The following is a 227482-nucleotide window of genomic DNA, read 5'->3' on the forward strand; positions in this document are numbered from 1 at the left end:
CGCCGAGGACCCGCTCCAGGAGGAGCTCGAGATCGCCCACCACGGCTTCGTCTCGGCGAAGCCGGCCGGCTGACGCCGGCCTGTGATCGCAACCCGTACTGAACCGAACGGCTGACATGACCCGCGAGCAGGACCCGCAGGACGCCACCCGGCTCGGCCGTGAGGCCGCCGGGCGGATGCGCCTGCCCGGGCCTCCCGTGGGCCGGGCCCTGCCGAGCCGGATCGGCTCGCTGGCCTCGTCGGTGGAGCGGTTCACGTCCTCGTTGTCGCGTCCGGTCGAGGTACGTCGCGCGCTGCGTGGGCCCGGGTCGCACGAGGAGTCGGTCCGTCCGCCGCGCTGGTGGACGGGGGAGACACCCGCCGGTGCGGAGCCGGCTGCGCCGGTCGCCAGGCCGGCCTGGCTCGCCGGAGCAGCGGCGCGGCGAGCCGACGTCACCCTGCCCGAGCGGAACCTGCCCCGCGCCGCCCGCGCGGTCCCGAACGACGAGAGCTACACCCCCGGCGGCATCCTCGGTGGGCTCCAGGGCCAGGTCGCTCGCGTCCGGCGCCTCGAGGAGGTCACCGCCGCCGGCCCGATGCTGACCTCTGCGGACACCTCGCGCCTCGGCGCCGCCACCGTCCGCCGCCGCGCGATCGAGGCCGCCCGCCGCCCCCTCCCACCCGCCCCGACCCCCGCGCCCCCGGTGGTCGAGGTGCGAGGAGCGCCGGCGAAGCCGGTGGTCGAGGTGCAAGAAGCGCCGGCGACGAGCCTCGAGACCCCGGGACCAGCACCGCGAGCCGCGTCGGCTCCGAGCCCTACCCCGCCGCCCGTCAGCGCGACCACGCCGTCGCCCACGCCGTCGCCCATGCCGTCGACGGGTGACGAACGCCCGGCGGTCGAGGTGCGAGGAGCGCCAGCGACGAGCCTCGAGACCCCGGGACCGGGAGGTTCCGAGGCCCGCTCCGCTCGTACCTCGACCACCGACGGCGCCGCGGACTCCGCCACGCCGCCATTCGCCGTCGACCCGGGAGACCCGGCCGAGTCTGCGTCGGAGTCGCCGAGCATCCGCCGGGCCTCGTTCCAGCTCCGTCCGGTCGCGTCCCGGCTGGCGGCCGCGCGCGCCCGCCGCGACGGTGCCGAGCTCTCGGTCGGCGCGTCCGACGCCGCAGGCTCCGGCCGGGGAGTGACGCTCGCCGAGCGTCCCGGCGCGCACCGATGGAGCGAGGCCCGCCACCATCAGGCCGCCGGCCTGCGCGGCGAGGACCGCGTCCTGCGCCGCTCGGTCGGAGCGGCCGAGAGCGTCCGTACGGCCACCGCGACGCTCCTCGCCGACCAGCAGCCCGGCGCCGGCCCGTCCGCCGCCCGCCCCACCCGCCGCGCCTCCTGGGCAGAGACGTCCGCCGTCGTCCGCCGCCGCGCCCTCGAGCGCGAGCAGGAACAGGCTGCATCCAGCGCCGACGCCGTCGAGATGCGAGCGCTCCGAGCCTCGAACCCCCAAGGCTCGGAGGCTTCGAGGCTCGCAGGCTCGCCCCTCAGTGCAAGCGAAAGCGCTCCTCGCACCTCGACCACCGCCACCAACCCGAGCGTCCCCGCCACCCTCGCGAAAGCGGGCGACGCAACGGCACCGTCCCCTACCCGATCGGCGGGTGACGAACGGACGGCGCCGGAAGAGGCGCTGCGTAAGCAACCCGCCGGACGCAGTGCCATCGAAGCAGGGGCGCTGCGCGGGGCGACGCCTGCCGCGACGGTGTCAGCCGGGCGGCGCCCGGGTGGCAGTCGCGGGGAGGAGACGGCGACGCTGCGTCGGACCTCGTCCGGAGCCCTCTCCCTGAGCGCGCAGCGATCCCTCACCCCCGCCCTCGGCCTCGCCATGCCCGACCTGCTGTCCCTGAGCCCCCGCCGGGGCCGCGCGGCTGACAGCGGCAGTGGGCTGCCCAGCAGCTTCGGCGACTCCGAGCAGATCCGTCCGGCGACCGGCAACCTCGCCGGGGCACTCCCCGGCGCCAGCCCGCGTACGGTCGACGCGCACGGCAACGCCGCCACCCTCCGCCGCCGGGCGACCGCGGCGCCCACCCGCACCAGCCCCGGCCTCACCCTCCGCACCCCGACCCTCACCCAGCCGGTCCTCCTCCCCGCCTCGGAGCCACAGGGCCCGGAGGTCTCGCGGCTCGTCACTTCGAGGCTCGCAGGCTCGCGCCTCGATACCGGCGCTGGCGCTCCTCGCACCTCGACCTCCGAGGGCGCCCCGGAGGTCTCGCGGTTCGTCACTTCGAGGCTCGCAGGCTCGCGCCTCGATACCGGCGCTGGCGCTCCTCGCACCTCGACCACCGGGCCCGCCGTGATCCACCGCCTCGCGGCCGATGCGACCGCTGCCCCCGCCACGCCCCTGACACCCACCAGCTCCGACGCCGCAGCCCTCCGCGCTTTCCTGCACGGCACCGCGCGCGCCACCACCCCCGCAGCAAGCGGATCGGACGTGGCGGCCGTCGCTCGCCGGACGCCTGCCTCGACGGTGTCGCTCGGGCGCAGCCCGGGAGGCGCCCCCGAGCCGACAGATCCGATCCGGCGCAGCGCAGCCGCCCCCGACCCGAGGAGGGAGGACCCCTTGACCCACTCGATCCCCGAAGGCCGTCCCCGTCCCCCGGCCCTCCCCATCGGCCCCTCCGCCGGCCCGAACAGCCCCGGCCCGAACAGCCCCGGCCCGAACGGCTCCGGAGAGTCGGCCGACGTCACGATCCGTCGCTCCTCGTGGACCCGAGGCTCGCGTCCGGCGACGCCGGGCGGCTCGCTCGTCGCCCAGACGGCGCACCTCTTCGAGGCCAAGGCCGCCGAGGCGGCGGCCACCCGCTCCCGCGGCGCGGCCGCCCCGGGCACCGCCGGCGCAGCCGTCGCGGCTCCGGGTGCGCCCGCCGACGGTGCCCTCACCGCGCCGCCCAGCGGCGCCCGTCCCGGCGGACCGGCCGTACCGGCGTCCGCCTCCCTCGACCCGCAGCAGCTCGACTCGGTGATCGCCGCGGTCGTGCAGCGGATCGAGCAGCGTGTCATCGACGAGCTCGAGCGGCGCGGTCGTCGCAACGGAAGGGGAGGTTTCTGATGGCGCTCGCCAAGGCGTACCTGCAGATCGAGGGCGGCCAGCAGATCCCGTGCCTCTACAACCCCGAGACGCTGTCGATCAGCCGCAGCAATAGCTGGGAAGCGCCCTCGATGCCCGGCATGGGCGTGCGGAAGGCGCAGTTCAACGGCTCCGAGTCGGCCTCGATGTCGCTGGAGCTCAAGTTCGACACGACCACCGAGGGCGTGCCGGTCACCAACTACACCGGCAAGATCCTGGCGTTGATGGACCCGGACCCGACCCTGGCCGGATCCGACGAGGCCAGCAGCAACGCCCGCCCGCGGACGGTGACGTTCGGGTGGGGCAACCTGCAGAGCTTCGAGTCGGTGATCACCCAGCTCAGCCTGACGTTCACCTACTTCTCGGAGAGCGGCACTCCGCTGCGCGCGGACATGAGCCTGGACCTGATGCAGTACCAGCAGTCCGACGCCTTCGGCCCGCAGAACCCGACCTCGGGCACGCCCCGCCCGCACCGTGTCCACCGGGTCCAGCCGGGCGAGACGCTCGACCGGATCAGCGCCCGCTACTACGGCGACGCCACCAAGTGGCGCACCCTCGCCTCGGCGAACAGCCTCGAGGACCCGCTGGCCGTACGGCCGGGAACGGTGCTCTCCATCCCGCGACTGGGCGACCGATGAGCGACGACAGCCTCCTCCTCGTCCCCGTCATCAAGGTCGGCGGGCAGGAGCTCCCGGCGATTCACTACCTGCTCAGCCTCACCGTCGACCTGCAGCTCGGCCTGGTCGGGCGGGCGACGCTGCGCTTCCATGACACCGGCCCGGACTTCCCCTCCACGGCCGCGTTCGGCCTCGAGGCGGAGGTCGAGATCAGCGGGCCGCCCGGCTCGGGCATCGGGCTGATCTTCGCCGGCACCGTGGTCGGCGCCGCCCTGGAGTGGAGCGAGACCCAACCCACGCTGGTCGTCACGGTCGACGACGCCGCGCACAAGCTGGCCCACGGCACCACCACGAAGACCTACCTCAACGGCACCATGAGCGACGCCGTCCAGACGCTCGCGAGTGCCCGCGGCCTGCAGGTCCAGAGCGCCTCCGCCGAGTCCGCCGCGCACCCGTACCTGCTGCAGTCCGGCACCGACCTGGACTTCCTCAACGAGATCTGCGCGCGCACCGGGCGGGTCTGGTGGATCGACGGGAAGAGCACCCTGCGCTTCGAGAAGGCCGGCTTCTCGGAGGGTGGCGGCACCACCGTCACCTACGGCGAGAACGTCATCGCCTTCTCGGTGAAGGCGACCAGCCTGCGCCCGGACAAGGTCCAGGTCGTCGGCTGGGACCCCGCCCAGCAGGCGGCGATCGTGGCGAACTCGGCGTCGCCGGCGCACACGCCGGACGCCGATCTCGTCAGCCCGTTCCTCGCGGATCTGGGCGACGGCGCGAAGACGCTCGTCGTACGCGACGCCGCGCCGCTGGACGCGGAGGAGGCGACGGCGATGGCCTCCGCGATCCTCGCCACGGCCGCCTCCGACGGTGTCGTCGCCCGCGGCACCGTCGACTTCAACCCCGCGATCGCGCTCTCGACCACCGTCGAGGTGGCCCAGGCCGGGCCGAGCTCGGGGAAGTACCTCGTCACCGGCGTCGAGCACGACTTCCGCGACGGCATGTCCCAGACGACGTTCGTCGCGGGACCGCACCGACCGCGTCACCTGGTCGACGTCCTCAACACGGCCAGCGCGCTCACCGGCTTCAGCCTGCCGGGTGTGGTCACCGGCGTGGTCACCAACGCTGACGACCCGGACAACGCCGGCCGGGTCAAGGTGAAGTACGCCAACCAGGGCACGGCCGTGGAGTCGCCGTGGGCGCGGGTCGTCACGCTCGGCGCCGGCAAGGGCCGCGGTCTGGAGTTCCAGCCGGAGGTGAACGACGAGGTGCTGATCACCTTCGAGCAGGGCGATACCCGCCGCCCGCTCGTCCTCGGCGGTCTGTTCAGCACGAAGAACACCCTGCCGGCCTCGCCCACCGCGGGCAACGTCGAGAAGGGTGCCGTCACGTTCCGCCGGATCACCTCCCGGCTCGGTCACGTGATCGAGCTGGCCGACGGCGATCAGGACCCGAACAAGCACGTGCTCGTCAAGCTCGCCGGCGGCGAGGGCCACCTGCGGATCGGCGCAGACAAGACCGAGCTCTCGGTCGACAACAAGGAGCTCACCATCACCAACGGCGCCGCCAAGATCGTCCTCACCGATACGGGCGACATCAAGATCAAGGGCAAGAGCATCTCGTTCGAGGTGGACACCGACATCACGATGAAGGCCCAGTCCAAGATCTCCGCCGAGGGCCAGGTCACGGTGGAGCTGAAGGCCGCGACGGTGAAGCTCGACAGCAAGGCGCAGACGACGGTGCAGAGCGCCGGCATCACGGCGGTCAAGGGCAATGCGGTGATGATCAATTGAGCAACCCGGCCCACGAGAGCGGCCTGCCCGCGCGGGTCACCGCCTCGACTGATCCGCGGGTTCCTACGGGCACCGATCCGTCCTTCCTCGGCAGTGGTCTGGCCTGGCCGCTCGGCGTGGATCACACTGGCTCGATCCGACTCTCCGACCCGGTCGCCGACCTGGACCGCTCCATCGAGCTGGTGCTGATGACGGCGCCGGGGGAGCGGCTGATGCGCCCCCAGTTCGGCTGCCGGATCTGGGACCTGCTGTTCGAGCCCGTCACGCCCAACCTGCTGGGCCAGATCGCGGTGGCCGTACGCCAGGCGGTCGCCCAGTGGGAGCCGCGCGTCGAGGTCGACGAGGTCGTCCCGGTCCCCGACGAGGACAACCACGCGCTGATCAGGATCGCCATCGGCTATCGGATCCGCGCGACCAACGACCGGCGCAACCTGGTCTACCCGTTCTACCTGATCCCCCACGACAGCGAAGAGTGAGCCGATGCCTCTCCCGACTCCCGGTCTCGACGACCGGACCTTTCAGAGCATCGTCGACGAGGCGAAGCGGCTGATCCCGCGCTACGCCCCGGAGTGGACCAACCACAACGTCTCCGACCCCGGCGTCGCGCTGATCGAGCTGTTCGCCTGGATGAGCGAGATGGTGCTCTACCGGGTCAACCAGGTGCCCGAGCGGCTCTACACGCACTTCCTCAACATGGTCGGCATCGAGCCGTTCCCGCCGTCGGTCGCCCGGGCGGACCTGACGTTCTGGCTCTCCGCCGTCCTCGACGCCCCGGTCGTCGTCCCGGCGAACACCCAGGTGATGACGGCGGCCGGTGCCGGCAGCGGCGCCGCGGACGCGGTCGTCTTCAGCACCGCCCAGGAGCTGGTCATCGCCCCGCCCGTCCTCCAGGGCGCCCAGACCGTCCAGGTCGACAGCGGGCGTACGGACGACGTGTGGGAGGACCTGCGCTTCGGCACGGAGGGCGTACGCGCCTTCGCCTCGCCCGAGCTCAGCCCGGGCGACGCGCTCTGCCTCGGGTTCCGCGACAGCCTCGCCGGGATGGTGATCCGGCTGGTCGTGGAGGCCCAGGCCGAGGGCATCGGCGTCGACCCCAACCGACCGCCGCTGGCCTGGGAGGTCTGGAACGGCGAGGGCTGGATCGCCTGCGCGGTGCATCAGGACTCCACCGGCGGCCTCAACCGGGCCGGCGAGATCGTCCTGCTCGTCCCCGTCGAGCACGTCCCGTCCACGGTCGGCAACCAGTCCGGGTACTGGCTGCGCGCGCGGCTGCTGCACCCGTTGCCGGGCCAGCCGACGTACCGTGCGTCGCCGCGCGTGCGCGGCCTGAGCGTCGAGGCGCTCGGCGGCACCGTGGTGGCCGAGCACGCCGAGCAGCTCCCGTCCGAGGTGATCGGTCGCAGCGACGGCACGCCGGGCCAGAGCTTCCGGGTCGCGCGCACCCCCGTGCTGCCGCGTCGCGTCGGCGAGCACGTGCTGCTGCGCGACGGCGACCAGGAGACGATCTGGCGCGAGGTCGAGGACTTCTCGCTGGCCGGACCCGACGACCAGGTGTACGTGTGGGACGGCGGCTCGGGCATCGTCCGGTTCGGTCCGAAGGTGCGTTACGCCGACGGCACCGTCCGCCAGCACGGTGCGATCCCGCGCGACGGCGCCCGCATCGAGGTCAGCGGCTACCGACACGGCGGTGGCACCCGCGGCAACGTCGGTGCCCGCACCCTGACCCTGCTGCGCACGACCGTCCCGTTCGTCAACAGCGTCTCCAACCTCAACCGCGCCACCGGCGGCGTCGACGCCGAGACGGTGGAGGAGGCGAAGGAGCGCGGCCCGCTCACCCTGCGCACGGGGCAGCGCGCCGTCACCGTCGGTGACTTCGAGCGGCTCACCCGCGAGGCCTCGCCCGAGGTCGCCCGGGCACGTTGCCAGGCGGCCTCCGCCGACAACGCGCACGTCCAGCTCCTGGTCGTCCCGCAGGTCCGCCGCGACGTCGCCGAGCACCACCTCGACGACTATGCGATCTCGCCGGCGCTGATGGAGGCGATCACCGGCCACCTGGACGAGCACCGCGTCGTCGGCACCGCGATCGAGGTCGGCACGCCGTTCTACCAGGGCGTCTCGGTGGTGGCTCTCGTCCACGGCGACCCCGGCCGGCCGCCGGCCCTGGTCCAGCAGCGGGCCGTGGACGCGCTCGCGCGCTACCTCAACCCGCTGGTCGGCGGCGCCGACGGCACCGGCTGGCCGTTCGACGCCGACGTCAACGCCGCCACCCTCACACAGCTGCTGGAGTCGGTCGAGGGCGTCAGCAGGGTCGAGGAGGTACTGCTCTACGAGTACGACCTCCGTACCGGGCGCCGGCTCGGCGCCGCCAAGGACGTCATCCGTCTCGACCGGCAGTCGCTGTTCCTCTCCGCCGCCCACCGGGTGGTCGTCCGGTGACGCTCGCACCCCTCGTGCCGCGCCAGCCCAGCGGGCAGCTGCGGCCGCGTCGTGACCCGGACTGGATGGTGCACCAGCTGCCGGTCCAGATGGTCGCGCACGACTTCTTCCGGCGCTTCGTCTCGATCTTCCAGGAGCTCGGCACCACCCTGCTGGAGGACGCCGACAACATCGATCACATCCTCGACGTCACGGTCGCGCCGCCGGAGCTGGTCCGCTGGCTCGGGTCCTGGATCTCCGCGGCCCCGATCGACGCCGAGCTGCCCGAGGAGCTGCAGCGCCGGATGGTGCAGTCGGCCGCGCGCACCCTGACCTGGCGCGGCACCGCCCGCGGTCTGCGCGAGTTCCTGGAGCTGCTGAGCGGCGGGCCGGCAGAGGTCGAGGACGGCGGCGGGATCTGGCGTAGCGGCGAGGCCCCGGCCGATGCGAGCTGGGTGCGGTTGCGGGTCGCCTCCACCGGCCAGCTCGCGGTCGCGGAGTTCGTCGAGCGGATCCGCGACGAGGTCCCGGCACACGCCCGGGCCGAGCTCTACGTGGCCGACCAGATGGTCTGGCGGTCCGGACAGGACGACGGCCCGCGCGGGTCGACGTACGGGAGGAAGGCATGAGCGAGCAGCAGATGGACAGGATCGCGGTCGTCTGTCCCGAGTGCGGTGCGGCGGCGGAGGTCGCGCTCAACCGGCGTGACGCCCAGGACTTCTGTGCCCAGTGCGACTTCCCGTTGTTCTGGACGCCCGCGGAGGTGATCCGCGACGGCGGCGTGGGCAGCGGGGAGAACCTGCGCCGGTTCCCGGGTACGGCGGGCCGGGTGACGGTCGCCGCCGTACCGTGTCCGACCTGTGTCGAGGCCAATCCGGTGGGCGCCGAGACGTGTCTGCGCTGCGGTGGGCCGATGGTGCTGCCGGTGCCCGAGCCCGCCACCGTCGTCGTCCCGGTGGTGCCGGCGACCGAGCCCGAGCCGGTCCCGCAGAAGGGCGGGATCGATTGGTACTGGTGGGTGGTCGGAATCGCCACGATTGTCGCGCTGGTCGCATTGATTGTTGTCGTCGTGGTGCGTTGAGCAGAACGTTGTCGCGGTTGGTCAAGAATTCCTATTGACGGGGGTTTCCAATCGGCGCGGTATTGGTAGTGTCCTGTCAGCAACAGGTGCAAGTTCCAAGTGGTATGACGCCCGCGGAGTTTGTGAGCCAACGGCGTTTCTGTTCTGTGGCCCGGGATTACCTTGGGGCCCCACAGGTCGGAGCGACGTGTCACCGCACGTGTTGTGGGGCCGTCGAAATCGGCGGCCTCTCGCCCCGACAGTAGGAGAACAGAGCAATGGCTCAGGGCACCGTCAAGTGGTTCAACGCCGAGAAGGGCTTCGGCTTCATCGCCCAGCAGGACGGCGGCGACGACGTCTTCGTGCACTACTCGGCTATCCAGACCAACGGCTACAAGTCGCTCGACGAGAACCAGCAGGTCGAGTTCGACGTCACCCAGGGCCCGAAGGGCCCGCAGGCGGAGAACGTCCGCCCTCTGTGATTTCAGTTTCTGACTGAGCAGAACCCAGCGAAGCCCCGGCCCACCGGCCGGGGCTTCGTGCCGTTACCGGCCGGTCCGACTTTTGTTTGGGCGTAGTCTGGAGAGGGTATGGGAGCGCCGGACGGCAGCAGCAGGGAGGCTGCTGCGGCCGGTGATGAGGAGGACCAGGTGCACGATCAGTTCGACATCGAGCTGGAGGACGCCGAGCTCCTGGGCGAGGTCGAGATGACGACCAACCTCATCATCGCGGCCAGCGAGGCGGAGGAGCACCTGAGTCCCGACCAGATCGACGCGATCCTCGGAGTCGATCCGCCGGCGCACGACGGGCCCGCGCACTGACGCGACTCCGGCGGCGGATCGACCGTCAGCCGAAGTCGACCTCGACCTCGGCGCGTGCCACGAACGCCGGGAAGACGTCCAGGTCGATCTCGCCGACGCAGATCGTCTCGAGGTAGTCGCCGTAGTGCTGCTGCTGGTAGTCGAGGACGCCCATCAGCTGCACCAGCACCTCGGGGCTGAGGTCGCGGTCGAGCAGCATCGAGTAGCGCAGCGAGACCTCGCCGGCGTCGCTCACGGCGAGGTGGCCGAGCAGCAGGTAGCGCGTCACCACCTCGGCGGCGAGCCGTATGTCCGCGATCGACTCCGCCGGCGCGGTGAACTCGTACACCAGCGAGAAGGTCAGTGCCGAGGCGGAGGACGCGGAGCCCTCCTGCAGGGTGACCAGCCGCAGCCGCATCGCGCGGGTCGCGGGCGGCACGTCGCCGGAGACCTGGATCTCCAGCCCGTCCTCGCCGTACGGGACCGGCTGGTAGCCGATCGCCTCGAGGGCGCTGCTCAGCCCCTGGAGCCCGTCCAGCTCGGGCTGCTTGCCGCGGCCCCTCATCGCTTCTTCAGGGCGCTGACCCACTCCGCGTAGAGCTCCTGCGGCTTCGCGTGCAGCTCGGAGAGCTTGCGCGGCCGGATGCCGGAGGCCCCGACGCGCTCCTCCACCTTCTTCTGGGCCGCGGCCTTGGCCGCCTTCTGCGGGGCATCCGCCTCGGGCAGGGCGTTCGCCTTGCCGATGTCGGCGGCCATCGAGACGATCATCCGGTCGTACGTGGCCGCCTTGCCGGCGCTGGTCTTCTCGTCGTTCATCTCGAACCGGGTGCCCTTCGAGGCGTCGGTGAAGGCGTCGCGGACCGCCTGCTTCCCGATCCGGAGCAGGGTCATCAGGCCCTTGGCGCCCGCGCTGCCCGCCTTGAGCCCGCCGCCGACCGCGGCGCCGACCCCGGAGAGGGTGGCGATGTCGCCGGCGATGGCGGGCAGGGTGGTGGCGATGTTCGCGACGCCGCGGTTGATCCGCTTGGCCGAGACGTGCTGGAGGCCCTTGCTGACCTTGTAGTCGTCGGCCTCCTCGATGTCGGTCGCGACCGAGGACGCATGCTTCTTGACGTAGTCGGCGGCCGCCTTGCCGGAGCGGTGGCCGAACATGGTCTCCTGGGCGCCGTACTTCTCCTGTGCCAGCCGCTTGGCCTCGTCCTCCGGCTTGCCCTGGCCCTTGAGCTCCTCGGTGTAGAGGGCGACGGCCTTCTCCTGGATCTTGGACTTGGTGCCGCGCTTCTGGTCCTGCATCTCCGAGTACGACACGTACGCATAGCCGATGTTGACGCCGTTGAGGATCGCGTCCATCACGTTCATCGCGATGCCGATGCCCGGGGCCGCGTGCAGCAGTTGGCTGGTCATCGTGCCGGCCTTGTGGAAGATGCCGTTGATGATGTCGACGACGCCCTTGGCGGCCTCCAGGGAGGTCTTGAGGATGACGCCGGTCCGCTCGACCTTCTCCTTGTCATCCATGTCGTCGGCCTTGCGGATGATCTGGACGATGTCCTTGATCAGCTTGAAGCCGGCCTTGAACGCGTTGATGGAGCCGGCGACCGACTCCATGATCCCGGCGGCCGCCGTCTCGGCGGCGGACGCGTTGCCGCCGTTCTCGAGGGCGTTCTTGCCCTTCGAGACGGCGCCCGCGGCGTTCGTCAGGTTGCCGGCCGACGATGCGACCCCGATCAGCGCCTCGGCCTTCTCGGTCTTCTTGCCACCGTCGATGAAGACCTTGACCGCGTTGGCGCCGTCGGCGATGAGGCCGAACGCGGCGAACGCAGTGCCGGCCTCGGCGAGCTGGAGCTCGCCCTTGGTGTCGGTGAAACGGCTGCCGTGGCCCAGCTTGGCGCTCTCGTAGTCGCCCTCGTACCCCTGGGCGACGTTGAGCCCGTCGTTGACGTCACCGCCGCCACCCTTCACGACCTCGCCGACCTTGCCGAAGCCCTCCAGACCCTCGCTGGTCTTGTTCGCGGCGCCGGCTGTGGGCGCGGAGACGGTCGTGATCGCGTCCAGCGTCTCCTTGCCCTTCTTGCCGCGGCCGAAGAGCCGGTGCACGGAGCCAGCGGGCTGCTGGGTGTGGGCGAGCTCGTGGGCGAGCGTGTGCTGTCCCTCGGCGGAGTCGAGGGAGGGCATCGACCTTCCGAGGAAGATGTCGCGGCCGACGGTGAAGGCGTGGGCGCCGACCTTCGCGTTGAGGTCGGCGGCCTCCGGCCCGCTGTGCACTCGGACGCCGCCGAAGCTGGCGCCGCCGAAGGCCGACTCCATGGAGCGGCGCAGCGAGGCGGGCAACGGCGCGCCACCGCCGCGGGCGCCCTGGATCCGCTCGGCGGTGTCGGCATCGGTGGCGCCGCCGTCGTGGCCGACCGCGCCGGCCCGCGTCGGGGCGACGCCGAAGCCACCCGCGGCACCGAGCTGGCCGCCCTCGGCGAGCCGGCGGACCGCGGCGTCGGCCGCGCGGTCCGCGGCGACCTCGTAGGCGTCGTCGGCGGCCCCGACATCGAGACCGACATCGAGACCGGCCTCGAAACCAGGGGCGGGAACCGCTGCCTCGGAGGCGTGCTCGTACGCGTGGCCGTGTTCGTGCTCGTCCTTGTGGCGCGGTCGTGCCGTCGTCGAACCCATGGCGTTTCCCCTCCCCGGGAGGTGTGCGCGCCTCCCTCGGCGCACGACACCAGTCGCGAGGCTAGTGGCCCGCGGGCGCGCGCGTAAGGGTTACGCGTCGAGAACCCACGTCACTCTGCTTCACTGACGCCATGACCGTGGCCGAGCACTCGACGTCGCTGCGCTTCGCCGCGGGGGCGGTGCAGCGGATGCTGGTGCGCCTCTCGGAGGAGTCGAGCCACGACGAGGTGCTGCTGGCCCGGCTCGACGCGGAGCACGCCGCCAGCTCGGCGACCCTCGCCGCGGACTACGACGCTCCGCTGCGACGGCTCGCCGCCCGCGCCCGGCTGACGCCGCAGGAGACCGAGCTGCTGGCCGTGCTGGTCGCCGTCGAGCAGGAGGAGGGCCTGCAGCGGCTGCTCGTCGGGCTGACCGAGGACCGGGATCGTCACCGGGTCGAGCTGTGGATGCTGCCGCACCTGCTCGACGTACCGCTGAGCGTGGTCGGTCCGGGCTCGATGCTGCTCGGCTCGGCGCTGGTCGAGACGATCGAGGTGGGCGCCTTCGGGCGCACCCGCCTCGGCGTGCCGCGCCGGGTGCTGTGGGCGCTGCTGGGCGACGCCACCCCCGATCCGGCCCTGGAGCCCGCGGTCGAGCTGATCGGTGCCGGCGACGATGTGGTCGCCGGGATCGGCCACGACGCGGTCCTGGTCACCGGCTCCGACCGGGTGCGCCGCCGGCAGCGCGCCGTCGCGGCCCTGGGGCACGAGCTGTGCCTGCTCGCCCCGCCGCCGGGCACCGGCGCCGGCTGGGCGGCGCTGGTCCGCGAGGCCACCCTGCTCGGCGCCGCTGTCGTCCTCGAGGCCGACACGCCGCTGGACGCGACGGGCCGTCGCTGGGTCGGGAGCGCGCAGGGCCTGTCGTGGGCGATCACCAGCCCGCACGGCCTCGCCCTCGACTCGCTGCCCCGCCGCAACTGGCGCGAGGTCAACGCCCTGGCCGATGTCCCCGGCGAGGAGGAGTGGGCCTTCGCGGTCGGCCCGGAGGTCGAGCGCCGTCACCACCTCTCCGCCGAGCAGCTCGACCGGATGCGGCAGGCCATGTCGCTGACCGACGGCGACCAGGACGCCGCGTACCGGCGCCTCGCCGACGCCCGCCTCCAGCGCCTCGCCCGGCACACGGTCCCTCGCGCCGGGTGGGATGACCTCGTCCTCTCCGCTGACCGCAAGGCGCGGCTGCGTGACTTCGTCGATCGCTACCGCTCGGCCCCCACCGTCTACGACCAGTGGGGCTTCACGCCGTCGCCCTCGCGCGGCCTGGTCGCGCTCTTCTCGGGCCCCTCCGGCACCGGCAAGACCCTGGGCGCCGAGGTGATCGCCGGCGAGCTCGGCCTCGACCTCTATCGGCTCGACCTCTCCTCGGTGGTCAGCAAGTACATCGGCGAGACCGAGAAGAACCTCGACGAGCTCTTCGACGCCGCCGCGATCGGCAACACCGTGCTCTTCTTCGACGAGGCCGACTCCCTCTTCGGCAAGCGCACCGAGGTCAGCGACGCACGCGACCGCTACGCCAACGTCGAGACGTCCTACCTGCTGCAGCGCCTGGAGCGGTACGACGGGATCGTGGTGCTTGCCACCAACTACGAGAAGAACATCGACCAGGCGTTCCTGCGCCGCGTCCACGTCCGGGTCGACTTCGCGATGCCGAGCGAGGCCGAGCGCCGCCTGCTGTGGACCCGCAACCTCGACACCGGCGCGCCGCGCGCGGACGACATCGACCTCGACTGGCTGGTCACCCGCTTCGACCTCTCCGGTGCCGGCATCCGCAACATCGTCCTCGACGCGGCGTTCCTCGCGGCCGCCGCGGGCGAGCCGATCGGGATGGCGCAGCTGGTCCGCGGTGTCGCGCGCGAGCTGCACAAGCTCGGCCGGATGATCAACGAGAGCCAGTTCGGCGCCTGGTACGAGGCGGCGACCGCGACCTCCTGATCCCGCGGGTCAGCAGGTCGCGAAGAGCAGCGGTCCGGTCGAGAGGTCCGAGAGGACGGGTGAGTCGTCGACGGGACGCAGGTCCATCGTCACGACCGAGTCGCGGGCCGCGACCTCGCCGAGGGCGAACCGGTCCGGGAAGGTGCCGCCCTGGCCGGGCGCCTCGCCGCCGGCCAGCGTCGCGCGGGTCTTGGCGTTGACGACCGCCTGGTCGTGGTCGGTGAACGCCATCGCCACCCGTACGTCTCCCGGCGAGCCGTCGTCCGCACGCAGCCGCGCCATCGCGAACGCCAGCACCGGGTTCACGGTCCCGGCCTCGCCGATCAGCTGCTCGCCCTGGGCCTGGTCGGTCGCGTCCGCGTTCGCCATCGCGAGGTGGCTGCAGGTGTAGTCGCCGTCGTAGAGCTCCGCGGAGAGCGGTGTGCCGAGGGTGCCGGCGACCCGCGCGATCGGCGTCGGCACGTCGCCGTCGCCCAGGTGCGAGACGACGTCGGAGAGGAAGCTCGAGGTGTCGCTGGTGACGACCAGGTGCTCGTCCTCGTCCAGCGCGACGAACCCGAGGATCGGCACCGAGCCGGTCGCGGCGACGGAGCTGCCGTCCCAGACGCCGTCGTCCGAGGACGGCGGGGCGAAGCCGGCGTCGGTGAGGTGCGAGCGGATCGCGTCGAAGGAGACGGTGTCCGACACCTTCATCAGCAGGGACGCGCCGGTCGTCGACTGCGTCAGGAGCTCCCACGACATGGTCGCGGGAGAGAAGCCGAAGTCGTCGCTCAGGGTGTCCACCGAGGTGGTGATCGAGGATCCCGGCGTCAGATCGGCGTCGTAGCCCTTGTCGAGGAGCTTGTCGTCGACCGACGCTGCCGAGCCCGATACCCCGAGGGCGGTACGGATGTCGGCCCAGTCGGTCCAGGAGTAGCGCGCCGCATCCTTCGGTGCGAGGTCCAGCGCCCGCTGCAGGGGGCTGCGGTGACTCGTGTGCCACATCCGTGCGCCGGCGATCACCACGACGGCGACGATCACCACCAGCGCGACTGCCGAGGCGATCAGCCGCACCCTTGCCCGTTCCGCATGCACAGTGTGAAAACCTACCGACATGCCAGCACCCATCCGGGACATCCAGGCTGCGGGGGCCGTCGTCTTCCGGCGGGTCGAGGACGGGCCGCGGGAGGTGCTGCTGGTGCACCGGCCGAAGTACGACGACTGGTCCTTCCCCAAGGGGAAGCTCGAGCGCGGCGAGCACGCCACCGTCGCGGCCGTGCGCGAGGTCGAGGAGGAGACCGGCCTGACGGTCCGACTGGGCCGGCCCCTGCGGGCCCAGCGCTACCGGGTCGGCCGCGGCTGGAAGCGGGTCCACTACTGGATCGCTCGGGTGCCGGACGACGCGGAGGACGGCGTCGAGGGCTACCAGCGCCCGGGCGAGATCGACAAGGTCGTGTGGATGCCGATCGCCGACGCGACCCGGATGCTGACCTATCCGCACGACCGGGCCACGATGCGCGAGGCGATCGCGGCCCGCAAGAAGACGTACCCGCTCGTGATCCTGCGCCACGCAGAGGCCCGATCGCGCGACACCTGGCGTGGCCCCGACGCGGATCGCCCGCTGCTCGCCACCGGCAAGCGGCAGGCCGAGCGGCTCACCGCGATCCTCGAGGCCTACGGCGTCGACCGGATCGTGACGTCCACCAGCGTGCGCTGCCGCCAGACGGTCGAGCCGTACGCCGCCGCTGCGGACATCCACGTCGAGGCGACGGGACTGCTCAGCGAGGAGGGCTCCTCGGAGGAGAAGACGACCGCTCTGCTCGTCGGTCTCGCCCATGAGCTGCCGAGTCGCGGGCCGCTGGTCGTCTGCAGCCACCGGCCGGTCCTGCCCGGCATCTTCGCCGCGCTCGGGATGCGCAAGGTCGCCCTGGAGAAGGGCGAGATGGCGATCGCCCACGTCCGCAAGGGCAAGGTCGTCGCTATAGAGCGTCACCTACCGCTCTGACAAGGTCTCCCGGAGGTAGTTCACTCACTATCCGCCTCCTCCACGCGATCCCGTCCCCGAGACGGAAGGTTGCGTTCACGCCGTGTTCACCGAGGGCCCCGAAACCGGTCACCTGGCCTGCCTACGGTCGCTGACGTCAACCTGCGTAGACCACAGGAGAAACTCACGTGAACACCACGATCCGTCGCGCCATCGTCCCCGGTGCGGCCGCCCTTGCCCTCGCCGCCTCCCTCGCCGCGTGCGGCGACAGCAACGGCAACAGCGCCAGCGGCGACTCCACCGGCGGCGGCAGCTCGCTGAGCGGGACCGTCGCGGGCGGTGGCTCGAGCGCTCAGGGCTCCGCGCAGCAGGCCTGGATGGCCGCTTTCCAGCAGCAGAACTCCGGCGTCACCCTCACCTACGACCCGGTCGGCTCCGGCACCGGTCGCACCAGCTTCGAGTCGGGCGCCTTCGCGTTCGCCGGCTCCGACGCGTTCATCGCCAACCCCTCGGACGAGTACACCGCCGCCCAGAAGCAGTGCGGCGCCGACCCGATCGAGGTCCCGAGCTACATCTCGCCGATCGCCGTCGTCTTCAACCTGAAGGGCGTCGACTCGCTCAAGCTGGACGCGAAGACGATCGCCAACATCTTCAACGGCAGCATCACGAAGTGGAACGACCCGCAGATCGCCTCGCAGAACGATGGCGTCACCCTGCCGGACGAGGCGATCCACACCGTCCACCGCTCCGACGACTCGGGCACCACGCAGAACTTCACCGAGTACCTCTCGAAGGCCGGCGAGGGCGCGTGGAAGGACGAGGCCTCCCAGACCTGGCCGTCGACCGACGGTCTGTCGGGCAACGGCACCTCGGGTGTCGTCACGGCCATCCAGGGCGGCGAGGGCACCATCGGCTACGCCGACGCATCGCAGGCCGGCGGCCTGGGTGTCGTCTCCATCAAGGTCGGCTCGGCCTACAACGCGCCGTCCGCCGACGGTGCTGCCGCCGTCGTCGCGGCCTCGGACCTCGACAAGTCGGCCACCGACAGCCAGCTGATCTACGACATCAACCGGACCGACGACTCGGACGGCGCCTACCCGCTCATCCTGGTCTCGTACCTGCTGGCCTGCCCGACCTACGCCGACGCGGCCACCGCCGACATCGTCAAGGGCTACCTCACCTACATCGTGTCGCAGGACGGCCAGCAGGCCGGCGCTTCGGCTGCCGGCTCGGCGCCGCTGAACAGCGACACGTCGGACAAGGCGACGGCGATCATCGCCAAGATCGCCGCCAAGTGATCCACCACCCGGTCGAGGATGGCCGGGTGAGCTGAACAACCTGATGCGGCGGCCCGCGCGAGCGGGCCGCCGCTCACCCACTTCAACAAGGAGCCGTGTGTCCACCACGTCCCCCGAGCAGACGCCTCCCGGGCAGGCCGCCGCCGATCGCGTCGCCCGGTCGCGGCGGCCGATGGCGCTCGGTGACCGGATCTTCGCCGGAACGGCGCGCGGCGCCGGCCTGCTGATCCTGCTCGCCCTCGCCGGTGTCTTCGTCTTCCTGCTGATCCAGGGCATCCCCGGACTGAGCGTCGACCCGAAGGAGTACGGCCAGGGGTTCGACACCTTCCTGGAGTACGTCGGGCCGCTCCTCTTCGGCACCATCTTCATCTCGATCCTGGCGCTGATCGTCGCGGTGCCGTTCGCCCTCGCGGTGGCGCTCTTCATCAGCCACTACGCGCCGCGACGGCTCGCCGGACCGGTCGCGTACGTGATCGACCTGCTGGCCGCCGTCCCCTCGGTCGTCTTCGGCCTCTGGGGCGGCCGGGCGCTGTCGCAGGCGCTGAAGCCGGTGATCAACTGGCTCGGGGAGTACCTCAACTGGATCCCGCTCTTCAAGGGGCCGCCGTCGCCCAACGGCCAGACCGCGCTCACCGCGGCGCTCGTGCTGGGCGTGATGATCCTGCCGATCATCACCGCGATCAGCCGCGAGGTCTTCACGCAGACGCCGCGGCTCAACGAGGAGGCCGCGATGGCGTTGGGCGCCACCCGGTGGGAGGTCATCCGGCTGGCGGTCCTCCCGTACGCCAAGTCCGGTGTCATCGCCGGCATCATGCTCGGCCTGGGTCGCGCGCTCGGCGAGACGATGGCCGTGACGATGGTCTACTCGTCCTCGCCGAAGTACATGCTCAACATCATCGGCGACACCAGCCCGCAGACCATCGCGGCCAACATCGCCAACAACTACGCCGAGGCGACGCCCGACAAGCAGCACGTGCTGATCGCCGCCGGTCTGGTGCTCTTCGCCTTCACCTTCCTGGTGAACTTCGTCGCCCGGTGGGCGATCAGCCGCGGTGAGAGGAAGCTCGCGCGATGACCGTCGTCCTTGCCCCGTCCACCCTCGCCCGCCCGCGCCTGCCGCGCTGGGCGCCCGCCGTGGTCGCCGCCGCCTCGATCGCCGTCGGCGGCCTGCTCGGCCTGCTGCTCGGCTGGGGCTGGGTGGCGATGATCATCATCGCCAGCCTCCTCTACGTCTTCGGGCTGCCGGTCTGGTCACGCGCCCTCGAGGGCCGCCGAGCGGCCACGGACCGGCTGATGACCAACCTGGTCTGGGGGTCCTTCGTGGTGGTCTGCGTGCCGCTGCTGTGGCTGCTGTGGAACGTCGTGCAGAAGGGCGCCCCGCACATCACGGGCCACTTCCTCAGCACCTCGATGCGCGGCGTCTACGGCTCGATGGAGGGCGGCATCCTGCACGCCATCCAGGGCACCATCATCGTCACCGCCGCGGCGAGCATCATCGCGGTCCCGATCGGCCTGATGACCGCCGTCTACCTCATCGAGTACGGCAAGGGCCGACGCCTTGCGCGGATCATCACCTTCCTGGTCGACGTGATGACGGGCATCCCGTCGATCGTCGCGGGCCTGTTCGCGCTCTCGCTGCTGGTGATCCTCTTCGGTCCGGCGTTCCGTGCCGGCATCGGTGGCGCGATCGCGCTGGCTCTCCTGATGACCCCGACGGTGGTCCGCTCGGCCGAGGAGATGCTGCGGCTCGTGCCGAGCGATCTCCGCGAGGCCTCGTACGCGCTGGGCGTGCCGAAGTGGCGCACCATCCTCAAGGTCGTCATGCCGACCGCGATCGGCGGCATCGTCACCGGCGTGGTCCTCGCGATCTCACGCGTCATCGGCGAGACCGCACCGCTGCTGGTCACCGCCGGCTACAACGACTCGATGAACGGCAACCTCTTCTCGGGTCGCATGACGACCCTGCCGGTCTACATCTTCAACCAGTACAAGACGCCCGGTGCCACCGCGCTCGGCGCCGACGCCGGTGACCCCCCGGGCTATGCCAGGGCCTGGGCCGCGGCGCTGGTCCTCATCGTGATCGTCATGATCCTCAACCTCATCGCCCGCATCATCGGGAAGATCTTCGCCCCGCGGCGTTGAATCACGGACCAGGGCGCTGACGGGAACAAGAGAAAGAAAACCAATGGCAAAGAGCATCGACGTCCAGGACCTGGACATCTACTACGGCGACTTCAAGGCCGTCGAGGGCGTCAGCATGACGATCAAGGCGAAGGCGGTGACCGCGTTCATCGGCCCGTCGGGCTGTGGCAAGTCGACCTTCCTTCGCTCCCTCAACCGGATGCACGAGGTGATCCCTGGTGCCCGCGTCGAGGGTCGGGTGACGGTCGACGGCCAGTCGCTCTACGACCCGAGCATCGACCCGGTCGAGGTCCGCCGCCGCATCGGCATGGTCTTCCAGCGGCCCAACCCGTTCCCGACGATGTCGATCTACGAGAACGTCCTGGCCGGCAACCGGCTCAACGCCAAGCGGATGCCGAAGGCGGAGGCGGACGCGATCGTGGAGAAGTCGCTGCGCGGCGCCAACCTCTGGAACGAGGTCAAGGATCGTCTCGGCAAGCCCGGCATGGGCCTGTCCGGCGGCCAGCAGCAGCGGCTGTGCATCGCCCGCGCGATCGCCGTCGAGCCCGAGGTCCTGCTGATGGATGAGCCGTGCTCGGCGCTCGACCCGATCTCGACCGCCGCCGTGGAGGACCTGATCCACGAGCTCAAGTCGAGCTACACGATCGTGATCGTCACCCACAACATGCAGCAGGCCGCGCGCGTCTCCGACGACACCGGCTTCTTCAACCTCAAGGCGGCCGGCAAGCCGGGCCACCTGGTCGAGTTCAACCCGACCAAGACGATGTTCACCAACCCGGACAGCCCGGACACGGAGGCCTACATCTCCGGTCGCTTCGGCTGAGCCCCCGGACCTGGTACCTGACCTTCCTCACCGCAAGCCGGCGTGTCGCGGTGAGGGAGGTCAGGTGACAGGCGCTCAGAGCCCGAACGGCAGGCGCAGCAGCTCGTAGACCAGCGCGGCGGCGAGCCCGGCGGCCGGGAAGGTCAGCACCCAGGCGGTCACGATGTTGCCCGCGACGCCCCAGCGCACCGCGTTGAAGCGCTTGGTCGCGCCGGCGCCCATGATCGCCGAGGTGATGGTGTGGGTCGTCGAGATCGGCGCGTGGAAGAAGTACGCGGTGCCGTACAGGACCGAGGCGCCGACGATCTCCGCGGAGAAGCCGCGGGCCGGGTCGAGGTCGATGATCTTGCGGCCGAGCGTGCGCATGACCCGCCAGCCGCCGGAATAGGTGCCGAGCGAGATCGCGGAGGCTGCCGCGACCACGACCCAGACCGGCAGGTGGTCGCCGCTGTACGTGGCCGGGTAGGCGACGGTGAGCGACAGGAAGATGACGCCCATCGTCTTCTGCGCGTCCTGCAGGCCGTGACCCAGCGCGAGCGCGGCGGCCGAGATGGTCTGCACCGCGCGGAAGCCGCTCTGGACCTCCTGCGGCTTGCGGCGGCGGAAGATCCACATGATCGCCAGCATCACCAGGAAGGCGCCGGCGAAGCCGACCACCGGGGAGATCACCATCGGCAGCAGCACCTTGTCGACGATGGTCTGCCAGTGCACGGAGGCGTACGCGCTGCCGGCCGCGAGGGCCGCGCCGACCAGCGCGCCGATCAGGGCGTGCGAGGACGACGAGGGCAGCCCGAACCACCAGGTGATGAGGTTCCAGACGATGGCGCCGACGAGCGCCGCGAGCACGATCACGAGGGCGTGTTTGGTGTCGGCGGCGTTCAGGGACAGGGTGTCGGCGACGGTGTGCGCGACCTCCTGTCCGAGGAGGGCGCCGACGAAGTTCATCACCGCGGCGAGGGTGAGCGCGACCTTCGGCGTGAGTGCCCGCGTCGACACCGAGGTGGCGATGGCGTTGGCGGCGTCGTGGAAGCCGTTGGTGTAGTCGAAGGCGAGCGCGATCAGGACGACCGCGATCAGGATGCCGAGTGTCACGATTCCTTGACGGCGATCTGCTCGACGATGTTCGCGACCCGCTCGAAGCCGTCGATCGCGTCCTCGAGGGACTCGACGATGTCCTTCAGCTTGAGCACCTCGATGGCCTTGAACTCGCCGGAGAAGAGCTTGGCCAGGATGCGGCGGTGGTTCTTGTCGCCCTGGTTCTCGAGGCGGTTGACCTCGATCCAGTACTCCTCGAGCGCCTTGAGCGACTGCAGTCGCGGCATCGCCGCCGCGGTCAGCTCGGCGCAGCGCTGGAGCACCGCGACCTGGTCGGAGAGCTCGGGCGGCAGCACCTTCACCTCGTACACGAGGATCTGGTCGACCACCTCGTCCATCGAGTCCATGACGTCGTCGAGACCGGAGCCGAGGGCGTAGATGTCCTCGCGGTCGAACGGCGTCACGAACGTCGAGTTCACCCGGCGCACGATCGCGTGGGTGGTCTCGTCGGCGGCGTGCTCGGCCTCCCGCATCCGGGCGGCGACGTCCTTCTTGTCGGCCGACTCGCTGAGCATCTCGGCGAGCAGGGCGGCACCGGTCACCAGGTGCTGGGCCGACTCCGTGAACAGGTCGTAGAACGACGTCTCGACCGGGCGGATACGCAGACGCACGGAGCTCTCCTGGCGTGGGATGAACGAACGGTGAACATGCTAAACGAGCGAGCGAGCGACAGCCCCACCGGCGAGGGACGACCCGAGGAGGGGCCGGTCGCGACCGGCCGCGTGGAGCGCGAGCAGTGTCACGCGACCGGCCGTGGGCTCACGACTTCTTGCGGCGTGCGCGCTGCCGTGCGATCAGCGCCGCCTGCAGGTCGACGGCGCCGTCGTTGAGCGTCCACTCGCCGGCGGCGTCGAGGATCCACGCCTTGGTGGTCGGGTCGAACGCCAGGTCGAGGACCGTGCCGATCTCGGCGACCAGCTCGGGGGTCGGCATCTCCACCAGGACCTCGACGCGGCGATCGAGGTTGCGGTGCATCATGTCGGCCGAGCCGATCCAGGCACGGGGGTCGCCGCCGTTGTCGAACCAGAAGACCCGGGAGTGCTCGAGGAACCGGCCGAGGACCGAGCGCGCCTCGATCGTCTCGGAGAGGCCCGCGACGCCGGGACGCAGCGAGCAGATGCCACGCACCAGCAGCTGGACCGGCACCCCCGCCTGGGAGGCGAGGTAGAGCGCGTCGATGACGGCCTCGTCGACCAGCGAGTTGGCCTTGAGCCGGATCCGGGCCGGACGCCCCGCGCGGTGGTGGGCGATCTCGGCGTGGATCTGCTCGACCAGCCCGGAGCGGACGGTGGCCGGCGCCACCAGCAACCGCTCGTACTCCGGCGCTGTGCCCCACCCGCTCAGGTTGTTGAACAGGTGCGCGACGTCCTCGCCGATCGCCTCGTTGGTGGTGATCAGGCCGAGGTCCTCGTAGATCCGGGAGGTCTTCGGGTTGTAGTTGCCGGTGCCGATGTGGGTGTAGCGACGGATGCCGCCGCCGTAGTCACCCTCGTCGCGCACCACCATCGCGAGCTTGCAGTGGGTCTTGAGACCGATCAGGCCGTAGACGACGTGGCAGCCGGCCTGCTCGAGCTTGCGCGCCCAGCGGATGTTCGCCTGCTCGTCGAACCGGGCCTTGATCTCGACCAGCACGAGCACCTGCTTGCCGGCCTCGGCGGCGTCGATCAGCGCATCGATGATCGGGGAGTCGCCGGAGGTCCGGTAGAGCGTCTGCTTGATCGCCAGCACCCGCGGGTCGGCCGCGGCCTGCTCGATGAAGCGCTGCACGGAGGTGGAGAACGAGTCGTACGGGTGGTGCAGCAGCACGTCGGATCGGCGGGCCGCCTTGAAGACGTCGACCGGCGCCGCCGACTCGACCGGCGCGAGCTGGCGGTGGGTCGAGGGCACGAACGCGTCGTACTTGAGGTCCTCGCGGTTGATGTCGGCGATGCCGTGCAGGCCGCGCAGGTCCAGCGGTCCGGGGAGGCGGAAGACCTCCTGCTCGGTGATGCCGAGCTCGGAGACGAGCAGCTCCAGCACCGAGCCCGAGATGGACTCCTCGACCTCGAGTCGGACCGGGGGACCGAAGCGGCGGCGCAGCAGCTCCTTCTCGAGCGCGGCCAGCAGGTTCTCGGCGTCGTCCTCTTCGACCTCGAGGTCCTCGTTGCGGGTGACGCGGAAGGCGTGCACCTCGAGGATCTCCATGCCGGGGAAGAGCTTGGAGAGCCGCTCGCGCATGACGTCCTCGAGCGGGACGAAGCGGTTGTCGCCCAGAGGGATGAACCGGGCGAAGATCTGCGGCACCTTCACCCGGGCGAAGTGCTCCTTTCCCGTATGGGGGTCGCGCAGCATGACGGCGAGGTTGAGGCTCAGCCCGGAGATGTACGGGAACGGGTGGGCCGGGTCGACGGCGAGCGGGGTCAGGACGGGGAAGACCCGCTCCTTGAACAGCTTCTTGCAGTGCTTGACCTCGGCCTCGGAGAGGTCCTCCCAGTGCACCAGGTGGATGCCCTCGGCCTGCAGCTGCGGCATGAGGGTCTCGCCGAAGACGCGGGCGTGCCGCTCGGAGAGCTCGCGGGTGGTGCGCCAGATCAGCTCGAGCTGCTCGCGCGGCATCAGGCCGGAGGCGGCGCGCACGGCCAGGCCGGCGGCGATGCGCCGCTTGAGGCCGGCCACCCGGACCATGAAGAACTCGTCGAGGTTGCTGGTGAAGATGGCGAGGAAGCGGACCCGCTCCAGCAGCGGCAGGCTCGGGTCCTCGGACAGCTCGAGCACCCGCTGGTTGAACTTCAGCCAGGAGAGCTCACGGTCCAAGAATCGATCTTCGTAGCGTTCGACCTCCTGGAGGGCGTCGTGATCGGGCACGTAGACCGGGTCGAGGTCGAACTCCGTGTCCGGCACCGCCTCGAGGGTGGTGGTGTCGGGGCTCCGGTCGGCGCTCTCCAAGGTCATGGGGCCAGTCTGGCACCTACCAGGAGGTAAGTTCTGGGCCGTGAACCGTGATTCGCTGCGCTTCCGCGTCGAGAAGCTCGTCTTCGTCAAGGCCATGAACCTGCGCCCCTCCTGGCAGCGACGCCTCGCCGGCAAGCCGGTCGTGATCGACGGTCAGCGGCTCGCGGTGGACACCCAGCTGATGCTGCGGCTCAACCAGCTCGCCGGCCAGGACGACCCCTCGACGCGCTCCCTCGAGGAGGGGCGCGCGACCCTGCTGCGCCAGGCGCTGATCGGCGGCGGCCACGTGAAGCTCGGCTCGGCTCGCTCGCTCACCGTCGCCGGTCGACCGGCCCGGCTCTACATCCCCAACGGCGCCGCCGCTGTCGGCCCGCTGCTGGTCTTCTTCCACGGCGGTGGCTTCGTCTACGGCGACCTGACCTCGCACGAGGCGTCGTGCCGCTACGTGGCCGACCGTGCGGGCGTACGGGTGCTGTCGGTCGACTATCGGCTGGCGCCGGAGGAGCCGTTCCCGGCCGCGTATGACGATGCCGTGGCGGCCTTCGAGTGGGCCTGCGGGCACGCCGAGGAGATCGGCGCGGACCCCGCGCGGATCGGTGTCGGCGGCGACTCCGCGGGCGGCAACCTGGCCGCCGGCGTCGCGCTCGCGGCCACGGACCGGTGCGCGTTCCAGCTGCTGATCTACCCGGTCGTCGACGTCGGGGCCGAGACCCGGTCGCGTCGGACCTTCAACGAGGGCTTCTACCTCACCCAGAGCTTCCTCGACGTCGCCGAGACGTCGTACGTCCCCGCCGGGACCGACCGCAAGGATCCGCGGCTCTCGCCGCTCTACGCGGACGTGCCTGAGGGCGTGGCGCCCGCCTACGTGGTGACGGCTGGCTTCGACCCGCTGCGCGACGAGGGCGAGGCGTACGCCCGCAAGCTCGAGGACGCCGGCGTGAAGGTCGAGCTTCGCCGCTTCCCCGACCAGATCCACGGGTTCTTCAACGTCATCGCCGCGGGCCGTACGGCCAGGAGCGCCGTCGACGAGATCGCGGACGTGCTCAAGGCGGGGCTGTAGCCGGACAGTCGGGACCGGGCATCGGAGGTCGAGCCTGTCGAGACCCCGCGTCGGAGGTCGAGCCTGTCGAGACCCCGCGCCGGAGGTCGAGCCTTTCGAGACCCCGCGTCTCGGCACGCTCGGCGTCCATTGCTGCGTCAGGCGGTGATCTCCGGGCGCCAACGGGTCAGCTCCCGGGTGAACGCCTCGGCGTCGACCATCTTCGCGTCGATCGAGACCGACTGCCCGGCCGCCTCGAGGTCGACGCGCCAGCGCCGGCTGCTCGGCTTGGCCTGCATCGTCACCGTGGTGGCGGTGTCGTAGAGGTCGAAGCGGTACGTCCGGCTGCCCTTGCGCACGTCGAGGACGCCCTGGTCGCTCACGGTCACCTCGCCGGCGGTGAGCAGGCCGAGCTTGCTCTCGGGGGTGAAGCTGCGGATGTCCTCGGCGTCGGTGGGGGTCTCGATACGCTCGCTGGCGCTCGCTACTCGACCACCGGTGTCGCTGGCGCTCGCTACTCGACCACCGGTGTCGCTGGCGCTCGCTACTCGACCACCGGTGTCGCCGGTCGAGTAGGCCGAGCCGCCAGGCGAGGCCGTGTCGAGACCCGCGACGCCGCCGGCGGCGTCCATCGCGCGCAGCACGTCGGGGGTGAGCTTGGGGATCTGACCGGTCTGGGCGAGCTCGGCGGCGAGTGCCCACGCGCTCTTGGTCGATCGCTCCGGGGCGACGGGCTCCGGGGCAGGGGCGGCCTCGGCGGGGACAGCGGCCGCCGGAGCAGCGGCGATCGCCAGCTCGAGTGCGGCGACGCTCCGCTTGGAGCCCTTCTCCTTGATCGTGCTGACGACCTTGTCGCGCAGATCGACCAGCTCGCGGGCCAGCTCGCCGGCGCGCCGCTCTGCGACGAGCCGCTCCTGGAGGGCGGTCTCGACCAGCTCGGTGTGGTGCCGGATCGACGACTCGATCGCCTGCCGGTCGATGACCAGCTGGTCGACCCTCGCCTCGGCCTCGGCGCGCAGCCGGGCCGCCTCGGCGGCGGACTCCTCGGCGGCGATGCGGGCGGCGTTGGCCTCCTCGACCCGCGCCCGGGACTCCTCGGCGGCGGTCGCCAGCGCGGCGAGCAGCTCGGTGGTCCGTGCCTCGGCGGCCAGGCGCTCCCCGGCCGACGTGTCGGCGTGCTGGTGCACCTGTGCGGCGGCCTCCTCGGCCTCGCGCCGGGCGACGGCGGCAGCCTCGGCGGCGCTCTCCGCCGTCGTACGGGCCTCGTGGGCGGCCGTCGCCAGTGACGCGTGCTCGGCGGCCTTCGCATGCGCGGCCTCCGCCTCGGCCGCGCGCTGGGCGGCAGCGTCGTGGGCGGCCTGGGCGTCCGCCGCGGCCCCCTCGGCGCGTCCGATCGCGGCCAGCTCGGCGGCGGCCGCCTGGCCGGCGAGGAGCGACTGCTGGTGGGTGACGCTCTCGGCCTCGGCACGACGGGCGTGCGCCTCGTCGGCGGACCGCTCGGCGGCGAGCCGGCCCTCCTGGGCCTCGGCCGCCACCCGAGCCGCCTCGGCGGCGGCGCGCTCGGCATCCGTACGCGCGATGTGGGCCTGCTCCGCCCGCTCGGCGTGCTCGTGTGCGGCCAGGTCTGCGGCGCGACGGGCGGTGTGGGCCTGCTCGGCGACGTGCTCGGCGCCGGTGCGCAGGTCGTGCGCCTCGGCCGCGGCGCGGGCGTGCTCTGCGGTCGCCTCCTCGGCAGCCTGGCGGGCCCGATGCGCCTCGACCGCCGCCTGCTCGGCGGCAGCGCGCTCCTCGTGGGCGGCGGCGATCGCGGACTGGGCGTCGGCGTGGGCCTGATCGATGGCGGCGCGGCCCTGTTCCTCGGACGCGACGCGCTCGGCGTGCGCGGCCTCCATGGCGGCGCGACCCTGCTCCTCCGATGCGAGGCGGGCGGCGTGGGCAGAGTCGACCTCGGCGGCCCTTGCCTCGGCGGCCTGCTCCGCGGCCATGCGGCTCTCGTGCGCCTGGTTCGCGGCGCGGGCCTGCTCGGCGGCGGCGTCGTGCGCCTCGGTGGCGAGGCGGGCGTGCTCGGCTGCGACCTCGTCGGCGGCCTGGCGGGCCTCGTGCGAGGTGATCGCCGTCGTCTCGGCGGCGGTCTGCCGGTCGTGTGCATCGGAGGCGATCCGGGCCTGCTCGGCGGTCGCCTCCTCGGCGGCCTGGCGGGCGGCGTGGGCCTCGACGGCCGCCTGCTCGGCGGCGATACGAGCCTCGTGGGCGGCCGCGGTCTCCGCAGCCTTCGCCTCGGCCGCCTCCTCGGCACGGCGACGGGCCTCCTGGGCCTCGGTCGCGCGGAGTGCGGCCACGCCGGCGGCGCGCTCGGCGTCGCCGCGCTGGCTCGCGTGCTCGGCCGCCTTCGCGTCCGCGGCCTCGCGGGCCACCGCGGCGATCGCTGCGGCCTGCTCGGCCTCCTGGCGGGCGCTGTGGGCCAGGCGAGCCTGGTCGGCCATCGAGGACGAGACGCGCTCGGCGAACTCCCGCGCCCCGTGGGCCGTGGTGGCCTCGGCGGCCTTCGCCTCGGCAGCCTGCTCGGCGGCCGTACGGGCCTCGTGGGCCTCGGCGGCGGCACGCGCGTGCTCGGCGGCGATCTGCTCGGCGGCCCGGCGCGCCTCCTGGGCGGCGGCGGCCTCAGCGGACCGGAGCCGGGCGCTCTCCTCGGCGCGGGAGCGGGCGTCGGCGATGTCGGCGGCCTGCTGCACCGCATCGCGCTGGCGGCGCAGGGCGTCCTCGGTGAGCTTGGCCTGCTCGGCAGCCGACTGCTCGGCCTGGATCCGCTCCTTGGCCCTCGCCTCGCCGGCCTCCTCGGCGGCACGGCGCGACTTCTCCGCCTGGACGGCTGCCTCCTCGGCCGCGACCCGGGCCTGGTGGGCTGCGGCGGCCATCGACGCGTGGTCGGCAGCGATCCGGTCGGCCTCGGCGCGTGCGCGCGCATGCTCGGCCCCCGCCTCCTCGGCGACGATCCGCTCGGCGGCCTGCTCGGCGGCGGCCTGCTCGGCGGCACGGCGCAGGCTGGCGTGGCGCTCGGCCGCGGCGGCGTACTCGGCCGCGCGCGCGGCGAGCTGCTCAGCGGTCTCGGCGGCGTCGGGGGACGTGCCGGGTGCGGCATCGCCGCCGGCGCGCCGGAACCACTTGCGGTCGGGGGAGTTCGCGTTGTCCATTTGCCTCCGATGGTATCGGGGTCGGTCCCGACAGGCGCGACCTCCGGCCCGCTCAGTAGACGATCGCCTGGACGCCCTCGGCGAGGATCTCCTCGGCGAAGACGGCCGCGCCCGCGATCCGTACGCCCGGCATGACGTCCTTCTCCTCGATCCCGCGGCGCGCGGCGCACTGGGTGCAGACGGTGACGGCGCCGTCGGCGAGCACGACCGCGAGCAGATCGACCAGCGGCGTGGCGAAGGGGAGGCTGAACTGCTGCGCCCGGCCGGGGACCCCGAACCATGCCGCCTCGCCGGTCAGCCATAGGCTCACGCTCGCCCCTGCGGAGGCAGCCGCGGCGGCCACGGTGAAGGCCTGGTTGCAGCGCTCGGCGTCCTCGACGCCCGCGGTGACCTTGACGACGAGGTTCCTACCCATCCGCTCAGTCTAGAGTTGGACCGTGCCATTTCACCTGCCTGAGAACCTGCATCCCGACTGCGCGCCGATCGCCTGGCTGCTCGGCACCTGGCACGGCAACGGCCACGGCGACTACCCGACGATCGAGGCCTTCGAGTACGAGCAGGAGCTGGTCTTCCAGCAGGACGGTCGTCCGTTCTTCGCCTACTCCGCACACAGCTGGGTGATCGATCCGGAGACGAAGGAGCGGATCCGCCCCGCCGCCATGGAGACCGGCTTCATCCGCTCGACCATGACCGAGCCGGGCAAGGCTCGCCTCGAGATGACCCTGGCGCACAGCCTCGGGCTGGCCGAGGTCTGGTTCGGCGAGGCCGCCGACGGTCGGATCGAGCTGGCCACACGCGGCATCGGTCACACCGAGACCGCGAAGGACGTCACCGCCGGTCACCGGCTCTACGGCAACGTGCAGGGCCAGCTGATGTACGCCTACGACATGAAGGCGATGGGGCAGGAGCTGCAGCCGCACCTGTGGGCGCAGCTCAACCGCGTCGAGGGCTGAGTGGGTTGAGCGAGGACTGGCGGGAGCGTCTACGGGGCAGCGGCTATCGGCTGACCCCGCAGCGCGAGCTCGTCCTCGGGGCGGTCGAGCGGCTCGGACATGCCACGCCCGAGGAGGTGCTGGCGGTCGTCCGGGAGTCCTCGTCCGCGATCAACCTGTCGACGGTCTACCGCAACCTCGAGGTGCTCGAGGAGCTCGGCCTGGTGCGGCACGCGCATCTCTCCGATCGGGGCGCGACGTATCACTCGGCGACGGACCATGAGCACTTCCACCTGGTGTGCCGGAAGTGTTCGCGGGTGACTTCTGTTGACCCTGAGGTGGCCGCCGGCTTTGCGGGGCGGTTGCGCGACGAGATGGGTTTCGAGGCTGATCTGGGGCACCTGGTGGTGTTCGGGTCCTGCGTGGAGTGTGAGTCTGCTGATGGTGAGTGAGCTTCTGTCTTTGCCGGGTGCTGTCGCGGCGGGCAGCCAGATAATCGGAGTCAGTGACGCCGCGGTGGCGGCGCACTACGGGTCGTTCAACGTGGAGCAGCGCACGCTCGCGTCGGGCGAGGGCTTCGTCGATCTGTCGCACCGGGAGGTGGTGCGGGTCGCCGGCCCGGATCGGCTGACGTGGCTGCACTCGCTGACCTCGCAGCACTTCGAGTCGCTGGCGCCCGGTCAGTGGATCGATGCGCTGATCCTGTCGCCGCAGGGTCACATCGAGCACTTCTTCTCGGGCGTGGACGACGGGGCCGCCTTCACCGCGTGGACCGAGCCGGGACACGGCGAGGCGCTGGTGGCGTTCCTGGAGCGGATGAAGTTCTGGTCCGCGGTCGAGGTCACGGCGGAGCCGGAGCTCGCGGTCGTCTGGCGTCCGGTCTCGACAGGCTCGACCTCCGGGGGCTCGACCTCCCGGGGTACGACGTCGTTCATCCCGCGGTCCTCGCTGCGGGCGTACGTCGACGCGGCCGGCCCGGCCTGCGGTCTGTGGGCGTACGAGGCCCTGCGCATCGAGCGCGGTGAGCCCCGCATCTTCGTCGACACCGATCACCGCACGATCCCCAACGAGATCGGCCTGATCGGCACGCACCTGGACAAGGGTTGCTATCGCGGTCAGGAGACGGTCGCGCGTGTGCACACCCTCGGCCGCCCGCCGCGCCGACTCGTGCTGCTCCACCTCGACGGCTCCGAGAACCGCCTCCCCGAGGCCGGCACTCCACTGGTGGCCGACGGAGGCAAGGAGGTCGGCTTCGTGGGCTCCTCGGCCCGGCACTACGAGCTCGGACCGATCGCCCTCGGCCTGGTCAAGCGCTCTGTGCCGGTGGATGCCCAGCTGACGGTGGACGGGATGCCAGCGGCCCAGGAGACCGTGGTCGACCCCGACGTCGGGCTACACGTGCGGCCACTGCGCTGATCACGTCGTCGTCGGCGAGGCCGGTACGGTCGAACGCCGCGGACACCGGCGCTCCCCAGATCTTCCACGGGTAGCCGGGCCCGAGGGTCAGCCGGCGACCCTCCAGGGCGTCATACCAGGGTCCGGGGTCGGCGAGGGTGAAGCGCGTGAGCGGAAAGTGGCGATTGGTGGACAGCTGCTCCGCGCCGTAGAGCTCCCGCCCGACGATGGTGGCGCCGGCGACGACGAAGTCGGCGAGTGTCGCGATGAACGGAAACGTGCCATCCGGCGCGTCGTTCAGCTTGAGCCACACGTGGCCGAACCAGGGGACGTACCAGTCGTCGGCCAAGGCTGCGACATGCTCTGCGCGCGACTGGGCGACATGGAATCCGCGCCGTGGCCCGATCCGTGCGATGAACACGCCGCGCGGACATGCGTTCCAGACCTCGTCGTCGGTGAGCTCGGTGACGCGGCCGAGGGCGATAGCTCGCTCCATGTCGTAGCGGCGGGCCCGGCCGTCGATCGTGGCAGGGCCGGCGAGCCCCGACAGCAGCGCTTGCTGCGCCTGTCGGTTGCTGATCCCGACCGCGTGATGCAGATAATCGATGACATCACGTGTCGACGGATCCTTCATGACTCCGACGCTAGATCCGTCGTCGCCCCGGTGGGACGGCTGGCCGCGATCTGTGGAAAACGACTGCGGAGCGCGCTGGAAGGGTCGGGCAGGCTCGGTATATGAGGTCGCGCAAGGCTCGGTATAAAGAGGGATACATCGCTCAGGCGACGCTCCCGGGCGCCGTGTCTCCCTCTTTATAGGCGCCTATAAAGAGGGAGACATCGGCACCCGTCGGGCATGTATCCCTCTTTATACGGAGCTGACATCCGTGCTCTCGCGCGGCGCCGAATCCGGCAGAGTGGTTCAGATGGGGAGCACGCGCCGGTACTGCACGTGGGTGTCGCTCTGCGCATGCGCGAAGCCCAGCCCCCGATAGAGCGCGAGGGCCGGGGTGTTGTCCCCCTCGACATAGAGCACGATCTCGTCGACGCCGAGCCCGGCAAGGTGCTCGAGCCCGGCCAGGGTGACGAGCTTGCCGAGCCCGCGGCCCTGCGCCGCCGGGTCGACCCCGACGACGTAGACCTCTCCGTGTGCGGCGTCGTGCACCTTGGTCCAGTGGAAGGCCAGGAGCCGACCGGTGGTGGTGTCCCACGCAGTGATCAGCCCCTCGGCCGAGAACCACGACTCGGCCATCCGCTCTCGCAACCCCTCGAGGGTGAGCGCACCCTGCTCGGGATGCGAGGCGAAGGCGGCGGCGTTGACCCGCAGCACCTCCTCTTCGTCGCCGGGTAGGAAGCCGCGCACCTCGACGCCGTCGGGTGCCGCGATGGGGTCGGGCAGGGGTACGGACGTCGGCCGGCGCATCACCCACAGCTCCCGGGCACGCTCCCAGCCGTTCGAGGCCGCCAGCGCGCGCGCCGCGGGGTGATCGCCGTGCGACCACGCCAGCCGAGCCTCGGGCGGTGCCTGCAGCAGGAGTCGCCGACCCAGCCCGGTGCCACGCTCATGCGGCATCACGAGCAGCGACAGCTCCGTGTCGATGAGCAGGCCGAAGCCCCGTACGTCACCCCAGATCCGCACCGCGTCCGGTCGATTGCGCACCGCGAGTCGAGTGGCCTCGTCGAGCGCGGCGACACCGTCTGCTGCCTCGGCGAGTCGGGCCATGGCGAGGACATCGAGCATGGCCCGACTCTAGAGCCAGAGGCCTCAGGTGGTCTGCGTGAGGCGGGCGACGTCCTCGGCCTGCTCCTGCGTCCGCGCGGCGGGGACGACGAAGCGGTAGCCGACGTTGCGGACCGTGCCGATGAGGGTCTCGTTCTCCGGGCCGAGCTTGGCGCGCAGCCGGCGGATGTGGACGTCGACCGTACGGGTGCCGCCGAAGTAGTCGTAGCCCCAGACCTCTTGGAGCAGCTGCTGGCGCGAGAAGACCCGGCCCGGGTGCTGCGCGAGGAACTTGAGCAGCTCGAACTCCTTGAAGGTCAGGTCGAGCACCCGCCCGCCCACCTTCGCGGTGTAGGAGGCGTCGTCGACGACGACCTCACCGGACCGGATCAGGTGCGCGTCGGGATCGGCCGCGGCCGATGCGGCGCCCGAGCGACCCATCGCGAGCCGGATCCGCGCCTCGAGCTCGGCGGGCCCGCAGGTGTGCAGCACCACGTCGTCCATGCCCCAGTCGTGGGCGACGACGGCGAGACCGCCCTCGGTCACGACCAGCATCACCGGCTGGTCGGCACCGGTGGCCCGGATCAGCCGGCACAGGTCGCGGGCGTGCGCGAGGTCCTGACGACCGTCGACCAGCAGAAGATCGGCGTCGGGCGCGTCCAACAGAGCGCTAACCTCGGCCGGCAGGACCTTCGTCTGGTGTCCGAGCAGCGCGAGGCCAGGCAGCACCTCGATCGAGGGCTGCAGGGAGCCGGTCAGAAGCAACAGCGTGCTCATGTTCCTCCAGGTGGAGACGAGAGCGACATCCTAGCGAAAGGCAAAGGTGATGGCGGCGGGAACGATCACAGTTCGGTACTGGGCGGGCGCAAGAGCCGCCGCCGGTACGGACGCGGACGTCTTCGAGGTCGACGGCCCCGCGACGCTCCAGGAGCTGACGGCGCGGGCGCTCCGGGCCCATCCCGACTCCAGGCTCGCCGATGTCCTGGCGGTCTGCTCGACCCTCGTCGAGGACCGACCCACGGCGTCGGAGGACGCCGCGCACGTGCAGGTCATGCCGGGCGAGACCGTGCAGTTCCTCCCGCCGTTCGCGGGCGGCTGAGCGCTACCACATGGTCTAGACCGACAAAAATATCCGTAGCCGACCGTGTCGTCTTGATCACAGGCTCGTTGGGGAATCAGACGTAACAAGCCCCCGGCCCCGCCGGAGTCCCTCTCAACGAAAGGTCCCCGCCATGACCACCACTGCCTCGTCCCGGATGCGGTTCGCCGCGCTCGGTCTCAGCGCTGCGCTCTCGGTCGGCGTCCTCGCACCGTTCATCGCCACGGACGGCGCCTCGGCTGCCATCTCGTGCACCGCCGCCAAGGCCAACGTCCAGAAGGCCGACGCCAAGGTCAAGCACGACCAGAAGAAGTTCAAGAAGGCCAAGAAGAAGCTCCGCAAGGACACCCGGGCTCGCAAGTCGGTCGCGGTGATCAAGCACGACCGGAAGGTCGTGAAGCGCGTGCAGAAGCACGTCAAGGCCGACAAGCGCGTCCGCGCCGCCGCCAACCGCGCCCTGCAGACCTGCACCAACCCGAGCACGAGCACCCCGCAGGGCACCGCGAACCCGCTGAGCGACCTGTTCGGCCAGCTCACCAGCATCCTGTCCGGCGTCCCGGGCGGGTCGTCGGCGGCCCCGGCGCTGGCGGCGATCCAGAAGCAGCTCGAGGGCATCCCGCTGTCGCCGGAGGCCCTGACCGCAGCGCTGGCGGCGGCTCAGAGCTCCATCGAGGACGCCCTGAGCAACATCGACCCGACGCACGCGTCGCTCTACACCGTGCTCAACGCGATCATCGACCCGCTGCACGACAGCATCCTGGCCGCCAGCGGCGGCACCGGCCCGGGCGCCGACCTGGCGAAGACGCTCGAGGGCGTCCAGAACCTTCTCCGCGACACCCTCGGCGGGTTCGACCTGTCGCTGCTGACCGACGCGCTCGCCGGTGGCGGTCTTCCGGGCACGGACAGCATCCCGGGCCTGGGCAGCCTGACCAGCCTCTTCGGCAACATCCCCGGCCTCGGCAGCCTGCCGCTCTGATCGACCCGGGTCACAGCTGCTCGGACAGCTCCTGATCGACACCGCGGGCCGTCCCTCCTCGGAGGGGCGGCCCGCGGCGCATGTGCGCGTACGACCTGCCCGAACGCCGATCCGAACAACCGGTCTAGACAGCCGTGCCACACGCGCCCTGCGGTCGTTGACCCTGACATGAAGCGTCCCGCCACCGCCATCGCCGCCACCGCCTCCCTCCTGGCCGGTGCGTTCCTCCCGTTCGCGTTCTCCAACGACGCCCAGGCCGCGCCCAACTGCTCCTCGCAGCTCAGTGCCTACAACCACGCCACCACGCAGGTCACCGTCGCGCAGAAGAAGCTCAAGCGCGCCCGGGTCCACGTCCACCGCGCGGTCGTCCACCACGCCCCGCGCAAGGCGGTCCGCGCCAAGCGCGACAACGTCCACGTGAAGCGTGTGGACCTCCGCTACGCGAAGATGGTCCGCAACCACGCCTACAGCGCGCTGGTCGCCTGCCAGGGCGCCTCGACCCCGCAGGGCACCAGCAAGCCGGCGCCCACGGCCACCGCGACGGCCACCACCACGGCGACGGCCACCGCCACGACGACCGCCACCGCGACGACGACCGCCACGGCGACCTCGACCGCCACCGGCACGCCGATGTCGAACCCGCTGAGCGACCTGCTCGCCCAGCTCCAGGCCGCGCTCAAGTCCGCCGGCGCTCCGCAGCAGCTGATCGATGCGCTCCAGCAGCTCCAGAACACGCTCGCGACCCTCCCGGGCGGCTTCGACCCGGCCGCCTACCAGAAGGCGCTGACCGACGCGCTCGCCCAGGTGCAGAAGTCCCTCAAGGACGCGATGGCCGACCCGACCAAGGTGACCGCGGCGACCATCGTCGACGCCATCATCGACCCGATCGTCATCGGCCTCACCGGTGCCGGCGTCCCGACCCTGCCCGCCGTGCTGACCGGCCTCGAGAACACCCTCGACCCGATCCTCACCACCCTCGGCCTGGCCACGCTGACCTCGGCGATCCCCGCCCCGACCGGCGCCCCGGGCCTGCCCGGCGCCTCGTCGATCCCGGTGATCGGCACCCTCCTCGGTCTGCTCGGCAAGTGACGACGCGTCCCGCTACCGCCCCGCGGCGGTAGCGGGACGCTCAACGCGCTTCTCGCCCAGATCCCGGGGCTGGGCGCGTTGAACCTCTCGCCTCGGTCGGTCCTCAGCGCTGACCGGCCGGGGCGGGAATCTTTGCGTTCCCGTACGGGTTGGAGCGTGACGTGGTCGGACTCTGGATCGTGCTCGTCGCCGTCGTGGTCGCGCTGGCCTTCGGCGGCTACCGCGCCCTCACCGACGGCCGCTTCCGCGGCACCCACCAGGTGCGGGGCGCCGCAGAGGCAAGCCTCGAAACGCCACCCGCCGCCCCGCAACAACCGACCTCTCGGCCCGCAACAGGTGACGTCTCGACCTGGGAGGCCCTCGGCGAGGCGGTGGCCAAGGCCGAGCCCGGCGAGCGCGCCACCCTGGTGCAGTTCTCCAGCGCCTTCTGCGCGCCGTGCCGTGCGACCAAGCGGATCCTCGGCGACGTCGCCGAGGTCGTGCCCGGCGTGGTCCACGTCGAGGTCGACGCCGAGCATCACCTCGAGGTCGTCCGACGTCTCGGCATCCTGCGCACGCCGACCACGCTGATCCTCGATGCGAGCGGCCGGGAAATCTCTCGTGCCGCCGGCGCGCCGCGCAAGGAACAGGTCCTCAGCGCGCTGCCGTGAGGTCGACCGGCACGTCCTCCCGACGGGCCGCCAGCCGCTGCTTCTCCACGGCCACCATCTCGGCCATGAGCTCGTCGATCGACGTACGCGGCTCCCAGCCGGTCGCCTGCGTCAGCGCGTCCGGCGATCCACCGACCGACGTCGGGTCGGCCGGACGCGGGACGTCCGCCGACTCGACGACATGGTCCGCCACCGGGAGACCGGCGGCGCGGTAGGCCGCGTGCACGAGATCGCGCAACGGCCGTCGGACGCCGGTGCAGATGTCCGCGTCCAGGGGCGACGGCAGCCGCAGCAGCAGCGGCATCGCGGCCACGTGGTCCCGCGCGTGCCCCCAGTCCCGCTCGGAGGCCAGCGAGCCGAGGTCCAGCACCGCCCCCGAGGCCGCTGCCCGGGCGATCCGCCGTGAGACGAAGTGCGCGGGCCGCAGCGGCGACTCGTGGTTCGCCAGCCGTCCGCACACCGCGAACACTCCTCGCGCCCGGATGTCCGCCACCAGCCCTTCGGCCGCGAGCTTGGAGGCGGCGTACGGAGAGGTGGTGCCCGCCTGCACCGAGGACGCCTGGAAGAAGCGCGCCGTGGGGCGCACGTGCCGCACCGCGGCCAGCATCCCGTCGACCGCGTCAGCGTTCACCCGGGCCGTCTGCTCCGGCTCGTCCCACGAGTGCGCCACCGAGGACAGCGCGGCCAGGTTGTAGATCTCATCGACGCGGTGGGCGCGCAGCAGCGCCGCGAACGACGCGGTGTCGGTGATGTCGAGCTCGACCGGCGTGATCAGCGGATGACGGAGATACGTCGCGGCGCGACCACCGTCGGAGGCCGTATCGAGATCCTGCACGCCGGCCAGCACCCGTACGCCCGCGTCGGCCAGCTGCCGGCACAGGTAGAGGCCGTCCTGGCCGGTCGCGCCGGTGACGAGTGCGATCACGGCCGCCGAGCCTGTCGAGGCGCCTCGACAGGCTCGGTGAGCGTGAGAGCGGCGATGTCGGCGTCGACCATCAGCGCGGCCAGCTGCGCGACGCTCGTGCCGGCCTTCCAGCCGAGGTCCGCGGCCGCCCGGGACGCGTCACCGAGCAGCTCCGGCACCTCGGACGGCCGCTCGAAGCGAGGATCGGTCTCGACGTGTGCACGCCAGTCCAGCCCGACGTGGGAGAAGGCCATCTCGGCGAACTCCCGCACCGTGGTCCCGACCCCGGTGGCCAGCACGTAGTCGCCGGGCACGTCCTGCTGCAGCATCCGCCACATGCCCTCGACGTACTCCTTGGCGTAGCCCCAGTCACGCACCGCGTCGAGGTTGCCCAGCGTCACCGAGCCGCCCGAGCCACCCGCGTTGAGGGACGCGGTGATGGCGGCGACCGCGCGGGTGATCTTGCGGGTCACGAAGGACTCACCGCGGCGCGGGGACTCGTGGTTGAAGAGGATGCCGGAGACGGCGTACATCCCGTACGCCTCGCGATAGTTGATGGTCGCCCAGTGGGCGTGCAGCTTCGCGGCGCCGTAGGGGGAGCGGGGGTGGAACTGGGTGCCCTCGTGCTGCGGAGGCGGGGTGAGGCCGAACATCTCCGAGGTGGAGGCCTGGTAGAAGCGCGCATCGGGGGTGTTCTGCCGGATCGCCTCGAGCAACCGGATCGTGCCGAGCGCGTCGGCCGAGGCGGTGTACTCCGGCATCTCGAAGCTGACCGCGACGTGCGACTGCGCCGCGAGGTTGTAGACCTCGTCGGGCTGGGCGTCGCGCACGATGTTGATGAGGGACGTCGAGTCCGTGACGTCGCCGTAGTGCAGCTTCAGCCGGCCCGCGTTGGCCGGATCGAGGTAGATCGGGTCGATCCGACCTCGGTTGAAGGACGAGCTGCGCCGCACCAGGCCGTGGACCTCATAGCCCTTCTCGAGCAGCAGCTCGGCGAGATAGGAGCCGTCCTGCCCGGTGATGCCGGTGATGAGAGCACGCTTGGTCATCCGCGCAGCATACGGTGATCGAGGCACCCGGGGCGTGAGCCTGGGAGGCTGACCTGCGTCTCATCATTCAGACACGCGTCTCGCCATGCGAGATCCGAATTTCGCACACGAGGCAAAGCCCTCTACCGTTGCCGTCATGCTCTCGACCATGCTGACCAAGCGCCGCGCAGTGGACCACTGCCGCGTGCGCTCGTCGCTGTGTCGAATGTCCATGCGCTGACGGCCGCCGTCTGCCCGCTCCCAGTGAGCGAGATGTCGGCCGTCCCATGTTGACCGCCTTCCCTCATCTCGACCCCGGAGCATCCATGTCTGCCACCACGGCAACCGCCGGCGCCACCGCGGCCCACCAGCAAGGCATCGACCCGCGTGGCCCGCAGTTCACCGCGGCGATCACCGCCGCCGTGCTGGTCGTGATCCTGCTGCTGCCGCCGGTCGCTGCCGGGATCCTGACCGCCGTGCAGGCGATCCTGTTCGCGGTGGGCGCGATCCGCGGCGTGCAGCACACCGTGCACGCCGCCGCCTTCAAGCGGTTCGTCCGTCCGCGCCTCAGTGCGCCGGCCGAGCTCGAGGACCCGGCACCGCCGCGGTTCGCCCAGGCGGTCGGCCTCGCCTTCACGGTGATCGCGCTGATCGGGTACGCGACCGGCCTGACCCTGCTCGGCCAGATCGCGGTCGGCCTCGCCCTTGTGGCGGCGCTGCTCAACGCGATCTTCCGCTTCTGCCTCGGCTGCGAGATGTACCTGCTCATCAAGCGCATCGGTGGTTGAGGCGCGAGCGCAGCGAGCGTCACAACCCCTCATCCGACTGACAATCCATACGTTCAAAATAATCCGAAAGGCAATCACATGAGCCGCGAGAACTCGCTCGTCTCCGCCCAGTGGGTGGAGGAGAACCTCGACAACGCCAAGGTCGTGCTGATCGAGGTCGACGAGGACACGTCCGCGTACGACAAGGGCCACATCAAGGGCGCGATCAAGCTCGACTGGACCCTCGATCTGCAGGACCAGGTCCGTCGCGACTTCCTCAACAAGGCCCAGTTCGAGGCGCTCCTGAGCAGCCGCGGCGTCGCCAACGACGACACCGTCGTCCTCTACGGCGGCAACAACAACTGGTTCGCCGCGTACGCCTACTGGTACTTCAAGCTCTACGGCCACCAGGACGTCAAGCTCCTCGACGGCGGCCGCAAGAAGTGGGAGCTCGACTCCCGCGAGCTCGTCGCCGAGCTCCCGACCCGCGCCGCCACCACGTACGTCGCCCAGGACCAGGACACCTCCCTGCGCGCCTTCCGTGACGAGGTCGTCGCCGCGATCGGCACTCAGAACCTGGTCGACGTGCGCAGCCCCGACGAGTTCGCCGGCCGCCTCCTCGCCCCGGCCCACCTGCCGCAGGAGCAGGCCCAGCGTGCGGGTCACATCCCCACCTCGGTCAACGTCCCGTGGAGCAAGAACGCCAACGACGACGGCACCTTCAAGTCCGACGCGGACCTCAAGGCGCTCTACGACGAGGTCGGCTTCGACACCACCAAGGACACGATCGCGCTGTGCCGCATCGGCGAGCGCTCCTCGCTGACCTGGTTCGTCCTGCACGAGATCCTCGGCCAGCAGAACGTCAAGAACTACGACGGCTCCTGGACCGAGTACGGCAGCCTCGTCGGCGTGCCGGTCGTCCTCGGCGACGAGCCGGGTGTCGCCTGATGTGCGGCGCGACCCAGGGCGGTCTGAGCCTCGACGGCGTCAACGTCGCGAAGGAGGCCGTGATCCAGGGCCAGGTCCTGCGCGGCGGTGAGCCGGTCGGCTCGGCGTATGTCCGCCTGCTCGACAAGACCGGTGAGTTCACCGCCGAGGTCCCGACCTCCGCGTCCGGCCACTTCCGGTTCTTCGCCGGCGAGGGCCAGTGGACCCTCCGCACGCTGGCCCCGAAGGCCGACCCGGTCGACCGTGAGGTGGTCGCCCAGATCGGCTCGGTCGCCGAGGTGACCATCAACATCTGATCACACGAGACAATCTCGAATCCACGCCCGGCCCGCTTCCGACATGTTCGGAAGCGGGCCGTTGGTCTCCGTGGCGCACCCGGGCGACGGGCTCGACGACTCGGCCCCGGCTCCCTCGATGCGGGTGCGGCTAGGCTCACCGGATGTCGGATCGCGGTCGTGCCCTCGTCCTCGGCGCGAGCGCGACAGTGATGGCGATCTTCGGCGTGGCTGGTCACTCGCGGCTGTCCGGGCCGGTGCTGATCGTCCTGACGGCACACCACGGCGTCCATCGCGATGACGTCGTCGTCGTGATCGGCTGGGCTGCGGTGATGCTGGTCAGCTGGCAGCTGTGGCGGCGATAGCGCGCCGCGCGGTCCTCATCGCTGGTCGAGCAGGCCGAGGAGATAGGTGCCGTACCCGCTCTTCTTGAGCGGCTCGGCCAGCCGGGTCAGGTCGTCGTCGGAGAGCCAGCCCATCCGCCAGGCGACCTCCTCGGGGGCTCCGATCTTGGTGCCCTGCCGGTGCTCGATGGCGCGGATGTAGTTGGCCGCCTCGTTGAGATCCTGGACCGTGCCGGTGTCGAGCCAGGCCGAGCCGCGGGGGAGGATCTCGACCTGGAGGGTGCCGGCGTCGAGGTAGATCCGGTTGAGGTCGGTGATCTCCAGCTCGCCGCGAGAGCTCGGCCGCAGGGTGCGGGCGTGACCGACGACCGAGCCGTCGTAGAAGTAGAGGCCAGGGACGGCGTACGGGCTCCGGGGCCGGGCCGGCTTCTCCTCCAGCGAGATCGCGACCTGGTTCTCGTCGAACTCGACGACGCCGTAGGCGGTCGCGTCCGAGACGCGGTAGCCGAAGATCGCCGCGCCCTCGAGATGCTCGAAGCGGCGCAGCTGGTTGCCCAGGCCGTAGCCGTAGAAGAGGTTGTCGCCCAGGATCAGGCCGACCCGCTCGTCGCCGTCCTCCTGCAGGAACCCGCAGTCGGCGGCGATGGTGAACGCCTGCGCCAGGCCGTCCGGGGAGGGCTGGGTCTGGAAGGTGAGGTTGACGCCGAGCTGGGAGCCGTCGCCGAGCAGGCGCTCGAAGGCCGGTGCGTCGTGGGGGGTCGTGATGATCAGGATGTCGCGGACTCCGGCCAGCATGAGCGTGGAGAGCGGGTAGTAGATCATCGGCTTGTCCCACACCGGCATCAGCTGCTTGCTCACCGCGAGGGTGATCGGGTGGAGCCGCGAGCCGGTCCCGCCGGCGAGGATGATCCCCTTCACGAACGGCAGCCTAACGGCGCGACCCGGCCGATAGTGTCAGACCGTGAAGAGCATCCTCGTCACCGGCGGCGCCGGCTTCATCGGCTCCAACTTCGTCCATCACCTGGTTGCGAACACCGACCTTCAGGTCACCGTCCTCGACAAGATGACCTACGCCGCCTCGCCCGAGGCGCTGGCCGGGCTGCCGACCGACCGGGTCTCGCTGGTGGTCGGCGACGTCACCGACGCGGCCGCGGTCGACGCTCTGGTGGCCGAGGCCGACGCGGTCGTGCACTACGCCGCCGAGTCGCACAACGACAACTCGCTGCACGACCCGTCGCCGTTCGTGCAGACCAACATCGTCGGGACGTTCACGCTGCTCGAGGCGGTCCGCAAGCACGGCGTGCGCTACCACCACATCTCCACCGACGAGGTGTACGGCGACCTGCCCCTGGTCGAGCCCGGCCGGGACGACCCGGAGCGGTTCACGGAGGCGACCCCGTACAACCCCTCCTCGCCCTACTCCTCGACCAAGGCCGGCTCCGACCTCCTGGTCCGGGCCTGGGTGCGCTCCTTCGGGGTGCAGGCGACGATCTCCAACTGCTCGAACAACTACGGGCCGTGGCAGCACATCGAGAAGTTCATCCCGCGCCAGATCACCAACCTCATCGACGGCGTCCGCCCGCGGCTCTACGGCGCCGGGCTCAACGTCCGCGACTGGATCCACGCCGAGGACCACTCCTCGGCCGTGCTCACGATCCTGGAGAAGGGCGCGATCGGCGAGACCTACCTGATCGGGGCCGACGGCGAGAAGAACAACCTCGAGACCGTACGCCTGATCCTGCGGCTGATGGGGCACGACGAGAACGACTTCGACCACGTCACCGACCGCGCTGGCCACGACCTGCGCTACGCGATCGACTCCACCAAGCTGCGCACCGAGCTCGGGTGGGCTCCCTCGTTCCGTGACTTCGAGTCCGGCATGGCGGCGACGATCGCGTGGTATCGGGCGCACGAGGCGTGGTGGCGACCGAAGAAGGAGGCCGTCGAGGCCTCCTACGCGGCGAAGGGGCAGTGATCCCCGTGTCGTTGCCGCAGCCCACGCTCGAGGCCTCGCCGATCCCCGGGCTGGTCGTGCTCTCCATCCCGCTGCACGGGGACGCGCGCGGCTGGTTCAAGGAGAACTGGCAGCGTGACAAGCACGTCGCCCTCGGGCTCCCGGACTTCGGCCCGGTGCAGAACAACATGTCCTTCAACGCCGCGCGCGGAGCGACCCGCGGCATCCACGCCGAGCCCTGGGACAAGCTCGTCTCGGTGGCCTCGGGGCGCGTCTTCGCCGCGTGGGTCGATCTGCGCGAGGGCGAGTCGTTCGGGACGACGTTCTCCATCGAGATCGGGCCGGACCGTGCGGTCTTCGTCCCCCGTGGCGTCGGCAACTCCTACCAGGCGCTCGAGGACGACACCGTCTACTCCTACCTGGTCAACGACCACTGGCGCCCCGGCATCGCCTATCCCGCGGTGAACCTCGCCGACCCGACCGCGGCGATCCCCTGGCCGATCGCGCTGGACTCCGCGGAGGCCGAGATCTCCGAGAAGGACCGCGCCAACCCGGTGCTCGCCGACGTGGTGCCGATGAAGCAGAAGAAGACGCTGATCATCGGCGCCTCGGGACAGCTCGGGTCGGCGCTGGCGGCGCTGCTGCCGGACGCGGATGCGATCGGCCGGGCCGACGGCCTCGATGCGTGGCCGTGGCACGAGTACGCGACCGTCATCAACGTCGCGGCGTGGACCGCCGTCGACGCGGCCGAGACGCCGGAGGGCCGGGTCGGAGCGTGGGCGTCGAACGCCGCCCTGCCGGCTCGGCTCGCGCGGGTGGCCACCGAGCACCGGCTGACCCTGGTGCACGTCTCCTCCGACTACGTCTTCGACGGCTCCGAGCCGGAGCACGACGAGGACGAGCCGTTCTCGCCGCTCGGCGTCTACGGCCAGTCCAAGGCCGCCGGCGACCTCGCCGTCGCGACGACGCCGAAGCACTACATCGTCCGTACGTCCTGGGTCATCGGCGAGGGCAACAACTTCGTCCGCACGATGGCGCGGCTGGCCGCCGACGGGGTCTCTCCGACGGTGGTCGACGACCAGGTCGGGCGGCTCACCTTCGCCAGCACCCTGGCCTCGGCGATCCGGCACCTGGTCACGACCGAGGCCCCGTACGGCACCTACAACGCCACCAACGACGGCGAGCCGATGTCATGGCGCGCGATCGCCGCCGAGGTCTTCGCGCTGTGCGGTCGAGCTCGTGCGGACGTCGCCGCGACGACGACCGCCGACTACGTCGCCGCCGCGGTCGAGGCCGGTCGGCCGATCAGCCCGCGCCCGCTCAACTCGGCGCTCGCCCTGGGCCGGCTCCGGGCGACCGGCTTCGAGCCCGAGGACCAGCTGACAGCGCTTCGCGCCTGGTTGGACCGGGCCTCCGCCAGCCGGGCTCCGGAGGCGGGGCCCGGTGAGCGACCGGTCCGTCAGCCGTAGTGGCAGACGTAGTCGAGGAGCTCGGTGACCTCGATGTCGAAGCTGCTGTTGCCCTCGACCGAGAACTGCGTGCCGGCCGTGTAGGTCTCGCCGCCGACGGTGCACGAGCCCGCCTGGACGTCCATGACCTCGGGCGCGCCCGTGCTGAACGTGTAGGTCCCCGGGAAGATCACGCCCGCGCTCTTCTTGGTGCCGTCGGCGAGCTCGAAGGAGTGCGAGATGCACTTGCCGTCGAAGTAGACGTTGGCCGTGGTGGCGAGGGAGACGTTGTCGTAGGTCACGGGGGGAATTAAACAGCGGCGCTCCCCGAAGCCGGGAAGCGCCGCTGCCTGTGGTCCTGCGGTGAGCGGGGATCAGCCGTTGATCATGCCCGCGCCGACGGTGACGCCGGTGGCCTCGTCGATCAGGATGAACGAGCCGGTGGTCCGGTTCTTCGAGTACGGGTCGGCGAGCAGCGGCAGCGTGGTGCGCAGCTGGACGCGACCGATCTCGTTGAGACCGAGCTCCTTGGTGTCGTTGTCGCGGTGCAGCGTGTTGACGTCCAGGCGGTACTGGATGTCCTTGACCAGCGCGCGACCCATCCGGGTGGTGTGCTTGATCGCCAGCTTCTGCCGCGGCTGGAGGGGGGCGTTGGTCATCCAGCAGACCATCGCGTCGATGTCCTGGGTCGGGGTCGGCGCGTTCTTCACGCGGGCGATCATGTCGCCGCGCGAGACGTCCACGTCGTCCTCGAGCCGGATGGTGACCGACATCGGCGGGAAGGCCTCGTCGACCTCCTCGTCGAACAGGTCGATGCCCGCGATCCGCGACGTCATGCCCGAGGGCAGGACGATGACCTCGTCGCCCTTCTTGAAGACGCCACCGGCGATCTGGCCCGCGTAGCCGCGGTAGTCGTGGTAGGCGTCCGACTGCGGCCGGATGACGTACTGCACCGGGAAGCGCGCGTCGACCAGGTCGCGGTCGGAGGCGACGTGGACGTGCTCCAGGTGGTGCATGAGCGTGGGGCCGGAGTACCACGGCATGTTGGTCGAGCGGTCCACGACGTTGTCGCCGGCCAGCGCCGAGATCGGGATGACCTCGAGGTCGGGCACGTTGAGCTTCGTCGCGAACTGGGTGAACTCGGCCTGGATCTTGTCGTAGACCTCCTGCGACCAGTCCACGAGGTCCATCTTGTTGATGCACAGGACCAGGTGGGGGACCCGGAGCAGGGAGAGCAGGACGGCGTGCCGGCGCGACTGCTCGGTGAGGCCGTGCCGGGCGTCGACGAGCACCAGGCCCAGGTCGGCGGTGGAGGCGCCGGTGACCATGTTGCGGGTGTACTGCACGTGGCCCGGGGTGTCCGCGATGATGAACTTGCGGTTCGGGGTCGCGAAGTAGCGGTAGGCCACGTCGATCGTGATGCCCTGCTCGCGCTCCGAGCGCAGGCCGTCGGTCAGCAGGGAGAGGTCGACGTAGCTGTGACCCTTCTGCTCCGAGGTCCGCTCGACCGCCTCGAGCTGGTCGGCGAAGATCGACTTCGAGTCGAAGAGCAGTCGACCGATCAGGGTCGACTTGCCGTCGTCGACCGAGCCGGCCGTCGCGAAGCGCAGCAGATCCATCTGGCGTTCTGCCTTCTTCTCGTAGGTGGGGGCGCCCATCAGAAGTAGCCCTCCTTCTTGCGGTCTTCCATGGCGGCCTCGGAGAACTTGTCGTCACCACGGGTGGCGCCGCGCTCGGTGACCCGGGCGACGGCGACCTCCTCGATGATCTCCTCGATCGTGCTCGCCTTGCTCTCCACGCAACCGGTCAGCGTGATGTCACCGCAGGTGCGGAAGCGGACGGTGCGCTCCTCGGCGACCTCGCCCTCGCGGCACGGGTTGAGCGGGGTCTCGGTCATCAGCATGCCGTCGCGCTCGAAGACGCGGCGCTGGTGCGCGAAGTAGATGCTGGGGATCTCGATGCCCTCGCGGCCGATGTAGTCCCAGACGTCCAGCTCGGTCCAGTTGGAGATCGGGAAGATCCGCATGTGCTCGCCCTCGTGGAGGCGACCGTTGTAGAGGCTCCAGAGCTCGGGGCGCTGGTTCTTCGGGTCCCACTGGCCGAACTCGTCACGGTGGGAGTAGACGCGCTCCTTGGCGCGGGCCTTCTCCTCGTCGCGACGCCCGCCACCGAAGGCGGCGGTGAAGCCGTTCTCCTCGATCGCGTTGAGCAGCGTCGGGATCTGCAGGCGGTTGCGGCTGATCTTCGCGGCGTCGGGGATGATGCCGTTCTTGATCGCGTCGTCGATGGAGGCGACCACGAGGTTGATGCCGAGTCGCTCGACCCAGCGATCGCGGGTCTCCATGACCTCGGGGAAGTCGAGGCCGGTGTCGACCTGGAGGATCGAGAACGGGATCTTGGCGGGATAGAACGCCTTCTCCGCGAGGCGGAGCATGACGATCGAGTCCTTGCCCCCGCTGAACATCAGGACCGGCTTCTCGAACTCGGCGGCGACCTCACGGAAGATGTGGATCGACTCCGCCTCCAACTGGTCGAGCTGACTCAGCCGGTAGTCGGTATGGGTGGACGTCATGCCGGGCACTCTAACCGCGCGTCTCGACCGTGCGACATCTCAGGTGGCCCATTTTCATGGTCTTCTTACGTTCATATCTCGTGAACATGAGGCTATCGTGAACACGTGGGTCTGGAGACGGAGCTGGTCGAGTCGGTCCAGGAGACGCTGAGTGGCTGGGGCGTCGAGTGCACGATCCGGTACGAGCGCTCGCCGCTCGTCCGCGCCGATGCGACCCTCGCGCTGCGCTGGGGAGGGGCCCGCCAGCGCTTCGCCGTGCATGCGCTGCCGGCCGTGCGGCTGGCCGCCGTGCTCGAGGCCGCCGGCGCATCGGCGATGCCGGTGCTGATCGTGGCGCCGTGGATCTCGCCGAGGATGGGCGGACAGCTGCGCGAGATCGGGATCGCCTACCTCGACTCGGTCGGGAACGCCTCGCTGCGCTTCGGGACGGTGCTCATCGAGGTGTCCGGCCGCAAGCGGCCCGGGCCCCCGGAGGTCGAGCCTGTCGAGACCGGGCTCGCGAAGGTCGAGGCCTCGGAGGTCGAGGCCACGGAGGTCGAGGCCACGGAGGTCGAGCCTGTCGAGACCGGGGCGTCTCGACAAGCTCGACGTCCGGACGCTCGACGTCCGGACGCTCGACGTCCGGACGCGCCCGTACGCTCCGGTCGTCTGCTGACCCCCGCCAACCGGCGCGTGATCGCTGCGCTGGTCGCCGATCCTGCGCTGGAGGTGGCGCCGCTGCGCGAGCTGGCAGCGGCGGCGGGGGTCTCGGTCGGGCAGGCGCACAAGACCGTCACGCTGCTCGCCGAGGCGGGCTACCACCGTGACCACCTGGACGCGGCCCAGCGCGCCGCGCTGCAGGGCGTCCTGGATGCGGTGGCCGACTTCGAGGTGTAGGCGCCGAGTTGGCGAACCGTTCACGTGACGTCTGCGGCGACGCCGTCGACCGCACGTCGTCGGTCGTCACCGTCGAAGCATGAAGATCGCCGTCGTCGGGAGCGGATACGTCGGGTTGTCGCTCGCCGTGCTGCTCGCCCAGCACCACACGATCAGCTGCTTCGACATCGACGCCGACCGGGTCGCGATGCTCAACGAGGGCCGAAGCCCGATCGAGGACACCGAGATCAGCAGGTTCCTGGCGGAGCGCGAGCTGGACCTGACCTTCACCGGCGACAGGCAGGCGGCCTACGCCGATGCCGAGTTCGTCGTGATCGCGACGCCGACCAACTACGACCCGGTCACGAACTACTTCGACACCTCCTCGGTCGAGTCCGTGATCGGCGACGTCATGGCGATCAACCCCGGTGCGACCATGGTGATCAAGTCGACCGTCCCGGTCGGCTACACGCTGGACGTCTCCCAGCGGCTCGGCACCGACAACGTCATCTTCAGCCCCGAGTTCCTCCGCGAGGGCAAGGCGCTCGACGACAACCTGCATCCCTCCCGCGTGGTGGTGGGGGAGCGGAGCGCCCGTGCGGAGAAGTTCGCGGGGCTGCTGGTCGAGGCCGCCGTCACCGAGGGCGTACCGGTGCTCCTGACCGAGCCCACCGAGGCCGAGGCGATCAAGCTGTTCGCCAACACCTACCTGGCGATGCGGGTCGCGTTCTTCAACGAGCTGGACACCTTCGCCGCGACCCACGCGCTCGACACCCGTCAGATCATCGACGGCATCGGCCTCGATCCCCGGATCGGCACGCACTACAACAACCCGTCCTTCGGGTACGGCGGGTACTGCCTGCCCAAGGACACCCTCCAGCTCCAGGCCAACTACCAGGACGTCCCGCAGAACCTCATCAGCGCGATCGTCGCGGCGAACACGACCCGCAAGGACTTCATCGCCGTCGACGTCCTGCGCCGCCGGCCGCAGGTGGTCGGCATCCACCGGCTCGTGATGAAGTCCGGCTCGGACAACTTCCGCGAGTCGGCGGTGCAGGGCGTGATGAAGCGGATCAAGGCCACGGGCGTGAAGGTCATCGTCTTCGAGCCCGAGCTGGAGGAGGCGAGGTTCTTCGGCTCCAAGGTCTTCCGCGACCTGGAGAGGTTCAAGGCCAAGGCCGACGTGATCATCGCGAACCGCCACACCCCGGACCTGGCGGACGTCGCCGCCAAGGTCTACACCCGCGACATCTTCGGCAACGACTGATTCGGTTGGAGGCTCTGCCCGCCGGCTGCGACACTGGGCGGGTCATGGACTGCTCGTACTTCACCGCCGGGATCTGCCGCTCGTGCACCTTCCTGGAGACGCCGTACGCCGCACAGCTGGCGACCAAGCAGACGAGGGTCGCCGCGGCGCTCGCGGAGGTCGCCCCCGGGCTGACCTGGGCCTCGCCGGTGGCGTCGGGCGAGTCGGGCTTCCGGAACAAGGCCAAGATGGTGGTCGGGGGAGACGTCGACGTGCCGACGCTCGGGATCCTCGGCACCGACGGCCGAGGCGTGGACCTGCAGGGCTGCGGGCTGCACGCCCCGGGCCTGGCCGCCGCGCTGCCGGCGCTGGCCGCGTTCGTGACCACGGCCCGCCTGGTGCCGTACTCCGTGCCCGACCGCACCGGTGAGCTCAAGCACCTCATCGTCACCGAGTCGCCCGACGGCGAGCTGATGGTGCGGTTCGTGCTGCGCTCCACCGAGGCGCTCGCCCGGATCAGGTCTCGCCTGCCGGCGCTGCTCGCGGCGCTGCCGATCGCCGTCGTGTCGGTCAACCTGCAGCCCGAGCACAAGGCGATCCTCGAGGGACCCGAGGAGATCCTGCTGCACGGCGAGACGCTCGAGATGCGGGTCAACGAGATCCGGCTCCACCTGCGCCCGCAGTCGTTCTTCCAGACCAACACCGCCGTCGCCGCTGCCCTCTACCGCTCCGCCGGCGCGCTGGTCGACGAGGTCGCACCGTCGTCGGTGTGGGACCTCTACTGCGGCGTCGGCGGCTTCGGGCTGCATGTCGCCGCCCCTGGTCGCTCGGTGCTGGGCGTGGAGGTCAGCGCGCAGGCGATCGAGTCGGCGCGGATCTCGGCCGCCGAGCGCGGCGTTGCCGCCAGCACCCGCTGGCTCGCCGCCGACGCGACCGCCTGGATCGGCTCCCAGACGCCCGCCGACCGCCCGGACCTGGTCATCGTGAACCCGCCCCGCCGTGGCATCGGCCCGGCGCTCGCCGGCTGGCTCGAGACCAGCGGCGTGCCGAACGTCGTGTACTCGTCCTGCAACGCCGACTCCCTGGCCCGCGACCTCGCGGCGATGCCGTCGCTGCGCCCGGTCTCGGCACGCCTGCTCGACATGTTCCCGCACACCGGCCACCACGAGGTCCTGGTCCACCTCGCCCGCTGAGCCGCGGCCGCCTGGCGCCACATGCGTTGCCAGGCAGCGGAAATGACAACCGATCCGCGAGGACGGCTGCGATTCTCGCCGACCGGCAGTGGTTCGTGCGCCTGTGGATAGCCGGCGACGCGATGCGTCGGATCCGCGCATGCTGGGGTGCATGACCCGACCGGCGCAGCACAGCCTGCCGCTCGATACCCGCCGGCCCTTCAAGCGCTCCGCGGGACTCGCGGCCGGTCTCGGCAAGCAGTTACGCACGAGCGCTTACCGGCAGATCATCCACGGCGTCTACGTCGAGGCGGGCATGCCCGCCTCGGCGCTCCTGACCGCACAGGCGGTGCTGGTGCCGTTCGCGCCGACCGCGTGGGCCAGCCATGCGACGGCGGCGCGGGTCTGGGAGCTGCCGATCCCGGCGCTGCCCGGTGAGCACGTCACGGTTCTGTCCCGCCGTGAGCGCAGAGCCCGCAGCGACGTCACCTCGCACTACGCCGCGAAGGAGGGGCCCCTCGTGGCAGGTGCGAGCACACGGATCTCGGCGGCGAAGCAGGTGTTCCTCGAGCTTGCGGTGCAGCTCTCGCTCGTGGATCTGGTCGTCGTCGGCGACCACATCGTCGCCAAGGGGTACGCCACCCTCGACGAGCTCCGCAGGCACTGCGCTGAGTCGACGTGCCCGGGCGCCGCGCAGGCCCGAGCCGCCGCGGCATTCGTACGGGAGCGCGTCGACTCGCCGATGGAGACGAGACTGCGGATGCTCATCGTGCTGGCCGGGTTGCCCGAGCCGGAGACCAATCCCGTCATGGACCTGCCGGGCGGGCGTCGGCGCTACGACCTCTGCTGGCGAGCGGCCCGGCTGGTGGTCGAGTACGACGGTCGCCACCACGCCGAGCGCATCGAGCAGTGGGAGTCCGACATCGCGCGCAGGGAGGAGATCGAGGACGACGACTGGCGTCTGCTCGTCGTGACCGCCAAGGGGGTCTTCAGCCGACCCGACGAGACGCTCGCGAAGGTCCACCGGGTCCTCCTGAAGCGCCGCCAGCCCGGGGTGCCGCGACGGCTCGCCGATGGATGGCGGCAGCACTTCCCGGTGCGCGGTGACTACCTCGACCCGGCCGGCTAACGGCCCGCAGTCACAACCGGCGCCCGGCAGTGGAAATGACACCCGGCCGGTGGGTATGGCAGCGATTTCCGATGCCGGGCGACGGAAGTCGTGGCGACGCTCGGTGCTGCCGCGACCATGGCCGGCCCGTCGCCGAGCCGGCAGCAGGTCACCCGATCAGTCGGTCAGCCACGCGTCGATGTCGGCGAGGATCTGCGCCTTCACCGAGTCCGGCGCGCACGAGGCCCGTACGGACATCCGCGCCAGCTCGGCGAGGGTCGCGTCGGTGAGGTCGTGGGCGGCGCGCATCGCGGCGTACTGGCCCAGGAGCTGCGACCCGAAGAGGAGGGGGTCGTCGGCGCCGAGGGCGATCTGGGCCCCGCCCTCGAGCAGCGTCGGGAGCGGCACCTCGGCGAGCGAGGAGTAGACGCCCAGCGCGACGTTGGAGATCGGGCAGACCTCGAGCGCGATGCCGGACTCGGCGATCCGGTCCAGGACCGGCCGGGACTCGGCCGAGCGCACCCCGTGCCCGAGCCGGCCCGGGTGCAGGTGGTCGAGCACCGTGGCGATGTGGTCGGTCCCGCGCAGCTCGCCGCCGTGCGGGGCGAGCATGAGTCCGGCCCGCTCGGCGATCGCGAACGCCGGCCCGAAGTCCGCCGTCGAGCCGCGCCGCTCGTCGTTGGAGAGCCCGAAGCCGACCACGCCGCGACCCGCGTACTGCGCCGCCAGCCGGGCGAGCGTCCGCGCGTCCAGCGGGTGCCGGGTGCGGTTGGCCGCGATCACCACGGCCATGCCCAGGCCGGTCTCGCGCGACGCCGCGGCGACGGCGTCCAGCACGAGGTCGGTGAAGGCCGTGATCCCGCCGAACCGTGCGCCGTAGCCCGACGGGTCGACCTGGATCTCGAGCCACCGCCCGCCGTCGCGTACGTCGTCCTCCGCGGCCTCGCGCACCAGCCGGTGGACGTCGGCGGGCGTACGCAGCACGGAGCGCGCCACGTCGTAGAGCCGCTGGAAGCGGAACCAGCCCTTCTCGTCGGCCACCGAGAGCTGCGGCGGCCACTGCGTGACCAGCTGCTCCGGTAGCCGGATGCCGTCGCGCTGGGCGAGCTCGAGCAGCGTCGCATGGCGCATCGACCCCGTGAAGTGGAGGTGCAGATGCGCCTTCGGCAGCGCTGCTAGATCACGCACCAAGCTTCTCGGCGGCAGCGAGCAGCACGCAGGTGGCGACGGCCTCCATCGCGGCCGTCAGCTCCGGCAGGGCGGGGAAGGACGGGGCGAGGCGGATGTTGGTGTCGTTCGGGTCGAACCGACCGGGGAACGACGAGCCCGCCGGCGTCAGCGCGACGCCGGCCGCCTTGGCCAGCTCGACCACCCGAGCGGCCGTGCCCGGCAGCACGTCGAGGTTGATGAAGTAGCCGCCGGCCGGGTCGTTCCAGGTCGCGATCTCGAGGCCCGCGAGGCGCGCCTCGAGGATCCGGACGACCTCGGCGAACTTCGGCGCCAGGATCGCGCGGTGCTTGTCCATGTGGGCGCGCACGCCGGCGGCGTCCTTGAAGAACTCCAGGTGGCGCAGCTGGTTGACCTTGTCCGGGCCGATCGAGCCGAAACCGAGGTTCTGGGTGAACCAGGCGACCGTCTCTGCAGAGCCGCCGACGAAGGCGACGCCGGCGCCGGCGTAGGTGATCTTGGAGGTCGAGGCGAAGACGACCGGACGGTGCGGGTGACCCGCGACCGCGGCGAGCGAGACGATGTCAGCGCTCTTGGTCTCCTCGGGGGTGAGGTGGTGCAGCGCGTAGGCGTTGTCCCAGAAGATCTTGAAGTCGGGCGCGGCGGTCGGCATCGAGGAGAGTCGCTCGGCGACCTCCAGGGAGGTGACCTGGCCGGTCGGGTTCGCGTAGGTGGGGACGAGCCACAGGCCCTTGATCGACGCGTCGTTCGCCACCAGCGCGGCGATCGCGTCCACGTCCGGGCCGTCGTCGTGCATCGGCACGGTGACGGTGTCGATGCCGAACCACTCGAGCAGTGCGAAGTGGCGGTCATAGCCGGGGACCGGGCAGATGAAGGTGACCTTCTCCTCCGCACCCCACGGACGCTCCGAGTCGACGCCGCCCCGGAGCCACAGGTACGAGAGGACGTCCTTCATCAGGGTCAGGCTGGAGGCGCCCTGGGCGGAGATCTGGTGGAGCTCGAGGCCGAGCAGCTCGGCGAAGATCGCACGCAGCTCGGTCAGGCCGAGCAGGCCGCCGTAGTTGCGGGTGTCGGTGCCGTCCGGCGCGTACGCGGTGGTCGGCAGGGCCAGCAGGCCGTCGGAGAGATCGAGCTGCTCGCTGGACGGCTTGCCGCGCGTCAGGTCGAGCTTGAGACCCGCGGCGACCAGGGCGTCGTACGCCGTCTGCTGATCGGCCCGGAAGGCGGCGAGCTCGTCGGGGGAGAGGCTGGCGAGGGGGCGGAGCTGCTCGGTCACGGGGGCAATCCTTCCATGCCGGTTCGACTTCTTTTCCATTCGCCCCGCGCACCGGTTCGCGGTGATCGAGGCCGATGCTCCGGCAGGAGGAGACCGGCCCTGGTCGTGGAGCCGGCCGCAGGTCGGGGTCGTCCGATGACGTCCCCGGCCTGCGGCCGGTGGGTGCTAGGCGAAGCGGTGCGTGCCGTCGGCGACGGCGGGTGGCCTCAGAGACGCCCCGCCGGGCCTCGCGACCCGGCGTCGAGCTCGCCCGGGGCGTCGCCGGCACCGGACGCTGCGGGCGTGCCCGGTGCGCCGGTCGGCTCACCGCGCCCGACCTTCGAGGTGGCGAAGAAGATCGCGCCGATGCCGAGCAGCACGACGACGACGACCAGCGTGATCCAGTCGAAGTTGAAGAGTGCTCCGCGGGGGCTGTCCAGGCCGGTCGGGATGACGATGTTGACCAGCATCAGGGCGAGGTAGGCCGCGGCGAGGATGCTGACGGGCCAGCCCCAGCGGCCGAGGGTGAAGGCGCCGGCCGGCTTCCAGCCACGTGATCGGCCGATCATCGAGCCGATCACGGTGAGCAGGAACGACAGGTAGATGCCGCTCACGCCGAAGGAGACCAGCAGGGTGAGTGCGTTGACGCCGGCCGGCATCACGAACCACAGGATGTGCAGGTCGTGGGACGGGTTGACGTTCACGAGCAGGGTGAACAGGACCGGGACGACGCCCGCCACGAGCAGCGCGTTCACCGGGGTGTGGAACCGCGGCGAGATGGTGCTCAGGCCCTTGCTGAACGGAAGCGCCCCGTCGCGGGCGTAGGAGTACATCAGGCGCGACCCGGCACCCTGCACCGCCGTACCGCAGGAGAAGAAGGCGATGCAGACGACCAGCAGGAAGACGTCCTGGACCCAGGAGGGCAGCTGGGCGAGGATCGCCGGCACGCCGCCGCTGAAGGAGGCCGCGTTGGCGTAGCCGTCGGCGGAGCTGGGCATCGCGAGCAGCAGCCCGATGATGAGGACCGCGGAGGCGATCGCGCCGTACACGAGCGCCGAGCGCATCGCCTTGGGCACGGTGCGGGTGGCGTCCTTGGTCTCCTCGGCGATGTCACCGGCGGACTCGAAGCCGTAGAAGATGTAGGCGTGCGCCAGGATGGCGATCAGCGCGGCGCCGGTCAGCCAGTGGCCGTTGAAGTCCACGCCGAGCGGGTTCGAGTCGGCCGCACCCTGGGTGGTGAACAGGAACCCGAAGCCGTGGTGGAAGCCCGAGATCGCCAGGGCGATGGCGACGCCGAAGGTGCCGATGGTCTCGACGTACACGCCCATCCGGGCGATGTGCCCCATCAGCTTCGCGCCGACGGTGTTCATCGCGGTCTGGATGGCGATCAGCACCAGGGTGACGATCAGGATCGTGGAGTGCTTGGTGCCGTCGATGTGGGTGTTGAACACGTCGTTGAGCAGGCCGGCGAGGTAGGAGACCACGCCGGTGTCCACGCTCGCGACCGTGACCAGCAGCGCCATGCCGTAGATCCAGCCGACCCACCAGCCGTAGCGGGGACCGACGGTCCACTTGCTGTACTGGTAGAGCGCCCCGGCGATCGGGTAGTGGCTGCCCAGCTCGCCGAACACCAGGGCGACCAGGAGCATGAACGCGACCACGGGGATCATCAGCCACACGTACGCCGGACCGGCGGTCCCGACTCCCAGCACGAAGAGCGAGTAGACGCCCACCATCGGGGAGAGGTACGAGAACGCGACGCTGAAGTTGTCGAAGAAGCCGAGCACACGATGGAGCTCCTGCTTGTAGCCGAGACTCTCGAGGTGCGCGGCGTCGGCGTCGTGGTGACCGACCGCGCGGTGATGCGGTGAATCAGGCATGGGGACCTCCGTGGGGGCCGATGAGTTGACAAAACCTTTGTCCGTAAAGGTATTAATGTCAATGCCCTCGGGACCCGGAGATGAGGTGACGCTCGGATGGCTGCCGCAAGCACCGGTCTGACGACCGCCACCCTGCGTGCGATCCAGGCCCTCCAGGCCGATCACGCCACGATCGTGGAGCAGCTCACCGACCAGCTGGTCCGCGCGATCGAGCTCGGGCTGCTGGTGCCGGGGCAGCGGCTGCCGTCCGAGGCGATCCTGTCCGAGCAGCTCGGCGTCGCCACGCTCACCCTGCGCGATGCGCTCTCGGTTCTGCGCAGCGAGGGCCTGCTCACCACCCGGCGCGGGCGCTCGGGCGGGAGCTTCATCGCGGATCCGGCGAGTGCGCAGCCACCGCGCACCCGGCTCGCGCGGACCAGCATCTACCGCATCGTCGAGCTGGGCGACGTACGCGCCGCCATCGCCGGGGGAGCGGCGGCGCTCGCCGCCCGGCGGGCGAACGATCAGGAGATCGGTGCGCTCCGCCGGAGGCTGGGCGCCCTGGCGGCGGCCGCGACGACGCAGCAGCGCCGCCAGGCCGACGCCGAGCTCGCCCTGGAGATCGCGGCCGCCTCGCAGGCCCGGCGGTTCACCGCCGAGGAGGCGAGGCTCAGGGCCGAGCTGGGCGACGTGGTGTGGTCGGTGCTCGGCGAGAGCGAGCACACGCGAGCGCTGGAGAGCCGGGAGAGGCTCATCGACGCGATCGCGGCCGGCGATGCGGCGGGCGCCCGAGGCCTCGCCGAGGAGCAGATCCAGGCAGAAACCGTCGCCCTCGTGCGACGACGCATCGGCCTGTACGCCCGAGTCGGGCGCTCGCATGCCGCGCCACGGGACGGGGGCCCGCACGGGGATTCGCACGAGGATTCGCACGGGGGCCTCGCAGCCGCGATCGACGCCGCACTGGCGGACGACCTCGAGCGGATCGTGCGGGCGCTCGAGGCCGTCGCCCGGGAGTGCGCCGCGGCGTTCGAGCATCCCGAGGAGGTGACGCTCGCCGGTGTCCTGCCGCTCCGGCCGCGCCTGCTCGAGCTGCTCGAGGAGTTCTCCGATCTCGCCATCGGGCTGGGGATCATCCCGTTGCCCGCCGTTCCCGCCGACGCTCCGGCGTGGCTGGAGTGGTGGTTCAAGGACGGCGCCTCGGCGCCGCAGCCCCTGACCGTGAACCTCGATCCCGCGAGCCCGGCCTACTTCGACTACGAGGCCGAGGAGTGGTTCGAGGCGCCCCGCGCCTCCGGCCGGTTCCACGTCGCCGGCCCCTACGTCGACGACGCCTGCACCAACGAGTACACCTTCACGCTGTCGGTGCCGTTGCACATCGCCGGGTCCTTCATGGGCGTGGTCGCGGCGGATGTGCCGGCCGCTCATGTCGAGGCCCGACTCCTCCCGGTGCTGGCGTCGTACCCGGCCCCCATCGTCCTGGTCAACGACCGGGACCGTGTGATCGCGTCCAACGCGGCCGAGGTCGCCCCGAGCACCTGCCCACGCCCCTCGCCGGGCGCGGTCACGGTGCCCAGCCGCGTCGCCGAGCTGACCGGGTGGCGACTCCGTGTGGGCTGAGCGGCGGTGGCCACCGTGCAGCGCCGCGCGTGTCGCGGGCTCCCCGAACCGAGATCTAGCCTGTGAATCGATGCCTCCGCGGATGCACGCAGAGGCGATGGGAGGACGAACGACGATGAGTCAGCGGACACAGCAACGGCTCCCGAGGGCGGTGGGTCGACGGCCCGCGCCTGCTGCGGGGGTCCTCCGATGAGCGGCCCCGTGAGCACGGGACGAAGTGCTGCGAGCCACAGCCCGCGCGACGGCGAGGTCGTCGCGACGGTGCCCGACAGCACCCCTGACGAGGTGGCAGCGGCCGTGGCCGCTGCTCGCGCGGCCGCCGATGCGATCGCGTCGGTCCCACCGGTCCAGCGGGCCCGGTGGCTGGACGCGCTGGCCGATGCGCTGGAGGCGGACAGCCCCGAGCTCGTCCGGCTCGCCGACGCGGAGACCGCGCTGGGAGTCGAGCGACTGCGGGGCGAGGTCGCGCGGATGGCGCAACAGCTCCGGTTCTACGGTTCGGTCGCCGCCGAGGGCAGCTACCTCGGCGTCACGATCGACCACGAGACGCCGACCTCGCCCCGCCTGGTCCGGGTCAACCGGCCGCTCGGGCCGGTCGCGGTCTTCGGCGCGAGCAACTTCCCGTTCGCCTTCGGTGCCCTCGGCAACGACACGGCCTCGGCACTCGCCGCCGGCTGCCCGGTGGTGATCAAGGCCCACCCCGCGCACCTGGCCACGTGTGTGCGCATCGCGGAGATCGCCACGGGCGCGCTCGCGGCCGCCGGGGCGCCCGAGGGTGCCCTGGGCATGGTCTTCGGTCTGGAGGCCGGCGTCGAGCTGGTGAAGGCGCCGGGCATCAGGGCGGTCGGCTTCACCGGCTCGGAGGCCGCCGGGATGATGCTCTGGCGGATCGCGAACGCCCGCGACGAGGTGATCCCGGTCTACGCCGAGATGGGGACGGTGAATCCCGTCATCGTCACGCGGGCCGCCGCCGAGCACATGGGCCGGCTCGCCGCCTCGTTCGTGCAGTCCCTCACCCTCGGCAACGGCCAGTTCTGCACCAAGCCGGGCCTCCTGCTGGTGCCGGCCGGCCACGACGCGGCACGGCTGGTCGGGCAGGCCCTCGTCGAGGCCGCACCCGTGCCGACGATGCTGACCGCGGGGATCGCCGCCGCGGTGGCGCGGGGTGAGGAGGAGCTGACGGCCGCCGGTGCCACGGTGGTGAGCCGCGTCGCCGGCCCGGGCGTCGGCTGGTCCGCCGACGCGGTGGTGCTCTCGGCCCCGGCCACGGCGCTCGCGGCCGGGAGCCGGATCCTCGAGGAGTGCTTCGGCCCCGTCGGGGTGGTCGTCGAGTACGCGGACCAGGACGAGCTCGCCGCCTGCGTCCGCCGACTGCAGGGAAGCCTCGTCGGCTCCGTCATGACGGGTGGCGAGACCGACCCGGATGCCGAGGCCGCCGTGAGCCTGCTCGCGGCGCAGACCGGGAGGGTCACGGTCGGAGACTGGCCGACCGGCGTCGCCTGGACCTGGGCGCAGCAGCACGGCGGTCCCTGGCCGGCGACGTCGAACCCGGCCGCCACGTCGGTCGGGGCGGCGGCGCTCGATCGGTTCGTCCGGCCGGTGGCCTTCCAGTCGGTGCCGGACCACGCCCTTCCCTCCGGTGTACGGGAATGCGTCGGCGCGACGAACCCCTGGAGCGTTCCCCGGCGCACGAACGGCCGGCTCGGGCTCGCCTAGGTCCGTGCCGGTGGCCGGATGGGCATCGCCGCAGGTCAGCCCCATATTCGGACCCATTTAGGATCTTTCACACGGCTTCCCCTATGCTTGGACCCACGGTGAGCTGCACGCCAGATCGCCATGCCCTTTTCGGAGGAGTCATGGACGAAGGGGTTCACCTGAAGGGCACTAGCTCAACTGGCAGAGCATCGGTCTCCAAAACCGAAGGTTGGGGGTTCAAGTCCCTCGTGCCCTGCTAGATGTCGGCTGACGCAGAGAGGTGGCACGGACGTGTCGGAGCCCAAGACGGTCCCCGCGCCGCGCGAGCGCAAGTCCCACGAGCGCACCTCCCCTGCGCTGTTCTACCGGCAGGTCGTGGCCGAGCTCCGCAAGGTGGTCTGGCCCACGCAGCAGCAGCTGACGACGTACTTCTTCGTGGTGCTGGTGTTCGTCATCGTCATGATGGCGATCACCTCGCTCCTCGACCTGGGCTTCGGCCGGCTGTTCTTCGCGATCTTCGACGGTCCGTCGGACTCCTGACCGGTCGCGGCTCGCCGATCCAACTGAAGCAGAACCCGAACGGAGCGCAGCGTGTCTGAGCAGGACTACAACGACGAGACGGCGATCGACGAGGTCGAGTCGACCGTCGAGGCGACTGACGACGCTGAGGTCGAGTTCGACGCCGAGACCGGCGAGGTCATCGAGGACGGTGACGACGCTGCCGAGGGCGACGACGCAGAGACCGCGGACGCCGACGCCGACGAGAACGACCCGCTCGAGGCGTTCCGCCGCGAGCTGTGGGCGAAGCCGGGCGACTGGTTCGTCGTGCACACCTACTCCGGCATGGAGAACCGGGTGAAGTCCAACCTGGAGCAGCGCAAGGTCGCGCTCAACATGGAGGACTACATCCACGAGATCGTCGTGCCGACCGAGGAGGTCGCCGAGATCAAGAACGGCCAGCGCAAGATGGTCAAGCGCACCGTTCTTCCCGGCTACGTCCTGGTCCGGATGGACCTCACCGACGAGTCCTGGGCGGCCGTGCGCCACACCCCGTCGGTCACCGGCTTCGTCGGCCACAGCCACCAGCCCGTGCCGCTGTCGATGATGGAGGTCGAGAACATGCTCGCCCCCGCCGTCGTCGCCGCCGCGGAGGCCGAGGCCGCCGCCTCGGGCCAGACCGCGACCACCTCCGGTGGCGGCGCCACCACTGCGAAGAAGCCGGTCGAGGTCGCCGACTTCGCCGAGGGCGACTCGGTCATGGTCGTGGACGGCCCGTTCGCCACGCTCCACGCCACCATCACCGAGCTCAACGCCGAGTCGCAGCGCGTCAAGGCGCTCGTCGAGATCTTCGGCCGCGAGACCCCGGTCGAGCTCAGCTTCAACCAGATCCAGAAGGTCTGAGGCCGTTGTCGGAGCTTGCTCCGACAACGAATGCCGAAGAGGTCGAGTAGCGCCACGGCCGAGAACGAGGCCGTGACGCGCGTATCGAGACCCACGAGTCCGTGGGGTCCGGAGTACCGCGACCCACAGATTTGGCCCAGTGTCGCCGCTTCGGCGACACTGGGCTTCTGTTGTGTCCATCCGTCTCGCGCGGCATGGGCGCAGCGAAGTGGCAGAGGCCGTACGGCCCTCGTCATGACCACGAGAGAAAGAGATAGAGGAACATGCCTCCGAAGAAGAAGATCGCCGCACTCGTCAAGGTGCAGCTGCAGGCCGGCTCCGCGACCCCGGCCCCGCCGGTCGGTACCGCGCTCGGTCCGCACGGCGTCAACATCATGGACTTCTGCAAGGCGTACAACGCCCAGACCGAGTCCATGCGCGGCAACGTCATCCCGGTCGAGATCACGATCTACGAGGACCGGTCCTTCACCTTCATCACGAAGACCCCGCCGGCCGCCGAGCTGATCAAGAAGGCCGCCGGCCTGGCCAAGGGCTCCTCGGTCCCGCACAAGGACAAGGTCGGCAAGCTGACCAAGGACCAGGTGCGCGAGATCGCCAACACCAAGCTCCCGGACCTCAACGCCAACGACATCGACGCCGCCATGAAGATCGTGGAGGGCACCGCCCGCTCCATGGGCGTCACGGTCGAGGCCTGACCCACCGTGGGAGAGCCGCGCTGGCTCGCTAACCACATCTCCTCGTAAGACTTAACAAAGGAATCATCATGCAGCGCAGCAAGACCTACCGCGCGGCGTCGGAGACGTTCGACAAGAACGAGCTCCACGCCCCGCTGGCCGCGATCAAGATCGCCAAGGGCTCCTCCAAGAAGAAGTTCGACGAGACCGTCGACGTCGTCATGCGCCTCGGTGTCGACCCGCGCAAGGCCGACCAGATGGTCCGTGGCACCGTCTCCCTGCCGCACGGCACGGGTAAGACCGTCCGGGTCCTGGTCCTCGCCAACGCCGAGAAGGCCGACGCCGCCCGCGAGGCCGGCGCCGACTTCGTCGGCTCGGACGAGCTCATCGACAAGATCGCCGGCGGCTGGATCGACTTCGACGCCGTCGTCGCCACCCCGGACCTGATGGGCAAGGTCGGCAAGGTCGCCCGCGTCCTGGGCCCCCGTGGTCTCATGCCGAACCCGAAGACCGGCACCGTCACCCCGGACGTCGCCAAGGCCGTCGCCGACATCAAGGGCGGCAAGATCGAGTTCCGCGTGGACCGTCACGCCAACCTCCACTTCATCATCGGCAAGGCCTCGTTCGCCGAGTCCGCGCTCGCTGAGAACTACGCCGCTGCCCTCGAGGAGGTGCTGCGTCTCAAGCCGGCCAGCTCCAAGGGCCGCTACATCAAGAAGGTCACCGTCTCCACGACCATGGGCCCCGGTGTCCAGGTCGACCCGAACCGCACCCGCAACGTCGCGGCCGAGGACGAGGCCTGAGCTTCGCTCTGATTCACACGCCGAAGGGCGGTCACCCCACCGGGGTGGCCGCCCTTCGGCGTCTCCCGGCAAGGAGGGCCGGCCGATTTGGCGTACGGCGCACCGGCACCCATACTTGACCCCGAACCAGAGACCGCCGGTTGTCAGCGAGCATCAGCTCAACGACCGAAGGTGCCACGAGAGTGGACGGCCAGCGTAGGTGCACCAGAGCAAGACTCCTGAGTCCACGCCCTGAGCGCCTGCGCTCGGGGCGTTCGTCGTTTGTGGGGCCCAGGCCGGTGGACTCGATCCACGGAAGAAGGAGACCCATGGCGCGGGCAGACAAGCAGGCCGCCGTCGTCGAGATCGCTGACGAGTTCAGTGCCTCGACTGGTGCCGTGCTCACCGAGTACCGCGGTCTCACCGTTGGGGAGCTGAAGACCCTTCGTCGCTCCCTCGGCGAGAACGCCAACTACGCCGTGGTCAAGAACACGCTGGCCAAGATCGCTGCCAAGAACGTTGGCATCGAGGGCTTCGACGACCTGCTCGTGGGCCCGACCGCGATCGCCTTCATCAAGGGCGACGTCGTCGAGACCGCCAAGGGTCTGCGTGACTTTGCCAAGGCCAACCCGCACCTTGTCATCAAGGGCGGCGTTTACGAGGGCAAGACGCTGAGCGCTGCCGAGGTCGCCAAGCTGGCCGACCTCGAGTCGCGTGAGGTGCTTCTTGCCAAGGTTGCCGGCGGGATCAACGCGGCGCTGTCTTCGGCGCTGTTCGTTGTCAACGCCCTCCCCTCGAAGGCCGCGCAGCTTGCTGCCGCCCTTCAGGAGAAGGCCGCCAGCGACCCGTCGATCCTCGCAGGTGGTGCGGCTCCGGCCGTCGCCGCCGAGGAGACCGTCGAGGCCTGATCGGCCTCGACAACCACACCACCTGTAACCCCTGGTGACCGGCGAGCGCCGGTCACCACATCGAAAGGAATTGCCATCATGGCGAAGCTTTCCACCACCGAGCTCATCGAGGCCTTCAAGGAGCTCTCCCTCATCGAGCTGTCCGAGTTCGTCAAGGAGTTCGAGGAGACGTTCGGCGTCACCGCCGCCGCTCCGGTCGCCGTTGCCGCTGCCCCGGCCGCCGGTGGCGCTGCCGGTGGCGAGGCCGCTGCCGAGCAGGACGAGTTCGACGTCATCCTCGAGAGCGGTGGCGACAAGAAGATCAACGTCATCAAGGAGGTGCGTGCCCTGACCTCCCTCGGTCTGAAGGAGGCCAAGGACCTCGTCGAGGGCGCCCCGGCCCCGGTTCTGGAGAAGGTCAACAAGGAGACCGCCCAGAAGGCCAAGGAGACCCTCGAGGGCGCTGGCGCGACCGTCACCCTCAAGTGATCTCCGCGGCGTGAGCCGCACCAGATCCCGCGGCGTGAGCCGCATCCGATCCTGTGGCGCAGGCCATGTGATCTTCCGCTGACCGCGAGGTCGGCATCCGTCCGCGGGGCGGTCACCTTCAGGTGGCCGCCCCGCGGCGCATTTCGTGCTGCGGGAGAACCCGCCGAACACTCGGGCCGAAAAGCGTGACGGCCGTCGCACCGAGGCGTAACTTCGGCCCCAGCGTCGCGTTGTTACTCGAGAGTGAACAACGCGCGCTGCTGTGTCGGCCGACCAGGCCGGGCCGTGGCCCGTAGATCCGAGGGAGTGCACATGGGTGTGGACGTAGCGATCAAGGGCTTGACGAAGAGCTTCGGCAAGCAGTTGATCTGGGGCGACGTCACGCTCACCCTGCCCGCCGGTGAGATCTCCGTGATGCTGGGTCCCTCCGGCACCGGCAAGTCGGTCCTGCTCAAGTCGCTCATCGGGCTGATCAAGCCCGACCGGGGCTCGGTGATCATCGAGGGCGTCGACATCGCCTCCTGTGCGGAGAAGGACCTCTACGAGATCCGCAAGCTCTTCGGCGTGCTGTTCCAGGACGGTGCGATGTTCGGCTCGATGAACCTCTACGACAACGTGGCGTTCCCGCTGCGGGAGCACACCCGCAAGTCCGAGTCCGACATCAAGAAGATCGTCATGGAGAAGATGGACCTCGTCGGTCTCATCGGCGCCGAGTACAAGCTCCCCGGCGAGATCTCCGGCGGCATGCGCAAGCGCGCCGGCCTGGCCCGCGCCCTCGTCCTCGATCCCGAGATCCTGCTGATCGACGAGCCCGACTCGGGCCTCGACCCGGTCCGCACCTCGTTCATCAACCAGCTCTTCGTCGACCTCAACGCGCAGATCGACGCCACCTTCCTGATCGTCACCCACGACGTCCACTCGGTCCGGGTCGTGCCCGACAACATCGGTCTGCTCTACCACAAGCACCTGGCGATGTACGGCCCGCGCGAGATGCTGCTCTCCTCCGACGAACCGGTGGTGCGCCAGTTCCTCAACGCCCAGACCGTCGGCCCGATCGGCATGTCCGAGGAGAAGGACGCCGACCAGCTCGCCGCGGAGAAGGACATGGCGCTTCCGTCGTTGCCCCCGATCCCGCTCCAGCTCGAGCCGTCCAACGGCGTCCCGCGCAAGAGCCAACGTCCGCCGGGCGAGTGGTGCCGGGCCAACGGGATCACCCCGCCGCCGAACTCGTTCAGGGCGGACTCGGTGCTCTCAACGTCGGGCGTCGTAGGGGGCTGATCCATCGTGGCGTCTCTCACCGCCACGAAGGTCCTCGCCCCCGTCGGTACCGCGGGCAAGCTGTTCGCCTTCGGTCTCGACGTGTGTCGAGGTCTCTTCAAGCGGCCCTTCCAGCTCCGCGAGTTCATCCAGCAGGCCTGGTTCATCGCGTCGGTCACCATCGTCCCCACGGCGTTGGTAGCCATCCCGTTCGGCGCCGTCATCGCGCTCCAGGTCGGCGGACTGATCGCGCAGTTCGGCGCGCAGTCGTTCACCGGCTCGGCCTCGGTGCTCGCCGTCGTCCGCGAGGCCGGTCCGATCGCGACCGCACTCCTCGTCGCGGGCGCCGGTGGAAGCGCGATCGCGGCCGACCTCGGCGCTCGCAAGATCCGCGAGGAGCTCGACGCGATGATGGTGCTCGGCATCGACCCGATCCAGCGCCTCGTGGTGCCGCGCGTGCTCGCCTGCATGCTCGTCTCGGTCTTCCTCAACGGCCTGGTCAGCGTGGTCGGCGTGGCCGGCGGGTACGTCTTCAACGTGATCCTGCAGCACGGCACCCCGGGCGCCTACCTGGCCAGCTTCACCGCGCTCGCGCAGATGTCCGACGTGTGGCAGGGCCTGATCAAGGCGCTCATCTTCGGCCTCATCGCGGCGATCGTCGCCTCCTACAAGGGGATGAACGCCGGGGGAGGGCCGAAGGGCGTCGGCGACGCGGTCAACGAGTCGGTCGTGATCACCTTCCTGCTGCTGTTCATCGTCAACTTCGTGATGACGGCGATCTACTTCCAGATCGTCCCCTCGAAGACGGGTTGATGCCGATGTCCGTCAACTCCGACAACTTCGTCGCCCGCACCAAGGCCGTCTACGAGCGGCCACTCAAGGTGCTCGACCACCTCGGCCAGGAGCTCGCCTTCTACCTGCGCGCCCTGATGTGGGCACCGCGGGCGATCCGCCGCTACGGCAAGGAGATCCTGCGCATCCTCGCCGAGGTCACCCTCGGCTCCGGCTCGCTCGCCGTCATCGGCGGCACCGTCGGCGTCATCACCGCGATGACGTTCTTCACCGGCACCGAGGTCGGCCTCCAGGGCTACGCCGCGCTCAACCAGCTCGGCACCTCCGCCTTCGCCGGCTTCGTCTCGGCCTACTTCAACACCCGCGAGATCGCTCCGCTGGTCGCGGGCATCGCGCTGGCCGCCACCGTCGGCTGCGGCTTCACCGCCCAGCTCGGCGCGATGCGGATCTCGGAGGAGGTCGACGCCCTCGAGGTGATGGCGATCCCGTCGATGCCGTTCCTGGTGACCACCCGGATCATCGGCGGCCTGATCGCCATCGTGCCGCTCTACGTGCTCGGCCTGCTGTCGTCCTACTTCGCGACCCGGCTGACGGTGACCCTCTCGTTCGGCCAGTCGACCGGCACGTACGACCACTACTTCAACGAGTTCCTGCCGCCGGGCGACGTGCTCTGGTCCTTCGGCAAGGTCCTGATCTTCGCCGTGGTCGTCATCCTCATCCACTGCTACCACGGCTACAACGCCACCGGTGGCCCCGCCGGCGTCGGCGTCGCGGTCGGCAAGGCCGTCCGTACCAGCATCGTCGCGGTCAGCGTCCTCGACCTCTTCCTGTCGATGGCGATCTGGGGCGCCTCGACGACGGTGAGGCTGGCCGGCTGATGGCATCCCCACTCGGTGGACTCAAGTACCGGGCGCTCGGGGTCACCTTCCTCGGGTTGATCCTGCTCGCGCTCTACGGCGTCTACGGCGCCTTCACGCAGAAGTTCACCCACTTCGACGAGGTCACCCTGCAGACCGACACGATCGGCCTGCAGCTGCCCGACCGCGCCGACGTGAAGATCCGCGGCGTCCTGATCGGTCAGGTCCTCGGCACCTCCGCCACCGCGCAGGGCGCCGAGGTGCGGATCGGCATCAACCCGAGCCAGATGGGGATCATCCCGGCCAACGTGACCGGCGCGATCCTGCCCAAGACCCTCTTCGGGGAGAAGTACGTCGCGCTCGACGTGCCCACCGACGCCTCGGCCCAGCACCTGCAGGACGGCGCCGTCATCACCCGTACGGCCGTCTCGACCGAGGTCGAGAAGGTGCTCAGCGACATCTACCCGCTGCTCCAGTCGATCCAGCCCGCCCAACTCAACACCACCCTCAACGCCGTCGCCACCGCGCTCGACGGCCGCGGCGAGCAGCTCGGCGAGACCCTGACGACGCTCGACGGCTACCTGAAGAAGATCAACCCGCAGATCCCCCTCTTCCTCGACGACCTGAAGCAGGGCACCGAGGTCGCGAACACGTACAACGACGTCCTGCCCGAGGTCGCCAACATCCTGCGCAACACGATCACTACGACCACCACGCTCAAGGACCGCTCGGCCCAGCTGCACGACCTGCTCACGAACGTCACGGCCTTCTCCAAGACCGCCGACTCGTTCCTGGCCGCGAACGGCGACAACCTCATCCAGCTCGGCCAGGTCAGCGAACCGGCCGTCGGCACGTTGGCGCGCTACGCACCGGAGTTCCCGTGCCTGCTCGGCGGCATGGACAACCTCGGCAAGCGGGTCGACAGCGCGTTCCGCGACTACACGCTGCACATCAACGTGGTCACCCTGCCGCGCCAGCCGCGCGGCTACACCACCGCCGACGAGCCCACCTTCCACGAGGACCGCGGACCCGCGTGCGGCCACCTGCCGCTCCCGCCGTGGGATGCCCAGCACCCGGTCAAGGTGATGCCGAACCTCGCCGACGGCGTCGACACCCCCAACGGCAAGGGCGGCATGCGCTCCGCCCTCGGCTACGACACGACCAGCACGCCCACCACGGGCAGCGCTCTCGGGTACGTCGGCAGCCCGGCCGAGACCAAGGTGCTCGACGCGCTGCTCGGGCCGGTGCTCGGGGTACAGGCCGGCGACGTGCCCGACCTGGGCGCGCTGCTGGTCGGCCCGATGGCGCGGGGGGCGAAGGTGAGCGTGCGATGAAGCTCCTCGACAAGCGCACCAGTCTCGACCTCGTCCGCCTTCTCGTCTTCGTGGTCGTCACGACGCTGTGTACCGGTCTGCTGGTGCTGGTGATCGGGAACATCTCGTTCGGCAGCACCAAGCAGTACAAGGCCGAGTTCGTCGACGCCACCGGCGTGAACAAGGGCGACGACGTCCGGATCGCCGGGGTGAAGGTCGGCACCGTCAAGAACGTCCAGATCGTCAACCGCACCCACGCCCTGCTGACCTTCTCGGTCGCCGACGACCAGTCCCTCGACAAGGCGACCCACGCGACGATCAAGTACCGCAACCTTGTCGGCCAGCGCTATCTCGCGCTCAGCGACGAGATCGGAGACGGCAGCACCCTCGCCCCCGGCTCCACGATCCCGGTCGCGCAGACCACGCCGGCACTCGACCTCTCGGTGTTGTTCAACGGCTTCAAGCCGCTCTTCCAGGCGCTCTCGCCCAACGACATCAACGCGCTCTCGTACGAGATCGTCCAGGTGTTCCAGGGGGAGGGCGGCACCCTCGACGACCTGCTGGCCCACACCGCCTCGCTGACCCAGACCCTCGCCGACCGCGACCAGGTGATCGACTCGCTGATCGACAACCTCAACGACGTCCTCGTCCACGTGGGCGACCGTGACACCCAGCTCACCCAGCTGATCACGACCTACAAGTCGTTCGTGCACGGCCTCGACCAGGACAAGCAGCCGATCCTGGACTCGCTCGACAACATCTCGGCCCTCTCGGAGCAGACCTCCGACCTGGTTTCCGGCATCCGGGCGCCGTTCGTCGAGGACATCAAGCAGCTGCGCACGTTCGCCGGCCAGGTCGCCAGCCAGAAGCAGGGCCTCGACGCCGAGCTCCAGATCGAGGCGCAGAAGCTCAACAAGATCGGCGCCACCGCGACGTACGGCTCCTGGTTCAACTTCTTCCTGTGCGGGCTCGGCGGCAGCGTGAAGCTGCCCGGAAACGTCACGATCCCGGTCGGCCTCAAGGTCACGGCAGCGAGGTGCAACCTCGGATGATCCCCTTCCGCGAACGCAACCCCGTCAAGGTCGGCGCCGTCTCCATCGCGGTGATCGTGCTGGTGATCCTGGCCGCCTTCAAGGCCGACAGCCTGCCGATCATCGGAGGCGGCGACGCCTACTCCGCCGACTTCGCCGAGGCCGGCGGCCTCAAGGCCGGCGACGCCGTCCGCATCGCCGGCGTCCGGGTCGGGAAGGTCTCCAAGGTCGGGCTCGACGACGGCCACGTGAAGGTCGACTTCAAGATCAAGACCGACTCCGGCTTCGGCACCGACACCCGCGCCGCGATCAAGGTTCAGACCCTGCTCGGCCAGATGTTCCTCGACCTGCAGCCCGCGGGCTCCGGCCAGCTGAAGCAGGGCTCGGAGATCCCGGTCTCGCGCACGACGTCCCCGTACGACGCCGTCAAGGCGTTCTCCGGCCTGGCCGACACCGCCGGGAAGATCGACACCGACCAGCTCGCCTCCGCGCTGACCACGCTCGCCGACCTGACCCGGACGACGCCGAAGTCGTTCCAGGCCGCGCTCACGGGCGTCGCGTCGCTGTCGAAGAACATCGCCGCCAAGGACGACCGGATCAACACCCTGCTGCAGAACCTCGACAAGGTCACCGGCGTCCTCGATCAGCGTGACCAGGACATCGTCGACCTGATGAAGGACTCCGCCTCGCTCTTCACCGCCCTGGAGCAGAAGCGGGCCGCGATCCACCAGCTGCTCACCTCGACCACGACGCTGTCGCGCGAGCTGACCAAGCTGATCGACCAGAGCCGCGCCGATCTCAAGCCGACCCTCGCCAGCCTGCAGACGGTGATCGACGTCTTCACCAAGAACGACGACAACCTCGACACCACGCTGCGGTTGATGGCGCCGTTCTACCGCGACTTCTCGCAGGTCCTCGGCAACGGCCCGTGGTTCGACAGCTACATCCAGAACCTTCCGCCCGTCCCGGCGTTGGGAGGCTGATGATGGCGACCACTCTGCGCTCGATCCCGCTGAGCCGCTGGGCGGCACCGCTGGTGATCGCCCTGCTCGTGCTCGCCGCCGGCGTCACGATGCTGACCCACGACGACGGGGACATGACCCTGACGGCGCACTTCCCCCGGACGATCTCGATCTACGAGGGCAGCGACGTACGGGTCCTCGGCGTGCCGGTCGGCAAGGTCGACAAGGTGACCCCCGAGGGCACCGACGTGATCGTCACGATGCATTACGACAAGGACGTGAAGGTCCCCGCCGACGCCCAGGCCGTCATCGTGGCGCCCTCGATCGTCGGCGACCGCTACGTCCAGCTCACCCCGGTCTACACCAGCGGTGCGGTGCTCGCCGATGGGGCGGTGCTCGACACCGACCGCACGGGCGTCCCGCTCGAGCTCGACCAGATCTACGGCAGCCTCGACCAGCTCGTCACCGCGCTCGGTCCCACCGGCGCCAACAAGAACGGCGCGCTCACCGATCTGCTGCAGACGACGGCGAAGAACTTCGGTGGTCAGGGCGAGCAGGTCCACCAGACCATCGGCGACCTGTCGAAGCTGACCAAGACGCTCGACGACAACAAGGACGCGCTGTTCGGCTCCGCCGCCCAGCTGGAGAAGTTCGTCAACAAGCTCGCGACGAACGACAAGACCGTACGCGACTTCAACACCTCGCTCTCCGGCGTCTCCTCGATGCTGGCGGGGGAGCGGACCGACCTGTCCAGCTCGCTGCACAACCTGCAGGTCGCGCTCGGGAACGTGGCCAGCTTCGTACGGGAGAACAAGGCCGCGCTGGGCAAGAACATCACCGGACTCAACACCGTGCTGAAGACCGTGGTGAAGAACCGTGACGCGCTCAGCGAGACCCTCACCGCGGCGCCAGTCGCGCTGTCCAACCTGTTCCAGGCCTACAACCCGGACACCGGCACGCTCGACACCAACCCCAACCTCGGCGAGCTCGCCAACCAGCTGCTGAAGCACCCCTCACAGCTGTTGTGCACGCTGACCAACCAGCTGCCGGCCGGCTCCACGCTGTGCAACACGGTGAAGAGCATCCTGCCGCGAGCGGGCACGTTCGGTGCCGGCACCGGCTCCTCGTCCGGCGTGCAGTCCGACCGGACCCTCGGCGGGCTCGTGCCCGCGACGGGAGGTGCCCGATGAAGCGTCTCCTCACCGGTCTGATCGTCACGCTGGTCGGTTGCCTGGTCCTGTCGGGCTGCAGCTTCTCGGTCTACGACCTGCCCCTGCCGGGCGGCGCGAAGACCGGCGCCTCGCCGACCAAGCTGCACGTGCAGTTCCGCGACGTCCTCGACCTGGTGCCGGACTCGACGGTGAAGCTCAACGACGTGACCGTCGGCAAGGTCGAGAAGATCACCCTCGAGCACGGCATCGCCGACGTCGAGGTCGCGGTCCAGAACACGGTGAAGCTGCCGGCGAACACGAGCGCCGAGATCCAGCAGACCAGCCTCCTCGGCGAGAAGTTCGTCGCGCTGGAGGCGCCGACCGACGGCACCGCCAGCACGACGCTGATGAAGAGCGGGGACACGATCCCGCTCGCGCGCTCCGGCGCCAACCCCGAGGTCGAGCAGGTCCTGGGCGCGCTCAGCCTCATCCTCAACGGCGGCGGCGTGGCCCAGCTGCACACCATCTCCACCGAGCTCAACAAGGCGCTCGCCGGCCACGAGGACGCCGCCAGGTCGGTGCTCACCCAGGTCGACGTGTTCGCGAAGAACCTCGACGAGCACAAGCAGGAGATCACCGATGCGCTCGACGCGGTGGCCAAGCTCTCCGCGACCGCCAAGTCGCAGGAGAAGACGATCGACGCCACCCTCGAGCAGCTGCCGAGCGCGCTGAGCAGCATCGACCAGCAGCGTCAGGACCTGGTCACGATGCTGCAGGCGCTGAGCAAGCTGGGTGACACCGGCGTCCGGGTGATCAACGCCTCGAAGCAGGGGACGATCGACATCGTCAAGAACCTCCAGCCGGTGCTCACCTCGCTGGCGCGCTCGGGCGATCACTTCGTCAGCGCGTTCAACACGCTGCTGACCTACCCGTTCGTGGACGCCTCCGTCGGCGGTACGCCCCAGGCCGCCCGCAACCTGCACATGGGTGACTTCGTCAACCTCGACATGCGGCTCAACCTGGACCTCTCCGACCTGCTCTCCAACGGCCTGAGCAACCTCGTGCCGAGCGCGATCGCCCCTGGCACCGTGATCAACGAGGTGCTGGGCTGCATCAGCTCGCTGAGCCTGACCAGCCAGAAGTGCATCGACGTGCTGGCCTCGGTGAAGGCGCTCGCCCAGCTCAAGAGCGAGTGCCTCAAGACCGCCAACGCCAAGACCACCGTCTGCAAGCTGCTCAACCTGATCCCGGGCCTGCCCAACCTGACCCAGATCCTGCCCAAGCAGCTCGGCAACCTGCTCGGCCCGATCCTGGGCGCCGGCACGACCTCGTCCGACAACACCGGCTCACCCAGCGGGGGATCGACGACCGGCTCCGGCGGGCTCCTCGGGCTCGGCCTGCTCGGCCTGCGCCAGCAGGCACCCGGTGCCGAGCGGGCCGGTGTCTCGTACGACCAGAGCCCGAAGGGCCCCACGTACGGCGCGCTCAGTGCGCTCTACGACCCCGATCTGGTCGCCCTGCTCGTCCCGCCGATGACCTCGGCCACCGCCACGGGAGGAGCGCGATGATCACCCGCCGCACCAAGATCCAGCTGGCCGTCTTCGTCCTCATCACGCTCCTCGGCGTCAGCTTCACCGGCGCCCGCTACGCCCATCTCGATCGGCTGGTGCACGCCACCACCTACACCGTGGTCGCGCACTTCCCGGACTCCGGCGGCATCTACCAGGGCGGCGAGGTCTCCTACCGCGGCGTCAAGGTCGGCCAGGTCGGCAAGCTCGAGCTCACCTCCTCCGGCGTCGACGTCTACCTCGACATCGACAAGTCGCAGGCGACGATCCCGTCCAAGACCCTCGCAGTGGTCGGCAACCGGTCTGCCGTCGGCGAGCAGTACGTCGAGCTGCAGCCCCAGACCAAGAGCGGCCCCTACCTCAAGGACGGCTCGACCATCGCGCAGAGCGACACCGAGATCCCGATCGCCACCGACAAGCTCCTCGGTGACGTCAGCACCACGGTGGACTCCGTCGACCAGCAGGCTCTGCAGACGACGCTGACCGAGCTCGGCACCGCCTTCGCCGGCACCGGTCAGGAACTGCAGACGATCCTCGACACCGGCAGCGCCTTCGTCACCACCGCCGACCAGAACTTCGACGTCACCACCGCCCTGCTCAAGGACGGCAACAAGGTGCTCAAGACCCAGTCCGACACCGAGGGTGCGATCCGGTCGTTCTCGCGCGACCTGTCGCTGGTCACGGACACGCTGACGGCGTCCAACCACGACCTGGTCAAGCTGCTCGCGAACGGCTCGGCCGGCGCGACCGAGCTGCGCGAGTTCCTCGACCGCAACGGCGTCGACCTCGGCGAGGTCATCTCCGAGGCGCTCACCACCGGCAAGATCGTCGACGAGCACCTCCCCGGCCTGCGCTACGTGCTGGTCGTCTACCCCTACGTCACCGAGGGCGGCTTCTCGGTGCTGGAGAAGGGCTCCGACGGCACCTGGAACGCCCGCTTCGGCCTGATCCTCACGACCCAGCCGGTCTGTCACGGCGGGTATGAGTCGACCGTGGAACGGGCACCGCAGGACACCACCCCGCGGGACATGAACACGCAGGCGCAGTGCACCGAGCCGGCGAGCAAGAGCAACGCGCGTGGGGCGCAGAACTATCATCCACGTGCGGCGGCCGACTACCGCGCGCCGGCGGTGGCCTCGTACGACGAGGCGACCGGCCGACTGACCTGGGGCGACCCGCGGACGCGTTCTTCGGACGCCTCCACCTCGAACGACACGAAGGACGTCTGGACGTGGCTCTACCAGCAATGACATCGGCTCGCCTGCGCTGGGGCGTCCTGGGATTGCTGGTCGTGGTGATCGTCGGTTCGCTGGGCTACCTCGGCTCCCGGGTCGCCGACGACGGCTCCGGCTCGGGCTGGCACCGGGTGAGCAGCGCGTTCTCGGGCGACGACTCGCTCCAGGCTGAGCGCGACACGATCATGTCGCAGGCCCGGCAGTTCGTGCTGCGGGTCAACACCTACGGCCCGGACATGGTCCAGAACGGCCAGATCTCGACGTACCGCGACCAGGTCGACCAGGTGATCACCGCCAAGTACCGCACCGACTTCGAGAAGAACGGCGTGCCGCTGGTCCAGGCGACCGTCACCCAGCTCGGGGTGAAGCGCAGCGCCGAGGTCTACTCGACCGGTGTCGCCGCGCTCGACCCTGCGCCCGACGCCGGCACCGCCACCGCACTCGTCGCGGGCGCCTTCACCAACTCCTACCCGAAGAAGAAGGGGTCGACCCAGTACGTCGCGGCGAACCCCTCGCCGTTCCGCTTCGAGGTCAGCCTGGTGAAGAGCAACGGCACCTGGCTGATCGACAGCTTCACCCCGGTCTCCCAGGCGGACACCGCCGGTACGACCGGCTCGACGGACGGAGCGGCCCAGTGACGACCCCCACCTGGTACGACCTGCTCGACGTCGAGCCGACGGCCGGCACCGACGAGATCCGGGCCGCCTGGCGCGGTGCGATCGCCGACCTCGATCCGACCGAGCGCCGCTTCGCCACCCTCAACGAGGCCGCATCGGTGCTGCTCGACTCGGCCCGGCGCAGCGCCTACGACGCCCAGCTCCCCGAGCCCGCGGTGGTCGAGGCCCCGGAACTCGAGCCTGCGGTGGTCGAGCCTGCGGTGGTCGAGCCTGCGGTGGTCGAGCCTGCGGGGGTCTCGACAGGCTCGACCACCGACGGCGTCTCGACGGGCTCGACCTCCGAGGGGGTCTCGACGGGCTCGACCTCCGAGGGGGTCTCGACGGGCTCGACCTCCGAGGGGGTCTCGACGGGCTCGACCTCCGTACGGGCGCCGTACGTCGTACCGGGATGGGTGCTCGCGACCGTCGGCGTCGTCGCGGTCGCGGCGGTGGCGCTCGCCGCGATCCTCGGCTCGCGGCCGGTGCCCGACCCGATCGTGCAGGACAGCGCGCAGGTGACCAGCGGCTCGAAGGTGACCGACATCGAGCAGCCCGCGATCGCGGCCGTGGCGGCGGCGAAGGCGGCCGTCGTGCCGGTGCTGTCGTACGACTATCGCCACCTCGACGCGGACCAGAAGGCGGCCGGTGATGTGATGACCGACAGCTACCGGACGGCGTACGACAAGCTCTTCGACAAGCTGAAGGCCTCCGCGGTCAGCACCCAGACGGCGATCACCACCAAGGTGGTCGGCTCGGCGATCGTGCGGGCCGGAGGGGATCGGGTGCAGGTGCTGCTCTTCGTCGACCGCCCCACGACCAACAAGGCGAATACGACGCCGATCAGCTACCAGGACCAGGTCACCCTCACGATGCAACGGGTCGGGGACCGCTGGCTGGTCGACGGGATGAACACCGATCAGATCCCGCAGTAGCGGCGCTGCTGCTTGACCTCAGCGTCCGTGAGGCGCATGATCGTCCGGACGCAGCCGCCTGACTGCCTGCAGTATTGTGGCGGCCGCATTTTTGCGCTATCGTTGCTCTTTGCGCATGCCCTCAAATGCCCTTCTGCCTGCCCGGTGGCGGAAGGAGAGGGGGGCAGCGACATCAGCCAGCGACTCGCAAGGAAACCTCTTGGCCGCGCGCAGCACCACCGCCTCTGGTACCTCTCGCCGCATCTCGTTCGCAAAGATCCAGGAGCCTCTCGAGCTCCCGCAGCTTCTCGCACTTCAGACCGACTCCTTCGACTGGCTCGTCGGCAACGACGTCCACAAGGAGCGCCTGGCTGCCCGTGCGGCCGCCGGCGAGGACGTCTCGCAGAAGTCGGGTCTTGAGGAGATCTTCGAGGAGATCTCCCCGATCGAGGACTTCTCGGAGACCATGTCGCTCTCGTTCGACAACCCGGTCTTCTACGACCCGAAGTACACCGTCGACGAGTGCAAGGAGAAGGACTTCACCTACTCCGCTCCGCTCTACGTGTCTGCGGAGTTCACCAACAACGACACCGGCGAGATCAAGGGCCAGACGGTCTTCATGGGCGACTTCCCGCTCATGACCGACAAGGGCACCTTCATCATCAACGGCACCGAGCGTGTCGTCGTCTCGCAGCTGGTCCGCTCGCCGGGCGTCTACTTCGAGCGTGCCGCCGACAAGACGTCCGACAAGGACATCTTCACGGCCAAGCTCATCCCGAGCCGCGGCGCGTGGCTCGAGTTCGAGATCGACAAGCGCGACCTGGTCGGCGTCCGCCTCGACCGCAAGCGCAAGCAGAACGTCACGGTTCTCCTCAAGGCCCTCGGTTGGACCAACGAGCAGATCCGCGAAGAGTTCGGCCAGTACGAGTCGATGATGCTGACCCTCGAGAAGGACAACATCGCCGACCAGGACTCCGCGCTCCTGGACATCTACCGCAAGCTCCGCCCGGGCGAGCCGCCGACGCGCGAGGCCGCGCAGACGCTGCTGAACAACTACTACTTCAACCCGAAGCGCTACGACCTCGCCAAGGTCGGCCGCTACAAGGTGAACAAGAAGCTCGGCCTGACCGAGGCGTTCGACCAGCAGACCCTGACCGTCGACGACATCGTCGCCGCGATCCGCTACATCGTCGCGCTGCACGACGGCCAGACCGAGGTCGAGGCCCCGGCCGGCCCGCTCGAGGTCGCCGCTGACGACATCGACCACTTCGGCAACCGCCGCATGCGTACGGTCGGCGAGCTGATCCAGAACCAGCTCCGCACCGGTCTCGCCCGCATGGAGCGCGTCGTCCGCGAGCGGATGACGACGCAGGACGTCGAGGCGATCACGCCGCAGTCGCTGATCAACATCCGCCCGGTCGTCGCGGCGCTGAAGGAGTTCTTCGGGACCTCGCAGCTGTCGCAGTTCATGGACCAGACCAACCCGATCGCGGGCCTGACGCACAAGCGTCGTCTCTCCGCCCTCGGCCCGGGTGGTCTCTCCCGCGACCGCGCCGGCATGGAGGTCCGAGACGTCCACCCGTCGCACTACGGCCGCATGTGCCCGATCGAGACGCCGGAAGGCCCGAACATCGGCCTGATCGGCTCGCTCGCGTCCTTCGGCCGGATCAACCCGTTCGGCTTCGTCGAGACCCCGTACCGCAAGGTCGTCGACGGCAAGGTCACGGACAAGATCGACTACCTGACCGCTGACGACGAGGACCGCTACGTCATCGCGCAGGCCAACGCCGGGCTCGACGCGGCCGGTGCCTTCGTCGACGAGCGCGTCCTGGTCCGCCAGCGCGAGGGCGAGGTCGGCGAGGTCCCCGCGGCCGAGGTCGACTACATGGACGTCTCGCCGCGCCAGATGGTCTCGGTCGCGACCGCGCTCATCCCGTTCCTCGAGCACGACGACGCCAACCGCGCCCTGATGGGTGCCAACATGCAGCGCCAGGCCGTTCCGCTGGTCCGCAGCATGGCGCCGCTCGTCGGCACGGGCATCGAGTACCGCGCCGCCGTCGACGCCGGTGACGTTGTCACCGCGACGAAGGCCGGTGTGGTCAAGGAGGTCTCCGCCGACCTCGTCGAGTCGATGAACGACGACGGCACGTACACCACGTACAAGCTCGCCAAGTTCCAGCGCTCCAACCAGGGCACCTGCATCAACCAGCGCCCGCTGGTCCGCGAGGGCGACCGTCTCGAGGTCGGCTCGCCGATCGCCGACGGTCCGTGCACCGACGACGCCGAGATGGCCCTGGGCCAGAACCTGCTCGTCGCGTTCATGCCGTGGCAGGGTCACAACTACGAGGACGCGATCATCCTGTCGCAGCGCCTCGTGCAGGAGGACTACCTCACCTCGATCCACATCGAGGAGCACGAGGTCGACGCCCGCGACACCAAGCTGGGTCCGGAGGAGATCACCCGGGACATCCCGAACGTCTCCGAGGAGATGCTGGCCGACCTCGACGAGCGCGGCATCATCCGCATCGGCGCCGAGGTGACCACCGGTGACATCCTCGTCGGCAAGGTCACCCCGAAGGGCGAGACCGAGCTGACCCCTGAGGAGCGCCTGCTGCGCGCCATCTTCGGTGAGAAGGCCCGCGAGGTCCGCGACACCTCCATGAAGGTGCCGCACGGCGAGGAGGGCACCGTCATCGGTGTCCGCGTCTTCGACCGCGAGGACGGCGACGAGCTTCCCCCGGGCGTCAACCAGCTCGTGCGGGTCTACGTCGCCCAGAAGCGCAAGATCTCCGTCGGTGACAAGCTCGCCGGCCGTCACGGCAACAAGGGCGTCATCGCGAAGATCCTGCCGATCGAGGACATGCCGTTCATGGAGGACGGCACCCCGGTCGACGTGATCCTCAACCCGCTCGGTGTCCCGCGTCGAATGAACATCGGCCAGATCCTCGAGCTCCACCTCGGTTGGCTCGCCAACCAGGGCTGGGACCTCAACCTCACCGGCGACAAGCTGGACACCGACTGGGCCAAGCGCCTGATCTCCATCGGTGTCGAGAAGGCCGACCCGGGCACGAAGGTCGCGACGCCGGTCTTCGACGGTGCCCGCGAGGACGAGATCATCGGTCTGCTCGGCGCCACCCTGCCGAACCGCGACGGCATCCGCCTGGTCGGCGACAACGGCAAGGCCCGGCTCTTCGACGGTCGCTCCGGCGAGCCGTTCCCGGAGCCGGTGGCCGTGGGCTACAAGTACATCCTCAAGCTGCACCACCTCGTGGACGACAAGATCCACGCCCGCAGCACGGGTCCGTACTCGATGATCACGCAGCAGCCGCTCGGCGGTAAGGCCCAGTTCGGCGGTCAGCGCTTCGGTGAGATGGAGGTCTGGGCGATGGAGGCGTACGGCGCCGCCTACGCCCTGCAGGAGCTCCTGACCATCAAGTCCGACGACGTCCCGGGCCGCGTGAAGGTCTACGAGGCGATCGTGAAGGGCGAGAACATCCCCGACTCGGGCATCCCGGAGTCGTTCAAGGTTCTCGTCAAGGAGATGCAGTCGCTGTGCCTCAACGTCGAGGTGCTCAGCCAGGACGGCACGCAGATCGAGCTGCGTGACGCGGAGGAGGACGTCTTCCGCGCCGCCGAGGAGCTCGGCATCGACCTGTCCCGGCGCGAGCCCAGCTCGGTCGAAGAAGTCTGAGCGTGATCTCGATACGCGCCTCGGCGCTGCTCGATCGGCGGGAGACCGCTGGTCGAGCAGCCCGAGCCGCTAGGCGAGGGCGTATCGAGACCACCTCAGTCCCATCTGACTTCAATTTCGAGAACTAACGAAGGACTAGAAGCCAAAGTGCTCGACGTTAACTTCTTCGACCAGCTTCGGATCGGCCTGGCCACTGCGGAGGAAATCCGCACGTGGAGCCACGGTGAGGTCAAGAAGCCGGAGACGATCAACTACCGCACGCTCAAGCCCGAGCGTGACGGCCTCTTCTGCGAGAAGATCTTCGGTCCCACCCGGGACTGGGAGTGCTACTGCGGCAAGTACAAGCGCGTGCGCTTCAAGGGCATCATCTGCGAGCGCTGTGGCGTCGAGGTCACCCGCTCGAAGGTGCGTCGTGAGCGGATGGGTCACATCGAACTCGCCGCTCCCGTGACCCACATCTGGTACTTCAAGGGCGTTCCGTCGCGGCTGGGCTACCTGCTCGACCTCGCCCCGAAGGACCTCGAGAAGGTCATCTACTTCGCGGCGTACATGATCACCTCCGTCGACGAGGAGGCGCGTCACCGCGACCTGTCCTCTCTCGAGGCGAAGGTCGACCAGCAGCGCAAGATGCTGACGAACCGCATGGACGTCGCCATCAACGACCGCGCCAAGAAGCTCGAGGAGGACCTCGCGGCTCTCGAGGCGGAGGGCGCCAAGGCCGACGCCAAGCGCAAGGTCCGCGACGGTGCCGAGCGCGAGATGAAGCAGCTGCGTGACCGCAGCGAGCGCGAGATCGCGCGCCTCGACGAGGTGTGGGACACGTTCAAGAGCCTCAAGGTCCAGGACCTGATGGGCGATGAGCTCCTCTACCGCGAGATGAAGAACTGGTTCGGCAAGTACTTCGAGGGCTTCATGGGCGCCACGGCGATCCAGAAGCGCCTCCAGGACTTCGACATCGACCAGGAGGTCGAGAACCTCCGCGAGACCATCGCCACCGGCAAGGGTCAGCGCAAGGTCCGCGCCCTCAAGCGTCTCAAGGTCGTCGACGCGTTCCGCAAGACCGGCAACAAGCCGGTCGGCATGGTCCTCGACGCCGTCCCGGTCATCCCGCCGGACCTGCGCCCGATGGTGCAGCTCGACGGTGGCCGCTTCGCGACCTCCGACCTCAACGACCTCTACCGTCGTGTGATCAACCGCAACAACCGCCTCAAGCGTCTCCTTGACCTCGGTGCCCCCGAGATCATCGTGAACAACGAGAAGCGGATGCTGCAGGAGGCCGTCGACTCGCTGTTCGACAACGGCCGTCGTGGTCGCCCGGTCACCGGTCCCGGCAACCGCCCGCTCAAGTCGCTCTCCGACATGCTCAAGGGCAAGCAGGGTCGCTTCCGTCAGAACCTGCTCGGCAAGCGCGTCGACTACTCGGGCCGTTCGGTCATCGTCTCGGGCCCGCAGCTCAAGCTGCACCAGTGCGGTCTGCCCAAGCAGATGGCGCTCGAGCTGTTCAAGCCGTTCGTGATGAAGCGCCTCGTGGACCTGTCCCACGCGCAGAACATCAAGTCCGCCAAGCGGATGGTCGAGCGCGCTCGTCCGGTCGTCTGGGATGTCCTCGAAGAGGTCATCACCGAGCACCCTGTCCTGCTCAACCGTGCGCCCACGCTGCACCGTCTCGGCATCCAGGCGTTCGAGCCCCAGCTGATCGAGGGCAAGGCCATCCAGCTGCACCCGCTGGTCTGTGGCGCCTTCAACGCCGACTTCGACGGCGACCAGATGGCTGTGCACCTGCCGCTGTCGGCGGAGGCCCAGGCCGAGGCCCGCATCCTGATGCTCTCGACCAACAACATCCTCAAGCCGTCGGACGGCCGTCCGGTCACCATGCCGTCGCAGGACATGATCATCGGTCTGTTCTTCCTCACGGCCGACCGCGACGACCAGCCGGGCGAGGGTCGTTCCTTCGGCTCGCAGGCCGAGGCGATCATGGCGTTCGACCGCCGCGAGATCACGCTGCAGTCGAAGATTCGCATTCGCCTCGACGACACCAACGACGGGGAGATCGTGGAGACCACCCTCGGTCGCACGATCTTCAACGACACCCTGCCGGGCGACTACCCGTTCGTGAACTACGAGGTGGGCAAGAAGCAGCTGGGCGCGATCGTCAACGACCTGGCCGAGCGCTACACCAAGGTCGAGGTCGCGGCGTCGCTGGACGCGCTGAAGGACAACGGCTTCCACTGGGCGACCCGCTCGGGCGTCACGGTCTCGATCGACGACGTCACCACGCCGCCGAACAAGGCCGAGATCCTCGGCGAGTTCGAGGCCAAGGCCGCGAAGATCCAGAAGCAGTTCGAGCGCGGTCTGGTCACCGACGAGGAGCGCCGTCAGGAGCTCGTCGAGATCTGGACCGAGGCCGCCAAGGTCGTCGGCCAGGCCATGGAGGACGCGTTCGACAAGAAGAACCCGATCTTCATGCAGGTCACCTCCGGTGCCTCGGGTAACTTCAACCAGATCCGCCAGGTCGGCGCTATGCGAGGCCTCGTGGCGAACCCGAAGGGCGAGATCATCCCGCGGCCGATCAAGGCCAACTTCCGCGAGGGTCTCTCCGTGCTCGAGTACTTCATCTCGACCCACGGTGCTCGTAAGGGTCTGGCCGACACCGCGCTGCGTACCGCCGACTCGGGCTACCTGACCCGTCGTCTGGTGGACGTCTCGCAGGACGTCATCATCCGCGAGGAGGACTGCGGCACCGAGCGTGGTCACAAGGTCGACATCACGCACGAGGACGTCGAGACCACCGCCTACGCCCGCACCGCGGCCGAGGAGGTCGTCCACCCGACCACGGGCGAGGTCCTCGCCCCGGCCGGCTCGGACATCGGTGACGTCAAGATCGCCGAGCTCGTCGCCGCCGGCGTCGTGGAGATCAAGGTCCGCTCGGTCCTGACCTGTGAGGCCAAGACCGGCACGTGTGCCAAGTGCTACGGCCGCTCGCTGGCCACCGGCAAGCTCGTCGACATCGGTGAGGCCGTCGGCATCATCGCGGCCCAGTCGATCGGTGAGCCCGGCACGCAGCTGACCATGCGTACCTTCCACACCGGTGGTGTCGCCTCGGCCGCCGACATCACGCAGGGTCTCCCGCGTGTCGTCGAGCTCTTCGAGGCCCGTACGCCGAAGGGCGTCGCCCCGATCTCCGAGGCCGCCGGCCGCGTGGAGATCGAGGAGACCGACAAGGCCCGCAAGGTCCTCGTCAAGCCCGACGACGGCTCGGACGTCATCGAGTACGTCGTCTCGCGCCGCTCGCGCCTGCTGGTGGCCGACGGCGACCACATCGAGGTCGGCCAGATGCTCACCGCCGGTACGCAGGACCCGAAGGAGGTGCTCCGCATCCTCGGCATCCGGGCGACGCAGCAGCACCTCGTCGACGAGGTCCAGGCCGTCTACAAGAGCCAGGGTGTGTCCATCCACGCCAAGCACATCGAGATCATCGTGCGGCAGATGCTGCGCCGGATCACGGTGCTGGAGTCGGGCGAGACCAACCTGCTCCCGTCGGACCTCGTGGACCGTGTGGTCTTCGAGTCCGAGAACCGTCGGGTCGTCTCCGAGGGCGGCAAGCCGGCCTCGGGTCGTCCGGAGCTGATGGGCATCACCAAGGCCTCGCTCGCCACCGAGTCGTGGCTCTCGGCGGCCTCCTTCCAGGAGACCACCCGAGTCCTCACCGACGCGGCGATCAACGGTCGCTCCGACAGCCTCCGCGGCCTGAAGGAGAACGTCATCATCGGTAAGCTCATCCCGGCCGGTACCGGCCTCGAGCGCTACCGCAACATCCGGGTCGAGCCGACCGAGGAGGCCCGCGCCGCGGCCTACTCCGTCACCGGCTACGACAGCTACGACTACGACTTCGGCTCCGCCGGGTCCGGTCAGGCCGTCGCTCTGGATGACTTCGACTTTGGTTCCTACCAGAACTGACGCGCGCAAGCGCGCTCAGTTCTGGTGTAAGAACCAGATCGAGTAGACGAAGCCCCGCCCGAGCTTGCTCGGGCGGGGCTTCGGCGTTGAGATCCGGTTTGTGTCTCCGCAACCGGGCCCGTCGCATGCGGGGCCGAGATGGTGCAACCACCCAGCGGGTACCGGAGTGTTGTAGGTGACGAATCGATCGGAGGAACGACGATGAAGAACCTGACCCGAGCACTCCTCGGCACCGCGATCCTGGCGGCCGGTCTGGGTGTCCTGCCCGCCGGAGCCGCGCAGGCGAGCACTCCGCAGTGCGGCAACGCCGACCTGCGCGTCTCGCTGCACACGAAGGGTGCCGCCGCGGGCAGCGCGTACGTCACGCTCCGCTACCGCAACGTCAGCGACCATGCGTGCCGCACCGGTGGCTACGGCGGGCTCTCGCTCGTCGGTCACGGCAACGGCACCCAGCTCGGCTCGCCGGCGATGCGAGCGCCGGGAACGCCGGTGCGCAGCTTCGTGCTCAGGCCGGGCCAGTGGGCGAGCAGCCTCGTGCAGGTCGCCAATGCGCTCGACTTCCCGAAGCGGGAGTGCCGTCCGACGAAGGCCGACGGCTTCCGGGTCTACGTGCCGAACTCGTTCGAGAGCCAGTTCGTCGCCTACAAGACCCTGGCCTGCGCGAAGCCCCTCGGACACAGCGGCGGCGGCTGGCAGCTGAGCCATCAGGCGTTGAGGAAGCGTCCGTGACGGGCAGGTAGCCTTCGCGCATGACCGCGCTTCCCCCGTCGACCGATGTCCTCGTCGTCGGGGCGGGGCCGGCCGGCTCCTCGGCGGCCGCCTGGCTGGCCCGCGCGGGCATCGGCGTCGTGCTGGTGGACGCGGCCGAGTACCCGCGGGACAAGACCTGCGGCGACGGCCTGACCCCGCGGGCGATCGCCGAGCTGACCCGGCTCGGCCTGGAGGACTGGGTGCGCACGCATACGGTCAACCAGGGTCTGCGAGCGCACGGCTTCGGTCAGACGCTGGAGCTGCGCTGGCCGGGTGGGTCGCTGCCCGACTGGGGCTCCGCGGTCGCCCGCACCGAGCTCGACGACCACCTCCGCACCACCGCCATCAAGGCGGGGGCGGTGGCCGTCGACGGGCTGCGCGCGGTGGACGTACGCACGGGCGCGGACGGCCGGATCGCGGCCGTCATCTTCGAGCGGCGAGGGTCGGGTCCCGATACACGTCGCTCGTCCCTCGCGACGCACTCGACCAGCGAGCGGGACGCCGGTCGCGACGCGACGCACTCGACCAGCGAGCGGGACGCCGGTCGCGACGAGACGCACTCGACCGGCGGTTCCGGTGATCGAGTAGCGAGCGCCAGCGAGCGTATCGAGATCGCCTGCCAGCGGGTGGTAGTCGCCGACGGCGTTCGCTCGCCGCTGGGCAAGCTGCTCGGGCGCGTGTGGCACCGCGACACCGTATACGGCGTGGCCGGGCGCTCGTACGTCACCTCGGACCGTACCGACGACCCCTGGATCAGCTCCCACCTCGAGCTGCGCGGCCCCGCCGACAGCACCGGAGCGCGCCCGCTTCTGTCGGGCTACGGCTGGGTCTTCCCGCTCGGGACCGGTGAGGTCAACCTCGGCGCCGGCACCCTCGCGACAGCCAAGCGGCCCGCCGACGTCGCGATCAAGCCGCTGATGCGGGTCTATGCCGACACGATCCGCGAGGAGTTCGGCCTGACGGGCGACCTGCGCGCGGAGGCCTCCGCCCTGCTGCCGATGGGCGGCGCCGTGACCGGGGTCGCCGGACCGAACTGGGCGCTGATCGGCGACGCCGCCGCCTGCGTGAACCCGCTCAACGGCGAGGGCATCGACTACGGCCTGGAGACCGGGCGGCTCATCGCCGAGGTGCTCAGCGCCTCGCGCCACGTCTCCCTCGAGGCGCTGTGGCCCGAGCTGCTGCGCGGGCACTACGGCGAGTCGTTCGCCGTCGCGCGCCGGGTCGCCGAGATCGCCACCAACCCCAGGATCGTGGCCGCGCTCGGCCCGATCGGGATGCGCTCGACCTGGATGATGCAGCTCGCGCTGCGCTGGATGGGCAACCTCGTCACCGACGAGGACCGCGACCTGGTTGCGAGGATCTGGCGCCGGGCCGGCCGCTCCGTCGCCCGGCGCGATCTCGCGGGCGACGAGCGCCCCCTGTTCGGGAGCCGCTGATGGCCCGGGGAGGAGCGCCGCGGCGCCTGCCGCGCCGCCAGCGCGTCGCCGCGTACGCCATCATCCAGCGGGTCTCGGACACCGGCGAGCTGGAGATCCTGATGAGCCGGCTCTCGGCGATCGTCACCGACGAGGAGATCTGGACCCTCCCCGGTGGCGGGATCGACCACGGCGAGGACCCCCGCGCCGCCGTCGTCCGCGAGGTCCGCGAGGAGACCGGGCTGGCGGCCACCGTCGGGGACACCGCCCACGTCTTCAGCCACCACGGCCAGCGACTGTGGCGCGGCCGCAAGGTCGACGCGCACGCGCTGCGGATCGTCTACGACGGCTGGGTGGCCGCCGATGCGCCCGCGCCGAGGACCGTCGAGGTCGGTGGCACCACCGCCGAGGCCGCCTGGCACCCGCTCGCGCAGGTGCTCGACGGGACGGTGCCGACGGTGCCGCTCGTCCGGGACGCGCTGGGCGCGCATCGGCCGACCCGGGTGCAGCGGATCTCGGCGTACGCGCTGATCCGGCGCGACGGAGTCGCCGGCGAGGAGGTGCTGCTGTGCCGCAACTCCGTGCACAGCCCGCACCCCGGGCAGTGGAACCTGCCCGGCGGTGGCATCGACTTCGGTGAGGCACCGCTCGTCGCGCTCGTGCGCGAGGTCGAGGAGGAGACCGGGCTGGTCCCCACCCCCGGCGCGTTGCTCGCGGTCGACGACATCGCGTTCGCCGGGAAGGCGCCGAGTGGGCGGCACGAGGAGTTCCACGGGATCCACCTCGTCTTCGACGCGACGGTCTCTGACGGCGCCGTACCGAGGCCCGATCCGGAGGATCGGACGACGGACGCGGCCTCCTGGGTCGCTGTGGCGGAGATCGAGTCGGGTGCAGTGCTGGTGCGTGATGTCGTACGGACGGCGCTGGCTGCGCTCTGAGGCGCGCGGCTCGCTCGGCCGGGCCGCCCCGCCGGTCCGCACACGCCTGGGGGCAGGCGTCGCCCCGCGCAGCGCCCCTGCGGCGGCGCTGCCCGTCGGCGCGGCGCGGCCACGTCGGGGATAGGTTGCTGGGGTGAGTGAGACGGTGTTCACGTACGCGGCTCCGGCGCTGAAGTTCGGGCGGGGAGCATCCGACGAGATCGGGTGGGAGCTGGCTCGGCGCGGGGCCCGGCGGGTGCTGCTGGTGACCGACGCGGGGGTGGCGGCGACCGGACATCCGGCGCGGGTGGCGGAGCAGGCCCGGGCGGCCGGGGTCGAGGTGACGATCTTCGACCGGGTGCAGGTGGAGCCGACCGACGAGTCGTTCGCGCTGGCGATCGGGTTCGCGCGCTCGGAGGGGCCGTACGACGCGATCGTCGCGCTGGGCGGCGGGTCGTCGATCGACACCGCGAAGGCGGTCAACCTGCTGCTGACCAACCCCGGCGAGCTGATGGACTACGTCAACGCCCCGGTCGGGCGCGCCCTGGCGCCGGCCAACGCCCTGCTGCCGCTGATCGCCGTGCCGACCACCACCGGCACGGGCGCCGAGTCGACCACCGTGTGCGTCCTCGACGTGCTCGCCCTCAAGGTGAAGACCGGCATCTCGCACGCCGCGCTGCGCCCGACCCTGGCCATCGTCGACCCCGCGCTGACGCTGACCCAGCCGTCGATGGTCACCGCCTCGGCGGGCATGGACATCCTCTGTCACGCGCTGGAGTCCTACACCGCCAAGCCGTACACCGCCTTCGACCGCAAGACGCCCGAGGCCCGGGTGCCGTACTGCGGCGCCAACCCGATCGCCGACATGTGGTCGGAGAAGGCGATGAGCCTGCTGGCGACGTCCTTCCGTGCGGCCGTCCGGGACGGCTCCGACGACAGCGCTGCCTCCCTTCGGGCGCGCGAGGAGATGTCCCAGGCCGCGACGTTCGCCGGGCTCGGCTTCGGCAACGCCGGCGTGCACATCCCGCACGCGGACGCCTACCCGATCGCCGGCCGCGTCCGGGACTACACACCCGACGGCTACCCGGCCGGCCACCCGATGATCCCGCACGGGATGTCGGTGGCGTTGACAGCGGTGGAGGCGTTCCGGTTCACCTTCGAGGCCTCGCCCGAGCGGCACCTCCGGGCCGCCCGACTCCTCGACCCGACCGGCGAGCACAGCGCCGGGGAGGGCCCCGACGTGCTGCCGCGGGTGCTGCGCCGCCTCATGGACGACATCGGGATGCCGGCCGGGCTGGGCGAGGTCGGCTACACCCACGGCGACGTCGCCGACCTGGTCGACGGCGCGCTCAAGCAGGAGCGGCTGCTCTCGATCGCTCCGAAGCGTCCTACGGAGGACGACCTGGCTCGGATCTTCGGAGCGTCGATGGGAGAATGAACGGGTGACGCTGACCCCTGACCTGGCCGCTGCCGACCTGGCCGCTGCTGATCTCGCTTCGGAACTGCGTTCGAGGGGTCTGCGCGAGGTCGACGACTCGACGCTCGCCCGGGCCCTCTACTCCTCCGACGCGTCGCTCTACCGGGTCATCCCGCAGGCCGTGGTCAAGGCCCGCAGCGTCGAGGACCTGCTCGCGGTGCACGACGCCTCCCGGGCGCTCGGCATCCCGATCACCCTGCGCGGCGCCGGCACCTCGATCGCGGGCAACGCGGTCGGCCCCGGCATCGTGGTCGACACCCGCGGGTTCAACCGGGTGCTGGAGATCGACCCCGAGGCCCGTACGGCCCGGATCGAGCCGGGCGTGGTCCACGCCGACCTGCAGCGCGCCGCCGCTCCGTACGGCCTGCGCTTCGGTCCCGACCCGTCGACGCACCCGCGCTGCACCATCGGCGGCATGATCGGCAACAACGCCTGTGGCTCGCGCGCGCTCGGCTACGGCCGGACCGTGGACAACGTCGAGTCGATGGACGTCGTGTTCGGCAACGGCGAGCGGGCGACGTTCGGGGTCTCGACAGGCTCGACCTCCGTTGGCGGCGGGGTCTCGACAGGCTCGACCTCCGTTGGCGGCGGGGTCTCGACAGGCTCGACCTCCGGGGGCTCGATCTCCGGGCTCTCGCGCACCGGGGAGCGACTGGCCGCGATCGCGGACGCCAACCTGGCCCACCTGCGCACCGAGTTCGGCCGCTTCGGCCGCCAGGTCTCGGGCTACTCGCTGGAGCACCTGCTGCCCGAGCGCCGCCGGATCGAGCGCTTCCTGGTCGGTACGGAGGGCTCCCTGGCGACCGTGCTGGAGACCACCGTCCGCCTCGTCACCGACGAGCCCGGCCGGCTGATGCTGGTCCTCGGCTACCCGACGATGGCCGAGGCCGCCGACGCCGTACCGGCGCTGCTCGCCGCCGCTCCCGGCCGGCTCATCGCCTGCGAAGGCCTCGACGCCCGCATCGTCGAGCTCGTCCGTGCCAAGGGTTCGGTGGTCCCCGACCTTCCCCGCGGCGGCGGCTGGCTCTTCGCCGAGGTCGCAGGCGCCGATGCCCGCGACGTGACCGCCCGGCTCGAGGCCGCCGGCGGCGCGCTCGCCACCCGGCTGGTCACCGACCCCGGCGAGGCCGCGGCGCTGTGGCGGATCCGCGAGGACGGCGCCGGCCTGGCCGGCCGCTCCCTGGAGACGCCGGCCTACTCGGGCTGGGAGGACGCGGCGGTCCCGCCGGAGCACCTCGGCGCCTGGCTGCGCGACTTCGACGAGATCCTGGCGACGCACGGCCTCCAGGGCATCCCGTACGGCCACTTCGGCGACGGCTGCATCCACTGCCGGATCGACTTCCCGTTCGAGGCCGGCAAGCCCGAGTCGGCACGGCTCTTCCGCGAGTTCATGACCGCCTGCGCGATCAAGCTCAAGGAGTACCGCGGCACGCTCTCGGGCGAGCACGGCGACGGCCGCGTCCGCGGCGAGCTGCTGTCCTACATGTACGACGAGAGGTCGCTCGACCTCTTCAAGCAGGTCAAGGCGGTCTGCGACCCCGAGAACCTGATGAACCCGGGCATCATCACCGCCCCCGACGCAGGCCCGGCCTCGATCACCGACGACCTGCGGCCGGTCCGGCCGCGCTCGCGTCCGCGGACCGGGCTCAAGCTGATCCACGACGACGGCGACCTGGGCGCGGCCGTGCACCGCTGCACCGGTGTCGGCAAGTGCGTGGCCCCCAAGACCAGCGGCGTGATGTGCCCCTCCTACCTCGCCACCATGGACGAGAAGGACTCCACCCGCGGCCGCTCGCGCGTGCTGCAGGAGGCGCTCGACGGCGCCCTCGTGCAGGGCCTCGCCGACCCGGCCGTGAGCGAGGCGCTCGACCTGTGCCTGGCCTGCAAGGGCTGCTCGTCGGACTGCCCCAGCGGCATCGACATGGCGACCTACAAGTCGGAGTCGCTGCACCAGAAGCACGACGTGCTGGGGGAGAGGCGGCCCCGGTCGCACTTCTTCCTCGGCCAGCTGCCGAAGTGGGCCCGCCTCGCGGCACCGCTCGCGGTCCTGGTCAACCTGATGATGAAGGTGCCGCCGTTCGCGCGGATCGCGAAGTGGATGGCCGGGCTCGACCAGCGCCGGTCGGTGCCGACCTTCGCGACCCAGACGCTGCGCCGTGCGGCCGCGTCCCGACAGGCTCATCATCCGGAGATCGAGCCCGTCGAGGCCCCGGACGTCTGGGTCTGGGCGGACTCGTTCACCGACCACTTCTTCCCGCGCTCGGGCCTCGCGGCGATCGCGTTCCTCGAGGCACAGGGCCTGCGGGTCAAGGTCATCCAGGACGACGCCTGCTGCGGCCTGACCTGGATCACCACCGGTCAGCTCGACAAGGCGAAGCAGATCATGGACCGTACGGTCCGCACGCTCGCTCCCTACATCGCCTCCGGTGTGCCGGTGCTCGGCCTCGAGCCGTCCTGCACCGCGACGCTGCGCTCGGACTCGCTCGAGCTCAGCGACGCACCCGAGGCCGTCACCGTCGCCGAGGGGCTGCTGACCTTCGCCGAGCTGGTCACCAGGATGGACCTGCCGCTGCCCGACCTGTCGGGTGTCGAGGTCGTCGCCCAGCCGCACTGCCACCAGAGCGCCGTGATGGGCTGGAAGGTCGACCAGGCGCTGCTGGAGAAGGCCGGCGCCGCGGTCACCAAGGTCGCCGGCTGCTGCGGCCTGGCCGGCAACTTCGGCGTCGAGGAGGGTCACTACGAGGTGTCGGTCGCCGTGGCCGAGACGCACCTGATGCCCGCCGTACGGGCGGCGTCCACGGAGGCCGTCATCCTGGCCGACGGGATGTCCTGCCGCGTCCAGCTCGACGACCTGGCCGACGTCCCGACGATGCACCTCGCGGAGCTCTTCGCCTCGAAGCTCTGATCGGGTCGCCGGGCCGGACCGGTCGCCCCCGGCGGGGCGCAGCAGGGCGGCGTGTCACCTCTCGTATAAAGAGGGGTACATGCGGTTCCTCGACGCTTTGTATTGGTCTTTATAGGGCCCTATAAAGACCAATACATAGCGGGGGCCGAGTATGCCGCCTCGCGATGTATCCCTCCGTATACAGCGGCGAGGTGCGCCTTCCGGTGATGCGGGAGGGGACCCCTGCCGCTCCTACACTGAACAGGTGAATCCCCGCCAGCGCCGACTCATCATCCCGACCGCACTGGTCGCCCTGCTGGTGATCGTCGTGGTCGCGCAGCTGGTGAGACGATGAGCGAGCCGAGCAAGGGCGAGCGCACCTCGGAGCCGCTGCTGCGCGCGCTGAACAGGATGCGCTCGCTGATCCGCGACCCCGAGGTGCTGGTCAAGGCGGTCGCGAGCGGCAAGCAGCGCGGCACCACGCCGCAGTGGCGGCGCGCCGAGATCCGCTACGTCGACCTCAAGGCGGGCACCCACCTGCAGATCACGACGTACAACGCCACCCAGGCCTTCACCGCCAACCACCCGGTCGGCGACCTCGAGGCCCTGGACGCGCTGCTCGACGTGCCCTTCGGGCGCTGGACGGTGACGGCGCTGGTCGACGGCGCGACCACCGAGACCGCGATCGAGGCGAAGACCCCCCACACCGCTCTGGTCACGACCCGGGTCTCGACCTCCGGCGACAGCTCGACCTCCGAGGGGGTCTCGACAGGCTCGACCGCCGATGTTCCGACCTTCGTGGACCGCTCGCACGACCAGGCCAAGGAGCGGCTGCTGCCCGAGGACGACGCCGTCTTCGTCGCACTCGGTCTCTCCGACCAGGACGGCCGGCTCAAGCCGAGCCGGCAGGCCAAGTACCGCCAGGTCGAGGAGTTCCTCCGCCAGCTCTCCGCGGCCATCGAGGACGCGTGGTCGGCCAAGCGGCTGCGCCGACCGACGGCCGAGGAGCCGCTGCGGATCGTCGACCTCGGCTGCGGCAACGGCTACCTCACCTTCGCCGCCCAGCGCTACCTCACCGAGGTCCGCGGGCTGCCCGTCGTCGTCACCGGCGTCGACGTCAAGGAGCAGTCGGCCCGGCACAACAACGAGGTCGCCGAGAAGCTCGGTGTGATGGCGGAGTTCGTGGTCGGCACCATCGACGGCGTCGAGCTTGCCCAGGCGCCCGACGTGGTGCTCGCTCTGCACGCCTGCGACACCGCCACCGACGACGCGCTCGCCCACGCGGTTGCGTGGGAGGCGCCGCTGGTGCTCGCCGCGCCTTGTTGCCACCACGACATCGCCGCCCAGATGCGCCGCACGCCCACCCCGTCCCCGTACGCGATGGTGACCCGCCACGGCATCCTGCGCGAGCGCCTGGCCGACACCCTCACCGACGCCATCCGGGCCTCGCTGCTGCGGCTGAGCGGCTACAAGGTCGAGGTGGTGCAGTTCGTCGAGAGCCAGCACACGCCCCGCAACACCCTGCTGCGCGCGGTCCGCACGGGCGGCGCGGTCAAGGGCGGCAGCGTGAAGAAGGAGTACGACGAGCTGATCGAGGCGTGGGCCATCAAGCCCAAGCTCGGTGAGCTGCTCGAGCTCTGATGATCCGGTCCCTCGCGGCGCTGGCACTGGCCCTGGGATCGTCGGCATCGGGATCCGCCGCGACGCAGGGGTTCACCTTCCAGGACGCCGCGATCGACGAGGCGTCCGCGCTAGTCGTGCTCGACGACGGGTCCGCCTCCGGTGACCTGTTCGCGACTATCAACGACTCCGGCGACACCGGCCGCGTCTTCGTGGTCGACGGCGCCGGACGTACGGTCGGCGTCACCCACTGGGAGGAGAGCCCGCGCGACGTCGAGGCGCTCGCGCCGGCTCCCTCGGGCACGGACGTGTGGGTCGGCGACATCGGGGACAACAGCGCCTCGCGCGAGCACGTCCAGGTCGCGAAGGTGCCGGTCGGGCGCGGGGAACGCACGGTGCACCCGACGGTCTACGACCTGACCTACCCGGACGGTGCGCACGACGCCGAGACGCTCCTGTGCGACCCCGCGACCGGACGGCTCTACATCGCCAGCAAGGGCTGGCTCGGCGGCACGCTGTACGCCGCTCCGGAGCATCTCGTCGCCGGGCGCGAGAACCCGCTGCTGCCGGTCGGCGCGGTGCTGCCGATGGCCACCGACGGCGCGTTCCTCCCCGGTGGTGACGCGGTCATCGTCCGCGGCTACTTCAGCGCGACCACGTACCGGTGGCCCTCGATGGACAGGATCGCCTCCTTCCCGCTGCCGCGGCAGGACCAGGGCGAGGGCGTCGGGGTCGCTCGGGACGGCACGGTCTGGCTCTCCAGCGAGGGCGTGCACTCCGAGGTGATCACCACCGACCTGCCTGCGCGGGCCCGTCCCGCCGGGAACGGCAGCACCCTGCCGCTGATCGAAGGCCTGCGGTCACCTTCGGACACTGGACGCCCCTGGTGGCCCTGGGCGCTCGGCGGGCTCGCCGGCATCGGCGCGATCGGCGTGCTGCTGCGGTCATTGCGCCGCCGCTGAGCGGGTACTGCCGGGCATGGTCCGGCTGCGGCGAACGTCTCCCGAGCAGCCCGGCTGGTCGCGACGGCGGGCCGGCCGTGGCTTCGCCTACCTCGACGAGCACGGCGAGCGTCTCGGGCGGGAGGAGGTCGAGCGGATCGAGGCCCTCGTGATCCCGCCTGCCTGGGAGGACGTGTGGATCACGCCGTACGCGCACGGCCACCTGCAGGCCGTCGGGACCGACGCGGCCGGGCGGCGGCAGTACCTCTACCACCCCGACTGGCGCACCCGGCGGGACGCGGAGAAGTTCGACCGGGTGCTCGACTTCGGTCGCGCGCTCGGCAAGGCCCGTGCCCAGGTGCTGGCCGATCTGCGGCGCGAGGGGATGCCGCGGGAGCGGGCCTGCGCGGTGGCCGTACGCCTGCTCGACCTCGGCTACTTCCGGATCGGCAACGACGTCTACCTCGACGCGCACGGCTCCTTCGGCCTGACCACCCTGCAGCGCCGGCACGTGCGCCGGGTCCAGGACCGCCTCGTCTTCGCGTTCACCGGCAAGTCCGGCGTCGACCACCGCATCGAGATCGACGACGCGATGGTCGACGAGGCGCTGCAGGTGATGCGTCGCCGCCGCGGCGGCGAGCAGCTGCTCGCCTACCGTGACGGCCGGCTCTGGCGGGCGATGCTGCCGCAGCTGGTCAACGAGTACGTCCGCGAGGTGACCGGTGTCGATGCCACTGCCAAGGACTTCCGCACCTGGCACGCGACGGTGCTGGCCGCGGCAGCCCTCGCCGAGGCTCCGGAGGCGGGGTCGGCGACAGCGCGCAAGCGCACCGTCGCGGCGGCGATGCGGGAGGTCTCGGAGTTCCTCGGGAACACGCCGGCGCTGGCCCGCAGCTCGTACGTCGACCCCCGGGTCGTCAGCGCGTACGAGGAGGGCCGGACGATCGCCCGCGCCACCGCCCGCACGCACGCCACCCCGGACGAACGGCAGCTCGCCCTCGAGCGGGCCACGCTGCGGCTCATCGCGAACGAGGACTGAGCGGGCACCTCAACCACTGGGCGACTCGACCACGGGTCGCTAGCCGAGCAGCCCCTGCCGGCGCGAGATCGCGGCCGCCTCGGTGCGGCTGGAGGCGCCGAGCTTGGCCAGGATGTTCGAGACGTGCACCGAGACGGTCTTGGTGCTGATGAACAGCTGCTTGCCGATCGCGCCGTTGCTGCGACCGTCCGCGACCAGGGCCAGGATCTCGCGCTCGCGCGCCGTGAGGGCCGGGCCGGCGGCCGAAGCCGAGGTCGATGCCGGGGCGGTCGGAGAGGCAGCATCGCCCAGTGTCGCGAGCAGCGGGCGGGCGCCGAGGTCGCGGGCGACGGCACGGGCCCGCTCGGCCATCTCCCGGGCGCTCTCGGCGTCGCCGGCGGACTGGAGCGCGTTCGCGTAGCTCGCGCGCACGAGCGCGAGCTCGTACGCATGGCCGAAGCGCGCGAACGCCGCCTCCGTCGCCTGCCATGCCTCGACCAGCTCTGAGGGGTCGGGGCGCCCGGCTCCGTCCTCGCCCAGCAGCCACCGCAGCCGCAACCCCTCGGCACGCACCCGGGCATCCCAGGCGTGTCCCTCCGGCCCCCACGTCTCGGGAGCGTGCCGGTGCCGGGCCTGGAGCGCGTCGCCGAGCAGCTCGTCGGCCGTCGCGGCGAGCCGCGGGTCGCGGCCCTCGGCCGGGGCGACCGCGACGAGGTCGGCGATCCGGCCCAGCGTGGTGGCGGCCAGCCGGATCACCGCGCCGTAGCCGGGACCCCACGCCCTCGCCATCGCCTCGGTGGCGTCGGTGTAGCTGCGCAGCGCGTCCGGCGGGGTCGCGGCGCCGCGGATCTCGGTGCCGGCGCTGAAGGACACCAGCAGCGCGTCGGTCGCCCAGTGTGCGCGGTGCACCCGGGCCGGGACCCGCTCGCCGCGGGCCTGCCGGATCGCGAGCCGGACCGCGTCGAGGCAGGCGTCCTGGCTCGACGGGGCGCCCGCCGGTGCGGTCCGCAGGAGGTCGAGCGCCTCGTCCCAGCGGCCGGTGACGTAGAGGACCCAGGACAGCTGATGTCGAGCCTCGAAGGCGTACGGCGCCCACGGCCGCCCCGTGCGCTCGCCGAGCTCGACGACCGCCCGGAAGGCCGTCTCGGCGGCAGGCCACTCGGCGTCGTCCTCGTAGGACCGGGCCAGGATGAAGCGGGCCTGGAGCTCGGCGGCGATGTTGCCGCTGGCCACGGTCCGCTCGATGGCGGCCGGCATCATCGCGCGGAACTTGCTCGGGGACGTCTTCATCCGTCCCGCCGAGCTCAGCGTGGTGACCAGAGCGGAGGCGACCTGGCTCAGGTTGAGCCGCTCGGCCAGCGCGAGCGCCTCCAGGCCGGTGCGCTCGGCCTCCTCGGCCTGATCGTGCCAGTAGAGGATCTGGGTGTGGTTGGCGAGCACCCGGGCCCGCAGCGCCGGATCGCTGTCGACGCTGGCCGCGACCGCCTCGGCCGAGACATCGACGGCACCCACCTCGCCGTGGTCGAGCAGGCCCAGGCTGACCGCCTGGGCGGTCAGCAGCCGGGCGCGGGTGTCGTTGTCCTCGACGGGGACGCGGGCGACCTGCTCGGCGGCGACGCGGGCGGCGCGCTCGGTGTGACCGGCCGCGAGCAGGGCGTCGACGGCCGCCTCGGCGATGCGGACGGTCGCCTCGCCCTCGGGCAGGGCGCGCTCGGGATCGGCGAGCAGCTGCAGCGCGTACTCGAGGTGGGTGGCGGCCTCGGCCGGACCGCCGACCGTCGCCGCCTCGTCGCCGGCGCGGATGCTGGCGCTCAGGGCGGTGTCGAGGTCGTGTGCCAGGCGGGCGTGGCGGGCCAGCTCGGCGGCGGTGCCGGGTGCGCTGCCGGAGGACAGCGCGGCCACGTAGCGGGTGTGGATCCGGGTCCGCTGTCCCGGCAGCAGGTCGTCGTAGACGGCCTCGCCGAGGAGGGCGTGCCGGAACCAGTACCGTCCCTCGCCGGCCACCAGGACGTGGGACTCGACGGCCTGGCGCAGGGCGGAGTCGAGTGCCTCCTCGTCGAGGTCGACGACGGCGGCGAGCAGCGGGTGGGTGACCGTGCGGCCTGCGGCGCTCGCGGTGCGGACGAGGCCGCGGGTGGCCTCGTCCAGCCGGTCCATCCGGACCAGGAGCACGTCGGCGAGCTCGTCGGGCACCCAGCGGTCGGGCCCGCTGGCCGCACCGACCAGCTCCTCGACGAAGAACGCGTTGCCCTCGGCGCGGGCCACGATGTCGAGGATCTCCCGCTCGGTCGTGGCCGGTTCGAGGGCGACGACGAGCGTGCGTACGTCGTGGTCCTCGAGCGGCCCCACCCCGACACGCGAGACGGCCGGGAGCCGGGACCACGCGGCGAGCTGTTGGCGCAGGGGATGGCGGCGATGCAGGTCGTCGGTGCGGTAGGACGCGACGATCCGTACGGGTCCGCTGAGCGGGCGGGTGAGGAGGAAGGTGAGCAGGTCGCGGGTCGACTGGTCGGCCCAGTGCACGTCCTCGACGACCAGCACGAGGGGCCGATGGGCCGCCAGCGCCTCCAGCAGCGCCTGGAAGCCCTCGAAGATCTGGACCCGGTCGACCTCGCCGAGCGGGGACGCGGTGGCGCCGAGGAGCCGGCGCACGGGCTGGAGACGTCCGAGGTCGGGATAGTCGCGACCGACCTGCTCGACGACGTCGGGCAGGTCCGTGGCGAGCCGGTCGAGCAGCTCGGAGAACGGCAGGTAGGGGAGCGCGCTCTCCCCGAGGTCGAGGCAGTGGCCGACGTAGACGTGCCAGCCGGCGTCCCGGGCGCGTCCGGCGAGCTCGTCCACGAGCCGGGTCTTGCCCACCCCGGCGTCGCCGGAGAGCAGGACGTGGGAACCGGAGCGGGCACGGGCCCCCTCGGACGCCCCTCCGGACGCACCAACGCCGAGCACGGAGGAGAGCTCCTCCAGCTCGGCGTGGCGTCCAACCAGGATCCGGCGAGCATGTGGCACGTCGGACATGATCCCCGGTGGGGCAGGGGATCGCATCAGGATTCCCAGGTGGTGGTCTCCTCCCGGCGCTGTTTGCGCTGCTTGCGCAGTCGTCGCGCCTCGCGCGGGCCGACGATCTGCTCGCGCAGCTGCGCGGTTCGGTAGGCGTGCTCTGCTCGGATGTAGCTCGTGTCGTAAGTGTTCATGACACGAGACTCGGCCTCTGAGGTAGGCGTCGACATCGGGAGACCTCCCGAACCGCTACCTCAGATGCCGGACCCGGCGGCTGGCCGCCCGCTCAGAGGCTCTCTACGACGTAGTCGATGCAGTGCGTCAGGGCGGTGACGTCGGCGGCGTCGACCGAGGGGTACATCGCGATGCGGAGCTGGTTGGTGCCGACGCCGCGGTAGGCGTCGACGTCCACGACGCCGTTCTCGCGCAGCACGTCCATCACCCGGACTCGGTCGATCGCCGGGTCGAGCTCGATGGTGCCCACGACCGGCGAGCGGTGCGCCGGGTCCGCGACGAACGGCGAGGCGTACGAGGAGGCCTCGGCCCAGCCGTAGAGCGCCTCCGCGCTGGCCGCGGTCCGGGCGACCATGCCGTCGAGCCCACCGGCACCGTTCATCCAGTCGAGCTGCTCGGCCATCAGCCACAGCGTCGCGACGGCGGGGGTGTTCACGGTCTGGTCCAGGCGCGACTGCTTGATCGCTTCGGCGAGGTTGAAGAAGCCCGGGATGTGGCGCTTCCCGTCGGCCCGATCGCCGTCGATCTCGTGGGCCCGAGCGATCGCGGCCGGCGACATCAGCGCGATCCACAGGCCTCCGTCCGAGGCGAACGACTTCTGCGGGGCGAAGTAGTAGACGTCGCTCTCCCGTACGTCGAGCGGCAGACCGCCGGCGGCCGAGGTCGCGTCGACCAGGGTGAGCTGATCGGCGGTGGCGCCCTCGGGCCGCAGCACCGGCGACATCACGCCGGTCGAGGTCTCGTTGTGGGTCCACGCGAAGACGTCGACGTCGCTCTCGGCGACGGGCAGCGCGCGCTCGCCGTGCGGGGCGGACACGATGGTCGGCTCTCCCAGCCACGGCGCCGACTGCGCCTCCTGGGCGAACTTCTTCGCGAACTCGCCATAGACGACGTGCTGGCTGCGCTCGCGGATCAGGGCGTAGGTCGCCAGCGAGAAGAAGCCGATCGAGCCGCCGTTGCCGAGCACAACCTCGTAGCCCTCCGGCAGCTGGAACAGCTCACCGAGCCCCGCGCGCACCCGGCCGACGAGCTGCTTCACGGGCGGCTGCCGGTGGGACGTGCCCATCAGCGTGCGGCCGGTCGCGGCCAGGCCCTCCAGACGACCGTCCGGCACCTTCGACGGACCAGAACCGAAACGGCCATCGCGGGGGAGGAGATCGGCAGGAATGCGTAGCGTCATCGGACCGGCTTTCGTTTTGAATGGCGAGGTCGGGGGAATTCTCCCAGCAGACCGCATCGTCGCCGAATACAGGAGCCCGCCATGGTCGCCAACCCCGGTCTTCGCCAGCAGTCAGGCGTCCGTACGTCTCTGCGCGCCGGGGGCGCGGCGCTGTTGTTGATCGGCCTCGGCTGCGTGGTCGGCGGGCTGGTGTCGTTCCTCCATGTCGTCAACGCCGATCCGTTCAGCGACGACTCGATCACCGGCCCCCGGTACTTCTGGCTGATCTTCCTCGGCATGCCCCTGATGGCGGTGGGCGCCTGGATGCTCCGGGCCGGCTTCCTGGGGGTGGCGTCGCGGTTCGTCGCCGGCGAGACCGCGCCGGTGATCAAGGACACCGCCGCCTACCTGACCGAGGGCCGCGGATTGCTCGGGATCGGGCGCGAGCTGCCGGGGGTGGAGCGGAGCGGGCCGCACTGCTCGAGGTGCGGTGTGCGCAACGACGCCCGGGCGCACTTCTGCGACGCCTGCGGGACACCGCTGCCCTGAGATGGGCCACCGCCGCCTACCGTGGGCACGTGCTGGAGCTGCGTGACCTGCCGCTGGACCACCCCGACGCCCAGGGGCTCGTCGCCCGAGCGCTGGCGTTCTACGTCGAGCTCTACGGTGGGGAGGATGGCGGCGATGCGGACCCCACCCATCCCGCTGACTTCGTGCCGCCGCGCGGCCGCTTCGTCGTCGGCTATCGCACAGGTGCGCCGGTCGCGGTCGGCGGCTGGCGCAGCCGCGACGACCTGAGCCGCCTCGGCACCGACCGGCTCGCCGAGATCAAGCGGATGTACGTCGTCGACGAGCTGCGCGGGCAGGGCCTGGCCCGCGCGGTGCTCGAGCACCTGGAGGCCACGGCACGGGCGGCCGGCCACGAGGCGATGGTGCTGACCACCGGTGCACCCCAGGTGGCGGCCGTCAGGCTCTACGAGGCGGCGGGCTACGAGCCGGTCGAGCCGTTCGGGGCGTACGCCGCCCACGAGAACTGCCGCTGCTTCGGCAAACGGCTCTGAAAGGAGCCGCGCTGCGGTGGTCGAGCCTCGGTGGTCGAGCCTCGGTGGTCGAGCTTGTCGAGACCCGGTCTCGACAAGCTCGACCACCGAGGTCAGCCGCCGGTCTCGACCTCCGGGGTCAGCCGCCGGTCTCGACCTTCGGGCGCGGGCGGGATCAGCGCGCCCAGGCGCCGTCCCAGCCCTCGACCTCCGAGGCCGGGCGGGTCGCCGGGCCGGTGTAGATCGCGGACGGACGGATCAGGCGACCGGTGGTCTTCTGCTCCAGGATGTGGGCCGACCAGCCGCCGGTGCGGGCGCAGGTGAACATCGAGGTGAACATGTGCGCCGGGACCTGGGCGAAGTCCAGCACGATCGCGGCCCAGAACTCGACGTTGGTCTCCAGCACGCGGTCGGGGCGACGCTCCCGCAGCTCGGCGAGCGCGGCCTGCTCGAGCGCCTCGGCGACGGCGTAGCGCTCGGCGCCGAGCTCCTTGGCCGTACGGCGCAGCACGCGGGCGCGGGGGTCCTCGGCGCGGTAGACGCGGTGGCCGAAGCCCATCAGGCGCTCGCCCGAGTCGAGGAGGCTCTTGACGTACGCGCGGGCATCGCCGCTGCGCTCGACGTCCTCGATCATCCCGAGCACGCGGGAGGGTGCGCCACCGTGCAGCGGGCCGCTCATCGCGCCGATGGCGCCGGACATGGCCGCCGCGACGTCGGCACCGGTGGAGGCGATGGTGCGCGCGGTGAACGTGGAGGCGTTCATGCCGTGCTCGGCGGCGCTCGACCAGTAGGCGTCGATCGCCTGGGCGTGGCGTGGGTCGGCCTCGCCTCGCCAGCGGATCAGGAACCGCTCGGCCAGGGTCTCGCCCTTGTCGACCTCGTGCTGCGGGACGACGGGGTGGCCGATGCCGCGGGCGGACTGGCCGGCCCAGGCGAGCACCATCACCGCGACGCGGCCGAGGTCCTCGCGGACCTTCTCCGGCGTGGAGTCGTAGGTGTAGGTGATCCCGAACGCGGGCGCCAGCTGGGCGATCGCGGACTGCAGGTCGACGCGGACGTCGCCGGTGTGGACGGGCAGGGAGTACGCCTCGGCGGGCTGCAGGCCCGGCGCGAAGGTGCCGTCGACCAGCAGGCCCCAGACCTTCTCGAACGGCACCCGGCCGGCGAGCTCCTCGATGTCGACGCCGCGATAGCGCAGCGCGGAGCCCTCCTTGTCGGGCTCGGCGATCTGCGTCTCGAACGCGACGACGCCCTCGAGCCCGTGGTGTACCTCAGTCATGCTCAGTCCTCATCTCTCGATGTCCGCTCGGCATTCTGCCCGACGCGTCGCGCCTGCCGGCACCCCCGGTGCCGCTGCGCAGCCATCCAATATCCATGTGCGGCCCGCATTAGGCTCGACCCATGGATCTGGCGGCTGCGCGCGAGGAGTACAGCCGGGGCGGGCTCAGCGAGTCCGACCTGGCTCAGGACCCGTTCGAGATGTTCGAGCGCTGGTACGTCGAGGCCTGTACGGCCGGCGTCCGCGAGCCCAACGCGATGGTCGTGGCGACCGTGGACGCCGACGGCGCGCCGTCCTCGCGCTTCGTGCTGCTCAAGGAGTTCGACGCCGACGGCTTCGTCTTCTACACCAACCAGGCCTCTCGCAAGGGCCGGGCGCTGGCCGCGGAGCCGCGGATCGCGCTGCTCTTCCCGTGGCACGACCTCGAGCGCCAGGTGCGGATCGAGGGCACGGCCCGGCCGCTGGCGCGCGAGGAGGTCGCCGCCTACTTCGCGCAGCGCCCCCGTGGCTCCCAGCTCGGGGCGTGGGCCTCGCACCAGTCCGAGCGGGTCGCGGGCCGCGAGGAGCTGGACGCGGCGTACGCCGACATCGAGGCCCGCTTCGCCGGCCGGGACGTGCCTGTGCCCGACGAGTGGGGCGGCTACCGCGTGGTGCCGGAGTCGGTGGAGTTCTGGCAGGGCCGGATCGGCCGGATGCACGACCGGCTGGTCTACGTACGGGACCATGACGCCGCAAACCGTGACGCCGCAAACCGTGACGGTTGGACCAGTCACCGCCTCGCTCCATGAGCCAGACTGGCCCGTCGGTCGGCGACAGCTGACCTCTCGACCCGCAACAACTGACTTCTCGACCGGAGATCGCATGCTCCTTCGCGTCCTGCGCGACTACCTGAGTCCCTACAAGCAGTGGCTGGCCATCGTCGTGGTGCTGCAGTTCGTCAGCACCCTGATGGCGCTGCTGCTGCCGAGCATCAACGCCGACATCATCGACAAGGGCGTCCTGCTCAACGACAACGGCTACATCCTGCGCGAGGGCGGGGTGATGCTGGTGGTCTCGCTGATCCAGATCGCCTGCTCGATCGGCGCCGTCTTCTTCGGTGCCCGGACCGCGATGGCGTTCGGTCGCGACCTGCGCCGCGACCTCTTCCATCGGATCGGCGGCTTCAGCGGCCGTGAGGTCGGCGGCTTCGGCGCTCCGTCGCTGATCACCCGTAACACCAACGACGTGCAGCAGGTCCAGATGCTCGGCCTGATGAGCTGCACGATGGCCGTCACGGTCCCGATCATGATGGTCGGCGGCGTCATCATGGCGATGCGCCAGGACCTCAAGCTGAGCTGGCTGCTGGCGGTGGTCGTACCGCTGCTCTTCATCACCGTCGGCTTCGTGGTGAGCCGGATGGTGCCGAACTTCCGTCTGGTCCAGACCCGGATCGACGGCGTCAACCGGGTGCTGCGCGAGCAGCTCACCGGCATCCGCGTCGTGCGCGCCTTCGTCCGCGAGCCGCTGGAGACCGCCCGCTTCGGCGTGGCCAACGACGGCCTGACCGCTGTCTCGATGGCCGCCGGTCGCTGGATGGCGATGATGTTCCCGCTGGTGATGCTGGTGATCAACGCGGCCAGCGTCGCGGTGCTCTGGTTCGGTGGCCACCGGGTCGCCGACGGCATGATGGTCGGCCCGCTGACCGCGTTCCTGTCCTACCTCATGCAGATCCTGATGTCGGTCATGATGGGCACGTTCATGCTGATGCAGGTGCCCCGCTCGGCCGTCTGCGCGGACCGCATCGCCGAGGTGCTGGACACCGTCTCCACGGTCGTCCCGCCGACCGACGGCGTCACCGAGCTGCACAGCCACGGCGAGCTCGACCTCGAGAACGTCGCGTTCACCTACCCGGGTGCCGAGGCCCCGGTCCTGTCCGACGTCAGCTTCTCGGCGCGGCCCGGCCAGACCGTCGCGGTGATCGGCTCGACCGGCGCCGGCAAGACGACGCTGCTCAACCTCATCCCGCGGCTCTTCGACGCCACCTCCGGTCGCGTCCTGGTCGACGGCGTGGACGTACGCCTCCTCGACCCCGACGCGCTGCATGGCCGCCTCGGTCTGGTGCCGCAGAAGGCCTTCCTCTTCACCGGAACGATCCGCTCCAACCTGCTGCACGGCAAGCCGGATGCCACCGACGAGGAGATCTGGCACGCGCTCGAGGTAGCCCAGGCGCGCGACTTCGTCTCGGCGATGGAGGAGGGGCTCGACTCTCCGGTCGTGCAGGGCGGCACCAACTTCTCCGGCGGTCAGCGCCAGCGGCTCGCGATCGCGCGGGCGTTGGTGCGCAGGCCGGAGATCTATCTCTTCGACGACTCGTTCAGCGCGCTCGACCTGGCCACCGACGCCCGGCTGCGGGCGGCGCTCGCACCCGAGACGCGGGACGCGACGGTGCTGATCGTCGCCCAGCGGGTCTCCACGATCCGCGACGCCGACCTGATCATCGTGCTCGAGGACGGCATCGTCGTCGGCCGCGGCACCCACCATGAGCTGCTGGCGTCCTGCGGGACATACCAGGAGATCGTCGCGTCCCAGCTGAGCGCGGAGGAGGCAGCATGAGCGGGGTCTCGACAGGCTCGACCTCCGGGGGCGGCTCGACCCCCCAGGGCGGCTCGAAGGGTCAGATGAAGGCCACCGAGCGGATCGTCGCCCAGCACGGGCCCGGCCCGATGGGCGGCGGCCAGGTCGGGCAGAAGGCGCACGACTTCAAGGCCTCCACCCGACGTCTGATCCTCCGGCTCGCGCCCGAGCGGACCTCGGCGATCACCGTCGTCACGCTCGCGGTGATCTCGGTGTTCCTGATGTCGCTGGGCCCGCGTCTGCTGGGCCACGCCACCAACGTGATCGTCGAGGGGTGGTTCAGCCAGCAGAGCGGCGGCGCCGGCATCGACTTCACCGAGCTCGCGCACAAGCTCGAGATCGTGATGGCGGTCTACCTGCTCGGCTCCCTGCTCGCCGGCACGCAGGGCTGGATCCTGAACGGCGTCGTCCAGCGCACCATCCAGCGGCTGCGCGGCGAGGTCGAGGACAAGGTCAACCAGCTGCCGCTGGAGTACTTCGACCGGCAGCCGCGCGGCGAGCTGCTCTCCCGCGTCACCAACGACATCGACAACGTCAGCCAGACCCTGCAGCAGACCATGTCGCAGCTGCTCACGTCGCTGCTGACGGTGGTCTTCGTGCTGATCCAGATGTTCTGGATCAGCCCGCTGCTGGCCCTGGTCGCCCTGGTCTGTGTTCCGGTGGCGATGTTCCTGACCGGCAACGTGATGAAGCGCTCGCAGGGTCAGTTCATCGCCCAGTGGCGCCGTACGGGCGTGCTCAACGCGCACATCGAGGAGACCTTCTCCGGGCACGAGCTGGTCACCGTGTTCGGCCGCCAGGACGAGGTCGAGCGGATCTTCGCCGAGCAGAACGACGGGCTCTACGACGCGTCCTTCAAGGCGCAGTTCGTCAGCGGGCTGATCATGCCGCTGATGATGTTTGTCGGGAACATCCAGTTCGTCCTGGTCGCCGTCATCGGCGGCCTGCGCGTCTCCAGCGGCCACATCAGCGTCGGCGACCTGCAGGCCTTCATCCAGTACTCCCGCCAGTTCACCCAGCCGCTGACCACTGTCGCGTCGATGGCGAACCTGCTGCAGTCCGGCGTGGCCTCGGCCGAGCGGGTCTTCGAGCTGCTGGACGCCGATGAGCAGGTCCCGGACGTCGACGGTCGAGCGGCGAGCGCCGCCGACCGCCTCGGCACCGGCGGGGGAGAGGTGCGCTTCGAGCACGTCTCCTTCCGCTACGACGAGGACACGCCGCTCATCGAGGACCTCTCCCTGGTCGCCAGCCCGGGCCAGACGGTCGCGATCGTCGGCCCGACCGGCGCCGGCAAGACCACCCTGGTCAACCTGATCATGCGGTTCTACGAGCTGCGCTCGGGCCGGATCACGCTCGACGGCACGGACATCACCGCGATGCCGCGCGCCGCCCTGCGCAGCCGGATCGGGATGGTCCTGCAGGACACCTGGCTCTTCGAGGGCACGATCCGCGACAACATCACGTACGCGCGACCCGACGCCACCGAGGAGCAGATGCTCGAGGCGGCCCGGGCGACGTTCGTCGACCGGTTCGTGCACTCGCTGCCCGACGGGTACAACACCATGATCGAGGGCGACGGCGGCAAGCTGTCGGCGGGCGAGCGCCAGCTCTTGACGATCGCCCGGGCGTTCCTCGCGCAGCCGGACCTGCTGATCCTGGACGAGGCCACCTCATCGGTCGACACCCGCACCGAGCTGCTGCTGCAGCAGGCGATGGCGGCGCTGCGCAGCGACCGTACGTCCTTCGTGATCGCGCACCGGCTCTCCACGATCCGCGACGCCGATCTGATCCTGGTGATGGAGGACGGCGCGATCGTCGAGCAGGGCAACCACGACGAGCTGCTCGCGACCGGCGGTGCCTACGCCCGGCTCTACCAGTCGCAGTTCGCCGGTGCCGTGGACGAGGAGGACGTGGCGTAGCCGCCCGCGCAGCCTGCGCCCGCGCCCGTCAGGAACGGTGGCCGACACCTCGTGTCGGCCACCGTTCCTCGTTGTGGAACGCGTGACGGAGCCCACGGCCCCAAGAAGTTGCTGAAGTCAACCAATCGGCGTAAAGTTGACTTAAACAACCAAATGGTACGCAACTGCGCACGTCCGAACGAGAGATCCGAGATACATGCCCCAGGACGCAACCGTCGCCGCTCCGGTCGAGCAGGCACCCATGACCCACAAGGAGATCCTCGAGGCGCTCTCGGGTCTCCTGATCGCGATGTTCGTCGCGATCCTCTCCAGCACCGTCGTCACCAACGCGCTGCCCACCATCGTCTCCGACCTGCACGGCACGCAGACCGGGTACACCTGGGTCCTCGTGGCCACCATGCTCGCGATGACCGCGACCACCCCGATCTGGGGCAAGCTCGCCGACCTCTTCAGCAAGAAGCTGCTCATGCAGCTCTCGCTGATCGTCTACGTCTCCGGCTCGGCACTCGCCGGCCTGTCCCAGTCGATGAGCATGCTGATCGGCGCCCGCGTGATCACCGGCCTCGGCGTCGGCGGCGTGATGGCGCTGATCCAGATCATCATCGGCTCGATGGTCTCCCCGCGCGAGCGCGGCCGCTACTCCGGCTACATCGGTGCGACGTACGGCCTGGCGACCCTGCTCGGCCCGCTCGTCGGCGGCTTCATCGTCGACAGCGCGCTCGGCTGGCGCGGCTGCTTCTACGTCAGCCTGCCGTTCGCCATCGCCTCCCTGATCGTCCTCCAGACGAAGCTGCACCTGCCCACCGTCAAGCGAGAGGTCAAGATCGACTACCTCGGTGCCACGCTCATCATGAGCGGCGTCAGCATCCTGCTGATCTGGGTCTCGCTGGGTGGCGCGTCGTTCGCCTGGGCGTCGTGGACCACCGTGGCCATGGTCGCCGGCGGCATCGTCATCCTGGCCCTGGCCGCGCTCGTCGAGGGCAAGTACGCCGCCCAGCCGATCATCCCGCTGCCGCTGTTCAAGAACCGCACCATCGCCCTCGCCACGCTCTCGGCGATCTTCGTCGGTGTCGCGCTGCTGACCGCGACCACCTTCCTGTCCGAGTACTTCCAGGACTCGCGCGGCATGAGCCCGACCCACGCCGGCCTGATGTCGCTGTCGATGGTCGCGGGCCTGATGGGCACGAGCATCGTCTCCGGCCGGATGATCAGCGAGACCGGTCGCTGGAAGATCTGGCTGACCTGGGGCATGGGCGCCGTCGTCGTCGGCACCGTGCTGCTCTCCACGATGGACCACTCCACGCCGCTGTGGCTGATCGGTGCCTTCATGTTCATCCTGGGCGCCGGCCTCGGCGCCACCCAGCAGAACCTGGTCCTGTCGGTTCAGAACAACGTCGACCAGGCCAACATCGGCGCCGCCAGCTCGGTGGTCGCGTTCTTCCGTACGCTCGGCGGCGCGATCGGCGTCAGCGCCTTCGGCGCGGTGCTCTCGCACCGGGTCGCCGCCCATGTCACCGAGGGAGTCGCCCCGCTGATCACCAGCGGCCAGGTCTCGCCCGGCGACGCGGCAAAGCTCGGCGGCGACGTACCGAACCTGCACCTGCTCCCCGAGCCGCTGCGCAACCTCTTCGAGACGGCGTTCGGCGAGGCGACCGGCCACATCTTCCTCTTTGCCGTGCCGTGCACCATCATCGCGCTTGTCGCGGTGCTCTTCATCAAGGAGACCCGCCTGCGCACCACCCTGGAGAAGATCGAGGAGCCGGAGATCGACATGGAGCTTGCTGCTGAGCTGGAGATCGGCGCGGCCCTGGGGAGCGCGGCGAAGTGACCGAACGCGCAGCGGCGTTCGACGCGGTCACCGAGGAGCTGCGGGTGATCGGGCGGCGGATCAAGCACGTGATCGCGGAGCGTGCCGCCGTGGTCCACCCGCAGCTGCAGTCGGCGTCGTACCACCTGCTGGTCTTCCTGGTCGAGAACGGCCCGACGCGCGGCAGCGAGCTGGCCTGCCAGTTCGGCATCGACAAGGGTGCGATCAGCCGCCAGCTGCAGCACCTGGTCGAGCTCGGTCTCGCCGAGCGGACGCCGGACCCCGAGGACGGCCGTGCCCAGCTCGTCTCGGCCAGCCCGGAGGCGATCAGCCGGATCAGCGAGGCGGTCGCCGCCCAGCGCAAGATCTGGCAGGCGCAGCTCTCGGACTGGTCCGACGAGGATCTCGCCGGCCTCGCGGCCCAGCTCGGGCGGTTCAACACCGACCTCGGCTGACGCATCGACCCACGGATCGGCTGCGACTCTCCCCGCCTGGGGGCGAAGTCGCAGCCGATCTCGTCGTCTGTGGCCCACGGCTCGCTCGGCGGGGATAGGAGAGCCTGTCCTGCCCGTAGAATGGAGCCGTGAGCGACCTCATCGACACCACGGAGATGTACCTGCGGACCATCTATGAGCTGGTGGAGGAGGGCATTGTTCCGCTCCGTGCCCGGATCGCCGAGCGCCTCCACCAGAGTGGCCCGACCGTCTCCCAGACCGTCGCCCGGATGGAGCGCGACGGCCTGCTCACGGTCGAGGGCGACCGCCACCTGCAGCTCACCTCCGAGGGCAACCGGCTCGCCATCCGCGTGATGCGCAAGCACCGCCTCGCCGAGCGACTCCTCACCGACGTCATCGGCCTGGACTGGGAGCTGGTCCACGAGGAGGCGTGCCGCTGGGAGCACGTGATGTCGGAGACCGTCGAGAAGCGCCTGCTCGAGCTGCTCGGCAACCCGACCGAGTCGCCGTACGGCAACCCGATCCCCGGTCTGACCGAGCTGGGCGCGGAGACCGTCGGCGAGGACTTCCGCACCGGTGTCGAGCCGCTCTCGAAGGTCGCCGGCCCGGGGTCGGACACGACGCGCGGCGCCACCGTTCTCATCCGCCGCATCTCCGAGGAGATGCAGAAGGACGAGACACTGATGTCCGCCCTGCGCCGGGTGGGTGCGCTCCCCGACCGGACGGTCACCGTCCTGGCCACCGAGGAGGGGATTCTCGTCGGATCGGGTGGCGAGACGGCAGAGATCGTCACCGAAGCTGCCGATCACATCTTTGTAAAGAAGATGTAGGGCCCGGCGAAGGACTCGCAGGGTCGGGGGGAAGGATTCCCGTGGAGCTGGTGCACGTCCGTATCGCAGCCGAGGACCTGATCGGCGACGGCCACGTCGTGGTCCCACACGCCCGCACCGGCCTGGACGACGTCCTCGAGGTCGGGGACGACCTCGTCGTCACCGACCAGGACGGCGAGTTCCACGGCGCGACGGTGGTCTCGGTCGGCGGCGACGGCCACGACCCGCACTACAACCTGCGCATCGGCGCCCGGCTGCCGATCGACCTGGCCGCGGAGCGGATGACCGACACCGACGTCGGGCCGGAGAAGGCCGCCGTGCACGACCTCGTCGACCTTCTCGGCGAGCTGCGCGGCTTCCTCGGCCCGGGTGGCCGCTCCGGCGTGACCGGTCAGGACTGACCCGCCTCAGCGCGCCAGCCGCGCGGCCAGCTCGTCGCGACGACTGATGCCCAGCTTGCGGAACGCGTTGGCGAGGTAGTTCTCGACGGTCCGCACCGACAGGCCGAGTCGCTCCGCGATCTCGCGGTTGCGCAGTCGCTCGGCCGCGGCGGTGACCACAGCCCACTCCTGGCGGCTGAGCCCCGCTGCGGCCCGCACGGTCGGGGCCCGGTTGCCGGCGTCGAACCCGGCAGCGAGGTCGCGCGCTCCGTCGACGCCCTGCCCGGCCGCCTCCGTGGCGGCGTCCCGGGCCGCGCCGAGCAGGCCGGCGGCGGCCAGGTCGTGGGAGACGGCGAGCAGCCCGGTGCCGTCCCCGGCCGCGGCGGCCGTGGCATAGCGCGCCAGCAGCGGCACCAGCGCGGCCTCGGGCGCGAGCCGGGTGGCCTCGGTGAGCAGGTCGAGCACCGCATCGGGCCGGCGCAGCCGGATCGCGGTGGCCGCGGTGAGGGCGGCGAAGGTGGTGTGACCCGAGTCGATGCCGCGCCGCACGGCGGATGCGACGGCGTGGGCGGCGCGGTCGGTGTTGCCGCTCGCGGCCAGGATCCACGCCTGTGCCTCCGCGGCCTGGAGGTCGGTCGGCACGTTCACCAGCCGACCGTTGGGCGGGAGGGAGGCGAGGGCGGTACGGGCGACGTCGATCCGGCCCGCGGCGGCGGCCGCCGTGGCGTGCAGGGCGATCGAGGGGCCCACCGCGCTGATGAAGTCACGCTCCGCGAGCCGGGTGGCCGCGCGCTGGGCGACCCGCTGGGCGCCGGTCAGGTCGCCGGCGAGGAAGCGGGGGAGGGCGAGGGCGAAGTCCCACATCCCGTTGAACTCGCCCGGGTGCTCGGCACGGTAGGCGTGGGCGTGGGCGGTGGCCTCGTCGAGGCGGGCGTCGACCACGAGCAGGAGGTACCAGAGGAACTCGATCGTCTCGTCCGCCGGCCGGCCCGGGGTCGGGTGCGCGGCCGCGAAGGCGCGGGCCTCCTGTGCGGTCGCGCGGGCGGTCGTCAGGGTGCCGGCGTACATCCCCTGATGGACGGCGAAGATCAGCCGGCGCATCGTCGCGACCGGGTCGTCCGACGCGGCGTCGACCGCGGCCGACGCTCCCTCGGCGCCCGCCATGAACCGGGTCTCGGCGAGCGAGGTCTCCAGCGCCGCCCGGGTCGCGGGGTCGGCGGTGCGCTCGAGGACGGGCAGCAGGGTCGCCGCCGCACGGGCTGGGTCGTGACGACGGATGGTCCAGTGCATCGCGGCGTTGTCGACGGCGGCGACCAGGGCCGGGCCCTCGGCGACCTCGAGCAGGTCGGCGTAGACGGCGTCGGCGGCATCCAGGCGGCCGTCGTGGGAGAGCGCGTCGGCCAGCGTGACGAGCGCCTCGATCGGGCGCGGCTCGTCGAGGTCCGTGGCGCGCTCGACCGCGCGCAGGGCGAGCCGCACCGCGAGTCCGACGTCGCCGGACGACAGCGCCCGGCCGGCGGCCCACACCAGGGTGTCGGTGCCGGCCTGGGATCCCGGCCGTATCGCCGTCTCGAAGCGGAGCACGTCGCGCTGCTCGGGGGTGATGAGGTCGCCGAGATCGATCAGCAGCTGCTCCTGGGTGGCCAGCCGCTCGAGCGCCTCGGGAAGCGGTCCGGCGGTGGAGAGCAGGGCGCGCACGCCCGAGGTCCGGACGAGCTGGTGGATCACCGCCGCCGAGGTGTCGTCGAGGTGCTCGGCGCCATCCACGGCGATCACGGTCCGGGCCTTGGCCGGTGCGGTGGCGAGGTAGAGCCGGTGCACCCGGTCCGAGATCGGCTCGTCGGGGTCGCCCGGCTCGTCGGCGAGAACCGGGCCGAGCGCGGCCAGCGGGACCTCCCGCAGCTCGGGCAGCGCGACCACGTCGATCACCCGGAACCCGTCGGCGGCGAGCCGGTCGGCGATCCGGCCCGCGACCGCGGCTCCGCCGAGGGACGCCGGCAGCCGCACCGCGGCGCGCCGGCGGGCCGTGATCTGCGCGGCGAGGGAGTCGATCACGGGGGTCCCATCGGCGTCGGCCCGGCCGAGTAGAGGGTTTCCTACTCTAGAGCGCGACCGCCCCGGACGTCCTTAGGCTGATCGGTGTGGGGTTCGGCAGGGCGGCTCCTCGAGGGGACACGCTCGAGGAACCACGGCCTGTCGGGACGGACGGGGATCAGGGCGCGCCGCTCCCCGGTGGACGGCGCCGGCGGCGACGCCGAGACCCTGGTCCTCGTACCCGCGAGCGCGGGTGCGCGTCACCGGGCGTAGCGGACGGCGGCCCGCGCCCGGGCCTTCTCGGCCTCGACCTCGCGGTCCTTCTTCGGCGCGGTCGTGACGAGATCGTCGAGCAGGTGCTGGGTGATGTGGGCGATCTCGGCGACCGCGTGGTCGAACGCCGCCTGGTTGGCCTGCGAGGGCCGGGTGGCGCCGCTGACCTTGCGCACGTACTGCAGGGCGGCGGCGGTCACCTCGTCCGACGTCGCCGGCGGCTCGAAGTTGTGCAGGGGACGGATGTTGCGGCACATGCCTCCAGCGTAGGCGCCGCGGGGAGGTGGTCGAGGGTGCGCGCCGGCGCCGAGCCTGCCGGCCGGGTGCACGAGGCGCACTTGTGAGAACGGCTCCGCGCGGTGGTCTGGATCACTACCATGACTCATCGTGGACGAAGCAGCAGCTCGGGGACGCCGCAGGGCGACGCTGACCGACGGCACGGCGGACACCGCCTGCTCGGCGGCGCTCTCCCAGCCGGTCGAGCTGCTCATCGAGGCGGTGCTCGCGGTCTCGGAGGACCTGGAGCTCGACGGCATCCTGCGCCGCACGGTCGAGGCCGCCTGCGTGCTCACCGGCGCCGCGTACGGCATGGTCGCGCTCGACGGCGAGCGGGCGATCCTGTACGGGGAGTCCGACGGCCGCGCGGGCGCCGGCGCCCTCGGCGCAGCGCAGGGCGGGATCGTCATCGAGATCCCCGCCGACCAGGACGCCTACGCGCACCTCCACCTGGCCCCCCGCGTCGACGGCGAGCCGTTCAACGCCCGCGACACCCTGCTCGTCGGTCGCCTCGCCGCGGCCAGCGGCCAGGCGATCGGCAACGCCATCGCGCATCGCCGTGCCGTGGCCGCCGGCGACACCGCGGTCCCGGTCGACGGCGCCTCGGCCGTGAGCGCCGAGCGTGAGCGGATCGCCCGCGACCTGCACGACGGGATCGTGCAGCGGATCTTCGCCACCGGCCTGCAGATGAGCGCCCTGCGCCGTACGGTCGACGACGCCGCCAGCGACACCCTCACCGGGATGATCCGCGACCTGGACGCGACCATGCGCGACCTGCGCGCCACCATCTATGGGCTGCGCACCGCGCGCTTCGGCACCGTCCTCGAGCAGGTCGAGGCGCTCGCCCACGAGTACGCCGCCCCGCTCGGCTTCCGGCCCTCCTTCGCCCACACCGGCCCGGTCGACGACCTGCTCGCGGGCGACCTCGGCGACCACGTGCTGGCCACCATGCGCGAGGCGCTCTCCAATGTCGTCAAGCACGCCAAGGCGACCTCGGCCGCGATCGAGCTGCACGTCTCGCCACGCTGGACCCTGCTGCGGGTCGGCGACGACGGCGTCGGCATCCCGGCCGGCGAGGTCGGGGTGCTCGGCAGCGGCCTGGCCAACCTGCGGATCCGCGCCGAGCGGCTCGGCGGGCTGCTGCGGATCGAGCGCAACCGGCTCGACTGGATCGTGCCCACCTGCCGCTGAGGGCGGGCCGATCAGGGCGGGCCGATCAGGGCGGGCCGGGCCCGCGTCAGGCGGGATCGGTGAAGGGGTCGGCGTTCAGGTCGAGCGGAGACATCCCCATCGGGTCGTCGAGGTCCAGCGCGAGGTCGCCCAGGCCGAAGTCGTCGCCCGCGTCGCCGAGGGCGAGCGGTGCGTCCAGGTCGGTGCCGTCGCCGAAGCCCCCCAGCGGGTCGTCAAGCGGGCCGGCGAAGTCGCCTGGGAAGTCGGTGCCGAACACGTCGCCAGCGAGCGGGTCGCCGGTGTACGCGTCGGTGAGCTCGTCGTCGAAGACCTGGGTCGCGGTCATCCCGGTGCCCGCGGCCATCGCGTCGCCCATCGCCCGGGTCTCCGCCAGTGCGCCGCCGTCGCCGAGGCGGCGCACCAGCTCGGCGAGCAGCGCGATGGTGAGCAGCACGATCAGGAAGCGCTCCAGGAGCACGTCGAACGGCAGGGCGCGCTCGATCACGGCCGTCCAGACCGCCGGCATGCTCATCAGGGTGCTGACCGTGAAGACCTCGGGGGAGAGCGCCCCGGTGAAGATGCGCGGAGCGCTCACCGGCTCGATCGTGTGCAGCTGCATCGTCGTCACGCACCCACCACCGACAGGTTGGCGCCGCCGTCGACCCGGCTAGCGCTCACGACGCCGATCGAGTTGATGCTCGAGGCGCCGTTGATCTCGTTGTAGGACAGGATCGGCAGCCGCGGCAGGGCGGGCGCCAGCAGTCGGCGCACGGCCGCCCGCAGCTGGGGCGCGCAGACCAGGACCGGTCGCAGGTTCAGGTTCTCCGCACCCTCGGCGAGCTGCGCGGAGCGGGTGAGCACGTTCTGCGCCGCCTCCGGGTCGAGCGCGAGGACCGCTCCCTGGTCGGTGCTGCGCAGCGCCTCGAGCATGCCCTGCTCCAGGAGCGGGTCGAGGCTGATCGCGGAGACGACGCCGTCGTTGAGGTACGGGGAGACGATCGCCGGGCCCAGCGCGGCGCGGGCGGCCTCCACCAGTCCGTCGAGGTCCTTGGAGACGGCGGCCCGCAGGGAGAGGGCCTCGTAGATCCGGACCAGGTCGCGGACCGAGACGGCCTCGTCCAGCAGGACGCGCAGCACCCGCTGGATCTCGCCGAGCGAGAGCAGGGCCGGGGTGAGCTCCTCGACCACGACCGGGTGGTTGCGCTTGACCACGTCGGTGAGCAGCCGGACGTCCTCGCGACCCAGCAGGCGGGAGGCGTGTGCCGTGACGACCTCGGAGAGGTGGGTGGTGACCACGGAGGCGCGGTCGACGACGGTGGCGCCGCCCATCTCGGCCTGGTGACGCAGCTCGGCCGGGATCCACTTCGCGTCGAGCCCGAAGACCGGCTCGCGGGTGGCCTGGCCCGGCAGCGAGCCGAGGAAGTCGCCGATGGCGAGGACGCTTCCGCGCGGCGCCTCGCCGCGGGCGACCTCGACGCCGAAGAGCGTGATCGCGTAGTGCCGCAGCGGCAGGTCGAGGTTGTCGCGGGTACGGACCGGCGGAATGACGATGCCGAGATCGGTGGCGATCTTCCGGCGCAGCGCCTTGACCCGGTCGAGCAGGTCGCCGCCGGCGGAGGAGTCGACGAGGTCGATGAGGTCGGCGGACAGCTCGAGGCCGAGCGGGTCCACCAGGATGTCGGCGGCCAGCTGCTCGGGAGCGTCGGGGTTCTTCGGCGGCGGTGCGTCGAGCAGCGGATCGAACATGCCGCCGCCGGCCTGCGCGGCTGCGGCGTCCATCGCCGCCTGTGCACGCGTCGAGGCGAGCAGCAGCAGGCCGCCGACCAGGACGAAGGGGATCTTCGGCAGACCCGGGATGAGGCAGAGCGCGAGCGCCCCGCCGCCGGCGATCCGCAGCGGCAGCGGCCGCGTGCCGAGCTGGCGGACGATGTCCGAGCCCATGTCCTCGTTGCCGGCGGAGCGGGTGACGATGAGGCCGGTCGCGACGGAGAGCAGCAGGGCCGGGATCTGGGAGACCAGGCCGTCGCCGATGGAGAGCAGCGAGTAGGTGTTGATCGCCTCGGTGATATCGAGGCCGTTCACCAGGATGCCGAGCGCGAGGCCGCCGATCAGGTTGACCAGCGTGATGATGATCGCGGCGATCGCGTCACCCTGGACGAACTTGGTCGCACCATCCATGGAGCCGTGGAAGTCGGCCTCCGCGTGCACCTCGGCACGGCGACGCTTGGCCTCCTCGTCGTCGATCAGGCCGGAGTTGAGGTCGGCGTCGATCGACATCTGCTTGCCGGGCATGGCATCGAGGGTGAAGCGGGCGCCGACCTCGGCGACACGGCCGGCACCGCGGGTGATGACGATGAACTGGATGATCAGCAGGATGACGAAGACGATGATGCCGACGATCAGCGAGCCACCGACGACGAAGTGACCGAACGTGTCGATCACCTTGCCCGCGTACCCGTGCAGCAGCACCAGACGGGTGGCCGAGACGTTGAGCGCCAGCCGGAAGAGCGTCATCACCAGGATGACCGACGGGAACGACGCGAAGTCGAGCGCCCGGTTCACGAAGATCGCGGTCAGCAGCACGAGCAGCGCACAGGTGATGTTCGCGGCGATCAGCAGGTCGAGCACGGCGGCGGGGAGCGGCACCACCAGCATGACCACGATCAGCACGATGCCGATGGGCACACCGAGCTTCGCGTAGGACTTCACGGCAACAGCAGCCTCTCGGGAGAAAGGTTCTTCAGCTCGTGCCGTCCATGGCACCACAGGGGTGGCACCGTCCTGGCGCCAGCAGGCCTATCGGCTGTCGCCGGAACCACCTGAGACAGGTCGTCTGATCCGGCGACGCTGAGCGGCCCGGGGCACCTCGGGCAGTGTCTCGTCCAGCAGGCGCGGCGTCGCGTGCTGACCGCCGGTGTGCCCGTGGTTGCGGCGGGAGATGATGAAGGCGAGCACGGTGGCGACCGCGGCGAAGAGCTCGCGGGGAATCTCGTGGCCGACGTCGCAGGAGCGGTAGAGCGCCCGGGCGAGCGGGACGTCCTGGATCGTCGGCACCTCCGCGTCGGCGGCGAGCAGACGGATCCGCGCCGCGACCGCACCGGCACCTCGGGCCACGACCCGCGGCGCACCCATCGCGGGGTCGTACTTGAGGGCCACCGCGACGTGGGTGGGGTTGACCAGCAGGACGTCGGCCTCGCCCACGTTGCTGAACATCCGGGCCCGGGCCGTCGCGAGCTGGCGAGACCGGATCTGGCCCTTGACGTGGGGGTCGCCCTCGGCGTTCTTGTGCTCGTCCTTGATCTCCTGCTTGGACATCTTGAGATCCCTCAGCCGCTTGCGGCGGGCGACCACGTAGTCGACGGCGGCGAGCACGAGGCCGATCTCGGCGACCGTCCGGATGAGCGAGATGGCGTGGCCGTGCAGCGCCTTGAGGACCTCGCTCATCGGCATCAGGCCGCCGCCGATGATCGGCATGATCCCGCGGACCGCGCTGTAGGCGACCAGGGCGATCAGGACGGTCTTCAGCAGCGTCTTCAGGCCCTGCCACAGCGTCTGCAGACCGAAGAGGCGCTTGAGCCCGGAGATCGGGTCGAGCTTCTTGAAGTTCGGCTTGATCTGCTTGGTGGAGAAGTTCATGCCGCCCTGGGCGACGGCGGCGATCACGCCGATCAGCATCACCCCGGTGCCGAGGCCGACCAGGGTGAACATCGTCTGCAGCGCATCGGTGCGCAGGATGTGGACTGCGGTCTTGGGATCGGGGTTCGCGATCGCTTGGAGGGCGCCCTGCATCACCTGCTGGAGCCGGGTCGCCTCGCGGGCGAGCAGCGGCCCGATGACCAGGGTCAGCACGAACAGGGAGGCCCACTGGCCGAACTCCTGCGTACGCGCGATGTTGCCGTCCTTGCGCGCCTCCTTGAGCTTCTTCGGAGTCGGCTTCTCTGTCTTGCCATCCTTCTCGGACATCCCGTCACCCCGATCCGGCCATGGCGTTCATCGCCTGCATCACGAGGTCCGTCACCCGGGAGACAGCCTCGGGAAGGGCGGGGAAGGACAACCCGACGAGCAGCAGGGTCAGCCCGATCTTGACGGGGTACATCACGCTGATCGCGTTGAGGGCGGGAGCGACCTTCGTCATGAGCGCGAGCGAGAGGTCGGTGATGAAGAAGACCGCGCCGAGAGGAAGGGCGATCTGGAGCGCGACGCTGAAGAACAGCGACATCGCGGTGGTCATGGCGTCGCCCCAGCCGGTCATGTCGGGGACGTTCATCAGCGGGACGAACTCGAAGGTCTTGAGCAGGCCGCCGATCACCATGAGGTGGCCGCCCGAGGCGAACAGCAGCATGACCGCGAGCTGGGAGTGGAGCTTGCCGAAGACGCTGTTGGTGTTGAAGGACAGCGGGTCGAACGCCGACGCGACCTGGAAGCCGCCGAGCACGTCGATGATCGAGCCGGCCGCGGCGATGGCACCGAAGAGCAGCTGGGTGACGAAGCCCATCGCGGCCCCGATGAGCACCTGGGTGATCGCGACCACGATCAGCTGGATGGAGGTCTGCGGCACCGGCTGCTTGGCCAGCGTCGGTGCGATGGCGAACGCCAGACCGAGGGCGAGCGTCACCTTCGCCATGTTCGGGATGCTCTTGCTGTTGAACGGCGGAGCGAGGGCGATCCAGCCGAGGATCCGGATCGCCGCCAGCAGGTAGGCCAGCAGCGCGACGCCGTTGATGGTGATGGTCATCGCTACGGATCGCTACTTGAGCAGTGCGGGGATCTGGGCGAAGAGCTGCTGGGTGAACGTGATCATCGTGTGCATCATCCAGTTGCCGCTGGCCAGCAGGACCGCCGAGACGCCCAGCACCTTCGGCACGAAGGAGAGGGTCACCTCCTGGATCTGCGTCATCGACTGGAACAACGAGACCGTGAAGCCGATCGCGAGAGCGGTGGCCAGGATCGGCATGCTCAGCTTGAGGCAGACCTGGATGATCTGCATCGCCAGATGCAGGACGGCGGTGTCGGTGACCGCGAAGACGCTAAGTCCCATAGCTGGCCACCAGCGCCTTGATGATGAGCGCCCAGCCGTCCACCAGGACGAAGAGCAACAGCTTGAACGGGAGCGACACCACGACCGGTGGCATCATCATCATGCCTAGTGCCATCAACGCGCCTGAGACGACCACGTCGATGATCAGGAACGGTATGAAGATGATGAAGCCGATGACGAAGGCGTCCTTGAGCTCCGAGAGCACGAACGCCGGGACCAGGGTCGCCATCGGGGTGTCCGCGCGGTTCGCCGGCGGGGTCCGCTTGGCCACGCTGGTGAGCAGCTCGAGGTTGTCGTCGTCGGTGTTCTTCAGCATGAAGGTCTTCAGCGGCTTGACGCCCTTGTCGAACGCCTGCTGAGCGTTCAGGTCCCCGTGCAGGTAGGGCTGCACGCCGGCGTCGTTCACCGCCGAGAGGACCGGCGCCATGATGAAGAGGCTGAGGAAGAGCGCGAGGCCGGCCAGCACCTGGTTGGGCGGCGTCGACTGCAGGCCCAGGGCATTGCGGGTCAGGCCGAGCACGACCAGGATCTTGGTGAATGCGGTGCAGCTCAGCAGGATCGCCGGGGCGACGCTGAGCAGCGTCAGGGCGAGGATCGTGACGAGCGAGGTGGACGGCTTGTTGGCCAGCCCGCCGACGTCGACATTGACCGTGCTGGAGCCCGTGGAGTCGCCCGGCGCCGCGAGCGCGCCCGTGGCCGTGACCATGATCAACACCGCCAGGACACCGGTCACGGTGGCGGTGCGACGCAGCAGCGCGCTCATGAGGCGTCGCGTGCGGTGCCGCGGGCGACCTTGAGCGCATTGCGCCAGGTCTCCGCGGACAACACCGAGCCGGCGAGCGGACCATCCTTGGTCAGCTGTCCCTCGACACGGTGGCGGTTGCCGATCTTCTGCACGGTACGGGCGCGCGGTTCCTCCGCGGCCGTACCGTGCTCGACGTCGAGCTCGAGAGCATCGTCGAGCTCGTCTTCGAGGAGGAGCTCGTCGGGCTCCATCTCGGTGAGGAGGGTGACCTGCTGCTCGGTGGTACCGAGCACCAGCACCCGCTCGCCCACCGTCACGACAGCGACGCTCGAGCCTCGAGAGAGCTGTTGACGATGGACGACCTGGATGACGGCGCCCGTCTTCCCCTGGAACCGTCGTCCGGCGAACCGCGCGAGAAGCAGCAGCAGTCCGACCACGATGGCCAGGGAGAAGACCAGGCGCAGGGTGAGTTCAGTCACGACGAGAGCTCCCGGATGGCTCGTTCGGTCTCAGACCGCGACGGCGTCGGGGTCGAGGATCTCGGTGACGCGCAGACCGAAGTCCTCGTCCACCACGACGACCTCGCCGCGCGCGATCAGGCGGCCGTTGACCAGCAGGTCGGCCGGGCTGCCGGCGGCGCGGTCCAGCTCGAGGACGGCACCCGGGGCGAGCGCCAGCAGGTCGCGCACCGTCATGCGGGTACGGCCGAGCTCGACCGTGACCTCCATGTCGACGCCGTGCAGCATCTCGATGCCGCGGGCGACGGGCACGTGGACGGCGGCCGCGGCGACGGGCGCGCCGGCACCGGTCGGGAGCTGCATCCCGCGCGGCATGCCGCTGCCGGGAGGGGCCGTGTTGAGCGGGGTGTCGAAGCTGACGGCGGTGGGAGCGGCGGCGACCGGGCCGCTGTCGGCGGCGTCGGCGGCGTCGAGGACGTCCGACAGGTCCAGCTCGAGCGGGGCACCCGAGAGGTTCGGGACGGCGCTCTGCAGGGTGCCCTGCGGGATCAGGACGGCGGCGGCGATGCCGGCGCCGATGAGCGGGACGGTGGTGAACTCGCCGCCGAGGTCGTTGACGACCAGCGTGAGGTCCACCTCGGCGGCGGGCCGGGCCTTCGCGCCGAGGATGTTCGCCGCGGCGTCGAGGGCCGGCTGGGTCGCCGAGGCGAGGTCCAGGCCGCCGAGCGGCGAGTCGGCCAGCGCGTCGACCAGGTCCTTGCCGACCAGGACGGCGACCCGGCCGGACACCGGACCGGCGAGGTCGGCGATGGTGGCGCCGGCGAAGGCGGCGGTCACGAACGGCGAACCGGGCTGGGCCGGACCCGCGGAGAGGGGCGTGGCCGACGGCAGCACGGCCGCGGCGGCCTCGGCCGCGGCGGCAGCGAGGTCGTCGTGAGAGATGTCGGTCATGAGTTCTCCTTGGGGGTGTCCACGATCAGTGCGGCGAGCCGCTGGCCGTGCGCGCCGGGGGTGGCGTGCGCGAAGGTGCTGCCGTCGAGCGTGACGTCGAGGGGAGCGGAGGAGGGGTGCGAGAGACGCAACACGTCGCCGACCTGGACCTGGCTGAGGTCGATCGGGCCGAGCTGGGTCGGGTGGAACCGGACCGCGACCGACACCGGCACGTGGTCCATCTGCTGACGCAGCATCTCGCCGGCGTGCGCGCGGGCGGCGCGCTCGCGGTCGGAGACCGGGCCGGGGTTCGAGGAGCTCGTCAGGTACGGGTGCAGGCCGCTGAACGGCAGGCAGATCGTCGTCCGGTGCGCGCGGTCGTTGATCCGCAGCTCGAACTCGACCACGACCATCACGTCGGCCGGGCTGGCGGCCTGGGCGAACTGAGGCGCGTACTCGACCGCCGCGGCAGCGGGCTCCAGCGGGAGCACGGCGGCCAGGGAGTAGCGCATCTCGTTGAGCAGGCGGTCCATGAAGCCCTTGATGACGCCGCCCTCGATCTCGGTGAGGGGGCGGTCGGGCTGGTCGTCGCTGCCTGGTCCGCCGAGCATGTGGTCGACGCACGACATCACGGCCGGGACCGGCATCTCCAGCACGCCGAGGCCCGTCATCGGGTCGGCCGCGAAGAGCATCATGTACGTCTGGGCGCCGAGCGACTCGACGTACTCGTTGTAGGTCTGCTGCTCGATCGTCGACAGTGTCAGCTGGCACACGGTGCGCAGCGACGAGGTGAAGACCGTGGTGGCCTGGCGGGCGAACCCGTCGAAGCCGAGCATCAGGATCCGCTGGTGCTCGCGGGAGAGCTGGATCGGCCGGCGGAAGTCATAGGGCACCGGCTCGTTGGAGCGGGAGCGCCGCCGCTGCCGCGAACCGGCGATGCCCGGACGCGTAGCCGATGGGGGAGCGATGGTCACGCTCCTGGGTTCGGCGCTGCGCCCGGGCATCTGAGACGTTCGGCCCTGACTGAAGGTCCTGACCTGCTAGTTAGACCGGGCCTGGGGTACTGCCAGAGCGGTTACGGCGTGGATCACTGGGTGACGAACTCGGTGAAGTAGACGCCCATCACGTCGCCGTCGTAGAGATCGGTCAGCTCGTGGCTCAGCTTGGTCTTGAGCGCGTTGCGGCCCTGGCCCTGGTCGACGTCGGTCATCGACTGGCCGCTGAACAGGTCGATCGCGGCGTCGAGGGCCTTGCTGCCGTCGAGCTCCTTGGCGCTCGCGGTGGCCTGCAGGGCCAGGCCGAGGCGGAGGTAGTGGCCGCCGGCGAGGTTGACCTGGATCGAGTCGAGCTTGACGACCTCGCCCGGCTTGGGGGCGGAGGGCTTGCCCCCGGGCTTGAGCACGAAGTACGCACCGGCGCCGAGGATGACCACGACGGCGACGATCGCGAGGATCAGCTTGCGCTTGCTCTTGGGCTTGGCGTCGGCTTCGTTCTGCGGCATGGCGGTGATGGTCACGGCTTGTCTCCGGTCTTGTTCTGGGACTTCTGCAGCTCGGCGTAGGCCTGCTTGTAGAGGGCCCGGGTCTCGGCCGGGGCCTGGGACAGGACGACGATGTCGACCCGCTTGTTGATCTGCTGCGAGCCCGGGACCGAGGGGGCCTCGAGCGGCTTGGTGTGGCCGAAGCCGGTGGCGCTCAGGCGCCGGTCGGGGATGCCGTCCTGCTCGTTGAGCCGGCGCAGCGCGGTGACGGCACGGGCCGCGGAGAGCTCCCAGTCGGTGGGGTAGTACTTCGGCTTCACCTTCACCTGGTTGGTGTGGCCGTCGACCTCGATCGGCTCGGTGATCGAGCGGATCACCGGCGCGATGGTGTCCAGGATCTCCTCGCCACGCGGGCTGAGCGCGGCGATGTTCGGCTGGAAGACGACGTGGCGCGAGACCAGCGAGACCACCAGGCCGCGCTCGTCGACGGCGGCCTGGACGTCACCGCCCAGACCCTTCTTGTCGAGCGCCTGCTGCATCTTCTTCCACAGCGCGAGCAGCGACTTCACCTGACCCTCGGCGTCGGCGTAGGCACGCTGCTTGGCCTGGATGTTCGCCTGTGCGACGGCCTCCCGGGCGACCTGGGCCTGAGCGGCCGGGAGGTTGGTGATCATCTGCGGATCGACCATCTGGGAGCCGGCCGAGGAGCCGCCGGTGTTGTCCGACATCGGGCTGTCGCCCGACAGGATCTGATCCGCGTGGCCGAAGCCGGCGACCAGGCCGGACTTGAACTGGGAGTACTTCGAGAGGTCGATCTGCGACATCGCGTAGAGCACGATGAAGAGCACCAGGAGCAGGGTGACCATGTCGGCATAGCTGACCATCCAGCGCTCGTGGTTCTCGTGCTCCTCTTCCTCCTCGGCCCGCTTGCGGCGGCGGACCGGCGCGACGGCCGCTCCCTTGCGGGGGGCCATTACGCGGCCTCTTCGACGTTCTGCTGGCCGGCCGGGAGCAGGGACTTCAGCTTCTCCGCGACCAGACGCGGGTTGGAACCGGACTGGATCGCCGAGATGCCCTCGATGGTGAGCTCCATCCGGGCGGCCTCGAGGGCGCCGAGGCGCTTGAGACGGCTGCCGATCGGGAGCCAGAGCAGGTTGGCGGTGCCGACGCCCCACAGCGTGGCGACGAACGCGCCGGCGATGAGCGGGCCGAGGGCGGCGGGGGTGGTGAGGTTCTCGAGCACGTGCACCATGCCCATGACGGTGCCGATGATGCCGACGGTCGGGGCGTAGCCGCCGGCGTCGGTGTAGAACTTGGCGGCCTGCTTGTCGGCGGCCTTCTTGGCGTGCACCTCTGCCTCGAGGATGTCGCGCAGCTCGTCCGGGTCGGTGCCGTCGATCGCCATCGTGACACCCTTGACCAGGAACGGGTCCTGGACGTCGCGCATCGCGTCCTCGAGGGCCAACAGGCCCTCGCGGCGGGCGCGCTCGGCCAGGGTGATGATGTGCGGGACCAGGTCGCCGGCCGGGGCCACCTTGCCGGTGAAGGCGCGCTTGAGGGACGTCACCGCGGTCTTCGCGTCGGCCATCGTGCCACCGGCGACCGTCGCCATGATGGTGCCGCCGAAGACGAGCAGCATCGGCGGGATCAGGAAGAGGCTGCTCGGGTGGCCGCCCTCCATGATGTTGGAGACGAGGATGACGGCGAAGCCCAGGACGACGCCGATCGGGGTAGCGGCGTCCATCAGTCCTCGTTTCCGGTACGGCGGGTGCCGGTGGGGGCGATCTCGGAGACGGCGGCCAGGTGCGGCTGGCGCTGCTCGGGGATCTCGGTGAGCGTGCGGGTCACGTGCGGGTTGACGGCCTCGAGGACAGCGCCCAGGGCGATGATCTCGGCGCGGAACGCGACGATGGAGTCGACGACCTGACTCATCGACTCCGCGACGACGTACTTCTTGCCGTCGAGCAGGGTGATGATCGTGTCGGGCGTGCTGTCGACGCGCTCGATCAGGTCGGGGTTCAACAGGAACACCGATCCCGAGAGGCGGGTGAGCGTGATCATGGGCGCACCGTCCTTGTGCGAGTTTGCGGGTGAAGCTCCAGCCATCCGTGGCCGGTCCACAGTGCTGATCGGTCAGGTCCCGGTGGACCTGAGCGAGTCCTGACGGCAGACCGAGCCCCTGAGCGACCAGCGGGCGAACCACTGCCCGATCGGGCAGTGGCGATGGCCGGGAAGGATGACGGCGGGCAGCTCCGGGAGAGGAGCGGCCCGCCGTCGTACGGGGATCGGCGGGACCCCCGATCGGGAGGCGTCGGATCAGCGCTTCATGTCGATCAGCGTCTGCAGGATGTCGTCGGAGGTGGTGATCACCTTCGAGGACGCCTGGAAGCCGCGCTGGGCGAGGATCAGGTTGGTGAACTCCTGCGAGAGGTCGACGTTCGACATCTCGAGGGCACCGGTGGTGATGGAGCCGTTCTGGCCGTAGTCGGTGGTCGCGCCCGGGCCGCCGAACTCGACCACGCCGGAGTTGGGGCTGGTCACGTACTCGGAGCTGCCGGACTTCTGCAGGCCCTGCGGGTTCTGGACGTTGGCGATCGCGATCTTGCCGATGGCGTACTTGCTGCCGTCGTCGTAGGTGCCGGTCACGACGCCGTCCGAGCCGATCGCGTAGGACTGCAGCTTGATGCCGGACGGGAGGCCGGCCGCGGCGCTGTTCATGTTGAGGTTGATCGGCTTCATGACGCTGGCGTCGGTGAGGCTGGTCATCAGGGAGTCGTCGAAGGTCGGCTTGCCGGACGCGTCGTACGAGTTGGCCGCGTAGCCCTGGACGAGCTTGCCGTCGGGCGCCACCAGGTTGCCCTGCTCGTCGAACGAGAAGGCGCCGGCGCGGGTGAGGTAGTTGTTGGCGCCGTCGTTGACGACGAAGAAGCCGTCGCCGTTGATCATCATGTCGGTCGGCACGCCGGTGGTCTCGTTGGCGCCCTGGGTGAAGTTGGTCTTCACCGCCGCGAGCTGGGTGCCGAGGCCGATCTGGATGGCGTTGGTACCGCCGGTGGAGCCGTCCTGGGCCGGGGCCGAGGCCGCCGTCAGCATCTGGGACAGCGTGTCGGAGAAGACCGTGCTGGAGCTCTTGAAGCCGACGGTGTTCGCGTTGGCGATGTTGTTGCCGGTGACGTCGAGCGCGGTCTGGTTGACCCGCAGGCCGCTGATGCCGGCGAAGAGTGAACGAAGCATCGCGATGTCCTTTGTTTCGGTGGTGGGTTGGGGTCAGTGCTGGATCAGGCGGTGGTGCCGGTCGTGCCAGTGGTCGTGCCAGTGGTCGTGCCGGTGGTCGTGCCGGTGGTCGTGCCGGTGGTCGTGCCGGTGGTGGTGCCGGTGCTGCTGGTGCCGTCGCGGTCGCCGATGCTGGCGATCGAGTTGACCGGGACCTGCTTGCCGCCGACGTTGGCGACCGGTCCCGAGGTCGTGAAGTCGACGCTGCCCACGACACCGGACTGGGTGGCGCCGGCGGAGTCGACCCAGCTGACCTTCTGGCCGACCATCGAGGCGGAGCCGAAGGCGAGCTGGCTGGAGAGGAGCATGCCCATCTCGCTCTGCATCTCCTGGATCGCCTGGACCTCGGTGAAGGTGGCGTTCTGGGTGAGCATGGTCGAGGTGTCGGCCGGGTTCATCGGGTCCTGGTACTTCAGCTGGGCGACCATCAGGTCCATGAACATCTGGGAGTCGGCCTTGGTCGTGTCGGTGCCCGTGGTGCTCGCGTTGTTGTTGGCGGCGAAGATGCCGTAGTCGCTGGTGATGGGGGTGACGGTCACGGTGGCTCCTCAGATGAGCTGGTCGACGCCGGAGGCGGCGCTGCTGGCGGTCGGGACGGAGGTGGCTTCGGGGGCGCTCTCGCGCTCCGGGGTGCTGGCCGGCGCGGCCTGGTCGTCGAACGGGTACGCCGTACGGCTGTCGCCCTGGCCGTTCGACTGGTTGTTCGCCTGGGCGTCGGCCTGGGCCCAGGCGCTGGCCTGGTTGCGGCCGCCATCGGTGGAGCTGCCGGTGGTGCCGTTCGCGGAGCCGAACTCGCGGAAGGTGACGCGGGTGTCGGCGCCGGTCGCCTCGAGCAGGCGGCGCAGCTCGGGCGCTCCGTGCTCGAGGGCCGTGCGGGCGACGCCGTGCGTCGGGTCGGTGGCGACGTCGACGCGCACGCTGTCGCCGCGGACCACGACGGTCACTCGGACCTCGCCGAGATCCGCCGGGTGCAGGGTGATCGAGAGTCGCTGGGTGCCCTGGCCACTGGCGACGGCCCTGGTCACCTCCGGGAAGACCTGGCGCAGGACGGCGGTGGTCTCCGCCGGCTGCTGATCGGTCGTGACGGCGCTCGTGCTGGCAGCCGCGGCCACGCGGGGGTCGGTGGCCGCCGCGGCGGCGATCGCGGCGAGCGTGGCATCGGTGGTCGCGGCGTCCTGCTGGGCCGAGGTCGTCGCGAGCGTCGCCACGGTCGGGGAGAGGTCGATGGTGCCGGCGTCGGTGGTCGGCTCGTCGTCGGCCTGGGTCGGGGACGTCGCGGTGTCGGTGGCGTCCGTCGTGGCCGGGGTGGTGGTCGCCTCGGCGGCCTGCGCAAGCACGCCTGCCTGAGCGCTCTCAGCATTCTGGGCGGCCTGAGCGTTCGGCGTGGGCGGTGTCACGGCGGCGGCTCGGGTGGCGTCGGCCGCGAGCGGCGTGCCGGGGAGGGCCGGCGCTGCCGGGGTGGTGGCCACCGTGCTGGTCGGGGTGCTGGTCGGGGCGAGACCGGCGGCCCCGGCGGCGAGGGCGCCGGCGCCGAGCGTGCCGGGCAGGCCCGGGGTCAGACCGGCGCCGATGTCGGAGCCGAGCAGACCGGCGGTCGCGCCGGTGCCCGTCGTCGTCCCGGTGAGCGCGTCGCCCGTCGTGCCGGCCGGCGCACCGGGCAGGGCGCCCTGGGCGGCCACGGGATTGATCGCCACCGCGGCGGCGGCCAGCTCGGCGAGGAAGCCGAGACCGCTGTCGGCGCCGGCCTGGTCGCCCTGCTGGGCGTGCTTGCCGGTCTTGTGGGTCTCCGCCTTCGAGGCCGCTGGCGGCGCCGTCGTAGCCGGCGTGAAGGGAGCGATGCTCACGATGCCTCCGTCAGGGCGAGGACGTTGCGGACGTAGTTCTGCGTCTCCGCATACGGCGGGATGCCGCCGTACTTGAGGACTGCCCCCGGGCCGGCGTTGTAGCCGGCGAGGGCGAGTGAGGTGTTGCCGTTGAACTTCTTCAACAGGCTGGCGAGGTAGTCCGCGCCGCCGTTGATCGACTGGGTGGCGTTGAGCGGGTCGGTGACGCCGAGCCCCTTGGCCGTCGCCGGCATGAGCTGCATGATCCCCTGCGCGCCGGCGCCGCTGACCGCGCCGGCGTTGAAGCCCGACTCCTGCTTCGCGACGGCGGCGAGCAGCGTCGCGGGCACGCCCGTACGTGCCGCGGCGGCGTTGATGACGCTCGCGTACGGCGTGTCGGAGGAAACCCCACCGGTCGAGGCCGAGACCGCGCCGGAGGAGGTCTCGACGCGGCCGGCGGCCGAGGTGTCGAGCGAGCTGCCGAGGATCCGCCGGATGCCGGTGACCGGCTCGCCGAAGTCGGCGACCTTGATCTCCTTGACCACGTCGCCGGTGTGCGGCGCCTCGATCATCATCCCGTTGCCCTCGTAGATCGCGACGTGGTGGACCGGCGATCCGAAGAAGAGCAGGTCGCCGGCCTGGGCGTCGGAGAGCGAGGAGACGGCGGTGCCGACGTTCGCCTGGTCGCGCGAGACCCGCGGGAGGTCGATGCCGAGGTCGCCGTAGACGCGCTGGGTGAAGCCGCTGCAGTCCAGTCCGGTGCTCGGGTCGGTGCCGCCCCAGACGTACGGCGTGCCGAGGTACTTGCGGGCGTCGGTGATGACGTCGCTGCCGGCCGCCGACCCGGACGAGGAGCCCGGCAGGATCACACCGCTGCCCGCAGTCGAGCCCGCAGTCGAGCCCGTGGTCGCGGTCCGCAGCGCGGTGGCGAATTCCGTGCTCGAGGACGACGTGGAGTCGGTGGTGCTGCTGGTCGCGGTGTAGCCGGCCATCGCGCTGAGGGTGGTCTGGATCGCCGCCATCCGGCCGGTGAGGTCGTTGACCAGCGCGGCCTCGAGCCCGGTCATCGCGCACCCGCCTTCGAGGTCGCGCCCGCAGCGGGAGCCTTCTTGGCCGCGGCGTCGCGGGCCCAGCGGACCGACGCCAGGTCGTCCAGCTCCTTGGCCTCGGCCTTGTTGCGCTCGATCCGGCGGCGCTCGGCGCGGCGCGCCAGCAGGTTCTCGACCGCGGAGAGCTGGGTCTTGTCGGACTGCCACTTGGCCCGGGCGCCCTCGACCACGACCTCGTGGGAGACGGCCTCCTCGAAGGCCTCGCGGTAGTGCATGCCGAGAGCGGCGACGCCGTTGCGGAAGGTCAGCAGCTCGGCAGGTGTCCGGGGGCCCTCACCGGGCAGGCCGGCGAGCCGTGCGGCCACGCCGTTGGCACGCTCCTCGAGGGCCTGCTGCTCGACCAGGGCCATCTGCAGGCCCAGCCGGCTGTCGTGCTCCCGCACACCGCGGACACGCGCGACGGCGCGCAGACCGCGATCGGCCGTGGAACGGGGAGCACTCAAGGCACAGGGCTTTCTGGAGGTGTCGACCCGTGGTGGGGCGACGCTGTGCCGGTCCATCGGCGCGGGGCGAGCGTTCCTTGCTCGAAGCCTCATTCGGCCGGTCGGGGAGCCACCTGAGGTCCGGAGGGAAATGGGGCTCCGAGGCGGGCGAGAACTTCCTGAGAGAACGGTCGGAGAGACGGGCGCCCGCGCTCAGGGACGGACTCTCAGGCTGAGAACTCCGCCGACAGGCTGTGGATCGCCTGACGGCGCTCAACCGGCGCCGGCCGTCCCCGATCAGTCCGCTGCGCGGGTCCCCCCACCCCCTCACCAAGCCCGTGCAGAGAGAAGGATCGACATGTCGAGCAGTGCCATCTCCGGCCTCCCCTCATCGCTCTACCCGTCGTCGTACACGACCTCGTCGAGCACCAGGAAGGACGGCTTCCTCGAGACCGCGGCGAAGGCCCTCGGGATGTCCACCGACGACGTGACGTCGGCGCTCCAGGGCGGCTCCAGCCTCGCCGACCTGGCGACCAGCGCCGGGGTCAGCGAGGACGACCTGGTCTCGGCCCTCGAGGCCAACGCGCCCGACGAGCTCAAGAACAGCAGCGACCTGGCCGAGATGACCAAGAAGATGGTCGAGGTCAAGGGCGGTCCCGGTCAGGGTCGCGGTCCCCAGGGGCCGCCGCCGGTGCCGCAGGGCTCATCGGACGACGACAGCGGCACCGGCTCGTCCACGCTGGAGCTGCTCTCGAGCATGCTCGACACCGACAAGGACACACTGACCAGCCAGCTGACGAGCGGCACCCTGCTCTCCGATCTCGCCTCGGCCAGCGGGGTGTCCAGCGACCAGCTCGCGAATGTGCTGCGCAACGGCCTGCTGCTCGACACCGAGCTCTGATCGCCCGCGCCGCCAACGCACACAGGCGCTACCGCTCCCGTACGGGTGCGGTAGCGCCTGTGCGCCGTGTGGGAGGCGAGCGGTGTGCTCGCGACGTCAGCTCGTGGTGTCGGGCCGCGACGCCTCGCTGTGCTGCAGGTGCGCGAGCACCTCGGGACGCAGCACGGTGGCGAGCTGCTCGGCGTCCATCAGCCCGTGGGCCAGGACCAGCTCGGCCACGCCGGCGCCGGTGAGTAGCGCCTCGCGGGCGATCTCGGTGGCGGCGCGATAGCCGATGTACGGGTTGAGCGCCGTCACCAGGCCGATGGAGTCCTCCACGGAGCGGCGCAGCAGCTCGCGGTTGGCGGTGATGCCGTCGACGCACTTCTCGGCCAGCACGACCATCGCCTGGCGCAGCCGCCACAGCCCGGCCGACAGCGAGTAGCCGATCACCGGCTCGAACGCGTTGAGCTGGAGCTGGCCGGCCTCGGCCGCCATCGTGACGGTGACGTCGAAGCCGATCACCTCGAAGGCGACCTGGTTGACCACCTCGGGGATCACCGGGTTGACCTTGCCGGGCATGATGCTCGACCCGGCCTGGCGCGGCGGCAGGTTGATCTCGTTGAGACCGGCGCGTGGGCCCGACGACAGCAGCCGCAGGTCGTTGCAGATCTTGCTGGTCTTCACCGCGACCCGCTTGAGCACGCCCGAGAGGTGCACGAACGCGCCGCAGTCCTGGGTCGCCTCGATGAGGTCGACCGCCGTCACCAGCGGCAGCTCGGTGATCCGGACGAGGTGGTTGCGCGCGGCCTCGACATAGCCGCTGGGCGCGTTGAGCTGCGTGCCGATCGCCGTCGCGCCGAGGTTGATCTCGTACAGCATCGTGACGGCCTCGGCGAGGCGCTCGCGGTCCTCGCCGAGCATCACGGCGTACGTGGCGAACTCCTGGCCGAGGGTCATCGGCACCGCGTCCTGCAGCTGGGTGCGGCCCATCTTGAGCACGTCGTGGAACTCCGCGGCCTTGCGGGCGAAGCTCTCCTGCAGCAGCTCCATAGCGTCGAGGAGCGCGTAGGTCGCCTTGACGATCGCGATCTTCACCGCGGTCGGGTAGACGTCGTTGGTCGACTGGCTGAGGTTGACGTGCTCGTTGGGGTGCAGCACGTCGTAGGCGCCCTTGGGGTGACCCAGGAGCTCGAGGGCGCGGTTGGCGATCACCTCGTTGGCGTTCATGTTGGTCGAGGTCCCGGCGCCGCCCTGGATGACGTCGACCACGAACTGGTCGGTCAGTGCGCCGCCGCGGATCTCGGCACAGGCCCGCGCGATCGCGGTGAACCGCTCGTCGTCGAGCAGGCCGAGGTCGTGGTTGGCGCTGGCGGCGGCCTCCTTGACCGCTGCCAGCGCCTCCACGAGATAGGGGCTGTCGCCGATCGGGACCCCGGTGATCGGGAAGTTCTCCAGGGCGCGCAGGGTGTGGACACCCCAGTACGCCTCGCAGGGCACATCCCGGTCACCGAGCAGGTCGTGCTCGACGCGGGTGCTCGTCATGGTCTCGGTCTCGTTCTCCTGGACAGCCCGGAACATCATCAGCTCCAGTCGACGCTGAGGTACTGGGTCTCCTGGAACGCCAGGAGGCCCTCGCGGGCGCCCTCGCGGCCGAGGCCGCTCTGCTTCACGCCGCCGAACGGCGCGGCCGGGTCCGAGACCAGGCCGCGGTTGACGCCGATCATGCCGGCGTCGATCCGCTCGCTGAGGGTGATGGCCCGCTTGAGGTCGCCGGAGAAGACGTACGCCGCGAGGCCGTACTCGCTCGCGTTGACCAGCTCGAGCAGCTGCTCGTCGTCGTCCCAGGTGACGATCGGGGCGATCGGGGCGAACAGCTCCTCGGTGACGACCTCGGCGTCGGGGGCGACGTTGGTGAGCAGCGTCGGGGCGAGGAAATGGCCGGGCAGCTCGGGCAGGCTCGCCTGGGCGGCGACGGTGGCACCGGCGGCGACGGCGTTGTCGAGCTTGGCCTGGGCGCCGGCCAGCTGGCGGGCGCTGATGAGCGGACCGACGGCGGCGCCGTCGCTGGCGTCCCCGACGGCGAGCTTCTCGATCTCGGCGCCGAGCTTGGCGGTGAACTCCGCCGCGACGGCGGTGTGCACGTAGAACCGGTTGGCGGCCGTGCAGGCCTGACCGCCGTTGCGGAACTTGGCGATCATCGCGCCCGCCACCGCGGCATCCAGGTCGGCGTCGTCGGTGACCACGAACGGGGCGTTGCCCCCCAGCTCCATCGACGCGTTGACGACCCGGTCGGCGGCCTGGCGCAGCAGCGCGCGGCCGACGCCGGTGGAGCCGGTGAACGAGATCTTGCGGACGCGGGCGTCCTCGAGCCACGCGGCCACGACCGGGGGAGCGTCGGTGGTGGTGACGATGCCCAGCGCGCCCTCGGGCAGGCCGGCCTCGAGGAGCAGCTCGCCGATCGCGATCGCGGTCAGCGGGGTCTCCTCGGCCGGCTTGAGCACGGCGGTGCAGCCGGCGGCCAGCGCGGGGCCGATCTTGCGGGTCGCCATCGCGGCCGGGAAGTTCCACGGCGTGACGAGGGCGGCGACGCCGACCGGCTTGTGGTGCACGATCGTGCGGGTGCCGCCGGCGGGGGACTCGGTGTAGTCGCCGCCGGAGCGGACCGCCTCCTCGCTGAACCAGCGGAAGAACTCCGCCGCGTACGTCACCTCGGCCGCGGCGTCTGCCAGCGACTTGCCGTTCTCCTGGCTGATGAGCGCAGCCAGCTTCTCCTTGTCCCGGAGCATCAGCTCGAAGGCCGTACGGAGCACGACCGAGCGCTGCCGCGGCGGCGTGGCCGCCCAGGCCGGGAACGCCGCGTGCGCGGCGTCGACGGCGGCGATCGCCTCGGCGACGCCGAGGTCGGCGACCTCGGCGATCGGCTCGAGGGTGGCGGGGTTGTGAACGGTGAACGTCTTCGACGAGCTGCTCACGCCTGGCTCCCCTGGATCTCGGCCAGGATCTCGGCCAGGACGTCGAACGCCTCGTGCAGGAGCTCGTCGCTGATGGTCAGCGGCGGCAGGAAGCGGAAGACGTTGCCGTAGGTGCCGCAGGTCAGCACGATCACGCCGGCGTCGCGGGCCTTGGCGGCGATGGCGCCGGCGAGCGCGGCGTCGGGCTCGAGGGTGCCGGGCTTGGTCAGCTCGATAGCGATCATCGCGCCGCGGCCGCGGATGTCCGCGATGGCCGGGTGCTTCTCCTGGAGCTGGAGCAGACGGGCGATCATGATCGACTCGACCTGGAGGGCACGCTTGTTGAGGTCGTGCTCCTTCATCTCCGCGATGGCGCCGAGCGCGCCCGCGGCGGCGACCGGGTTGCCGCCGTACGTGCCGCCGAGGCCGCCGCCGTGGACGGAGTCCATGATCTCGGCGCGACCGGTGACGGCGGCCAGCGGCAGGCCGCCGGCGATGCCCTTGGCGGTGGTGATGAGGTCGGGGACGACGCTCTCGTGGTCGACCGCGAACCACGAGCCCGTACGGCAGAAGCCGGCCTGGATCTCGTCGGCGACGAAGACGACGCCGTTGGCGGTGCACCACTCGGCGATGGCGGGCAGGAAGCCGTCTGCCGGGACGATGAAGCCGCCCTCGCCCTGGATCGGCTCGATGACGACACAGGCGACCTGGTCGCCGCCGACCTGCTTCTCGATGACGTCGATGGCGCGGGCCGCGGCCTCGGCGCCCGACAGGCCTCCGTCGCGCAGCGGGTACGACATCGGGGCGCGGTAGACCTCGCCGGCGAACGGACCGAAGCCGTGCTTGTACGGCATCTGCTTGGCCGTCATCGCCATGGTGAGGTTGGTGCGGCCGTGGTAGGCGTGGTCGAAGACGACCACGGCGTCGCGACCGGTGTGGACGCGGGCGATCTTCACCGCGTTCTCGACGGCCTCGGCGCCGGAGTTGAACAGCGCGCTCTTCTTGGCGTGGTCACCCGGGGTGAGCTCGGCGAGCGCCTCGCAGACCTCGACGTAGGCGTCGTAGGGGGTGACCATGAAGCAGGTGTGGGTGAAGGCCTCGAGCTGGGCCTTGGCGCGCTCGACGACCTGGGTGGCGGAGCTGCCGACGGTGGTCACGGCGATGCCGGAGCCGAGGTCGATCAGCTGGTTGCCGTCGACGTCGACGAGGATGCCGCCGGCCGCCTTCTCGGCGAAGACCGGCATGGTGGTGCCGACGCCGCCGGCGACGGCGGCCAGCTTGCGCGCCATCAGCTCGACGGAGCGCGGGCCGGGCAGGGCGGTGACGAGGCGGCGCTCCTGCGGGATGCCGTTGACGACGGCGGGGGTCTCGGTGCTCATGGTCCCAGTCTTCGGGGTCGACCGTATGCTGTCCAATACTTCTTTCTCATCTTTCCTATGCCTTTCGGGTATGGGATAGGAGGTTGTCGTGGAGCTGCGCCATCTGCGCTACTTCCTTGCGGTCGCGGACGCGGGCAGCGTCTCGGCGGCCGCCGAGCGCGTGCACATCACCCAGCCGAACCTGTCGCGTCAGCTGCGTCAGCTCGAGGACGAGCTCGGGGTGCCGCTCTTCGACCGCGGCGCGGGCCGGCTGGTGCTCAGCCGGACGGGTCGCGAGCTGCTTCCGGCGGTGCGCCGGCTGGTCGCCGACGCGGCCGCGCTGAGCGAGCAGGCGGCGTTCCACGCCCGCGGCCGGGTCGAGCGTCTCCGGGTGGCGGCGCCGACGGTGACGATGGTCGACGTGATCTCGCCGTTCGTGGCGACGATGGCGCCCGACGAGCCGGTCGTCGACGTGGTCGCCGGCGACGGGATGACCACCGCGGCGATGCTGGAGAGCGGCGCCGACCTCGCCATCGGCACCGACCGCCCGGGGCGTCCGTACCGCTGGCTCCCGCTCGCCGTCCTGCCGGTCTGGGCGCATGTACGCGCCGACGACCCGTGGGCCGGGCGCGACCGGGTGGCGCTGCCGGAGCTGGTCCAGCGCGATCTGATCGGGCTGCCGTCCACCTTCACCGCCCGCGAGGCGCTCGACGCCGCGCTGGTGACGGCCGGTCTCTCGGCCGCCCGGCTCACCGAGGCCGCGAACGGCACCGTCGCCCAGGCGCTCGCCGCATCGGGTCGCGGGATCGCCGTCGTCTCCGACGATCCTCGCTACGGCCTGGTCCCGCTCGCCGTCGGCCTACCCGGGGGAGGGCTGCTGAGTGTCCGGCTGGTCGCGGCGTGGGACGGCGCCGGCGTCGCGGCGGCCGCGATGCAGGCCATCGCCGTACGGCTCAGCGACTGGGCCACCGCGCACTACGGCGTCACCCGCGAATAGCCCGACTTTGCAGCTAGGACCGCCGAGTATGCAGAAACGACCGCCGAGCCCGCACCTAGGTGCGGACTCGGCGGTCGTACGTGCAGATTCGGCGATCAGCTGACCAGGTCGGCGACCGAGTCGGCGTTCTCGTCGTTCTTGCGCAGCGCGCCGACGGCCAGGCCGACGACCAGGCTGATGGCGGGCAGGAGCACCAGGAACCAGCCGAGCGTGGAGAGCCCGAAGGACTGGGTGGTCGGGTCGACGCCGTCGGCGACGGTGCCGGCGAGCAGGCCGAAGCGGGCCATCACCAGGTAGAACGCCGTGATCAGGCCGAGGATCGACAGGACCGGCGCCAGCTGCGTGCGCCACCAGTGCGAGGCGCCCTTCTTGGCGAAGTACACGATCACCGACAGCGATACGAGCGCCTCGACCAGCAGGATGGCCAGGACGGTCATCGAGCTGAACCAGCTGAACATGTTGAGGTAGGGGTCCTTCTTCGCGATCGCGAAGATGATGATGACCGCACCCGAGATGACCGAGGTGACGATCGCGCCGACGACCGGGGCGCCGTGCTTGTTGACCCGGTCGAGGGCACGGGGCAGGACGCGGGCACGGCCCAGCGCGAAGAAGTAGCGCGCGGCGCTGTTCTGGAATGCGAGCAGTCCGGCGAAGAGCGAGGAGAGCACCAGCCAGCTCATCGTGGTGGCCAGCCAGCCGCCGACGAACTCGCGCACGACCGAGAAGACGACCTCGGCCGGGTTGCTCAGGCCGTCGGACAGCTTCATCACGTTGTCGACGGCGTGGTCGCTGCCGATGCCGGAGACGATCGCCCACGAGGTGACGGCGAAGAGCACCGAGATCAGGCCGATGGCGGTGTAGGTCGCGATCGGGACGGCGCGCTTCGGGTCCTTGGTCTCCTCGGCGTAGATGGCCGTGGCCTCGAAGCCGATGAAGGACGCGAAGGCGAAGGCCAGCGCGATGCCGGCGCCGCCGTTGAGGCCGCCCGCGAAGATGTTGCTCGGCGCGAACGACGCCGCGAAGTCGAGGCCGTCGGCGCCGCCGCCCTGGAAGATCACCGCCAGAGCGGTGATGACCAGCGAGAGCACCTCGGCGCCCATCAGGACACCCAGGACCTTCGCGCCGATGTCGACCTGGAGGATCGAGAGGGCCGTGACGACGGCCCAGGCGATGAGGCACCAGACCCACCACGAGAAGTTGGTCCCGAGCTTGTCGTTGAGCTGGGTGGAGGCGACCGAGCCGAAGAAGCCGTAGACGGCCAGCTGCACCGCGATGTAGGCGACCAGCGAGGTGAAGGCCGAGCCGACGCCGGCGACCGAGCCGAGGCCGCGACCGACGTAGGCGTAGAAGGCGCCCGCGTTGCTCACCTCGTGGCTCATGGTCGAGTAGCCGACGCTGAAGAGCAGCAGCACGATGCCGGCGACCAGGTAGGCACCCGGAGCGCCGGCGCCGTTGCCCAGGCCGATCGCGACCGGGACGGCGCCGGTCATACCGACCAGCGGCGCCGCGGCCGCGACGACGAAGAAGACGATGCCGGCAATGCCGAGCTTGTTGCGAGAGAGGCTCTCGCCGGGCGCTGCCGAATTGGCAGCGGCCTCAGTCGGGGCACTCATTCGGGGATACCTCCTGGGGCGGTGACGCACTAAGAATGTGATGCAGCCCACGCACAGTAGTTTGTATCCAAACGATCTGTCGAGGGTCTGCCTGGAAATTTTTCAAGCGCCTGGTTCGGCCGTCACTCATGCAGGCTGGCGCCCTTGACGAGGCTCGGATCCCGCAATACGTTTGGATCCAAACGATCTAGGTGTCGCGGAGCCCGAGCGCGCCGCCCGATGGAGGATCCATGAACCAGCACAGCGCGACCGTCGAGGGTGTCGAGGTCGACACCCGCCACTGGATCGGCGGTCAGCGAGTCGCCTCGCCGACCACCTTCGAGGACGTCTCGCCGATCGACGAGAGCGTGCTCGCGAACGTGCATGCCGGAACCTCCGTCGAGGTGGACGCGGCCGTCGCCGCGGCCCGGGCCGCGTTTCCGGCCTGGGCAGCGCTCCCTATCGGCGAGCGCTGCGCGATCCTGCGCCGTGTCGCCGAGGGGATCGAGGCGCGGATCGAGGACCTCTCGCTGGTCGAGACCCGCGACAACGGCTCGCTGATCCGCAGCCACCGCCGTGGCGTCATGCCGCGTGTCGCGATGAACTTCCGCGCGTTCGCCGACTACGCCGAGCACAAGCTCGGCCACCCGGACATGGAGGTCCCCCACCGGGGCCACCGCGAGCGCATCTCGTACGACCCGGCCGGCGTGGTCGCGATCATCACGCCGTGGAACGCGCCGCTGATGCTGGCCTCCTGGCGGATCGGCCCGGCCATGGCCGCGGGCAACACCATCGTCGTCAAGCCGCCGGAGTGGGCGCCGCTGACCGCCAGCCTGCTCGCCGACATCATGCACGAGGCCGGCGTCCCGGCCGGTGTGTTCAACGTCGTGCAGGGCACCGGCGTCGAGGCCGGCGCACCGCTCACGGCGCACCCGGACATCAACCGGCTCGCCTTCACCGGCTCGGTCCCGACCGCCGGCGTCATCGCCAAGGCGGCGGCCGAGAACATCGTCCCGCTCTCGTACGAGCTGGGCGGCAAGTCCCCGCTCGTCGTCTTCGAGGACGCCGACCTGGATCTCGCCGTCGAGATCGCGGTCGAGCAGTTCGACAATGCCGGCCAGGTCTGCCTCAAGGCCGCCCGGATGCTGGTGCACTCCTCGATCGCCGAGGAGTTCACCCGCCGCGTCGTCGAGGGCGCCGAGAAGCTGGTGCAGGGCGACCCGCGCGACGAGGCCACCGACGTCTCCGCGCTCGTCTCGCGCCGCCACTTCGACCAGATCAGCGGCTTCGTGGAGCGCGCCCTCGCCGACGGCGCCAAGCCGCTCCTCGGCGGTGGCCCCAACGAGGACCTCGGCGGTCTGTACTTCCGCCCGACGATCCTGGTCGATGCCCCCGAGGACGCCGAGATCATGACCGAGGAGGTCTTCGGCCCGGTCGTGACCATCCAGACGTTCGAGACCGAGGAGGAAGCCGTACGGAAGGCGAACGACACCCGCTTCGGTCTCGCCGCCACCCTCGTCACCGGTGACCGCGACCGCGCCGAGCGCGTCTCGGCGCAGCTCGAGGCCGGCACGGTCTGGGTGAACTGCTTCTTCGTCCGCGACCTCGAGGCGCCCTTCGGCGGCAACAAGAAGTCGGGCATCGGGCGCGAGGGCGGCCTGTGGTCGTTCGACTTCTACACCGACATCAAGAACAGCGTCTTCAGCCCGACGGGCTGGAAGGAGTGAGTCATGGGTGAAGTAGTGGGCGCCGGTCTGCTGGCGCACGTCCCGACGATCGTCCTGCCCGAGGAGATCCGTCGCGAGCTCAACAACGGCGAGGACAGCACCCTGGTCTCGGGCCTGCACCAGCTGCGTCGGGAGGTCTTCGAGACCCTCGACTACGACACCGTCGTCGTCCTCGACTCGCACTGGGCCACGACCGTCGAGTACGTCGTGACCGCGCAGGACCGGCGCAGCGGGCTGTTCACCTCCGAGGAGCTGCCGCGCGGCATGGAGCGGCGCCCGTACGACTTCCCGGGCGACCCGGAGCTGGCCAGGGCGATCGCCGCCAAGGCGCCGGAGAACTCGACGTGGATCACCGCCATCGACGATCACTCGCTGCCGATCTTCTACGCCACCACCAACCTGTGGGAGTTCCTGGGCCAGGGCCTGCCGGAGAAGAAGTGGATCTCGATCGGCGTGTGCCAGACGGCCGATGCCGAGGACTGCTACCGCCTGGGTCGAGCCCTCGGCCAGGCCATCGCGGAGTCCGACCGCAAGGTGCTGCTGATCGCCTCCGGTGCGCTGTCGCACACGTTCTGGCCGCTGCGCAAGCTGCGCGACCACGAGGCCGCCGGCCACGAGCACATCTTCACGTCGGAGGCGCTGGCCGCCGACCTGGAGCGGATCGAGTGGTTCAAGGCCGGCGACCACAAGCGGGTCCTCGACACCATGCCGGAGTTCTACCGGCACAAGCCCGAGGCCAAGTTCATGCACTATCTGATGATGATCGGCGCGCTCGGCGAGGAGGCCTGCACCGCGCGGGCCCGGCAGTACGGCGAGTACGAGAACTCGGTCGGCACCGGCCAGGTGCATCTGTGGTTCGACAGGCCCGAGGCCGGCTTCCCGGTCGCCAAGGAGACACCGCTCGACCCCGAGTTCGCCCGCCAGACCGGGCTGGTCGGCGCCGACATCCCGGCCGCCGGCTGACGCTGATTCCGGCGCCAGCATCCGGCACCGCCACCCGACGCCGCTCCCGACGAGAACCAGAGAGACACCATGAGCATCCGTGAGACCCGCCGCATCCTGCTGGACGGCAACGCCGTCGACGTCGTCCGCGACGGCGAGAACCTCATCGCCGGCGACGGCCGCGTCGTCGCGATCACCGACGCCGTCCACCTGCCGCCGGTGACCCCGCAGAAGATCATCTGCGTCCACCTGAACTACATCAGCCGGGTGAAGGAGCTGCTCGTCAGCCTGCCGCCGGCACCCACGTACTTCCACAAGCCGGTCACCGCGCTCAACGCGCACGACGCGGCCGTGATCCGGCCCGAGGGCTGCAAGTGGCTCAACTACGAGGGCGAGATCGCCATCGTGATCGGCAAGACCGCGCGCAACATCTCCCCGGAGGAGGCGGGCGACTACATCCGCGGCTACACGGTGGCCAACGACTACGGGCTGCACGACTTCCGCGACACCGACTCCGGCTCGATGCTGCGCGTCAAGGGCGCCGACACGCTGTGCCCGATCGGCCCCGGCGTCGTCGAGGGCTGGGACTTCCGAGGCAAGCGGATCCGCACCCTCGTCAACGGTGAGGTCAAGCAGGACGGCAACACCGACGAGATGGAGTGGGACATGCACTACCTCGTCGCCGACATCGCCCGCACCATCACGCTGCACCCGGGCGACCTGCTGCTCTCCGGCACCCCGGCCATCTCCCGCACCGTCTACCCCGGCGACATCGTCGAGGTGGAGGTCGAGGGACTCGGCACCCTGCGCAACCACATCGTCTCCGGGCCGACGCCGATCCGGACCGACGTGGGCGCCCAGCCGACCGAGTCCGAGGAGGTCCTCTCGACCGCCCAGGGCGGCGACTGGGAGTTCCGCGGGATCCGCAAGCCGCTTCCGCCGGCGCACTGACCGGCCGCGACGATGACTGCTCGTCCTCGCATCGCCATCCCGGCGCGGTTCTCAGAGTCGGCCTCGGCCCTGCGCTACCGCGCCGAGGTGACCTCGCGCGCCCTCGTCGAGGCGGTCTGGGCCGCCGGCGGTGAGCCGCTGATGCTCCACCCCGCCGCCGGCTCGGACGCCGAGGTCGCCGAGCGGCTCTCGATCGCCGACGGCGTGCTGCTGCCCGGTGGGGGCGACCTCGCCGCGCACTGGACCGGCCAGGAGCCCCACGAGACGCTGTACGACGTCGACGAGACGCAGGACGCGTTCGACCTCGCGGTCGGGCGGGTCGTGCTCGAGCAGGGCACTCCGCTGCTCGCCGTGTGCCGCGGTCTCCAGGTCGTCAACGCCGCCCTCGGCGGCACCGTGGTCCAGGACATGGACAGTGCCCGCGGCGAGGGCTCGCACCACCGCCACCGTGTGCACGAGCTGAAGATCGAGTCCGACTCCGCACTCGCCGGCGTCGTCGGCGACGTCGCCGAGGTCAGCTGCTACCACCACCAGTGCCTGGACCGGCTCGGCACCGGCCTACGGGTCATCGCCACCTCCGGCGACGGCGTGGTCGAGGCGGTCGAGCTCGCCGGCGCCCGCGGATGGTTCCTGGGCGTGCAGTGGCACCCCGAGGACACCTGGTCCACGAACCCGGCCCAGCTGGCGGTCTTCGAGGCGCTCATCGCGGCCAGCGCCCGCTGAGGGCTCGATACATCACGCGATCCGATAGTGGGGAGTGTGGTGCGCACCTGGTGCGCACCACACTCCCCACTCGTCGTTCGTGAGCGAACATGTCGGCGAGCATGGGCGCGGTGCCCCGGCCCAACCGCGCTGTTGAAGCACCCGAGCCACGCGAATGGCGGTCGCGCACGGTGTGCCGAACACCTGCAGCCAGCGCAGTCGCAGGGTGAGTCTCGCGCCGATGTGGTCCACGTACACCGCGTGATGCACTCGGCGGAGGCTGTTGCGCCGAACGAGCCGGTCGATGTCGAACGCCGAGACCTGATGCCCCGGTACGGCGCCGGCTACGCCCGCCTGCAGGAGGCTGTGGAGAACGGAACGGGGAGCGTCGCGCACATCAGGTGCGAACAACACTCCCCGTTGTCGTGATCGAGGGTCACTCCCGCTCGGAGGACTCCACCAGCGCACGCAGCGCGTCCGTCATCACCGACAGGTGGGGCGCCGTCACGTCGCCGACGATGACCGACTCGGTCTTGTTGAACTCCGGGTAGATCTGCTCCATCAGCTGCACGCCCGCGGGGGTGAGCTTGAGGCTGACCAGGCGCCGGTCCTCGACGGAGGGGATCCGCTCGATCAGCTCGCGCGACATCAGCGTCTTGGCGACGCCGGTGAGCGTGCCCTTGCTGATGCCGACCGACTCGGCGACCTCTCGGGTCTCCATCGTGTCCCAGATCCACAGCGTCCACAGCACCAGGAAGCCGGTCCAGGTGAGGTCGTTGGGTCGCAGGACGCTGTTGGTCAGGCGGCCCCGGACCGCGTTGGCGGCTCGGTAGAGGCTGAGCAGGGCGTGCGAGGCGGTGAAGTCCAGCGGCAGGTGCTGGACCCGCTCGCGGGTCGCCCGCTCGACCTCGGTCAGGGTGTGGCGGTCAGGCATGCCCGAACCCTAGTGCGCCGATACCCGGTTCAGGCCCAGGTTCCGTCCGCCTGCTGGCGCGCCAGCGTCTTGCCGCCGTTCCAGACCACGCCGACCTGGCGGTAGTAGCCGCCGATGATCTCGTCGACGGTGAGGTCGGCGAGCTCCTCGGTGGGGGACTCGAACAGCCTCACGTCGACGTCGCCGGTCCATACCGGGCCGCCGGCGAACTCCGAGCCACCGGAGGAGATCAGCTCGGCGTAGGCGTCGCCCGCGCCGTCGATGTTGTGCACCCAGCGGTGGTGCGCCATCGGGTGCCCGTTGACGAAGCCGTTGGTGTCGGTCTCCTCTCGCAGCGTCAGCACGGCCTCGGCGAGGCGGCGGTCACCGGCGGCCAGGGTCGCGCCGAAGACGCCGCCCTCGGTGATCTGCGGGGCAGCGTGGGGGAAGACGTGCGGACGGGTCTGGTGCATCGAGCCGAGCTTCTTGGGGTAGCCCTGGTGGATGCCGCGACCGATCGCGAAGTCCTTGTCGACCCAGATGTAGACGCAGCGGGAGAACGTGACGCCGCGGAAGGAGCAGCGCACGACGACGAACGCCTCCTTGTACTGGGAGCGGATCGGGTCCAGCAGCTCCTCGCGAGACGAGGAGCACGACTGCCAGTCCGCCCAGATCAGGGCGACGGCGCCCGGGTCCTCCGGGGCCAGCTCCAGCGGCTCGGGAAGAAGAGCCTTCACCTTCGCCGGATCTGTCCGATACTCGACGGTGAGGAGGTCGCCGGAGTACTGCCACTGCGGGTCGGGGATGAGCGTCGCACGCCCGGTAGCCGTACGCGGGTAGAGGAAGCCGGTGAGCTGCTGCAAGATGCACTCCTGAGATCGTTTGGGTCCGTACGATACGAGATCCGATCCATCTCGGCAAGGGGTTGTGTGATCCGGCTCACCGGCATATTGTTTGGGGCCAAACGAGTTTTGGAAGGACCTTCCGTTGAGCCACTTCGACACCTCCGGACTTCCGGCCGCGCAGGACGCGCTGGCAGCTGACGGCATCGACGTCGTACGTCTCGGCTACGCCGACCTGATCGGCGTCGACCGCGGCCGCGACGTGCTCGCCAGCCACTTCGCCCGCACCGTCGGCGGCGGCGTCGCGTTCTGCAAGTCCGTCTACGCGACCACCCCGCTCGGCGGCGTGGTCGACTTCGACGGCGGCCTCTCGGCCGGTCTGCCGGACATCGTCGCCTTCCCGGACCTGAGCACGCTGCAGCCCGTTCCGTGGGAGCCAGGCGTCGCGCACTGCATCGGTGACCTCTACAACGCCGACGGCACGCCGTCCGCGGAGAGCCCGCGCCACGTGCTGCGCCAGGTGGTGAAGCAGTTCGAGGAGCTCGGGATGAAGCCGATCGTGGGCCCCGAGCTCGAGTTCTACGTCCTGGAGCCGGATGCCGGCTCGGCGACCGGCTGGCGTCGGTACGGCGAGGGCTTCGGCCACGTCTACACCACCGGCCGCAAGGGCGACCCGGAGAACACCCTGCTCGACGCCCTGCGTCAGCTGGGCAACTACGGCCTGGACGTCGTCGCCGCCAACCACGAGTTCAGCTCGGCGCAGTACGAGATCAACATGTGGCACTCGGACGCGCTCGACGCCGGCGACCGCGCGCACCGGTTCAAGGACGCCGTCAAGGAGCTGGCGCGCCGCCGCGGCCAGCTGGCGACGTTCATGCCCAAGCCGTTCAACGACGAGGGCGGGTCGGGCTTCCACCTGCACTTCTCCACGATCGACGCCGACGGCACGCCGCTGTTCGCCGACCCGAGCGCCGAGGACGGCCTCTCGACGGTCGCCCGGCACGCGATCGGCGGCATCCTGGCGCACGCACCCGCGATCGCGGCGATCGCCAACCCGACGATCAACTCGTACAAGCGCTTCGGGCCCGACACCCTCGCGCCGTGGCTCATCGACTGGGGCCTGGACAACCGCAGCGCCATGCTGCGCGTGCCGCCGGAGCGCGGTGGCGCCACCCGTCTCGAGCTGCGCCTCGGCGACGCCAGCGCCAACTCCTACCTGGCGATCGCGGGCATGCTGGCCGGCGCGCTGCTCGGCATCCGCAACAAGATCGAGCCTCCCGAGGCCCTGGTCGGCTACGGCTACGACCCGGAGCGCTCCGAGATGCTGCCGCAGAGCCTCGACCAGGCGCTCGACGCGCTCGAGGCCGACAAGGAGATCGGCGACCTGCTCGGTGCGCCGTTCGTGAACACGTTCCTCGCGTACAAGCGTGACGAGATCCAGCGGTTCCGGTCGGCTGTCACCGACTGGGAGTTCCGCGAGTACGCCACCCACATCTGAGCCTCCCTCCCAGAGTCACGAGAAGAGACAACGACATGCCCCGTCACGCCCCCGTACCGCTGTCCGAGGTCGACCTCGACGACATCGACGGCTTCGCCGACGAGCGCGGCTACGCCCAGTTCGACACCCTGCGTGCCGAGTCCCCGGTCCACTGGACGCCGGAGGAGAACGGCAAGGGCTTCTGGAGCGTCACGCGCTACGAGGACATCTGGACCGTCGATCGCGACGCCGAGACCTTCACCTCGACCAAGTTCGTCAACCTCGAGGACATCGAGGACGACCTGGCCGACGCCCGCCGCTCGCTGCTGGAGACCGACGGCGTGCGCCACACCGCGCTGCGCCACCTGATCCATCGCGAGTTCAGCCCGCGCAACCTGATGAAGAACTACGAGGCGTTCCTGCGCGAGCTGACCAAGGAGACCGTCGACCGGGCCTTCGCCACCGCGCGTGAGAACGACGGCCGGATCGACTTCGTCAAGATGATCAGCGCGGACTTCCCGATCCAGGTGCTGGCGCGCCTGCTCGACGTGCCGGCCGAGATGACCCCGCAGCTCATCGCGTGGGGCAACGAGATGGTCGCCAACACCGACCCCGACTACGCCACCATCCGGCTCGACGACCCCGAGTCGGAGCAGTACAAGCACCTCCCGTTCCGCTCGCCGACCGTGTTGGACGTGTGGGCGTACGGCAACGAGCTGCGCGAGTCCCGCATCGGCGGGGAGGGCATCGACCTGGTCTCGATCCTGGCCAACAAGATGCCGCAGGACGGCGTCCCGCTGTCGCAGGAGGACTTCAACAACTACTTCTCGCTGCTGGTCATCGCCGGCAACGAGACCACCCGGCACGCGATCAGCCAGTCGATGCTCGGCCTGCTCGAGCAGCGCGACCAGCTCGAGCTGCTCGCCGCGAACCCGGAGCTGATGGACACCGCTGTCGAGGAGCTGCTGCGGTGGGCCTCGCCCGTGCTGCACTTCCGCCGCACCGCGACCCGCGACGTCGAGATCTCGGGTCAGCCGATCAAGGAGGGCGACAAGGTCGTCATGTGGTTCGCCTCCGGCAACCGCGACGAGCGGGTCTTCGAGGACCCGTACAAGATCGACGTCACCCGGACGAACGTCGACCACATGACCTTCGGCAAGGGCAGCCCGCACCTCTGCCTGGGCAACAACCTCGCCCGACTGGAGATCAAGCTGATGTTCCAGGAGCTGCTGCCGCGCCTGGCGGAGATCGAGCTCGACGGCGACGTCAAGCGAGTCCGCAGCAACTTCGTCAACGGCATCAAGAAGTTCCCGGTGCGGATCGTCGAGAAGAGCTGAACCACGACGTACGTCTGCTGAGGAGCACGCCGGTCCTGCGGGGCCGGCGTGCTCGTCTGCATGGGGCGGCGCCGGGGGAGGGGTAACACGATGACCGGGGTGGGTAGCAGCGCGACGCGTCGGGCTGCTACCCCCGTGAACATCGTGTTACCCCTCTGCTCGGGGACGTCGCAGTCTCGGCTGGCGCTCCGACGGGCGCTGGTGTGCGAGGCCGGATCCGGTCAGGCCGCGCGCCGCCGATCGCGGATCAGGCGCGGCGCCAGGTCGTCGATCGCGGTGCCCCACAGCCGCGTCGTGGCGTCGTACTCGCGGCGAGCGCGGGCCTTCGCGGCCTCGCGCCCCGGGCCCCACACGTCCGACCAGGTGAATCGCGACATGCCGAGCCGGTAGCCGCGGTACCAGTCCTCGCGGAGCTTCTCGTCGAACACGACGTCCGCCGCGGTGAGGGGGCGACGGCTCGTGTCGGGTCGCTCGTACTTCTGGCGGCCGTCGAACTCGAAGAGGTGCCGACCAGCGCGCAGATCCGCCCACGCCTCGCGGCGGTCGTCGCGCATCCCGAACTGCGCCTCCAACGGTCCGATCCCCGCCTCCTCGAGCAGCAGCCGCATCAGCGTCTCCGGCACGCTCTCGGCTCCGTCGCAGGACTGCTCGAGGCACGTCCTCGCGCGGGTGCGGTCGGGCCAGTACGTCATGAGCTCCAGGACGCTCTCCAGCTCCGCCAACGAGGTGCCGGCCCAGCGCACCCGGTCGATCGCCACCTCGCCGTACGGGCTCCCGCGCTCACGCGCGATGTCGATCGCGGTCCGTGCGGGGCCGAGGACGCGGAGGCCGCCGACCGTCGTGACGTCGGAGAGACGGTACGGCGCCAGGTGATGCTTCACGCCGTGGCCGCTGTGGGTGCCGACGCAGGGACGGGTCACGTGCGTCGTGCGCTCCGGCGGAAGCAGGATGCCGATGCCGAGCTCGAGCGCGGCCGTCTCGTGGCTCCTGACGAAGGGCACCGAGATCCGCAGACACGTCGCGCGGTCGACGAGGCGCTGCTTCTCGCCGAGCGTGGTCAGGGACGCCGCCAGCTCGGCTTCGGCGTACACGCCTCGACGCACGAGCGCCCAGCGACCGGTGCGCACCAGCCGATCGACCTCCTCGCCGGCCATGCCGACGCTGACGGCCTGGCGGCGGGTGACCAGCCCGTGCTGGGTGGCCATCAGGCCGAGGACGGCGGTGCGCATGGGGCCAGCGTCCGCTTCGCGGCTGCTGTCCGGAGCGCGCTCGGGGCCGGCTGTGGAGAACCGCTCCCCGGGGTCGCGGTGTGGAGAAGAAGTGGCCGTCGTCGGAGGGGTAACACGATGTTCGCCAGGGGTAGCAGCCGGTCGCGACGCGCTGCTACCTCAGCGAACATCGTGTTACCCCACCCGGACCGACGAACGAGCCGACCGGCCGGCCGACCTCCAGCACAGAAGAAGGCCCCCTGCTGCCGCGGCAGCAGGGGGCCTTCGTCGTGCGTGGGATCAGGCGTCGAGCACCAGGCGCGGGCCTTTGCAGCGCGAGACGCAGACCATCATGCAGTCGTTGGCGGCCTTCTCCTCGTCGTCGAGAACGGCGTCGCGGTGGTCGACCTCGCCCTCGTTCACCATCTGCTCGCAGGTGCCGCAGGTGCCCTCGCGGCACGAGCTGAGCACGTGGACGCCGGCCTCGCGCATGACCTCGAGCACGGTCTGGTCGGCGCCGACGGTCAGGGTCTTGCCGGACTTCTCCAGGACCAGCTCGAAGGCGGTGTCGCCGGTGGTGTCGATCTCGAGCGCATCGAAGCGCTCCAGGTGCAGCGAGCCGACCGGCCAGTGCTCACACTGTGACTCGACGGCCCTGAGCAGCGGCTCGGGGCCACAGGTGTAGACGAGCGTGCCGGCCGCCGGCGTGCCGAGGATGGTGGCCAGGTCGAGCAGACCGCGCTCGTCCTGCGGGACGAGGTGGATGCGGTCGCCGTACGTCGCGAGCAGCTCGCAGAACGCCATCGAGCCGGCCGTACGGCCGCCGTAGTGCAGCGTCCACTCCGCGCCCTTGGCCTCGGCCTCGGCGATCATCGGCAGGATCGGGGTGATCCCGATGCCGCCGGCGATGAAGACGTAGCGGGTGCTGGGCTTGAGGGCGAAGTGGTTGCGCGGCCCGCGGATGGTGAGCTCGGAGCCTGCCGTCAGCTGGTGCACGGCGATGGAGCCGCCGCGGCTGTCCGGGGCACGCAGCACGGCGACCTGGTAGCGCGAGCGGTCGGCGGGGTCGCCGCACAGGGAGTACTGGCGGACGAGCTCCTCGCCGTCCTCGTCGGCCCCGAGGACCAGGTCGAGGTGGGCGCCGGGTGCCCAGACGGGGAGCTCCGCGCCGTCACGCGCTCCGAGGGTCAGCAGGACCACGTCATCGGCGGCCGGATCGGCCGCCAGCACGACGGCGTCGATCTCCGGCTCGGTGAGGATGCGGGGTTCGGCGAGTGCCTGGCTCATGGGAGTGCCTTCCTTCGGCATATCGTTTGTACCCAAACGATATGCCGAAATGTGATGCGCGTCTAGTGGTGGACGAGGTGGGCGCTGCGCACCGGGTGCGTCAGCGGGTGACGATCCGGTCGATGAACCCGTCGACCAGGCGGGCGGCGCGCTCGGCGGCCTCGGCGCCGACCCGGTCGGTCTCGGCGAGCATCACGCCGGGGTCGAAGCCGGCCGCGCGGGCGCCGTCGTAGCCGCCGTTCTCGAGCCAGCCGAGCAGCGAGGCCGCGGTCAGCTCGGGGTGGAACTGCACGGCGAGGTTGCGGCGCAGCGCGAACGCCTGCGGCGCGACCCCGTTGCTCGCCAGCAGCTCGGCCTCGGGCGGGATGACGCAGCGGTCGAAATGCCACTGGAACCACGGTCCGGCAGGCACGAGACCCGGGTCCTCGGTGTGCACATCCGTCCAGCCGATCTCGGGGCGCGGGGCGCGCTCCACCGAGCCGCCGTGCGCGGTGGCGAGCACCTGGGCGCCGAAGCAGATCCCGAGCACGGGTACGCCGGCGGCGTCGGCCGCCTGGACCTGCTTGATCTCGTCGTGGATCCACGCGCCGATCGCGTCGTGGTCGTACACCGACCAGATCGCACCCATCACCACGACCGCGTCGTAGCTGGTGAAGTCGGGGAAGTCCACAGTGATGCCGGGAGAGGTGAAGTGCTCGGCGGGGATGGCCAGGAAGTGCTCGAGCTCGAAGCCGCGGCGCTCGAGCTGCTCGCCGATCGGGCCGAGGGGGGAGACGTGGTCGTGAGCCACGACGAGTGCGCGCATAGTGTGATGCTAGCCGCTCGTTCGGGTCCAAACGAGCCCCTTCGGCGGGTCGATCGAGGTATGCAGCCGAACCGACACATCCCACGGTGAGTTCCGCACGGGGAGTGCCGGTTGAACGGCATACCTCGACGAACCGTCAGCGGGCGATCGACGCCAGCTCGGCCCAGGTCGTCGCGGTGGGGGAGACCTCGTCCATCCGCTGCTGCAGGAACCGCTCGATGTGCCCCATCCGCGCGATGGCCGCGTCTGCGACCGGGTCGGTGCCGGCGACGTACGCGCCGATCTCGACCAGCTCCTTCACGCCGCGGTAGGCCGCGAGCATCTTCCGTACGGTGCGCGCGTCCTCCTTCTGCTCGTCGGTGCAGACGGCCGAGGTGAGTCGCGAGATGGACTCCAGCACGTCGATCGACGGGAAGTGACCGGAGGTCGCGAGCTCGCGGGAGAGGACGACGTGGCCGTCGAGGATCGAGCGGGCGGTGTCGCCGACCGGGTCCTGGAGGTCGTCGCCCTCGACGAGGACGGTGTAGAGGCCGGTGATCGAGCCCTTCGGCGAGGTGCCGGCGCGCTCGAGCAGCCGCGGCATCAGCCCGAAGACCGACGGCGGATACCCGCGGGTCGCGGGCGGCTCGCCGGCCGACAGGCCGATCTCGCGCTGGGCCATCGCGACCCGGGTGAGCGAGTCCATCATCAGCACGACGTCCTTGCCGGAGTCGCGGAACCACTCCGCGATCCGGGTCGCCACGAAGGCGGAGCGGAGCCGCTCGACGGCGGGCGCGTCCGAGGTCGCAACCACGACGACCGAGCGGGCCAGGCCCTCCGGTCCGAGGTCGTTCTCGAGGAACTCGCGCAGCTCGCGGCCACGCTCGCCGACCAGTGCGATCACCGAGATCTCCGCGTCGGTGCCGCGAGCGATCATCGAGAGCAGGGAGGACTTGCCGACACCGGAGCCGGCCATGATGCCGAGACGCTGGCCGCGACCCACCGGGACGAGCGCGTCCAGGGCGCGTACGCCGAGGCCGAGTGGCTCCTTGATGAGCGGTCGCTGCAGGGCGTTGGGGGTGTCGGCGTCGACGCTGACCGACTCGAGACCGAGCCCGTCCAGCGACGGGCCGTCGTCGATCGGTCGGCCGAGGCCGTCGAGGACGCGACCGCGCAGCGCCTCGCCGACCAGCACCCGGAGCGGGCCGCCGGTGTGGCGCACCCGGTCGCCGATCCGGACGCCGTTGAGCGGGCCGAGCGGCAGGCAGACGGCGCCCTCGGGGCGCAGCGCGACGACCTCGGCGAGCAGCTCGCGGTCGCTGGGGGTGCTGCGGAGCACCTCGACCAGGTCGCCGGAGGCGAGGGGGAGGCCGGTGATGAGCAGATGGAGGCCGGCGAGCTCGACGACCGTGCCGAGGGTACGCGGCAGGGCGGCCTCGAGCGCCCGCGCCCGGAGCTCCAGCGTGATCACCCCGGAGGTCACGACAGGACCTGGCGGACCCGCTCGACCGCCTCGGAGATCCGCAGGTCGGCGACGCTGCCGTCGGTCTCGACCAGCGCGTCGACCGGGCTGAGGGACGGGTCGGCGATGAGGTTCAGACCGGCCTCGCGCAGCTGCCCGATGGCGGGATCGGTGACGACGGAGGGATGCAGCCGCACGGTCGCCAGGCCGTTGTCCGGCAGGACCTTGAGGACGCGGCGGACCAGATCGGTGGAGTCGGCGACCGCGACCTCGCGGTCCATCAGCGCCGAGGTGAGCTCCCACGCGAGAGTGGTGGCCTGGCCCTCGATCCGGGTGGCGAGGCTCTGCAGCAGCGAGCGGACCTCGTTGGCGGCCTTCACCAGTCCGGCGACGGCCGCCTCGTGCTCCTGGGCACGGTGCGCCTCGGTCTCCGCGTTGAGGGCGGCGAGCTCCTGGGCGACCTGAGCCGCCTCGGCGGCCGCGGCCCGACGGCCCTCTGCCCAGCCGACCGAGTAGCCCTGCGACCGGGCGGCCGTCCGGGCCTCCGCGGCCACCTGGCCGAGCAGCGAGTCGGCGAGCTCGGTGGCCAGCAGCATCGACTCGATGCGCTGGTCAGCGGTGCTCTCCCGCAGCTCGGGGGTGGAGAGCGCGTCGTACGCGCCCTCCGCGAGGTCGTCGCCCCGCAGCACCGCGCCCTGGTTGGTGGCCCCGAGGGTGGGGCCGCCGTACGTCTGGGCCGGCACCCCGCCGAACAGCGGGGCGCCGGGAGCCTCAGACGACGAACTCATCGTCGCTTCCGCGCCGGACCATGATCTGGCCCTGCTCCTCGAGCTGGCGGATGGTGCGGATGACGGCCTGCTGGGCCTCCTCGACCTGGGCGAGGCGGACCGCACCGAGCAGCTCGACCTCCTCGATGAGGTTCTCGGCGGCACGCGCCGACAGGTTCGAGGTGATCTTGGTCTTGACCGCGTCGTTGACGCCCTTGAGGGCGAGGGCGAGGTCGCCGGCGTCGACCTGGCGCAGCACCTGCTGCACCGAGCGGTCGTCGAGGCCGATGATGTCGCCGAACATGAACATCCGGCTCTTGACCTCGTCGGCGAGATCCGGGTCGAGGCCCTCGAGGCCGTCGATGATGGAGCGCTCGGTCGGTCGGTCGGAGCGGTTGATGACGTTGACCAGGGACTCGATGCCGCCGACGCGGGACATCTCGGCCGGCTGCAGCATCGAGGAGAGCTTGCGCTCGAGGATCGACTCCACCGTACGGATGATGTCGGGGTTGGTCTGGTCCATCACCGCGATCCGGTGCGCCACGATCGCCTGCTGGTACGACGGAAGGCCCGACATCAGCAGCGACGCCTTGTCCGGGGTCATGTGGGCCAGCACCAGCGCGATCACCTGCGGGTGCTCGTCGGCGATGAAGCCGCGCAGCTGGGCCGGGTCGGCCCGATGCAGGAACTGGAACGGCATCTGGACGGCCTGGGCGTGCAGCCGCTCCATGATCTCGCGGGCCCGCTCCGGGCCGAGCGACTGCTCGAGCACGGACTGGGCGAAGGCGAAGCCGCCCTGCGCGATGTGGGCGTGCGCCACCATCAGGTCGCGGAACTCGGTCAGCACGCTGTCGGTCTCCGTCGAGGAGATGCGGTCCAGCCGGGCGATCTCGGCCGAGATCGTCTCCACCTCGCCGTCGGTGAGGTGCTCCATCACCTGCGCGGCGCGCTCCTTGCCGAGCTGGATCAGCACGATCGCCGCCTTGCGGGCGCCGAGCTGTCCGATGGCGTTGTTGGCGCCACCGCCCATGGTCATGACACTCATCAGGAACGCTCCACAAGCCAGCCGCGCAGCAGCGAGGCAACATCCTCAGGCTGGTTGTCGACCAGCTGGTTGAGCTCGGAGCGCAGCGACCTGCTCTGCTCCTCCTCGGCCGCGGCGGCGGCCTCGAGGGCGGCGACGGCCGGGTTGACCTCCTCGAGCTCGGCGGCGCGGGCGGCGGCGTCGGCGCGCAGCTGCTCGACCACGTAGGAGGTCGCGTCCTCACGGGCCTTCGCCCGGCGACGGCCGCGGATCCAGGCGAGCAGGATGATCAGGGCGATCACCGCGGCGATGCCGCCGTTGCGGATCAGCTTCATCCGCTGGGCGTGGGCGGCGGCGTCCTGAGCGGCCTTGATCTGGGCCTGTGCGGCCTGCTCGGCGTCGTGGTTGAACGGCATCGTGGTGACGTCGATCGTGTCGCCGCGGGCCGGGTCGATGCCGACCGCGTTGGAGATCAGGGTCTTGACCTGCGCCGGGGAGACCGCGCCGAGCGCGGCGGTGTCGAGGATGACGCCGATGTGCTCGCTCTTGACCTGGCCGGGGTTCTTGGTGGTCGTCTGGCGGGTCTGGTCCACGCCGTTGGTGGCGGAGGAGTCCGCCTTGTTGTACGTGGAGTTGGCGTCGCTGGTCGTCGTGGGGTCCATCGCGCCGTCGGGGCCCACGACGCCGCCGGTGGTCGAGCTGGCGCCGCTGGCCGGGCCCTGGTAGGTCTCGGAGCTGTTGGTCTGGCTGAGCGCCGGCGGGTTCTTGTCCTTGCCGTACGTCAGGGTGTCCGTCTTCGTCTGGTCGAAGTCGAGGACCGCGTTGACGCTCGAGGTGGCGTTGCCGGTGCCGACGACCTTGTCCAGGACGTCCTGGATCTGCTTCTGCAGGTTCGCGTTGTAGGTGGTGGTGGCCTGCTGCTGGGTGGACGCGAGGCCCTCCGGGGTGTCGTCCGGGGTGGTGAGCACGTTGCCGGCCTGGTCGGTGACGGTGACGTCGTTCGGGTCGAGTCCGTCGATCGAGGCGGCGACCAGGTGGACGACCGCCTGGACCTGCTCGGTGCTGAGCGTGGTGCCTGGCTTGAGCGAGAGCAGCACGGAGGCGGTGGGCGGGGTCTGGGTGTCGGAGAAGACCTGCTTCTCCGGGATGGCCAGGTGCACCACGGCGGTCTGGACGCCGTCCATCGCCTCGAGGGTGTTGTCGAGCTCGCCCTCCATGGCGCGCTTGAAGTCCGTCTGCTCCTGGAAGGTGGACGTCCCCATGCCCTGCTTGTCGAGGATGCTGTAGCCGGTCGCGCTGCTGTTCCCTGCGGGGAGGTCCTGGCCGGCCAGTGCGATACGCGTCGAGTAGACGTCGTTCTGCGGCACCTCGACGGTGTTGCCGTTGTCGGCCAGCTTGTACTTCACGCCCTCCTTGTTGAGCTCGTCGATCACCGAGGAGGCGTCCGAGCCCGAGAGGTTGGTGTAGAGCGGCGCGTACGAGGGCGCCGACACCCACCGGAAGACGAGGAAGGCGGCCAGCAGCAGGGCGCCGGAGCCGACGATGGCGACGGCCTTCTGGCCGTTGCTGAACTCGCTGAAGGCGCGCCGGTAGCGGCCCAGCAACTGGGTCAGGTTCTCACGCATGGTGGTGGCCTCAGACCTGCATGTTCATGATCGACTGGAACGACTGCACGGCAGCGTTCTTCAGCGAGACGGTCAGCTGGGTGGCGGTAGAGGCCTCCGCGGCGGCGATCGTGTAGTCGTGGATCGCGTCGAGGTCGCCGGTCGCGGCCTGGACCGAGAGGTTGGAGCTGGTGTTCTGCAGGCCCTCGAGGCGGTCGACGCCGCTCGAGAGCAGGCTGCCGAACTCGGCGCCGCTGGCCGACGTGACGCCGGAGGTGCCGGTGACGCCAGCGGTCGGGTCGGCGATCGCGGCCGCCCCGGCGGCCGCCGTGGGGTCGCCGCCGCCCGCCGCCGCGAGGGCGTCGGTCAGGTAGTCGCTGGTGGGGGTGGTCGGCATCGCGCTCAGGGCGCCGCCGATCGCCTCGATGCCCGAGACGCTCATGACTTCTGTCCGATCTGGATAGCGGCCGAGTAGATGTCCTGGGCGGTCTTGGTCACCGAGACCGAGGCCTGGAAGCCGCGCTGGGCCATGATCAGGTCGCTCATCTGCGCCGACATGTCCTCATCCGGTGCACGGACGTAGCCGTTCGCGTCGGCGAGCGGGCTGTCAGGCATCGAGACCAGGACCCCGGCGGCGTCGCTCTGGGCGATGCCGCTGACGCGCACACCGCCGTCCGGGTCGCTCTGGAACATCGGGTACTGGGCCTGGAACGCGTTGTCGCTGGTGGACTTGTACGTGTTCACGTTCGCGATGTTGTTGCCGATCGCGTCGAGCCAGACCTGGTGGGCGCCGAGTGCCTCGCTGGCGATCCGCAGGGTGTCGAAGGCGGGCATCTCAGACCACCGTCGCTTGCTGGGTCAGCTGGTAGTGGGCGGCGATCGCCTGGCCGAGCACCTGGTACTGGTACTGGGTCTGGATCATCGCGACCTGCTCCTTGCGGAGGTCCACGTTGTTGCCGTTCGCCCCGACAGGCGTGTCGGTCGGGGTCTCCTGGACGTTCATGCTGGGCAGGACGTTGTCCTGGACGCCACCGCTGTCGATGGCCTCGCGCAGCGAGGTCTCGAAGTCGACGCTGGTCGCGCGGAAGTTCGCGGTGTCGATGTTCGCGATGTTGTCGGACGTGACGTTCTGGCGCGTCGAGAGGCCGTTGAGTGCTGCATGCAGCACCTCGGACACGGCGTCGGAGACGGCGAAGGACACGGGAGCCTCCAGTCGGGGGAGTGCTTGGAGAGGTTGCCGATCCGTCGGCGGGGGCTGAGCTGTCCTTGCTCGCCTTGTCCTTCGGCTGGGCGGCCGGACACCTGAGAGGCGGCCCCGAACAAACCCGCACAAATGCGAAAACTGGCAGGAGCGGGCCGTACGGACCGCCTCCTGCCAGTCTTCCGCGAAGAGCCATGCGCTTCGCGCTGCGCCTCGCTCGTGGCTCTCGCGCCTCAGTTCATCAGCACGACCGACACGTGTCCGGCGCCGTAGCCGGCGATGTCGACGTGGAAGTCCTCGCGTCGTCCCAGGGTCAGCGCCATCGCCCGCGCCTGCGGCGAGAGCGTCTTGCCGGCCGGGTGCACCTCGTGCAGGCGCAGGTGGTCGTGGTTGGGCACGTTGAACATCGCCGAGGCGATGTTGAGCACCTCGAAGAGGTTCGACTTCAGCACGTCGGTGAGCTCGCCCTCCTCGATGCACTCGTCGGCCCCGGCGACCGGAACCAGGCCGATCGCCGCACCCGCGTAGGCGGACAGGTCGATGTCGAGGACCATCACGGCGCTGATGCGCACCGAGTCGTCGACGTACACCGCGACGGTGGTCGGCGTGCCGGGGCCCGGGGCCTGCGGTGCCGCCGGGGTGAGGGTCACCTCGCGGTCCAGCAGGTCGGCGAAGAGGTCGCGGATCTGCTTCGGTACGGGCAGGTGGATCGGCATCAGATCAGGCCCGCGAGGTGCTCTTGGAACGTCTCGGCGGTGAACGGCTTGGCGATGAGGAAGAGCGCGCCGGTCGACTTGGCCCGGGCGCGCATGTCCTCGGAGCCCTCCGAGGTGACGAAGCCGAACGGGGTCTGGTTCCCGCTGCCGCGCAGGGCGGCGAGGCAGTCGATGCCGTTCATCTCGGGCATGTTCCAGTCGGACAGGATCAGGTCCGGCTTCTCCGACAGCGCCTTCTCCAGGCAGTCGCGGCCGTTCTCGGCCTCGACGATGTCGTGGCCGCCGTAGCCGGCCTGGCGGAGGGTGCGCACCACGATCTGGCGCATGACCTTGCTGTCGTCAGCGACGAGGATCTTCGACATGGGGTAGATCGACCTTCTGTTGCTCTGGTGAGCTCCCGGGGGTGTCGGAGCTCAGGAGGGGCGATTGTGTCAGGCGGGGCTGTGCACGCTGACGCGGACCGGCTGGCCGGCCCAGCGCGCGTCGAAGCGGGAGACCTCGCGCAGGTCGCTGGAGTGCGCGGCGCGGCCGGCGGCGACGACCGGGAGGGTCAGCGCGGACGGGCCGGGCATCAGGCTCTTGATGTTGCCACCCACCATGTTGACCAGCTCGCCGACGGCGTCGGCGACCTCGGCGTCGTCCAGCGGCTCGCTCTCGTCCATCGCCATCATCAGACGGGTGAGGCTGAAGGCGAGGGCGGTGGAGAGCTCGATCGTGACGGTGCCGGTCCAGCCACCGTGGATGCTGACGGCCGACGACCAGGCGTCCTCGCCCGGGAAGGAGCCCTCCACGTCGTACGCCGGCAGCAGCGGCTCCTCGTCGCCGAGGAAGCTGCTCCAGACCTGCTCGACGATCGCGTGGACGTCCGTCTGCTCGGGGGCGATGGTCATGCGGGGATTCCCTTTCCGGAGAGGCCGAGGAGCTCCAGCTTCTCGACGATGGCATCAGGCGTGAACGGCTTGATGACGTACTCGTGCGCACCGGCGGCGAGGGCCTTGACGATCTGGCCCTGCTCGGACTCGGTGGTGACCATCATCAGCGTCACGTTGCGCCACTCGGGGCGCTTGCGGACCTCGGTGATGAAGGTATAGCCGTCCATCACCGGCATGTTCCAGTCGATCAGGCACAGGTCCGGCACGAAGCCGGCCTCCATCTGGTCGAGGGCCTCCTGGCCGTGGCCGGCCTCGGCGGTCTCGAAGGAGAGCCCGCTGATGATGCGGCGCAGGATGCTCCGCATCGCTCGAGAGTCGTCGATGATCATGGCGCGCTGGGTCATGGTCGTGCTCCTGTCAGGGACCCCGAGGCGGTGGAGAGGTTCGGTCGCGGTGCGGCGGTTCTGCTGGCAGGGCGATGGGCCTGGACCCGCCCGATCTGCTCCCGGTCCCACATCGCAGTGAGGTCTGCGGGCAGGTCGAGCGTGGTCTCAGAGGAGCCCAGCAGCAGGTAGCCGTCCGAAGCGACGTGAGGATGGATCCGTCGCAGGATTCCATGGCGGGTGGGCTGGTCGAAGTAGATCAACACGTTGCGCAGCAGAACCAGGTCGAAGGTCCCGATCATCGGGAACGACTCGGCGAGGTTCAGGTGCCGGGTGCGGACCATCGAGCGCAGCGTGGGCACGATCTCCCACTCGGTGCCGGCGCGGTTGAAGTACTTGACCAGGCTGGTGGCGGGCATGCCGCGGTTCATCTCGACCTGGCTGTAGCGCGCCTGGTCGACACGGGTCAGCATCGCCGTCGACACGTCGGTGGCGAGGATGTCGGCGCTCCAGCCGGCCGGGAGGCGCTGGTCGAGCAGCATCGCGATCGAGTAGGCCTCCTGCCCGCTCGAGCAGGCCGCCGACCAGATCGAGATCCGGCGCCGGTCCGCTCGGGCCGCGAGCAGCGCCGGCAGCATCGTGTCGGTGAAGGCCTGGTACGGCGCGTTGTCGCGGAACCAGCTGGTCTCGTTGATCGTCAGGGCGTCGATGGCCTTCTGCCGCTCGACCGGGTTGCGCATGACCAGTTGGACGTACTCGTCGATCGAGGCGCAGCCGGCCTGGACCGAGAGCGGATGCAACCGTGCCTCGACCAGATATTCCTTGCGTGGCTCGTAGATGATCGACGTCTCCCTGAGCACCAGGGACGCGATCAGCTCGAAGCTCGCGGGTGCCATGCTCACGGGATTCAGGATCGGCACCGCCGTCCGGCTTATGAGGCGGAATTGTTACCCACCGGTGGCCTAACCAAACGGGTGCTCGTTCGTTGCGGGTTTACTCGGCGTTCCACGGGGAGCGCTAGCTCGTGGTCTGGGAAGGACCCTCCGTGCACACCAACCGTCTCGGACTTCGTGTGGGCGCCGTCGTCGGCGCCGCCTCCCTGGTGGCGCTCGCCGGCGCTCCCGCGTTCGCCGCCGATCCCGATGCACAGGCCAGCGCCCAGTCGCTCCAGCTGACCGTCGCCGGCAACGCCGCGATCTCCCAGGCCGTCACCGCCACCAACGACGGCACGACGCAGGCCAGGACGGACGCCAGCACCATCCCGACCATCGCCGGTGTGCTGCCGGGCAACAACGCGCTCGGCGCCGGCGTCGCGCCCCAGGCCGCCGGCGCCAACGCCAACGGCACCTCGTACGCCTGCGCCGGCATCGCCGGCACCGGCGGCGGCGTGGTCCACACCGGCAACACCTCCTGCGACATCGACGGTGCGCCGCTCAGCCTCAACCTCGGCAGCCTCAACCTCGGCACCGTCACGCTCGACCCCACCACCGCGCTCGGTCAGGCGCTCAAGCCCCTGACCGGGACGCTGCTGGATCCACTCATCAACTCCCTCCAGACGGCCCTGCTCGCGCCGCTGACCTCCGCCATCGGGAGCTCGCCGCTCGGCAGCGTCCAGCTCGGCGGCACCCTCAGCGCCGTCGAGGCCACCTGCACCGCGACGCCGACCAAGGCGAGCGGCTCGGCCCACCTGGTCGACACCCAGGGCGGCAGCGCCGACACCCCGATCAGCCTCACCATCGCCGGCCAGAAGGTCACGGTGCTCGACCTGCCCGCCAACCCGCCGGCGAACACCCACCTCCTGGTCAACCTCGACACCGTGACCCAGAGCGTGATCGACGCGGTCAAGACCCAGCTGAACAACACCCTCGCCGGCGCATCCACCGGGGCGCCCCTCGCCGCCCTCGCCGCCGGGCTGGGCACCGGGCTCCAGACCCTGCAGGACTCGCTGGTCACCGAGCTGGTCAAGCAGCTGCAGCCGCTGCTGCAGCCCCTGCAGAAGGACGTCCTCGACGTCACGCTCAACAAGCAGGTCGCCTCCGACTCGGGCCGCAGGATCGACGTCACCGCACTCGACCTGCAGGTCCTGCCGGCCGCCTCCGCCTTCACCGGCAGCTCGCTGATCTCCGGACAGATCGGTGAGGTCACTTGTGGCGCCAACGCCGGACGCGCCGTCGTCACGCCCCAGAGCACCCCGAAGCCGGCGCCCGCGACCCACCAGCCGCAGCCGTCGCCGGACGTGCCGACCGAGGTCGACGCGGGCGTCGCCGGGGGCGGCGCCCACCACCACGTGCCGTTCCTCGCCGGCCTCGGCGGCCTGCTGGCGACGTACGCGATCGGGGCGACCTACCTGTTCCGCCGCTTCTCCCGATGATCGCCGACCCGGCCCCGGCGGCGGGCTCCTCGCGGCGCAGCTGGGGCGCGGTCGGCGTCGCCACCGTCCTCGCCCTGCTCGCCGGAGCGCTCCTCTACGTCCTGGTCGGACCGCACGACCAGGCCCCGGCACCGCTCGCCACGCCCGTCGCGACGAAGCCGACCGGCTACCACCTCGTGGTCCGCTCGCTCGGCATCGATGCGCCGATCGTCTCGATCGCGATGACGCCCGCACGGGTGCTCACCCCACCGTCCAACCCGCGTGAGGTCGGCTGGTGGGACGACTCCGCCAAGCCGGGGGCGAGCGACGGGCAGACGATCATCGCGGGCCACACGGTGCACACCGGGGGAGGCCAGTTCGACGACCTGGGCACGATGAAGCGCGGTGCCCGGATCCAGATCATCCGCGCCCGGCACACCGAGACGTACGTGGCGACGAAGGTCTTCACCCTCTCCAAGAGCGCCGTCTCCGACCGGGCCCGGGGGCTCTTCGGCCAGAAGCGCCACCCCAACCGGCTGGTGCTGATCACCTGTGGGGACTGGACCGGCAGCGAGTACCTCACCAACGTCTTCGTCTATGCGCGCCCGGTGGGCGAGGCGGTCTAGACGCGTCACGACGGATGTGGGCACCTGTCCAGTCGATCGAGCGCAGTTCTCAGGCGGTCGACGTGCGCGCCGATGGTGCTGCTGTGATTCGAGTGCTGGTAGTGGACGATTCGGCGCTCGTGCGACGGCTGATCACGACGGCGCTCTCCGAGGCGAACGACATCGAGGTCGTGGGCGTGGCTCGCGACGGTCTCGACGCGATCGAGAAGTGCGACGAGCTCGACCCCGACGTGGTCACCCTCGACGTGGAGATGCCGCGTCTCGACGGCCTCGGCGCCCTCGCCGAGATCCGCTCCCGCCACCCGCGGATGCCGGTCATCATGTTCTCGACGCTGACCGAGCGCGGCGCCGCTGCGACTCTCGAGGCGCTCTCCCGCGGCGCCTCCGACTACGTCACCAAGCCGACCAACACCGGCTCGGTCCGCGAGGGCCTCGAGTCGGTGCGCGAGCAGCTGATCCCGCGGATCCGTGCCCTCGCCGGCATGCGTCGGCTGGCCCCGGCGCAGCGCCCGCCGCGCGCCGAGCGCCCCGCGGCCGTCGCCCCTCCGGTGGTCGTACGACGCCGGCCGGCCGGGCCGACCGAGGCGCTGCTGATCGGCTGCTCCACCGGCGGTCCCGACGCGCTCGCCAAGGTGCTGGGCGGGCTGCCCGCCAACCTCGACGTCCCCGTGCTGGTCGTCCAGCACATGCCGCCGGTCTTCACCGCGATGCTCGCGCAGCGCCTCGACAAGCTGTCCCCGCTCACCGTGCGCGAGGCCGTGGTCGGCGACGTGCCGCGGCCGGGCGAGGTGCTGATCGCACCCGGCGACTGGCACATGCGGGTGGAGACCCGTGCCGGCACGGTGCAGGTCTCGCTCGACCGGGGCCCGCAGGAGAACTTCTGCCGCCCCGCCGTCGACGTCCTCTTCCGCTCGGCGGCCGCCGTCTACGGCGGGCGCTGCGTCGCGGCGATCCTCACCGGGATGGGCCACGACGGCGTCGAGGGCGTCCGGCTGCTGCAGGAGGCCGGCGCCCCCATCTACGCCCAGGACGAGGAGACGTCGGTGGTGTGGGGCATGCCGGGCGCTGTCGCGCAGGCCGGCCTCGCCACCGAGATCCTTCCGCTCAGCATGATCCCGGCGAAGCTGACGGCGGCCGTGCGCCGCTGATGCTCCCCTCAGCCTCCGGACGGGGACGCCGATACTCTCTTCATGGCCACCCTCTCCGCCGTCATCATCGCTCGCGATGAGGGGCGCTCCATCGCCCGCTGCATCGACTCGCTGATCGAGCATGTCGACGAGGTGTTGGTGCTCGACACCGGGTCGGGCGACGACACGGTCGCGATCGCGGCGGCGCACGGCGCGCGGGTGGAGCACTTCGCCTGGGTGGACGACTTCTCCGCCGCCCGCAACCGCTCGCTGGAGCTCGCGGCTGGCGACTGGCGGCTGGTGGTCGACGCCGACGAGTGGCTGAGCGAGGGGTACGACGAGATCGCCGCGCTGCGCGACCGTACGGCCGACTTCATCGGGCTCGTCAGCCAGGACAACGTCGACAGCAGCGGCCGGCGCTCGGCGGCCAGGATCGTGCGTGTCATGCCTCGCGAGGTCCGCTACCGCGGGCGGATCCACGAGCAGCCCGAGGAGACCTTCCCGGTCCGGGACACCGGCATCGTGCTGAGCCATGACGGCTACCTGGAGGCGCAGCTCGACCGCAAGCAGGACCGCAACCGGATCCTCCTGGAGGCCGAGCTGTCCGAGCGACCCGACGACGCCTACCTACGCTTCAGCCTCGGCAAGGAGCACGAGGTCTTCGACCGCGCGGCCGCGGCGGTCGAGCAGTACGAGCTGGCGTACCGCCTCGCCGGCCAGGACGCCCTGTGGCGACACGACCTGGTCGTGCGCTACCTGCACACCCTCTCGCTGACCGGACGGACGCCGGAGGCGCTCGAGCTCGCCGAGACCGAGCAGCCCCGCTGGCTGGAGTCGGCCGACTTCTACTTCGTGGTCGGGGAGGTGGCGCTCGCGCACGCGATCGCGAACCCCCACGAGGCCGCCCAGTGGCTCGGCCTCGCGGACGGGGCGTGGTCGCGCTGTCTCGAGCTCGGCGACACCCCGTCCTTCGACGGCGCCGTCGAAGGACGCGGGTCACACCTGGCCGAGCACAACCTCAAGGTGATCCGCGGCGAGATCGCCTGATCAGGCGGCGCGATCCGCGATCGCGCGGTAGCGCTGCGCCTCGGTGGGCTCGCCCATCGTCGCGTAGTCCTCGGCCAGCGCCCGGGCGGCCAGGACGGTCGCCCGCCCGGCCAGGACGCCGGCATACTCGCGGCGGTCCCCGAGATCGACGGCCCGCTGCCACTGCTGCATCGAGGCCATCACCAGGTGACCGGCCCGGTCGCCGTCGGTCTCGACGATGCTCATCGCCAGGTCGCGCAGCGCCCGCCCGCGGACGAAGCAGAGGTCGGCCGAGTCGGGCCAGCGCGGTCCCTCGACGTCGCCGACAGCGACCGCCTGCTCGCGCTGCCCGATCGCGATCAGGCCGAGCATCAGGCGCAGGGTGAGGCGCTGCCACCACAGCTGCGGGTCGACGAGCGGGGCGTCCGCGTCGTCGGGGCGGGTGAGGTTGAACGCCCGGCCGAGCGCGGGGAGCGCCTCGGCGTGGTTCCCCCGTACGGCGTGCTCCGAGCCGAGCTGGTACCAGAGGTAGGCGTTCTCAGGCTCGTCGCGCAGCGCCGTCTCGAGCAGCGTGAGGTTGCGCTGCTGCTTGCGGGCGAGGTCGTCGGCGCTGTAGCCGTCGTGGCCGAGGATCAGGCCGGTCTCGACAATCTCCAGCTCGGCGTCGGGCTGCTCGTGGATCCGTCCGGTGTAGCTGACCCCGCGCGGGATGAGTCGGCCGAGCTCGAAGGGCTCGACGTCGTCGTTGACGCTGCCGTCGGCGCGCGTCTCGAGGGCGCCGACGAGGCCGATGAACGTCGGCTCGTGCTCGCCGACGCGGTCGAGGGCCGTGCGGGCGGCGGCCGGGTCGAGCAGCCACTGGTCGGCGTCGATGGTCAGCCGCCACGGGTGGGTGGCGAGCGAGAGCGCGTGGTTGCGGGCGGCGGCGAAGTCGTCGACCCAGGCGAAATGGCCGATCGTGGCGCCGTAGGAGGTGGCGATGGCGACCGTGTCGTCGCTCGAGCCGGTGTCGACCACGACGATCTCGTCGACGGCGCCCCGCAGGGACTCCAGGCAGCGGCCGAGACGCCGCGCCTCGTCGCGCACGATCAGGACGGCGGAGACGGGGAACGCGCGCTCGCTGCCGGTGTCGGACGCCGGCTCGCAGAGCCGGCGGTACTTCGCGGCCTCGGCGGGACGACCCAGGTTCTCGTAAGCGGTCACGAGTGCTCGGGCCGCGAGGAACGTGCCGGTCTCCACGAAGGTGCCGCTGAGCTCGGGATCGTTGCCCTGCTCGACCGCGTGGATCCAGCAGCCGAGCGCCGCGTCGTAGAGCTGCGCGGCGAGCTCCGGGCTGTCGGCCAGCTCGTGGCTGCGGCGCTCGAGCGCGACGCCGAAGAGGTGATGCAGCTCGGAGGAGGTCGGCCAGACCGCGGCCTGGCGGCCGGCGACCAGGACCGCCTGCTCGTGCTCCTCGACCTGGATCAGGCAGAGCAGCATCTTGGTGGTCAGCGCGTGCCACCACGGCCGTGGGGTCTCATCGTTCCCCTCTGCCGGGTGCAGGACGTTGTAGGCGTGCACGTAGTAGGGGAGGGCACCCGCGTAGTCGTTGCGGGCGAAGTGCTCCGTGCCGAGCTGGTAGAGGTAGTACGGGTTCTCCGGCTCATCGGCGAGGGCCTGCTCCAGCAGCGTGCGGTTGCGGCCCTCCTTGCGCGCGATGTCGGCGGCCGAGTAGCCGTCGTGGGCGACCGGGATCTCGATCGTGTAGACGGGCAGCTCGGTGTCCGGCTGCTCGTGGATCCGGCCGGCGTACCGCACGCCTCGGGGGAGGATCCGGGTGACCGGGAGGGCGACCTCCTCGAGGGCGCCGGTGGACTCGATGACCTGGAAGATCGGGATCTGGCAGACCATCTCGGGGCGTCGCGTCCGCAGCACGGCGAGCATCTCCGCGGCCTTCTCGCGGTCGACGATCCAGTCGTCGGCGTCGAGGAAGAAGCACCACGGGTGGGTGGCGAGCGAGAGCGCGTGGTTGCGGGCGGCGGCGAAGTCGTCGACCCAGGCGAAGTGGCCGATCGTGGCGCCGTAGGAGGTGGCGATGGCGACCGTGTCGTCGCTCGAGCCGGTGTCGACGACGATGATCTCGTCGACCAGCCCCTGGACGGAGGCGAGGCACCGGCCGAGTCGCGCGGCTTCGTCGCGCACGATCATCACGAAGGAGATCGGATAGTGGGTTCCGGCGGAGGCGGCCACCCCGGCGCGGGTCGTACGGCGCTTGTTGGCCATCTCGGGTCGTTCCTTCAGATCAGGCGCTGGTGTCGACGAAGAACGCGGTGCGCTCGCCGGTCCCGGTCGCGTGCTGGATCCGGTCGATCATCTTGATGTGGTTGCCCAGGCCGGTGCGAGTCTGCTGCATCGCGACGAGGAGGTCCTGCTGGCGGGCGTGGAGGTCGCGGACCCTTTCCACGAGCTCCTCGGGCACCGGTGTCGTCATCACCGGCGCGACCCACGGCTCGGACTCCTCGGTCTCGGCTCCCGGGTTCTTGACCAGGTACTCGCCGATGAGGAGGTCGGCCTCGAGCCTGTCGAGCAGGCGCTCCCAGCGCTGCGTCTCGGTCTGGGTCTCGGTCTGGGTCTCGGTCTGGGTCTGGGTCTCGGTCACGATGCTCAGCCCGCCTGGGAGGCCTGGACGACGGCGCGCTTCCAGCTGTCGCACAGCTCGCGGCAGCGGATCAGGACCTCCTTGCCGGCCCGGAGGTCGCGACGGACGTCGGCCTGGCCGAGACGGCGCTGCAGATAGGCGAGGATCACGGTGAGCGAGCTGCCGGCGGACGTGTCGGCGAGATCGGGGCTGGTCTGGAAGACCATCAGGATCTCGCGGGCGTGCATGTACTGCTTGCCGGCCTCGCGGCGATCGCCCTTCATCTGGGCGCGCAGGCCGCGCTCCAAGTCGAGGAGGAGACGGTCGCACAACTGGTGGATCAGCTGGGCGGGTGTCGCGGTCTGCAGGCTCGCCGAGGTGTAGGCGGAGCGCGCCTGGGCGGTCATCGACATGGCGGGTCCCCTTACTTGGACTTCGTGCTGGCGTTGTCGAGCGAGTCGACGATGCCGCTGATGAGCGTGGACTGGCTGGTGATCTTGTTCATTGTCGCGGTGAACGAGTTCCAGTAGGTCTGCAGGCTGGTCTGCTTGGCCGCGAGGCGGGTGGTCCACGCGTCGATCTGGTCGCTGAGGTCGCGCCCTCGTGTGGTGAGGGTGCCCATCAGCGACACCAGGACGCCGCTGAAGTTGGCCGCGTCGCCCTTGGTGTACGGCGAGGTGTTCGCGCCGGCCGCCGAGTAGATCGACTGGTCGGCGACCTTCTGCAGGCGGCTCACGAAGTTGTCGGTCAGCGGCAGCCCGTTGGCATCGGTGCCGGTGCCGACGATGGCGGCGTTCGTGCCGGCCGGGTCGGCCTTGTAGGCGGCGATGAAGGCGGACTGGTCGAAGCTGATGGTGCCGCTGTCGGTGATCGAGATGCCGTACCCGTTCAGCTGGCTGCCCGTGCTCGGGAAGACGGCGTTCATCAGGGTGGTGGCCAGACCGCGCAGGCTCGCGTTGCCGGCCAGCACCCCGCCGGTGCTGACCGACCCGTCGGACTGGGTCGTGCCGTACTTGGTCTCGCCCTGGATCGTGGTGATGATCGAGTTGACCTGGTTGATGAAGCTGCTGAGCGCCGAGGCTCGCGCCGAGTCGTTGCTGCTGACCGTGATGGTCGAGGTGTTGGCGCCGGCCTTGGCGGCGTCGGCGCCGAGGGTGACGCTGACGCCGGGGGCGATGTCGAGGGTGTTGCTGTCGCTGGTCAGGGTCTGGCCGTTGACCAGCAGGCTCGCCTTGATGCCGCTGGTGGTCTTGCCGCCGATCAGGCTGGTGCCGTCGGCGTCGTTGGTGATGTCGAAGTTCGACACGTCGCCCGTCTGGGTCGAGACGATCTGCAGCATCGGGCCGGCGTCGGAGTTGCTGACCACGGCGCGCACGTTCGAGCTGCTGCTGGTGGCGTTGATCGCCGCGGCGACCTCGGTGAGCGACGGCGTGCTGTCGGTGCTGAAGTGGGCCAGGGCGGTGCCGTCGTTGCCGTAGATGGTGAACGCGGAGTCGGCGGCGACAGTGCTGCCCGGGGCGAGGGTCGTGCTGGCGCTGGTGGCGACGTTGTTGACCGTGAGGTTGATCGAGCCGAAGGCCGCGCTGCTCGCCGCGGTGACGGTGACGGCGCTGTTCGTGGAGGTGGCGGTCTGCTGGGTCCAGGCGTTGCCGCTGATGAGGCTGGTCGCCGACGTGGAGAGCGCGGCGATCGAGGTGTTCAGCGCCTGGAGCGCGGTGATCTGCGCCTGGTTGCTGGTCAGCTTCGTCTGGAGCTGCTGCTGCGGGATCTTGGCGATCGCCATCTCGGCGGTGATGAGGCTGTTGGTGTCGAGACCGCTGAGCGTGCCGAAGCTGATCGTGCCGGCGGAGCCGGTCGAGACGGCGGTCAGCGTGGTGCTGCTCGTGCTGCTGGTGGTCATGGACCGCTCCTGTGCTCAGATCTCGGCGAAGTCGGCTCCGTCGGCGGAGTCCTCCACACCCCCCATCGGCGTCCACGTGCGGTGGTTGAGCCGTCGGCGTGGGGAAGTGGGGCGGCGGAATCAGCCGTGGCGGAAAGGGCGTGGGGCGCCCCGTCCGAAGACGGGGCGCCCCACAGGTGGTGCTAGGTGCTGAGCGATCAGCCCTGGACGAGCTGCTGGAGCTGCTGCGTCTGGGTCAGGGCCTGCTTCAGCATCGAGTTGCCGATGCCGGCCAGCGCGTTGGTACGCATGTAGTTGGCGTACTCGGTCGCGATGTCGGCGTCCTGGATGGTGGACATCGAGGAGGACAGGTTGACCGACTCGGTGGCGAGCGAGTCAGCGGTGTCCTGCAGGGTGTTCTCGATGGCACCGAGGTTCGCCAGAACCGTGTTGATGCTGTTGAGGGCGGTGGTGATGGTGCCCTCAGCGGTGAGCGCGCCGCTGGTCGAGCTGAGCGAGGCGTTCGCCGTGCCGAGGTCCGAGGAGCCGACCTTGGCGTTCGACAGGTCGATCGTGACGAGGTCGGTGCTGGAGGCGCCGACCTGGACCTTGATCTTGCCGTTGCTGCCGGCGGTGCCGTCGAGCAGCTTGGTGCCGTTGAGGTTCGAGTTCGTCTTGTAGCGGTCGAGCTCGCTGTTGAGCGCGGCGAACTGCGTGACGTTCGAGTCGCGGGCGGTCTGCAGGATGTCCGAGGCCGAGGCGTGGGCCAGGGTCTGCATCTTGTTGAGGATGTTGACGATCGCGCCGAGGTCGTTGGAGGCGCTGTTCGCCAGGTCGAGCGCCTGCTGGGCGTTCTTCTGCGACTGGCTGATGCCGGCGAGCTGCATGCCCATCGTGTTGGCGATCGCCAGACCGGCGGCGTCGTCCGAGGCGTGGTTGATGCGCAGACCCGAGGAGAGGCGCTCGCTGGAGGTCGAGTTCGACGCCTGGGTGGCCGCGAGGTGCTTGTACGCGGTGAGGGCCTGGACGTTGGTGTTGATGCTGAGGGTCATGATTTTTCCTTCATGGAAGTGGGAGTACTCAGGGCCCATCCGTGGGCACCTATGGCAGTGCAATCGGCGCTCGGGGAGGCCGCTTTAGCCCGTGGCGAAGATTTTTCTGGCCCGATCTTTCTGGCCGGATCCCGGGCCACGCGCGCGCTCGCGCGTACGGAGGGAGCGTCACGACCCGTCGGGCGGGAGGTAACCCTCACGTTTCGAGAACGGACGCCGATGGTCAGACGTGGTCTCAGCACGCGCAATCCCCGACTCCGGAGCCGTCATGTCGGTCGACTACATCGTCGTCCAGGCGGGCGGCAAGGGCACCCGCCTGGGACACCTGACGGCCAACCGGCCGAAGGCACTGGTGCCGGTCGAGAACCTGCCGATGCTGTTCCACCTCTTCCGGCAGTTCCCCGACAAGCGGTTCATCGTGATCGCCGATCACCACGGCGACGTGCTGCGCAAGTACCTCGCCAGCTTCGCCGAGGTCGAGTACCAGGTCGTCGACGCGGCCGGGTCGGGCACCTGTGGCGGCGTGGGCCAAGCGCTCGAGCTGCTGCCGGAGCGCACGCCGTTCATGCTGGTCTGGTCGGACCTGATCCTGCCGACCACGTTCGAGATGCCGAAGGAGCCGGGCGCGACCGGGCTCGCGAACCACATCGGGATCTCGCAGACCTTCGAGTGCCGGTGGAGCTACGCCGACGGCGTCTTCGCCGAGGAGCGCTCCGCGGAGCACGGCGTGGCCGGCCTCTTCGTCCTCCAGGACCGCTCGGTCCTGGACGGCATCCCGCAGAGCGGCGAGCTGGTCCGGTGGATGCAACAGCGCGGCCTGGTCTTCGACGAGCTCGGCCTGGCCGGCACCCGCGAGTTCGGGCTCCTGTCCGAGTACGAGGCACTGCCCCAGGAGAAGGTCCGCCCGTTCAACCGGATGACCCTCACCGAGGACCGCGTCATCAAGGAGGGCATCGACGAGCAGGGCCGTGCGCTCGCCGTCGACGAGCGCGCCTGGTACGAGTACGTGGCCGCGCGCGGGCTCACCAACGTGCCCACCGTCTACGGCACCGACCCGCTGACCCTCGAGCGGATCCAGGGCGGCAACGTCTACGAGTACGGCGACCTGTCGCTGGCCGAGAAGCGCGCGATCCTCGCGAAGCTGGTCGGGGCGCTGCGCGGGCTGCACGAGCTCGAGACCGTGCCGGCCGACTCCTTCAGCCTCAAGGACGCGTACTTCACCAAGACGATGGCGCGGCTGGCGAAGATCCGCGATCTGGTGCCGTTCGCCGACCAGCGCACGATCACCGTCAACGGCCGCGAGTGCCGCAACGTCTTCTTCCACGCCGACGGGCTGGAGCGGGCGCTCGACGCGGTGGCCTGCGACCGGTTCGCCTTCATCCACGGCGACTGCACCTTCTCCAACCTGATGCTGCGCGACGGCACCGAGCCGGTGCTGATCGACCCGCGCGGCTACTTCGGGCACACCAAGCTCTTCGGCGATCCCAACTACGACTGGGCGAAGCTCTTTTACTCAGTGGTCGGGAACTACGACCGATTCAACCTGCGCGAGTTCCGCCTCGGCATCGGCGAGCACGACGTCACCCTCGACATCGTCTCGAACCGCTGGGAGGAGCTCGAGGACGACTTCTTCGCGCTCAGCGGCGCCGATCCTCGCACGATCAAGCTGCTGCACGCGGTGATCTGGCTCTCGCTGACCACCTACGCGTGGCAGGACTACGACTCGGTCTGCGGGGCCTTCTACAACGGTCTCTACCACCTCGAGGAGGCGCTGGGATGAAGCAGTTCAGCGAGACGATGCGACTGCTCGGCGACGCGCTCGACTCCGTGCGTGACGACGAGTTCGAGGGCCTCAAGGCCGACGCGCTCGCGACCATCGCGGCCGGCGGCAAGCTGATCTTCTCCGGGCTGGGCAAGAACGTCCCGATCTGCGAGAAGGTCGTCGGCACGCTCAACTCGGTCGGCGTCCAGGCCGCCTTCCTGCACACCAACTCCGCCGTCCACGGCGACCTCGGCATGATCCGCGACAGCGACCTGGTCGTGGTGCTCAGCAAGAGCGGCGAGACGTGCGAGTCGGTCCACCTCGTCGACCTGCTCAAGGCCCAGGGCCGGCGCTGCTCGATCTGGCTGCTCTCGTTCAGCCGTACGAGCACGCTGTACCGCGAGGTGCCGCAGCGCGTGATCCTCGACCTCGAGCACGAGGGCGACGCCTGGGACATCCTGCCCAACAACTCGACGGTGCTGAACCTGATCGTGCTCCAGCACCTCGCGATGGAGCTCGTCGCGAGCCTCGACGTCGAGATCGGCACCCTGCACATGAACCACCCCGGTGGTGCGATCGGCGCTCGCCTCGACAGCGCCCGCATCCCCGGCCCCCGCTGATGACCGATCCGACCACCGAGCTCGTCCTCTCGCCGCTGGGGCACACCTGGTTCCTCGACCTCGACGGCACCCTCGTCAAGCACAACGGCCATCTGCTCGACGGCGGCGACACCCTGCTCGAGGGAGCCCTGGAGTTCCTCGCCCAGATCCCGGCCGGCGACCTCGTCGTGCTCGTCACCGCGCGCACCGAGGAGCACCGCGAGGGGACCGAGGCGTTCCTGGCAGCGCACGGCATCCGGTACGACCACCTGATCCTCGGCGCCCCGTACGGCGAGCGGATCGTGGTCAACGACGCCAAGCCCTCGGGCCTTGTCACCGCCCTCGCGGTCACCACGCCGCGCGACACCGCACCCCGGCCCACCGTCGTCGTCGACGATGCCCTCTGAGCCCTCGACCATGACGTGCGTCGACCCCGCCGAAGCGGTGGTCGCGGAGCTCTTCGACCGCGACTACTACCTGGCTCGCTATCCCAGCGTCCGGGCGTCGGGCGTCGACCCGTTGGAGCACTTCCTCACCCGCGGCTGGCGCGAGCTGCGCCGGCCCTATGCGGAGTTCGACGTCGGCTGGTACATCGCCGCCCACCTCGACCCGGCCGCCGCCGACGAGGTCAACCCGCTCATCCACTACGCGCTGGACGGACGCCGGGCAGGTCTGGCGACGCGGCCTCGGTTCGGCGCCCCGCGTGAGGCCGCACCCCTCCCGGTCGACGCCCGCCGGGCAGTGCTGTTCGCGGGCTACGACCGCGACGGCCTCCTCGACGAGACGGCCCTCGCCTACCTCGCCGAGCTGAGCCGGCACGCGGAGGTGTTCTATCTGAGCGACGGCGAGCTCCGACCTGGGGAGCTGTCGAAGCTGGACGGCATCGCCGCCGGCGCCTGGGCCGTGCGGCACGGCGCGTACGACTTCGGCTCCTACGCGCTGCTCGCCTCCGAGCTCGTCGGCTGGGACCGGATCGCCGGGTACGACGAGGTCGTGCTCGCGAACGACAGCTGCTACCTCGTCGACACCCTCGACGAGGTCTTCGACACGATGTCGCGACGGCCGTGCGACTGGTGGGGGATGCAGGCCACGGAGGAGCTCGCGAGCCTCGCCTACGGAGAGACGCGTGTGGTGGGGACGACCTGGCGACCGGCGCCGATCCCCGTGCTGTCCGATCCGCTGCGTGGCGCCACGACGGCGACCATCGGGCGCGACATGTTCGAGCGCTTCCCCGAGAACGAGTTCCACGTCGGCTCGTACTTCATCGCCCTGCGGGGGAGCGTCCTGCGAGACGGGACCGTGCAGCGCTTCCTGACCGCGGCACGCGAGCGCACGACGCTTGACAAGCTGGACGTCGTCCGGCGCTACGAGTACGTCCTGACCCGCCTGCTGATCTCGCGGGGACATGAGCTGGCCACCTTCATCGACGATCTGTACCCGTACCACCCGATGTACACGGAGTGGGCCTTCGAGCTGCTCGGTCGAGGGCTGCCGCTGCTCAAGCGGGGACTGCTGACGATGAACCCCTTCGGCGCCGATCTCGCCGGGTGGGCGGGCCGGCTCGCGGCTCGCAGTACGGCGGCCGATCCTGCAGCGATCGACGCGCACCTGCGGCGCACCACGGATCCCGCCGCGCTCGCGGATGCGCTCGCGCGACGCGCCGATCGTGACGGCCGGCTCTCGGCCGCCGAGCGATGAGCGCCGTGCCCGAGCCCGGCCGGCGGGATGTCGCGGTGCCGGATGTCAGCGTGCCGGACGTCAGCGTGCCGGACGTCGCGGTCATCGTCACCGCGTCGCGGGAGCGCCGCCTCATCCATCCGGGGCTGCGTGCGATCGCGTCCGCCGCGGCGTACGCACGCCGCGAGGGCATCCGGTGCGAGGTCGCGATCGTCCTCGACGACCCGCACCCCGAGACGCTGGCCCTCGCCGAGGAGGCGTGCCGCGCAGGCGGGACGCTCGCCGGCGTGGAGCGCGCGACGGTCGTCGTGGTCGCCGCCGGCGGGTCCGCCCGGGCGCGCGGCATCGAGGTGACCACCGCGCCGATGGTCGGGTTCGTCCGCGCCGCCGACCTGGTCTCCGAGGGCTGGATCGCCGGTGCGGTGGCGACGCTGCGAGCGCGGCCGGCGGCCGTGGTCCATCCCGACGTGCAGTTCGCGTTCGGAGAGCAGGGATGCTTCCGGACGACCCCGAGCACCGACGACGCGGACTTCGCCCTCTGGGGGCTCGTCGCGGCGGACGGGTGGGACGACCTCGGGTTCGCCCGCCGGGAGCTCTTCGCGGCCCACCCCCTGCCGGCGCCGGGCCTCGACCTGCCGTGCTCGCCCCTGCGCGCCTGGCACTGGGCGACCCTGGAGGCGGGCGTCGAGCACGTGGTCGCCGCGGGGACCTCGCTGCACCGCCGCGTCGACGAGCTCCACGACGACCCCTTCGAGATCGCGGCCGCCGATGAGCTCGCGCCGGTCTCCGCCGGGCTGCGGGACCGATCCGTCGGCGAGGCGGCCGTCGCCGGCCGATCGGGCTGGACCGGACCGTCGGCACCAGCGCCGGGCAGGACCCCCGGCACGGTGATCACGGACGCGGTCGTCGGCGACTGGTGGCGCCTGTACGACCTGGAGCCCCTGACGATGGCGCCGACGCCGGGCCACGTCGCCGCCCTGGAGCACCGGCCGTGGGTCGACGACGAGGGCCGGGCGGTGGCGCTGGCGTACTGGCGCGCCGTGCTCGCACTGCCCGACGCGTTCGACGCGCTCTTCCTCGCCCCCGGCCTGCGGATGGCCGGCGGCGACTCCGTCGTCCTGAACTACCTGCACGCGGTGCGCCAGCTGAAGCCGGAGTGGGACGTGGCGCTCGGCATCACCGAGGTGGTCGAGTCGACCCGGCTCGACGAGGTCCCGGATGGGATGGCGGTCGCCGAGCTGGGCGTCGCGCTGCTCCCGGTCGAGGCGCGCCCCGCGGCGCAGGCCCGCGTCTTCGCGCTGCTCGCCTCGCAGTTCCGCCCCGAGCTGATCCACGTCCACAACACCAGCCACGGCCCGTTCGACATGATGGCGACCTACGGCGAGCGGATCGCCTCCTCGACCCGCGTCTTCCTGACGGCCTTCAACAACTTCCCGCACGCCAACGGGGTCATCCGGGGCCAGATGCTGCGGCGGCGCGCGGACTACCTCGATCACGTCACGGGCTTCATCACCGACTGCGCCTCGTTCCGCGACGAGCTGTACGACCGCTGGCGCTACGACCCCGCCAAGCTCTTCGCGCACTACCAGCCCGCCGTGCTGGCCGACTACGTGCGGACGGAGGGGACCCGGCAGCGCCGCAAGATCCTGTGGGCGGGCCGGTTCGACTGGCAGAAGCGGCTCGACGTCCTCGCCGACGTCGTCGAGGAGCTGGCCGCCGGGGGCGTCGACGCCGAGGTGCATCTCTACGGACAGGTCGTCTGGGCGGACGCGGACGTCGAGCCGCACCTCCAGCGACTGGCGGCCGCCGGCGCCGTCGTCCACCCGCCGTTCACCGACGGCGTCGGGTCGCTGCCGCTCGATGAGTTCGCGATGGTGCTGATGACCCCGATGTACGAGGGGCTGCCCGTCTTCCTGACGGAGGTCGTCTCCGCGGGGCTCCCGGTGGTGGCGCCCGCCGTGGGCGGCATCCCGGAGATCATCGGCGAGGGCCGTGGCTACCTGGTCTCGAGGACCGAGGCGGTCGGGGAGTACGTCGCCCAGATCCGTGCGGTGCTCGACGACCCCGCGCAGGCGCACCGTCGCGCGATGGCCGCCCGGGAGCTCGTGGGCGATCACTTCACCTGGGAGACGTTCCTCGACCGGGTCCGCGAGACGCCCGGCTACCTGGGTCCGGCCCGTCGCCCGGCGATAGAGTGCGCCCATGGGGCGGTCGTCGGCGAGAACGGCCCCCGCCATGCGTGAGCCGATCGCGACGCGCTCGGGCCTGTGGGCCGGGCGCGAGCTGGTCGAGGTCCTCCAGGCCTTCGGGTCGGCCGTGGGCGGCGCCGTGGCCTGGCGGCGGCTGCGCAGCGGCCTCGGGTTCACCGAGGAGGAGGCCCTCCTCGTCTTCCCCGACGCGGAGCGGCAGCTGAACCTCGAGGCGCTCGAACACCTGCCGACCTTCGTCCGCCGCAAGGGGCTCGCGCGGGTCGTGCTGGTCTTCGGAGACGAGGCGCTCGCCGATCCCGAGACGGCGGCTCGTGCCGAGGCGCTGGCCTCCGATCAGGTCGTGGTGCGCCGCCTCGGCGATCACCGGGTGAGCCAGCTGCTGCGCTACTTCCGGCTGCACGCCTTCACCAAGAAGGTCTTCGTCATCTCCCTCAAGAGGCCGTTCGCCGAGCCGGGGCTGCTGTCCCTGCCCGGCTACGGGTATCCGGAGATGATCCGCTACTACCTGATGGCGTGGTGAGATGGCACGCCAGGCTCCCGGCCAGATCGACCGACGTCGCGACGAGGTCTGCCGACAGCTCGACCACCTCGTCGACCGCGGCAGGCTGCGCGGACGCGACGTGTACTTCTTCGGCGCGACCCTCGACTTCCACTGGTACGTCGAGCACCTCCGGAGTCGCGGCGTCCCCGTCGAGGCCGTCATCGACAACGCGCCGTACAAGCACGGACGCTCGTACGACGGCATCCTGGTGCTCGGCCCCGACGCGCTGCGCGAGGCGCACGACCCGGTCATCCTGATCACGTCGCCGCCGTACGCCTACGAGATGGCCGAGCAGCTGTCGGCGATGGGCTTCGTGGCCGGACGCGACCACTTCATCGTCACAGGGGCTCGCACGACCCGCCTGAGCCGGCTGCGTGACCTCGCCGGCGAGCTGCGCCAGATCATGCAGGGCTATCGGGTCGTCAAGCGCATCCAGCGACGCCACGGCCAGGACGCGCACCTGCTGCTCTGCCCCTATCCGGGGACCGGCGACGCCTATCTCCAGGGCATGTACCTGCCCGCGTACATCGAGGAGAACCGGCTCGCGAACCCGGTCATCGTGACCAACGGCAGGCTGGTCGGCAAGGTGCTCGCGCTGTTCGACCTCGAGGCACAGGAGGTGATCACCCAGGACGAGACCGATGCGCTCAACGCCGCCCTGCAGTTCTTCGGCGAACGACTCGTCCCGGTCACGGCCCTGCAGTTCCGGGGGATGCGGACCCGGCCGGGGCCGAACGCCTACATCGCGGAGGACGTGCCGAACTTCCGCGAGGTCTTCGAGCACGACGTCTTCGGGCTCGAGGACCCGGTGATCCGGGAGCCGCGCTTCGAGGACGACCCGGCCGCGGTGGCCGCGTTCTTCGAGCAGGCCGGGCTGGAGCCGGGGCGGACCGCGGTGATCGCCCCGTACATGGGGAGTCACTGGAACATCCGGATCCCGATGGCGTTCTGGGAGCGCCTGGCGGCCGAGCTGGGCGCTGCCGGCTGGCAGGTCTGCACGAACAGCTCGGGGGAGTCCGAGCCGCCGATCGCCGGAACGCGACCCGTCTTCTTCCCGCTGGCCCAGGCCGTCCCCATCCTCGATGCGGCCGGGCTCTTCATCGCGATCCGCAGCGGTCTGTGCGACGTGGTGAGCTCGACCACGGCGAAGCAGGTCGTCCTCTACCTGGGCGGCTCGCACGTCATCATGCGGCACTACTACAGCCTGCGGGCGATGGGGCTCTCGCCCGAGGCGCACGAGCTCGAGTACGACGACAACGACGACGAGGTCTTGTCGGAGATCCACACGATCACCGGAAGGGTCGACGGGTGAGGAACAGAGTCCGCCAGCAGCTGCTGGAGGTCGCCGACGCGGTCCTGGACGGCGCGCGTCAGTGCGTCTACCTCGGCGAGGAGTCGAGGATCCGGATGGCCGGGGAGATCGCCGAGGCGCTGCCGCTCTTCGGGGAGCCCGAGGTGTCGGCGCAGGCCGAGGCGGTCGCCGCCGCACTCACCCGGCTGGCCGACGGCAGCGGCTCGGCGCGCGAGCTCGTCGCCCGCGTCGTCGACCTCAAGGCGGCGCTGCAGGCCGTCGAGACGACGTACACGATCGTGTTCCTGCCTTACAACGCCTCCATGTGGGACAGCCTGCACACGATCTGGCGGGCCGCCGACGCCGACCCGCGCTGCGAGGCGATCGTGGTCCCGATCCCTTTCGCCGAGCTCACCCCGGAGCACACGGCCAAGGAGTGGTTCGTCCACACCGAGCACCTCCCCGCCGAGGTACCGGTCGTCGACTACCGGACGTTCGACCTGGCGGCGATCCACCCCGACGTCGTCTACGTGCACAACCCGTACGACGGCTACAACCGGGTGACCAGCGTCCACCCCGACTTCTACTCCGAGGCCCTGCGCCCGCACTGCGAGCTGCTCGTCTACGTGCCGTACTGGGTCAGCGCCGCACCGATGGAGCCGCACTTCGACGAGCATGCGAGCTTCGAGATCTTCGACAAGGTGATCTACCAGAGCGAGGAGCTCGCCGCGCGGGCCATCGGTCTGTGGTCGAGCAACAAGATCGTCCCGCTCGGCTCGCCGAAGTTCGACTACGCGCTCACCACCGGCGGACCGCTGCCCGCGGACTGGGCGGAGCGGATGGCCGGCAGGACGACACTGCTGCAGCTCACCACGGTGGTGGCGCTGCTGCGCGACGGCGACGAGACGCTGCGCAAGCTCGACGACGTGCTCGACGCAGTGGAGCGCAACGAGGACATCGCGCTGTGGTGGCGTCCGCACCCGCTCGAACGGGCCACCATCGACTCCATGACGCCCCGGCTGCGCGCCGCCTACGACGCCCTGGTCGCCCGGGCGAGCAGCATGCCGCGCGTCATCGTCGACACCTCGATGGATCTCCAGCGGGCGATCCACTGGACCCACGCGTACTTCGGGCACTGGAGCTCGGTGGTGCCGCTGTACGCCATCACGGGCAAGCCGCTCCTGTTCCAGGACGCGCCGGTTCGCACCGACGTGCCCTGCGGGGAGCCGCGGGGCGACGACTGGATCCCGGAGGACGCGGAGGACCCGGAGCTGGTCCGCTACGTGCGCGCGGAGTGGTTCCACCCGGAGGGAGCCTTCACCTACCTGCGCCGCAAGGTCGGCGAGAACGACGGGAGGATCCCGGGGCAGACGGCCTTCTTCGAGCGGATGACCGCCAACCCGGACGGCGCGGGCCCGCGCATCCACGACTACGTCGTGGACTGCCTCGAGGCCTAGCCGCGCTGCCCGGCCGGCGCGGGCAGGTCGTTCGTGTGCCACCAGCGCTCGTCGAGTCCGCCCTGGGCCGCCACCTCGATCGCCTCGCGAACGAGGCTCGGGTCGGCGGTCAGGGCCTGACGAACCGGGTGGATCAGGTTCTTGATGACGACCGCGGCGACCTGTGCCGCGGCCGGAGTGGTGGCGGCGCGGGTGACGGCGCCGATGGCCCGCAGGGGCGCCACCACGGCGCCGTCCCAGGTCCCCTCGCGGGTGCCGGAGGTCAGGGAGCCCGACGAGCGCACGTTGTAGAGGTAGGCGGCGTCCGGGCCGAGGTCGGCGGCCACGAACCGGCGACCGGTCCGGGCCACGACGGCGACCCAGAAGGCGGTGTCCTCGCCGTAGGCGAGACCCTCCTGGACCCGTACCGTCCGGGCGACAGCCGTGGGGAGCAGCTTCGCCACCGCGGCCTGGGCGGCGATCCCGAGGATCGCGGCGCTCCCGTAGCGAGCCAGGCCGCGGACCATCGGCTGGGTCAGGAAGTTGTCGAAGTCGACCGCGGTGAAGGCCCAGTCTTGCACGATGCCGATCGCCGTCACGGGGATCGTCTCGGGTCCGGCGGCCTCGAGGAGGGCCTCGAGATGGCGCGGCCCGATCCGGTCGTCGTCGTTCACGATGCAGACGTACTGGCCGAGGGCCGCGTCGAACCCGGCGTTCGTCGCCCGGGCCACGCCGGCCGGGGCCGACTCGACCACGCGCACCTGGTGGTCGGGGTGGGAGGCCAGCCACTCGGAGACGATCTCGCCGGTCCGGGTCGGGGGACCGTTGCGGACCAGCACCACCTCGTACCGCTGTGGAGCGAGCGTCTGGAGCGTCAGGTCGTCGAGGAACGCGGCCAGCCAGTCGTCGCTGCCGTAGGTCGGCACGACGACCGAGACCTCCGGGGGCACGGCCGCTCGGCTCATCCGACGAGATCGCGTTCCGCGAGCCGGAGGCGCGCGGTGAGGAGCTCCACCTCGCGCTCGGCCAGCTCCGCACGCCGGCGCGACTCCCGCAGGTCGGGGATGTCGTAGTCGACCGGGCGCTCGGTGACGCCGAGGATCCTGCTGGCGAAGGTCACCGCGTCGGCGATGGTGTGGACGCCGAGCCCGGCGGTGCTCATGGTGAGGGCGCTGCCGTCGAACCCGATGCCGTCGGCATAGGTCACCCGGTCCTGTGGCTCGTTGCGGCTCTCCGCGTCGATCCTGCTCAGCAGGTCGGGCCGGTCGGCGTAGAAGCGCCGAAGCCGCCCGACGGAGTCGGCGAAGTCGGCCGGCGACTTCGGGGCGATCTCCTCGAGGTAGCGGGTCAGCGCCCGCTCCTGCTGGTAGTCGAGCCCCTCGACGGCGCCCGGCAGGCGATCACCGAGGACGTCGCGCAGGTGCTCGAAGGCATCGATGATGCCGTGGCCGAGGGTGAAGATCCCGGGTGTGAGGTGATGGAAGGCGACGCCGCCGGTGCCGCTGGTGGCGGCGAAGTCCTCCGCGACGCTGCTCCTGGTGCCGCGCTCCTGCTGGGAGAAGGCGTGGCCGGTGCTGAAGCGGCTGGTGCCGGCGAGCGTCATCGGCAGGGCGCAGTGCAGGTACTCACCGGCCAGGGCGGCGAGCAGCAGGCCGCTGTACATGTCGGGGTTCGCCGCCGGCAGCAGACCATCGCCGAGCGCGCGGACGGGGTCGAGCACATCGCGGCGCACGGCGGCGTTGTAGATCATCGGGAGCTCGTGGTAGTGCTCCTCGAAGTTGATGGCACGCCGCACGGCCTCGCGGCCGGACAGTGTACGGAGCTTGCGGCCCAGACCGATCCGCAGGACGCTGCCGTCCTCGACCGGTTCGAACTCCTCCCAGGTCCACCATGCCCGCGGCCAGGAGACCAGCCGCGGCCGCTCGTGCGCCTCGACGATCCGGCGCAGCTCCCGCAGGGCGTACGGCATCATGCCGTCGTCGTCGCCGATCACGGTGACGTACTCGCCGGTGGCGGCCAGGATCGCGCGCGACCAGTTGACGCTCATCGAGAGCGCCTCGTCGTGCCGCAGGTACACCAGGTTGGGCAGTCGCAGCCCCTCGACGACGGCCTTCGTCGCCGGCGCGCCGGCGTTGTCGCTGACGACGATCTCGACGTCGTGCTCGCCCAGCGCCGCGCAGGTCGCAAGCGCGTGCTGGAGCGTCTCGGCCCGGTTGCGGGTGGGGATCACGACGCTGAGCAGGGGGCGCTTCATGCGATTCCTGTCGTCCGCGAGCGCTGCGATCTGAGCGTGACACGCCGTGATGCGGGCGAGATCCGATCAAGGACGTACGTTCCTCGCCGATGGGAACCAACGTGAGAGCGTGCACGTGCGTGAAGGAGAGCCTCCGGTGAAAGCAGTCATCCTTGCTGGGGGACTCGGCACTCGGCTGAGCGAGGAGACGGTGATCCGTCCCAAGCCGATGGTCGAGATCGGCGGCATGCCCATCCTGTGGCACATCCTCAAGAGCTTCTCGCAGTACGGCATCGACGAGTTCATCATCTGCTGCGGCTACAAGGGCTCGATGATCAAGGAGTGGTTCCACAACTACTCCCTCCACCGCTCCGACGTCACCTTCGACATGCGGACCGGCGGCATGGAGGTGCACAGCTCGGTGGTCGAGCCCTGGCGCGTGACGCTGGTCGACACGGGTGAGTTCTCCATGACGGGAGGGCGCCTCAAGCGGGTGGCGCCCTACCTGGCGGACGAGGAGGACTTCTTCTTCACCTACGGCGACGGTCTGAGCAACGTGAACATCGACGAGCTGCTGGCCTTCCACCGGGCGCACGGCGGCGAGGCGACCCTCACCGCCGTCCAGCCCCCCGGTCGCTTCGGCGCCCTGGGCATCGACGGCGCCGCGGTGACCGAGTTCCAGGAGAAGCCGGTCGGCGACGGCGGCTGGATCAACGGCGGCTTCTTCGTGCTCAAGCCGTCGGTGCTCGACCGCATCGAGGGCGATGCCACCCACTTCGAGGCGGACCCGCTCAAGCGGCTCGCGAAGGACGGCGAGCTGTTCGCCTTCCAGCACGACGGGTTCTGGCAGTCGATGGACACACTGCGCGACCGCAACCTGCTCGAGAGCCTCTGGAACTCGGGCCAGGCGCCGTGGGCGACCTGGCTCTCGGGAGACGGCCGCCGTGCTTGACGCGCTCTCCGGAGCGCGCGTCCTCCTGACCGGGCACACCGGGTTCAAGGGCGCCTGGGCGATCCCGCTGCTCCGCTCCCTCGGTGCCTCGGTCTACGGGTACGCCCTCGAGCCGCCCACGACGCCGAGCCTCTTCGAGGACGCCGCGCTCGCGGACCTCTGCGAGCGGCACGTCGTCGCCGACGTGCGCGACTACGACCGGCTGCTGGCCGAGATGCGCACCGCGTCGCCGGACCTGGTCCTCCATCTCGCCGCGCAGCCGCTCGTGATCGACGGCTACCGCGATCCGCGCGGGACGTTCGAGATCGACACCATGGGCACGGTCAACGTGCTGGAGGCGATCCGCCAGGTCGGGACCGTGCGGTGCGCCGTCGTCGTCACCACCGACAAGGTCTACCAGCCGTCCGCCGGGGAGCCCCACCGCGAGGGCGCTCCGCTCGGCGGACCGGATCCGTACAGCGCCAGCAAGGCAGCGGCCGAGCTGGTCGCGGCCTCGTACCGCAGCTCTTACTTCGGGGACGCCGGCACGATCGTGGCGACCGCGCGCGCCGGCAACGTGATCGGCGGCGGGGACTGGGCGCCCTACCGCCTCCTCGCGGACGCCGCCCGTTCCATGCTCGGCGACCGGACGCTGACCCTGCGCAATCCCGCCTCCGTACGGCCCTGGCAGCACGTCCTCGACGCCCTGTGGGGCTATCTCCTCGTCGCCGATCGCGGGCTGAGCGGGGACCGCTCCGTCGGGCGCGCGTGGAACTTCGGTCCGAGGTCGGCCGACCACCTCACCGTGCAGCAGGTCATCGACCGTTTCGCGGCGGAGTACGGCGAGCCGCTCGAGGTGCGCGTCGAGCCGGGCGAGGTGCACGAGAACCCGCTGCTCGCGCTCGACGCGAGCGACGCGCGCACGGCGCTGGGCTGGGGGACGATGGCGGCCGATGAGGCGATCGCGATGACGGCCTCCTGGTATCGCGACCAGGCAGGTGGCGCTGAGGCCAGGAGCTGCGTGGTCAGCCAGATCGAGGCCTTCCTCGGTCGCGTGCAACCGTAAGGTCGTCGGTGTGAGTGCCGAAGGATCACCCGTGGTGGAGACGCTGACCGACCGTGGAACCGTGCTGTGCCGAGGGTGCGGCGTGACGGGGCTCGTCTCCGTGCTGGACCTCGGCCGCCAGGCGCTCTCCAACGAGATGGCGCTGAGCCAGGAGGGTGTCGACGCCACCTTCCCGCTCCACCTGAGGGTGTGCCCGGAGTGCGGGCTCGGTCAGCTCGGCGAGTTCGTGCTGCCGGAGCGGATCTTCTCCCGCGACTACCCCTACCAGTCGTCGGTGAGCACCTCGTGGCTCGCCCATGCCGGGCGCTACGTGGACCAGATGACGGCCCTGCTCGGCCTCGGGTCGGACGACCTGGTGATGGAGGTGGCCTCGAACGACGGCTACCTGCTCTCGCAGTTCGGCGGGACCGGTGTACGTACGCTCGGCATCGAGCCGGCCGGCGGCGTCGCCGACATCGCCCGCTCCCGTGGCGTGGACACGGTCAGCGAGTTCTTCGGGATCGAGCTGGCGGAGCGTCTCCTCGCCGAGCACGGGCATCCGAGGCTGATCGTGGCCAACAACGTGATGGCCCACGTTCCCGACCTCGTCGACTTCGTCGGTGGATTCGCGGCCCTGTGCGACGACGAGACGGTCATCACCGTCGAGAACCCGAGCTTCCTGGGGCTCATGCAGCTCACCCAGTTCGACACGATCTACCACGAGCACTTCTCCTACCTGAGCGCGCACGCGGTCGCCGCTGTGGCCCAGCGGGCCGGCCTCGAGCTGTGGGACGTGGAGCAGCTGCCGACCCATGGCGGCTCCAACCGCTACTGGCTGGCGCGTGCGGGCGTCCGCGAGGTCTCCGAGCGCGTCGCGGCGGCCATCGAGGCCGAGCTGGCCGGCGGCCTGCTCTCGCCGCAGCTGTGGGAGGCCTTCGCGCAGCGCGCGCTCGCCGCTGTCGACGGGCTGCGCTCCTGGCTCGACGAGCGGCGTGAGCTTGGCCGCTCGGTCGCCGGCTACGGTGCCGCGGCGAAGGGCAACACCCTGCTCAACGCGGCCGGTGTCGGTCCCGCGGATCTGTGCGTGGTCGTGGACGGGAGCGCCGACAAGCAGGGCAAGTTCCTGCCCGGGAGCCACGTCCCGGTGCTGGCGCCGGACGCGCTCGCGACGTCGGCCGCCGACGACGTGCTGGTGCTGCCGTGGAACATCGGGCAGGAGATCCTCCCGCTCGCCCAGTCCTCCCTGCCCGAGGCCGAGGTGTGGGTCGCGATCCCCGAGATGCGCCGACTCTCGCGATGATCACCGAGCTCGCCCTGACCGGCGCCTACCTCCTCGAGGGACGCTACGCCGCGGACTTCCGGGGCGGCTTCCGCAAGGTCGTCGACTGGCCGACGGACGGCGGCCCGGACGAGGCACGCACCGTCGACGAGGTGGCGGTGTCGTCCAACGACGTTGCCGGCACCCTGCGCGGGCTGCACTTCCAGGCCGAGCCCCACGCCCAGACCAAGATCGTGTGGGTCGCGGCGGGCGCCGTCCACGACGTCGTCGTCGACCTGCGGGCGGGCTCCCCGACGTACGGCCGGTGGATCGCGGAGGAGCTGAGCGCGGAGAACAACCGGGCCCTCTACCTGCCGGCGGGTGTCGCCCACGGCTTCCAGACGCTGGTCGACCACACCTCGGTCGTCTACCTGATGTCCGGCGCGTACGTCCCCGAGAGCGCGCGCACCCTGCGCTGGGACGACCCGACGCTCGGCGTCTCCTGGCCCCTCGACGTGGCCCGCATCTCCGATGCGGACCGCGACGGTCACTCCTGGGGCGACTTGTAGAGATAGAGGGTGAACTCCCACAGCGGGTAGTCGTGGCGCAGCGTGACCCACCGGGTGAGGCCCTTCGCGAACCGGAACATCGCCTCCGGCTCGTGGTGGTAGTTCAGCTCGCGCTCGAAGTTCACGTAGCTCGACAGGAAGTTGATCGCCACGCCGCGCTCGCACAGCGCGAACATCCGCTCGAGCATCCGCTGGGAGAACGCGAGGTTGTCCTCCAAACGGTAGTTGAGCGCACCGGAGAGGACGAACCAGTCGTGCCGCTCCGCGAAGTCGTCGGCGAGGATGTCCTGGCACAGGAAGCGGGCGTCGGGCCGCAGCTCGCTGGCCTGCGCGACCAGCGACGGCGTGATGTCGATGCCCGTGTACGTGACGTCGGTGAACCGCCCGTCGAGGTACGGCGCGAGGTCGCCGAAGCCGCAACCGACGTCGCAGACCGAGCTGTTGCTGAGGTCGCCGATGTCGCTGAGCACCTCGAAACGCAGCATCTGGTCGGTCGTCGCGTTCCAGCCGAGGGTGTTGACGTCGTGGCCGAGCTTGGCGTAGCGCTCCTCGTAGAGCGCGATGATCGCTTCCTTCTCCGCAGGCAGCATGACGGCCCTTACCGGGTACGGTCGATCAGGGCGCGCAGGCGACGCAGCCCCTCGGCGATGTCCTCGAGCGACTCGGTGCCGATCGAGACCCGGACGAACTCGTCGCAGGACTCGCCGTAGCCGATGCCGGGGACGACCGCGACCTTGTCCTCCATCAGCAGCCGCATCGTGAACTCCTCGGAGGAGAGCGTGCTCGGCGCGGTCGAGACGAAGAGGTAGAAGGTGCCGGTCCCGGGCAGGGCCACGAGGTCGAGGTCGCGCAGCATCGCGGCGACCTGGTGGCGCTTGCGCACGACGTCCCGGATCTGGGGACGGGTCACGTCACGGATGTCCTCGAAGTGCTCGGCCACGTAGTACTGCAGGATGCTGGCCGGGCAGGTCAGGATGTGCTGGTTGATCTTGAGGATCTGATCGATCATCTCGGGGCGGCTGATGACATAGCCCAGCCGCCAGCCGGAGATGCCGAAGTTCTTCGAGATCGAGTTGCAGACCGCGACGTTGCGCTTCTCCGGATCGAACCGGCCGAGCGACTGGAACGGCTCGTCGAGGACGAAGTCGCTGTAGGCCTCGTCGGCGAGGACGTGGAGACCGCGGCGACGGGCGAGGTCCACGAGGTACTCCAGGTCCGCACCCGACATCACCTCGCCGCGCGGGTTGTGCGGGTTGTTGATGATGATCGCCTTGGTGCGCGGCGTGATGGCGTCCTCGTAGGCGCTCAGCGGGGCGTCGTACGGCAGCGTCACCGGCACGCCGTAGCAGAGCCGGATCTGCTCGGGGTAGCTCACCCAGGTCGGCTCCTGGACGATCACCTCGTCGCCCGGATCCAGGATGCTCATCAGGGTGAAGTGGATCGCCGCCTTCGACCCGGCCGTGATCAGGATCTCCGTCTCCGGGTCGACCTCGACGCCGTACTCGCTGGCGTAGTGCGACGCGATCTGACGACGCAGCGCCGGCAGGCCCCGCGAGTGCGAGTAGTGCAGGACGTCGGGGAAGGGCAGGTCGTCCATCGACTTGAGCGGGATGTCGAAGAACGCCTCGCCCAGGGAGAGCGTGATGACCTTCTCGCCCTGCGACTTCAGGTCGTAGACGAGGTTGTTGTAGCGGATGGACATGGCTTGGGTCGCCGCGTCGGCCACACGGGAGAACCCCGGCGCATCGTAGGTCGTCATGTGGTGCTCCTTGGTTGTGCTGCGGGCCAGAGCCGCCATGCGTTGGCGAGCAGGAGGTCCTCGAGGTGGTCGCTTCCCACACCCATCTCGTCGGCCAGTCGTACGGATTCCTGAAGCTGTTCGTCGGCAGCGGCGCTCGGCCAGTCGGATCCGAAGAGCAGGCGGTCGGGGGAGTAGCGCAGGTAGCGCTGCATCGGGCGGAGCAGGTCGGAGCCCGCGTAGTACGACAGCGAGACGGAGAAGTCGAAGTGCACGTTCCTGAGCCCGCCCGCGTGCGCCCGGAACGCCCAGGACTCGTAGCCGCCGCCGTGGGTGGCCAGCACCGCCGTGTCCGGCAGCGCGGTGGCCAGGGCGATCACCAGCGGGAGGCTGATCTCGTGCTGGAGGTTGGTCCCCCACGGGAAGCAGTGCACCATCAGCCCGCGCGGGGGCGGGTCCAGCGCACGGATCCGCTCCACCAGCGCGGGGATGTCGGTCGCCGTGAGGCCGTGCAGGACGGGATGGATCTTGAACCAGCCCAGTGCGGCGAACTCGCCGGGGATCTCGGAGGGGATCTCGCCGGCGACGTCCCCGGGAAGCGGCGGCAGGTAGGGGATGACCTGCAGCCGCGCCGGCAGCCGGTCGCGATGCTCGTACGCGAACGCGACCTCGGCCGGGGTGTTGAGCACGAGGTTGGCGCCGACGAGGTCGGGCTCGTCGTCGAGGTGCGCGAGCAGCCGCTGCAGGCCGTGCTCGTCCGGGGTCGGCAGGTGCAGGTGGACGTCGAAGTAGCGCATGGGTTCAGGAGCGGGTGGTGACCCGCACCGTCTCCTTGATCCGATCCGCCCGGGACTCGACGTCGTCCCGGGTGTCCCCGAGGGTGATGAAGTAGCCCTGTCGGGTGAGGTCGTCGGTCGGGTCCGTGAGGGTGTCGCCGGCGGCGAAGAAGAGCGCGACGTCCTGTGCCAGGCCGGAGTCCTCCAGCTCCTCCATCCCGTCGACCGCCTCGACCAGGCCGGGCGCGAAGTCGAAGAACTCCAAGATCGCAGCGCGGTACGCGCTCGCCGCCGGCTCGACGGGCTCGCCCAGGAGGGCACGCAGGAGCACGTCGTAGGTATCGATGCCGCTGACGTGGCGGTTGATCATCGAGGAGATCCGGTTGCCGCCGCCGCGAGCTGCGACCTCGACGAGATAGGGCTCGCCGTCGCGCATGCGGTACTCGGCGTGGCTGATGCCGTCCTGCAGACCGAGGGTCGTGACCACTGTCGCTGCCACGGCCTCGATGCGCGCCATCGTCGCCCCGTCGTACCGAGGCGGGTACGCGAGCTTGCGCGCCACGCACGGCAGCCCGGCGTAGTGGCTCTTCTCGCTGATCGCGAGCACCTGGAAGCGGCCGCCGACGCTGAGCCCCTCCACGGTGATCTCGGTGCCGTCGATGAACTGCTCGACCAGCACGCGGCCGTCAGCGGAGACGGCCATCGCGCGATCGAAGGAGTGCCGTACCTCCTCGGCGGTGTCGCACTTGACCACGCCGAGCGAGGCCCGGCTGCTCTTCGGCTTCAGCACCACGGGGTAGCCGAGGCCGGCCGCCACCTCGATCGCCTCGGCGACCGAGGCCACCTCGGCGTACCCGGGCATCGGGGCACCGCTCCCGGCGAGCGCCTCGCGCATCGCGAGCTTGTCGGTGAAGAGTCGGGCCTGCTCGGGCAGGATGCCGGGAAGCCCCAGGGCCTCGTTGAGGTATCCGACGACCGGCACCAGGCGGTCGCTCTGGTCGGAGAGGACGAGGTCCACCGCGCAGGAGCGGGCGATCGCGAGGAGACCGTCGCGGTCGTCGGTGCTGATGTCGTACGACCTGGCGACCAATGCCTTGCCGGGCGCCTGCGGATCGAGATCGGCGACGATGACCTCCGCGCCGGTCCCGACGGCGTGCCGGATCAGGTCGAGCTGCCACGGGCCGCCGCCGAGGATGAGAATGCGTGGTGCTCCGGTCATGTCCATCTATCCGCTCCGAGTCAGGCGTTCGAGCGCCTTCAGTACGTTATCGGTCGGCTGGGACCGTTCTTGAGTGCAGTCCCACAAGGCCATGACGGTGTGTAACGTCCGCTGAGTGCTGATCTCCCCTGACCGCATCCCCGTCGCGGGCCCGTCCATCACGGACCGCGAGCCCGAGCTGGTCGCCGAGGCGGCGCGAACCGCCTGGTACGGCAACGCGGGCGCCTACAACGCCCGGTTCGAGTCGATGATGGCCGACTACGTCGGCGTGAAGCACGCGATCAGCCTGCCGCACGCCACCTCGGGCCTGCACCTGATCCTGGCGGCCGGCGGCATCGGCCCCGGGGACGAGGTGATCGTCCCCGACACCACCTGGATCGCGTCGGTCGCGCCGGTCGTGCACCTCGGTGCGACGCCGGTGGTCGTCGCGATCACCACCGACACCTGGTGTCTCGACCCGGTGGCCGTCGAGGCCGCGATCGGGCCCCGGACCAGGGCGATCATCGGTGTCGACCTCTACGGATCGATGTGTGACTGGGCCGCGCTGCGGGCGATCGCCGATCGGCACGGCCTGCTCCTGGTGGAGGACGCGGCGGAGGCGCTCGGCTCCACCCTCGGCGGTCGGCGCGCCGGCGCCTTCGGGGACGGGGCGGTCTTCAGCTTCCACGGCTCGAAGACCGTGGCGACCGGCGAGGGCGGCATGCTGGTCACCGACAGCGATGAGCTGGCGGCGCGGATCGAGGTGCTGCGCGACCACGGCCGCAGCCCGGGCGATCAGTTCTTCCGCAACCGTGAGTTCGCGTTCAAGTACAAGATGAACGCGGTCACCGCTGCCCTCGGCTGCGCCCAGATGGAGCGCATCGACCAGCTCATCGAGCACAAGCGCGCGATCTTCGGCTGGTACCGCGACCGCCTCGGTGACCTGGCCGGCGTGACCCTCAACGCCGAGCCGGTGGGCGTCGAGAACTCCTACTGGATGGTCACGGCCGTGCCGGATCCGTCGTACGGGATGGACAAGTTCGACCTGATGGCGAGGTTCGCCGAGCGCAACGTCGACACCCGTCCGTTCTTCACCCCGCTCTCCGAGCTGGGTGTCTTCTCGGACCGGCCCGAGTCGACCCGCTTCGTCGTGCCGGGCTCGCCGGACGCGAGCATCGCGGCCCGCGGGGTCAACCTCCCCTCGGGCTACAACATGGATGAGGAGACCACCGATCTGGTGTGTCGGATCCTCACCGAGATCCTCTCCCGAAAGGCCGGTGTCGCATGACGCACCCCGCAGCCAGCACGATGTCCGCCGAGCCCACGCCCCACGGAGGCTTCGGGCTGCGCGAGGCCCGCGATCCCGGCACCGCCGCGATCCTGATCGGCGGGCACTCCCACACCGAGGCGTTCGCCCAGGCGCTCGAGGACGCACCGGTCCCCGGCGCCGCGGCGATGCGGCCGTTCCCGCGCGTCGCCATGGGCGACGCGACCGAGGCCGCGAAGGCCGAGTACTGGGACGAGTTCGCGACCCTGTCCGCGGGCCGGGTCGCGGCGGTCGTCTGGTCCGGCAGCGAGCACCTGACCGACTTCCTGTTCGCCAGCGAGCCGCCCTTCCACGTCCTGCGCGACGGCGCGGTGCGCGAGAACAGCGTGCTCGTGCCCGGCTCGATGCTCTGGGACCTGTGGCATCCGGTCTTCTTCCGCCAGCTCACCGACGTGATCGCGCAGCTCGCCGCGACGGTCTCGGCGGTCTTCGTCATCGGCACGCCGCCGCCGAAGTCCGACGCGTTCGTCCGCGCTTGGCTGCGGAAGGGGCGCGACGGCTATTTCGGCCCCACGCTCGAGGCCGCGGGCCTCGACGCCGACACGGTTCCGCTGACCCTCGAGGCCGACCGGATCGCGATGTGGGGGATCGTCAGCGACATGCAGCGCATCGCCGCCGAGCAGTCGGGCGCCCACTTCGTCCCCGTGCCCGCGTCCTGCATGGATGACGACGGCCTGCTGCGACCGGAGCTCGCCTGGGACGACGTCACCCACGCGAACGGGGCCTACGGCGCCCTGTTCTGGCCCTCGATCATGGCGCGCCTCGCCGAGATGGGAATCGCAGCATGAGCCACCCCTACCGCTCCCAGCCGGCCCGTGCGTTCTGGTCCCGCGCGGTGTCCCAGGGCTTCGAGGCGCACGACGTCCCCAACGACACGACCTCGCTGTTCGAGAGCGGGGACCGGGTGATGACCGCGGGCAGCTGCTTCGCCTCCAACCTGATCCCGTGGATCGAGGCCAGCGACGCGACCTATGTCCGTACCGAGGTGCTCCCGCCCCGGTTGGCGGCGATGCCGGAGAACCTCGGCTACCGGACCTTCAGCGCCGCCTACGGGAACATCTACACCGCGCGTCACCTGCGCCAGCTGCTGCAGCGGGCCTACGGCGAGTTCCAGCCCGTGGAGGACCGCTGGTACGAGGGCGATCACGTCATCGACCCGTTCCGGCCGGGGCTGCGCTACCCGGCCGTCTCCGATGCCGAGTTCGACGCGCTGACGGCTCAGCACCTCGCCGGGGTGCGGCGCGCGGTCGAGTCCGCCACCGTCCTCGTCTTCACCCTCGGGTTGACGGAGGCCTGGGAGTCGACCATCGACGGCAGCGTCTACCCCGGCTGCCCGGGCACCATCCGGGGCACGTTCGACCCGGACCGCCACCGGTTCATCAACTTCACCGCCTCCGAGGTGCGCGACGACGTCGTCGCCGCCGTCGAGCTCGCGCGACGCAACAACCCGTCGCTCCGCGTGATCCTCACGGTGTCGCCGGTGCCGCTCGTGGCCACCGCGACCGATCAGCACGTGCTCGTGGCGACGACCTACAGCAAGTCGGCGCTGCGGGTCGCCGCCGGCGAGGTCGCCGCCTCGGTGCCAGGCGTCCGCTACTTCCCGGCGTACGAGATCATCACCGGACCTCAGGCGCCGGATCACTTCTACGAGCCCGATCGCCGCAACGTCAGCGCCGCCGGTGTTCGTACGGTGATGTCGGTCCTGTTCGGGCTCGACTCCGTGCCGACCGAGCAGAAGCCGCCGACCGACGTGGTCGACGTGCTGGCCGATCTCTCGCGACGGATCGCCGACGCGGAGTGCGACGAGGTCCTCGCCGAGCGGTAGCGCTCCGCCGGTGACGCGCCCGCCTCAGCGAGCTCTGCCTCAGCGGGCGCTGCCTCAGCGGGCGCTCGCCGAGCGCCAGGGCGCCTGGTGCGTACGGATGTTGACGGCCTCCGTCATGAAGGCGTCGTTCTCGATCCGCACCGCCTCGACCGTCCGCGAGGACTTCTCGAAGAGCGTCAGGCAGTCGAGAGCAGGGGCCCCACCCCAGTCGATGATCTCCTGGACGAGGAGCGTGCCGGCGTACCTCTCCACCAGCTCGGCGATCCGGTCGGCGGAGACCTCGAGACTGCGGCAGTGCGGTTGGCCGATCTTCCCGTCGTGAGCCTGCAGGTTGGAGTGATGCACGAACGCGACGCCGTTGGGCGTGAGTACACGGAGGATCTCCTCGACGTACGCCTCCATCACGTCGAGGTCGGCGTGCACCAGGGAGTCGAAGGAGAAGACGAAGTCGACGCTTCCGTCCTCGACGCCGACCAGCGAGAGACCGTCGTTCTGGGCGAAGCGTGCGTTCGGTGCGGTGGCGAAGGTCGCCTCGCAGGCGTCGACGCACTCCTGGGAGAGGTCGATGCCGATGTAGCGATCCGCCGCCGGGATCAGGTACTGCGTCCACCGGCCGTAGCCGGGCGCGATCTCCAGCACCGTCGAGGCCGGGAGGTGGCGATGGATACGGGGGAGCAGCGAGCCGAACCAGTGCGCCTCACTGCCGCCCCAGATCTCCGACCACTCCTCGCCGCCTGCCTCCCAGTCGTAGCTGCCGTCCCAGACAGAGGTGTTCCAGTTCAGGTCGGGCATGCGGATCTCCTTCGTTCGCCGCGGCTGCGCAGGGAGCGCGCAGCCGTTCCTCCTCCCTATCGGATCGTTCGGTCCGACCCCAATGAGAATCGCTGCGCCGGTAGGGTCTGGCGCGTGATCAACTCGGCCGTCGACCGGCTCCTGCGCATCCATCTCCTCGATGGTGCGACGGTGCTGATCTTCGGACACTCCAACGTGACGTCGGCGATCCAGCACCGGCTCGCGGAGGCGGGGATCGTGGTCCGTGCGTTCCTGGACAACAACCCGATGAAGCAGGGGAGCGCGTTCGACGGGGTGCCGGTGATCGCCCCCGACGAGATCATGGCCCTGCCCGACGTCCGTACCGTCGTGCTGATCTCCTCGCCGCACTTCGAGGTGATGCGCGATCAGCTGCGCGCGATCGGCTTCGAGGGCGAGATCCTGCGGATCATCGGCACGGACGTGTACACGACGCTGCCGACCACCGAGGAGGAGCACGTCGTCAAGGCACGTGCCGCCTACGGAGCCTCCCTGCTGGCCGACATCCGGACGCGGTTCCCGCGCCATCACCTGGTGCTCTGCCCGTTCGACGGGCTGGGTGACGTGTACTGGCTGATGTCCTACCTGCCGGCGTTCTGCGCGGACAACGACATCGAGCAGGCCGCGGCCGTGGTCGTCGGGCGCGGCTCGGAACAGGTCGTCCGGCTCTCCGGCCAGGACACCGCGGCGGTGCTCACCCATCAGGAGATGGACGACCTCATCCGCGCCGTCCTGCTCAGCGACGACGAGGGCTACACCATCGGGTTCACGCCCGATCGGTCCGGCTCGCCGCTGATCTACCAGGGCGAGTCGCTGACCCTCTTCGACTACTACCGCTCGGTCGTCTACGGCCTCGACGCCTCGGCGCTTCCCGCGGTGCCGGCGTATCTCGACGAGTTCGACAACGTGGACGACATCCCGGCCGGCACCTCGGTGATCATCGCGCCGTACGCCAAGAGCGTGATCGCGCCGCCGGCCGCCTTCTGGGACGGGGTCGTCGCCGAGCACGCCGCAGCCGGGCGCACCGTCTACACGAACGTGGCGGGCACCGAGCAGGCGCTCCCGGGGACCCTGCCCCTGCGGGTGCCGCTGTCCCAGATGGTGGCCGCCGTCGAGCACGCGGGCACGTTCATCGCGCTGCGCAGCGGGCTGTGCGACGTCGTCCACACCGCGTTGGCCCGCAAGATCGCGGTCTACCCGGACGCCTACTTCAGCACCACGGCCCACAAGGTGGCGGACTTCTTCGCGCTGCCGGAGTGGGAGGAGATCGTGGTCCCGATCGCGTAGGCGGCGATCTCCTCGTCGTCGGCGGTGCCGGCGGCGAGCGCCTGCGCGAGAAGCGGGGTGCCGGCCTGAGATCAGTGCCCGAGCCGGGTGGAGACGCGACGAAGCCCGGCACAGCGACCGAGGGCTGCGCCGGGCTTCGCCGGTGGTTGCGGGGGACCGGGGATCAGCCGGCCGCGTCGAGCACGGCGCTCGCGCTGCGCTGGGTGCCGGCGGCGTGACGGTCGGCGACGGCGGCGAAGTACGCCTCGCGACGCCGGGCCGCGCAGCCGTTCGGCTTGCCGGCGGGCTTGACCAGCTGCGGGTCGAGCGCGCTGTTCATCGCGTCGCGCAGCAGGACGAGGGCCTCGGCCCGCATCTGGGAGATGCGCGAGTCCGTGACGCCCAGCTCCTCGGCGATGTCGGCCATCGGCCGCTCGGCGAAGAAGTAGTCCTGCACGACCACCCGGAGGCGCTCGGGCAGCTCGGCGATCGCCTCCATGAGGTAGGTGAGGCGCTCCTGGTGCTCCACCAGCTGCTCGGGGCTCGGGGCGCGGGTGGGGACCAGCTCGTCGAGCGAGGCCGTCGTCGAACCCTGGAGCGAGAGCACCTGGGCACGGGAGACGTCGTCGTCGTTGGCGGTCACCTCCTCGACGCTGAGTCCGGCAGCGCTGGCGACCTCGGCGACGGTGGGGGTCCGTCCGAAGGTGCCGGCGAGGCGGGAGCGGGTCTCCTCGAGGTCACGGGCGCGACGGCGCACGGACCGGGAGGCCCAGTCGACGCTGCGGAGCTCGTCGAGGATGGCGCCGCGGATGCGGGTCGCCGCGTAGCGCTCGAAGGGCACGCCGCGCTCGGCGTCGTACGCCTGCGCGGCTTGAACGAGAGCGGTGAGGCCTGCGGAGGTCAGGTCGTCACGGCTCACATGGGAAGGCACTCGGCCCATCGTCTCTCGGACGATGTGGCCCACCAGCGGCATGTGGCTGGTGATGAGGTCGTCGGCGCGGGGGTCGCCTGCTTGCTCGGTCACGAGACAGGACTATGGCGGGTCGAGGGTCGTCAACGCGAGGGGAACGCGGGGGTAAAAGTCCCTTGTTACTCAAAACAGGACCCAGGTCCCAAACGTGACTAGTCAGACAAAACTATGCCAAGGGCGACGGGTGGGGCCAGACCGTGAGAACCGTTTGGTAGAACGATGTCTTTGCTCCCGCCCGGGACCCTCCCGGTCGGGTGGTCTGGCCGCTCGTTCGGTAACGAACATCCAGCCGGCGATCGAGGCCCGGGACCCCACTCCGAGCAGCGGCAACCCGACCGGTCGAAAGGCTCAGGATCCGGTGCCGGTGGGCGATGAGGACCCTGTCGGGCTCACCTGGTGCTCGATGGAGCCCTGAGAGGTGGTCCCGTGGAGAAGCTGTCGCTGATCCTCTGGCGTGAGCGTGAGCTGCTGGAGACGCTCGCCTACAAGCTGGAGGTCGAGCAGCTCATCCTGGCGTCCGGCCGCAGCCGCTGGCTGGCCCACTCGACCAAGGAGGTCGAGGAGGTCCTCGAGCTGCTGCGCGAGACCGAGGTGCTGCGCGCGATCGCCGCCGACGAGGTCGCCGAGGAGCTGGGCCTGGCCCCGGCCCCCACCCTCGCCGCCATCGCCGAGGTGGCCGCCGAGCCGTGGCGCGCGATCCTCGACGACCACCGCACCGCGTTCGTCACCGCGACCCGCGAGATCGCGGAGCTCTCCGAGTCCAACCGCGGGCTCATCACCGCCGGCTACCGCTCGGCGCGCGAAACGCTTCTCTCCCTCGGCGGCAACGCCGACGGCTACTCGCCCGATGGTTCCGCGGTGCTCGACGCGCCGCGCAAGCGACTCGTGGATCGGAGTCTGTAGTTCATGTCCAGCACCTTCGGCAGCCTCAACATCGCCAAGACCGGACTGCAGTATCAGCAGCTCGCCATCGACACGGCGAACAACAACATCTCGAACGTCGGCACCGACGGGTACGTCCGGCGACGCCTCGACGGCAGCGAGATCTCGGGCGCCACCGGCCCGGCGATGTGGTCGACGTACACCGGCCACGGCCAGGGCGTGACCGCCACCGGCGTTCAGCGCCTCAGCGACCTGCTGATGACCAACCGGGTGCGCAACGAGCACGCGAACCTCACCTTCCTGACCACCCAGCAGGACTCGCTCGCCCGCGTCGAGGCGAGCATCGACGAGCCGTCCGACAACGGTGTCGCCTCAGCGCTCAGCGCCTTCGGCTCGGCCTTCCAGGTCCTCACCACCTCCACGGACGGCACCGCCGCCCGTACGGGCGTGATCGCCGCCGGGCAGACCCTGGCCACCGCGATCAACACCCAGGCGACGGCGGTCGCCTCCGAGGTCTCCCAGCAGCAGGCCGCTGTCACCGAGACCGTCAGCGAGATCAACGACGACGCCACCCAGCTGGCGCAGCTCAACCACAACATCTTCATCGCGCAGGCCAACGGCAGCGATGTCAACGACCTGCTCGACCAGCGCGACAAGGTCGCCCTCGACCTGGCCAACAAGGCCGGCGCCACCATCACGGTCCAGCCCGACGGCCGCTACGTCGCCAAGATCAACGGCGTGGACCTCGTCCCCGCCGCCGGTACGGGCGCCGGCCCGGACGTCGCCTACACCCTGGCGGCGAACAACCTCTCGACCGCGGGCGACCCGACGGCCGGCACGACCCTCGACTTCAGGATCATCAAGAGCCCGGCCGTCGCGGCGGACCCGGGCGACCCGACCGCCATCCCGCCGATCCCGGCAACGGCGGCGGTCCCCGAGGTCGCCAGCCCGAACTTCAGCATCACCAACGGCGAGGCCGGCGCGGAGAGCGTGCTGCTCAACAGCACCCTCAAGGACTACACCGCCAGCCTCAACAAGATGGCCTCGGACCTGGCCACCATCGTCAACACCCAGCACGAGGCCGGCTACGACCAGAGCGGCACCGCGGGCCAGGCATTCTTTGCGACCTCGGACGGCTCGTCCACCATCACCGCCGCCAACCTGAGGGTCAGTACCGCCATCGTCGGCCACCCCGAGCTGGTCGCGGCCTCCTCGGTCCCCGGTGCGCCGAACAACGACTCCGGCAACGCGGACGCGATCAGCCAGGCCCTGCTCGGGAAGCCGACCGCCGACATATCGGCCGCGAACTCGATCAACATCAGCGACGAGTACCAGAGCATGATCACCAGCCTGGGCGCGAAGATCGCCGGGCTGAACACGCTCACCGCCAACCAGCAGTCGTTGACCGACCAGGTCGACGACCAGAACGAGCAGACCGTCGGCGTCAGCATCGACGAGGAGACCATCAACCTGATGGAAGCCCAGCGTGCCTACCAGGCGTCGGCCCGGGTCCTCAACACGATGGACTCGATCCTCGACACCCTCATCAACCACACCGGAGCCTGATCATGATCACTCGTGTGACCCAGCGGATGCTCGTCGGTCGCGAGCTCACCTCCGTCGAGGGCGGCGCGCTGCGCATGGCCAACGCCCAGGAGCAGATGACCACCGGTCGCCGGATCAACCGGATCTCGGACGCGCCCGCCGACCTCAGCGTCGCTCTCAAGGCACGCTCCGGCCTCTCGCAGAACGCCCAGTTCACGCGCAACGGCCAGGACGCGACCGCGCGGCTCTCCACGATCGACACCGCCCTGACGAGCATCACCACCCAGGTGCAGCGCGGGTATGCGGTCGCGGTCGCCGGTGCCAACCAGACCAACACCCAGCAGTCCCTGAACGCGGACGCCGACGAGATCGACCAGATCGTCAACAACGTGCTCGGCCTCAGCAACACCACCTACCTGGGCACTCCGGTCTTCGGCGGCACCACCACCGGCTCCCTCGCCTACCAGAAGGTGACCAACTCCGACGGCACGACCTCGGTGGAGTACATCGGCGACAACGGCACCGTCAGCCGGCGGATCGGCGATGACAACATCGTCCGCGTCGACTCGGCGGCGACGTCGGTCTTCGGCAAGACGCAGGGCACCAACTCCGACGGCACCTCGGTCGCCACCGGCGCCGGCACCAGCATCTTCGACCACCTCCAGGCGCTCTCCAAGGCCCTGCGCGCCGGCGACTTCACCGCGATCTCGGCGGCCCAGGCCCAGCTGAAGTCCGACACCGATCAGCTCGGGGCGGCCGCGGCCGACGAGGGTGCCCGGATGAACCAGGTCACCGCCGCCACCAACGTCGCGGCCGACACCACCCTCGCGCTGCAGACCACGCAGACCAATGTCGAGGACGTCGACATCGCCCAGGCGACGATCAACTTCCAGACCACCACGACCGCGTACCAGTCGGCTCTCATGGCGGTCAGCAAGACCAGCCAGCAGAGCCTGCTGAACTTCCTGTCATGATGCTTGCCGTGGCCACGCACGACGAGACGCACGGCGTCCCCGACATCTCAGTGATCGAGCTGGTCGATCCGATGCCGGGCTTCCCGCACGACGCCCGCTTCGAGCTCGGCCATCTGGACGACGGCGGCGTGCTCGGCACGCTGCGCTCGCTCGACCACGACGGGGTGCAGTTCCTCGTCGTCCCGGCGGTCGAGTTCTACCCGTCGTACGCCCCCGTGGTCGGCGACGAGATCGCCGTGGATCTCGGCATCACCGAGACGAGCGACGTCCTCGTCCTGCTCATCGTGCACGCCGCGGCCTCGCTCGCGGAGACCACCGTCAACCTGCGGGCCCCGCTGTTGGTCAACGTCAACACGATGAAGGCCGTCCAGGTCATCCTCGACGACGTCGACCTCCCGGTCGCGGCGCCGCTGGTCGCCTGAGCGCACCTCAGCCACCGGTCCGCCCCCTCGGTAGAAGCGATAGCGTGTTCCCATGTTGGTCCTGAGTCGTCGTGTGGGCGAGAGCGTCGTCATCGGCGACGAGGTGACTGTCACCGTGCTCGAGGTGCGCGGTGACGTGGTGCGGATCGGCATCGACGCCCCGCGCTCGGTGAGCGTGCATCGCGCCGAGCTCCTCCAGGAGCTCGCCGACTCCAACCAGGAGTCGGCCTCCCCGAGCCAGGACGCCGTCGCGTCGCTGGCCGAGGCGCTTCGACGGCGTCGCTGACCGACCTGTCAGCAGCCCTCGACCGCGCGTGTCAGCAGACCCGCGCGGAGCCGTAGGCACCCCGCCTCGATGGCGCGTCACGCGCCTCGCCGACCGTCCTGAGCATCCTTCGGTCACCCTCGCGCGGACCTTGGTCCCGGTGGACTAGCGTCACAAGGACGTCACAAGAATCCGTACGCCGGTTCTTGTCAAGCGCTCTGTCCGGATGCCGACTAGCCCTCTGTTTAGGAGGGTGAGTCGATGGACGACGATGCCGAGATCATTGCCGAGTTCCTTGTGGAGAGCCACGAGAACCTCGACCAGCTGGATCGCGACCTGGTGGAGCTGGAGCAGAACCCCGGAAGCCGGGAGCTGCTCTCGAGCATCTTCCGCACGATCCACACGATCAAGGGAACAAGTGGGTTCCTCGCGTTCGGGCGCCTGGAGAAGCTGACCCACGTCGGCGAGACCCTGCTCTCGAAGCTGCGCGACGGCGAGTACGCCATGAACGAGGCGATCGCCGAGGCGCTGCTGCGGATGGTCGACACCGTACGGCTGCTGCTCGAGGGCATCGAGCGCTCCGGCAACGACAAGGACCCGGCCGTCGACGTGGCGCCGATCCAGGCCGCGATCGAGCTGCTGCTCGAGCACCGCGGCGTGCTGCCGCAGGCCGAGGCCCCGCAGGCCGCCGAGCCGGCGGTCACGGAGATCGCCGCCGAGGCCGACGAGCAGACCGCCGTCGTCGAGGCCGCTCCGGTCGTCGAGGCGCCCGCCGCCGGGACCCAGGTCGCCGAGGCGCCCGCCGCGACGCCCGTCGTCGAGACGCCCGCTGCCCCGGTCCCCACTGCCCAGGTCCCCACTGCCCCGGCCCCCACTCCGGCCGCCGAGCCCGAGTCGTGGGACGGCACCGAGCGCCGCTCCGTCGCCGACTCGGTCGTCCGGGTCGACGTCGAGCTGCTGGACAACCTGGTCCAGCTCGTCGGCGAGCTGGTGCTGACCCGCAACCAGATCCTCCAGCGCACCGAGTCGCAGGACGACCCCGACCTGCTCCGCGCCAGCCAGCGTCTCGACCTGGTCGCCAGCGAGCTGCAGGAGTCGGTCATGAAGACCCGCATGCAGCCCATCGGCCAGGTCTGGTCGAAGATGCCGCGCATCGTGCGCGACCTGGCCCACCAGCTCGGCCGTGAGGTCGACCTGCAGATGGACGGTCACGACACCGAGATGGACCGCTCGGTCCTCGAGGCGGTCAAGGACCCGCTCACCCACATGGTGCGCAACTCCATGGACCACGGCATCGAGCGTCCCGAGGACCGCGAGGCGGCCGGCAAGGCCCGTGCGGGCATCCTGAGCCTGCGGGCCTTCCACGAGTCCGGCCAGGTCATCGTGGAGATCCGCGACGACGGCAAGGGCATCGACCCGGCCCGGATCTCGGCGGTCGCGCTCGAGCGCGGCGTCATCACCCGCGACCAGCTCTCCCGGATGGACACCAAGGAGATCGTCAACCTGATCTTCCGCCCGGGCTTCTCCACCGCGGAGACGGTCACCAACGTCTCCGGCCGTGGCGTCGGCATGGACGTCGTCCGCTCCAACATCGAGCGGATCGGCGGCTCGGTCGACGTCTCCAGCGAGGTCGGTAAGGGCTCCACGTTCCGCATCCGCATCCCGCTGACCCTGGCCATCATCCCGGCGCTCATCGTCGGGGAGGGCGAGGAGCGCTACGCGATCGCCCAGGCCAACCTGGTCGAGCTGGTCCGGATCGAGGGCGAGGACCTCGACCGCCAGGTGGAGAACCTCGGCGGTGCCCCGGTGCTGCGCCTGCGCGGCCGGCTGCTGCCCCTGGTCAACCTCGCCGAGGCCCTCGGCGGCCGTGCCGAGAAGGGCGATCACCTCACCGTGGTCGTCGTCCAGGCCGACGACGTCCGCTTCGGCCTGTGCGTCAACGCCGTCCACGACACCCAGGAGATCGTGGTCAAGCCGATCGGTCGCCAGCTCAAGGAGCTCGCGATGTACGCCGGCGCCACGATCATGGGCGACGGCAAGGTCGCGCTGATCCTCGACATCCCGGGCATGGCCCAGGAGCAGGGCGTCGGTGCCGTGGAGCAGGAGCTGCTCACCACCCGCGCCTCGCTGGACGACGAGGACCGTACGTCCCTGCTCGTGCTCGAGCTCTCCGACGGCCGCCGGGCGGCGCTGCCGCTCGCGTCGGTCGCGCGTCTCGAGGAGTTCGGCCACGACCGGATCGAGCGCACCGGCTCGGTCGAGGTCGTGCAGTACCGCGACGGTCTGCTCCAGCTCGTCCGGCTCGCGCCCGCGATCGGTCTGATGGACACCTCCGATCGCCAGGAGCAGCTCTCCGTGGTCGTCCACGAGCTCGCCGACCGCTCGGTCGGCATCGTGATCGACCGGGTGCTCGACGTCGTCGACACCACTCTCGTCCTGAGCGAGGTCGGCGGACGCTACGGCGTGCGCGGCTCGGCCGTCATCCAGGACCACGTCACCGACATCGTCGACCTCGAGGCCGTCGTGGCCCGTACAGGAGTCCTCGCATGAGCACCGCCACCCTGAACAGCGCCGGGCACGCGCCCGCGCAGGCCATCGCGGAGCAGTACTGCACCTTCTGGGTGGGCGGCCAGTACTTCGGGGTCTCGGTCAACGAGGTCCAGGAGGTCCTGCGGCACCAGCCGATGACCCCGGTGCCGCGGGCGCACGATGCCGTACGCGGCCTCATCAACCTGCGCGGTCAGATCGTGACCGCGGTGGATCTTCGGGTCCGTCTGGGGCTTCCGCCCCGGGCTGAGGGCGAGCTGCCCATGAATGTGATCGTCCGCAGCCGTGGCGAGGTGGTCAGCCTCCTCGTCGACGACATCGGGGACGTGATCGACACGGCCGGGCTCGAGATCGAGTCCGTGCCGCCCACCATGCCGGTGAAGATGGCGGACGTCGTGCAGTGCGTTCGTCCGATGGCCGACGCGGTCCTCCTCGTCCTCGACGCGGACCGAGCGGTCGACATCTTCGCCGTCGCAGAATCTCCAGGGGGAGGAACAACATGACGAAGCTGGTGACGAGCCCCGGAGCCGGTGCTTCCGGATCCGGGGCTCCTGCCGTTCTCGACGTCGATACGTACCGACACGTCCTGAACGGCGTAGACAGCCCACTGATCGTGGCCGATGCGGATCTCGTGGTCCGCTACGCCAACCCAGCCGCACAACGGGCGCTAGGGCAGGTGCGGGAACACCTGCCCTACTCGCCCGACGTGGTGATCGGATTGCCGCTCGATCAGGTGATCCTCTTCGCCCTTGAGACCAAGAGCCCCGGCAGCCACCGGGGAGCGATTCCACTTTCAATCACCCAGACCATCGGCGACCGCTCCGTCAACTTGAGCGTGAACGCCCTCACAGACGCGAGCGGCCGCTTCATCGGCGCTATCGCGCAGCTGGAGGACGTCACCGCGCAGCTCGAGCTCGAGCACGGGACGGCGCGGCTGCGCTCCATGATGGAGAACAGTCCGACGAACATGATGTTCGCCGATCGCGACTTCGTCATCCAGTACATGAACCCGGCCTCGCTCGCGACGCTGCGCCGTCTCGAGGCGCACCTCCCGGTCCGGGCCGACCAGGTGGTCGGGTCGAGCCTCGACATCTTCCACCAGACGCCCGCCTACCAGCGCGGGATCCTCTCCGACCCCAAGGAGCTGCCCCGCCGCGCCAACATCGGCGTGGGGCCGGAGACCCTCGACCTGCTGGTCAGCCCGATCAGGAACGACCAGGGCGAGTACATCGGCGCGATGGCGACCTGGGAGGTCGTCACCGAGCGGATCGCGATGGAACGGAAGAGCGCCGAGGCGCAGGCCGACACCACCGCCGTCAACGAGGTGCTGGTCTCCCTCCAGCACGCCTCGACACCGGAGCAGGCGGTCCGGACGGCCCTCGACACGGTGCGCAGCGCCTTCGGGTGGGCGTACGGCTCCTACTGGACGGTGGGCGACGACCAGCTGCTCCACTTCAGCCTCGAGTCCGGTGACGCCGGGCCCGAGTTCCACCAGGTCACGCTCGCGGCGACCTTCGCGGAGGGCGTCGGCCTGTCCGGGCGGGCGTGGCGTCAGCGCGACCTCTACTTCACCCAGGACATCGGCGAGATGACCGACTGCGTACGGGCTCCCGTCGCGCAGCGCGTCGGGGTGAAGTCGGGCGTCTGCTTCCCGATCCTGATCGAGGGCCGGGTCGTCGGCACGATGGACTTCTTCGCCACCGAGACCCTCGAGCCGAGCGTGCAGCGACTCGACTCGCTGCGCAACGTCGGCAGGATGGTCTCGCAGCGGCTGGAGGCCATCGACCGCGACGTCCGGGAGCGGGCGGCCTCCGCCCACACCGCCGAGGGCGTCCAGCAGATCCTCGACATGGTGCGTGCCGCCGCCGACGGGGACCTCACCCGGTCGCTGGCCTTCGAGGGCGACGACTCCGTGGCCCAGGTCGGGCGTGCGCTGGACGAGCTGCTCGCGCAGTTCCGCCTCAGCATGTCCAACATCGGCGGCACGGCCGACACCCTCGGCATCTCCGCGGAGCAGCTCACCGGCGTGGCCCAGGGGATGGGCGACGGGGCGGCGCTGACCTCGGAGCGGGCCGAGTCCGCATCGGGCGCCTCGATGCAGGTCTCCTCGTCGATCCAGACGGTCGCCACCGCGGCCGAGGAGATGACGGCGAGCATCCGCGAGATCGCGAAGAACGCCACCGAGGCGGCCACCGTCGCCACGGCGGCGGTCCAGGTCGCGAGCGGGGCCCAGGAGACCGTCGTCTCGCTGGGGGAGTCCAGCGTCGAGATCGGCCAGGTCATCAAGGTGATCACCGGGATCGCGCAGCAGACGAACCTGCTCGCCCTCAACGCGACCATCGAGGCTGCTCGTGCGGGCGACGCCGGCAAGGGCTTCGCGGTGGTCGCCAACGAGGTCAAGGAGCTGGCCAAGGAGACCGCCAAGGCGACCGAGGACATCTCCGGCCGGATCGAGGCCATCCAGTCCGACAGCCAGAGCGCGGTGGCGGCCATCGGCCGGATCACCGAGGTCATCGGTCAGATCAACTCGATCCAGACCACGATCGCCTCGGCGGTGGAGGAGCAGACCGCCACCACCAACGAGATCGCCCGATCGGTCACCGAGGCCGCCGCCGGCGCGGACGGCATCGCCTCGGACATCACCCAGGTCGCCACGGCGGCCGCGGAGAACCGTACGGGTGCGCAGAACACCCTGCAGTCCGCCACGGAGCTCTCGGCGATCGCCACCGAGCTGCGGGCGCTGGTCGGTCGGTTCACGCTCTGACCGGCAGCGTGGAAGCACGGTGAGCCGGCGGTCGGGCCTTCTGTGGGGGAGGCCCGGCCGCCGGCTGCTGTGGTGACGCGAGCCGGCCGGGCAGAAGTTCTTTGCCTTCGCCACGCCCTCGCCGATAGGTGGGTGTGACCGATCTGCTTCAGCCCCTCGAGACCAGCGAGACCACTCGGACCATCGAGGAGGGCGGCATCGCCTCGCTCTCGTTCGAGTTCGTCGACGCCCTGCCGACCACCGCGTTCGTCCTCGACCTGGACTACCGGATCATCTTCATCAACGCCGCCGGGCGCGACGGCATGGAGCGCCTCGGCGGCGACCTGGCGGGCATCGCGGACAAGCTGATCGGCCAGTCCTTCGAGTGGCTGCACGGCGACGCCCAGGGCCTCAGCCCGGAGCTGGTGCGGGATCCGGCGAACCTGCCCATCAGCGAGAAGAGCACCCGCGCCGGCGACTTCCTGGATACCACCATGACGGCGGTCTACGACCGCTTCGGAACCTACTGCGCCGTCCTGGTCTCGATCCTCAACGTGACCGACAAGGTCAAGGCCGAGCAGGCCCTCTTCGACGGCGCGCGCGACAACACCACCGCCAACGCCGTGCTCGAGGGCCTGGCCGACGCGACCACCCGGGAGGAGTGCGTCCAGACGGTCGTCGACGCGTACGCCAAGCACTTCGGGGCCGCCTACATCTCCTGGTGGTCCCTCGACGCCGAGCGCGGGCGGATGGTCCACGGCGGCATCGACGGTGGTCGTCCCGAGGTCGTCCCGGTGGCGCGCCAGGTCGCGCAGGGCCTCTCGTACGGCCGGGGTGAGGGCATCGTCGGCCGCTCCTGGGCGAGCAACGGCTTCTTCGCGATCGAGGATCTCGCCGAGGACGACCGCTGGGAGGCCGGTGCGCAGGCGCTCAAGAGCGGCGTGCGATCGGTCTTCGGCTTCCCGGTGTCGCTGAACGGCGAGGTGATCGGCGGCATCGAGGCCACCCTGCCCGAGCCGCTGCGGATGACCCCCGATCGCGAGGAGACGCTCAACAGCATCGTGATCCTCCTCAACGACGCGCTCAAGCGCGTCAGCGAGCAGCAGCTCGCCGCCGAGGAGGCGGAGGCGACGGCGCGGAAGGTGCGCGCGCTGCTCGACTTCGTCCAGGCCGCCGCCACCGGCGACCTCACCCGCGAGCTCGACGTCCGTGGGACCGACAACGTCGGCCTCATCGCCGACGCCCTGCGCGAGCTCCTCGGCTCGATGCGCTCCAGCCTCGGCGAGATCCGCGGCACTGCCGACACCCTGTCCGGTGCCGCCGAGCAGCTCACCGCCCTGTCCCACGGGATGGGGGAGGGTGCCGCTCTCACCTCGGACCGGGCCGGCTCCGCGTCGGGCGCCTCCGCCCAGGTCTCCGCCTCGATCCAGACGGTCGCCACCGCGGCCGAGGAAATGACGGCGAGCATCCGCGAGATCGCGAAGAACGCCACCGAGGCCGCCTCGGTCGCCGGGGACGCCGTCTCCGTGGCTGCGGAGGCGCAGGGCACTGTCGCCTCGCTGGGCAGTTCGAGCGCCGAGATCGGCCAGGTGGTCAAGGTGATCACCGCGATCGCGCAGCAGACCAACCTGCTCGCCCTCAACGCGACCATCGAGGCTGCTCGTGCAGGCGATGCCGGCAAGGGCTTCGCGGTGGTCGCCAACGAGGTCAAGGAGCTGGCCAAGGAGACCGCCGCCGCGACCGAGGACATCTCGCGCAAGATCGACGCTATCCAGGGGAACACCGAGGGTGCCGTCTCGGCGATCAGCCGGATCACCGAGGTCATCGGCCGGATCAGCGACATCCAGACCACGATCGCCTCGGCGGTGGAGGAGCAGACCGCCACCACCAACGAGATCGCCCGCTCGGTCACCGAGGCCGCGGCCGGTGCCAACGGCATCGCCGCCGACGTCACCCAGGTCGCCTCGGCGGCCGCCGAGACCCAGGCCGGCGTGCAGACCACGCTCGACTCCGCGCGGGGCCTGAGCGAGATCGCCACCGAGCTGCGCACGCTGGTCGGCCAGTTCACCGTCTGATCGACACGAGCACGACGGCAACGGCCGGCCTCCCGGACAGGGACGCCGGCCGTTGCCCTGCTCGGCTCGCGGCTGCGGCTGATGAGGCCGCGTACGCCAAGAACACCGCGATGGCCGAGCCGAGATCGGCCAGGTCGGCGCGCTGATCACCTCGATCACGCAGCAGACCAACCTCCTCGCGCTCAACCCGCCAACGTCATCTCGACCAACGACATCTCGCGCTCGGTAGCCGCGGCGACAGCCGGCGCGGCGACATCGCTCACGGGCGTGGCCGCACGCTGGACCGGTTCCGGGCCGGCTTCCGCTCCGAGGAGAGCGACGCGCGACGTGACGAAGCCCGGGAAGGCTGCGGGGGCAGGCCTTCCCGGGCCCTCTCTCCCTCCCCAGGGCGAGACGAGCGTGGGTGGGACGCGATGCGGCCCCGGTTGTCCTCAGCCGAGGACGGGTGTGCGCGACGTGTCCAGGTCACCGGCACGACGCGGTGCGGGCAGCGGGCTGCCGCTGCCGTCGCGCAGGCGGTGCGCCAGCACGGCGGCCTGGGTGCGGTGCTGCACGCCGAGGCGGGCGAGCAGGCCGGTGACGTGGTTCTTGACCGTCTTCTCGGCGAGGAAGAGCCGCTCGGCGATCTGCCGGTTGGTGAGCCCCTCGGCGATCAGGAAGAGGATCTTGCTCTGCTGCGGGGTGAGCTCGGAGAGCACGTCGAACGCGCGCCGGTGGAACTGCACCTGCTGCACCACCCGGGAGGCGATCACCGGGTCGATCAGGGTGTGGCCGCTGGCGACGAGGCGGATGCCGCTGACCAGGCTGTTGCCCTCGATCTGCTTGAGCACGTAGCCGGCGGCGCCGGCGAGGATCGCGGACGTGATGGCCTGCTCGTCGTCATAGCTGGTGAGGATCAGGCCCTTGATCGAGGGGTTGGCCTCGCGCATCTGGCGGCAGATGTCGATGCCGGAGCCGTCGGGCAGCTGGGCGTCGAGGACGCAGACGTCCGGCTCGAGCTCGAGGATCGCGGGCAGTGCCTCGCGGGCCGTGCCGGCCTCGCCGACGACCTGGATGTCGCCCTCGGCGTCGAGCATGCTGCGGACACCGCGTCGGACGATCTCGTGATCGTCGACGAGGAAAACGCGAATCAGACCGTCGGGCATAGGACCATTGTCCCTGAGAAAGGGCCTAGAACGGAATCAGGTACACGGTCACGGGAATTGCCCTGATCCGCATCATCCTCGTTAGTCCGAAAGGACTAGAGGTGAAGCGTCTTTCAGGGGAGGCGGGGTGAAGCCGGGGTCGGTTACCGGGTCCGCGCGCTCGCCCGGTGGGAGCGGCGCTCGACGAGTGCGCGAGCCTCGCGCAGCAGGCCGAGAACGTCGTCGAGCACGATCTGTCCAGACCCGGGACCCTCGGCGACCAGCATGGCCGCATCGTCGCTCGTGACGGTCGCGCCCAGCTCGAGGCGGTAGTGGGTGTCGGTGAGGTCGAAGCTGATGTCGCGGACGGTGGCGATCAAGTGCTCCTCGCCGTCCCGGACGAGGACACGCTCGCCCGGCTCCAGGCCCCGTCCCAGTGCGGTCGAGGTGTGCGCGACCTCCACCGAACGGGCGCGACGACTGAATGCGTTGAGCTCGAGTTCAAGACGCTCCACGGCTGTTTCCTCCCCTAGCGGCAACTCCCGAGAGGGGTCATACCCCTGTGTCGATCCAACGAAACACGCGAATTCGCGTCACGGTGGCGCCGAGCAAATGTCTGGACCAGATTGGGTATGGATCCGTGCCAGAGTGGCGCCCATGGCAGCAGATCGCGACTTCGACCTGATCCTCTTCGGTGCGACCGGATTCACCGGCGGCCTGACCGCGGCCTACCTGGCCGAGCACGCCCCGGCCGACCTGCGCTGGGCCCTCGCCGGGCGCAACCCGGCCAAGCTGGGAGCCGTCCGCGAGGACCTCGTCGCCCGGTTCGGTGAGCGGCTCGCCGGGCTCGAGCTCCTGCCGGCCGACGCAACCGACGCGGCCCGGCTGGCCGCCGTCGCGCGCCGTACGCGCGTCGTCATCACGACCGTCGGCCCCTATCTCGAGCACGGCGAGGCGCTGGTCCGTGCGTGTGCCGAGGCGGGCACCGACTACGTCGACCTGACCGGAGAGCCGGAGTTCATCGACACCATGTACGTGCGCTACCACGCGATCGCCCAGCGCACCGGCGCCCGGATCGTGCACGCGTGCGGCTTCGACTCGATCCCGCACGACCTCGGTGCGCTCTACACCGCCCAGCAGCTCGGCGCCACCGGAGCGGTGACCATGCGCGGGGTGGTACGCAGCGCCGCCGTCGCCTCCGGCGGCACGTTCCACTCCGCGCTCGGCCAGTTCGCCCGGGCACGTCAGCTGCGGGCCGCCGCCTCGGCGCGCAAGGAGGTCGAGACCCGCCCCGCAGGGCGCCGCGCCCGCGCGGTCGGGAGTCGCCCGACGCGGGACGCGCGACTCGGCTACTACCTGCTGCCGCTGCCCACCGTCGACCCGGCGATCGTGGCGCGCAGCGCCGCGGCTCTCCCGGTCTTCGGCACGGACTTCCGCTACTCCCATTTCGCCGGCACCAAGACGCTGCGATACGCCGTCGGCGGCGCGGTCGGCGCCAGCGCTCTGATCGCGGCCGCCCAGGTGGGCCCGGTCCGGCGCTGGCTCGGCAGCCGGATGCCGCAGGGGGAGGGGCCCAGTGAGGCGCGTCGGTCCCGGTCATGGTTCACGGTCGACTTCGTCGCCGAGGGCGACGGCCGCACGGTCCACACCCGGGTCAGCGGCGGCGACCCCGGCTACACCGAGACCTCGAAGATGCTCGCTGAGTCCGCGCTCTGCCTCGCGCTCGACGACAACCCGCACACGTCGGGCTCGGTCACCACCGCCGTCGCGATGGGCGATGCGCTGCTCGGTCGCCTCCAGCGTGCGGGGATCCGATTCGAGACGATCGAGGACTGACCCGGCGCTCCTCGGCGGGGGCGAGCTGGGAGGCCAGCCAGAGCCTGGCCTGCGCGGTGATCTGCTGGAGCACGAGCCGGTAGGTACCCCGTCGGGCCGATCTCACACCTGGCATGGGCGCAGCGCCCTCGGTTACCGCGACCGCATGACGACCTTGTGGATCATCGTGCTGATCTTCATCGTCTTCGCCCTCGCGGCGGGGGCGGTCCAGTTGCTCGCGGCCATCGCCGACAGGCGCCGCGCCCGCGAGGTGGCGAGCGACGAGTCTCGCCTCCACCCGGAGGCTGGTCACGGTCAGGACGGATTCGACGAGGGTGGGCCCGGCAGCGGCGGGCCCGGCCGGGACGAGTCGGACCAGAGCGGACGGGAGTGAGCCATGCCGAACCCGAGCATCAAGAACGAGAAGCTGTACGAGGAACTGCGCGACGACGGCGACTCGAAGGAGAAGGCCGCCCGGATCTCGAACGCCGTCGCCCGGCGGGGCGGCCGCGCCGTCGGCCGCAAGGGCGGCATGTCCGGCTCATACGACGACTGGACCGTCCGCGACCTGCGGCGCCGGGCCAAGGAGCTCGGCATGCACGGCTACTCCGCAAAGCGGAAGTCCGAGCTGATCTCGGCGCTGCGCGACCACTGAGTCGGTCGGTTCGGTGCCCCCGGCAGGGATCGAACCTGCGACGCCCGCGTTAGGAGTGCGGCGCTCTATCCACTGAGCTACGGAGGCTGGGCAGGGTCATCTTGTCACCCTGTGATCCGGACCGCTCAACCCGCACCCGCCACTGGCTCGCGCGCGCCGCGGAATAGCACATCCGGGAGCCGCTGTTTTGGCGTACTCGCGGCGTGGCCAGCACACTTTGGAGGTCGCACGTAAGGTCATGGAGGCCCCGACAGCGGCCGCAGCGATGACCAGTGCCCCCGATGCGAGTGACGGTGATGGATGTACGACGCAGAGCAGCCCGCGCCGTTCCCATCCCCTGGCACCGCTCCTGAGCCCATCGCCGCCGCTCCTCGCTCGACCGACACGGTCGTGCGTGAGGCCCGCGGCGGAAAGCGGCGCGCCCGCAAGCGCACCCGTCACACCATCGCGAAGGCTCTCCTGTCGACGATGGTCGCGCTGGTGCTGGTGACCGGTCTCTCGGCCGCCTACCTCTACCGCCATCTCAACGGCAACCTGCACGTGTACGACGCCACCAAGGACATGGTCGGGACGCGCCCCGAGCGCGTCTTCACCGGTCCGGACGGCCCGCTCAACATCCTGGTGATGGGCTCCGACAGCCGCGACTGCACCGGCTGTGACATCGACGGCCTGACCGAGGGCGGCCAGCGCTCCGACACCACCATCCTGGTCCACCTCTCCGCCGACCGGAAGCACGCGTACGGCATCTCGATCCCGCGTGACTCGATGGTCAACCGGCCCGCGTGCAAGGAGCCGGACGGCTCGATCAGCTCGGCCGCGTACGGCATGTGGAACGAGGCGTTCTCGATCGGTGGTCCCGCCTGCACCATCGAGCAGGTCGAGCAGCTCACCGGGATCCGGGTCGACCACTTCGTGGTCGTCGACTTCGAGGGCTTCAAGTCGATGGTCGACGCCATCGGCGGCGTGAAGGTCTGCATCCCGCAGACCTGGGACGACCGCGCCCACGGCATCTACCTGCCGGCCGGCACCCGCAAGATCTCCGGCAACCAGGCGCTCGAGTACGTCCGGATCCGTCACATCGAGGGCACCGACGGCTCCGACCTCGGCCGGATCAAGCGCCAGCAGGCGTTCGTCGGCTCGATGGTCAACCAGGTCCTCTCCTCCGACACGCTGTCGAACCCGATCAAGGTGATCAAGTTCCTCAACGCGGCGACCAAGTCGCTGACGGTCGACCCGGGTCTCAAGGACCTGAGCAAGCTGGCCGGCCTGGCCCAGCAGTTCAAGGGCATCGGGCTCAACAAGATCCAGTTCGTCACGATCCCCTGGGAGTACGACCCGGCCGATCTCAACCGGGTGGTGTGGCTGCCCGAGGCGAGCAAGGTCTGGAACGCGATCAAGAACGACCGCCCCCTCTCCCGCGGGCTCACCTCGGGATCGATCGACGTCAGCAACCTGCCCGGCACCGAGGCCGCTTCGCCGAGCAGCACCCCGAGCGGCTCGCCCAGCAGCTCGCCCAGCGATGCGCCCAGCGATGCACCCAGCGGGTCGGGCAGCGCCAGCGCCTCGAGTACGCCGACGGGTACGCCGACCCGGTCCGCCGAGGACACCGACGCGCTCCAGCGAGCGGGTCTCTGCACGTGACCGAGCAGGAGCATCCTGCCCAGGCCGAGCCGGCCCCGGTCGGCTCGACCGAGACGGAGCCGACCATGACGGGGCCCGCCGAGACGGAGCCCGCCGAGGCGGAGTGGGAGCGGAAGCGCCGGCTTGCCCGGATCTTCGGCGACGTCCTGCCCGAGACCACCCGTGACGACCGGGACGAGGCCGGCACCCGTGGGCCGCAGAGCTCCGACGACTGGCTGAAAGCACAGGTGCCGCCTCACCACGGTGGGTGAGACGGCACCTGCGACGTGTGCTCGCCCGGGTCAGCGGGCGGCGCTCACTGCCGGGCCGCGAGCAGGTCGCGGATCTCGGTCAGCAAGGCGACGTCCTCGGGCGTGCCCGGCTCGTCGGTCGCGGGGAAGTAGCGCGCCTTGGCCTTCGTGTACGGCATCACGATCGCGAAGTAGACGACGGCCGCGATGATGACGAACGAGATCACCGCCGTGATCCACGCACCGATCGAGACGCCACCCGGGTGCCAGCTGGAGAAGTCGGGCTGACCGCCGACCTTGCCGATCAGGTCCATGATCAGGGTGACGGTCGCGGTCACCACGGCGGCGAACGCCGTCGCCATGATGAAGGCGACGGCCAGCTCGACGAGGTTGCCGCGCAACAGGAAGTTCTTGAAGCCGCTCATGACTACGTCTCTCCGAATCGTCAGATGAGGGGAGCTCCCCCGGTGATGAAACGCCTCGACCCTAGTTCGGGTACGCATAGGTCAGGAAGTCCCTCACTGATGCGGACGTGACGGATGTGACGAGATCGTCGGGGACGCCGACGACGATCAGGCGCCCGCCGAGACCGGCTGTGGTCGCACCGCCGGCATCGGCGGCGGATCCGGAGGAGGGGAGGGCCAGCACCTCCGCGTCCGGGGCGGCGATCCGGGTGGCCCCGCCGGCCGCGTCGGTGGCGAGCAGCCGAACGTGGTCGCCGACCCGGAGCAACGCCGCCATCTCCGGGTCGGGCAGACGCACCGGCACGGCGACGAGGCCGAACCGCCCGGCGGTCAGCGCGGGGCCGACCAGCCGCAGGTCGGTGACCGGCTCCCCGCGCCGTACCGCCGACGCGAGCACCCGCCCGGCCAGATCGGCGCTGTCGAGGGAGACGGCTCCGTCCGGGATCGCGTCGGCCGGCACCCGGACCGTGGTGAGGTCATCGCGCGACAGCGTCGTGCCCGAGCCGAGATCGCGGGCCGCGACGGTGAGCGTCGCACCCGCCGGCCCACCCGGACGCGCGGCCTGGACGCCGAGCACGACGGCGATCAGGGCCAGCACCCCGGCGAGGGCTCGACGATGGGCAAGCACGCGGCGCCGCAGCCGGCGCGTGCCACGGCCAAGGTTCCCGAGAGGAGTTGTCACTCCTCGACGGTAGGACGATGCGCAGATCCGTGCGTCGCGTTATCCACAGGGCCGGTGGTTTCGATACGCGCCGCTCGTTCCTCGCGGTGCACTCGACCAGCGATCCCGGTGGTTTCGATACGCGCCGCTCGTTCGTGGCGGCGCACTCGACCAGCGATCCCGGTGGTCTCGATACGCGCCGCTCGTTCCTCGCGGTGCACTCGACCAGCGATCCCGGTGGTCTCGATACGTGCCGCGCGTGCCTCGCGGTGCACTCGACCAGCGATCCCGGTGGTCTCGATACGCGCCGCTCGTTCCTCGCGGCGCGCTCGACCAGCGATCCCGGTGGTCGAGTAGCGAGCGCCAGCGAGCGTATCGAGACCCGCGGACGCGCGGAGCGCCGTCGGTCAGTCGCTGCTGCCGGGGGCGGCCGCGGCGGTCGAGGAACTACCCGATCCGCGACTGTCGGTGCGGTAGAAGCCGGATCCCTTGAAGACCACGCCGGCGGCGCTGAAGACCTTGCGCAGCTTGCCGCCGCACTCGGGGCACACGGTCAGGGCATCGTCGGCGAAGCTCTGGACCGCGTCGAAACCGTGGCCGCACTCGGTGCAGGCGTACTGATAGGTGGGCACGACGCTCCTTCACTGACGCTCGACCCTGGCACTCGACAAGGTCGACTGCCAGTTTACAGCGCTCGACGCAGGCGCAGGATTCCCGACGGCGTCGCCGCGGCGGTGACGGGCCGGTCGTGTGGGTCGACCGGCACCTGTTGTTGGCCGGTCTCGTGCGCATAGAGGAGGACACAGGTGAAGGTGCCGACCGGCACCCGCGCCAGCGCCCGGTCGTACGAGCCGCCGCCGCGACCCAGGCGATAGCCCTGCGCATCCGCCGCCAGCCCCGGCACCAGCACGACGTCGGCCTGGGCGACGGCGTCCACGCCGAGCGTCCGGCCGTCGGGCTCGAGCAGACCCCGGCCGGCGCGATGCAGGGTGCCCGGCCCGGCGTACGTGCTCCAGTCGAGGTCGTTGTCCGGCAGCAGCCGGGGGAGCAGGACACGCCGACCGGAGGTTTGAAGCGCGTCGATCAGGGGACCTGTACCGGGCTCGTTGCCGACCGACACGTACGCCGCGACCGTGGCGGCTCGCCGCAGCTCGGGGAGGGCGAGGAGGTGGGCGGCGAGCCCCCGGGCGGCCTCGCCGATCTCGAGGAGGCCGAGCCGGTGGCGGCTGGTGAGCAGCTGATCTCGTAGCGCGATCTTCGCCGGCGCGTTGTCGTGCGGGGACCCGGATTCTGAAGGAGTAGTTTGTGGATCAGCCACACGGCCAGCCTACGATCGTCCCTATGCACACCGAGGGGCACACCGAGGGTCTGGCCGCAGCTGTCGACAAGATGCGGTCCGCGCAGGTCGACGAGGTGGCGGTCCGGACCTTCGCCCACTACTACGGCGAGCTCGAGCGCGGTGCCACCGGCATGATCCCCGAGGAGTCGATCGAGCCGGTCACCATCGCGGCGCTCGCCGACGCCGAGGTCTCCGACGAGGACGCCGCTGCAGCGATCGCGGCGACCGCGGTGATCAAGCTCAACGGGGGTCTCGGCACCTCGATGGGGATGGACCGCGCCAAGTCCCTGCTCGGCGTGCGCGACGAGCTCTCCTTCCTCGACGTCATCGCCCGCCAGATCCTCCACCTGCGCGAGACGTACGGCACCCGCCTGCCGATCATCTTCATGAACTCCTTCCGCACCTCCGCCGACACCCTGGAGGCGATCGCGCAGTACGCCGACCTGCCGGTCGAGGGCCTGCCGCTGGAGTTCCGGCAGAACATGGTGCCCCGTCTCCTCGCGGACGGGCTGTGCCCGGTCGAGTGGCCGCAGGACCCCGATCTCGAGTGGTGCCCGCCGGGCCACGGCGACATCTACACCGCGCTGCGCGGCACCGGTCTGCTCGACGCGCTGCTCGACCAGGGCTACGAGCGGGTCTTCATCTCCAACTCCGACAACCTCGGCGCCGTCCCCGATGCGCACGTGGCGGGCTGGTTCGCCACCTCGGGCGCCCCGTTCGCGATCGAGGCCGTGCGCCGTACGCCCTCGGACCGCAAGGGCGGCCATTTCGCCCGGCGCAGGTCCGACGGCCGGCTGGTGCTGCGCGAGACCGCACAGACCCTGCCCGAGGACAAGCAGGCCCTGCAGGACCTCAGCCGGCACCGCTATTGCTCGACCAACAATCTCTGGATCGACCTGCGCGCGCTCAAGGCCGTGCTCGACGAGCGCGACGGCATCCTCGGCCTGCCGATGATCCGCAACGAGAAGACCGTCGACCCGAGCGACCCGTCCACCCCGAAGGTGATCCAGATCGAGACGGCGATGGGCTCGGCGATCGAGATCTTCGAGGGCGCCGAGCTGATCGAGGTCGGCCGCGACCGGTTCATCCCGGTCAAGACCACCAACGACCTGCTGGTGCTCCGCTCCGACGTCTACGACATCCGCGACGGCTACACGCTGGACCAGGTTGCCCACGAGGTGCCGTTCATCGACCTCGACGGTGACCACTACAAGCTGGTCGCCGACTTCGAGGCGCGCTTCCCCGACGGTGTGCCCTCGCTGGCCAAGGCGACTGCGCTGCGGGTCGAGGGCGACTGGACGTTCGGCGCCGACGTGCAGGTGATCGGCGACGTCACGCTGGCGGCCGACGCCGCCGAGCAGGTCGCCGCGGGCACGGTCCTGGCCGGCGACACCACGGACTGACGGGTCGCGCCGCGACGGGTCTCGATACGGCCCCGCCTGGCGGCTCTGCCTCCTCGACCGACGATCTGCCGGGCGTAGCGAGACCTCTCGGTAGGGTCGGGTCCATGGCCGACGCACCCATCAGTCCCGACGAGCACCGCCAGCGGATCCTCGACGCGATCGAGCCGATGACGTTCTTCCCGCAGCCGCTGATGGAGGCGCTCGGGCTGGCCTGCGCGGACGACATGCACGCCCGGGTCTCGCTGCCGAGCTTCGACAACTCCTCGATGGACGGCTACGCCGTCCGCTTCGCCGAGGTCGCCGGCGCGACCGATGCGGAGCCGGTGGTGCTGCCGGTGGTCGGCGAGATCGGCGCCGGGACCGCCCGGGTGCACGCGCTGGCACCGGGCACCGCTGTCAAGATCATGACCGGGGCGCCCGTCCCCGCCGGCGCCGACACCATCGTCCCGTACGAGCTCACCGACCGTGGCGTCAGCCAGGTCCGGATCAGCGAGGCGCCGCGCGAGCAGGGAGCGCACGTGCGCAGCGCCGGCGAGGACGTCACCGACGGTGACCTGGTCGTCGCGGCGGGCACGGTCCTCAACCCGCGTCACCTCGGCCTGCTCGCCGCCACCGGCCACGCGGCCGTCCCGGCCCGGCCCCGGCCGCGGGTCGTCGTGATCTCGACCGGCTCCGAGCTGCGCGAGCCGGGCCAGCCGCTGGGCCACGACTCGATCTATGACAGCAACTCCTACCTCCTCGCCGCCGCCGCCCGCGCGGCCGGGGCGATCGCCTTCCGGGTCGGGATCGTCCCCGACGACCCGGACGGCTTCCGGACCGCGCTGCACGACCAGCTCGTCCGCGCCGATCTCGTGATCACATCGGGTGGCGTCAGCCAGGGCGACTACGACGTGGTCAAGGAGGCGCTCTCCTCGGAGGGCGTCTGGTTCGGCCCGATCTCGATGCAGCCCGGCAAGCCGCAGGGCTTCGGCCTGGTCGGCGAGGAGCAGGTGCCGATCTTCTGCCTGCCCGGCAACCCGGTCTCCTCGTACGTCTCCTTCGAGGCGTTCGTGCTGCCGGCGCTGCGCCGGCTGATGGGGCTCACGCCCGAGGCGCGGCCCGCGCTGGGTGCGCGGCTCCAGACCGAGGACGGCCGGCCGATGCGCTCGCCCGCCGGTCGCCGGCAGTACATGCGCGGCCGCTACGCGGACGGCGTCGTCACGCCGTTCGGCGGACCGGCCTCGCACATCCTCGGCGGCCTGGCCGGCGCCAACTGCCTCCTGGTCGTCCCCGAGGAGACCACCGAGGTCGCGCCGGGCGCCACCGTCGAGGTGCTCCTGATCGAGCAGGACTTCTGAGATGGCCCCGGAGGGCACGCAGCGGCTGACCCACGTCGACGAGAGCGGAGCCGCCCGGATGGTCGACGTCTCGGCGAAGGCCGTCACCGCCCGCGTCGCCACCGCGTCGGGTCGGGTGCTCGTGTCGGCCGAGGTGATCGCGCTGCTGCGCGGCGAGGGCATGCCGAAGGGCGACGCGCTCGCGGTCGCCCGGATCGCCGGGATCATGGGCGCCAAGAAGACCCCCGAGCTGATCCCGCTGTGCCATCCGCTCGCGATCTCCGGCGTCACCGTCGACCTGACGGTCGCCGACGACGCCGTGGAGATCCACGCCCGAGTGAAGACGACCGACCGCACCGGCGTCGAGATGGAGGCGCTCACCGCCGTCTCGGTCGCCGCGCTCACCATGATCGACATGGTCAAGGCCGTCGACAAGGGTGCCACCATCACCGACGTCCGTGTCGAGACCAAGAGCGGCGGCGCGTCGGGAGAGTGGCACCGATGAGCATCGCCGAGGCCGGACCCGGGGTCGGACTGCGGGCCGGAGTCGTCGTCGCCTCCAACCGTGCAGCCGCGGGCGTCTACGAGGACGCCACGGGCCCGCTGCTGGCGGCGTTCCTCGACGAGCTCGGCTTCGTGGTCGGCGATCCCGTCGTGGTGCCGGACGGTGGGCCCGTCGGCGCGGCCATCGCGGCGCACGTCGCCGCCGGGGCGCGGGTCGTGCTCACCACCGGCGGCACGGGCCTGACACCGACCGACCGCACACCCGAGGCGACCCGCCCGCTGCTCGATCGCGAGGTCCCGGGCATCGCGGAGGCGATCCGGGCCGCGGGGATCGCGAAGGGCGTACCGACCGCGATGCTCTCGCGCGGGCTGGCGGGTCTCGCCGGCGAGTGCCTGGTGATCAACCTGCCCGGCTCCCGCGGCGGGGTGAAGGACGCCATCGACGTGCTGCGACCCGTGCTGGAGCACGCCGTGGAGCAGTCGGTCGGAAGCGACCACTGATGCTGCTCGGGACGACGGCGGACGATCGCGCGGCCTGGCCCGCGCGGCTCGACGCCACCCTGCCCGATGGCGGCCGTCTCCTGGTGCGGGCGCTGTCGCGGCGCGACGGTCCCGCCTGGCACGCCGCGCGACAGCGCTCGGCCGCCTGGCTCCACCCGTGGGACGCCACCGTGCCACCCGGCGGCGACATGCGACCGACCACGTTCCCGGCGCTCGTCCGCCGTCTCCAGCGCGCCGCCCGGGCGGGAGCGACGTACCCCTTCGCCATCGAGATCGACGGCGAGTTCGCCGGGCAGGTGACGGTCAACAACATCGTCCGCGGCTCGGCGCAGTACGCGTCGGTCGGCTACTGGATCTCGCACGAGTACGCCGGCCGGGGTGCGATGCCGCGCGCCGTCGCGCTGGTGATCGACCACTGTTTCACCGTCGCGGGGCTGCACCGCATCGAGATCTGCATCCGCCCGGAGAACTCCAACTCGCTGCGGGTGGTGGAGAAGCTCGGGATCCGCGAGATCGGCTACGCACCGCGCTTCCTGCACATCGACGGCGCCTGGCGCGACCACCGGATCTACGCCGTCACGGTCGAGGAGTGCCCGGAGGGGCTGCTGGCGCGACTGATCGGTGAAGGTCACTGAAATCCCAGAAGTCACAGAAGTGGTTTTGCGACACACCTGTAGACATGCGCCCCACCCTGCGCTAGCGCTCCTAACCTTCACTACGTGAGCTCGCTGATCTTCGTCGCCGTCGCCGTGGCGTGGGCCGTCTATCTCGTCCCCAAGGCGCTCGAGCACCATGACGAGAGTCTGCGCAGCCGTACGGTCGCGACGTTCTCGCACACGATGCGGGTCCTGGCACGCCGTGAGGCGGCCAGCAGCCGGACGACGAGGCTGGTGCCGGGCACGCCCGCTCCGGTCACGGTGTCCGTCGAGCCGGAGGCTTCGAGGCTCGGCGCTCGCGCGCCTCGCACCTCGACCACCGCGGTGGGGACGCGCTCTGCCGCGGCCCGCCGTCGCAACGTGCTGATCACCCTCCTGCTCGCCAACGTCGCCGTCGCGGCCGCGGCCGGTCTCGGCTACATCGGCTGGGTCTACCAGGCCGCGCCGGTCGCCCTGCTCGTCGCGTGGCTGGTCGCCTGCCGGCTGATGGTCCGTCGCGAGCGCTCCGTGCGCCGTACGTCCCCGATCCGTCCGGTCGCGGTCACGCCGGGTCCCGTTGCCCACACCGAGGTGGAGTACGTCATCAACGACGCCGGCGCCGAGATCGTCGTCGGCGACGTGCTGGCCGAGGACACCCAGAGCATCCCCGCCGTGGCGGCCGAGGCCGACGGCAGCTGGGACCCGGTCAACGTGCCGCTGCCGACCTACGTCTCCAAGCCTCCGGCCGTGCGCCGCACGGTCCGCACCATCGACCTCGACTCCACCGGCGTGTGGAGCTCCGGTCGCAGCGAGGCCGACAGCGCGCTGGTCGCCGAGGCCGACGCGGCCGCCCGCGAGGCCCGTACGGCCGAGGGCGAGCGGCGCCGCGCCGCCGGCTCCTGATCGATGGGCCCTGATCGAGGGGCCCTGATCGATGGGCCCTGGTCGACGGGCCCTGATCGAGAGGCCCTGATCGAGAGGCCCTGATCGAGGGGCTGGGTGCGGGCCCGATTTGGAATGCCTCAGCACTCCAGTGCTAACGTTCATCACGCACTCGCGGGGGTATGGCGCAGCTGGTAGCGCGTCTCGTTCGCAATGAGAAGGCCAGGGGTTCGAATCCCCTTACCTCCACCGAGAGTGAAGGGCCGCCCGACAGGGCGGCCCTTCTTCATTTCCTCGTTCCTCCCCCGTTTGGGGGATGCCCCGAGTGGGCACGATGACGGTCGCTGAGGCGAGAGCCGCGATCCTCTGGGGGCACGATGAGCAGCTGGTCACGTCGGATGCTGAGCCTCGCGGTGCCGCTCGCGATGCTGGCGCCGCAAGGCGCCGGGGCGGCGACGGCCCAGCCCGTGGCGCCCCAACCGGTGATGGTGGTCTCCGGGCACGCGCTCGTCGGCGCCAGCCCGCGCTTCGTGAAGCTCTCCTGCGCCCTCGACCATCCGCTGGTGGCTTCGAGCGCCCGGCTTTCCTACGGTCCCAGCGCCAATCCCGGTCGGGGCGGGACGGTGGCGCACATCGTGCCGGCGATGGATGCGCTGAACGCGTACGGCGTCGCGGTGAACACCCCGTTGTCCGGGCTCACGACGCTCAGCGTCATGGCCGACGGCCGACACGGGCCGTCGCTCCCGGTGGTGCAGTACCCGACGAGTGGAGGGGCGGTCATGGTCGGCGGTCTCTCGACCTTCAACAGCGGCATCGGGTGGGCCACCTTCAAGGGGCTCGGGCAGCCCCTGAACTGGGTGCGGTACGCCAACGGCGTGGCCACCGCCCAGGGGCCGGCGACGGTCGCAGCGATCGCGGCGAGGTACCCCGCCACCGGGGTCGCCACGGCGGGCGTCGTCTTCGGGTGTGACAACGGCGATCACGACTTCGAGGTCGACGACCTCGTCGTCGGCACAACGGCGAGCGCTCGGGCGTATGACTTCGAGACGGCTGTCGTCGCGGCTCACATCTCGCTTGTGTCGCCGCGCAAGACGCACGCCACGAGGAGGGTCACCCTGCGCGGCGCACTCGCCCCCGCCGCGGCGGGCATCCCGATCGGCGTCTACCGGGTGAAGCACGGCAAGCGACACCTGATCCGCGCGGTGCGGACCGACGGCGCCGGCCGGTTCAAGCTCCGGACCTCCTTCAAGCGGGCCGGGAAGGTGCTGTGGTCCGCGACCGTGCTGCCGAAGCAGCACTGGGTGACGGGTGCCTCCGGCACGCGCAGGCTCACCGTGGTGCGGGCTCCCCGGCCGAAGCCCAAGCCGAAGCACGAGGCGGCCCACCACCCGACCGCAGTCGGTCACCCGTCCTCGGGTGGCACCGCCCCTGGCGGCACCGTCTCCGGCGGCACCGTCTCCGGCGGGTCGACCTCCACCCAGCCGGGCGGCTGCAGTGCGGTCATCTGCAGCGGGTAGCGCGCGATGACCGGACTCCCCGAGGTGGGCGCCCGCTACGGGCGCTACCAGCTCAACCGGCTGATCGCGCAGGACGGCGCCGGTGTCGTGTACGAGGCGACGGACACGATGCTGCGGCGCCCGGTGGCGCTGACCGTATTCCTCCCCGGCCTCGACGGCGAACGGGGCCTCGAGATGCGGATCGCCCGCGAGGCGAGCGAGCTCGCCCGGATCCGGTCGCGCAACGTCGTCACGACCCTCGACCACGGCGCCATCGACGGCACCGTCTACCGTGCCACCGAGCTCTTCCCCGACGGTGATCTCGCATCCTGGCTCCAGGCACACGGGCCGCTCGCGAGCCCGGACGCCCTGGCGCTCGCCTCCCAGGTCTGCGGCGCACTCGCCGAGGCGCGGGCGGCCGGGGTGCCCCACACGGGGCCGACGGCGGGCGGCGTGCTCGTCCGGAGCGGTCCCGAGGGCCTGGTGCCGTACGTCGCCGGCCTGGTCCGGGTCCCGGACGGACCGGAACCTGCGACCGACGACCAGTACGCCGTCGGCGTGCTGCTGTGGACCTGTCTGACCGGCGCCGCCCCGGTCGCAGGCGTCGTGCCGCAGATCGGGGGGAGCTCCCCGGGGACCGCTGCGCTCAACCTGGTGCTCCAGCGGACGCTGTCACCCGATCCGGACGATCGCTATGCGAGCACGGGCGAGCTCCTGGCCGCGCTCGACCGGGTCCGGTCGCGCGGTGCGGCCGGTCCGGCGCGGCCCGTCGCGCCACCCGCACCGGTGTTCGTGGAGCCGGTGTCCGTCGAGCCGGTGCGGGGCGAGCCGATGCTCTTCCGCTCGCAGGATCTCTCCGCGGCCGCCGCGCCATCCGAGCAGCCTCCGGTGCCTGCCGTGGCGGCGCCGCTCCCGCCGGCTCCCGCCGCCGAGCTCCCGAGCACGCCGGCACGGCGTCGGCGGTGGTGGCTGGCCGCCATCGCCGCGGTCGTCCTCCTCGTCGGCGGCGTGGCCGTCGCGCTCGCCCGCGGAGGAGACGACGCCGAGCCGCAGGCGGCCACGCAGTCTCCCGATGCCACCATCACCTCGGCCTCCACCAGTCCGTCGCCGTCCGCGACCCCGACGCCGCCAACGACGCCGTCCTCGTCACCGGCTGTGGTGGTCTCGTCCGCGCCGCCGCGCCCGGAGCCCGCGATCGGCCGGCTCACCCGCTCGAGCGCCGCCTGCCAGGGCACCAGCGGCGACTACCAGAAGTGGCAGTACGCGCTGACCGGCTTCAGGCACGGGCGCACGCTGAGACCGCACCTGGCCATCCGCTCCGATCACGGCGACGGCGAGGCCACCGGCAAGCCGATCACCATCGGCCCGCACGGCACGGCCACCGGCGACTTCTGCGTCCCTGCCGGCACACACGGCACTGTCACCATCACCGTCGCCGACACGTCGGCCCGGCGCCCGATCGGCTGAGCGGTCGGTCGGTCGAGGTATGCAGCCGAACCCGCGCTTCCCGTGCGGAACTCACCGTGGGAAGTGGCGGTTCGTCTGCATACCTCGATGAACCAGCACGCGCGCCTCAGAGCCCCATCTGCTTGGCGATGATCATCTTCATCACCTCGGACGTGCCGCCGTAGATCCGGTTGACCCGGCTGTCGGCGTAGAGGCGGGCGATCGGGTATTCGTTCATGTAGCCGTAGCCGCCGTGGAGCTGCAGGCAGCGGTCGATGACGTCGGCGGCGGCCTCGGTGCAGAAGAGCTTGGCCGAGGCGGCCTCGGGGGCGGTCAGCTCGCCGGCGTCGAGCGCCTCGAGTGCACGGTCGGAGACGGCCTGCATCGCGTCGACCTTGGTCTGGCAGGCGGCCAGCTCGAACTTCGTGTTCTGGAAGGACGCGACCGACTGGCCGAAGACCTGACGCTCCTGGGTGTACTTCTGGGCGAACCAGACCGCGGCCTGGGCCTGGGCGTACGCGCCGACGGCGATGCCGAGCCGCTCCTGGGGGAGGTTCTGGCCGAGGTAGCTGAAGCCGCGGTTCTCCTCGCCGAGGAGGTCCTCGACGGGGACGACGACGTCGTTGAACGCCAGCTCGGCGGTGTCGGAGGTCCGCAGCCCGATCTTGTCGAGCTTGCGGCCGACCGTGTAGCCCTCCGACTTCGTGTCGACGACCAGCAGCGAGATGCCGTACCGGCGATCGGTCTCGAGTGCCGGCGCGGTCCGGGCGCAGACGATGACCCGGTCCGCGTGGTAGCCGCCGGTGATGAACGTCTTGGCGCCGTTGAGGATGTAGTGGGTGCCGTCGTCGGAGAGCCGCGCCGAGGTGCGCATGCCGGCCAGGTCGGAGCCGGTGCCCGGCTCGGTCATCGCGATCGCGAACATCATCGAACCGTCGACGAAGCCCGGCAGCCAGCGCTGCAGCTGCTCGGGGGTGCCGAGCTTGAGGAGGTAGGGAAGACAGAGCGCCACGTGCACGCTGGAGCCGCCGAAGTTCACACCGGCGCGGGCGCACTCCTCGGACTGGATCGCGGCGTACTTGAACGACTCGATGCCGGCACCGCCGTACTCCTCCGGCACCTCGATGCCGAAGAGGCCCAGCTCGGCCAGCTGGTAGTAGAAGTCGCGCGGGACCAGGCCGTCGTCGAACCACTCCTGGTAGTGCGGCACGACCTCGGCCTCGATGAAGGCGCGCAGGGTCTTGCGGAACGACTCGTGGTCCTCGTTGAAGACGGTTCGGCGCATGGTGCGGGGCTCCTTGTGCAGTGCGTAGAGGCGGGTGGGGAGGATCATGCTGCGAGGCAGTGCGGCCAGTCTTGCACTCGTCCTTAATGCCCCTGCCGTGTTGTTGCGATCGACTTGCAATAAGATCGCTGGCATGAGCAGCTCGGTCTCGTCCTTCGCCAGGTTCCGTCGGAGCCTGAGCGCCGCGGACAAGCGCTCGCTGTGGGCGATGGGATCCTTCGTGGTCGCGCTGCACGTCGTCGGCTTCGGCATCCTCTTCGGCCTGGTCATCCCGCAGCACTACTCGCTCGGCGGCGACCACCCGGTCTTCACCGTCGGGGTCGGCATCCTGGCCTACACGTTCGGCCTGCGGCACGCGTTCGACGCCGACCACATCGCGGCGGTCGACAACACCACCCGCAAGCTGCTCGCCGATGCCCAGCGCGAGGGCAGCGACCGCAAGCCGCTGAGCGTCGGCTTCTGGTTCTCGCTGGGCCACTCGACGATCGTCTTCGTCCTCTCCTTCCTGCTCTCGATCGGCGTGAAGGCGCTGGTCGGGCCGGTCGAGGACGACAACTCTCGGCTGCACACCATCACCGGACTGATCGGCCCGAGCGTCTCCGGGGTCTTCCTCTGGATCCTCGGCATCCTCAATCTGATCACCCTGCTCGGCATCCTGCGGGTCTTCCGCGACCTGCGCCGCGGCAGCTTCGACGAGGCCGAGCTGGAGCGCCGCCTCGACGAACGCGGCTTCATGAACCGCTTCCTCGGCGGTCTCACCAAGGCCGTCCGCAAGCCGTGGCACATCTACCCGATCGGGGTGCTCTTCGGTCTCGGCTTCGACACCGCCACCGAGGTCGGGCTGCTGGTCCTGGCCGGGGGAGCGGCCGCCTTCGCGCTGCCGTTCTACGCGATCCTGGTGCTGCCGATCCTCTTCGCCGCGGCGATGTGCCTGGCGGACACCATCGACGGCGTCTTCATGAACTTCGCCTACGGATGGGCCAACGCCCAGCCCGTACGGAAGGTCTTCTACAACCTCACCATCACGTCGATCTCGGTCGCGGTGGCGCTCGTGATCGGCACCATCGAGCTGGCCGGCGTCATCGCCGATCGCGCCGACATCACCAGCGGTCCGCTCGCCGCCGTCGCGTCGATCCCGCTCGACTACGCCGGCTACGTGATCGTCGGCCTCTTCATCCTCGCCTGGGCGCTCGCCTACGCGGTGTGGCGGATCGGCCGGATCGAGGAGCGCTGGAGCCTCCCCGAGTCCTCCGCCTCCTGACCGGGCTCGCGGCCGGTCAGGCCCGCCTCGTCCGGGTCGCCCACAGGGCGTAGCCGAGTCGCCAGCCGAGCATCGTCAGGCTCAGGAAGATCGCGGCCACGACGAGGAAGCCGATCGCGATCCCGCGACCGCTGATCAGGCGCAGCACCATGCCCAGGACGTACGTCGTCGCCAGGATGACGAAGCCCGCCGGGCGCCATTGCCGCGGCTCCCAGCCCTTCCGCCATCCGGCGAAGTGACCGACCAGGCAGGCTAGCGCGAAGGGCCACACGATCCGGACGATCACCCACCACGTCGAGCCCTCGTCGTGGGCCGACTTGCCGCCGGCCGCGAAGGCGAGCACGCAGACCAGGTCGGCCAGCAGCGCCCAGGAGAGCACCGAGCGCGTCCGCGCCGCCATCAGGGGCGTCGTCATCAGATCCACCTCGAGAACCAGATGCGGGAGAGCCACTGGCTGTGGGTCAGCAGCTCGTTGGTGTAGATCGGCCAGAACCAGGCGAAGTTCGCCAGCACCAGCAGGAAGAACGCGCCGGAGACGATCACGCCGACGGTCCGTTGCGGGCTCGAGACCCGCGCGGTGCCCATCATCCGGCCCATGCAGAGCACGATCGCGATCACGGTGAACGGGATCATCGAGATGGCGTAGTAGCTGAAGATCGGGCGATCGGCGTACTGCAGCCACGGCAGCCACGTCGACAGCGCGCCGACGATCGCCAGGCCGAAGCGCCAGTCCCGCGCCCCGATCCACAGGAACAGGCCGGCGATCAGCGCGAGCGCGCCGCCCCACCACAGCACCGGCGTGCCCAGCAGCAGCACCTGGCGCAGGCAGGTGTCGCTCGCTGCGGCCTTGCAGCTCTCGCCGTCGCTGACCGCGCCCGGCTTGATGCCGGTGTCGGCGGCCACGCCGACGGGCCGGTTCAGCAGCGGCCAGGCGGCCGGCTGCGAGGCGTAGGTGTGGGTGGCGCAGTTGAGGAAGTGGGTGTGGAACGTGAAGACGTCCTGGTGGTAGTACCACAGCGAGCGCAGCGGGACGGTGATCCGGTCGAGACCGGTCGGCATCGGGGTCTTCTTGGTGGCAGCTGTCGGCCACTTCGCGTCCGGGTCCGGATTGTCCGCGACGAAGGTGGTCTTGTTCTTCGGGTCGCAGTGGCCCGTGCCGGTGAACTGGGTGTACTGCGTGGAGGAGAGCGACTCCTCGTAGACGCGGTGGTTGATCAGCCAGCCGGTCCAGCTGGCCGTGTAGACGATCGCGGCGACCACGACCAGGTGGACGAACGCGGTCAGGCCGTCGGCGAGCATCGCCTTCGGCAGCGACCAGCGCACGCCGAACATCCGCCGCCCGCCGGCGCACCAACCGACGTACAGCAGGCCGAAGGCGGCCAGCGGGTAGGCGGCGTCCCACTTCGTGCCGATCGCCAGGCCCCAGGTGATGCCGGAGGCCAGCAGCCACGGGCGGAACAGCAGCTTGCGAACGGGCCCCCAGGCGCCCGCGCCCTCGTACGGGACCTGCGTCGGCGTCAGCCGCGCGATCTTGGCGCGGTACCAGTCGCGGTCCATCACCATGAAGTGGACCGCGAGCAGGATGAAGAAGGCGCCGAAGATGTCGAGCAGCGCCAGCCGGGACAGGACGAACTCGAGCCCGTCGAAGGCGAGCAGGAGGCCGGCGACCGCGCCGAGCATGGTCGAGCCGGTCAGGCGGCGGGTCAGCCGGATCAGCACCAGGATCATCAGGGAGCCGACGACGGCCGCCGAGATCCGCCAGCCGAACGGGTCCATTCCGAACGCCTTCTCGCCCAGTGCGATCAGCCACTTGCCGACCTCGGGATGGACGATCATCTCGGCGCCGTCGGGGCTGAAGACCTTGGACGGGTCGGTCGTCCCGGCCAGGATCAGCTTGTCCGCGTCGGTGACGGCGTTGCGCGCGTAGCCGTAGTGCAGCAGCGACCAGGCGTCCTTGGCGTAGTAGGTCTCGTCGAACGCGAACAGGCGTGGGGTGCCGAGATGCCAGATCCGCATCAGGAACGCCATCACGGTGATCGCGATCGAGATCACCCAGCTGACCACCGGGTCCTCGTCGGTGACTCGCGCCGACGCCCGCTTCCACGCCGACGGGACGTGATGACCCAGCGCCGTGCGCGAGAGCGTGATGAGCCTCGTCGGCTTCGCTGTCCCGTTCTCGGGGGCAGAGCCGGAGGCCGTCGTGCTGGGGGGCGCGGTGGTCACGGTGCTGAACTCTACGATGGGGCCGTGTCCTCTCGTGCTGATGCTGGTGACTCGTCCGGTGTTCTCGTCCTCGCGGCGACACCGATCGGCCGGGTCGGCGACGCGCCACCCCGGCTCGCGGAGGAGCTCGCGACCGCCGATGTGATCGCCGCGGAGGACACCCGCCGGCTCAAGCGGCTCACCACCGACCTGGGCGTCACGATCACCGGGCGGGTCGTCTCGTACTTCGAGGGGAACGAGTCCGGCCGTACGCCCCAGCTTCTCGAGGCCCTGCTCGGCGGCGAGCGGGTCCTGCTGGTGACCGACGCCGGGATGCCGTCGGTCTCCGACCCCGGCTACCGCCTGGTCGCGGCCTGCGTCGAGGCCGACGTGCACGTCACCGCCGTACCGGGGCCCTCGGCCGTGCTCACCGCGCTGGCCGTCAGCGGCCTGCCGGTCGACCGGTTCTGCTTCGAGGGGTTCCTGCCGCGCAAGGCGGGGGAGCGGTCGCGCCGGCTCGTCTCGCTCGCCGCCGAGGAGCGCACGATGGTCTTCTTCGAGGCGCCACACCGGACGCTGGCGGCCCTGGAGGCGATGCGCGACGCGTTCGGTCCGGAGCGGCCGGCCGCGGTCTGTCGCGAGCTGACCAAGACCCACGAGGAGGTGCGCCGCGGCGGGCTCGGCGCGCTCGTCGACTGGGCGGGCGAGGGGATCCGCGGCGAGATCACCATCGTGGTCCAGGGGGCCGACGTCGGCGCCGCTAGCGTGGCAGCGGATCCCGACAGCCTGCGTGCCGCGGTCGCCGACCTGGAGACCGAGGGGGTCACCCGCAAGGATGCGATCGTCGAGGTGGCCAAGCGGGCCGGGCTGCCCAAGCGCGAGGTCTACGACGCCGTGCACAAGCAACAGTGAGAGGACGGGGATGATGGGCGAGAAGAGCCGGCTCACCGAGTTCGAGCGCGACGGGCTGATCTTCGACGTCGCCGACGCCGGTCCGCTCGACGGGCCGGTCGTGGTGCTGCTGCACGGCTTCCCGGAGCGCAACACCTGCTGGCGCGACGTCACCCCGCTGCTCAATGCGGCCGGGCTGCGCACGATGGCGCCCGACCAGCGCGGCTACTCCCGGCGGGCGCGTCCCCCGCGCCGCCGCGACTACGTCCTTCCCGAGCTCGCTGGCGACGTCGTCGCCCTGATCGAGGCCGTCCAGCAGCAGACCGACGGCGTGCCCGTCCACCTGGTCGGGCACGACTGGGGCGCGGTGGTCGGCTGGCAGGTCGCGATCAGGCACCGTGACCTGCTCGCCAGCTACACCGCGTTCTCGGTGCCGCACATGGGCGCCTACCTGCGCGCGCTACGCGGCCCCCAGGTGCTCAAGTCCTGGTACATGGCGATGTTCAACCTCCCGTTCCTGCCCGAGCGGCTCGCCGAGGCCGGCGTGCTGGCGAAGGTGCTGCGCAGCACCGGCATGACGCGGGCCGACGTCGCCCGCTTCCAGACCGAGATCGTCGAGTACGGCGCCCTGCCGGGTGCCCTCGGCTACTACCGCGCACTGCCGCTCTCGCTGTCCGGTCTGCGTGACGACCTCACCGTGCACGTGCCGACCACGATGGTGTGGAGCGACGGCGACACGGCCATCGACCGGTCCGGACCGGAGCAGACCGGGAAGTACTGCGCCGGTCCGTACGAGTACGTCGAGCTGGCCGGTGTCACGCACTGGATCCCGACCCAGGCCCCGCAGGCGGCGGCGGACGCGATCCTCTCGCGGGTGGACGGATGAGCCTGCCGCCGCTGCCGGAGCCGTTGCCGGCACCGGTCGTCGACAACCACTGCCACTTCGACATCGTCCGCGGCGACGACGAGCTGGCCGTCGCCGACGGCCTGGCCAAGGCGGACTCGGTCGGCGTCACCCGGATCGTGCAGATCGGCTGCGACCTACCCGGGGCCCGCTTCGCCGAGCAGGCCTCCCGTGAGTGGGCCAACGTGATCGGCGGCGCGGCGCTGCACCCGAACGATGCGCCGCTCCAGCCCGACCTGGAAGCCGCGCTGGCCGAGATCGAGCGGCTCGTCACCGCGCATCCGAAGATGCGCGTGGTGGGGGAGACCGGGCTGGACTTCTTCCGTACGGGCGAGGAGGGCCGGGCCGTGCAGGCCGAGTCGTTCCGCCGCCACATCGACCTGGCCAAGCGCCACGACAAGACGCTGCAGATCCACGACCGCGACGCGCACGACGCCATCCTCGAGGTGCTCGACGGCGAGGGCGCGGCCCCTGAGCGCTGGGTGATGCACTGCTTCTCGGGCGATGCCGACTTCGCCCGCCAGTGCCTCGACCGCGGGGCGTACCTCTCCTTCTCCGGCACCGTGACCTTCAAGAACGCCGCGTACCTGCGCGACGCCCTGGCGATCACCCCACGCGACCGGATCCTGGTGGAGACCGACGCGCCGTTCCTCACGCCGCATCCGCACCGCGGCGCGACGAATGCCGCGTACATGGTGCCGACCACGATGCGGGTGATGGCCGACGTGCTCGGCGAGGACCTCGAGGCGCTCTGCCTGCAGGTCAACGAGAACACCGATCGGGCCTACGGCACCTGGTAGCGGCTACGACTACGACGGCGAGGTCGGAGCGAACGAGCGTCGTACACGAGTCGTAGCCGCGCACGCTCCGGGCCCCACTCGTCCGCCGGGGATCGGATGCTCGGCCAGGCACTGGTGCCCCCGAACACCGAGCGTCCTCGCCCTCGTCCTCGCGCAGCAGCGTGAAGTCCATGCCCTCGGCGGCCGTGGAGCAGCAGATGGCCCGAGCCGCGTCCGCGATCAGCACTGGGGCAGGTGTGACTCATGAGGCGGATTTCAGAGACACTCGTCACGATTTAACTCGAAATGCCCGTGGGTAAGTTGAGTTTCGGCTCGTTCTGGGGTGCCCTGGGTGACTGTCGGCCGGGATCGGAAGAGGATTTCGCCGCCATCGCCAAGGCCCCGCGACCCGGGGCCTTGTCCTTGAGAAGCATCGAGGACCGGGCGCTGGCATCCGAGGCCCGGGCAGCTCGAACATCGGAGAATCGTGCAGCCTCGCACGCTCGCCCCTCGTCTGTGGGCCCGCCTGAACACCCGCAAGAGCCTTGTGATCCTCGCTGTCGTCGGCGCCGTCTCGGTCGTCGGCACTACGGCCGGCTACGCCTCCCTGGGTCACGACGTCACCCTCACCGTCGACGGCCACACCCAGCAGGTCGACACCCGTGCTTCGACGGTCGCTGATGTCCTCAAGGACCAGCACATCGCCGTCGGCCCCAACGACGTCGTCGCTCCCGGTCTCGACGAGAAGGTCGATGACGGCACCGCCATCAACGTGCGCTACAGCAAGCCGCTGTCGCTCGACGTCGACGGCAAGGAGCAGACCTACTGGGTCACCTCCAGCACCGTGAACGAGGCGCTGAGCGAGATCGGTCGCAGCTACCGCGCCGCCGACCTCTCGACCAGCCGCAGCGCGACCATCGGTCGCGACGGCCTCGCCCTCGAGATCACCACCCCCAAGACCATCACCGCCGTCCTGGGCGGCGCCAAGCCCGTCGCCCGTACGGTCACCGCGGGCACCGTCGGGGAGGCGCTCGACGCCCTCGGCGTGACGCCCAAGGGCCAGGACGAGGTCAAGCCGGGCGTGGACCAGCCGCTGCACGACGGCGACAAGATCGTCTT

The 227482-nt window shown here is 70.5% G+C and carries 215 protein-coding genes and 3 tRNA genes (2 of these 218 cut by a window edge); 130 read left to right on the forward strand and 88 right to left on the reverse strand.

Going from position 1 to position 227482, the window contains the following annotated elements:
* The 10 genes from ACZ5L9_RS08725 to ACZ5L9_RS08770 all read left to right on the forward strand — a co-directional run.
* Positions 1–73 carry the 3' end of a phage tail protein gene (locus ACZ5L9_RS08725; RefSeq protein WP_464536214.1) on the forward strand. 422 nt of this gene lie to the left of the window's left edge, so only the last 73 of its 495 coding nucleotides appear in the window; its start codon lies beyond the left edge, outside the window; the stop codon is at positions 71–73.
* Positions 74–116: 43 nt separating this feature from the next.
* Positions 117–3074 carry a hypothetical protein gene (locus ACZ5L9_RS08730; RefSeq protein WP_464536216.1) on the forward strand — a complete coding sequence of 986 codons (2958 nt, stop codon included), beginning with the start codon at positions 117–119 and terminating at the stop codon, positions 3072–3074.
* Positions 3074–3730 (forward strand): CIS tube protein, encoded by a 657-nt coding sequence (locus ACZ5L9_RS08735; protein WP_464536218.1) that lies wholly within the window; start codon positions 3074–3076, stop codon positions 3728–3730. Before ACZ5L9_RS08730 ends, ACZ5L9_RS08735 begins: the two co-directional genes overlap by 1 nt.
* Positions 3727–5499 (forward strand): phage baseplate assembly protein V, encoded by a 1773-nt coding sequence (locus tag ACZ5L9_RS08740; protein WP_464536220.1) that lies wholly within the window; start codon positions 3727–3729, stop codon positions 5497–5499. The genes ACZ5L9_RS08735 and ACZ5L9_RS08740 overlap by 4 nt, the downstream gene beginning before the upstream one ends.
* Positions 5496–5975, forward strand: a complete 480-nt coding sequence (locus tag ACZ5L9_RS08745; RefSeq protein ID WP_464536223.1) for a GPW/gp25 family protein — start codon at positions 5496–5498, stop codon at positions 5973–5975. Before ACZ5L9_RS08740 ends, ACZ5L9_RS08745 begins: the two co-directional genes overlap by 4 nt.
* Positions 5976–5979: 4 nt before the next feature.
* Entirely contained in the window at positions 5980–7935 is a 1956-nt protein-coding gene (locus ACZ5L9_RS08750) for a putative baseplate assembly protein (RefSeq protein WP_464536225.1), read from the forward strand.
* A complete protein-coding gene (locus tag ACZ5L9_RS08755; protein ID WP_464536227.1) occupies positions 7932–8543 on the forward strand; it encodes a phage tail protein in 612 nt (203 codons plus the stop codon). The genes ACZ5L9_RS08750 and ACZ5L9_RS08755 overlap by 4 nt, the downstream gene beginning before the upstream one ends.
* The gene (locus tag ACZ5L9_RS08760; RefSeq protein ID WP_464536229.1) at positions 8540–8995 is read left to right on the forward strand and encodes a hypothetical protein; all 456 of its coding nucleotides are present in this window, start codon (positions 8540–8542) and stop codon (positions 8993–8995) included. The genes ACZ5L9_RS08755 and ACZ5L9_RS08760 overlap by 4 nt, the downstream gene beginning before the upstream one ends.
* A 257-nt stretch (positions 8996–9252) precedes the next feature.
* Positions 9253–9456 (forward strand): cold-shock protein, encoded by a 204-nt coding sequence (locus tag ACZ5L9_RS08765; RefSeq protein ID WP_464536231.1) that lies wholly within the window; start codon positions 9253–9255, stop codon positions 9454–9456.
* 168 nt (positions 9457–9624) lie between these two features.
* Positions 9625–9795 (forward strand): hypothetical protein, encoded by a 171-nt coding sequence (locus ACZ5L9_RS08770; RefSeq protein WP_464536233.1) that lies wholly within the window; start codon positions 9625–9627, stop codon positions 9793–9795.
* Between the two features lie 25 nt (positions 9796–9820).
* Here the strand turns inward: ACZ5L9_RS08770 and ACZ5L9_RS08775 are convergent, their stop codons facing one another.
* Both ACZ5L9_RS08775 and ACZ5L9_RS08780 read right to left on the reverse strand, forming a co-directional pair.
* Positions 9821–10339, reverse strand: coding sequence for a hypothetical protein (locus ACZ5L9_RS08775; protein WP_464536235.1), 519 nt, complete (start codon positions 10337–10339; stop codon positions 9821–9823).
* On the reverse strand, positions 10336–12435 hold the full coding sequence (locus ACZ5L9_RS08780) for an eCIS core domain-containing protein (protein WP_464536237.1): 2100 nt from the start codon (positions 12433–12435) through the stop codon (positions 10336–10338). Before ACZ5L9_RS08780 ends, ACZ5L9_RS08775 begins: the two co-directional genes overlap by 4 nt.
* Before the next feature lie 131 nt (positions 12436–12566).
* Between ACZ5L9_RS08780 and ACZ5L9_RS08785 the strand changes: the two genes are divergently transcribed.
* Positions 12567–14402 (forward strand): ATP-binding protein, encoded by a 1836-nt coding sequence (locus tag ACZ5L9_RS08785; protein WP_464536239.1) that lies wholly within the window; start codon positions 12567–12569, stop codon positions 14400–14402.
* 9 nt (positions 14403–14411) lie between these two features.
* On the opposite strand, the gene ACZ5L9_RS08790 is transcribed toward ACZ5L9_RS08785, so the two are convergent.
* On the reverse strand, positions 14412–15455 hold the full coding sequence (locus ACZ5L9_RS08790) for a hypothetical protein (protein ID WP_464536241.1): 1044 nt from the start codon (positions 15453–15455) through the stop codon (positions 14412–14414).
* A 40-nt stretch (positions 15456–15495) separates the two neighbouring features.
* On the opposite strand from ACZ5L9_RS08790, the gene ACZ5L9_RS08795 reads away from it, so the two are divergent.
* The 5 genes from ACZ5L9_RS08795 (at position 15496) to pstB (ending at position 20628) form a co-directional block, all read left to right on the forward strand.
* The gene (locus tag ACZ5L9_RS08795) at positions 15496–16386 is read left to right on the forward strand and encodes an NUDIX hydrolase (RefSeq protein WP_464536243.1); all 891 of its coding nucleotides are present in this window, start codon (positions 15496–15498) and stop codon (positions 16384–16386) included.
* 167 nt (positions 16387–16553) lie between these two features.
* Positions 16554–17663, forward strand: a complete 1110-nt coding sequence (pstS, locus tag ACZ5L9_RS08800) for a phosphate ABC transporter substrate-binding protein PstS (protein WP_464536245.1) — start codon at positions 16554–16556, stop codon at positions 17661–17663.
* A gap of 97 nt (positions 17664–17760) precedes the next feature.
* Complete coding sequence (pstC, locus tag ACZ5L9_RS08805; RefSeq protein ID WP_464536247.1) at positions 17761–18738, forward strand: phosphate ABC transporter permease subunit PstC; 978 nt, start codon at positions 17761–17763, stop codon at positions 18736–18738.
* Entirely contained in the window at positions 18735–19805 is a 1071-nt protein-coding gene (gene pstA, locus ACZ5L9_RS08810; RefSeq protein ID WP_464536249.1) for a phosphate ABC transporter permease PstA, read from the forward strand. Before pstC ends, pstA begins: the two co-directional genes overlap by 4 nt.
* Before the next feature lie 43 nt (positions 19806–19848).
* The gene (gene pstB / locus ACZ5L9_RS08815) at positions 19849–20628 is read left to right on the forward strand and encodes a phosphate ABC transporter ATP-binding protein PstB (RefSeq protein WP_464536251.1); all 780 of its coding nucleotides are present in this window, start codon (positions 19849–19851) and stop codon (positions 20626–20628) included.
* Between the two features lie 75 nt (positions 20629–20703).
* On the opposite strand, the gene ACZ5L9_RS08820 is transcribed toward pstB, so the two are convergent.
* The 3 genes from ACZ5L9_RS08820 to ACZ5L9_RS08830 form a co-directional block, all read right to left on the reverse strand.
* A complete protein-coding gene (locus tag ACZ5L9_RS08820) occupies positions 20704–21720 on the reverse strand; it encodes an anion permease (protein ID WP_464536253.1) in 1017 nt (338 codons plus the stop codon).
* The gene (locus ACZ5L9_RS08825) at positions 21717–22334 is read right to left on the reverse strand and encodes a DUF47 domain-containing protein (RefSeq protein ID WP_464536255.1); all 618 of its coding nucleotides are present in this window, start codon (positions 22332–22334) and stop codon (positions 21717–21719) included. Before ACZ5L9_RS08825 ends, ACZ5L9_RS08820 begins: the two co-directional genes overlap by 4 nt.
* Positions 22335–22482: 148 nt before the next feature.
* Positions 22483–24654: an RNA degradosome polyphosphate kinase gene (locus ACZ5L9_RS08830; RefSeq protein WP_464536257.1), complete on the reverse strand. Its 2172-nt coding sequence runs from the start codon at positions 24652–24654 to the stop codon at positions 22483–22485.
* 40 nt (positions 24655–24694) lie between these two features.
* Between ACZ5L9_RS08830 and ACZ5L9_RS08835 the strand changes: the two genes are divergently transcribed.
* The gene (locus ACZ5L9_RS08835; RefSeq protein ID WP_464536259.1) at positions 24695–25714 is read left to right on the forward strand and encodes an alpha/beta hydrolase; all 1020 of its coding nucleotides are present in this window, start codon (positions 24695–24697) and stop codon (positions 25712–25714) included.
* 137 nt (positions 25715–25851) lie between these two features.
* Here ACZ5L9_RS08835 and ACZ5L9_RS08840 read toward each other — a convergent pair whose 3' ends face one another.
* Entirely contained in the window at positions 25852–28884 is a 3033-nt protein-coding gene (locus tag ACZ5L9_RS08840; protein ID WP_464536261.1) for a coiled-coil domain-containing protein, read from the reverse strand.
* A gap of 52 nt (positions 28885–28936) precedes the next feature.
* Positions 28937–29299, reverse strand: a complete 363-nt coding sequence (locus tag ACZ5L9_RS08845) for a DsrE family protein (protein ID WP_464536264.1) — start codon at positions 29297–29299, stop codon at positions 28937–28939.
* Positions 29300–29321: 22 nt separating this feature from the next.
* Between ACZ5L9_RS08845 and ACZ5L9_RS08850 the strand changes: the two genes are divergently transcribed.
* From ACZ5L9_RS08850 to ygfZ, 3 genes are read left to right on the forward strand one after another with little or no spacing between them, the layout of a single operon-like run.
* Positions 29322–29837 carry a heme-binding beta-barrel domain-containing protein gene (locus ACZ5L9_RS08850; protein WP_464536266.1) on the forward strand — a complete coding sequence of 172 codons (516 nt, stop codon included), beginning with the start codon at positions 29322–29324 and terminating at the stop codon, positions 29835–29837.
* 5 nt (positions 29838–29842) lie between these two features.
* The gene (locus ACZ5L9_RS08855) at positions 29843–30268 is read left to right on the forward strand and encodes a Fur family transcriptional regulator (RefSeq protein ID WP_464536268.1); all 426 of its coding nucleotides are present in this window, start codon (positions 29843–29845) and stop codon (positions 30266–30268) included.
* Positions 30258–31232 (forward strand): CAF17-like 4Fe-4S cluster assembly/insertion protein YgfZ, encoded by a 975-nt coding sequence (ygfZ, locus tag ACZ5L9_RS08860; RefSeq protein ID WP_464536270.1) that lies wholly within the window; start codon positions 30258–30260, stop codon positions 31230–31232. Before ACZ5L9_RS08855 ends, ygfZ begins: the two co-directional genes overlap by 11 nt.
* On the opposite strand, the gene ACZ5L9_RS08865 is transcribed toward ygfZ, so the two are convergent.
* From ACZ5L9_RS08865 to ACZ5L9_RS08875, 3 genes are all read right to left on the reverse strand, one after another.
* Positions 31123–31845, reverse strand: coding sequence for a hypothetical protein (locus ACZ5L9_RS08865; RefSeq protein ID WP_464536272.1), 723 nt, complete (start codon positions 31843–31845; stop codon positions 31123–31125). The two genes, ygfZ and ACZ5L9_RS08865, sit on opposite strands and share 110 nt — an antisense overlap.
* 285 nt (positions 31846–32130) lie before the next feature.
* Positions 32131–32949, reverse strand: a complete 819-nt coding sequence (gene mshD, locus ACZ5L9_RS08870; protein ID WP_464536274.1) for a mycothiol synthase — start codon at positions 32947–32949, stop codon at positions 32131–32133.
* A gap of 24 nt (positions 32950–32973) precedes the next feature.
* The gene (locus tag ACZ5L9_RS08875) at positions 32974–33705 is read right to left on the reverse strand and encodes a response regulator transcription factor (protein ID WP_464536276.1); all 732 of its coding nucleotides are present in this window, start codon (positions 33703–33705) and stop codon (positions 32974–32976) included.
* Between the two features lie 49 nt (positions 33706–33754).
* Between ACZ5L9_RS08875 and ACZ5L9_RS08880 the strand changes: the two genes are divergently transcribed.
* From ACZ5L9_RS08880 to ACZ5L9_RS08895, 4 genes are all read left to right on the forward strand, one after another.
* A complete protein-coding gene (locus ACZ5L9_RS08880) occupies positions 33755–34027 on the forward strand; it encodes a MoaD/ThiS family protein (RefSeq protein ID WP_464536279.1) in 273 nt (90 codons plus the stop codon).
* 133 nt (positions 34028–34160) lie between these two features.
* Positions 34161–35003 carry a hypothetical protein gene (locus ACZ5L9_RS08885; RefSeq protein ID WP_464536281.1) on the forward strand — a complete coding sequence of 281 codons (843 nt, stop codon included), beginning with the start codon at positions 34161–34163 and terminating at the stop codon, positions 35001–35003.
* A 168-nt stretch (positions 35004–35171) separates the two neighbouring features.
* Entirely contained in the window at positions 35172–36092 is a 921-nt protein-coding gene (locus ACZ5L9_RS08890; RefSeq protein WP_464536283.1) for a hypothetical protein, read from the forward strand.
* Between the two features lie 161 nt (positions 36093–36253).
* A complete protein-coding gene (locus ACZ5L9_RS08895) occupies positions 36254–36742 on the forward strand; it encodes a thioredoxin family protein (protein ID WP_464536285.1) in 489 nt (162 codons plus the stop codon).
* Here ACZ5L9_RS08895 and ACZ5L9_RS08900 read toward each other — a convergent pair.
* Positions 36726–37667 carry an SDR family NAD(P)-dependent oxidoreductase gene (locus tag ACZ5L9_RS08900; RefSeq protein WP_464536287.1) on the reverse strand — a complete coding sequence of 314 codons (942 nt, stop codon included), beginning with the start codon at positions 37665–37667 and terminating at the stop codon, positions 36726–36728. The genes ACZ5L9_RS08895 and ACZ5L9_RS08900 overlap by 17 nt on opposite strands.
* Positions 37664–38695: a GDP-mannose 4,6-dehydratase gene (gene gmd / locus ACZ5L9_RS08905; protein ID WP_464536289.1), complete on the reverse strand. Its 1032-nt coding sequence runs from the start codon at positions 38693–38695 to the stop codon at positions 37664–37666. The genes ACZ5L9_RS08900 and gmd overlap by 4 nt, the downstream gene beginning before the upstream one ends.
* A gap of 305 nt (positions 38696–39000) precedes the next feature.
* Here gmd and ACZ5L9_RS08910 point away from each other — a divergent pair, with 305 nt between their 5' ends.
* From ACZ5L9_RS08910 to ACZ5L9_RS08925, 4 genes are all read left to right on the forward strand, one after another.
* Entirely contained in the window at positions 39001–39462 is a 462-nt protein-coding gene (locus tag ACZ5L9_RS08910; RefSeq protein ID WP_464536291.1) for a DUF4395 domain-containing protein, read from the forward strand.
* A 78-nt stretch (positions 39463–39540) separates the two neighbouring features.
* Positions 39541–40389: a sulfurtransferase gene (locus ACZ5L9_RS08915; protein WP_464536293.1), complete on the forward strand. Its 849-nt coding sequence runs from the start codon at positions 39541–39543 to the stop codon at positions 40387–40389.
* Positions 40389–40685, forward strand: a complete 297-nt coding sequence (locus tag ACZ5L9_RS08920; protein WP_464536295.1) for a DUF1416 domain-containing protein — start codon at positions 40389–40391, stop codon at positions 40683–40685. Before ACZ5L9_RS08915 ends, ACZ5L9_RS08920 begins: the two co-directional genes overlap by 1 nt.
* A 143-nt stretch (positions 40686–40828) precedes the next feature.
* The gene (locus tag ACZ5L9_RS08925) at positions 40829–41029 is read left to right on the forward strand and encodes a hypothetical protein (RefSeq protein ID WP_464536297.1); all 201 of its coding nucleotides are present in this window, start codon (positions 40829–40831) and stop codon (positions 41027–41029) included.
* 15 nt (positions 41030–41044) lie between these two features.
* Here the strand turns inward: ACZ5L9_RS08925 and rfbA are convergent, their stop codons facing one another.
* A complete protein-coding gene (gene rfbA / locus ACZ5L9_RS08930; RefSeq protein ID WP_464536299.1) occupies positions 41045–41926 on the reverse strand; it encodes a glucose-1-phosphate thymidylyltransferase RfbA in 882 nt (293 codons plus the stop codon).
* A gap of 43 nt (positions 41927–41969) precedes the next feature.
* Here rfbA and rfbB point away from each other — a divergent pair, with 43 nt between their 5' ends.
* Both rfbB and ACZ5L9_RS08940 read left to right on the forward strand, forming a co-directional pair.
* Positions 41970–42983, forward strand: coding sequence for a dTDP-glucose 4,6-dehydratase (rfbB, locus tag ACZ5L9_RS08935; protein WP_464536301.1), 1014 nt, complete (start codon positions 41970–41972; stop codon positions 42981–42983).
* Positions 42984–42994: 11 nt separating this feature from the next.
* A complete protein-coding gene (locus ACZ5L9_RS08940; RefSeq protein ID WP_464536832.1) occupies positions 42995–44431 on the forward strand; it encodes a sugar nucleotide-binding protein in 1437 nt (478 codons plus the stop codon).
* Here ACZ5L9_RS08940 and ppnP read toward each other — a convergent pair.
* The 3 genes from ppnP to cysD form a co-directional block, all read right to left on the reverse strand.
* A complete protein-coding gene (gene ppnP, locus ACZ5L9_RS08945; RefSeq protein ID WP_464536303.1) occupies positions 44422–44712 on the reverse strand; it encodes a pyrimidine/purine nucleoside phosphorylase in 291 nt (96 codons plus the stop codon). The two genes, ACZ5L9_RS08940 and ppnP, sit on opposite strands and share 10 nt — an antisense overlap.
* A 72-nt stretch (positions 44713–44784) precedes the next feature.
* On the reverse strand, positions 44785–46068 hold the full coding sequence (locus ACZ5L9_RS08950) for a sulfate adenylyltransferase subunit 1 (RefSeq protein WP_464536304.1): 1284 nt from the start codon (positions 46066–46068) through the stop codon (positions 44785–44787).
* Positions 46068–46982 carry a sulfate adenylyltransferase subunit CysD gene (gene cysD / locus ACZ5L9_RS08955; protein WP_464536306.1) on the reverse strand — a complete coding sequence of 305 codons (915 nt, stop codon included), beginning with the start codon at positions 46980–46982 and terminating at the stop codon, positions 46068–46070. Before cysD ends, ACZ5L9_RS08950 begins: the two co-directional genes overlap by 1 nt.
* A gap of 105 nt (positions 46983–47087) precedes the next feature.
* Between cysD and ACZ5L9_RS08960 the strand changes: the two genes are divergently transcribed.
* From ACZ5L9_RS08960 to ACZ5L9_RS08975, 4 genes are all read left to right on the forward strand, one after another.
* Positions 47088–47858, forward strand: a complete 771-nt coding sequence (locus tag ACZ5L9_RS08960; RefSeq protein ID WP_464536308.1) for a hypothetical protein — start codon at positions 47088–47090, stop codon at positions 47856–47858.
* A gap of 79 nt (positions 47859–47937) precedes the next feature.
* A complete protein-coding gene (locus tag ACZ5L9_RS08965) occupies positions 47938–49104 on the forward strand; it encodes a nucleotide sugar dehydrogenase (protein WP_464536310.1) in 1167 nt (388 codons plus the stop codon).
* 44 nt (positions 49105–49148) lie between these two features.
* A complete protein-coding gene (gene rlmC, locus ACZ5L9_RS08970; RefSeq protein WP_464536312.1) occupies positions 49149–50276 on the forward strand; it encodes a 23S rRNA (uracil(747)-C(5))-methyltransferase RlmC in 1128 nt (375 codons plus the stop codon).
* A 151-nt stretch (positions 50277–50427) separates the two neighbouring features.
* Positions 50428–51384 (forward strand): endonuclease domain-containing protein, encoded by a 957-nt coding sequence (locus tag ACZ5L9_RS08975; RefSeq protein ID WP_464536314.1) that lies wholly within the window; start codon positions 50428–50430, stop codon positions 51382–51384.
* Positions 51385–51540: 156 nt separating this feature from the next.
* Here the strand turns inward: ACZ5L9_RS08975 and ACZ5L9_RS08980 are convergent, their stop codons facing one another.
* The 3 genes from ACZ5L9_RS08980 to ACZ5L9_RS08990 all read right to left on the reverse strand — a co-directional run bounded on the left by ACZ5L9_RS08980 (position 51541) and on the right by ACZ5L9_RS08990 (position 55686).
* On the reverse strand, positions 51541–52551 hold the full coding sequence (locus tag ACZ5L9_RS08980; RefSeq protein WP_464536316.1) for an adenosine deaminase: 1011 nt from the start codon (positions 52549–52551) through the stop codon (positions 51541–51543).
* Positions 52544–53827 carry an aspartate aminotransferase type Ic gene (locus ACZ5L9_RS08985; protein WP_464536319.1) on the reverse strand — a complete coding sequence of 428 codons (1284 nt, stop codon included), beginning with the start codon at positions 53825–53827 and terminating at the stop codon, positions 52544–52546. The genes ACZ5L9_RS08980 and ACZ5L9_RS08985 overlap by 8 nt, the downstream gene beginning before the upstream one ends.
* Before the next feature lie 206 nt (positions 53828–54033).
* The gene (locus tag ACZ5L9_RS08990; protein WP_464536322.1) at positions 54034–55686 is read right to left on the reverse strand and encodes an APC family permease; all 1653 of its coding nucleotides are present in this window, start codon (positions 55684–55686) and stop codon (positions 54034–54036) included.
* Between the two features lie 96 nt (positions 55687–55782).
* On the opposite strand from ACZ5L9_RS08990, the gene ACZ5L9_RS08995 reads away from it, so the two are divergent.
* The 30 genes from ACZ5L9_RS08995 (at position 55783) to ACZ5L9_RS09140 (ending at position 93634) form a co-directional block, all read left to right on the forward strand.
* Positions 55783–57282: a GntR family transcriptional regulator gene (locus ACZ5L9_RS08995; RefSeq protein ID WP_464536324.1), complete on the forward strand. Its 1500-nt coding sequence runs from the start codon at positions 55783–55785 to the stop codon at positions 57280–57282.
* Positions 57283–57483: 201 nt separating this feature from the next.
* Complete coding sequence (locus ACZ5L9_RS09000; RefSeq protein WP_464536327.1) at positions 57484–58998, forward strand: aldehyde dehydrogenase family protein; 1515 nt, start codon at positions 57484–57486, stop codon at positions 58996–58998.
* A gap of 162 nt (positions 58999–59160) precedes the next feature.
* Positions 59161–59233 (forward strand) — tRNA-Trp (locus ACZ5L9_RS09005).
* 35 nt (positions 59234–59268) lie between these two features.
* Positions 59269–59517, forward strand: a complete 249-nt coding sequence (gene secE, locus ACZ5L9_RS09010) for a preprotein translocase subunit SecE (protein ID WP_464536329.1) — start codon at positions 59269–59271, stop codon at positions 59515–59517.
* Between the two features lie 51 nt (positions 59518–59568).
* A complete protein-coding gene (gene nusG, locus ACZ5L9_RS09015; protein WP_464536331.1) occupies positions 59569–60378 on the forward strand; it encodes a transcription termination/antitermination protein NusG in 810 nt (269 codons plus the stop codon).
* A 263-nt stretch (positions 60379–60641) separates the two neighbouring features.
* On the forward strand, positions 60642–61073 hold the full coding sequence (rplK, locus tag ACZ5L9_RS09020) for a 50S ribosomal protein L11 (RefSeq protein ID WP_225286636.1): 432 nt from the start codon (positions 60642–60644) through the stop codon (positions 61071–61073).
* A gap of 68 nt (positions 61074–61141) precedes the next feature.
* Complete coding sequence (gene rplA, locus ACZ5L9_RS09025; protein WP_464536333.1) at positions 61142–61855, forward strand: 50S ribosomal protein L1; 714 nt, start codon at positions 61142–61144, stop codon at positions 61853–61855.
* A 308-nt stretch (positions 61856–62163) separates the two neighbouring features.
* On the forward strand, positions 62164–62742 hold the full coding sequence (gene rplJ, locus ACZ5L9_RS09030) for a 50S ribosomal protein L10 (RefSeq protein ID WP_464536335.1): 579 nt from the start codon (positions 62164–62166) through the stop codon (positions 62740–62742).
* Between the two features lie 78 nt (positions 62743–62820).
* Entirely contained in the window at positions 62821–63210 is a 390-nt protein-coding gene (gene rplL, locus ACZ5L9_RS09035) for a 50S ribosomal protein L7/L12 (protein ID WP_464536337.1), read from the forward strand.
* Positions 63211–63522: 312 nt separating this feature from the next.
* Complete coding sequence (locus tag ACZ5L9_RS09040) at positions 63523–64488, forward strand: ABC transporter ATP-binding protein (RefSeq protein WP_464536339.1); 966 nt, start codon at positions 63523–63525, stop codon at positions 64486–64488.
* Positions 64489–64494: 6 nt separating this feature from the next.
* Positions 64495–65280 (forward strand): MlaE family ABC transporter permease, encoded by a 786-nt coding sequence (locus ACZ5L9_RS09045; RefSeq protein WP_464536341.1) that lies wholly within the window; start codon positions 64495–64497, stop codon positions 65278–65280.
* Positions 65281–65285: 5 nt separating this feature from the next.
* Positions 65286–66137: an MlaE family ABC transporter permease gene (locus tag ACZ5L9_RS09050; protein WP_464536343.1), complete on the forward strand. Its 852-nt coding sequence runs from the start codon at positions 65286–65288 to the stop codon at positions 66135–66137.
* Positions 66137–67450, forward strand: a complete 1314-nt coding sequence (locus ACZ5L9_RS09055) for an MCE family protein (protein WP_464536345.1) — start codon at positions 66137–66139, stop codon at positions 67448–67450. Before ACZ5L9_RS09050 ends, ACZ5L9_RS09055 begins: the two co-directional genes overlap by 1 nt.
* Positions 67447–68481, forward strand: coding sequence for an MCE family protein (locus tag ACZ5L9_RS09060; RefSeq protein ID WP_464536347.1), 1035 nt, complete (start codon positions 67447–67449; stop codon positions 68479–68481). The genes ACZ5L9_RS09055 and ACZ5L9_RS09060 overlap by 4 nt, the downstream gene beginning before the upstream one ends.
* Positions 68478–69443 carry an MCE family protein gene (locus ACZ5L9_RS09065; protein WP_464536349.1) on the forward strand — a complete coding sequence of 322 codons (966 nt, stop codon included), beginning with the start codon at positions 68478–68480 and terminating at the stop codon, positions 69441–69443. Before ACZ5L9_RS09060 ends, ACZ5L9_RS09065 begins: the two co-directional genes overlap by 4 nt.
* Positions 69443–70612 (forward strand): MCE family protein, encoded by a 1170-nt coding sequence (locus ACZ5L9_RS09070; protein ID WP_464536351.1) that lies wholly within the window; start codon positions 69443–69445, stop codon positions 70610–70612. The genes ACZ5L9_RS09065 and ACZ5L9_RS09070 overlap by 1 nt, the downstream gene beginning before the upstream one ends.
* On the forward strand, positions 70609–72141 hold the full coding sequence (locus ACZ5L9_RS09075) for an MCE family protein (protein ID WP_464536353.1): 1533 nt from the start codon (positions 70609–70611) through the stop codon (positions 72139–72141). Before ACZ5L9_RS09070 ends, ACZ5L9_RS09075 begins: the two co-directional genes overlap by 4 nt.
* Positions 72138–73391 (forward strand): MCE family protein, encoded by a 1254-nt coding sequence (locus tag ACZ5L9_RS09080; RefSeq protein WP_464536355.1) that lies wholly within the window; start codon positions 72138–72140, stop codon positions 73389–73391. Before ACZ5L9_RS09075 ends, ACZ5L9_RS09080 begins: the two co-directional genes overlap by 4 nt.
* On the forward strand, positions 73388–74014 hold the full coding sequence (locus ACZ5L9_RS09085; protein ID WP_464536357.1) for a hypothetical protein: 627 nt from the start codon (positions 73388–73390) through the stop codon (positions 74012–74014). Before ACZ5L9_RS09080 ends, ACZ5L9_RS09085 begins: the two co-directional genes overlap by 4 nt.
* The gene (locus ACZ5L9_RS09090; protein ID WP_464536359.1) at positions 74011–74964 is read left to right on the forward strand and encodes a J domain-containing protein; all 954 of its coding nucleotides are present in this window, start codon (positions 74011–74013) and stop codon (positions 74962–74964) included. Before ACZ5L9_RS09085 ends, ACZ5L9_RS09090 begins: the two co-directional genes overlap by 4 nt.
* 199 nt (positions 74965–75163) lie before the next feature.
* The gene (rpoB, locus tag ACZ5L9_RS09095) at positions 75164–78634 is read left to right on the forward strand and encodes a DNA-directed RNA polymerase subunit beta (protein ID WP_464536361.1); all 3471 of its coding nucleotides are present in this window, start codon (positions 75164–75166) and stop codon (positions 78632–78634) included.
* A gap of 147 nt (positions 78635–78781) precedes the next feature.
* Complete coding sequence (locus tag ACZ5L9_RS09100; protein WP_464536363.1) at positions 78782–82591, forward strand: DNA-directed RNA polymerase subunit beta'; 3810 nt, start codon at positions 78782–78784, stop codon at positions 82589–82591.
* Between the two features lie 201 nt (positions 82592–82792).
* Positions 82793–83320, forward strand: coding sequence for a DUF4232 domain-containing protein (locus ACZ5L9_RS09105; protein WP_464536365.1), 528 nt, complete (start codon positions 82793–82795; stop codon positions 83318–83320).
* A 20-nt stretch (positions 83321–83340) separates the two neighbouring features.
* On the forward strand, positions 83341–84777 hold the full coding sequence (locus ACZ5L9_RS09110; RefSeq protein ID WP_464536367.1) for an FAD-dependent monooxygenase: 1437 nt from the start codon (positions 83341–83343) through the stop codon (positions 84775–84777).
* Complete coding sequence (locus tag ACZ5L9_RS09115) at positions 84777–85694, forward strand: NUDIX hydrolase (protein ID WP_464536369.1); 918 nt, start codon at positions 84777–84779, stop codon at positions 85692–85694. The genes ACZ5L9_RS09110 and ACZ5L9_RS09115 overlap by 1 nt, the downstream gene beginning before the upstream one ends.
* A 133-nt stretch (positions 85695–85827) precedes the next feature.
* Positions 85828–87111, forward strand: a complete 1284-nt coding sequence (locus ACZ5L9_RS09120; protein WP_464536371.1) for a hydroxyacid-oxoacid transhydrogenase — start codon at positions 85828–85830, stop codon at positions 87109–87111.
* A 22-nt stretch (positions 87112–87133) separates the two neighbouring features.
* Positions 87134–90055: an FAD-binding and (Fe-S)-binding domain-containing protein gene (locus tag ACZ5L9_RS09125; RefSeq protein WP_464536834.1), complete on the forward strand. Its 2922-nt coding sequence runs from the start codon at positions 87134–87136 to the stop codon at positions 90053–90055.
* A gap of 330 nt (positions 90056–90385) precedes the next feature.
* Positions 90386–91675, forward strand: a complete 1290-nt coding sequence (locus ACZ5L9_RS09130) for a class I SAM-dependent methyltransferase (protein ID WP_464536373.1) — start codon at positions 90386–90388, stop codon at positions 91673–91675.
* Positions 91675–92616, forward strand: a complete 942-nt coding sequence (locus tag ACZ5L9_RS09135) for a hypothetical protein (protein WP_464536374.1) — start codon at positions 91675–91677, stop codon at positions 92614–92616. The genes ACZ5L9_RS09130 and ACZ5L9_RS09135 overlap by 1 nt, the downstream gene beginning before the upstream one ends.
* A gap of 16 nt (positions 92617–92632) precedes the next feature.
* Complete coding sequence (locus ACZ5L9_RS09140) at positions 92633–93634, forward strand: DNA topoisomerase IB (RefSeq protein ID WP_464536376.1); 1002 nt, start codon at positions 92633–92635, stop codon at positions 93632–93634.
* Positions 93635–93673: 39 nt separating this feature from the next.
* Here ACZ5L9_RS09140 and ACZ5L9_RS09145 read toward each other — a convergent pair whose 3' ends face one another.
* The 3 genes from ACZ5L9_RS09145 to serC form a co-directional block, all read right to left on the reverse strand.
* Complete coding sequence (locus tag ACZ5L9_RS09145) at positions 93674–96619, reverse strand: helix-turn-helix transcriptional regulator (protein WP_464536378.1); 2946 nt, start codon at positions 96617–96619, stop codon at positions 93674–93676.
* Positions 96620–96654: 35 nt separating this feature from the next.
* Positions 96655–96804: a hypothetical protein gene (locus tag ACZ5L9_RS09150; RefSeq protein WP_464536380.1), complete on the reverse strand. Its 150-nt coding sequence runs from the start codon at positions 96802–96804 to the stop codon at positions 96655–96657.
* A gap of 92 nt (positions 96805–96896) precedes the next feature.
* Positions 96897–98024 carry a phosphoserine transaminase gene (serC, locus tag ACZ5L9_RS09155; protein WP_464536382.1) on the reverse strand — a complete coding sequence of 376 codons (1128 nt, stop codon included), beginning with the start codon at positions 98022–98024 and terminating at the stop codon, positions 96897–96899.
* Between the two features lie 81 nt (positions 98025–98105).
* Between serC and ACZ5L9_RS09160 the strand changes: the two genes are divergently transcribed.
* Both ACZ5L9_RS09160 and ACZ5L9_RS09165 read left to right on the forward strand, forming a co-directional pair.
* Complete coding sequence (locus ACZ5L9_RS09160; RefSeq protein WP_464536384.1) at positions 98106–98552, forward strand: zinc ribbon domain-containing protein; 447 nt, start codon at positions 98106–98108, stop codon at positions 98550–98552.
* Between the two features lie 29 nt (positions 98553–98581).
* The gene (locus tag ACZ5L9_RS09165; protein WP_464536385.1) at positions 98582–99064 is read left to right on the forward strand and encodes a GNAT family N-acetyltransferase; all 483 of its coding nucleotides are present in this window, start codon (positions 98582–98584) and stop codon (positions 99062–99064) included.
* A gap of 154 nt (positions 99065–99218) precedes the next feature.
* On the opposite strand, the gene ACZ5L9_RS09170 is transcribed toward ACZ5L9_RS09165, so the two are convergent.
* The gene (locus ACZ5L9_RS09170) at positions 99219–100322 is read right to left on the reverse strand and encodes a citrate synthase 2 (RefSeq protein ID WP_464536387.1); all 1104 of its coding nucleotides are present in this window, start codon (positions 100320–100322) and stop codon (positions 99219–99221) included.
* Positions 100323–100444: 122 nt separating this feature from the next.
* On the opposite strand from ACZ5L9_RS09170, the gene pdxH reads away from it, so the two are divergent.
* The 7 genes from pdxH (at position 100445) to ACZ5L9_RS09205 (ending at position 108347) form a co-directional block, all read left to right on the forward strand.
* Positions 100445–101110 (forward strand): pyridoxamine 5'-phosphate oxidase, encoded by a 666-nt coding sequence (gene pdxH / locus ACZ5L9_RS09175; protein ID WP_464536389.1) that lies wholly within the window; start codon positions 100445–100447, stop codon positions 101108–101110.
* A gap of 73 nt (positions 101111–101183) precedes the next feature.
* Positions 101184–102914, forward strand: coding sequence for an ABC transporter ATP-binding protein (locus tag ACZ5L9_RS09180; protein WP_464536391.1), 1731 nt, complete (start codon positions 101184–101186; stop codon positions 102912–102914).
* Positions 102911–104854: an ABC transporter ATP-binding protein gene (locus ACZ5L9_RS09185; RefSeq protein WP_464536393.1), complete on the forward strand. Its 1944-nt coding sequence runs from the start codon at positions 102911–102913 to the stop codon at positions 104852–104854. Before ACZ5L9_RS09180 ends, ACZ5L9_RS09185 begins: the two co-directional genes overlap by 4 nt.
* Positions 104855–105050: 196 nt before the next feature.
* On the forward strand, positions 105051–106682 hold the full coding sequence (locus ACZ5L9_RS09190) for an MDR family MFS transporter (protein WP_464536395.1): 1632 nt from the start codon (positions 105051–105053) through the stop codon (positions 106680–106682).
* Complete coding sequence (locus ACZ5L9_RS09195) at positions 106679–107116, forward strand: MarR family winged helix-turn-helix transcriptional regulator (RefSeq protein ID WP_464536397.1); 438 nt, start codon at positions 106679–106681, stop codon at positions 107114–107116. The genes ACZ5L9_RS09190 and ACZ5L9_RS09195 overlap by 4 nt, the downstream gene beginning before the upstream one ends.
* A 128-nt stretch (positions 107117–107244) precedes the next feature.
* Positions 107245–107946: a metal-dependent transcriptional regulator gene (locus tag ACZ5L9_RS09200; protein WP_464536399.1), complete on the forward strand. Its 702-nt coding sequence runs from the start codon at positions 107245–107247 to the stop codon at positions 107944–107946.
* A 41-nt stretch (positions 107947–107987) separates the two neighbouring features.
* A complete protein-coding gene (locus tag ACZ5L9_RS09205; protein WP_464536401.1) occupies positions 107988–108347 on the forward strand; it encodes a hypothetical protein in 360 nt (119 codons plus the stop codon).
* Between the two features lie 6 nt (positions 108348–108353).
* Here ACZ5L9_RS09205 and ACZ5L9_RS09210 read toward each other — a convergent pair whose 3' ends face one another.
* Together ACZ5L9_RS09210 and ACZ5L9_RS09215 are read right to left on the reverse strand one after the other, a co-directional pair.
* On the reverse strand, positions 108354–110381 hold the full coding sequence (locus ACZ5L9_RS09210; protein WP_464536403.1) for a helix-turn-helix transcriptional regulator: 2028 nt from the start codon (positions 110379–110381) through the stop codon (positions 108354–108356).
* Positions 110382–110620: 239 nt separating this feature from the next.
* Positions 110621–110890 carry a DUF2277 domain-containing protein gene (locus tag ACZ5L9_RS09215; protein WP_464536405.1) on the reverse strand — a complete coding sequence of 90 codons (270 nt, stop codon included), beginning with the start codon at positions 110888–110890 and terminating at the stop codon, positions 110621–110623.
* 130 nt (positions 110891–111020) lie between these two features.
* Here ACZ5L9_RS09215 and ACZ5L9_RS09220 point away from each other — a divergent pair, with 130 nt between their 5' ends.
* Positions 111021–112100, forward strand: coding sequence for a sensor histidine kinase (locus ACZ5L9_RS09220; RefSeq protein WP_464536407.1), 1080 nt, complete (start codon positions 111021–111023; stop codon positions 112098–112100).
* 46 nt (positions 112101–112146) lie between these two features.
* Here the strand turns inward: ACZ5L9_RS09220 and ACZ5L9_RS09225 are convergent, their stop codons facing one another.
* From ACZ5L9_RS09225 to ACZ5L9_RS09310, 18 genes are all read right to left on the reverse strand, one after another.
* Positions 112147–112707, reverse strand: coding sequence for a hypothetical protein (locus ACZ5L9_RS09225; RefSeq protein WP_464536409.1), 561 nt, complete (start codon positions 112705–112707; stop codon positions 112147–112149).
* The gene (gene flhA / locus ACZ5L9_RS09230; protein ID WP_464536411.1) at positions 112704–114788 is read right to left on the reverse strand and encodes a flagellar biosynthesis protein FlhA; all 2085 of its coding nucleotides are present in this window, start codon (positions 114786–114788) and stop codon (positions 112704–112706) included. The genes ACZ5L9_RS09225 and flhA overlap by 4 nt, the downstream gene beginning before the upstream one ends.
* Before the next feature lie 87 nt (positions 114789–114875).
* Positions 114876–116042, reverse strand: coding sequence for an EscU/YscU/HrcU family type III secretion system export apparatus switch protein (locus ACZ5L9_RS09235; protein ID WP_464536413.1), 1167 nt, complete (start codon positions 116040–116042; stop codon positions 114876–114878).
* Positions 116043–116046: 4 nt separating this feature from the next.
* The gene (locus tag ACZ5L9_RS09240) at positions 116047–116814 is read right to left on the reverse strand and encodes a flagellar biosynthetic protein FliR (RefSeq protein ID WP_464536415.1); all 768 of its coding nucleotides are present in this window, start codon (positions 116812–116814) and stop codon (positions 116047–116049) included.
* A gap of 12 nt (positions 116815–116826) precedes the next feature.
* The gene (locus ACZ5L9_RS09245) at positions 116827–117117 is read right to left on the reverse strand and encodes a flagellar biosynthetic protein FliQ (RefSeq protein ID WP_464536418.1); all 291 of its coding nucleotides are present in this window, start codon (positions 117115–117117) and stop codon (positions 116827–116829) included.
* Positions 117107–117880 carry a flagellar type III secretion system pore protein FliP gene (gene fliP, locus ACZ5L9_RS09250; RefSeq protein ID WP_464536420.1) on the reverse strand — a complete coding sequence of 258 codons (774 nt, stop codon included), beginning with the start codon at positions 117878–117880 and terminating at the stop codon, positions 117107–117109. The genes ACZ5L9_RS09245 and fliP overlap by 11 nt, the downstream gene beginning before the upstream one ends.
* Positions 117877–118341 (reverse strand): FliO/MopB family protein, encoded by a 465-nt coding sequence (locus ACZ5L9_RS09255; protein WP_464536422.1) that lies wholly within the window; start codon positions 118339–118341, stop codon positions 117877–117879. The genes fliP and ACZ5L9_RS09255 overlap by 4 nt, the downstream gene beginning before the upstream one ends.
* Before the next feature lie 30 nt (positions 118342–118371).
* Positions 118372–119271 carry a flagellar motor switch protein FliN gene (fliN, locus tag ACZ5L9_RS09260; RefSeq protein ID WP_464536424.1) on the reverse strand — a complete coding sequence of 300 codons (900 nt, stop codon included), beginning with the start codon at positions 119269–119271 and terminating at the stop codon, positions 118372–118374.
* Positions 119268–120224, reverse strand: a complete 957-nt coding sequence (locus ACZ5L9_RS09265) for a flagellar motor switch protein FliM (protein ID WP_464536426.1) — start codon at positions 120222–120224, stop codon at positions 119268–119270. Before ACZ5L9_RS09265 ends, fliN begins: the two co-directional genes overlap by 4 nt.
* A gap of 113 nt (positions 120225–120337) precedes the next feature.
* On the reverse strand, positions 120338–120751 hold the full coding sequence (locus ACZ5L9_RS09270) for a flagellar basal body-associated FliL family protein (RefSeq protein WP_464536429.1): 414 nt from the start codon (positions 120749–120751) through the stop codon (positions 120338–120340).
* A gap of 11 nt (positions 120752–120762) precedes the next feature.
* Positions 120763–121704, reverse strand: a complete 942-nt coding sequence (locus ACZ5L9_RS09275; RefSeq protein ID WP_464536431.1) for an OmpA/MotB family protein — start codon at positions 121702–121704, stop codon at positions 120763–120765.
* On the reverse strand, positions 121704–122474 hold the full coding sequence (locus ACZ5L9_RS09280) for a flagellar motor protein (protein WP_464536433.1): 771 nt from the start codon (positions 122472–122474) through the stop codon (positions 121704–121706). The genes ACZ5L9_RS09275 and ACZ5L9_RS09280 overlap by 1 nt, the downstream gene beginning before the upstream one ends.
* On the reverse strand, positions 122474–122791 hold the full coding sequence (locus ACZ5L9_RS09285; protein WP_464536435.1) for a flagellar FlbD family protein: 318 nt from the start codon (positions 122789–122791) through the stop codon (positions 122474–122476). The genes ACZ5L9_RS09280 and ACZ5L9_RS09285 overlap by 1 nt, the downstream gene beginning before the upstream one ends.
* 255 nt (positions 122792–123046) lie before the next feature.
* On the reverse strand, positions 123047–123964 hold the full coding sequence (locus tag ACZ5L9_RS09290) for a flagellar hook protein FlgE (RefSeq protein ID WP_464536437.1): 918 nt from the start codon (positions 123962–123964) through the stop codon (positions 123047–123049).
* A gap of 44 nt (positions 123965–124008) precedes the next feature.
* The gene (locus ACZ5L9_RS09295; protein ID WP_464536439.1) at positions 124009–124542 is read right to left on the reverse strand and encodes a flagellar hook assembly protein FlgD; all 534 of its coding nucleotides are present in this window, start codon (positions 124540–124542) and stop codon (positions 124009–124011) included.
* Between the two features lie 9 nt (positions 124543–124551).
* Positions 124552–125847: a flagellar hook-length control protein FliK gene (locus ACZ5L9_RS09300; RefSeq protein ID WP_464536441.1), complete on the reverse strand. Its 1296-nt coding sequence runs from the start codon at positions 125845–125847 to the stop codon at positions 124552–124554.
* Positions 125844–126893: a transglycosylase SLT domain-containing protein gene (locus ACZ5L9_RS09305; RefSeq protein ID WP_464536443.1), complete on the reverse strand. Its 1050-nt coding sequence runs from the start codon at positions 126891–126893 to the stop codon at positions 125844–125846. Before ACZ5L9_RS09305 ends, ACZ5L9_RS09300 begins: the two co-directional genes overlap by 4 nt.
* Complete coding sequence (locus tag ACZ5L9_RS09310) at positions 126890–127378, reverse strand: flagellar FliJ family protein (RefSeq protein ID WP_464536445.1); 489 nt, start codon at positions 127376–127378, stop codon at positions 126890–126892. The genes ACZ5L9_RS09305 and ACZ5L9_RS09310 overlap by 4 nt, the downstream gene beginning before the upstream one ends.
* Positions 127379–127715: 337 nt before the next feature.
* On the opposite strand from ACZ5L9_RS09310, the gene ACZ5L9_RS09315 reads away from it, so the two are divergent.
* Positions 127716–128258, forward strand: coding sequence for a hypothetical protein (locus ACZ5L9_RS09315; protein ID WP_464536447.1), 543 nt, complete (start codon positions 127716–127718; stop codon positions 128256–128258).
* A gap of 96 nt (positions 128259–128354) precedes the next feature.
* Here ACZ5L9_RS09315 and ACZ5L9_RS09320 read toward each other — a convergent pair whose 3' ends face one another.
* The 3 genes from ACZ5L9_RS09320 to gabT are packed head-to-tail and all read right to left on the reverse strand — an operon-like array spanning position 128355 to position 132570.
* Positions 128355–129821, reverse strand: a complete 1467-nt coding sequence (locus ACZ5L9_RS09320; RefSeq protein WP_464536449.1) for an aspartate ammonia-lyase — start codon at positions 129819–129821, stop codon at positions 128355–128357.
* A complete protein-coding gene (locus ACZ5L9_RS09325; protein ID WP_464536451.1) occupies positions 129821–131212 on the reverse strand; it encodes an NAD-dependent succinate-semialdehyde dehydrogenase in 1392 nt (463 codons plus the stop codon). The genes ACZ5L9_RS09320 and ACZ5L9_RS09325 overlap by 1 nt, the downstream gene beginning before the upstream one ends.
* The gene (gene gabT / locus ACZ5L9_RS09330) at positions 131209–132570 is read right to left on the reverse strand and encodes a 4-aminobutyrate--2-oxoglutarate transaminase (RefSeq protein ID WP_464536453.1); all 1362 of its coding nucleotides are present in this window, start codon (positions 132568–132570) and stop codon (positions 131209–131211) included. Before gabT ends, ACZ5L9_RS09325 begins: the two co-directional genes overlap by 4 nt.
* A gap of 88 nt (positions 132571–132658) precedes the next feature.
* Between gabT and ACZ5L9_RS09335 the strand changes: the two genes are divergently transcribed.
* Complete coding sequence (locus ACZ5L9_RS09335) at positions 132659–133546, forward strand: LysR family transcriptional regulator (RefSeq protein ID WP_464536455.1); 888 nt, start codon at positions 132659–132661, stop codon at positions 133544–133546.
* Positions 133547–133641: 95 nt separating this feature from the next.
* On the opposite strand, the gene ACZ5L9_RS09340 is transcribed toward ACZ5L9_RS09335, so the two are convergent.
* Positions 133642–135159 carry an APC family permease gene (locus ACZ5L9_RS09340; protein ID WP_464536457.1) on the reverse strand — a complete coding sequence of 506 codons (1518 nt, stop codon included), beginning with the start codon at positions 135157–135159 and terminating at the stop codon, positions 133642–133644.
* Between the two features lie 230 nt (positions 135160–135389).
* Between ACZ5L9_RS09340 and ACZ5L9_RS09345 the strand changes: the two genes are divergently transcribed.
* The 4 genes from ACZ5L9_RS09345 (at position 135390) to ACZ5L9_RS09360 (ending at position 139481) form a co-directional block, all read left to right on the forward strand.
* Entirely contained in the window at positions 135390–136865 is a 1476-nt protein-coding gene (locus tag ACZ5L9_RS09345; protein WP_464536459.1) for an aldehyde dehydrogenase, read from the forward strand.
* Between the two features lie 3 nt (positions 136866–136868).
* Complete coding sequence (locus tag ACZ5L9_RS09350) at positions 136869–137828, forward strand: DODA-type extradiol aromatic ring-opening family dioxygenase (protein WP_464536461.1); 960 nt, start codon at positions 136869–136871, stop codon at positions 137826–137828.
* A 69-nt stretch (positions 137829–137897) separates the two neighbouring features.
* A complete protein-coding gene (locus tag ACZ5L9_RS09355; RefSeq protein WP_464536463.1) occupies positions 137898–138758 on the forward strand; it encodes a fumarylacetoacetate hydrolase family protein in 861 nt (286 codons plus the stop codon).
* Positions 138759–138770: 12 nt separating this feature from the next.
* Complete coding sequence (locus ACZ5L9_RS09360) at positions 138771–139481, forward strand: gamma-glutamyl-gamma-aminobutyrate hydrolase family protein (RefSeq protein WP_464536465.1); 711 nt, start codon at positions 138771–138773, stop codon at positions 139479–139481.
* Between the two features lie 415 nt (positions 139482–139896).
* Here the strand turns inward: ACZ5L9_RS09360 and ACZ5L9_RS09365 are convergent, their stop codons facing one another.
* Complete coding sequence (locus ACZ5L9_RS09365) at positions 139897–140394, reverse strand: MarR family winged helix-turn-helix transcriptional regulator (RefSeq protein ID WP_464536467.1); 498 nt, start codon at positions 140392–140394, stop codon at positions 139897–139899.
* Between the two features lie 29 nt (positions 140395–140423).
* Positions 140424–141236, reverse strand: a complete 813-nt coding sequence (locus tag ACZ5L9_RS09370; RefSeq protein ID WP_464536469.1) for an acetoacetate decarboxylase family protein — start codon at positions 141234–141236, stop codon at positions 140424–140426.
* Between the two features lie 124 nt (positions 141237–141360).
* Between ACZ5L9_RS09370 and ACZ5L9_RS09375 the strand changes: the two genes are divergently transcribed.
* Together ACZ5L9_RS09375 and ACZ5L9_RS09380 are read left to right on the forward strand one after the other, a co-directional pair.
* Complete coding sequence (locus ACZ5L9_RS09375; RefSeq protein ID WP_464536471.1) at positions 141361–142713, forward strand: glutamine synthetase family protein; 1353 nt, start codon at positions 141361–141363, stop codon at positions 142711–142713.
* Between the two features lie 35 nt (positions 142714–142748).
* On the forward strand, positions 142749–144029 hold the full coding sequence (locus ACZ5L9_RS09380) for a cytochrome P450 (RefSeq protein ID WP_464536473.1): 1281 nt from the start codon (positions 142749–142751) through the stop codon (positions 144027–144029).
* 221 nt (positions 144030–144250) lie between these two features.
* Here ACZ5L9_RS09380 and ACZ5L9_RS09385 read toward each other — a convergent pair whose 3' ends face one another.
* The 15 genes from ACZ5L9_RS09385 to ACZ5L9_RS09455 all read right to left on the reverse strand — a co-directional run bounded on the left by ACZ5L9_RS09385 (position 144251) and on the right by ACZ5L9_RS09455 (position 156233).
* Positions 144251–145258, reverse strand: a complete 1008-nt coding sequence (locus tag ACZ5L9_RS09385; RefSeq protein ID WP_464536475.1) for a type IV toxin-antitoxin system AbiEi family antitoxin domain-containing protein — start codon at positions 145256–145258, stop codon at positions 144251–144253.
* Positions 145259–145537: 279 nt separating this feature from the next.
* A complete protein-coding gene (locus ACZ5L9_RS09390) occupies positions 145538–146524 on the reverse strand; it encodes a PDR/VanB family oxidoreductase (RefSeq protein ID WP_464536477.1) in 987 nt (328 codons plus the stop codon).
* 100 nt (positions 146525–146624) lie between these two features.
* A complete protein-coding gene (locus ACZ5L9_RS09395; RefSeq protein ID WP_464536479.1) occupies positions 146625–147329 on the reverse strand; it encodes a type 1 glutamine amidotransferase in 705 nt (234 codons plus the stop codon).
* A 136-nt stretch (positions 147330–147465) separates the two neighbouring features.
* A complete protein-coding gene (locus ACZ5L9_RS09400; RefSeq protein WP_464536481.1) occupies positions 147466–148791 on the reverse strand; it encodes a FliI/YscN family ATPase in 1326 nt (441 codons plus the stop codon).
* Entirely contained in the window at positions 148788–149558 is a 771-nt protein-coding gene (locus ACZ5L9_RS09405) for a FliH/SctL family protein (RefSeq protein WP_464536483.1), read from the reverse strand. Before ACZ5L9_RS09405 ends, ACZ5L9_RS09400 begins: the two co-directional genes overlap by 4 nt.
* On the reverse strand, positions 149542–150582 hold the full coding sequence (gene fliG / locus ACZ5L9_RS09410) for a flagellar motor switch protein FliG (RefSeq protein WP_464536485.1): 1041 nt from the start codon (positions 150580–150582) through the stop codon (positions 149542–149544). The genes ACZ5L9_RS09405 and fliG overlap by 17 nt, the downstream gene beginning before the upstream one ends.
* Complete coding sequence (gene fliF / locus ACZ5L9_RS09415) at positions 150582–152186, reverse strand: flagellar basal-body MS-ring/collar protein FliF (RefSeq protein WP_464536487.1); 1605 nt, start codon at positions 152184–152186, stop codon at positions 150582–150584. The genes fliG and fliF overlap by 1 nt, the downstream gene beginning before the upstream one ends.
* A gap of 10 nt (positions 152187–152196) precedes the next feature.
* A complete protein-coding gene (locus ACZ5L9_RS09420; RefSeq protein ID WP_464536489.1) occupies positions 152197–152607 on the reverse strand; it encodes a flagellar hook-basal body complex protein FliE in 411 nt (136 codons plus the stop codon).
* Positions 152604–152999 carry a flagellar basal body rod protein FlgC gene (locus ACZ5L9_RS09425; RefSeq protein WP_464536491.1) on the reverse strand — a complete coding sequence of 132 codons (396 nt, stop codon included), beginning with the start codon at positions 152997–152999 and terminating at the stop codon, positions 152604–152606. The genes ACZ5L9_RS09420 and ACZ5L9_RS09425 overlap by 4 nt, the downstream gene beginning before the upstream one ends.
* A 1-nt stretch (position 153000) precedes the next feature.
* The gene (gene flgB / locus ACZ5L9_RS09430) at positions 153001–153366 is read right to left on the reverse strand and encodes a flagellar basal body rod protein FlgB (RefSeq protein WP_464536493.1); all 366 of its coding nucleotides are present in this window, start codon (positions 153364–153366) and stop codon (positions 153001–153003) included.
* A gap of 233 nt (positions 153367–153599) precedes the next feature.
* On the reverse strand, positions 153600–154082 hold the full coding sequence (locus ACZ5L9_RS09435) for a hypothetical protein (protein ID WP_464536495.1): 483 nt from the start codon (positions 154080–154082) through the stop codon (positions 153600–153602).
* Positions 154082–154444 (reverse strand): response regulator, encoded by a 363-nt coding sequence (locus ACZ5L9_RS09440; RefSeq protein WP_464536497.1) that lies wholly within the window; start codon positions 154442–154444, stop codon positions 154082–154084. The genes ACZ5L9_RS09435 and ACZ5L9_RS09440 overlap by 1 nt, the downstream gene beginning before the upstream one ends.
* Before the next feature lie 69 nt (positions 154445–154513).
* Positions 154514–154972 carry a chemotaxis protein CheX gene (locus ACZ5L9_RS09445; RefSeq protein ID WP_464536499.1) on the reverse strand — a complete coding sequence of 153 codons (459 nt, stop codon included), beginning with the start codon at positions 154970–154972 and terminating at the stop codon, positions 154514–154516.
* Positions 154969–155358: a response regulator gene (locus ACZ5L9_RS09450; RefSeq protein WP_464536501.1), complete on the reverse strand. Its 390-nt coding sequence runs from the start codon at positions 155356–155358 to the stop codon at positions 154969–154971. The genes ACZ5L9_RS09445 and ACZ5L9_RS09450 overlap by 4 nt, the downstream gene beginning before the upstream one ends.
* On the reverse strand, positions 155355–156233 hold the full coding sequence (locus tag ACZ5L9_RS09455; RefSeq protein WP_464536836.1) for a CheR family methyltransferase: 879 nt from the start codon (positions 156231–156233) through the stop codon (positions 155355–155357). The genes ACZ5L9_RS09450 and ACZ5L9_RS09455 overlap by 4 nt, the downstream gene beginning before the upstream one ends.
* Before the next feature lie 149 nt (positions 156234–156382).
* Here ACZ5L9_RS09455 and ACZ5L9_RS09460 point away from each other — a divergent pair, with 149 nt between their 5' ends.
* The 4 genes from ACZ5L9_RS09460 (at position 156383) to ACZ5L9_RS09475 (ending at position 160487) form a co-directional block, all read left to right on the forward strand.
* Positions 156383–157708: a hypothetical protein gene (locus ACZ5L9_RS09460; protein ID WP_464536504.1), complete on the forward strand. Its 1326-nt coding sequence runs from the start codon at positions 156383–156385 to the stop codon at positions 157706–157708.
* Positions 157705–158313 carry a class F sortase gene (locus ACZ5L9_RS09465; RefSeq protein WP_464536506.1) on the forward strand — a complete coding sequence of 203 codons (609 nt, stop codon included), beginning with the start codon at positions 157705–157707 and terminating at the stop codon, positions 158311–158313. Before ACZ5L9_RS09460 ends, ACZ5L9_RS09465 begins: the two co-directional genes overlap by 4 nt.
* A 92-nt stretch (positions 158314–158405) precedes the next feature.
* Positions 158406–159461 (forward strand): protein-glutamate methylesterase/protein-glutamine glutaminase, encoded by a 1056-nt coding sequence (locus ACZ5L9_RS09470; protein WP_464536508.1) that lies wholly within the window; start codon positions 158406–158408, stop codon positions 159459–159461.
* Positions 159462–159503: 42 nt separating this feature from the next.
* On the forward strand, positions 159504–160487 hold the full coding sequence (locus ACZ5L9_RS09475; protein WP_464536510.1) for a glycosyltransferase: 984 nt from the start codon (positions 159504–159506) through the stop codon (positions 160485–160487).
* Here the strand turns inward: ACZ5L9_RS09475 and ACZ5L9_RS09480 are convergent, their stop codons facing one another.
* The 5 genes from ACZ5L9_RS09480 to ACZ5L9_RS09500 all read right to left on the reverse strand — a co-directional run bounded on the left by ACZ5L9_RS09480 (position 160488) and on the right by ACZ5L9_RS09500 (position 166014).
* Positions 160488–162728 carry a glycosyltransferase gene (locus ACZ5L9_RS09480; protein WP_464536512.1) on the reverse strand — a complete coding sequence of 747 codons (2241 nt, stop codon included), beginning with the start codon at positions 162726–162728 and terminating at the stop codon, positions 160488–160490.
* A gap of 19 nt (positions 162729–162747) precedes the next feature.
* Positions 162748–163104: a hypothetical protein gene (locus ACZ5L9_RS09485; protein ID WP_464536514.1), complete on the reverse strand. Its 357-nt coding sequence runs from the start codon at positions 163102–163104 to the stop codon at positions 162748–162750.
* Positions 163105–163109: 5 nt separating this feature from the next.
* Positions 163110–163496 carry a flagellar export chaperone FliS gene (locus tag ACZ5L9_RS09490; protein WP_464536516.1) on the reverse strand — a complete coding sequence of 129 codons (387 nt, stop codon included), beginning with the start codon at positions 163494–163496 and terminating at the stop codon, positions 163110–163112.
* An 11-nt stretch (positions 163497–163507) separates the two neighbouring features.
* Positions 163508–164983, reverse strand: a complete 1476-nt coding sequence (gene fliD, locus ACZ5L9_RS09495) for a flagellar filament capping protein FliD (protein WP_464536518.1) — start codon at positions 164981–164983, stop codon at positions 163508–163510.
* A 197-nt stretch (positions 164984–165180) separates the two neighbouring features.
* A complete protein-coding gene (locus tag ACZ5L9_RS09500) occupies positions 165181–166014 on the reverse strand; it encodes a flagellin N-terminal helical domain-containing protein (protein WP_464536520.1) in 834 nt (277 codons plus the stop codon).
* 268 nt (positions 166015–166282) lie between these two features.
* On the opposite strand from ACZ5L9_RS09500, the gene ACZ5L9_RS09505 reads away from it, so the two are divergent.
* From ACZ5L9_RS09505 to ACZ5L9_RS09540, 8 genes are read left to right on the forward strand one after another with little or no spacing between them, the layout of a single operon-like run.
* Positions 166283–167794, forward strand: a complete 1512-nt coding sequence (locus ACZ5L9_RS09505) for a phosphotransferase (protein ID WP_464536522.1) — start codon at positions 166283–166285, stop codon at positions 167792–167794.
* The gene (locus tag ACZ5L9_RS09510; RefSeq protein WP_464536524.1) at positions 167791–168396 is read left to right on the forward strand and encodes an SIS domain-containing protein; all 606 of its coding nucleotides are present in this window, start codon (positions 167791–167793) and stop codon (positions 168394–168396) included. Before ACZ5L9_RS09505 ends, ACZ5L9_RS09510 begins: the two co-directional genes overlap by 4 nt.
* A complete protein-coding gene (locus ACZ5L9_RS09515; RefSeq protein ID WP_464536526.1) occupies positions 168396–168782 on the forward strand; it encodes a hypothetical protein in 387 nt (128 codons plus the stop codon). The genes ACZ5L9_RS09510 and ACZ5L9_RS09515 overlap by 1 nt, the downstream gene beginning before the upstream one ends.
* A gap of 10 nt (positions 168783–168792) precedes the next feature.
* Entirely contained in the window at positions 168793–170073 is a 1281-nt protein-coding gene (locus ACZ5L9_RS09520) for a rhamnan synthesis F family protein (protein ID WP_464536528.1), read from the forward strand.
* Complete coding sequence (locus ACZ5L9_RS09525) at positions 170070–172295, forward strand: glycosyltransferase (protein WP_464536530.1); 2226 nt, start codon at positions 170070–170072, stop codon at positions 172293–172295. The genes ACZ5L9_RS09520 and ACZ5L9_RS09525 overlap by 4 nt, the downstream gene beginning before the upstream one ends.
* Positions 172288–172782, forward strand: a complete 495-nt coding sequence (locus ACZ5L9_RS09530) for a hypothetical protein (RefSeq protein ID WP_464536532.1) — start codon at positions 172288–172290, stop codon at positions 172780–172782. Before ACZ5L9_RS09525 ends, ACZ5L9_RS09530 begins: the two co-directional genes overlap by 8 nt.
* Before the next feature lies 1 nt (position 172783).
* Positions 172784–174115 carry a glycosyltransferase family protein gene (locus ACZ5L9_RS09535; RefSeq protein WP_464536534.1) on the forward strand — a complete coding sequence of 444 codons (1332 nt, stop codon included), beginning with the start codon at positions 172784–172786 and terminating at the stop codon, positions 174113–174115.
* The gene (locus ACZ5L9_RS09540) at positions 174112–175551 is read left to right on the forward strand and encodes a hypothetical protein (RefSeq protein ID WP_464536536.1); all 1440 of its coding nucleotides are present in this window, start codon (positions 174112–174114) and stop codon (positions 175549–175551) included. Before ACZ5L9_RS09535 ends, ACZ5L9_RS09540 begins: the two co-directional genes overlap by 4 nt.
* On the opposite strand, the gene ACZ5L9_RS09545 is transcribed toward ACZ5L9_RS09540, so the two are convergent.
* On the reverse strand, positions 175548–176495 hold the full coding sequence (locus tag ACZ5L9_RS09545) for a glycosyltransferase family 2 protein (RefSeq protein ID WP_464536538.1): 948 nt from the start codon (positions 176493–176495) through the stop codon (positions 175548–175550). The genes ACZ5L9_RS09540 and ACZ5L9_RS09545 overlap by 4 nt on opposite strands.
* Positions 176492–177784, reverse strand: a complete 1293-nt coding sequence (locus tag ACZ5L9_RS09550) for a glycosyltransferase family 2 protein (RefSeq protein ID WP_464536540.1) — start codon at positions 177782–177784, stop codon at positions 176492–176494. The genes ACZ5L9_RS09545 and ACZ5L9_RS09550 overlap by 4 nt, the downstream gene beginning before the upstream one ends.
* Positions 177785–177920: 136 nt before the next feature.
* On the opposite strand from ACZ5L9_RS09550, the gene rfbF reads away from it, so the two are divergent.
* The 4 genes from rfbF to ACZ5L9_RS09570 are packed head-to-tail and all read left to right on the forward strand — an operon-like array spanning position 177921 to position 181566.
* Complete coding sequence (rfbF, locus tag ACZ5L9_RS09555; protein ID WP_464536542.1) at positions 177921–178715, forward strand: glucose-1-phosphate cytidylyltransferase; 795 nt, start codon at positions 177921–177923, stop codon at positions 178713–178715.
* Positions 178708–179760: a CDP-glucose 4,6-dehydratase gene (gene rfbG / locus ACZ5L9_RS09560; RefSeq protein WP_464536544.1), complete on the forward strand. Its 1053-nt coding sequence runs from the start codon at positions 178708–178710 to the stop codon at positions 179758–179760. Before rfbF ends, rfbG begins: the two co-directional genes overlap by 8 nt.
* A 31-nt stretch (positions 179761–179791) precedes the next feature.
* Positions 179792–181039: a class I SAM-dependent methyltransferase gene (locus tag ACZ5L9_RS09565; RefSeq protein ID WP_464536546.1), complete on the forward strand. Its 1248-nt coding sequence runs from the start codon at positions 179792–179794 to the stop codon at positions 181037–181039.
* On the forward strand, positions 181036–181566 hold the full coding sequence (locus tag ACZ5L9_RS09570; RefSeq protein WP_464536548.1) for a dTDP-4-dehydrorhamnose 3,5-epimerase family protein: 531 nt from the start codon (positions 181036–181038) through the stop codon (positions 181564–181566). Before ACZ5L9_RS09565 ends, ACZ5L9_RS09570 begins: the two co-directional genes overlap by 4 nt.
* Here the strand turns inward: ACZ5L9_RS09570 and ACZ5L9_RS09575 are convergent.
* The 4 genes from ACZ5L9_RS09575 to ACZ5L9_RS09590 are packed head-to-tail and all read right to left on the reverse strand — an operon-like array spanning position 181545 to position 185299.
* Complete coding sequence (locus ACZ5L9_RS09575; protein WP_464536549.1) at positions 181545–182156, reverse strand: class I SAM-dependent methyltransferase; 612 nt, start codon at positions 182154–182156, stop codon at positions 181545–181547. The genes ACZ5L9_RS09570 and ACZ5L9_RS09575 overlap by 22 nt on opposite strands.
* A gap of 8 nt (positions 182157–182164) precedes the next feature.
* Complete coding sequence (locus ACZ5L9_RS09580; protein WP_464536551.1) at positions 182165–183325, reverse strand: pyridoxal phosphate-dependent aminotransferase; 1161 nt, start codon at positions 183323–183325, stop codon at positions 182165–182167.
* Positions 183322–184101 carry an amidohydrolase family protein gene (locus tag ACZ5L9_RS09585; RefSeq protein WP_464536553.1) on the reverse strand — a complete coding sequence of 260 codons (780 nt, stop codon included), beginning with the start codon at positions 184099–184101 and terminating at the stop codon, positions 183322–183324. Before ACZ5L9_RS09585 ends, ACZ5L9_RS09580 begins: the two co-directional genes overlap by 4 nt.
* 4 nt (positions 184102–184105) lie before the next feature.
* Entirely contained in the window at positions 184106–185299 is a 1194-nt protein-coding gene (locus tag ACZ5L9_RS09590; protein ID WP_464536555.1) for an ATP-grasp domain-containing protein, read from the reverse strand.
* A 115-nt stretch (positions 185300–185414) separates the two neighbouring features.
* On the opposite strand from ACZ5L9_RS09590, the gene ACZ5L9_RS09595 reads away from it, so the two are divergent.
* Genes ACZ5L9_RS09595 through ACZ5L9_RS09605 form a run of 3 tightly spaced genes read left to right on the forward strand, consistent with a single transcriptional unit; the run spans position 185415 to position 188430 of the window.
* A complete protein-coding gene (locus ACZ5L9_RS09595) occupies positions 185415–186566 on the forward strand; it encodes a DegT/DnrJ/EryC1/StrS family aminotransferase (RefSeq protein WP_464536557.1) in 1152 nt (383 codons plus the stop codon).
* Complete coding sequence (locus tag ACZ5L9_RS09600; RefSeq protein ID WP_464536559.1) at positions 186563–187393, forward strand: hypothetical protein; 831 nt, start codon at positions 186563–186565, stop codon at positions 187391–187393. Before ACZ5L9_RS09595 ends, ACZ5L9_RS09600 begins: the two co-directional genes overlap by 4 nt.
* Positions 187390–188430 (forward strand): GSCFA domain-containing protein, encoded by a 1041-nt coding sequence (locus ACZ5L9_RS09605; protein WP_464536561.1) that lies wholly within the window; start codon positions 187390–187392, stop codon positions 188428–188430. The genes ACZ5L9_RS09600 and ACZ5L9_RS09605 overlap by 4 nt, the downstream gene beginning before the upstream one ends.
* Before the next feature lie 54 nt (positions 188431–188484).
* Here ACZ5L9_RS09605 and ACZ5L9_RS09610 read toward each other — a convergent pair whose 3' ends face one another.
* On the reverse strand, positions 188485–189222 hold the full coding sequence (locus ACZ5L9_RS09610; protein ID WP_464536563.1) for a class I SAM-dependent methyltransferase: 738 nt from the start codon (positions 189220–189222) through the stop codon (positions 188485–188487).
* 114 nt (positions 189223–189336) lie between these two features.
* On the opposite strand from ACZ5L9_RS09610, the gene ACZ5L9_RS09615 reads away from it, so the two are divergent.
* Positions 189337–190527 (forward strand): nucleoside-diphosphate sugar epimerase/dehydratase, encoded by a 1191-nt coding sequence (locus ACZ5L9_RS09615; RefSeq protein WP_464536565.1) that lies wholly within the window; start codon positions 189337–189339, stop codon positions 190525–190527.
* A gap of 163 nt (positions 190528–190690) precedes the next feature.
* On the opposite strand, the gene ACZ5L9_RS09620 is transcribed toward ACZ5L9_RS09615, so the two are convergent.
* The gene (locus ACZ5L9_RS09620) at positions 190691–191530 is read right to left on the reverse strand and encodes a sigma-70 family RNA polymerase sigma factor (RefSeq protein WP_464536567.1); all 840 of its coding nucleotides are present in this window, start codon (positions 191528–191530) and stop codon (positions 190691–190693) included.
* 372 nt (positions 191531–191902) lie between these two features.
* On the opposite strand from ACZ5L9_RS09620, the gene ACZ5L9_RS09625 reads away from it, so the two are divergent.
* The 9 genes from ACZ5L9_RS09625 (at position 191903) to ACZ5L9_RS09665 (ending at position 202929) form a co-directional block, all read left to right on the forward strand.
* Positions 191903–192379, forward strand: a complete 477-nt coding sequence (locus tag ACZ5L9_RS09625; protein ID WP_464536569.1) for a flagellar protein FlgN — start codon at positions 191903–191905, stop codon at positions 192377–192379.
* A 3-nt stretch (positions 192380–192382) separates the two neighbouring features.
* Positions 192383–193924, forward strand: a complete 1542-nt coding sequence (gene flgK / locus ACZ5L9_RS09630) for a flagellar hook-associated protein FlgK (protein ID WP_464536571.1) — start codon at positions 192383–192385, stop codon at positions 193922–193924.
* 2 nt (positions 193925–193926) lie between these two features.
* On the forward strand, positions 193927–194877 hold the full coding sequence (locus tag ACZ5L9_RS09635) for a flagellin N-terminal helical domain-containing protein (RefSeq protein WP_464536573.1): 951 nt from the start codon (positions 193927–193929) through the stop codon (positions 194875–194877).
* A complete protein-coding gene (gene fliW, locus ACZ5L9_RS09640; RefSeq protein WP_464536838.1) occupies positions 194877–195299 on the forward strand; it encodes a flagellar assembly protein FliW in 423 nt (140 codons plus the stop codon). Before ACZ5L9_RS09635 ends, fliW begins: the two co-directional genes overlap by 1 nt.
* Positions 195300–195351: 52 nt before the next feature.
* Positions 195352–195585 (forward strand): carbon storage regulator CsrA, encoded by a 234-nt coding sequence (csrA, locus tag ACZ5L9_RS09645; RefSeq protein ID WP_464536575.1) that lies wholly within the window; start codon positions 195352–195354, stop codon positions 195583–195585.
* Positions 195586–195825: 240 nt separating this feature from the next.
* Positions 195826–198114, forward strand: a complete 2289-nt coding sequence (locus tag ACZ5L9_RS09650; protein WP_464536576.1) for a chemotaxis protein CheA — start codon at positions 195826–195828, stop codon at positions 198112–198114.
* Positions 198111–198614 (forward strand): chemotaxis protein CheW, encoded by a 504-nt coding sequence (locus tag ACZ5L9_RS09655; protein ID WP_464536578.1) that lies wholly within the window; start codon positions 198111–198113, stop codon positions 198612–198614. The genes ACZ5L9_RS09650 and ACZ5L9_RS09655 overlap by 4 nt, the downstream gene beginning before the upstream one ends.
* Positions 198615–198622: 8 nt before the next feature.
* A complete protein-coding gene (locus ACZ5L9_RS09660; RefSeq protein WP_464536840.1) occupies positions 198623–200875 on the forward strand; it encodes a methyl-accepting chemotaxis protein in 2253 nt (750 codons plus the stop codon).
* Between the two features lie 134 nt (positions 200876–201009).
* Positions 201010–202929 (forward strand): methyl-accepting chemotaxis protein, encoded by a 1920-nt coding sequence (locus ACZ5L9_RS09665; protein WP_464536580.1) that lies wholly within the window; start codon positions 201010–201012, stop codon positions 202927–202929.
* Positions 202930–203360: 431 nt separating this feature from the next.
* On the opposite strand, the gene ACZ5L9_RS09670 is transcribed toward ACZ5L9_RS09665, so the two are convergent.
* A complete protein-coding gene (locus tag ACZ5L9_RS09670; protein ID WP_464536583.1) occupies positions 203361–204074 on the reverse strand; it encodes a response regulator in 714 nt (237 codons plus the stop codon).
* Between the two features lie 143 nt (positions 204075–204217).
* Positions 204218–204568, reverse strand: coding sequence for a hypothetical protein (locus tag ACZ5L9_RS09675; RefSeq protein ID WP_464536585.1), 351 nt, complete (start codon positions 204566–204568; stop codon positions 204218–204220).
* A 142-nt stretch (positions 204569–204710) separates the two neighbouring features.
* Between ACZ5L9_RS09675 and ACZ5L9_RS09680 the strand changes: the two genes are divergently transcribed.
* From ACZ5L9_RS09680 to ACZ5L9_RS09690, 3 genes are all read left to right on the forward strand, one after another.
* The gene (locus ACZ5L9_RS09680; RefSeq protein ID WP_464536587.1) at positions 204711–205889 is read left to right on the forward strand and encodes a saccharopine dehydrogenase family protein; all 1179 of its coding nucleotides are present in this window, start codon (positions 204711–204713) and stop codon (positions 205887–205889) included.
* A 145-nt stretch (positions 205890–206034) separates the two neighbouring features.
* Positions 206035–206262 (forward strand): hypothetical protein, encoded by a 228-nt coding sequence (locus ACZ5L9_RS09685; protein WP_464536589.1) that lies wholly within the window; start codon positions 206035–206037, stop codon positions 206260–206262.
* A gap of 3 nt (positions 206263–206265) precedes the next feature.
* The gene (locus tag ACZ5L9_RS09690; RefSeq protein ID WP_464536590.1) at positions 206266–206523 is read left to right on the forward strand and encodes a DUF7218 family protein; all 258 of its coding nucleotides are present in this window, start codon (positions 206266–206268) and stop codon (positions 206521–206523) included.
* Positions 206524–206537: 14 nt separating this feature from the next.
* Here the strand turns inward: ACZ5L9_RS09690 and ACZ5L9_RS09695 are convergent.
* Positions 206538–206610 (reverse strand) — tRNA-Arg (locus ACZ5L9_RS09695).
* A gap of 213 nt (positions 206611–206823) precedes the next feature.
* On the opposite strand from ACZ5L9_RS09695, the gene ACZ5L9_RS09700 reads away from it, so the two are divergent.
* Both ACZ5L9_RS09700 and ACZ5L9_RS09705 read left to right on the forward strand, forming a co-directional pair.
* Positions 206824–208164, forward strand: coding sequence for an LCP family protein (locus ACZ5L9_RS09700; RefSeq protein WP_464536592.1), 1341 nt, complete (start codon positions 206824–206826; stop codon positions 208162–208164).
* A complete protein-coding gene (locus ACZ5L9_RS09705; protein ID WP_464536594.1) occupies positions 208161–208415 on the forward strand; it encodes a hypothetical protein in 255 nt (84 codons plus the stop codon). The genes ACZ5L9_RS09700 and ACZ5L9_RS09705 overlap by 4 nt, the downstream gene beginning before the upstream one ends.
* A gap of 44 nt (positions 208416–208459) precedes the next feature.
* Here the strand turns inward: ACZ5L9_RS09705 and ACZ5L9_RS09710 are convergent, their stop codons facing one another.
* The 4 genes from ACZ5L9_RS09710 to ACZ5L9_RS09725 all read right to left on the reverse strand — a co-directional run bounded on the left by ACZ5L9_RS09710 (position 208460) and on the right by ACZ5L9_RS09725 (position 210837).
* Positions 208460–208819: an MscL family protein gene (locus ACZ5L9_RS09710; RefSeq protein WP_464536596.1), complete on the reverse strand. Its 360-nt coding sequence runs from the start codon at positions 208817–208819 to the stop codon at positions 208460–208462.
* Between the two features lie 61 nt (positions 208820–208880).
* Entirely contained in the window at positions 208881–209540 is a 660-nt protein-coding gene (locus ACZ5L9_RS09715; protein ID WP_464536598.1) for an SAF domain-containing protein, read from the reverse strand.
* 386 nt (positions 209541–209926) lie between these two features.
* Positions 209927–210151 (reverse strand): FmdB family zinc ribbon protein, encoded by a 225-nt coding sequence (locus ACZ5L9_RS09720; RefSeq protein WP_464536600.1) that lies wholly within the window; start codon positions 210149–210151, stop codon positions 209927–209929.
* A 53-nt stretch (positions 210152–210204) separates the two neighbouring features.
* Positions 210205–210837, reverse strand: a complete 633-nt coding sequence (locus tag ACZ5L9_RS09725; protein ID WP_464536602.1) for a 5-formyltetrahydrofolate cyclo-ligase — start codon at positions 210835–210837, stop codon at positions 210205–210207.
* Positions 210838–210860: 23 nt separating this feature from the next.
* On the opposite strand from ACZ5L9_RS09725, the gene ACZ5L9_RS09730 reads away from it, so the two are divergent.
* The 9 genes from ACZ5L9_RS09730 to ACZ5L9_RS09770 all read left to right on the forward strand — a co-directional run bounded on the left by ACZ5L9_RS09730 (position 210861) and on the right by ACZ5L9_RS09770 (position 219062).
* Complete coding sequence (locus ACZ5L9_RS09730; RefSeq protein WP_464536604.1) at positions 210861–212261, forward strand: UTP--glucose-1-phosphate uridylyltransferase; 1401 nt, start codon at positions 210861–210863, stop codon at positions 212259–212261.
* Positions 212262–212365: 104 nt separating this feature from the next.
* A complete protein-coding gene (gene glp / locus ACZ5L9_RS09735; RefSeq protein ID WP_464536606.1) occupies positions 212366–213598 on the forward strand; it encodes a molybdotransferase-like divisome protein Glp in 1233 nt (410 codons plus the stop codon).
* 1 nt (position 213599) lies between these two features.
* A complete protein-coding gene (moaC, locus tag ACZ5L9_RS09740) occupies positions 213600–214082 on the forward strand; it encodes a cyclic pyranopterin monophosphate synthase MoaC (protein ID WP_464536608.1) in 483 nt (160 codons plus the stop codon).
* Complete coding sequence (locus tag ACZ5L9_RS09745; protein ID WP_464536610.1) at positions 214079–214582, forward strand: MogA/MoaB family molybdenum cofactor biosynthesis protein; 504 nt, start codon at positions 214079–214081, stop codon at positions 214580–214582. The genes moaC and ACZ5L9_RS09745 overlap by 4 nt, the downstream gene beginning before the upstream one ends.
* Entirely contained in the window at positions 214582–215217 is a 636-nt protein-coding gene (locus ACZ5L9_RS09750; protein WP_464536612.1) for a GNAT family N-acetyltransferase, read from the forward strand. The genes ACZ5L9_RS09745 and ACZ5L9_RS09750 overlap by 1 nt, the downstream gene beginning before the upstream one ends.
* 84 nt (positions 215218–215301) lie before the next feature.
* The gene (gene sepX / locus ACZ5L9_RS09755; RefSeq protein WP_464536614.1) at positions 215302–216120 is read left to right on the forward strand and encodes a divisome protein SepX/GlpR; all 819 of its coding nucleotides are present in this window, start codon (positions 215302–215304) and stop codon (positions 216118–216120) included.
* Between the two features lie 155 nt (positions 216121–216275).
* Positions 216276–216348 (forward strand) — tRNA-Ala (locus ACZ5L9_RS09760).
* Between the two features lie 128 nt (positions 216349–216476).
* Positions 216477–217616: a hypothetical protein gene (locus ACZ5L9_RS09765; RefSeq protein ID WP_464536616.1), complete on the forward strand. Its 1140-nt coding sequence runs from the start codon at positions 216477–216479 to the stop codon at positions 217614–217616.
* A gap of 6 nt (positions 217617–217622) precedes the next feature.
* Positions 217623–219062, forward strand: a complete 1440-nt coding sequence (locus ACZ5L9_RS09770) for a protein kinase family protein (RefSeq protein WP_464536618.1) — start codon at positions 217623–217625, stop codon at positions 219060–219062.
* A gap of 106 nt (positions 219063–219168) precedes the next feature.
* Here ACZ5L9_RS09770 and ACZ5L9_RS09775 read toward each other — a convergent pair whose 3' ends face one another.
* Positions 219169–220374: an acyl-CoA dehydrogenase family protein gene (locus ACZ5L9_RS09775; protein WP_464536620.1), complete on the reverse strand. Its 1206-nt coding sequence runs from the start codon at positions 220372–220374 to the stop codon at positions 219169–219171.
* A gap of 85 nt (positions 220375–220459) precedes the next feature.
* Between ACZ5L9_RS09775 and nicT the strand changes: the two genes are divergently transcribed.
* Positions 220460–221587: a Nickel transporter NicT gene (gene nicT, locus ACZ5L9_RS09780; protein WP_464536622.1), complete on the forward strand. Its 1128-nt coding sequence runs from the start codon at positions 220460–220462 to the stop codon at positions 221585–221587.
* Between the two features lie 16 nt (positions 221588–221603).
* On the opposite strand, the gene ACZ5L9_RS09785 is transcribed toward nicT, so the two are convergent.
* Together ACZ5L9_RS09785 and ACZ5L9_RS09790 are read right to left on the reverse strand one after the other, a co-directional pair.
* Positions 221604–222002, reverse strand: a complete 399-nt coding sequence (locus ACZ5L9_RS09785) for a DUF3054 domain-containing protein (protein ID WP_464536623.1) — start codon at positions 222000–222002, stop codon at positions 221604–221606.
* Entirely contained in the window at positions 222002–223810 is a 1809-nt protein-coding gene (locus tag ACZ5L9_RS09790) for a dolichyl-phosphate-mannose--protein mannosyltransferase (protein ID WP_464536625.1), read from the reverse strand. Before ACZ5L9_RS09790 ends, ACZ5L9_RS09785 begins: the two co-directional genes overlap by 1 nt.
* A 24-nt stretch (positions 223811–223834) precedes the next feature.
* On the opposite strand from ACZ5L9_RS09790, the gene rsmI reads away from it, so the two are divergent.
* The 4 genes from rsmI to ACZ5L9_RS09810 form a co-directional block, all read left to right on the forward strand.
* Positions 223835–224701, forward strand: coding sequence for a 16S rRNA (cytidine(1402)-2'-O)-methyltransferase (rsmI, locus tag ACZ5L9_RS09795; protein ID WP_464536627.1), 867 nt, complete (start codon positions 223835–223837; stop codon positions 224699–224701).
* 13 nt (positions 224702–224714) lie between these two features.
* Positions 224715–225566, forward strand: a complete 852-nt coding sequence (locus ACZ5L9_RS09800) for an alpha/beta fold hydrolase (RefSeq protein ID WP_464536629.1) — start codon at positions 224715–224717, stop codon at positions 225564–225566.
* Positions 225563–226384 (forward strand): TatD family hydrolase, encoded by an 822-nt coding sequence (locus ACZ5L9_RS09805; RefSeq protein ID WP_464536631.1) that lies wholly within the window; start codon positions 225563–225565, stop codon positions 226382–226384. Before ACZ5L9_RS09800 ends, ACZ5L9_RS09805 begins: the two co-directional genes overlap by 4 nt.
* A 466-nt stretch (positions 226385–226850) precedes the next feature.
* Positions 226851–227482: the 5' portion of a ubiquitin-like domain-containing protein gene (locus ACZ5L9_RS09810; protein ID WP_464536633.1), read on the forward strand. It continues 499 nt past the right edge of the window; 632 of the gene's 1131 nt are visible here — the first part of the coding sequence; the start codon lies at positions 226851–226853; its stop codon lies off the right edge, out of view.

It is taken from the genome of Nocardioides sp. JCM 18998 (assembly GCF_055391535.1).

Bases quoted from the DNA above. Each gene is read 5' to 3' on its own strand.
- ACZ5L9_RS08730 (WP_464536216.1), top strand. From the start codon at position 117: ATGACCCGCGAGCAGGACCCGCAGGACGCCACCCGGCTCGGCCGTGAG.
- ACZ5L9_RS08735 (WP_464536218.1), top strand. From the start codon at position 3,074: ATGGCGCTCGCCAAGGCGTACCTGCAGATCGAGGGCGGCCAGCAGATC.
- ACZ5L9_RS08740 (WP_464536220.1), top strand. From the start codon at position 3,727: ATGAGCGACGACAGCCTCCTCCTCGTCCCCGTCATCAAGGTCGGCGGG.
- ACZ5L9_RS08750 (WP_464536225.1), top strand. From the start codon at position 5,980: ATGCCTCTCCCGACTCCCGGTCTCGACGACCGGACCTTTCAGAGCATC.
- ACZ5L9_RS08760 (WP_464536229.1), top strand. From the start codon at position 8,540: ATGAGCGAGCAGCAGATGGACAGGATCGCGGTCGTCTGTCCCGAGTGC.
- ACZ5L9_RS08765 (WP_464536231.1), top strand. From the start codon at position 9,253: ATGGCTCAGGGCACCGTCAAGTGGTTCAACGCCGAGAAGGGCTTCGGC.
- ACZ5L9_RS08775 (WP_464536235.1), bottom strand. From the start codon at position 10,339: ATGAGGGGCCGCGGCAAGCAGCCCGAGCTGGACGGGCTCCAGGGGCTG.
- ACZ5L9_RS08780 (WP_464536237.1), bottom strand. From the start codon at position 12,435: ATGGGTTCGACGACGGCACGACCGCGCCACAAGGACGAGCACGAACAC.
- ACZ5L9_RS08785 (WP_464536239.1), top strand. From the start codon at position 12,567: ATGACCGTGGCCGAGCACTCGACGTCGCTGCGCTTCGCCGCGGGGGCG.
- ACZ5L9_RS08795 (WP_464536243.1), top strand. From the start codon at position 15,496: ATGCCAGCACCCATCCGGGACATCCAGGCTGCGGGGGCCGTCGTCTTC.
- pstA (WP_464536249.1), top strand. From the start codon at position 18,735: ATGACCGTCGTCCTTGCCCCGTCCACCCTCGCCCGCCCGCGCCTGCCG.
- pstB (WP_464536251.1), top strand. From the start codon at position 19,849: ATGGCAAAGAGCATCGACGTCCAGGACCTGGACATCTACTACGGCGAC.
- ACZ5L9_RS08830 (WP_464536257.1), bottom strand. From the start codon at position 24,654: ATGACCTTGGAGAGCGCCGACCGGAGCCCCGACACCACCACCCTCGAG.
- ACZ5L9_RS08840 (WP_464536261.1), bottom strand. From the start codon at position 28,884: ATGGACAACGCGAACTCCCCCGACCGCAAGTGGTTCCGGCGCGCCGGC.
- ACZ5L9_RS08845 (WP_464536264.1), bottom strand. From the start codon at position 29,299: ATGGGTAGGAACCTCGTCGTCAAGGTCACCGCGGGCGTCGAGGACGCC.
- ygfZ (WP_464536270.1), top strand. From the start codon at position 30,258: ATGGTGAGTGAGCTTCTGTCTTTGCCGGGTGCTGTCGCGGCGGGCAGC.
- ACZ5L9_RS08865 (WP_464536272.1), bottom strand. From the start codon at position 31,845: ATGAAGGATCCGTCGACACGTGATGTCATCGATTATCTGCATCACGCG.
- mshD (WP_464536274.1), bottom strand. From the start codon at position 32,949: ATGCTCGATGTCCTCGCCATGGCCCGACTCGCCGAGGCAGCAGACGGT.
- ACZ5L9_RS08875 (WP_464536276.1), bottom strand. From the start codon at position 33,705: ATGAGCACGCTGTTGCTTCTGACCGGCTCCCTGCAGCCCTCGATCGAG.
- ACZ5L9_RS08880 (WP_464536279.1), top strand. From the start codon at position 33,755: ATGGCGGCGGGAACGATCACAGTTCGGTACTGGGCGGGCGCAAGAGCC.
- ACZ5L9_RS08885 (WP_464536281.1), top strand. From the start codon at position 34,161: ATGACCACCACTGCCTCGTCCCGGATGCGGTTCGCCGCGCTCGGTCTC.
- ACZ5L9_RS08890 (WP_464536283.1), top strand. From the start codon at position 35,172: ATGAAGCGTCCCGCCACCGCCATCGCCGCCACCGCCTCCCTCCTGGCC.
- gmd (WP_464536289.1), bottom strand. From the start codon at position 38,695: ATGACCAAGCGTGCTCTCATCACCGGCATCACCGGGCAGGACGGCTCC.
- ACZ5L9_RS08910 (WP_464536291.1), top strand. From the start codon at position 39,001: ATGTCTGCCACCACGGCAACCGCCGGCGCCACCGCGGCCCACCAGCAA.
- ACZ5L9_RS08915 (WP_464536293.1), top strand. From the start codon at position 39,541: ATGAGCCGCGAGAACTCGCTCGTCTCCGCCCAGTGGGTGGAGGAGAAC.
- ACZ5L9_RS08920 (WP_464536295.1), top strand. From the start codon at position 40,389: ATGTGCGGCGCGACCCAGGGCGGTCTGAGCCTCGACGGCGTCAACGTC.
- ACZ5L9_RS08925 (WP_464536297.1), top strand. From the start codon at position 40,829: ATGTCGGATCGCGGTCGTGCCCTCGTCCTCGGCGCGAGCGCGACAGTG.
- ACZ5L9_RS08950 (WP_464536304.1), bottom strand. From the start codon at position 46,068: ATGGGCGCCCCCACCTACGAGAAGAAGGCAGAACGCCAGATGGATCTG.
- cysD (WP_464536306.1), bottom strand. From the start codon at position 46,982: ATGACGTCCACCCATACCGACTACCGGCTGAGTCAGCTCGACCAGTTG.
- ACZ5L9_RS08965 (WP_464536310.1), top strand. From the start codon at position 47,938: ATGAAGATCGCCGTCGTCGGGAGCGGATACGTCGGGTTGTCGCTCGCC.
- rlmC (WP_464536312.1), top strand. From the start codon at position 49,149: ATGGACTGCTCGTACTTCACCGCCGGGATCTGCCGCTCGTGCACCTTC.
- ACZ5L9_RS08975 (WP_464536314.1), top strand. From the start codon at position 50,428: ATGACCCGACCGGCGCAGCACAGCCTGCCGCTCGATACCCGCCGGCCC.
- ACZ5L9_RS08990 (WP_464536322.1), bottom strand. From the start codon at position 55,686: ATGCCTGATTCACCGCATCACCGCGCGGTCGGTCACCACGACGCCGAC.
- ACZ5L9_RS08995 (WP_464536324.1), top strand. From the start codon at position 55,783: ATGGCTGCCGCAAGCACCGGTCTGACGACCGCCACCCTGCGTGCGATC.
- rplK (WP_225286636.1), top strand. From the start codon at position 60,642: ATGCCTCCGAAGAAGAAGATCGCCGCACTCGTCAAGGTGCAGCTGCAG.
- rplA (WP_464536333.1), top strand. From the start codon at position 61,142: ATGCAGCGCAGCAAGACCTACCGCGCGGCGTCGGAGACGTTCGACAAG.
- rplJ (WP_464536335.1), top strand. From the start codon at position 62,164: ATGGCGCGGGCAGACAAGCAGGCCGCCGTCGTCGAGATCGCTGACGAG.
- rplL (WP_464536337.1), top strand. From the start codon at position 62,821: ATGGCGAAGCTTTCCACCACCGAGCTCATCGAGGCCTTCAAGGAGCTC.
- ACZ5L9_RS09040 (WP_464536339.1), top strand. From the start codon at position 63,523: ATGGGTGTGGACGTAGCGATCAAGGGCTTGACGAAGAGCTTCGGCAAG.
- ACZ5L9_RS09050 (WP_464536343.1), top strand. From the start codon at position 65,286: ATGTCCGTCAACTCCGACAACTTCGTCGCCCGCACCAAGGCCGTCTAC.
- ACZ5L9_RS09055 (WP_464536345.1), top strand. From the start codon at position 66,137: ATGGCATCCCCACTCGGTGGACTCAAGTACCGGGCGCTCGGGGTCACC.
- ACZ5L9_RS09060 (WP_464536347.1), top strand. From the start codon at position 67,447: ATGAAGCTCCTCGACAAGCGCACCAGTCTCGACCTCGTCCGCCTTCTC.
- ACZ5L9_RS09065 (WP_464536349.1), top strand. From the start codon at position 68,478: ATGATCCCCTTCCGCGAACGCAACCCCGTCAAGGTCGGCGCCGTCTCC.
- ACZ5L9_RS09070 (WP_464536351.1), top strand. From the start codon at position 69,443: ATGATGGCGACCACTCTGCGCTCGATCCCGCTGAGCCGCTGGGCGGCA.
- ACZ5L9_RS09075 (WP_464536353.1), top strand. From the start codon at position 70,609: ATGAAGCGTCTCCTCACCGGTCTGATCGTCACGCTGGTCGGTTGCCTG.
- ACZ5L9_RS09080 (WP_464536355.1), top strand. From the start codon at position 72,138: ATGATCACCCGCCGCACCAAGATCCAGCTGGCCGTCTTCGTCCTCATC.
- ACZ5L9_RS09085 (WP_464536357.1), top strand. From the start codon at position 73,388: ATGACATCGGCTCGCCTGCGCTGGGGCGTCCTGGGATTGCTGGTCGTG.
- ACZ5L9_RS09105 (WP_464536365.1), top strand. From the start codon at position 82,793: ATGAAGAACCTGACCCGAGCACTCCTCGGCACCGCGATCCTGGCGGCC.
- ACZ5L9_RS09110 (WP_464536367.1), top strand. From the start codon at position 83,341: ATGACCGCGCTTCCCCCGTCGACCGATGTCCTCGTCGTCGGGGCGGGG.
- ACZ5L9_RS09115 (WP_464536369.1), top strand. From the start codon at position 84,777: ATGGCCCGGGGAGGAGCGCCGCGGCGCCTGCCGCGCCGCCAGCGCGTC.
- ACZ5L9_RS09130 (WP_464536373.1), top strand. From the start codon at position 90,386: ATGAGCGAGCCGAGCAAGGGCGAGCGCACCTCGGAGCCGCTGCTGCGC.
- ACZ5L9_RS09135 (WP_464536374.1), top strand. From the start codon at position 91,675: ATGATCCGGTCCCTCGCGGCGCTGGCACTGGCCCTGGGATCGTCGGCA.
- ACZ5L9_RS09140 (WP_464536376.1), top strand. From the start codon at position 92,633: ATGGTCCGGCTGCGGCGAACGTCTCCCGAGCAGCCCGGCTGGTCGCGA.
- ACZ5L9_RS09150 (WP_464536380.1), bottom strand. From the start codon at position 96,804: ATGAACACTTACGACACGAGCTACATCCGAGCAGAGCACGCCTACCGA.
- serC (WP_464536382.1), bottom strand. From the start codon at position 98,024: ATGACGCTACGCATTCCTGCCGATCTCCTCCCCCGCGATGGCCGTTTC.
- ACZ5L9_RS09160 (WP_464536384.1), top strand. From the start codon at position 98,106: ATGGTCGCCAACCCCGGTCTTCGCCAGCAGTCAGGCGTCCGTACGTCT.
- ACZ5L9_RS09170 (WP_464536387.1), bottom strand. From the start codon at position 100,322: ATGACTGAGGTACACCACGGGCTCGAGGGCGTCGTCGCGTTCGAGACG.
- pdxH (WP_464536389.1), top strand. From the start codon at position 100,445: ATGGATCTGGCGGCTGCGCGCGAGGAGTACAGCCGGGGCGGGCTCAGC.
- ACZ5L9_RS09180 (WP_464536391.1), top strand. From the start codon at position 101,184: ATGCTCCTTCGCGTCCTGCGCGACTACCTGAGTCCCTACAAGCAGTGG.
- ACZ5L9_RS09185 (WP_464536393.1), top strand. From the start codon at position 102,911: ATGAGCGGGGTCTCGACAGGCTCGACCTCCGGGGGCGGCTCGACCCCC.
- ACZ5L9_RS09190 (WP_464536395.1), top strand. From the start codon at position 105,051: ATGCCCCAGGACGCAACCGTCGCCGCTCCGGTCGAGCAGGCACCCATG.
- ACZ5L9_RS09215 (WP_464536405.1), bottom strand. From the start codon at position 110,890: ATGTGCCGCAACATCCGTCCCCTGCACAACTTCGAGCCGCCGGCGACG.
- ACZ5L9_RS09235 (WP_464536413.1), bottom strand. From the start codon at position 116,042: ATGTCCGAGAAGGATGGCAAGACAGAGAAGCCGACTCCGAAGAAGCTC.
- ACZ5L9_RS09240 (WP_464536415.1), bottom strand. From the start codon at position 116,814: ATGACCATCACCATCAACGGCGTCGCGCTGCTGGCCTACCTGCTGGCG.
- ACZ5L9_RS09245 (WP_464536418.1), bottom strand. From the start codon at position 117,117: ATGGGACTTAGCGTCTTCGCGGTCACCGACACCGCCGTCCTGCATCTG.
- fliP (WP_464536420.1), bottom strand. From the start codon at position 117,880: ATGAGCGCGCTGCTGCGTCGCACCGCCACCGTGACCGGTGTCCTGGCG.
- fliN (WP_464536424.1), bottom strand. From the start codon at position 119,271: ATGACCGACATCTCTCACGACGACCTCGCTGCCGCCGCGGCCGAGGCC.
- ACZ5L9_RS09270 (WP_464536429.1), bottom strand. From the start codon at position 120,751: ATGCCGCAGAACGAAGCCGACGCCAAGCCCAAGAGCAAGCGCAAGCTG.
- ACZ5L9_RS09275 (WP_464536431.1), bottom strand. From the start codon at position 121,704: ATGGCCCCCCGCAAGGGAGCGGCCGTCGCGCCGGTCCGCCGCCGCAAG.
- ACZ5L9_RS09280 (WP_464536433.1), bottom strand. From the start codon at position 122,474: ATGGACGCCGCTACCCCGATCGGCGTCGTCCTGGGCTTCGCCGTCATC.
- ACZ5L9_RS09285 (WP_464536435.1), bottom strand. From the start codon at position 122,791: ATGATCACGCTCACCCGCCTCTCGGGATCGGTGTTCCTGTTGAACCCC.
- ACZ5L9_RS09290 (WP_464536437.1), bottom strand. From the start codon at position 123,964: ATGCTTCGTTCACTCTTCGCCGGCATCAGCGGCCTGCGGGTCAACCAG.
- ACZ5L9_RS09305 (WP_464536443.1), bottom strand. From the start codon at position 126,893: ATGACCGGGCTCGAGGCCGCGCTGGTCAACGACCTCACCGGCCGGATG.
- ACZ5L9_RS09315 (WP_464536447.1), top strand. From the start codon at position 127,716: ATGTCGAGCAGTGCCATCTCCGGCCTCCCCTCATCGCTCTACCCGTCG.
- ACZ5L9_RS09320 (WP_464536449.1), bottom strand. From the start codon at position 129,821: ATGATGTTCCGGGCTGTCCAGGAGAACGAGACCGAGACCATGACGAGC.
- gabT (WP_464536453.1), bottom strand. From the start codon at position 132,570: ATGAGCACCGAGACCCCCGCCGTCGTCAACGGCATCCCGCAGGAGCGC.
- ACZ5L9_RS09340 (WP_464536457.1), bottom strand. From the start codon at position 135,159: ATGAGTGCCCCGACTGAGGCCGCTGCCAATTCGGCAGCGCCCGGCGAG.
- ACZ5L9_RS09345 (WP_464536459.1), top strand. From the start codon at position 135,390: ATGAACCAGCACAGCGCGACCGTCGAGGGTGTCGAGGTCGACACCCGC.
- ACZ5L9_RS09350 (WP_464536461.1), top strand. From the start codon at position 136,869: ATGGGTGAAGTAGTGGGCGCCGGTCTGCTGGCGCACGTCCCGACGATC.
- ACZ5L9_RS09355 (WP_464536463.1), top strand. From the start codon at position 137,898: ATGAGCATCCGTGAGACCCGCCGCATCCTGCTGGACGGCAACGCCGTC.
- ACZ5L9_RS09360 (WP_464536465.1), top strand. From the start codon at position 138,771: ATGACTGCTCGTCCTCGCATCGCCATCCCGGCGCGGTTCTCAGAGTCG.
- ACZ5L9_RS09365 (WP_464536467.1), bottom strand. From the start codon at position 140,394: ATGCCTGACCGCCACACCCTGACCGAGGTCGAGCGGGCGACCCGCGAG.
- ACZ5L9_RS09380 (WP_464536473.1), top strand. From the start codon at position 142,749: ATGCCCCGTCACGCCCCCGTACCGCTGTCCGAGGTCGACCTCGACGAC.
- ACZ5L9_RS09385 (WP_464536475.1), bottom strand. From the start codon at position 145,258: ATGCGCACCGCCGTCCTCGGCCTGATGGCCACCCAGCACGGGCTGGTC.
- ACZ5L9_RS09390 (WP_464536477.1), bottom strand. From the start codon at position 146,524: ATGAGCCAGGCACTCGCCGAACCCCGCATCCTCACCGAGCCGGAGATC.
- ACZ5L9_RS09395 (WP_464536479.1), bottom strand. From the start codon at position 147,329: ATGCGCGCACTCGTCGTGGCTCACGACCACGTCTCCCCCCTCGGCCCG.
- ACZ5L9_RS09405 (WP_464536483.1), bottom strand. From the start codon at position 149,558: ATGAGTTCGTCGTCTGAGGCTCCCGGCGCCCCGCTGTTCGGCGGGGTG.
- fliG (WP_464536485.1), bottom strand. From the start codon at position 150,582: ATGAGTGTCATGACCATGGGCGGTGGCGCCAACAACGCCATCGGACAG.
- fliF (WP_464536487.1), bottom strand. From the start codon at position 152,186: ATGCGTGAGAACCTGACCCAGTTGCTGGGCCGCTACCGGCGCGCCTTC.
- ACZ5L9_RS09420 (WP_464536489.1), bottom strand. From the start codon at position 152,607: ATGAGCGTCTCGGGCATCGAGGCGATCGGCGGCGCCCTGAGCGCGATG.
- ACZ5L9_RS09425 (WP_464536491.1), bottom strand. From the start codon at position 152,999: ATGCCCGCCTTCGACACCCTGCGGATCGCCAGCGAGGCACTCGGCGCC.
- ACZ5L9_RS09435 (WP_464536495.1), bottom strand. From the start codon at position 154,082: ATGCCGATCCACCTGCCCGTACCGAAGCAGATCCGCGACCTCTTCGCC.
- ACZ5L9_RS09440 (WP_464536497.1), bottom strand. From the start codon at position 154,444: ATGTCGAAGATCCTCGTCGCTGACGACAGCAAGGTCATGCGCCAGATC.
- ACZ5L9_RS09445 (WP_464536499.1), bottom strand. From the start codon at position 154,972: ATGACCATCGCCCCCGAGCAGACGGACGTCCACGCGATCGTCGAGCAG.
- ACZ5L9_RS09450 (WP_464536501.1), bottom strand. From the start codon at position 155,358: ATGACCCAGCGCGCCATGATCATCGACGACTCTCGAGCGATGCGGAGC.
- ACZ5L9_RS09455 (WP_464536836.1), bottom strand. From the start codon at position 156,233: ATGGCACCCGCGAGCTTCGAGCTGATCGCGTCCCTGGTGCTCAGGGAG.
- ACZ5L9_RS09465 (WP_464536506.1), top strand. From the start codon at position 157,705: ATGATCGCCGACCCGGCCCCGGCGGCGGGCTCCTCGCGGCGCAGCTGG.
- ACZ5L9_RS09475 (WP_464536510.1), top strand. From the start codon at position 159,504: ATGGCCACCCTCTCCGCCGTCATCATCGCTCGCGATGAGGGGCGCTCC.
- ACZ5L9_RS09480 (WP_464536512.1), bottom strand. From the start codon at position 162,728: ATGGCCAACAAGCGCCGTACGACCCGCGCCGGGGTGGCCGCCTCCGCC.
- ACZ5L9_RS09490 (WP_464536516.1), bottom strand. From the start codon at position 163,496: ATGTCGATGACCGCCCAGGCGCGCTCCGCCTACACCTCGGCGAGCCTG.
- fliD (WP_464536518.1), bottom strand. From the start codon at position 164,983: ATGACCACCAGCAGCACGAGCAGCACCACGCTGACCGCCGTCTCGACC.
- ACZ5L9_RS09500 (WP_464536520.1), bottom strand. From the start codon at position 166,014: ATGACCCTCAGCATCAACACCAACGTCCAGGCCCTCACCGCGTACAAG.
- ACZ5L9_RS09505 (WP_464536522.1), top strand. From the start codon at position 166,283: ATGTCGGTCGACTACATCGTCGTCCAGGCGGGCGGCAAGGGCACCCGC.
- ACZ5L9_RS09510 (WP_464536524.1), top strand. From the start codon at position 167,791: ATGAAGCAGTTCAGCGAGACGATGCGACTGCTCGGCGACGCGCTCGAC.
- ACZ5L9_RS09515 (WP_464536526.1), top strand. From the start codon at position 168,396: ATGACCGATCCGACCACCGAGCTCGTCCTCTCGCCGCTGGGGCACACC.
- ACZ5L9_RS09520 (WP_464536528.1), top strand. From the start codon at position 168,793: ATGACGTGCGTCGACCCCGCCGAAGCGGTGGTCGCGGAGCTCTTCGAC.
- ACZ5L9_RS09525 (WP_464536530.1), top strand. From the start codon at position 170,070: ATGAGCGCCGTGCCCGAGCCCGGCCGGCGGGATGTCGCGGTGCCGGAT.
- ACZ5L9_RS09530 (WP_464536532.1), top strand. From the start codon at position 172,288: ATGCGTGAGCCGATCGCGACGCGCTCGGGCCTGTGGGCCGGGCGCGAG.
- ACZ5L9_RS09535 (WP_464536534.1), top strand. From the start codon at position 172,784: ATGGCACGCCAGGCTCCCGGCCAGATCGACCGACGTCGCGACGAGGTC.
- ACZ5L9_RS09545 (WP_464536538.1), bottom strand. From the start codon at position 176,495: ATGAGCCGAGCGGCCGTGCCCCCGGAGGTCTCGGTCGTCGTGCCGACC.
- ACZ5L9_RS09550 (WP_464536540.1), bottom strand. From the start codon at position 177,784: ATGAAGCGCCCCCTGCTCAGCGTCGTGATCCCCACCCGCAACCGGGCC.
- ACZ5L9_RS09570 (WP_464536548.1), top strand. From the start codon at position 181,036: ATGATCACCGAGCTCGCCCTGACCGGCGCCTACCTCCTCGAGGGACGC.
- ACZ5L9_RS09575 (WP_464536549.1), bottom strand. From the start codon at position 182,156: ATGCTGCCTGCGGAGAAGGAAGCGATCATCGCGCTCTACGAGGAGCGC.
- ACZ5L9_RS09580 (WP_464536551.1), bottom strand. From the start codon at position 183,325: ATGACGACCTACGATGCGCCGGGGTTCTCCCGTGTGGCCGACGCGGCG.
- ACZ5L9_RS09585 (WP_464536553.1), bottom strand. From the start codon at position 184,101: ATGCGCTACTTCGACGTCCACCTGCACCTGCCGACCCCGGACGAGCAC.
- ACZ5L9_RS09590 (WP_464536555.1), bottom strand. From the start codon at position 185,299: ATGACCGGAGCACCACGCATTCTCATCCTCGGCGGCGGCCCGTGGCAG.
- ACZ5L9_RS09600 (WP_464536559.1), top strand. From the start codon at position 186,563: ATGACGCACCCCGCAGCCAGCACGATGTCCGCCGAGCCCACGCCCCAC.
- ACZ5L9_RS09605 (WP_464536561.1), top strand. From the start codon at position 187,390: ATGAGCCACCCCTACCGCTCCCAGCCGGCCCGTGCGTTCTGGTCCCGC.
- ACZ5L9_RS09610 (WP_464536563.1), bottom strand. From the start codon at position 189,222: ATGCCCGACCTGAACTGGAACACCTCTGTCTGGGACGGCAGCTACGAC.
- flgK (WP_464536571.1), top strand. From the start codon at position 192,383: ATGTCCAGCACCTTCGGCAGCCTCAACATCGCCAAGACCGGACTGCAG.
- ACZ5L9_RS09635 (WP_464536573.1), top strand. From the start codon at position 193,927: ATGATCACTCGTGTGACCCAGCGGATGCTCGTCGGTCGCGAGCTCACC.
- fliW (WP_464536838.1), top strand. From the start codon at position 194,877: ATGCTTGCCGTGGCCACGCACGACGAGACGCACGGCGTCCCCGACATC.
- csrA (WP_464536575.1), top strand. From the start codon at position 195,352: ATGTTGGTCCTGAGTCGTCGTGTGGGCGAGAGCGTCGTCATCGGCGAC.
- ACZ5L9_RS09650 (WP_464536576.1), top strand. From the start codon at position 195,826: ATGGACGACGATGCCGAGATCATTGCCGAGTTCCTTGTGGAGAGCCAC.
- ACZ5L9_RS09655 (WP_464536578.1), top strand. From the start codon at position 198,111: ATGAGCACCGCCACCCTGAACAGCGCCGGGCACGCGCCCGCGCAGGCC.
- ACZ5L9_RS09670 (WP_464536583.1), bottom strand. From the start codon at position 204,074: ATGCCCGACGGTCTGATTCGCGTTTTCCTCGTCGACGATCACGAGATC.
- ACZ5L9_RS09680 (WP_464536587.1), top strand. From the start codon at position 204,711: ATGGCAGCAGATCGCGACTTCGACCTGATCCTCTTCGGTGCGACCGGA.
- ACZ5L9_RS09685 (WP_464536589.1), top strand. From the start codon at position 206,035: ATGACGACCTTGTGGATCATCGTGCTGATCTTCATCGTCTTCGCCCTC.
- ACZ5L9_RS09690 (WP_464536590.1), top strand. From the start codon at position 206,266: ATGCCGAACCCGAGCATCAAGAACGAGAAGCTGTACGAGGAACTGCGC.
- ACZ5L9_RS09700 (WP_464536592.1), top strand. From the start codon at position 206,824: ATGTACGACGCAGAGCAGCCCGCGCCGTTCCCATCCCCTGGCACCGCT.
- ACZ5L9_RS09710 (WP_464536596.1), bottom strand. From the start codon at position 208,819: ATGAGCGGCTTCAAGAACTTCCTGTTGCGCGGCAACCTCGTCGAGCTG.
- ACZ5L9_RS09730 (WP_464536604.1), top strand. From the start codon at position 210,861: ATGCACACCGAGGGGCACACCGAGGGTCTGGCCGCAGCTGTCGACAAG.
- glp (WP_464536606.1), top strand. From the start codon at position 212,366: ATGGCCGACGCACCCATCAGTCCCGACGAGCACCGCCAGCGGATCCTC.
- moaC (WP_464536608.1), top strand. From the start codon at position 213,600: ATGGCCCCGGAGGGCACGCAGCGGCTGACCCACGTCGACGAGAGCGGA.
- ACZ5L9_RS09745 (WP_464536610.1), top strand. From the start codon at position 214,079: ATGAGCATCGCCGAGGCCGGACCCGGGGTCGGACTGCGGGCCGGAGTC.
- ACZ5L9_RS09750 (WP_464536612.1), top strand. From the start codon at position 214,582: ATGCTGCTCGGGACGACGGCGGACGATCGCGCGGCCTGGCCCGCGCGG.
- ACZ5L9_RS09765 (WP_464536616.1), top strand. From the start codon at position 216,477: ATGAGCAGCTGGTCACGTCGGATGCTGAGCCTCGCGGTGCCGCTCGCG.
- ACZ5L9_RS09770 (WP_464536618.1), top strand. From the start codon at position 217,623: ATGACCGGACTCCCCGAGGTGGGCGCCCGCTACGGGCGCTACCAGCTC.
- ACZ5L9_RS09775 (WP_464536620.1), bottom strand. From the start codon at position 220,374: ATGATCCTCCCCACCCGCCTCTACGCACTGCACAAGGAGCCCCGCACC.
- nicT (WP_464536622.1), top strand. From the start codon at position 220,460: ATGAGCAGCTCGGTCTCGTCCTTCGCCAGGTTCCGTCGGAGCCTGAGC.
- ACZ5L9_RS09785 (WP_464536623.1), bottom strand. From the start codon at position 222,002: ATGACGACGCCCCTGATGGCGGCGCGGACGCGCTCGGTGCTCTCCTGG.
- ACZ5L9_RS09800 (WP_464536629.1), top strand. From the start codon at position 224,715: ATGGGCGAGAAGAGCCGGCTCACCGAGTTCGAGCGCGACGGGCTGATC.
- ACZ5L9_RS09805 (WP_464536631.1), top strand. From the start codon at position 225,563: ATGAGCCTGCCGCCGCTGCCGGAGCCGTTGCCGGCACCGGTCGTCGAC.